This window comes from Sphingomonas bisphenolicum (assembly GCF_024349785.1).
Classification (GTDB): Bacteria; Pseudomonadota; Alphaproteobacteria; order Sphingomonadales; family Sphingomonadaceae; genus Sphingobium; species Sphingobium bisphenolicum.
The window spans coordinates 807,409-1,032,899 of record NZ_AP018817.1; the positions used below are offsets into that span (position 1 = coordinate 807,409).

Consider the following 225,491-nt stretch of genomic DNA (forward strand, 5'->3'; position numbering starts at 1 on the left):
CCGACTGGCCCCAGTCCAGCGCCGTCGCCGGAATGCCGTGCGCCTTCAGGATCGTGTCATTGCCCAGGCTGGTGACGATCTTGGGCCGGTCCCGCTCCCACAGCCGCTTGAGCGTGGGCAGGTCCATATGGTCGTAATGATCGTGGCTGAGCAGGATCAGGTCGATTTTCGGCAGGTCGTCGAACTTTATGCCCGGCTGCGCGATCCGCTTCGGGCCGAGCGGGGGGAGGGGGCTGGCATAGTCGGACCAGATCGGATCGGTCAGGATGTTGAGCCCCGCCGCCTGCACCAGCACGGTCGCATGGCCGACCCAGGTCGCCACCATGCCGCGCGGCGCGGCAAAGGGGGCGGGACGCGCGGGCTTGACCGCGATCCCCAGCGGCCATTCCGGCCGGTCGTCATGGCCGATCAGCCAGCGCGCGATGAATCCCTGCCGACTGGTGCCGGGCGGGGCGGGGCTTTCGATCGCGCCATCGGGATTGAAGAAATGCGCGCCGTCATAATGGCGGCTCACCGGTCCCTGATAATAGATGCGGTCCAGGAAGGGCGGCAGACATGTGATCGCCAGGCACAGGCCGATGACGGCGAACAGCAGCGCGATCCCTATCCCCTGGACGATGCTGACAAGGCGACCCATGGCTGCTCCCGCGTTGATGATTTCCAGCGACATAGCGCAAGGCGAGGATGGGGCAAGGGCGGAAGGTCGCCTATGGGTGGGAAGGGGACGCCCCATCCCTATACCGTCATCCCCGCGCAGGCGGGGGGCCATCTCCAGCCTTCGGGTCGTGTCGAGAGGTTGGGAGATGGGTTCCCGCCTGCGCGGGAATGACGAAAACGGGGTGGGTAGCAGTCTGTCCGCTTTAGGAGCATAAAGAGGCGAACCGGATACAAGAGGTCCAATCGCAAATGTTTTGGGAATCAAACCCATGGAAGTCGGGCTTTTTGCGATCTCGTTCTATGAAGAAGGGGTATTGCGAACGCGCAAGCTGGCCACTTACTTGGCGGCGCGCGGGCTTAAACGACTGGCCCGCCATATCTGCACTCGGAGACGACCACGATTGGACGCGAAAGATGGGAACGGGGTTCGTCGCCGAATTTGGAAATGAAGTCTTGTTTTTGATTGATCGGGATTGGTTTGGCTGGCCTGATCCGCCCCAATGGGGACTGGCGTCGTTCGATGTGGCTAATGTAAAGTGGAACCTGTGGGGTAACTTTTCAGATTTGCCTTCTGCGTGGACTGTTCCTGAACCCCTATATGCACCGGAACTAAATCCTGCTTAGTTTGGTCCTGGAATTGATTTATTTGCAATTGAACGACCCGCTTTGGTCGTTTTCGTCGCCCCCAATACGCTGCAACGCGCGCAACTCTTGGCCCGCTGCCTCAGCTCTGGTCCTGATAGGCCATCTGCAATATGCCCCAATGGCGGCCCTTCACATGGATGGACGCGATCACCTGTTTCAAAAGGATGACGTCGCCCTGCGCGGTCAGGCGGCGATAGGCCTTGATGCAGAAGGGTTTTGTGATCTTCGCCTGTTCGCGGGTATCGGGGAAATCGAAGATTACGCCCTGGCGCGCATATTCCAGGTTCCAGGTTTCGTCGCCGGGGCGCTGCTGCTGCGCGCGTTCGGGCATGGCGACCGCGCCATAGGCGTTGCGATCGGTGAAGGTCATGCCGAACAGGCCGGGAAAGCCGCGGGCCTTTTCCTGCGCGGCGCGGGCGGCGGGCAACATCGCATCCTGCACCGGATGGGTGAAGAGCGGCGGGTTGGTGCCGGTGATCGGCGCATAATAGTCGCTGAAGATCGCCGCTTCGCTGATCCTACCTTCGTCGATCGCGCGTTCGATCGCGTCGCTGACCTGCTGCGCGCTCTCCAGGCTGAAGCGGATATAGGGCGAATCGGGAATATCGACACCACTTTCGGCGAGATATTGCAGCAGTTCGTTGGTGTCGTCGCTGGCGGTGGAAACGCGGCCCGACAGGCGCTGGAGCCCGTCGGCATTGTCGGTGGACGTGCTGGCGAGCGCCGCCAGCCCGCCGCGAATCTCGCCCGCGGAACCCACCATCGAGGCAATGCGCTCGGCCACCGCCTCGCTATTGTGCGACAGGCCCTGCATCAGCGTACCCAGCCGATCGACCAGATTCTCGATATTCTTGGTGTCGTTGAGCGCGGTGCGCGCGGTCTGCGCGCCATGGGTGATGCTGGCCAGTATCCCGCCCGCCTCGCCGGTCAGCGCCGCGATCGACTGTTCGATCGTATGGGTCGCCGCCGCGGTCTCCTGCGCCAGTTTCTTCACTTCGGACGCGACCACGGCGAAACCGCGTCCCGCATCGCCGGCGCGCGCGGCCTCGATCGTGGCGTTGAGCGCGAGCAGATTGGTCTGGCTGGCGATGCCGCTGATGACGCTGGTGACATGGGCCACGGTCTTGAGCGCCTCGCCGAAACCGTCCAGCCGGCTGTGGACCTGCTTCACCTGTTCGATCAGATCGACGAAATTATGGTTGGCCGCGGACAGTTGCCGCCCCGAATCGTCGATGATGCCACGGGCGGCCACCGCCTGCGCGCGCGCTTCCTGGCCTGCCATCGCCACGCTGTCGCCGTCGCGCGACAATTGCGCCGCCGCGCCGCTGATCGCCTCGATCGTGCGGGCCTGGTGCGTCACCCGGTCGGCCAGTTCGCTGATGTCCGCTTGCAGATCGAGCGTGCGGATGCCCAGGTCGCCAGACAATTTGGCGACCTTCATCACCGCTCGGGCGACGTTCTCGGAGTGCGCTTCTTTTCCCACATGGGAAGGGCTAGCAGGCCATGGTAAAGGAAAGCTTAGCGCTGGGGCGCGCGGCTCACAGCGCGCCCGCCAGCGCCAGCGCCACGCCGCTCACCACCAGCAGCAGGCCCGCCGCCTCGCTCCGCCGCATCCGCTCCTTCAGGTAGAAATGGCCGAACGCCATGGTGAAGGCGACTTCGACCTGGCCCACGATCCGCACCAGCGCCACCGGTGCGGTGGCGAAGCCGGTGAACCAGCAGGCGCTGCCCAGCGCGGACAGCAAGCCAACCTGACCCGATACCCGCCAGCTTGCAAGCACCCGCCGCATCTCGCCCGGCTCGCGCGTCATCAGCCAGGCGCCCTGCATCAGCGTCTGGACCAGCACCGTAGCGACCAGCACCAGCAGCGCGGCGAGAATGCGGTCGTCCCCGCCCACCGCCTGCGTCGCCCGGCGGATGCCGATCGCGGTCAGCGCGAAGAAGAAGCCCGACGCGATGCCGGCCTTGGCCGCCGGTTGCCCCAGCGCGCGCAGAAAATCCCCCGGCCCTATCCGCCTGCCCCCGGTGGACAGCAGCATCACCCCGATCACGCCGCAGCCGATCCCGGCCCAGGCCAGCGGGTGCAGCCGTTCCCCCAGCAAAAGGAAGGAGAGGACGGCACCCTGCACCGCCTCGGTCTTGGAATATGCAGTGCCGACGACGAAATTGCGATGGTGGAACGCGGCGATCAGCAAGTTCGTGGCGACGATCTGCGCCAGCCCGCCGCCGACGCAGAAGAGCAGGAAATCGGCCTCGATCGCCGGCGGTCGCGCAGCGAAGAGCAGGGCATAGCCGCCCAGCAGCAGCAGGGTGAAGGGGATGCCGTACAGATAGCGCACCAGCCCTGCGGCATTGATCGACAGGCTGTGGCTGACGCGCCGCTGGATCGCGGTGCGCCACGCCTGCACGGCCCCGGCGACCAGCGTCGCGGGCAACCAGATCGGGGATGTGATCATCGCGGGCGCTATAGCGCGTCCCGCCCCCACGTCACCCCATCATCACCAGGAAGGTGAAGAACAGCGACAGCGACACGCAGGCGAAGCCGTAGAGCAGGGGCAGTCGCCACAATGCGCCCCTGCGCGACAGGGCATAGGCGTCCTTGAACTGGCGATACATGTGCCAGGTGGCGAAGAGCAGCAGCGCCAGCGTCACCAGCCCGCTGGTCGCATGGACGGTCGTGAGGATCATCGACAGCGAAAAGAGCAGCGACATGAAGGCGATCGAATAGGTGATGTAGATCGCATGGTCGTACATCTTGTAGCGGCGGCTGAAGGGGAAGAGCAGCCAGATGAAGGGCAACGAAATCAGGATCAGCGCCCAGGAGAATTTATAGGCGTTGGCCTTGAGCTTGTAATAAGCGAATTCGGGGTTCTTGGCCGCGGCGCTGATGGTCTTGCCCACGGTCTGCGCCACCCCGCCGCTCATGCCTTCGCCCCGCAGCGAATCGGTGATGCCGCTCGCCAGCGTCAACCCGTCGCGCTCCTCCCGCGCCTCTGTCAGATTTTCGGTCAAGGCCTCCTTGCGGCCGGCGGAAATGCCCGGCTGCGCCAGCTTCGCCTCGATCTTGCGGATGTCGGCGTCGGCCTTGTCCTGCTCCTTGCGCAGTTCGGCCTGCGCTTCCCTGTTCATCCTGACGCCTTGCGCCTTGCCCTCCGGCCCATGACTGGTGAAGGAGAAGATCGCGTACATCAGGAAGGCGCTGAACAGGAACAGGGCGAAGGGCGACACGAATTTCGCCCGCTCGCCATGGATATAGCGCCGCGTCAGATGGCCCGGCCGCAGCGCCAGTTCGGGCAGGGTGGTCCAGATCTTGCCCTCGAAATGCAGCACGCCATGGGCCAGGTCATGGCCGATCGCGGCGAAGCTGCGATGCAGATGTGCCGCCTGCCCGCATTGTGCGCAATAATTGCCGTGAATGGTCGCGCCGCAATTGCGGCAGGCGCCATGGCCGGCCGCATGGGCCTCCCCATGGCCCGGCTCCACCGCGCGCGCCAGCATCCCCCCGGTGATCGCATCACCCGCCGCTTCGATTTCCCCCGTCATGGGACCGGAGGATATCAGGGCTATGGGGCGGACACCAGACGGCTTGCGTCGATATCAACTCGGCTTGGTGCCCGGCGGCAGGCCATGCGGCAGGCCCTGCCGCCCCATCGTCCAGTTCGCCTCCAGCCGCACCAGCGGATTGGGGGCGCACCAGATTTCGCCGGTATCGCTCAGGCCCGTCACCCAGATCAGATTATGTTCCTGCCCATAGTCGATGACCGCCAGGGCATAGCCCTTCCCCTTGCCTTCGACATGGACGGGCAGGGGCGGGTCGAGCTGGGTGAAGGACATGGGCGATGCTCCGGCATGAGGGTGCCGGTGACAATGCAGGGCAAGGGGGCTGGTTCCTGCCGGTTAACCAAGATCAGCCAGTTTCTCCTCCTCCCCATCTTGTGATGGGGAGGAGGAGAAACTTACGCGCCTTCGAGCAGTTTCTCGCGCTTGATCTTTTCCTGCCACACCAGCGGGGCGAGGCGGTGGACATTCTGCCCTTCGCTGTCGACCGCCACGGTCACCGGCATGTCCTGGACATCGAACTCGTAGATCGCCTCCATGCCCAGATCTTCGAAGCCGACGACCTTGGCGCCCTTGATCGCGCGCGCGACCAGATAGGCCGCGCCGCCGACCGCCATCAGATAGGCGCTCTTATGCTTGGCGATGCTTTCCGTCGCCGCCACGCCGCGCTCGGCCTTGCCGACGCAGCCCAGCAGCCCCTGTTCCAGCATCATGTCCATGAAGCTGTCCATGCGGGTCGCGGTGGTCGGGCCGGCCGGGCCGACCACCTCGTCGCGCACCGGATCGACCGGGCCGACATAATAGATGACGCGGCCCTTGAAATCGACTGGCAGGCTCTCGCCCTTGGCCAGCATGTCCTTGATCCGCTTGTGCGCGGCGTCGCGGCCGGTCAGCATCTTGCCGTTCAGCAGCAGCCGGTCGCCATGTTTCCAGCTCTGCACGATTTCGGGCGTCAGCGTGTTGAGATCGACGCTGATCGCTTCCTTGCTCGGCTTCCAGTCGACCTGCGGCCATTGCGAAATCCTGGGCGCTTCCAGATAGGCCGGGCCGGAGCCGTCCAGCGTGAAATGGGCGTGGCGGGTGGCAGCGCAATTGGGGATCATCGCCACCGGCTTGCCCGCCGCATGGCAGGGATAGTCGTAAATCTTGACGTCCAGGATGGTGGACAGGCCGCCCAGGCCCTGCGCGCCGATGCCCAGCGCATTGACCTTGTCGAAAATCTCGATCCGCATCTCCTCGATCTTGTTCTGCGGCCCGCGGAGCTTGAGTTCGCCCATGTCGATGGGCTCCATCAGGCTTTCCTTGGCCAGCGCTACCGCCTTTTCCGCGGTGCCGCCGATGCCGATGCCCAACATGCCGGGCGGGCACCAGCCCGCGCCCATCTGCGGGATCATCTCCAGCACCCAGTCGACGATCGAATCGCTGGGGTTCATCATCTTGAACTTGGTCTTGTTCTCCGAGCCGCCGCCCTTGGCCGCCACGTCTACCGTCACTGTGTTCCCCGGCACCATTTCCACGTTCAGCACGCAGGGCGTATTGTCCTTGGTATTCTGGCGGGCGAAGGCCGGATCGCGCAGGATGGAGGCGCGCAGGCGGTTTTCGGGGTTCAGATAGGCCTTGCGCACGCCGTCATCGACGATGTCCTGCATGGAACGGCTATTGTCGTCCAGGCGGCAGTCCATACCCCATTTGATGAAGATGTTGACGATGCCGGTGTCCTGGCAGATCGGGCGATGCCCCTCCGCGCACATGCGGCTGTTGGTCAGGATCTGCGCGATCGCGTCCTTGGCCGCCGGATTGGCTTCGGCGTCATAGGCTTTGCCCAGCGCGCGGATATAATCCATCGGATGATAATAGCTGATGAATTGGAGCGCGTCGGCGACGCTCTCGATCAGGTCGGCGGTTTTGATGAGCGTCATCTACCCTGGTCCTTATGTGCGGCCAGCCTCTGCACGGCCGGTCCCTGCAAGGGGCAGCGGCTAGTGCGTAATCGGCCCCAAGTCCAGCATCAGCCGTCCGCAAAGGGGAAGAGGTGCCACCAGGGCTGCTTCTCCTCCAGCACGCGGGCGACGCTCGGTCGCGCCCCCAGCCGCGCCAGATAGGCCGCCAGCCCCGGAAAGTCCGGCGTTAGCGGCACGATCCTGTCGACGTAGAACAGCGCCGGGGCGGCGGCGCAGTCGGCCAGGGTGAAGGCTTCGCCCACCGCCCAGCGCCGCCCGGCCATTCGCGCCTCGATCAGCGCATAGGCCTTGGCCAGCAAATCGCGTGCCTGCGTCACGCCCAACGAGTCGCGCTGTTCTTCGGGCCGCAGCCGGTCGGCCACGATCGCCTGCATCGGCGCCATCACATAATTGTCGAACAATCGATCCATCAGCCGCACCTCCAGCGCCGCATCGGGATCGGCGGGGATGGGGCGAAAGGTGCCGGCTTCATGCTGGGCGAGATATTCGATGATGACGCTCGCCTCGCCGATCGTGGCGTTCCTGGCCGGATCGTGCAGCAGCGGGAATTTGCCGATCGGCCACAGCGCCATCCACTCCTGCGCGACCTCTCCATCCTCCAGCATCCGGCCCGCAAAGGGCGCGCCATTTTCGTAGAAGGCGATCAGCACCTTCCAGCAATAGGAGGAGAGGGGGTGGTAATAGAGAATCATCGAACATCCTCCGCACATCCGCAGCATCCTGCGCATCTGGCCATATCCGGCATAGCGCGCCCCGGCCATGACGGGCGGCATTGGCGATCGAGGGTCGCAACCCTTTAGACCTTCGTCTCAATTTGGCTGACAAGCGAAATTTATTTTTCAGCCTGCATATCTCTCTTGCCTTTTTTGGGGGCAAGGCAAGTCCATGCGTCGCCCGCGCGCCAGGCGGTGAAATGACTCCGATCGGCGACGAACCGAGTCTTTCAATTGTCATTTACCCTCTTGCGCCTGCAACCGGCTATGGCACTATCTGTGGTATCGGGTTAACGGGGGTTACCCAACAGATTGTGATTGCGTCGCTGGCAGATTTTCCGGTGCGGGGGGATTTTTGTCCCTGCGATTGCTCGGTTGGGCCCTTTTCCGTCCCCGGAGTGGTGCGGTTCATGCTAGGATGCGCGGCTTGTCGCGACCCGCTTGACCGAGTCGAACGGAACAGGAACATCGGGGGCTCGCATGGATTTTCGGGATAGTGGACAAGGTGCTGGCGACGTGGCGACTGTGATGGACGATCTTTTGGATGATATGAAGGCGCAGGCCTCGGCCGCGCCCGTGGAAACGCGGGCGGAGCCGGAGGTGCTGACCTCCTCGACCGTGCAGGCGCGGCGCTTCGCCGTCACGACCGATCCGTCGCGCGACGCGCTGCTGACGGAGTTCGGCAAGGACACGCTGAACGACCGATATCTGCTGCCTGGCGAATCCTATCAGGATCTCTTCGCCCGCGTCGCCGCCGCTTATGCCGACGACGCCGCGCATGCCCAGCGCGTCTATGATTATATTTCGCGCCTCTGGTTCATGCCCGCGACGCCGGTCCTGTCGAACGGCGGCACCGGGCGCGGCCTGCCGATCAGCTGCTATCTCAACAGCGTGGACGACAGCCTGGAAGGCATCGTCAACACCTGGAACGAGAATGTCTGGCTCGCGTCGCGCGGCGGCGGCATCGGCACCTATTGGGGCAATGTGCGCGGCATCGGCGAACCGGTCGGTTTGAACGGCAAGACCAGCGGCATCATTCCCTTCGTTCGGGTGATGGATTCGCTGACCCTCGCGATTTCGCAGGGTTCGCTGCGCCGTGGCTCTGCCGCCTGCTATCTCGACGTCTCCCACCCGGAGATCGAGGAGTTTCTGGAAATCCGCAAGACCAGCGGCGACTTCAACCGGAAGGCGCTGAACCTGCATCATGGCGTGCTGCTGACCGACGAGTTCATGGAAGCGGTGCGCGACGGTGCGGACTTCCATCTGCGCAGCCCCAAGGATCAGTCGATCCGCGGCACGGTCAATGCCCGCGCCCTGTTCCAGAAGCTTGTCGAGGTACGGCTGGCCACCGGCGAGCCCTATATCGTGTTCAACGACACGGTGAACCGCATGATGCCCAAACATCATCGCGATCTGGGGCTGAAGGTATCGACCTCCAACCTCTGCTCGGAAATCACGCTGCCCACCGGTCGCGACCATCTGGGCAATGATCGCACGGCGGTCTGCTGCCTGTCGTCGATGAACCTGGAAACCTGGGACGAGTGGAAGGATCATCCGACCTTCGCCGAGGATATCATGCGCTTCCTCGACAATGTGTTGCAGGATTATATCGACCGCGCCCCGCCCGAAATGGCGCGCGCCAAATATAGCGCGATGCGCGAACGCTCGGTGGGTCTGGGCGTCATGGGCTTCCACAGCTTCCTCCAGGCGCGTGGGCTTCCCTTCGAAGGCGCCATGGCCAAGTCGTGGAACCTGCGCATCTTCAAGCATATCAACGCTCAGGTGAACGAAGCGTCGATGATGCTGGCGCAGGAACGCGGCCCGTGCCCCGACGCCGCCGATCAGGGCGTGATGGAGCGCTTTTCCTGCAAGATGGCGATCGCGCCGACCGCGTCGATTTCCATCATCTGCGGCGGCACGTCGGCCTGTATCGAACCGATCCCGGCGAACATCTACACCCACAAGACGCTGTCGGGCAGCTTCTCGATCAAGAATCCCTATCTGGAAAAGCTGCTGGTCGCCAAGGCGAAGGACAGCAGCGCGGTGTGGAACTCGATCCTGGAGAAGGGCGGCTCGGTCCAGCATCTCGACTTCCTGAGCCAGGAAGAAAAGGACACGTTCAAGACCAGCTTCGAAATCGACCAGCGCTGGCTGCTCGAACTGGCCGCCGACCGCACGCCCTATATCGACCAGGCGCAGTCGCTGAACCTGTTCATCCCGGCCGATGTGGAAAAATGGGATCTGCTCATGCTCCACTTCCGCGCCTGGGAATTGGGCATCAAGTCGCTCTACTATCTGCGGTCGAAATCGGTCCAGCGCGCGGGCTTCGCCGGCGGCGTGGAGGCCGACAATACGATCGACGCACCCAAGTTCGAAATCGGCGAGACCACCGACTATGACGAGTGCCTCGCCTGTCAATAAGGGTTTGACGCCGGGCGCGACGGCCTATGCCGCCGCGCCCGCGCATTCAGGCTTCTTCTTCGAACGTCACCGCGACGTCGGCATTGGCGGAAAGCCGCACCGTGCCGTCATCCTCGACTGCCGCGATCAGGCCCTGGCTGATATAATGATGATGCCCCTTATGGCTGCCTTCCCCGCTGTCCTTCTTGGTCAGCTTGATCCGGTCACCGTCCATATGGTCGACGGTGCCGACATGGACGCCATCGGCGCCGATCACTTCGGCATGTTCCTGAATGCTGCTGAGGTCGACCATGATATTTCTCCTGTGCGGGGGGTAGCGACGTCTCAACGTCCCGTCCCCGCCCGGGTTGCAACCGCCCTTCATTCGTAACGATTTCGCCCGGAGTTCCGTCCCATGCCTCTTCTCCAAGCCTCCAAGGTGTACAAGCCCTTCGAATATCCCTGGGCCTATGAATATTGGAAGCGCCAGCAGCAGCTGCACTGGCTGCCCGAGGAAGTGCCTTTGGGTGAGGATTGCCGCGACTGGGCGCAGAAGCTGTCCGATCATGAGCGCAACCTGCTGACGCAGATTTTCCGCTTCTTCACCCAGGCCGACGTGGAAGTGCAGGATTGCTACCACGAAAAATATGGCCGCGTGTTCAAGCCGACCGAGGTCAAGATGATGCTGACCGCGTTCAGCAACATGGAAACCGTCCACATCGCCGCCTACTCGCATCTGCTCGACACGATCGGGATGCCCGAAAGCGAATATAGCGCCTTCATGCAGTATAAGGAGATGAAGGACAAACACGACTATCTGCAACAGTTCGGCGTCGACACGGACGAGGATATCGCCCGCACGCTCGCCATGTTCGGCGGCTTTACCGAAGGCTTGCAGCTCTTCGCCTCCTTCGCGATGCTGATGAACTTCCCGCGCTTCAACAAGATGAAGGGGATGGGCCAGATCGTCACCTGGTCGATCCGCGACGAAACGCTCCATTGCGAAGGCATCATCAAGCTGTTCCACGCCTTCTGCGCGGAACGCAACTGCCTGACCCCGGCGGTCAAGGACGACATCATGGACATGTGCCAGAAGACGGTGCGGATCGAGGATGCGTTCGTCGATCTGGTCTTCGAAATGGGTCCGGTGCCCGGCATGACGCCCAAGGACATCAAGAAATATGTCCGCTATATCGCCGACTGGCGCCTGGGCCAGCTGGGTTTGAAGCCCATCTACATGATCGACGAGCATCCGCTCCCCTGGCTCGCCCCGATGCTGAACGGCGTGGAGCACGCCAACTTCTTCGAAACCCGCGCGACCGAATATTCGAAGGGCGCGACGCGCGGCCAGTGGAACGACGTCTGGGACGCCTTCGACCGTCGTCAGAAGATCAAGGGCAGCGACGCGGCCAACACCGACGACACCGACCCGGACATGTTCAAGGCGGCGGGCATCGCGGCGGAGTGACAATGATCGAAGGTGGCGCCTGCGATGGCGCCACCTTTACGCTTCCAATATGCCTTCGACGGCGGGAACCGTGCTTTGCGTCCATAACGGACCCATCTCGCGCCAAAACGGCGCGAATCGCTTTATGCTCGCCCCATGACCGAGCCAGCCCCGCCCCCTCACACATCCCGCCATCACAGCTATATCTGCAATGTCTGCGGCAGCGACCATGTCACGCGCGACGCTTGGGCGGCGTGGGACATGGCGGCGCAGCATTGGGTGCTGGAGGTCGTCTTCGACCAGTGCTGGTGTCATCGCTGCATGAGCGCCACGCGGCTCGACCGGGTCGTGCTGACCAGCCCGATCACCTTTGCCGCCCCCGATCCCGCAAAGGACCGCGTCGCCGGGGTGAAGCTTCCTTAACCCCGCTCGCTTATCATGCGCGCCATGTTCTTCGGCGTCCGCCTCCGCTCGATCTTCACCAGCCGCTGGTTCGCGCTGCTCTGGGCGCTGCTGGTGATCCTGACCGCCATCCAGTTCGTCGGCTCCGGCGACGACAGTCCCGGCGCGCAGGACGACAACGCTGCCGCCGACGGCCTCACCAACGACCAGCGCGCCGCCCTCGCCAACGCGCTCTGACGCCGTTGGCGCCCTGGGCGCATCCGGCCGATCCCGTCCGCGCTGTCCTACATGCCGCCGCTACGCTATGCTCTGCCCGTTCCTTCGCATCGTCAGACCGCATCCCGCCGTGCGAGGGGGAAATCGTCCTGCAAAAAACTTCCCATGGTCGACAGGCATGAAATTCCGGAAGTTCCGGTCGCCCGCGCCGCTCCTTACGCCCCTGTCCCCCGACTGAACGACGCGTTTTGTTCCGTTCATGCAACATCCCCTAATCTCGCGGGTTCTACCGCCACGATACCCAGAGGGAAGGAGTCCCACCCGTGAGATTTTCGTTGCACAAGGCCATCGCCGCCGTGTCGCTCGGCGCAATCGCCCTGACCGGCGTCGCCGCCACCCCGGCCTTCGCCCAGCCCGGCCAGCATAATCGCGAGCATCGCCAGGAACGGCGCGAGGATCGCCGCGAATTTCGCCAGGAAAAGCGCGAGGACCGTCGCGATTTCCGCCAGGATCGTCGCGCCGATCGTCGCGATTTCCGGCAGGATCGCCGGGAAGACCGCCGCGATTGGCACCAGGATCGCCGCGCGGACAATCGTCGCGCCGACTATCGCCGTCCCGGCCGTCCGGTCTACAGCTATGACTGGAACCGTCCCGATCCGCGCTATGGTCGTTCCTATCGGCCCGACCGCTATTATCGCACCGGCTACGCCCCGATCCGGGTCGATCGCCGCACCCGTATCTACCGTGGCTATGACGACCGCTATTATTGCCGCCGGTCGGACGGCACCACCGGTCTGATCGTGGGCGCAGCTCTGGGCGGCCTCCTCGGCAGCCAGATCGACCGTGGCCAGTCCAATGTCGCGGGCATCCTGATCGGCGGCGGCGCCGGCGCGCTGCTGGGTCGCGAGATCGACCGCGGCGGCGTCAACTGCCGCTAAGTCGGCACTAGCACCAGGGGTGGCGGCTGCCATCCCAGCGTCGGGCCAGTCGATCGGCGACCAGTTGTTCGCCGATCGACTGGCCCCCGCGCGTTACCAACCGCAAGGCCCGGCCATAGCGGTCGCTGTCGCGATCGCCGCTTTCCAGCGAGAAAGCCCCTTCATTCATCAGCGCCTGCAATCGCCGTGTCGCACGCGCGCCCAGTTCGCCCTCCGCCAGGCAGCGCGGGCCATGGGTTTCGGGCGTGTCGATGTCGGCGATGCGATATTTCTCGCCGCGGAACCAGAATGTGTCGCCATCGACAACGCAATTGGTCCCGCCGCCGCTATGGCAGAAGGCGAAATCGGCCCGCAGGCCGTCGGCCGCAACCTCCGGCGCTGGCGCAGCGATCGGAGGCAGGTCGATCCGCGCGATCCAGTCCGGCCCATACCAGCCAAGCAGCAAGCCCAGGCACAGCATATAGAGAAGCGCCGGCCCGCTAAATCCCAACCGGACCTGCCGGCCACGCGCATATTTCTGTCTCGCCATGCCCCGCTCTAGCGAGCGTCCGGCAAACAGGGCGTTAAAGCCGATCCAGCTTTTCACCGATCCGGCGACGATCCGATTTGACGCCGGTCAACGCCATGGACCGGCGCACTATCATCCCGGCCGGGATCATCCGAAACGGCGCTTAAAGGATGAACACCGTCGCCAGCGCCCAGCGCTATTCGTCCTCCTCGGTCGGCCCCATCTCATCTTCCTCATCGTCCATTTGCGGCTCGCCGGCATAGGCGTCCATGTCGATCCGGCCGGACCGGTCCATCTCGGTCATCTTGTCGACCAGATCGGGCACGTCGTCGGGGATGATCTGCGCCGGGTTGGCGCGCCCGCCATGTTCGCTTTCTTCGGCAAGGTCGGTGGAGCGCGCCCGCGCATCATCCGCGACATCCTGCGCCTGGGTGCCGGCCTCGGCCTGTTCCTTATTGTCTTCCAGTTCGCGGTCGGGGGTAGGGCGGTCCATCGCATGTCTCCTTGGGGCCTGATGCCCGATCCTTCCCCAACGGCCTTGCGCGCCCGCCGTTCCGGGGAAATGACTGGCCCGGAAATGACTGGACAGTCTTTCGTCAAGGAGGCAAAGGCCGCTCTGATCCTTTCGCACTGCAGCAGGAATCTCCCATGCCCCGCCAGCTCATTTCCTCCGGCTCGCCCTTCGAGGCGCAGGTCGGCTATTCGCGCGCCGTCGTCCAGGGCGACTGGTGCTTCGTCGCCGGCACCACCGGCACCGATCCCGAAACCAAGACCATGCCGGAATCGGTTGTGGAGCAGGGCCGGAATGCGCTCAAGGTCATCGGCAAGGCACTGGACGACGCGGGCTTTTCCTTCTCCGACGTCGTGCGCGTGACCTATTATATCACCGACGCGGCCTATTGGGATGTGATGGGCGATATCGCCGGCCCTGTGTTCGGCGACATCCGCCCCGCGGCCAGTTGCGTCATCGCCGGCCTCGTCAAGCCGGAGATGAAGATCGAAATCGAAGTCACCGCCTTCAAAGGGTAACAGGAGCACCGCATCATGATTACCATGTATGGCATCAAAAATTGCGACACGATCAAGAAGGCCCGCAACTGGCTGGACAATGAGCGGGTCAGCTACAGCTTCCACGACTATAAGGTCGCCGGCGTCGATAAGGCGAAGCTGGAAGAATGGGTGATGGAACATGGCTGGGAAACCATCCTCAACCGCTCCGGCACCACCTTCAAGGCGCTGGACGCCGGGGACAAGGCGCATATCGATGCGGACAAGGCGATCCTGCTGATGATCACCAACCCTTCGATGATCAAGCGCCCGATCCTCGACACCGGCCGCGAAACTCTCGTCGGGTTCAAGGCGACGACCTATGAAAATGCACTACAGGGCGTGAAGGCATGATCGGGCGGGGGCTGGCGCGCATCGGACTGTATCTGTTGATGAGCCTCATTCCCCTCTCTGCGGTTCAGGCCGAACCGATCCTGATCGCCCATCGTGGCGCCAGCGGCGAACGGCCCGAACATACGCTCGCTAGCTATGAGCGGGCGATCGATCAGGGCGCCGACTATATCGAGCCGGACCTGGTGTTGACCAAGGACGGCGTGCTGGTCGCCCGGCATGAAAATGAGATAGCCGGCACCACCGATGTCGCCGAGCATCCTGAATTCGCCGATCGCAAGACGACGAAGACGATCGACGGGGTCGCCATGACGGGTTGGTTCACCGAGGATTTTACCCTCGCCGAACTGCGCACGCTGCATGCGCGCGAACGGCTGCCCGATGTCCGCCCGGCCAATCGGCGTTTCGACGACCTTTATCAAATCCCGACCTTCGAGGAGATATTGAAGCTGGTCCGCGCGAAGGAGGCCGAAACCGGCCGCCGCATCGGCCTCTATCCCGAAACCAAGCATCCCGGCTATTTCGCGGGGCTGGGGCTGCCGCATCAGGCCGCGCTGCTCGATCTGCTCGGCCGCTACGGCTATCAGAGCGAGGCCGACCCGGTCTTCATCCAGTCGTTCGAGGTCGGCAATCTGAAGGCCCTTCGCGCCGCGACCCGGCTGCGCCTGATTCAACTGGTCGACGCGGAGGGCGGCCCGGCCGACCTGCCCGGCACCAGCTATGCGGACATGCTGACGGTCCAGGGCCTGACGGAGATCGCCACCTACGCCGATGGCATCGGGCCTTCGGCGGCGCTGATCATCGCGCCCGAAGGCCCGACCGCGCTGGTTGGCCGCGCCCATGATGCGGGCTTGCAGGTTCATGTCTGGACGCTGCGGATGGAAAACAGCTTCCTGCCCGCCCAATATCAGCGCCCCGACGATCCGCAGGGTCGCGGCGACTTCGCCGGCTGGGTCCGTGCCATCGCCGCCACCGGGGTCGATGGCCTGTTCAGCGACTTTCCCGGGCAGGCGCGCGCGGCTCTGTCCGCCACCGCACCCTGATCGGCGATGGCGCGCCAAGCGAAAACTTCTTTCTCTCTCGCCTCGCTTGACTTGCCAAAGCGGGTGCGCGGGCGAATAACGGACCCATGTTGTCCCAGAAGACCCGTTACGCCATCCGTGCGCTTCAGCATCTCGCCGATCGCTACCGCCAGGGTCCGGTACCCCTCAATGAAATCGCGACGCGCCAGAATATCCCATCCAAATTCCTGACCGTGATCCTGTCCGAACTGTCGCGCGAAGGACTGGTCGCGACGCAGCGGGGCAGGGATGGAGGCTATTGGCTGGCGCTGGCGCCGGTGGACGTCAGCTATGGCGACATCGTCCGGCTGACCCGCGGCTCGCTGGCGCTCACCCCCTGCGCCAGCCGGTTCGCGCATGAAAGCTGCACCAACTGCCTGCCCGAATCGGAATGCCGCCTGCACCGCGTGATGCTGCGCGTCCGCGACGAAACCGCCAAGGTGCTGGACAGCATCAGCCTGGCGGAGCCGTTTGCGGTGACCGACGACGCGGCCTGAGCCTTGCGCTTGCGCCTTACCTTCGCCACATCAGCCGCATGACCACCCCGCCGCTCAAAGCCGTCCTGATCCCCGTCACCCCGTTGCAGCAGAATTGCACCCTCTTCTGGTGCACGGCAACGATGCGCGGCGCCTTCGTCGATCCGGGTGGCGACCTGCCGGTGCTCAGGAAGGCGGCGCAGCAACATGGTGTGACGATCGAGAAGATCCTCGTCACCCACGGTCATATCGACCATTGCGGACAGGCTGGCGTGCTGGCGCGCGACCTGAATGTCCCGATCGAGGGGCCGCATGAGGATGATCGTTTCTGGATCGACCGGCTGCCGCAGGATGGGGAGCGCTGGGGCCTGCCCGGCGAGAGCTTCGAACCCGATCGCTGGCTGGTCGACGGCGATCAGGTGACGGTCGGTCAACTGACCTTCGATGTCTATCACTGTCCCGGCCACACGCCTGGCCATGTCGTCTTCCACCATGCGCCCAGCAAGCTGGCGATCGTGGGCGATGTCCTGTTCCAGGGATCGATCGGCCGCACCGACTTTCCGCGCGGCAATCATCAGCATCTGATCGACGCCATTACGGGCAAGCTGTGGCCGCTGGGCGGCGAGACGGCCTTCGTGCCCGGCCATGGCCAGATGAGCAATTTCGCCCATGAGCGGCGGACCAACCCCTTCGTCGCCGATTCGGTGCTGGCGGGATAATTACCCCCGCGCCGCCATTGCCGGCGGCACGGGCATTGCCCGCGTCGCGCTATAGGCGATCGTCAGCGCGGTGATGGCCATCGCGACCATCACGCCCCAGGTCAGCAGCGCGCCGCCCGCGCGCCAGACCGTGGGCTGGTCGGCGTCCATGCCGAACGCATGGGCGACCCGCGCCACCACATAGACCAGTGCGCCGATCCACAGCCAGAGCGACGCGCCCACGGCCAGTTCGACCAGCGCGAAGAGAATCAGCACGATCGGCGTATATTCCACGAAATTGGCATGGGCGCGCATCCGCCGCGCCAGCACGCTGTTGCCCGCATCGCCATGCATCACCTTGTCGGCGATGCGAATGCGCGCGCAGCGAGTCGCGATCCACAGGTTGAGCAGCGCGCAGGCCGCGGCAAAGGTCAGGGTGATCGGCAGCAGCATGGAATATCCCCTCGTTTCAGGCGCCATATCCTAGACGGCATGGACGACCGGGCAAGGTCAAAGGGAAAGGCCAATGGGAAAGGAAAGCCTTGCACCCCCGACAAAAAGCGCTATAGGCGCAGGGCTTCGCGATCACCCGGGCCGCATGGGTCTGCGGCGCCGTTGGCGTCAGCTTTTCTGTTCGGAACTGGCCGGTCGTACAACTTGATATTATACGGAACAAGGTGCCGACATGGCTGTCCCCAAAAGGAAAACGTCCCCCTCCAAGCGCGGCATGCGCCGTAGCCACGATTCGCTGCGCGTCGAAGCATTTCAGGAATGCTCCAACTGCGGCGAGCTGAAGCGTCCCCACAATCTGTGCGACGCCTGCGGGCATTATAACGGCCGCGAAATCGTCGCCGTCGGGGCGTAAGCCCATCCCCATCTCCGCAAAGGGGTGATCTGAGTGTCCAGTCAGCCGCGAATCGCAATAGACGCGATGGGCGGGGACGAAGGCGTGCGCGTGATGATGGCAGGCGTGGCTTTGGCCCGCCACCGTCATGACGGGCTGCGCTTCACCCTGTTTGGCGACGAGACGCAGATCAAGGCTGCGCTCGATCATCACCCCAACCTGCGCGCGGCGTCGGAAATCGTCCATGCCGACACCGTCGTGGCGGGTTCCGACAAGCCGAGCGTGGCGATCCGCAAGAAGAGCAGCTCGATGAGCATGGCGATCGCCGCCGTGAAATCGGGTCAGGCGGGCGCGGCCGTGTCTGCCGGCAATACCGGCGCGCTGATGGCGATGGCGAAGCTGGCGTTGCGCACCATGCCGGGCGTCGATCGTCCCGCGCTGGCGGCCTTGCTGCCGACGCTGGGCGACAATGACGTCGTCATGCTGGACTTGGGCGCCAATACCGAGTGCGACGCCCGCAACCTCGTCCAGTTCGCGGTAATGGGCGCGGCCTATTCGCGCATCGCCTTCGACCTTGAACGGCCGCGCGTGCGCCTGCTCAACATCGGCACCGAAGACCTCAAGGGCACCGACGAGATTCGCGACGCCGCCGCCGTGCTGCGTAGCGCAAAGACTCTGCCGCTCCAGTTCGACGGATTCACCGAAGGCGACAAGATCGCGCGCGGCGACGCCGACGTGATCGTGTGCGACGGTTTTTCCGGCAATGTCGCGCTCAAGACGGCGGAGGGCACTGCCCGTTTCGTCACCGATGTGCTGCGCAAGGCGTTCACCAGTTCGATCCGCTCGAAGATCGGCTTCCTGATCTCCAAGCCCGCCATGCACCTGCTCAAGCATCATCTCGACCCCAACAACCACAATGGCGCGGTCTTCCTCGGCCTCAACGGCGTGGTTGTGAAGAGCCATGGCAGCGCGAACGACAAGGGCGTGGCCAACGCCGTCCATGTCGCCGCGCGCCTGCTGGAGGAAGACATCACCCGCCGGATCGCCGCCGACATGGCGGGCATCCAGTCGCTGTCGGCCGCCGCGTCCAAGCTGGAGCAGCCCGTCAAGTGATCCGCCGCTCCATCCTGCTCGGCACGGGCTCGGCCCTGCCCGTTCGTGCGGTCAGCAATGCCGAACTGGCGCAGACCGTCGACACCAGCGACGAATGGATCGTCGAGCGCACCGGCATCCGCAACCGCTATATCGCGGGCGAAGGCGAAACCACGGCCAGCCTGGCCGCCGACGCTGCGCGTCAGGCGATCGAAGCGGCGGGCATCGCCGCGCAGGATATCGACCTCATCATCCTGGCGACGGCGACCCCCGACCAGACCTTCCCGGCCGCCGCGACCAAGGTGCAGGCGGCACTGGGCATCGACGATTGCGTGGCGTTCGATGTAGCGGCGGTCTGTTCGGGCTTTCTCTACGCCGTGACCGTGGCCGACAGCATGATCCGATCCGGCGCGGCCAACCGTGCGCTGGTGATCGGGTCGGAAACCTTCAGCCGCATCCTCGACTGGGAAGACCGCACGACCTGCGTCCTGTTCGGCGACGGCGCCGGCGCCGTGGTGCTGGGGGCGGAGGAGAGCGCGGACGGTGCGCGGGGCATCCTCGCCGCCAAGCTCCATGCCGATGGCCGTCACAACCAGCTTCTCTATGTCGACGGCGGCCCGTCCACGACCCAGACGGTGGGCAAGCTGCGGATGCGCGGCCAGGAAGTCTTCCGCCACGCCGTGGTCAATCTCGCCTCGGTGCTGCGGGAAGTGATGGACATTGCGGGCCTCTCCACCGACGAGATCGACTGGCTGGTGCCGCATCAGGCCAATGCCCGCATTCTCGACGCGACAGCGCGCAAGCTCAAATTGTCGCCCGACCGGGTGGTGGTGACGGTCGATCGTCACGCCAATACTTCCGCCGCGTCCGTGCCGCTGGCGCTCGACCATGCGGTGCGGGACGGCCGGATCAAGACGGGCGATCTGGTCGTGCTGGAAGCGATGGGCGGCGGCTTCACCTGGGGCGCGTGCGTCCTGCGGCTCTAGGCCTGCACGCAGGATAGGCGGCGCTTGCCAAAGCGCTGCGAATCGATCACATTTCAGACAGATCATCCGCGAAGATGGTCGCTGAGGCCATGAAGTGGGGATGTTCGATGACCGGCAATGCAACCTTGACGCGGGCGGACCTGGCTGAAAGCGTGAACCGCCATGTCGGCCTGTCGCGGGCGGAAGCCGCGGCGCTGGTCGAATCGATCCTCGAACATATGTCCTGCGCGCTCGAACGCGGGGAGAATGTGAAGATTTCCAGCTTCGGCACCTTCGTCCTGCGCGACAAGACGGAACGTATGGGCCGCAATCCCAAGACCGGCGTCGAAGTGCCGATCGAACCGCGCCGGGTGCTCACCTTCCGCGCCAGCCAGACGATGCGCGACCGGGTCGCCGCAGTTTAAAGTGCGGCTGGCCGCTTTTCCAGCATTACCATTGCTTTACCATAGTTGACGTTCGGTCGATTATGGGTGCAACATCGCTGTCATGGAAAAGGCAGAGGGTGCATTTCTGACCATCAGCGAGCTGGCCGGCGAGCTTGGTCTTCCCCAGCATATATTGCGCTATTGGGAAACGCGTTTCCCACAACTGCGCCCGCTACAGCGATCGGGCAACCGCCGCTATTATCGGCCCACCGACGTCGCGCTTGCGCGCCGCATCCACCAATTGCTCAATGTCGAGGGTTTCACCGTCAAGGGCGCGCAAAAGGCGCTGGTGGATGGCAATGGCCATGCGCCCGCCATGCCCGTCGTCAAGGCTGCGCCGCTGGATCCTTCGGACCTTCTGGCCCGCCTCATGGCCGTCCGTACCGCCCTCGCCAGAGCGATCGGCGACTGACCCTGTTTATGGCTTCGGTGCGCGATAGGGTATGAAGTCGCCCAGCGCGCAGGCGCCGGTCGTGATGCCCGTCTGCAAATTGGCGGTGGTGGTGAAGTCGCCCCGGCACATTTGCGATCCATAGCTGCGCACGATCATCGTGTCGCCATAGGTCAGGCCGCTGCAACTGCCGATCAGGTCATTCTTGTACACCAGCTTGCGGTTGACCTTGTAGAGCAGGACATTGTTGCTGATGACCGTCAGGTTGGTCTGCGGTTCGCGATTGATGCAACTGACCTTCTCGCCCGCCACCTTGCCGGCCAGCGCCTTGTCGAGTTTCGTCGCCTGCTTGTCGGTCAGCGGCGTCGGCTCATAGCTGCCGGTGCAGGCCGCCAGCAGCAGCGGCGCCATCCCAATCCATCCGCGCATCGCGATTCTCCATCATCTCCGCATCTAGGACGCCACCATAGCGCAAAAACCGTCAGGCGGCGTCCTTTGCCGCGCGCCGTTCGGCCAGTTCCGCCACATTGCGCGCGCGCATGAAGATATTCGTGTCCCGCTCCAGCCCGATGCTGGTCGGCACCGTCGCCTCGCCGCGCGACCGCGCCGCCTCCACCGCCGCGACCCGTCGTGCCAGCGCGGCGTTGCCCGGCTCCACGCCCAGCGCAAAGCGGCCGTTGGAGAGCGTATATTCATGCGCGCAATAGACGATCGTGTCGTCCGGCAGCGCGGCGAAGCGCGTCATATTGCTGAACATCTGCGCCGCCGTCCCTTCGAACAGCCGGCCGCAGCCCATGGCGAATAGCGTGTCGCCCACGAACAGGATCTGATCGTCGGCCAGATGATAGGCGATATGCCCCGCCGTATGCGCCGGCACCGCCATCACCGCAGCGACATGGTCGCCGATCCGCACGCTGTCGCCTTCGACCACCGTCCGGTCCAGCGTGCCGATCTTCTCGGCCTCCGCCGCCGGGCCGGTGATGATGCATCCGCCCCATGCCTCTGCTGCCGCCTTGATCGCCGCATTGCCGCCGACATGGTCCCCATGCCAATGGGTGTTCCATATCTGGCCGATGGTCCAGCCGCGCGCGGCCGCCGCCTGCAACACCGGTTCCGCCACCGCCGGATCGATGGCGACGGTTTCGTCGCTTGCCCCGTCGTGGAGCAGCCAGACATAATTGTCGTTGAGCACGGGGATGCGGACAACCTCCAGCATGGCGTTCACCAGACGCCGATATTGGGCATCGACGCCCAGGGCTCGGCCGGTTCCAGCCGCCCGTCCTGCAGCAGTTCGATCGAAATAGCGTCCGGCGTCCGCACGAACGCCATATGCCCGTCACGCGGCGGCCGGTTGATCGTGACGCCGGCGTCCATCAGCCGCTGGCAAGTGTCGTAGATATTCTCGACCTGATACGCGATATGGCCGAAATTGCGCCCGCCATCATAGGTTTCGGCTGGACTGCCATCGGCCGGTGGCCAATTGTAGGTCAGTTCGACCTGCGCGTCCTCGTCGCCCGGCGCGGCGAGATAGACCAGCGTGAAACGCCCTTGCTCGCTGTCGAAGCGCTTGACCTCCTTCAGGCCCAGCAGGTCGAAAAAGGCGATGCTCTTGCCGACGTCACTGACGCGGATCATGCTATGCAGAAATTTGGGCAAGTCTTTCTCCGTTCGTCGCTATAAAGCAACGGTTCATCTCGGCGATCGTAGCTGTGTACCCAAGATAAGGTCGCGCATCACCGGACGGAAGAGGGAAGCAGACAATGGCGTTGGAAATGCGGGACAAGGTTTTGCTGGGCGGCGCGGCGCTGCTGGCGTTCGGGACGATCGCGGGCGGCTATCTGCTCGGCGACGGGCTGAAACGGGCCAAGGCGGCGGACCGCTCGGTCACGGTGCGCGGCCTGGCGGAAAAGGATGTGACGGCGGACCTCGCCACCTGGTCGATCAGCTATTCCGCGACCGGCTTCGACCTGCCCACCGTTCGCGCCGAAATCGATAATAATACCAAGGAATTGCAGGCCTATTTCACTGGCCTTGGCTTCAAGCCGGGCGAGCTGACCCCGACCGGCGCGGGGGTGAACCAATATCTCAACAATGGCGTCAACAATATCACCATTACCCAGCGGATGCTGCTCCGCACGACCGACATCGCTCGCGCGGAAAAGGCGGTGGCGCAGCAATTCGACCTCGTCCGTCGCGGCGTGACGCTGCAGGAAGGGTCGGGCATGAAATACAGCTTCACCAGGCTGAACGACGTGAAGCCCGACATGGTCGCCGCCGCCACGAAGGACGCCCGCGCCGCGGCCGAACAGTTCGCCAAGGATTCTGGGTCCGGGGTAGGGGGCATCAAGAGCGCTACCCAGGGCTATTTCTCGATCGACGCCCGCGATGGCGAAGGCGGCGACGGATCGAGCGACACGCCCTATAAGAAGGTGCGCGTCGTCACGACCGTCGACTTCTACCTCAAATAATCGGCCTTATCAGCACCGGCCCCGGCGACGATCCCGACGCGAACAGCGCTCGTCCTTGTCGCCGATGACCGCGCCGACCGCGCCACCGATCGCCGCGCCTTCCACTGTGCCAAGACCGGTGGCGCTGCCCACGACCGCGCCGCCGGCGCCGCCGATCAGGCCGCCGCGCGTCGCGCCGCGCGAACAGGCGGTGGTCGCCATCGCACCGACCAGCAGCAGGCCGATCGCCGCGCTTTTCTTCCAATAACTGTCCAACTCGCTGTCTCCTTCACGCAATCCCGCTACGGACGAGCGAACGGGGCGAAGGCGAAAGCGGTTCCGTTACAAAGTCTTGCTGGTGATCTTAACGTGCAGGCTGGGCGACCGGGAGCCGCGACAGATTGTCCGCCGCCGCCTTGCCGGACGGCGCGTCCGGGGCCAGCCTCATCGCCCGCGCCCAGGCCGCGCGCGCAATGTCCTCATGATCGGTCAGGACCGCGATATTGCCCTCCTCCAGCGCCACGGAGGCATCGTCGGGCGACAATTGCACCGCGCGCGCTATATGCGCCTGCGCCAGGCTCATCTCGCCCGACCGGCGCGCCAGCGTCGCCGACAACAGCCAGCCCAGCGGGTCTTTGGGCGCCTGTACCAGTGCGATGTCCAGCGAATCGCGCGCCGCATCCGGTTCGTTCAGCGCCACCAGCGCCCGCGCCCGGTCCAGATGGACCTCGCCCTTTTCCAGCCCGTCGGGCAGTCCGCGCGCCAGCGCCGCATCGAAATCGCCCCGGGCCTTGGGCAGGTCGCCGCTCGCCATCGCGGCATTGCCGGCCTGCGCCCATAGCCGCGCCGCCTCCACCATCTCGCCACTGCGCTCGGCTTCCTCGGCCGCCTGCTCGAAGGCGACGATCGCGGGCGTCCAGCGCTCGGCGCGCGCATAGGCGAAGCCCATACAGTGGCGCGCGTAGAAGCCGCCTCCGTCGATCCGCCATTTCTGGGCGAAGGCGATCCCGGCGTCGGGCGATTCGATCGCCTGATCCAGGCACGCCTGGAAGGGGGCGGCGAATTTGGCGGGCACGGGAATCTTGCCATCCGTCCGTGCCGGGGCCGCCGCCGCAGGAGTCGCCGCCGCCGCAGCCGCGGCGCGCTCTTCCTGCTTTTCCTTGCGGCTGCGGTTCATCACCGCCTCGATCTCGGGATCATAGGCCTGGAGCAGGATCGGCAGGAAAAGGAGCATCAATGGGTATCCACAATTTGGGCCAACAGGCTGGCGACGGTGCGGATCAACAGGGCGATGTCGCCGTCGCGCGACAGGCGATGGTCGCCGTCCTTAATCAGCAACGTCTGCACATCCGATGAACGCAGCCGCGCCGCCGCCTTCACCGCCACATACCAGGGCACGTCCTTGTCCTGCTGACCGTGGAGCAGCCGCACCGGGCAATCGATCGCGATCTCGCCCTCCAGCAGCCGCAATGCCTGCCCCGACTGCCAGAAGGCCAGCGTCGTGACATAAGGGGCTTCGCTATAGGGTGACGGCTCCTCGATCCGCCCCTCGGTCGTCAGCAGCGCCTTGTCCGCGTCGGTAAAGCCCCATTCGGTGAAGTCGGGCGCGGCGGCGATGCCGACCACCCCCACCACGCGGTTCGGCCGCGCAAGTGCCACCAGCAACGCCAGCCACCCACCCATGGACGATCCGACCAGCACCACCGGCCCCTGCGTCACCGCGTCCAGCAGCAACAGCACATCGTCGCGCCAACTCGCCAGCGTTCCATCGGCAAAGCGGCCTTCGCTGGCGCCGCAACCGGCATAGTCCAGCCGCAGCATCGCGCGACCCTGCTCTGTGGCCCACCGCTCCAGCGCGACCGCCTTGCTGCCCTCCATGTCGGACATGTAGCCGGGCAGGAAGACGATCGTCGGTCCGACGCCACCCTGTCGCCGATAGGCCAGGCGCAGCCCGTCAGGCCGGGCAAACAGCGCGGGCGGGGTGGCGGGAATAGCGTTCACGGTTGCATCCTTCATGATCTTGTGACGACAATTCCGCCTTAGACCGGCTTTTTGCGATGGCGAGAAAAATATTGGAGACAATGCGTTGACAGCATTGGGGGACCCGGTTAGAGGCGCCCTCCTACCCCGTGCCCAGATGGCGGAATTGGTAGACGCACCAGCTTCAGGTGCTGGCGATCGCAAGGTCGTGGAGGTTCGAGTCCTCTTCTGGGCACCATTTGTTCTCAAAGCATTGATAATGCTGGGGGATCGTCGGCAAGACGGTCCCCAGAGAGCGTCTGCTACACAGAACTGCTACACAGTCCGGGGCACCAATCGTCCCCAAACCCTCGGAAAACTGCCGTAAATGGTCGTGAGGGCTGCTACACAGCACTGCTACACAATCGGCCTGTCGGACTGTGTATCCGGGGCACGCAGTTCTATTACCGTCGCAGGATTCCGCATGACGCTCGCGCGCTCATGGGCCGCGCCGAGATATGGCGGTCGCTTCGAACGGACAGCTTGAAGATCGCCTTGCGGCGGTTGCCCAGCGCCATGGCTCGGGTCGAAGCAGAGATCGAACATCGCCGCTGGGCCGCTGGTCTTCATTGCGATCCGACGCTCCTCGAACCGTCGTCGGACGATGCCATGCCAAGGAGTCAGGCGATCCCTGATGCGGCTCTGGTCGAGGCGGAGCCATCGCCTCCTGTTCCGACCAGCAGCCTCACCCTTGGCGAAGCATACGAGCAGTATATGACCGATCCGACGCAGGGGTGGTCAGCCCGAACGCGGGAAGCATATGAGACAAGCCGCAGGCTTGCCGTGTCGATCATCGGCAAAGACGTTCCCATGCGATCGCTGGCTCGCGCCCATTGTCGCGACTATATCGATGTTCTGCGTTTCATGCCGCGCAACGCCGCCAAGCGGTTCCCGAAGCTCACCGCCCGCCAAGCCGCCGATCGGGCTCGAACGCGCGGCGAAACCGACCTCATCAGCGCAGCAAACGCCAACACCTGTCTCGCCAACCTGTCGAGCTTCCTGAACTGGGCTGTCAATGAGGAGCTACTCGATCGGAATCCGATACGCGGCCTGCGTCTGCCCGACGACACTGCCAAGAAGGACAAGCGCTTTCCGTTCAGCCCGAGCCAGCTACACGCGATCTTCAACGCTCCGCTCTATCGGGGGTGCTTCGATGGGGAGCGCGGATACGCTAAACCGGGAATCGAGCGGCCTCGGAATGCACGTTTCTGGGTGCCGCTGATCGGCCTACACACAGGCATGCGATTGAACGAAATCTGCCAACTCGATGTCGCCGATATTCGAACGGTCGATGGGGTGCGTTGCTTCGTGATCACCGAGGAGTCTGTTGCCGGGAGCACTGACAAGAACCTCAAGACGGGCGCGAGTGAGCGCCTCATGCCGATCCACAAGAACCTGATCGACTGCGGGCTGCTACACTTCGTTGACAAACAGCGCCGCGCTGGTCGTATGAAGCTGTTCGAGGAGATTGACCCCGGCACCAAGGGCGTGCGGTCGGTCGCGTTTTCAAAATGGTTCACGCAGTTTCTTCGAAGCTGCGGTGCCTATCAACCTCGCACCTGCTTCCATTCATTCCGTCATAACTTCCGAGACGAGTTGCGTGCCGCACGTGTAGACCATGACCTTGCAATGGCGCTTGGCGGATGGACGAACGGAACGGGGAAGCGGGGAGCATCCGAGAACTACGGCAGCGGGCATCGGGTGGCCGTGCTGGCAGAGGCGGTCAGCCAGCTTACCTTCCGCGAAGTGGATATCTCACATCTGGCGTGGAACGCCAAATAGCAGCCCTCACGACCATTTACGGCAGTTTTCCGAGGGTTTGGGGACGATTGGTGCCCCGGACTGTGTAGCAGTTCTGTGTAGCAGACGCTCTCTGGGGACCGTCTTGCCGACGATCCCCCAGCATTATCAATGCTTTGAGAACAAATGGTGCCCAGAAGAGGAGTATGCCAAGGTGGGTGATCGAGGTCGCCGGGTAGTGTCGAGTTTTGTCCTGCCTTTTCAATGGTGGGAGGGCTTGAAGGTTCGATGCCCAGAAGAACACCCGAACCGCTGCGGTCTTCATCGGCGTTGAGTGATGGGGCGCGCTCTGTGGTATGGGCGGTCTTGGTCATGGACGAGGGCTCGGTGATAGATCGGCATAACGAGGAGTGTTTGGACGGCGATGATGAGCCGTGCCCGATCTGCCGGGGTGAAGAACTCGACCCGGACTTCCTCGCGCGTATCGAGCAGGCAGGCGCGCAGCCGGGAATGGCGATGACCTTCGACGAGGCGATGGACTGGTTTCGCGCTTGCTGATCAGGCGGCGAGCGCCATCTGCTGCTTAACCCGATGGACGGTCGCGACACCGACCTTGAGCTTCTTGGCCGTGGCGTTGATGGAGACGCCCTTGGTGAGGGAGCGCTTGATACGCTCGACTTTCTCGGCGTCGAGGGGCGGTCGGCCTGACCGTTTCGTGGATCGCGCCAACCCGGCCTTGATCCGGGAGATGATCATCTCGCGCTCGAAGTCGGCGAACACCGACAGCATGCCGAACATGGCGCGTCCGCTGGGCGTGCTGGTGTCGAGTGCTTGCTGGTGGAGATACAGGTCCACCCCCTTGGCGTTGATCTCGGTGAGGAAGGTGACGAGGTTCTGGAGGGAGCGTCCGAGCCGGTCCACGGCCCAGCTTGCCACCATGTCGATCTCGCGCCGCGCGACAGCCTTCATCAGCGCGTCATAGCCGGGGCGCTTGTCACGTCCCTTCGACCCGCTGATACCGTGGTCGGTGTGTTGATTGCTGCTGAGAAGTGACCCGGGGAAGCCAGTAATTTCCACTGAGAAGTGACCCATGTTTGAACACGTCCCTGGCTTTGAGCGGGGGACCATGGAGTGTTGGACATGGCATTATTGAGCGTTATCCGGCGCTGGCATTACCGCGATCATCTGTCGATCCGGGAGATAGCCAAGCGCACCGGTCTATCCCGCAACACCGTCCGTAAGTATCTGCGGTCGGACACAGTCGAGCCGCAGTTCAAGGTGCCTGAGCGGCCGAGCAAGCTGGACCCGTTCGTCGAGCGACTGACGACCTGGCTCAGACGAGAGATGGGCCGTTCGCGCAAGCAGAAGCGAACCGTGAAGCAGTTGCATGCCGATCTGGTGAGCCTGGGCTTTGATGGATCCTATGGCCGTGTCGCGGCCTTTGCTCGTGCCTGGCGCGATGATTATCGCCGGCAGCAGCAGGTGAGCGGACGCGGCACCTTCGTGCCGCTGTCGTTTGCGCCGGGTGAGGCGTTCCAGTTCGACTGGAGCGAGGACTGGGCGATCATCGATGGCGTGCGCACCAAGCTGCAGGTGGCGCACTTCAAGCTCAGCTACAGCCGTGCCTTCTTCGTGCGGGCCTATCTCCTTCAGACCCACGAGATGCTGTTCGATGCCCATAATCATGCGTTCCGCGTGCTGGGCGGGGTGCCGCGGCGCGGCATCTACGACAACATGCGCACCGCGGTCGACAAGGTCGGACGCGGCAAGGAACGGACCGTCAATGCCCGCTTCCTGACGATGGTCAGCCATTATCTGTTCGAGGCCGAGTTCTGTAATCCGGCAGCGGGCTGGGAGAAGGGCCAGGTCGAGAAGAACGTGCAGGATGCGCGCCATCGGCTCTGGCAGCCTGTTCCCCAGACCGAGACGCTCGACGCGTTGAACATCTGGCTTGAAGCGCGCTGCAAGGCGCTGTGGCAGGATATCCCACATGGTGTTGAGCTTGGTTCGGTCGCCGATGCCTGGGCCGATGAGGTGGCGAGCCTGATGCCGATGGGACGGCCGTTCGACGGCTTCGTCGAGTATGGCAAGCGGGTCTCACCGACCTGCCTCGTCCATCTGGAGCGTAATCGCTACAGCGTTCCGGCGTCCTTCGCCAACCGTCCTGTCAGTGTGCGGCTCTACCCGGACCGCTTCCTCGTCGTCGCAGAGGGGCAGCTGCTATGTGAACATCAGCGGATCATCGATCGATCCCATGATGGGCCGGGACGCACTGTTTATGACTGGCGCCATTATCTGGCGGTCGTCCAGCGCAAGCCTGGCGCCCTGCGCAACGGCGCGCCGTTCCTCGAGATGCCTGAGGCCTTCCAGCGGTTACAGCGCCATCTGCTGCGATCCCCCGGCGGCGACAGGGAGATGGTCGAGATTCTTGCGCTGGTGCTGCATCATGATGAGCAGGTCGTGCTGATGGCGGTCACCATGGCGCTGGAGGCCGGTGTTCCGACCAAGACTCATATCCTCAACCTTTTGCACCGGCTGATCGACGGTAAGCCGCTGACAACACCGCCGATCACGGCGCCACAGGCGCTAAGACTGGTCAGCGAGCCGATGGCCAATGTGGAACGCTATGACGCCCTGCGTCGGGAGAACCGCCATGCGTCATGATCCCGCCAGCGGCGCCATCATCGTCATGCTGCGCAGCCTCAAGATGCATGGCATGGCTCAGGCCGTCACCGATCTCATGGAGCAGGGCGCGCCAGCGTTCGATGCGGCGGTTCCGATCCTGTCACAACTGCTCAAGGCGGAGACCGCCGAACGGGAGGTGCGATCGGTATCCTATCAGCTCAAGGCCGCACGGTTCCCAGCCTATCGCGACCTAGCGGGCTTCGACTTTGCCAGCAGCGAGGTCAACGAGGCGCTGGTTCGCCAGCTCCACCGCTGCGAGTTTATGGATGTTGCCGACAATATCGTGCTGGTCGGCGGCCCCGGCACGGGCAAGACCCATATCGCCACGGCCCTGGGCGTCCAGGCCATCGAGCATCACCGCAAACGGGTGCGGTTCTTCTCCACGGTCGAGCTCGTCAACGCGCTCGAACAGGAGAAGGCCCAGGGCAAGGCGGGCCAGATCGCCGGAAGGCTCGCCCACTCCGATCTCGTGATCCTCGACGAACTTGGCTATCTGCCGTTCAGCGCCTCAGGCGGTGCACTGCTGTTCCACCTGCTGAGCAAACTCTACGAGCGCACCAGCGTCATCATCACCACTAACCTGAGCTTCAGCGAATGGGCCACCGTCTTCGGTGACGCCAAAATGACCACCGCGCTCCTCGATCGGCTCACCCATCACTGCCACATCCTTGAGACCGGGAACGACAGCTTCCGCTTCAAGAACAGCTCGGCTCAGCAGCCCAAAACCAGAAAGGAGAAAACCCCATCTTGACCCACCCCTGACATCCGAAACATAATCGCAAGGTGGGTCACTTCTCGATGAAAACCCCGGGTCACTTCTCAGCAGCAATCAACACACCCGTGGATTTGGGAATTCGGGGTACCTGAAGGTATCTTTGTGGGTATCGGCCAACATGGCCACGGGAGATACCCTCATGGCACTTTCAGCCCTCGCGCTGGCCAAAGCGAAACCCCGAGAAAAGCTCTACGAGCTGGCGGACGGGCATGGACTGGTGACACCTCAAGGCGGTCGCTACTGGCGCATGAATTATCGTTTCGACGGCAAGGCCAAGACCGGTCGTAGCGCGTCGCGACCCGTCGCCAGTCCTTGAGGCGGCCGAACATGATCTCGATGCGGTTGCGCCATTTGTAGCGGCGCTTGTCGTGTTTGACGGCCTTGTTCCGAGATTTGCGACCGGGGATGCAGGGGGGATATCCTTTTCCCCTAAAGCATCGCTCCGGCGACCCTGCCAGCGCCTTGGCCCGTTCGCGCATAAGGCAGGACGGGTCGGCATGTCGATCACTCCAAAAATATGGCCCACCCCTTGCGAGGTGGGCCATCTTACCCCCGAGGAGGGCGGGCAAGCTCAATATTTGATGTTGAGGGTCGCGATCGCCGTCCGCCCGACCGCCTGGTTGGCATAATGGGCGGCATAGGCCTTGTCGTAATAACGTTTGTTGAAGACGTTGTTGACGTTGACCTGCAGGTTCACCGCGTCGCTGAAGCTGTACGACGCATTGCCGTCGAAGCGCCAGTAGCTGGGCACCATGCGGGCCAGTTCCTTGGTGATGACGACCGCGCCGTTGGTGATGGTGCGCAGGTCAGAATAGCCGCCATAGACCTTGCTCATGTAGATCGCGCCACCACCGATGGTGAAGGCCGGCGTCACCTTATAGTTGGTGAAGGCGGTGAAGCTGTGCTTGGGCGTGTTCGGGAACTGCTTGCCGGTATTGACCGACGGTGCATAGAGCGTGACACCGCTGACGGTGGTCGCCGTAAAGCCGCCGTCGACGATCTCGGAGTCCATATAGGTGTAGCCGCCAAAGACGTTCCATTCCGGCGTGATATTGCCGTTGAACCCGACTTCGATGCCCTTGATGAGGCGTTCGCCGATAAAGGCGACGGTACCGGCATCGTTGGTGGCGCGGGCATTCTTGGTTTCTGTGCGGAACGCCGCCAGCGTCAGCGCCAGGCTGTCGTTGAACAGATTGGCCTTGGCGCCGATTTCATAGGATTTGGTCTTTTCCACCTTGAGCGCGTCGGTCAGCGCCTGGCTGGTGGTGTTGAGCGCATTGCCCTCCGCGCCGTTCGCGATGAACGAACCGGGAGGCGTCGCGGCGGTCGAGGTCGACGCGTAGATGCTGCTGCTTTCCGTCGGCTTGAAGACGATGCCGGCCTGATAGGTCCACAGGTCGTCCTCGCGCTCCAGGACGATCCGGTTGGCGGTTGCGGTCGCGGCGAGGCCGGGGCTGACGGTCGTCTTATACTTGTCGAACCGACCGCCCAGGTTGATCAGCAGCTTGTCGCTGATGGTGATCGTGTCGAACAGCGACGCCGCCTGGGTCGTGGTCTTGGACATGGTCCAGGTCTTGCGCAGGCTGCGAACGATGGGGGAGACGACCGACGAGCCGTCGGCGGCATAGCTGACCCAGGGATCGTTGGGGTTGGGATTATCGACGCTGGTGCAGTTATAGTTCGCGATCGAGATCGCCCCGCAACGGCCGCCGACGGCGTTGATGCCGGTGGTGATGACGACGCCCGTCTGCGCATTGGAGACATAGGTGCCGTTGGCCGCCTTTTCCTCGCTGAATTCGACGCTGGCGGCGAAGCTGTTCTTGATGCCGCCGATCGCAAATTCGCCGAACAGGTCGGTCTGGTTCAACAGGCCGTCGGTTTCGCTATAGCGGTTGTTGTTGCGACGCCAGACCAGGCCATTGGCGACATTGCCCTGCTGGTCGTCGGGCTGGGTCCAGACATAGCCCTGGGTGCTGCGGCCATAGCGGCTGGTGTTGCGCAGGGTGACGCCGCCGAAATCATGTTCGGCGCGGATGGTGAAATTGTCGACCTTGGTCTTGCGGAAATCGCGATCCTTCAGGCCATAATAGGCGCCGCGCGGCACGCTGATCTTCGCGCCGTCGTCCAGGGCGGTGAAGGTTCGCGCAGGGCCGGTCTCGGTGACGCCGGCGGGGGCGTTGGCGATGGTGTAGAGATAGGGAATGCCCGAATCCGGCAGTTCGTCGGTGTCGAGATGATAATAGCTGACGGTCAGGCTGGTCGGGCCATTGAGACCCAGCTTGATCGATGGCGCCACGCCCCAGCGCTTGGACCAGATGGCGTCGCGACCGGCGACGTCCTGATCGTGCCACATGGCGTTGAGGCGGAAGCCGACGAAATCGTTGATCGGCTGGTTGATGTCGATCGTCGCGCGCTTGTAGTCGGCATTGCCGAGACTGCCGCTCGCGGCGATGAACCGGTCCGCCTTCGGCGTCTTGGAAACGAGGTTGAGCGAACCGCCCGCGCCGCCGCGACCGCCGGTGGTGCTGTCGGAGCCCTTCACCACCTCGATCTGCTCGACGGCGAAGATTTCGCGGCTCTGCGCGCCGACGTCGCGCACGCCGTCCAGATAGGTGCTGGCCTGGCTGTCGAAGCCGCGGATGAAGGGGCGGTCGCCCAGTGGATTGCCGCCTTCGCCCGCGCCCAGCGTAATGCCTGGCACGGTGCGCAGCGCCTCGGTCAGGGACGCCGACGCCGTATCCTTGATGACCGACGCGGGGATGACGGTGATGGATCGCGGCGTATCGACCAGAGGCGCTGTGAACTTGGGCGAATCCGCCTTGTCGACCTTATAGCCCTGCTCGTCGATTGCGGTGTCGGTAACGACCATGCCGCCCAGCTTGCGGCCCTGCGTTTCGTCGGCGGCCTGATCGCCATTCTGTGCGATGGCAGGCGCGGCGGAGATGAAAAGCCCGACACAGCTCAAGGCGAGGAAGCAGGTGGAGGTCGGCGCGCGGTCGCGCATGTTGCTATGGTTCATTATTGCCCCTTTCTGGCGTGAAACAAGGAGCCGGTTGGGTCCGGCTCTGTCGAAATTATCCATGCAGCCGGGCAGCGGATGCGTTGCGCGGCAGAAGTGGTGCTGCGCGATACCAGCCGTGGCGCACGCGCTGGATCAGACCGTCCTTGCAAAAACGGCTCACGGATTGGCGCGAGACGCCGGCTTCGGCGAAATCATGGGTGCTCGCAATCTCCCGTGCCCGAACGAGGGAAAGCGCGCGATTGCGTGCCATTCCCGTCATAGGGCGATCCTTTGCAGTCTGGATTTTACCGCGCGCGCGACCAGGTGCCGCACTCTGCAAAACCGCCATCGGCAGGCAGATGCCGGCCTCGCGCAAAATCGCGGCGCATTGGAGCAACGCCGCGCGATCCTGTTCGTCCCCACCCACATATGCGCGACCGGCCAGGCGCTGCGCAGCGGCAAGATCGGCCAGAAGTGCAACCTCGCCGTCGCTGATGAACCTGGCGCCAGGCGGAAAGATTGTCAGGCCGCGACCGCGGGCCAGCGCAGACAGCCGTGCGAAAGCCTGCCGGTCATCGGCGACATGGCGCAGTTCGAAGTCGCCACGGCCCCGCAGGCAGGCGATGGCCTGTTTTTCATGGATATTGCGTCGATTGAGCGCACGGCCCGACATCATGCCTCACCCCCTCCGATCGCCATGGGCCGGGCGATCGGCACGCCGAAGCATACACCTGAGATAACCGCGTTGCCCGCCATTTCAGCCCCATATTGCGAACGATAATAATAATGACTCGCAGATGGCGCGTCTTTACTGATACGGCGCGACAGGTCCATCAATTCGGGAAACATTGGGAAATCGTATAGAAATGCCAATGTTAAATGGGGGGAGTTTGACGCATGGAGGATAGGAATGAGCAGGCGGGTGCGATGCGGATATTGCTGCTGGAAGACGATCAGGACATGCGGGACTATCTCGCACGCGGACTGAAGGAGCTGGGCCACCATGTCGTCGTCGAGGGCGAGGGCAAGGCGGCGCTGGCGCGCACGCTGGCGGAAGCCTTCGACATCCTCGTGCTGGATCGCATGGTGCCGGGCCTGGACGGCCTGACGGTGCTCAAGCTCGCGCGCAACGCGGGGTGCCAGTCGCCCGCGATCATCCTGTCGGCCATGTCCGGCATCGAAGACCGCGTTGCCGGGCTGGAAGGCGGCGCGGACGATTATCTGATCAAGCCCTTCGCCTTCGCTGAACTGGCGGCGCGGCTTGGGGCGCTGGCGCGGCGACCGCCGCCGGGCGACAGGGCGGAAGCGCAGCTTATGTTGTGCGTTGGCGGTATCGAACTGGATCTGATACGCCGAACCGTAAAGCGGTCCGGCCGGATCATCGACCTGCAGCCGCGCGAGTTCAGCCTGCTCGAATATCTGCTGCGCAACCCCGACCGGCTGGTAACGCGGACCATGCTTCTGGATCGGGTGTGGAATTTCGGCTTCGATCCCAAAACGAACATCGTCGAGACGCATATGAGTCGATTGCGCACGAAGCTGAACGAGGGCGGGGCCGAAAATCTGATCCGCACCATTCGCGGCTCTGGCTATATGATCGTCAGCAGCGCGTCGTAGGTCGTGGTCATGCCCCGGACGATCAAAGGCCTGTCCATCCTGTCGGCCGGCATATCGGGCCTGGTGACTCTGGCTCTGGGCGCGGTCGCCATCTTCATCTCCCATCATGAGATCGAGGCGCAGATCGACCATCGCCTCGAAATGGAGATGGATGCGCTACTCGATTATCACACCACCAACGGCGCGGCCTCTCTGGCGCGACTGGTGCGCCTGCGTGACGGCGGCGCGACGAACGGCACCGGCTATCTCGCGGACAGCGGCGCTGACGGGCGCTTGATGCTCTACGCCCTGGCCGATGCCCAGGGACGGCGGCTCGCCGGCAGTCTGATCCCGCACATTCCGCCGACCGGCTGGAGCGAGTTCCTGCCTATCCGTCGGCCGGACGGGTCCAAAGGCGTGGCGCAGGCGCTCAGCCGTCCATTGCCCGATGGCGGTCAGATCGTGGTCGCCGGCGATCGCGATGCGCTCAGCCGCGCCGACGACCGCATCCTGATCGCCGCGCTGGTGGGGCTGGGCATCATTCTGTTGACGGGCACGGTCAGTACGATCGCCTTCGGCCGGCTGGTCCGGCGCCGCCTGGTTCTGATCAGCGGGACGGCGCAGGGCATTATCGAGGGCGACTATACCCGTCGCATTCCGATCGACGGTTCGGGCAGCGAGTTCGATCGCATCTCCACCATTCTCAACAGGATGCTCGGGCGGATCGACATGCTGATGCGCTCGTTGCGTCAGGTGTCCAGCGACATCGCGCACGACATGCGAACGCCGCTGGGGCGCATCCGGCAGGATATGGAAGCCCTGCTGCTGGAGGCGCCCGACGATGCGACCACACAGACCCTGGAGCGGACGATCGCGGACATGGACGCGTTACTCGATCTGTTCGCAGCTTTGCTGGGCGTTTCCGAAGTGCAGGGGCTGGCGGTGCGCAAACGCTTCGTTCCGCTTTCCTTGTCCGATATCCTCGGCGAAATCGTCGAAGCCTATCGTCCCGCCTTCGATGACGAGGGGCGGGCGATCACAGCGTCCCTGACGGACGTGACGATATCCGGCGATGCCCAGCTACTCAAACGCGCCGTCGCCAACATGCTGGAAAATATTCTTGCCCATGCGGGCGACGGCGCCGACGCCACGATTGCGCTCATGTCCGCCGGTGACGAGGCCATCCTGACCATCAGCGACGATGGATCGGGCATCGCGGCGGACGATCGCGACCGCATTTTCGAGCGGCTTGTGCGCCTCGATCCCACACGATCGAAGCCGGGGCACGGCCTGGGCCTGAGCATGGTGAAGGCGATCATCCACGCCCATCGCGGCACAATCGACATCATGCCGTCGGACCAGGGGCTTTGCTTCATGATCAGGATTCCGGCGCTGCCCTCAAAAGCATGATTTTCCCGCAAGAAAGGCGGAACCGAAAGGCGACGGATCGGCCTCCAGTCCCGCATGTCCTTGCATTTGGATCCTAGAAGTCCACCGTCGCCGACAGCCAGAGCCGGCGCCCTTCCTGGTTGATGGAATAGGCTGGCGTATAGGCGGTCGTCGGGCCGTTCGGATATGGCACATAGGCCGCATAGTCGGTATCGAGGATATTGTAGACCGTCGCCGCGAGGCGGAAGGCCGGTGCGATCTGGTACGAACCGCCGAGGTGGAACACCTCATAGCTGCGGAAATCGCCCACGGCCGCCTGCTGGGCATTATTGCCGCGGTAGCGGCTGGACCGTATTTCGGCGCGCGCCCACATGCTCGCCCTGTCGCCCAGCTTCCAGCGCAGGTTTCCGTTCAGCATATGCTTGGGCATACCCACCAGCGGCAGGCCTTGCTCCGCACCGCTCAGTTGTTCGGTTTCCGTATAGGTATAGTTGACCGACAACGAGACGACGGGCGTGAAGGCGAAGCGGGTCGCCACTTCGACGCCGCGGGTGCGGGCCTTGTCGATGTTGATCGACTGACCGAGCAGGTCGACGGTCGGGAAGGGGCCTACGTCCAGGCAACCGGGGCGGTTGGGATTGCCTGCGAACTGGCAGTTGGGAATGCCGGGGCCGGACGCGATCTTGTCATCGAAGTCATTGTTGAACAGGGTGACATTGCCGCTGAAGAAGCCCTGTCCGTCATAATAGAGGCCCGCTTCATAGCTGGTGCTGGTTTCCGGCGTCAGGCCCGGCGTCCCGATCAGCGGGATGCGACCCTGACCGCCGAAGCCGACGATGCCTTCGGCGATCTGTTCGACGCGCGGGGTCTTGAATCCCCGGCTGACGCCGCCCTTCAGCGTCAGCACATCGTTGATATTCCACACAGCATAAGCGCGCGGCGACCATTTGTTGCCGAAGGTCGAATGGTCGTCATAGCGCGCGCCGCCGGTAATGTTGAACCCGTCCGTCACGGTCAGCGTCGCTTCGGCAAAACCCGCCCATTGGGTGAATGTGAATGGTTCGGGCGCCACACCCTCGACCATCCGCGCCTTCCAATATTGGCCGCCCACGGTGAAGGCGACCGGACCGAACTTGCCCGCGAAGCGCGAATCCACAATGTCGTTGCGCGCTTCCAATGTCCGCGCACTGCCCGGCGTCGCGCCTGGCGTACCATTGGGGATCAGGCGGCCGATCGTCTCGGTATCGTTGCGGGTCAGCGTCGTGTCGAGTTGGCCGAAGCCCATGCGCCAGCTATGCGCCAGCACATAATTGGTGCGATTGAACCGTTGCTCCGGTGCGTAGCCGCCCGACCCCAACGTGCCCAATTGTCCGCTGCTATTGTCGTAGCTTTGTTCATTGCGGTCATATTCGATCCACAGGTCATGATCGGCTTGGGGCGTGATGCTCAGGCGCCCGCCATAGGTATAGACGTCCGACCGCACGGGGTTGCGGCCCAGCGTCAGCGCCGGGTCGCCGGGAATGTCGATATTCGACCCCTCCCGATGGAAGACGCTGCCACGCAAGGTCAGCCCGACCAGATCCCTGACGATCGGTCCCTGGGCGAAGCCGTTGATCGACTGGATATTGCCGAAGCGATCGTCGCCCTGGATCGTGCTTTCGGCGCTTGCGGTGCCCACCCAGCGGTTGCCGACCTTGCGCGTGATGATGTTGACCACGCCGCCCATCGCATCCGAGCCGTAAAGGGTCGACATCGGCCCGCGCACCACTTCGATGCGATCGATCGCGGAAAAGGGCGGCAGAAAGCTGGTGGAGGTTTCGCCGAAACCATTGGGCGTGACCCCGCCCGGCGCATTCTGGCGGCGGCCGTCGATCAGGACCAGCGTATAGTCGCTGGGCATCCCGCGGATCGAGATATTGAGGCCGCCGGTCTTGCCCGCCTCCCCGCCGACATCGACGCCCTGCACGTCCTGCAGGGCTTCGGCCAGGCTGCCGAAGCGCTTCTCCTGCAATTCCTCGCGGCCCAGCACGGTGATGCTGGCGGGGGCTTCGACGATATTCTGCTCATAGCCTGCCGCCGTCACAACGATTGCGCCCGATTGGTCGTCGCCTGCCACGGGCGCCGCATCAGCCGCGAGCGCTGGGGCAGACAGGGCACATGCGAGGACCATGAGGCTGGCCTGCAGCCCAGAAGGACGCGGCGAACATAAGGCAGAAGCAAACATGGAAGACCCCCAAAACTAATATTGCGACTAAGTCGCGTTAGATTCTGGGTGGCTGATGTGGTGTCGGTCCTGGCCGGTCAATCAAAGGCTTGCACGGCGGCGGCCGGGCAATGTTTCTTTACGGAACGGAGACGATGATCGGCACTGCCTGCCCTTTACCGACACACAGCGCAATATGGCGCAAGGATCAGCAATATGGATCGGGAACCCGCCCTTTGCCATTCTAGGCTGGCGACTGGCCCAATATCTCGCGTGCGCGGGGCGCCAGCCGCTCTACGGCGGCGGCATGGATGCCGGGCGCGGCGCAGAGCAGGCCGAAGGCGGTGGGTTGCGGCCGGTTGAAGCGCAGTGGATCGCCCAGCGCATCAGTCACCGCGCCGCCCGCCTCCTGCACGATCAGCGCGGCGGCGGCGACGTCCCATTCATTGCCCCAGCGCACGGTGGCGACCAGATCGGCTTCGTCGGCAGCGACCATCGCCATGCGCAGCGCGATGCTGTTGGGCTTGTCCACCGTCACCAGATCGCGATCGACGCGCGGCAACTGGTCGGCCGGCACCCGCGCGCCCGGCAGCATGGTCCGGCTTCCTGCGCGCAACCTCTGGCCGTTGCGCGTTGCGCCCTGGCCCAGTTGCGCCACCCACAATTCGTTGCGCGCGGGCGCCGCCAATAGGCCGATCTGGACCGCGCCATCCTCGACCAGCGCGACCGACACCGACCAGCCCGGCCGCCCGCGCAGATAATCGCGCGTGCCGTCGATCGGATCGACCACCCACACCCGCGGCACGCCTAGCCGATGGACGGTATCGGCCGTCTCCTCCGACAACCAGCCGGCGTCCGGGTCGATCGCCGCCAACCGCGCGCGCAGCATGGCGTCGACCGCCAGGTCGGCCTCGCACACCGGATGGCCGGGCACCTTTTCCCACTGGCGCACGCGGGTTTCCCCGCCTGCCCACAGCGTCAGCGCATGGTCGGCCGCATCCGCCACGGCGGATATGACCGCACGGAGATGGGCCTCAGCCTCCGGCAACGGTCATCCCGTCGATGCGGACGGTCGGCACGTTCATGGCATAGCGGAAGTGCAGGTCGCTCGCGGGCGTCAGCGCCCGGAACATGGCCTTCAGGTTGCTGGCGATGGTGATTTCCGACACGGCATGGGCGACCGCGCCATTTTCGATCAGGAAGCCCGCCGCGCCCCGGCTATAATCGCCGGTCACGCCATTGACGCCCATGCCGATCAGTTCGGTGACATAGAGGCCGCGCTTCACGTCCGCCATCAGGTCGCCGGGCGAGATGGCGCCGGCCTCCATATGGACGTTGGTGATGCTGGCGCCCGGCGCGCCGCTGCCGCCGCGGCTGGCATGGCCGGTGGGCTCCAAGCCTAGTTGGCGCGCCGATGCGCTGTCCATCAGCCATCCGGTCAGCACGCCCTGGTCGATCAGCGCGCGCCGTTCGACCGGCAGGCCTTCGCCATCGAATGGCCGCGATCGCATCCCGCGGGGCAGCAATGGATCGTCGATGATGGTGACGCCCGCCTCGAACAGCGCCTCGCCCAGCGATTCCAGCAGGAAGCTCGACCGGCGCGCGATCGCCGGGCCGACCATGCCGCCGATCAGATGGCCGAGCAGGCTGGAGCCGATGCGCGGGTCGAAGATCACCGGCATGACGCCGCTCTCGACCTTGACCGGGTTGAGCCGCGCCACCGCGCGCTGGCCGGCGCGGACGCCGACCGCTTCGGCATCGTCCAGATCCTCCAGATGGCGCACGCTATGGCTGGCATGGTCGCGCTGCATATCGGCGCCCGTGCCCGCCAGCACGCTGGCCCAGGTCGAATGGCTGGTGCCGGCATAGGCGCCGGCAAAGCCGTGGCTGGTCGCCAACGCGACCTGGCTGCGGCCGTTCGCGGCGCCGCCGCCCTCGCTGTTGGTGATGCCGGGCACGCTGCGCGCCGCTTCCTCCGCCATCAGCGCGCGTTCGCGCAGCGCTGCGGGTTCCGGCTCCTCCTCGTCGGTCAGGTCGAGCGCGGGCGGGCGCTTCTTGAGCAACCGGTCTTCGGGCGCGAGGCCGGCATAGGGGTCTTCGGGCGCTTCGCGCGCCATGGCGACGGCGCGATCGACCAATGTCGCGAGCGTCGCCGGGTTCATGTCCGACGCGGAAATGCTGGCGGACCGCTGGCCGATGAAGACGCGCAGGCCGATCTCCTCGCCCTCGGACCGTTCGACATCCTCCAGCGCGCCGAGCCGCACCGACACGTTGGTCGATGCGTTGCAGGCATAGATGGCGTCGGCGGCGTCCGCACCGGCCTTGCGCGCGGCGCTGACCAGATCCTGCGCGCGCGACTGGGCTTCTTCTAGGCTGAGCATGGAGGGAAAATGGTCCTCAAAAACAGGAAGGGAAGGGGATCGGCCTTACGCGCTTGCGCTTGCGCTAACAAGGCTGGGTGCGGCGACGCCCGCCAGCCAATGGTCGAGCAGGTGCCAGGCCACCGCCATCGTCGGCGGGGCGAGGAAGGGGGCATCGGGATCGCCCGCCATCGCCGCGCGGACCTGATCCGCGTCGCACCAGAAGGCATCTTCTATCTCGGTCGGATCGAGCGTCAGCGCATCGTCCAGCGCCTCGCCGATGCAGGCGATCATCAGCGAGGAGGGGAAGGGCCAGGGCTGGCTCATCACATAACGGACCTTATGCACCCGCACGCCCGCTTCCTCCAGCAATTCGCGCGCCACCGCTTCCTCGATCGTCTCGCCCGGTTCGACGAAACCCGCCAGCGCCGAATAGCGACCCGGCGGCCAGGCATGTTGCCGGCCCAGCAATATGCGCCCGCGATATTCGGCCAGCATGATGACGACCGGGTCGGTGCGGGGAAAATGCTCGGCGGCACACGCCTCGCATTTGCGCGCCCAGCCGGCCTTGACCGGCTGCGTCGTCTCGCCGCAGACCGAACAATGGCGATGGCGGGCATGCCAGTGGACCAGGCTGCGCGCGGTGCCGTAAAGGGCGACTTCTTCGGTCGGTACAAGGTCGGCGATGGCCCGGCTGCGCGGCGTGGGAACCAGATTGAGGCCAAGGTTCGCGACCAGCCGGGCGAAGATCGGCCGTTTGCCCGGATCGACGCCCAGCAGCACATGATCCTCGACCCGCGCGTCCGGCGTCAGCGGCTCCAGCAGCAGATGGCCGTCCATCTCGACCGGCTCCAGCCCGTCCAGCACCAGCAGGCGCGCCGCCGGATCTGCGAACGTCTCGGCCAGCAAGGCGGGGTTGGTGCGGATATGGTCCACCCGGTCGAGGTTGCTGCCGACGAAGCCCGGCACGGCCTTTATCGCTGGATCAGTTCCGTGCATCTGCCTGCCTTTCCTTCCTCACCGCGTCGGCCGCCCGTGCGAACAATGTCGGCAGCCCCGCCTCGCCGATGCGGTCGATGGGCCACCATTCGCCTGCGCCCTCCGGCGTTTCGTTCGCTTCCACATGGGCATGGTGGACGCGCAGCGCCAGAGAGAAATGGGTGAAGACATGCGCGACATCTGTCTCGATCGTGGTCCAGCGGGCGGCGATCGGCGGCGTCGGGTCGGGCGCATCGCCCCAGTCGGAACTGGGTAGCGCCCGCATCCCGCCCAGCAGTCCCTTGTCCGGGCGGCGCACCAGCCAGACATGGCCGTCGCGCTCGATCCACCAGCCATGGCCCGTGCGGTGCGGTCGCACCTTCTTCGCCGCCTTGACGGGATAAGCGGCGGGATCGGCGGTCAGCACCGCGGCGCAATCCTCCCGCAACGGGCAGATGCCGCAGGCCGGATTACGCGCCGTGCAGATGGTCGCGCCCAGGTCCATCATCGCCTGCGCGAAATCCCCGGCGCGGGCATCGGGCGTGATGCTGTCGGCGGCGGCGCGGATCGCCGGCCGGGCGGCGGGGAGGGGCGTGGCGATGGCGAACAGCCGCGCCACCACCCGTTCGACATTGGCGTCCACCACTACCGCGCGCTGGCCGAACGCGATCGCCGCGACGGCCGCGGCGGTATAGGCGCCGACCCCCGGCAGGGAACGCAGCCCGTCCTCCGTATCGGGAAAGACGCCGCCATGGTCGCGCGCCACCGCCCGCGCGCAGGCCAGCAGATTGCGGGCGCGGGCATAATAGCCCAGCCCGGCCCAGGCGGCCATCAGGTCCGCGTCTTCGCTCGCCGCCAGATCCTGAACCGTCGGCCAGCGCGCCAGGAATTTCGCATAATAGGGGCCGACCGCCGCGACCGTGGTCTGTTGCAGCATCACTTCGGACAGCCAAACCCGGTAAGGATCGGCGGCATTGCTGCCCGGCGGCGCGCGCCACGGCAGCCGCCGGGCATGGACGTCATAATGGGCAAGCAGGTCGCTTGCGATTTTTGTGGCTCTACCCTCGACGCGCATGGCGACCCTATGCCATTAAGCGGGCCATGACGGAACGCCCGGCCCCCCCGAAATATAAGAGTCGCAAGCTGCCGGCCGAAGACAGGCCGCGCGTGGGCGCGCCGCGGGCGATCGCGGACCTGATGCCCGACATCGGCCGCGCCGCTTTCCGCAAGTTCGGCTTCGTCCAGTCCAGCATCGTCACCCGCTGGGCGGAGATCGTCGGCGCCCATTATGCCGGCATTTCCGCGCCCGAATCGATCCGTTTCCCGGTGGGGCAGAAGGCCGGCGGCACGCTGCAACTGACGGTCATGAGCGGTCATGGGCCGATGGTGCAGCATATGCTGCCCGATATCGTCGAGCGGGTGAACCGTTTCTTCGGCTATGCCGCCGTGGTGAAGGTCGCGATCCGGCAGGGCGATATCAGGCCCGTGGCGGCCGAACGCCGCCCGCCGCCCCGCAACCTCAAGCCCATTCCGGTCGAGCTGGGCGATTCGCTGCGCGACATCGGCGATCCCGAACTGCGCGCCGTGCTCGAATCGCTTGCGCAGGGGCTTGCCAACAGCAGCGGATTGCCCAAGATCAACTGAAGCGATCGACTTGAAAATCGCGCCAGAAAAGACTGAAGCGATTGACTTGCACATCGCGTCAAAAACGACGCTGTTCGGTTCCGGTTCAGCGGAACCAATTTACGGACGCACGCCATGAAGACACTGTTCCTGCCGCTTGCTTTGCTTGCCGTTCCCGCCGCGCTGGTCGCCGCGCCTGCCGCCAACTGGGTGAGCCGGGTCGTGCTCTCGCCGATCGGCGGCCATGCGATGGGCAATCCCAATGCGCCGACCAAGCTGGTCGAATATGTCAGCTACACCTGTTCCCACTGCGCCCATTTCGTGGGGGAGGCGAGCGCCCCGCTCAAGGCCGACTATGTGAAGGGCGGCAAGGTGAGCGTGGAAGTCCGCAATGCCGTGCGCGACCGATATGACCTGACGGCCGCCTTGCTCGCGCGGTGCGGCGGCCCGGCCCGCTTCATCGGCAATCATGAGGCGCTGTTCGCCAACCAGACCGCCTGGATGGAGCAGATCGAGGCTTATGACGGGGCGACGACCGAAAAGCCCGCGGACCAGACCGCGGCGATACGCGATATCGGGCAAAAGACCGGCCTCTATGCCCTGATGAACAAGCGCGGCTTCACCAATGCCCAGCTCGACGCCTGCGTCGCCAACCCGACGGCGATGAAGCAGATCCTCGCCATGACCGACGACGCCTGGAACAAGGTGAAGATCGGCGGCACGCCCGGCTTCGTCGTCAACGGCACGCTCGTCAAGGGATCGACCTGGTCCATTCTCCAGGCCGCATTGCCCGCCGCCGCGCACTGATCTAAAACCCCGTCCATACCGCCAGTCATCGGAGCCTTGCCCGCCGTGAAAGCCGTTTCCGCTCTTGCCCTCATCGCCGTCAGCCTGACCCTCGCCGCCTGCGGCAAGAGCGAGGAAGGCGCCAAGCCGAGCGGCGATCCGATCGCCGCCGTCTCCGCCCCTGCGGGCACAAGCTGGTCGCAGACTATCGCCCAGACGCCCGACGGCTATTATCTGATGGGCAATCCGTCGGCCAAGATCAAGCTGGTCGAATATGGCTCCTACACCTGTAGCCATTGCCGTGATTTCTCCGCCGAAGCCTCGGAGGAAATCAAGAAGATCGTCGACACCGGCAAGATGAGCTTCGAATTCCGCACCTATGTGCGCGACCCGATCGACCTGACCACCGCGCTGCTCGCCGGCTGCGGCGGCAAGGACATCTACTATCCGCTGTCGGAGCAGTTTTTCGCCAATCAGGCGGCGATGTTCGAAAAGGTGCAGGGTAACGAGGCCGCCTATCAGGGCATCGAAAAGCTGCCCCCGGCCCAGCGCCCCGGCGCGATCGCGCAGATCGCCGGTCTGGTCGAATATGCGCAGCAACGCGGCATTTCCGCCGATCAGGCGAAACAGTGCCTGGCCGACACCGGCGCGGCCGAACGGCTGGCCAAGGGCGTCGAGGCGGCGAACAACCAATATCAGATACAGGGCACGCCCAGCTTCCTCATCAACGGCGTTCTGGTCGACAATGTCGCCAACTGGGCGTCGCTCCAGCCCAAGCTCAAGGAAGCGGGCATCTGATTGGGCCAGCGGGGGCTGACAGCATCGTTTGAAAGGGCCGGGGCGGCACGCTGTCCCGGTGCGACCCCGTGCAGATAAAGCGGCTCAAACTCTCCGGCTTCAAAAGCTTCGTCGATGCGACGGAACTGCGGATCGAACCGGGCCTGACCGGCATCGTCGGCCCCAATGGCTGCGGCAAGTCCAACCTGCTCGAAGCCATTCGCTGGGTGATGGGCGAATCCAGCGCCAAATCCATGCGCGGCGGCGGCATGGAGGATGTGATCTTCGCGGGCACCGCCACACGGCCGCAGCGCGACTTTGCCGAAGTGTCGCTGCTGACCGTCCAGGAGCAGGGCGAGCTTTTCAACGCCGTCGATGTCGGCGCGGACGGCGAACTGGAGGTCACCCGCCGGATCGAGCGCGGCGCGGGCAGCGCCTATCGCGCCAATGGCCGCGACGTGCGCGCCAAGGATGTATCGCTCGTCTTCGCCGACGCCGCCACCGGGCCGCACAGCCCCGCGCTGGTCAGTCAGGGGCGTATCGCCGCCGTCATCGCCGCCCGCCCCCAGGAACGGCGCGCCATGCTGGAGGAAGCGGCGGGCATTGCCGGGCTTCATGTCCGGCGCAAGGATGCTGAACAGAAATTGCGCGCGGCGGAGGCCAACCTCGCCCGGCTCGACGAAATCCTGCTCGACATGGATGCGCGCGCCAACGCGCTGCGCCGGCAGGCCCGCGCCGCCGAACGCTATATCCGGCTTTCCGACCAGATCCGCGTCGCCGAAGGCCGCACCCTCTTCGCCCGTTGGCGCGAAGCCAATGCGAGCGCGGAGGCCGCCCGCGCCGAAGCGAAACAGGCGGACGCCGCCGTTGCCGCCGCGCAGGAGGGGCAGCTCGCCGCCGCCGCCCACGCCCAGGCCGCCATCGCCACGCTGGCCGATCGCCGCGCCGCCGCCCAGAGCGCGCGCGACGACGCCAATGAGGCGGGCCATCGCCTCGCCGCGCTCCGCACCGAGCGGGAAGCCGTGGTTCGCCGCCTCGCCGACCTCGCCCAACAGGCGTCCCGGCTGGAGGAGGATCGCGCCCGCGAAGGCACGCTCGCCAACGACGCCGCCGATGCGATCGCCCGGCTGACGGCGGAGATCGCCACGCTGAAGGCGCGTATCGCCGAGACGGAAAAGCTGCGCCCGGCCTTCGCCGCCCGGATCGCCGCGGCCGAGGATGCCGCGCGCGACGCCGAACTGGATCTGGCGCGGGCGATGGCGACCCAGGCGGCCGAACAGGCCGAACTGCGCGTCGCCGAAGCGGCGCTGGCCGCCGGGCGCACCCGCCTCGACCGGGCGGAGCGGGAGGTGGTGCGGCTCGCCGCCGAAGCCGCCGCCCTGCCCGACGCCACCCCGCTGGAGGCGCAACGTACCGCGGCGCTGACCGATCAGGACAGGGCGAAGGGCGATAGCGACGCCGCCGAAGCCGCAATCCAGACCGCCGAGGCTGACCGCCAGTCCGCCGCCGAGGCGCGCGATACGGCGGAAGCGGCCCTTTCCTCCGCCCGCGCCGCCCTCGCCGCGCTCGATAGCGAGGCGGCAGCGCTCAAACGCGCCGTCGATAGCGGCGCAGGCAACCGGTCGCGCGCGCTCGACCAGTTGAAGGCCGCCCCCGGCTATGAACGCGCGCTCGCCGCCGCGCTGGGCGACGATCTGGAAGCGCCGGTCGGCGCGGACGGCAAGCGCCGCTGGGCCGGCGCCGATCCGCTGCCGGGCGATCCCGCCTTGCCCGCTGGCGCCACGCCCTTGGCCGTCCATGTCACCGCGCCGGTCGAACTGGCCCGCCGTCTCGCACAGATCGTTGTAGCGGACCGTGACGATAGCCGGCCTCTCGCCGTCGGCCAGCGCCTTGTCACTCTGGACGGCCAGTTGCGCCGTTGGGACGGTTATGTCGCGGCAGAGGGTGGCGCGGCGGCGGCCGAGCGGCTGATCCGCCTCAACCGGCTGGACGCGATCGCCGCCGCGCGCCCCGCGCTTCAGGCTGACGTCGACAGCGCCGCCACGGCGCAGGAGGAGGCCAAGGCGGACGAACAGGCCGCCACCCAGGCGCTCGCCCAGGCTCGCACCAGCCTGTCGCAGGCCGACCAGCGATTGCGCGCCGCGCTCCGCGCCGCCGACGAAGCGACCACCGCGCTCGAACGGCTGGCCGGGCGGCGCGAAGGGATAGAGGAACGGCTGGACGGAGCGCAGCGTGATCGCGCCGCCGCACAGGGCGAGCATGAAAAGGCGCAGGCCGGTCGCGCCGCCGTGCCCGACGGCGCAGAGACGCGGGCGCTGGTCGCCGCCCTGTCGCAGGCGAGCGACAAGGCGCGCGCCGCCGTCAGCCAGTTGCAGGCGGATCAGGCGCTCGCCGACCGCGCCCTGTCCAGCGATCGCGAGCGACAGGCGGCGGCCGATGCGGAGATCAAGGGGTGGCGCGCCCGCGCCGGGGAAGCGGCCAAGCGCATCGCCGCCATGGTCGCCCGCGCCGAAGAGATCGGGAACGAAAGGATCGCGATCGAGACGCAGCCCGAATCGCTGTCCGACGCGATCGCCGCGCTCAATGATCGGGGATCGGCGCTGACCGACGCCGCCGACCAGGCCCGCCGCGCCGAACTGGAGGCGGAAGCCGCGCTGCGCACCGCCGAGGGCCGCGCCGCTCAGGCGGGGGAAATGCTCGCCGCCGCCCGCGAAGCCCGCGCCACCGCGGTCGCCCGCGCCGAAGCCGCCGACGAGCGGCGCGTCGAAACCAACCGGCTGTCGGGCGAACGCTTTGCATGCCCGCCGCCGGTCCTGCCCGAAAAACTAGGCTTCGCCAGCGCCGACGTGCGGTTGGCCCAGACCGAACTGGCCGATCATGACCGCTTCCATGCCGAACGCGAACGGATCGGCCCGGTCAACCTCGTCGCCGCGCAGGAACTGGAGGAACTGGAAGCTGCCCAGGCGAAGAGCCGCGCCGAAAGCGAGGAACTGACCCAGGCGATCCATCGCCTGCGCGGATCGATCGGCAGCTTGAACCGCGAGGGGCGCCAGCGCCTGCTCGCCGCGTTCGAAGCGGTGGATGGCCATTTCCGCCGCCTCTTCACCACGCTGTTCAACGGCGGCCAGGCGCATCTGGAATTGATCGACAGCGACGATCCGCTGGAGGCCGGGCTGGAGATCATGGCGCAGCCGCCGGGCAAGAAGCTGGCCGCGCTCACCCTGTTGTCAGGCGGCGAGCAGGCGCTGACCGCCGTGGCGCTGATCTTCGGCCTGTTCCTGACCAATCCCGCGCCGATCTGCGTGCTGGACGAGGTCGATGCGCCGCTGGACGACGCCAATGTGGAGCGCTTTTGCGACCTGCTCGACGCGATGGTGGCGCAGACCAACACCCGCTACCTGATCGTCACCCACAATGCCGTCAGCATGGCCCGGATGCACCGGCTGTTCGGCGTCACCATGGTCGAACGCGGGGTCAGCCGGCTGGTGTCGGTCAATCTGCAAAGCGCCGAAGCGCTGCTGGCGGCGGAGTAGCTCAGCTCCGCCCAAACCAGCCTTTCATCCGGCGGAACAGGCCGCGTTCGCTGATAGCTTCGAACATCTCCTCCGGCCCTTCGGGGTCCAGCACCTCATGGTCGGCGATCCAAGCCTGCACGTCGTTCAGGTTCGGGGTCACATAGGGGCGCAGCGTCCGGCCCGGCTTCTGCCGCAATTCCTCGATTCCCGCGACCAGCCCGCGCTCTGCGATCACCGCCGACACCCGTTCGGCCGGCAGGTCGAGATGCTCGGCGATCAGGTCGTCGCGGATCTTCAGGATCGTCGCCTGACGTCCGTCATTGCCGGGCAATGCGGTGTCGATCGAGATGTCGCACTCGGTGTCCAGCCGCATCGAGCGGTTGTTCATGTTGGACGAGCCGACCCGGATCAGCCGGTCGTCGACGATCAGCACCTTGGCATGGACGTAGATGGGGGCGCCGCGCTGGGTGAAGGGGTGATAGATGCGGAAACGGCCATGCGGATCGCGGCTCTTGAGCGTTTCGTACAGGCGCGCGCGCGCCGTATCCATCGCCTGCTGCTCCAGCCAGCCATCCGCCTGTTCCGGATTGACGATGACGATGTCCGGCCCGTCCGCCTCGGCCAGCCGCTTCGAGATCGCCTCGGCGATGCGGCGCGACGCGAAATATTGGCTCTCGGCATAGATATGCCGTTGCGCCGCCGCGATCTGGTTCAGGTAGAGCCGCTCGATCTCGATCAGCTCCTCCTGGTCTTCCATCTTCGGCGCGGTGCGGGCGATCGCGACATCGACCCCTTCGAACTGCACCGGCAGCGTGTCGGGCCAGCAATCCTGCACGCCTTCGACCGGCTCCAGCGGGTCGCCGCCCGCGCCGACCCAGCGGTTGCGCGCATGGTCGCCCAGTGTCGCCGCGATCGGTCCCATCAGCGCCGTGGTGGCGTCATGCCAGGGGCTATAGGGCGACCCGTCGGGGTGCAGGCGCCCCGGTTCCTCGTCGCGATGGTGGCGCGTATCCCACCGGTCGCCGGTCATGTCGATGCCGCCGCAAAAGGCGAAGCAATCGTCGATCACGACGATCTTCTGATGGTGCGATGCGGCGGGCGGATGATGGCCGTCCAGCTTCACCGTGATCCGCGGATGCGCCATCCAGCGCAGCGTGGTGACGAGGTGCGAAGGCCGCGTCATCGATTTCATCGCGCCGACATCCCAGCGCAGCAGGAAAATCTCCAGCTCCGGCGTGCGTTCGACCAGCCAGGTGATGAAGTCGCCGATCACGGTCGGCGCACCGTCCTTGGCCTCATCTTCGCGGATAAGACTGATCGCAGGATCGAAATCCCAGCCGATCAGCATGATGCGGCGCTGCGCCTTCATCATCGCGGCACGGGCCTGACGAAAATAATTGTCGGCGTCGATGATGACGCTCGCCCGCTCTGCCCGCGCGATGCGCCAGCAATCTTTCCCCGGTTGCGGCGTCATGCGACGCTGCTCCCGACCACCAGACACCCCAGAAACATCAGCAACCCCGAAAAACGATTGGACCGGAATTTGGCGAGCGGATCGACGCCATCTTCCTTGAGTGTCACCACCTGCCACAACAGATGCCCCGCCATCGGCAACAGCGCGGCGAGCGCCAGCATCTCGCCCCGCATCTGCCAGATCGCACAGGCCCATAATGTCAGCGCCAGCGCGTAGCAGAGCGTCACCCCGCCCCGCACATGCCGTCCCATCGACAGGGCACTCGATCCGATTCCGATCAGCGCATCATCCTCCCGGTCCTGCAACGCATAGATGGTGTCATAGCCCACCACCCAGAAAATCGTTCCTGCATAAAGCAGCAGGCCCGGCAGGCTCACTGCGCCCATGACTTCGCTCCAGCCGACCAGCGCCGCCCAGGAGAAAACCAGCCCCAGCCAGACCTGCGGCCAGCCGGTGATCCGTTTCATGAAGGGATAGGCGGCCACCAGCGCCAGGCTGCCCAGCGCCACGACCTGCGCATAAGGATGGAGTTGCACCAGCACGATCAGGCCGACGAGGCACAGCGCCAGCAGCCAGGCCCAGGCGACCTTGACCGACATCGCCCCGCTCGCCAGCGGTCGCGCGGCGGTGCGCGCCACCTTCCGGTCGAGATCGCGGTCGACAATGTCGTTGAACACGCAGCCCGCGCCGCGCATCGCGATGCTGCCCAGCAGCAGCCAGCCGATCAGCGGCCAGCGCGCAAAGCCGCCGCCCGCCAGCGCCACGGCCCATGCGCCCGGCCAGAAGAGCAGCCACCAGCCAATCGGCCGGTCGAACCGGGCCAGTTGCGCCAATATACGCGGCGTGTCCGGCAACCGCGCCAGCAGGCCGCGCGCTTCGCTGTCGGGGACGATCCTGTAATTCACCGTGACTCCGTTCGATGAGCTTGTCGAAGCCCGTCGCTTCTCTTTAGGGAAGATCGGGCCGACCACAAGCGCGGCCGAACCGGAAGAGACAAAATGACCGCAACGCCCGCCTGGCCCCCGCAAAGCGCCCCGCGCCTTCATGTCGAAACCCAGCTGGGCGAAGGCGTCGCGGTGCCCATCGACGGCAATCCGGCCCATTATCTGATCAGCGTCATGCGGGTGAAGCCCGACGACATCGTCCTGCTGTTCGACGGGCGATCGGGCGAATGGGCGGCGCGCGCGCGAGACATTCGCAAGCGCGACCTGGTGCTGGAATGCGTGCAACAGACCAAGTCGCCCGAACATGTGCCCGATTTCTGGCTCTGCTGCGCCCCGATCAAGAAGGGGCGGATCGACCTGATCGCGGAAAAGGCGTGCGAACTGGGCGTCGCCCGGCTCCAGCCCGTGCTGACCCGCCGTGCGGTGGTGGACAAGCTGAACCTCGACCGGCTGCACAGCCATCTGGTCGAGGCGGCCGAACAATGCGGACGGACGGCGCTGCCCGACCTCGCTGACATGCTGAAGCTGGACGCGCTGCTCAAAGGCTGGTCGCTCGATCGGCACCTTTTCTTTGCGGACGAGACGGGCGGCGCACCGTTGGAGGCGACATTGCGGGCGCACCCTGGTCCCGCCGCCTTTCTGGTCGGGCCGGAGGGCGGATTCGATCCGGCCGAGCGCGACGCGATCCGCGCTACGCCCGGCGCGGTACCGGTGTCGCTCGGCCCCCGCATCCTGCGGGCGGAAACCGCCGCCATCGCCGCGACGTCGGCCTGGATGGCGATCAATGGCGACTGGAAATAGTTTCATTCCGCTATTGGATTGAAGCGCTCATAGGCAGGCCCTATGTGGTGATCGCCCGACTTTGTTTGACGGGCCGAGGGGAAGCAGTAAGGGCGGGGCATGAGCACTAGAACCGACTCAGGGGATCATGATCCCGTCATCGAAAGCCGCGACCAACTGATCGCAGCCTTTTCCAAAGGCGAAAAGTCCAAGGATCGCTGGCGGATCGGGACCGAGCACGAGAAATTCGTCTATAATCGCCGCGATCATCATGCCCCGTCCTATGAGGAAAAGGGCGGCATCCATACGCTGCTGATCGGCCTGACCCGCTATGGCTGGAATCCGGTGTTCGAGGGCGAGAATATCATCGCCCTGTCCGGCGCCGACGGCACCATCAGCCTGGAGCCGGCCGGCCAGCTCGAACTGTCGGGCGCGCCGCTGGAAAACCTCCACCAGACCTGCGCCGAAACCGGCCGGCATCTGGAACAGGTGAAATATGTCGGCGACATGCTGGGCCTGGGCTTTCTGGGCCTGGGCATGTGGCCGGACAAGACGCGCGCTGACCTTCCGATCATGCCCAAGGGCCGCTATGAGATCATGTTGCGGCACATGCCGCGCGTGGGGTCGATGGGACTGGACATGATGCTGCGCACCTGCACCATCCAGACCAACCTTGACTATGGCAGCGAGGCGGATATGGCGCAGAAATTCCGCGTGTCGTTGGCGCTCCAGCCGCTGGCGACCGCGCTGTTCGCCAATTCGCCCTTCACCGAAGGCAAGCCCAACGGCTTCCTGTCCTATCGCAGCCATATCTGGTCGGACACCGATCCCAAGCGCACCGGGATGCTGCCCTTCGTGTTCGAAGACGGCTTTGGCTATGAACGCTACGCCGACTATGCGCTCGATGTGCCGATGTATTTCGTCTATCGCGACGGCCAATATATCGATGCGTCGGGCCATAGCTTCCGCGATTTCCTCGACGGCAAGCTGGCCGTCCTGCCGGGCGAAAAGCCCACGGAAAAGGATTGGGAGGATCATCTCTCCACCGCCTTCCCCGAGGTGCGGATGAAGAGCTTCCTGGAAATGCGTGGCGCCGACGGCGGCCCGTGGAACCGCATCTGCGCGCTGCCGGCTTTGTGGGTCGGGCTGCTCTATGACCAGGGCGCGCTCGACGCGGCGTGGGACGTGGTCAAGGACTGGCCCATGGAGGAACGGCAGATATTGCGCGATTCCGTACCGAAGCTGGGCCTCGACGCGCCGATCGGCGGCGGGCGCAAGCTGCGCGACATTGCGGGGCAGGTGGTCGATATCGCCCGGTCCGGGTTGGCGTCGCGTGCGCGCCTCAACGGCGCGGGCGACAATGAGACCGGCTATCTGTCCTTCCTGGACGAGGTGGTTGCGTCCGGCAAGACCAACGCCGAACGGCTGCTGGAACGCTATCATGGGGAATGGCAGGGCGATCTCAGCCGCGTTTATGGCGAGGAAAGCTTCTAAACTCTATTCGGCGGCCTGCGCCGTCATCGCCGTCTCGCGCTTCTTCCCCGTCACCCAGGCGAAGAAGCGCGGCACCGGCGCGTGGCGCTCCATCCAGTCGCTATAGGCGCGATAATCGGGGTCGGCTGACAGATGCTTTTCCTCCGTCTTGGCGCGCCAATAATAGACCGCGTTGGTCAGCGCCAGCATCGCGCAGTTGCGCACCATGTCGACCAGCGATCCGCTGACCGACAGGAAGGGCAGGGCGGAAAACCACCAGAACAGGTTCTTCGACAGATAGGCCGGGTGCCGGGTCCAGCGATAGGGGCCATGGGTCAATATGCCGCGATGGGTCAGGTTGGAAAAGCGCAGCCCGAACGCCACCGTCGCCCAGGCGTACAGTCCGGTCAGCAGCACCAGCCAGCCGCCCAGCAGCCATTGCAGCGCGCTCGACCCTTGCGTCCAGTAATCCCATTCCGCGCCCCCGGCGTGATAGTCGAGCGGCCCGCCGCCGCCCATCAGGACGAAGGGCGGGTAGCACATCAGCGCCGCCAGCCAGCCGCCCAGATAGGGGTTGGCGGTGCGGATGTGCGAATCCAGCGGCTTGAACGTCAGGATATAGCCGACCGTCGCCAGGCAGACGTCGATCATGAACATGATCGCGATAAGGAAGCCGGCCAGCGCCACCGGATGGGCGAAGGCATCCTCGATCCGCCATTCGACCACGCTGGCGAAATTGCCCGGTACGATTGACACCATGAAGGCCAGGAAGAACCCCTTCACCGCCCAGGCGCGGGCATGATGCGCGACCTGGCGCATGTCGGCCTGCCCCGCCACGCCGCCGATCACCCACTGGCCGAAGCTGAAGCAGGCGTCCTTCGGCTCCACCAGTCGCCGGTCGATCCAGAGCATATAGGGGACGGACAGGACCAGCAGCCAGGGCGCGGCCGCCATGAACAGGTCCATCGAAAAACGGTAATTGCCGCTCCAATACCAGCGGGCGATGCAATAGAAGATGGCGATGGCGAGCCAGGTCGCCCACAGTCCGGCGATCTTGACGATGCTGATGTCCAGCACGTCCCGCACCGTCCGGGCCGGCGCGCGCCAGTCGATCCCGGTCGATGCGTTGCGATGCACCTTGTCCACGATCAGCGACCACAGCACCATCGGCAGGCCGCACGCGACCACTGCGGCAAGGCCGGCATTCGGCCCGTTCATCCCATAATGGCGCGCCACCAGCGTCCACAGGCCCAGGCCGACCAGACCGGCAATGCCGACACCATGGCTGACGGCGGATTTCGGACAGGGATCGACCTTGCTCATGCCGGCCGCAATAGCGCAAAATGGTAAGCAAGCGGTGAATTGGCGTCTGTGGCTGATGGGATCGATATTATGCGCTTCCATGTCCAGGCAGAGCAACTTCGCCGTTTGCCCGGCCTCTCGCTCGGACGACGGATAGCCGCGGCCGTCTCGTTGCCCAGGTCAACTGACGATTCCATCCGATCCACAATCCTCTAGCCGAAGATATCCGCCAGATCCTGTGCCTGCGGCCCGTCCTTCCAGCCGCGCAGATCGATATAGAGGCTGGCCTGCACCGTGCTCCAGAAGGCGATGATCAGCGTGTTGCTGACCGCCGACACCAGCAGATAGGGCAGTGACAGGGCGGCCGTGGCGATCCCTTGGGGCGTCATGCCGCTCGCCAGGATGACCGCGCCCAGCGCCGCGGACACCAGCCATATCAGCACCAGCAACAGCATCTGCAACCCGAAGATGCGCCAGCGCGCGCCCTTGGTCAGGAACCGGCTGCGCGAAAAGGCGCCGAACACTCCGCTATCTTCGGCGACCAGCGCTGGCGCCGCGACCGACCACATCAGGAACAGGATCACGCCGGGTATGAAGAACAGCGTGAACCCGGCCATGATCCCCAGGATCAGCAGGATGGTGAGGCCGATCAGCGGCACCGCCTTGGCCAGCCCGGTGCCGATGCATTGGGCGAAGCTCGCCCGCTCCCCTTGCGCATGGGCCAGCGTCGCCCGCACCAGCGCGCCCTGCACCAGCATCGAAAGCAGCAGGAAGACGACGAAGGAAGCGACCGATACGGCGATGGCGGCGATCGTGCTGGCCCGGTCCGCGCTCGCCAGCGTCGAACCGATGAAATAGCTGTAGAGAAATTGCGGGATCGACCCGAACAGGAAGGCGATGCCGAAGGTCGCAAGCGGATTGTCACCCAGCGTTCCGAAGGCCCGGCTCAACACCCGGCCGACAGAGAAGGACCGTTGCTCGCTCAAAGCCGCCCGCGTCGCCATTATCATACCCCCCATCTCCAGATCCGGACCGGATGCTGTCGCATCTGACCGACTTTGTCATCCTTTGAATGACTTGCGCCATCGTCGCCAGCCGCTAGGGTCTGCCGCGACGGGGGTGGGCATCGATGGCCGGACCAGGACATATGTCGGACGAGCAACTGGCTGCGGCGCATCGCGCGCTGCTGGCCGGCGGCGACGTGCAGTTCGACATGATGGCCGCACCGGGCCGTCCACCGCCGCCGGCCTGGCTGAAGGCGCTGGGCGAGTGGCTGGAATGGGCACTGGCTCCGGTGGGCCGCTTCCTGCGCTGGATCGGCAGCTTCATGCCCGATGCGCCCTATGCCCGCATTGTCCTGTGGACCATGATCGCCGCGCTGGCGCTGTTGATCCTCTGGATCGTGGTGGACCGGGTGCGCCACGGCGTCTGGCGCTGGCCGCGCTGGCGGCGGCGCCGTTCGGCCGCAGCGGTGGACGCGGCGCAAGAGGACTGGACCCCCGATGCCACCCCGGCGCGCGCCTGGCTGGAGGAGGCCGATGCGCTCGCCGCGCAGGGCGATTATGCGCAGGCGGTGCATCATCTCCTGCTGCGCAGCGTGGAGGATATGGCGCGTCGTCGTCCGCAGATCGTGCGCCCGGCGCTCACCAGCCGCGATCTCGCCCGCGCCGATGGCATTCCGTCCGCGCCGCGCCGTCTGTTCTCGGAAATCGCATCCGCGGTCGAGCGCAGCCTGTTCGGCGGCCGCCCGATCGATGCGGACGAATGGGGCCGCTGCCGCCTTGCCTATGCCGATTTCGCCCAGACACGGAATTGGCCAAGGAACGGGACGGCATGAGCGATATCGCCATCGCTCCGCCGCAGGCCGACACGGCGCTGTTCCGCGGCCGCACCGTCGGACTGATGCTGGCGATCGGCATTGCCGGTTTCGCCGCCATGCTGGTGCTGGGCGCCTATGCGCCCGACCTGCGATCGGGCCGCAATGGCGGCGCGCACGCGCTGTCCAATGCGGTGACCGGCTATGCCGCTCTGGTGCAACTGGCCGAAGCGACCGGCCGCCATCCCCGCATCGTGCGCACCGCCCATGAATTCGATACCGAAGACCTGCTGGTGGTTACCCCCGAAACGGGGGCGGTCGACATCAGCGAGGCGCTGATGCAGCGTGCGACCCGGCCGACTCTGTTCGTGCTGCCCAAATGGCGCACAGTACCGGATGACGATCATCCCGGCTGGGCGCGCTATCGCGGGTTGCTGCCGCTACACGAGCCGATCGGCGTGCTCGCGCCCGGCGTCCGCTTCACCATGCGCCAATATCGCAGCGGCGGCGGCGCGCTCGTCTCCAATGGCGTCCCCGGTCGCTTCTGGGCGCCGCGTCCGATCCAGGTCATCACCGGCATCGATCCGACCAACAAGCAGCAGCAGGATCAATGGCGCCAGCTCACCCCTTTGTTGACCGACGGCAGGGGCGGCATCGTGCTGGCCCGGATCGGGGAAGGGCCGCTCTATGTTCTGGCCGATCCCGACCTGCTCAACAATCGCGGCATGAAGGATCTGGGCCAGGCCCGATCCGCGCTGGCCCTGCTCGACTGGATGAACAGCACCGATCCCGACGGCGTCGCCTTCGACGTGTCGATGAATGGCCTCGGCCATTCGCGCAGTCCGCTCAAATTGCTGTTTGAGCCGCCCTTCCTGGCGATGACGCTGGCGATCGCCGCCGCGCTACTGCTCGCCGGTCTCCACGCCTTCGGCCGTTTCGGCCCGCCGCGCGCGCGCGCCCGCGCCGTCGCCTTCGGCAAGACGGCGCTGGTCGACAACAGCGCGCTGCTGATCCGCAAGGCCGGACGCGAAGCGCGGCTCGGCGGCCGTTATGCCGCCGCCATTCGCGATCGTGCCGCGCGGGCCTTCGGCGCGCCCGCCCGGCTGCGCGACGGCGCGCTGGACGAATATCTCGACAGTTTGAAGGGGGCGCATCGCTTCACCGACCTCCTGCAGGTGGCGGACGCGGCGCGCGACCGGCACAGCCTGCTCGACGCGGCGCAGGCACTCCACGATTGGCAAGAGGATAAGAGCAGATGACGGTAGAAGAGGTTCAGGCGCTCGGCCAGGCCATCAAGCAGCAGGTGGCCCGCGCGGTCGTGGGGCAGGAAGCAACCGTCGATCTCATGCTCGTCGCGCTCTTTTCCGGCGGCCACATCCTGCTGGAAGGGCCGCCCGGCACCGCCAAGACGCTGATCGCCCACAGTTTTGCCCGCGCCCTCGGCCTCGATTTCGGCCGCATCCAGTTCACGCCGGACCTGATGCCCGGCGACATCATCGGCGCCAATCTGTTCAACTTCCAGACCAGCCAGTTCAGCCTGACGCGCGGCCCCATCTTCACCGAATTGCTGCTGGCCGACGAAATCAACCGCACCCCGCCCAAGACGCAGGCGGCCCTGCTGGAGGCGATGCAGGAACGCACCGTCACCATCGACGGCGAAAGCCTGGCCTTGAGCGACCGTTTCATGGTCGTCGCCACGCAAAATCCGATCGAGCAGCAGGGCGTCTATCCGCTGCCCGAAGCGCAGCTCGACCGCTTCCTCTTCAAGCAGAGCGTCGATTATCCCAGCGCCGCGGAGGAGCGGAAGATCGTCGCCACCCATGGCGCGCGCACCCACGCGATGACGCCCGAAGCCTGGGGCGTCGCCCCCGTTGCCGACGCCGCCCGGATCGCCGAAGCGATTGCTGTGGTGAATGGCGTGCGGCTGGTCGATGAAGTGATCGACTATATCCTCGCCCTCATCCGCGGCACGCGCGACGTCGCCGATCTCGAAAGCGGCGCAAGCCCCCGCGCTGGCGCGATGCTGGCGGGCGCGGCGCGCGCCCGCGCGGCGCTGGACGGCCGCGATTTCGTCATCCCCGACGACGTCAAGGCGCTTGCGCCCGCCCTGCTGCGCCATCGCCTCATCCTCTCGCCCGCCGCCGAAATCGATGGCCGCCAGGTCGAGGATGTCGTGACCGGCATCATCGACACGATCGAGGCGCCGCGCTGAGCGCCCCCGCCATGACCAACCGCCCATGATCTATCCCACACGCACAGCCATATGGACGGCGGCGGCTGGCGCGCCCGCGACGCTGCTCGTTGCGCTGATGGTGCCGGGCCGCTGGTACGCCGCGCTCGCCTGGCCGGTGGCGGTGCTGCTCGCAACGCTCGCCGACGCGCTGCTGGGCAGCCGGCCGGCGCAGGCAGCGCTGCGGCTCGACGTGCCCCGCACCGCCAGCGTCGGCGCGCCGGTGGAGGCGGCGGCGCATGTGACGATCGCGGGCGTCCCCCCGGCGCGCGCGCAACTGCTGCTGGACACCGGACCGCTGCTTAAAGCGGAGGATGGGGACGGCCTCTGGGTCGACCTACATGCGGGCAAGGCGTCTGCCGCCATTCCGCTGCGCACCGTCCGGCGCGGCACGGCGCGAATCGCGCGCGGCTGGCTGCGCTGGAAAGGGCCGCTCGGCCTCGTCTGGAAACAGCGGATCGTGCCGCTCGACGCGACCATGGCGATCCTGCCCGACATCCGCCCGGTGCGCGATCGCGGCGCACAGATCTTCCAGCGCCACGCGCTCCAGGGGTTGATGGCGCAGGTCGATCGCGGCGACGGCGCGGATTTCGACGCGCTGGTGGAGTTTCGCTCCGGCATGGACCGGCGCGCGATCGACTGGAAGCAATCGGCCCGGCACTCCAAGCTGCACGCCAAGGAATTCCGCTCCGAACGCAACAACCAGATCGTCTTCGCGATCGATGCCGGCCGGCAGATGAGCGAGCCGGTGGCGTGTCTCAGCCGTCTCGACCGCGTCGTATCGGCCAGCCTGCTGACCGCCTGGGTCGCGCTCAAGCTGGGGGATCGGGTCGCGCTCCATGCCTTCGATTCGCGCCCGCGCATCGCCAGCGGGCTGGTGTCGGGCGCCGCCGCCTTTGGTGAACTTCAGCGCCTCGCCGCCCGTATCGACTATAGCGGGGAGGAAACCAACTACACCCACGCCCTCACCACGCTCGCGACGCGCCTCACCCGCCGCTCGATGATCGTCCTCTTCACCGAATTCACCGACCTTACCTCAGCTGAATTTCTCGTCCGCGCCGCCAGCCGCCTGGTCGAAACCCATTTGCTGCTGCTGGTCGTCCTGCGTGACGAGGAACTGGAATCGATCCTAGACCGCCGGCCCCGCAATGCCGACGACGTCACCCGCGCCGTCACCGCCGCCGCCCTGCTGCGCGACCGGCTGATGGTGCTCACCCGGCTGCGCCATCTGGGCGCCCATGTCATCGAGGCCGAACATGATCGGGTCGCCGACCGGCTGGTCCAGGGCTATGTCGATCTCAAGCGGAGGAACCTGCTATGAGCGCGCTCATCGACGGCCGCGCCGCCGCCCCTCTGGTCAACGCCAGCCGCTTCCGCGCCGCGCATGAAGGCGAATGGGACCGGCTCGACCAACTCGTCACCCGCATGGAGAAACGCTCGGTCCGCGCCCTGTCCGAAGACGATATCCTCGCCCTGCCGCTGCTCTACCGCTCCGCCCTGTCGTCGCTCTCGGTGGCGCGCGAAACCTCGCTCGACCGGGCGCTCGTCACTTATCTCGAACAGCTCTGCACCCGCGCCTATTTCCAGCTCTACGGCGTGCCCGACACCGCGACCCGCCAGCTTGCCCGCTTCTTCGCGCGCGACTGGCCATTGAGCGTGCAGGCGCTCTGGCGCGAAACCCTGATCTGCCTCATCCTGACGGTGGCGGGCGTCGTAGCCGGCTGGTGGCTCGTCGCCACCGATCCGAGCTGGTATTACAGCATCATCCCCGACGCGATGTCGGGCGGGCGCGATCCGTCCGCCAGCGCGGAAACGCTGCGCGCCACCATCTACGGGCCGCAGGAGGGCGGCGGCCTCGCCACCTTCGCCGCCTATCTCTTCACCCATAACAGCCAGGTCGCGATCTTCGCCTTTGCCCTGGGCTTCGCCTTCACCGTGCCGACCGTGCTGCTGCTCGTCTATAACGGTCTCACCCTGGGCGCGATGCTCTGCCTGTTCGCGCAAAAGGGGCTGGGTCTCAACTTCCTTGGCTGGCTCACCATCCACGGCTCGACCGAGATGTTCGCCATCATCCTGGCGGGCGCGGCGGGCATGAAGATCGGCACCGCCGTCGCCTTTCCGGGGCGGTATGAACGCACCGAAGCCGCCGTCATCGCCGGGCGCAGCGCCGCCATCGCGATGGCGGGCGTCGTCCTCATGCTGCTGGTCGCGGGCCTGCTCGAAGGGATCGGGCGGCAGACGGTTCAGTCGGACGCGATGCGCTATGGCATCGGCCTGGCCGCGCTGGCCGGCTGGCTGACCTATTATTACCTACCCCGCCGCGCGGAGGGCCAAGATGCGCTGGCGGCGTAACCGCGCGCCAAAGGCGCCCGCCTCGCTGCGGCGCAGCTTCGTCACGCCCGAAGGCGTCGACCTGCGCCTGGAACTGGCGAGCGCGGGGACGCGGGCCTCGGCCTTCATCCTCGACATCCTCATCCTGTTCATCAGCCTGATCCTCGGCACGATCCTGCTCGGCCTGCTCGGCATCGCCCAGGCGCGCGCCGAAATCTTTTTGATCCTCTGGCTGGTCGGCGCCTTCATGCTGCGCAACGGCTGGTTCATCCTGTTCGAAATGGGCGGGCGCGGCGCGACGCCGGGCAAGCGGCTGCTCGGCCTGCGCGTCGTCGCGCGCGACGGCGGGCGGCTGACCGGCGGCGCGGTGATCGCCCGCAACGCCCTGCGCGAGATCGAAGTCTTCCTGCCGTTGTCCTTCCTCGGCATGCAGGCGTCGCAGGGCGCGGCCGACGGCTTCCTGACCCTCTTCGCCCTGTGCTGGACCGGCATCTTCCTCTTCTTCCCGCTGTTCAACCGTGACCGGCTGCGGGTGGGGGATCTGCTGGCGGGCACCTGGGTCGTGAACAATGTGCGGGCGAAGCTGGGCGCGGATCTCGTCGCCGCCCGTGCGGAGCAGCCGCGCCGGATCTTCAGCGACGCCGCGCTCGACCTCTACGGCATCTACGAGCTGCAGACGCTGGAAAATGTGCTGCGGGGCGGCCAGGATGATGCGATCGTCACCGTCGCCGCGACGATCCGACGCAAGGCCGGCCTGCCCGACGATGGCGATGATTATGGCTTCCTTTCCGACTATTACGCCGCGCTCTGCGCCCGCCTGGAACGCGCCATGCTGGTCGGTCGCCGCCGCGAGGACAAGCATGCGACGACGGGGCGGCGTTAAGACCGGCCTGTGTCAGCCCGGCAGGGCGATCATCGAAATCTGCCGCCCATAATCGCTCTCGCCCCGATGGCAGGACCGGCGGTAACTGTAGAATCGGTCGGGCTGGCTATAGGTGTCCTCGTCCAGCATCGCGATCCGCGCCACGCCAGCCCCCGCCAGCCGCGCCGCGACATAGGCGGCGATATCGAACTGGCAATGGCCCGCGCGCCCCGGCGTGAAGAAGCGCTCATTGGCCGCGTCCTCCTTGGCGAAGCGCACTGCGAAGTCGTCGCCCACCTCATAGGAGACGCGACCGATGCACGGCCCGATGGCGCAGGCGATTCGCGCCGGATCGGCCCCCAGCGCCACCATCGCGTCGATCGTGCGGTCCGTGACGCCTCCGATCGCGCCCTTCCACCCCGCATGGGCCGCGCCCACCACGCCCGCCGTCGCATCGGCGAACAGCACCGGCACGCAGTCGGCGGTCAATATCCCCAGCACCAGCCCCGGCCGGTCCGTCACCAGCGCGTCGGCGCCCGGCCGTTCGCCCTTTGCGATCGGCGCGGTCACCGTCACGACGTCGGGCGAATGGACCTGCCGCACCGTCACCAGCGTCGCACCGGGCAGCAGCGCGTCCCGCGCCAGGTCGCGATTGCGCAGCACTGCGTCGCGATCGTCCGCCGATCCCAGGCCGACATTAAGCCCCGCATGGACCCCGGTCGATACGCCGCCGCGCCGCCCGGCGAAACCATGGGGCACAGCTTCCAGGCCCGGCGCGTGCAGCAATTCGATCATCAGGTCAGTTCCTTGTCAGGTCCATGTCGCTATCCGTCACTCATGGACGAGCATGTCGCACGCACGCAACATACTTGCGCGCGGCGGATTAGGCGATAGTCTCCCGTCCATAGCTCAACGGGGGCGGCGCACGCCGCCCGAGCAGAACAAATGAGTGTAAAGGGCATCATCCATGATTTTCGGGCGCGTTAAGCCTCTCGACGCCATATTGGCGACGGCCGAGAAGAAATCGCTGCACCGGTCGCTGGGCGCATTCCAGCTGACCATGTTGGGCATCGGCGCCGTCATCGGCACCGGCATCTTCGTGCTGACGGCGGAGGCCGCGCAAAAGGCGGGGCCGGGCATGATGCTCTCCTTCGTCATCGCCGGTTTCGTCTGCGCCGTCGCGGCGCTCTGCTACGCCGAAATGGCCGCCATGGTCCCGGTGTCGGGTTCGGCCTATACCTATAGCTACGCCGTGATGGGCGAACTCATCGCCTGGATGGTCGGCTGGGCGCTGATCCTGGAATATGCGGTCGCGGCCGGTGCGGTATCGGTCGGCTGGTCCGGCTATGTTGTGGGCCTCATCGAACATACTTTCCATATGGACATACCCGACCTCCTGACCCGCGGTCCGTTCGACGGCGGCATGGTCAACCTGCCCGCGATGTTGATCGCATCGCTGGTCACCTGGCTGCTGGTCATCGGCACGAAGGAAAGCGCGACCGTCAACGCCGTGCTGGTGCTCATCAAGGTCGCCGCGCTGACCCTGTTCATCGTGCTGGCCCTGCCGGTTATCAACATGGACAAATTCACCCCCTTCGCCCCGCTCGGCTTCTCGGGCATTTCGGCGGCCGCCGCCTCGATCTTCTTCGCCTATGTCGGCTTCGACGCCGTTTCCACCGCCGCTGAGGAAACCAAGAATCCGCAGCGCAACATGCCGATCGGCCTCATCGGCTCGCTTGGCATCTGCACCATCTTCTACATGCTGGTCGCCGCCGGCGTCATCGGCACCGTCGGCGCGCAACCGGTTGCGGGTCCGGGTGGCGAAATACTGGCCCCCGGTTCGGCCGCTCTGTCGCAGCAATGCGCCGCGCTCGCCGCCGCCGGCACCGAAGCCGTCACCTGCTCGAAGGAAGCGCTGGCCTGGACCCTGCGCGAAATCGGCTGGCCCCAGATCGGCAACCTGCTCGGCCTCGCCGCCGGCCTGGCGCTGCCTTCGGTCATCCTGATGATGATGTTCGGCCAGACCCGCATCTTCTTCGTCATGAGCCGCGACGGCCTGCTGCCCGCGGTCTTCTCGAAGGTCCATCCGACCTACAAGACGCCGCATGTCATCACCATCCTGACCGGCATCTTCGTCGCGCTGTTCGCCGCCTTCTTCCCGGTCGGCATCCTGGCGGACATCTCCAACTCGGGTACACTCTTCGCCTTCGCCGCCGTGTCGATCGCGGTGATGCAACTGCGCAAGACCGATCCGAACCGTGCCCGCCCGTTCCGCACCCCCGCGATCATGGTGACCGCGCCGATTGCGATCCTGGGCTGTCTCTATCTCTTCTGGAGTCTGGGCGTCGAAACCAAGCTGATGTTCGTCGGCTGGGCGGCGATCGGCCTGCTGGTCTATTTCGGCTACAGCCGCAGCCGCAGCCATGTCGGCCGTGGCGTAGTGGACGTTGCGGAGGATGACGCCGACGTCCCGCCCCAGCCGGTGCCGCCGCTCCCCGGCGCGCATACGCCGGGCGGCAAGGACGCCTGATCGCGGACGATCAAGCACGAAAAAAAAGGGGCGGTTTTCCGCCCCTTTTTCTTGCCGGCGTCAACGCCGATTAATGGAAGTCGATTTCCGCCTCGCGCAGGGCGCCATGATGGGGGCGGGTGAACAGCTTGCCGCGTTCGGCCCAGATCACGATCAGGAAAGACCCGATGCCGAACACCAGCAATCCGGTGGTGAAGGGCAGGGTGGTGCCGTCGAAGGCGCGGCCGACGATGCTGCCCAGTGCGCTCGACAGTGCCGTCGTCAGGAACGCCTGGAAGGAGGAGGCGACGCCCGCCCCCCGGTGGAACGGTTCCATCGAAATCGCGCTGAAATTGGACGCGGTGAAGGCGACAGTCATCATCGTCATGGCCTGCAGCACCATGAAGGTGGTCAGCGTTTCCATGCCGGCCAGGATCACCGCCAGATGGACCGCGGCGATCAGGATGAAGGCGATCAGCGCGCTCTGGCTCATCCGCCGCGCGCCGAAGCGCTGCACCAGCCGGCTGTTGATCAGGCTGCCGATGCCCATGCACCCGGCGATCGCGGCAAAGGCGATCGGAAAGATATGCTGGGCATGGAACACGTCGAAGAAAATCTGCTGCACCGACAGGATGAATCCGATCAGGCCGCCCATCACCACGCCGCTCGCCAGCATATAGCCGATCGAGCTGCGCGTGCGCATCACCATGCCGACCGTTTGCATCAGCGATCGCACCGTGATCCGCATCCGGTTTTCCGGATGCAGCGTTTCGGGCAGGCGCACCGTCATCCAGATCAGGATCAGGCTGGCCAGGATCACCAGCGCCCAGAAAATCCAGCGCCACGGTGCGATCCACAGCACCGCCTGGCCGAAGCTGGGCGCCATTACCGGGATCAGCATGAATACCGCGAAGATCAGCGACATCACCCGCGCCATGGCGTCGCCCTTGAACCGGTCGCGTACGATGCCCACCGTGATCACCCGGCTCGCCCCGGCGAAAAAGCCGGCGCAGGCCCGGCCCGCCAGCATCATGGTGAAGCTCTGCGCGCTGGCGCAGGCGACCGAAGACAGGATGAACAGCGCCATCGCCCATCCGAGCACGCGTTTGCGCCCATAGCGGTCGGACAAGACGCCGAACAGCAGAGACCCGAACCCCAGCCCGAGGAAATAGACGCTGATGATCAACTGCCGGTCATTGGGATGCGGAATGGCGAGATCACGGCCGATTTCCGGCAGCGCCGGCAGCATCGGGTCGATCGACAATGCGTTCATCGCCATCAGGCAGGCGCATAGCAGCACGAATTCGCGGAACTGGATGTCCTTGCGCGCTGGGACGGGCGAAGCAGGGGAGGCTGGACTCATGCCGGGGGCTATGCGGGCATCGGCCCGATGATGCCAGTCCCAATCCGCCACTGATCGTAAGAAGTTCGCGGGAGCGTTAACCCTGGCCGCGTTCCGATTACCTTACGACCGCGCCGATATGGCGAAAATCGCGTTAACCATTTTTTATCGCTTCCCGGTCCAACCTGCTGTTCGTGGAAAAGGGGGTCCAGATCCATTGAGTTAGATTGGTAACAGGGGAAATCACATGGGCAACAGCATCAAGAGCGCAGAATTTCTAATGGAAGCCCGTCTGTCGCGGGGGGCATATGGATCGGCGGAAGACTGTTTCGACCTGGGCGTGGCCTATAGCTGCGGCACCGGCGACCTGCCGATCGATCTGGTCGAAGCACATAAATGGTTCAACCTGGCGGCGCTGCGCGGCAGCGAGCAGGGCCAGTCGATGCGCGCCGAAATCGCCGAGGAAATGACCGCACGCGAAATCGCCGAGGCACAGCGTCAGGCCCGCGCCGTCATCGCCGCCAGCCAGTTGCGCGCCGCCTGATCAGTCGCTTTTCCTGAACGGAGTTCGTTCGGCCAGCCACATCCGGTCCTGCCGCACGCCCGCGCGTTCGGCCGTCAGGAAATCGGCGATAGCCCGGCGGAAGCCCGCATTGGGAATATAGTGGGCGGAAAAGGTCGGTTCGGGCGCATAGCCCCGCGCCAGCTTGTGCCCGCCCTGCGCGCCCGCCTCCACCTTGTGGAGCCCACGCGCGATCGCCGCGTCAATCGCCTGATAATAGCAGAGTTCGAAATGCAGGTTGGGGACATCCTGCGTGCAGCCCCAATAGCGTCCGTACAGCGTGTCCGCGCCGATCAGGTTGAGCGCGCCCGCGATCGGTTGCCCGTCGCGCAGCGCCAGGATCAGCAGTATCTTCTCCGCCATCGTCTCGCCCAGAATCGAGAAGAAGGCGCGGGTCAGATAGGGCTGCCCCCATTTGCGCGCACCGGTATCCTGGTAGAAGCGCCAGAAAATATCCCAATGCCTCTCGGTCAGGTCGCCGCCGCTCAGATGAACGATCTCCAGCCCCTCGACCGCGCGCGCGCGTTCCTTGCGGATATTCTTGCGCTTCTCGCTCGACAGGTCGGCCAGGAAATCAGCAAAGCCGTCATAGCCGCGATTGGTCCAGTGGAACTGGCTGTCCTCCCGGATCAGCCAGCCCGCCGCCTCGAACAGCGGCAGCTGATCGGGCGCGATGAAGGTCGCATGCGCGGACGAGAGATTATTGCGCTCCACCAGCGTCTCGATCCCCGCGATCAGGGCGGGGGCATATGCCTCGTCCCGCAGCAATAATCTCGGGCCGGGCACGGGAGAAAAGGGCGCGGCGATCTGGATCTTGGGATAATAGCGCCCGCCCGCTCGTTCCCAGGCGTCGGCCCAGCTATGGTCGAACACATATTCGCCCTGACTATGGCTCTTGCCATAGGCGGGCGCGGCGGCTGCTATCTGCCCGTCCGGCCCATCGACCACGATCGGCAGCGGTTGCCAGCCGGTCCCCTCACCGACGCTGCCGGACCGTTCCAGTGCGACCAGAAAATTCCATGATATGAATGGGTTATTGTTTCCGGCGCAGCCATCCCACTGGTCGCGATCAAAGTCCGCGACTCCCGATGCGATCCGCGCCACCAGTTCAGTCATGGCCACGCTCGAAGATGCTCTGGTCGGCATGGATCGCCGCACGGGCGCGATCGGCGGCGCTGCGCACGGTCCATGTCAGCACGGGCAGTCTCCCGGCGCGGGCGCGGCGGGACAGGCGGGATGGCAGGTCGCGAATGTCACAAGCCAGAAAATCGGGTTTCGACAGCCAAAGCGCAAGGGCGCGTGCGATGCCGCCGCGAATCCGCCCCTTACCCTGCTGTGTCACGACAAGGCCGCGCACCTGTCCAACTTGCTGTTTCACGAACCAGCGCATCGCCCATGGATTGAACGACATGACCGCCACCGGCGCATCGGGCCAGCGGCTAAGGTCGCGGGCCACCGCTGCGCAGACGGACCGGACATGCCGCCCCTCCGCCTTGATCTCGACCAGCAACGGGACCCGTCCGCCACATCGCGCCAGCAGCGCCGACAGGCGCGGGATCGCGCCGCCATCGGGCAGGGGGACGCCGTCAAGCGCCACGGCGTCGAGCGCCGCGACCGCTTCGTCGCGGCCCGCCATCCGCGTCAATATCGCGTCGTGAAAGACGAAGGCGACGCCATCCCGGCTCGCCCGGACGTCGCATTCGATGCCATATCCCGCGGCGATGGCGGCGTCGAACGCCGCCATCCCATTCTCGCTCATCCCCTCGCCATGCCATCCGCGATGGGCGAAGGGGCGATCGGTCGGAAAATCAGGCCTGCGCTTTGACAAGCACGATCGCATCGATTTCGACCACCGCGCCCAGCGGCAGCACCGGCACGCCGACCGCGCTGCGCGCGTGCTTGCCCGCCTCGCCGAACACCTCGACCATCAGTTCGGACGCGCCATTGGCGACCTTGGGCTGGTCGGTGAAGCCTGGCGCGCTGCTGATGAAGGCGCCCAGCTTCACGATCCGCTCGACCCGGTCGAGCGATCCCAGCGCCGCCTTCATCTGGGCGATGAGGTTGAGGCCGCACACCCGCGCCGCGGCGACGCCATAGTCCAGTTCCTTGTCCTCGCCCAGCCGGCCGGTCATCAGGCCGTCGGGCGCCAGCGAGATCTGGCCGGAAATGTGCAACAGTCCGTTCGCCTCGACCGCGGCGACATAGGCGGCGACGGGTGCGGCGGCCTGGGGCAGGGTGATGCCCAGTTCGGTCAGGCGGGCTTCGATGCTCATGGGTTAACTCCTTGGGTTGCGTCAATATCGACGGGGGCTGGCCCTTCGGCCAGCCGCTGCGTGATCCACTGTTCGGCGCCCGCCCAACTGTCGATCCGCGCATGGGCATGGGTCGCGTCCGCCACGCTGGCGGCGATTTCCGGTTCGCCGACCATGTGCAGCCGCCACACGCCCGGCGCATGGGCGGCGACCGACTTATGATGTTCGGCCAGGTCGTCGATGAACAGCGCGACGCTGGGTTGGCGCTCCGCCACGATGGCGGCCAGCGGCGGTCCCTTGCCGCCCTGGTTCCAGTGAACCGGCAGGGTCAGGCCATGCGACGCCAGCTGTTCGGCCCGCCGCTGCTGGTGCCGCTCGGTAATGTTGGTCAGCACGACGATGTCTGCCACACGGGACAGGCGCTGGATCGTCTCGATCGCGCCCGCGATCGGCGTCTGCCGGTGCATCTCGGTCTCGAAAAAGCCCAGCAGCAATTCCCATACCAGCGCCCGCTCGACCACCGCGCCGCTGTCCTTGTGCCGCAGCGCCTCGCCAAAGCCGCGCTCATGCATGTCGAAATGCACGTCATGCGTCTCGTCCAGCCAGTGGCGGAAGGGCACGACCATGTGCAGCAGCACCTCGTCGCAATCGGTGATGATCAGCGGGCGGGTCATCGGCTCAATCTCTCCTGCGCCGCGATCAGCGCGGCGGGGGTTGTGTCGATCGCCTCGGCGCAGGCGATCAGGTCCGGCTCATGGTCGGCCAGGAAGGCCAGCACCGCGCCCAGGATCGCCGGATTGTCGATTCCCGCGCGCAGCGCATCGGCATTCAGCCCGGTCAACGACAGCAGCCGGTCGACCCGTCCGACGTCGCTCAACGTCCATCCCAGCGCCATCAGCGCCAAGGTTGCGGCATCCGGGCCGCTATCCTGCTTGCCATTCGCTGTATCGGGTCGCATGGTTGGTTCTCGGGGCGGGGGCCGCTATAGGCGCGCTCCAAAGGCATTTTCGGACCGCGGGTGACTGGTGGCAAAGCGCGTGCTCGTTGTCGAGGACAACGAACTCAATCTGAAACTTTTTTGCGACCTGCTGCGCGCGCACGGGCATGAGGTGCTGCCGCTGCGCGACGGGCGCGACGTCCTGGCCCAGGCGCAGGCCTTCCTGCCCGACCTCGTCATCACCGACATCCACCTGCCCCATGTCAGCGGTCTCGACCTGATCGTTTCGCTGAAGGCGGACGAACGGTTGTCCGCGGTCCCGATCATGGCGGTCACCGCCTATGCCGGGCATGGCGACGAGGACCGGATTCGCGCCGCCGGCGCCCAGGCCTATGTGTCGAAACCGATATCGGTGCTGCGCTTCGTCGAGCAGGTGAACGCCCTGCTGTAACGTTTCCGACAGCTTCGTCACAGCGCTGTCATATCCTTTTCATGGGCGTGACTTCGTTTCGAAGTCCTGCCGTCATTCCGCTCTGCCACCTCGCTGCCCCAAGGGCGCGGCGTTCCGCCGACAGCCCTGCAAACACTACAGGGGTAGATATCCATGTCTCATCTGACCGACGAGGCCCGCGCGCCGTCTCGCGCCGCGCAGCCCACCATCGATATGGGCGACCAGAGCCTGGAGGCGATCATCGCCGCCAATCCGGGCCGTCGCTCCGTGCTGAAGAACGGCCTGCTCGGCCTGTCGATCCTGCCCATGCTGGGTACGCTGGCCGCATGCGGCGACGATGATGACGATTCGAGCACGCCGACGCCGACCCCCACCCCCACGCCGACCCCGGCGCCCAGCTACGGCATCAGCTTCGCGCCCGTCGCCGCCAACATGAACGACACCGTGACCGTGCCCGCCGGCTATACCGTCGATGTCCTGCTGAAGGCCGGCGATTCGGTCGAAACCGGCACGGCTTATTCGGGCAGCTTCCCGACGGCGGCCGATGCCGAAAAATGGGCTGGCGGCAACCATGACGGCATGGAATATTATGAACTGTCCGGCACCGACGCGAACAGCGGCGGCCTGCTGGCGATCAATTTCGAACTGCCCGACTTCAACATCCTGTTCGCGGACGGCCAGCCCGATCCCGTCACCGCCACGGCGGAACAGCGCGCCATCGCCCTGTCGGGCGTGGGCGTAGGCGTCGTCGAGATCGCCAAGGGCTCGGACGGCAAGTGGGGCGTCAAGGCCGGCTCCAAATATAACAAGCGTTACACCGGCAACAGCATCTATCGGGCCAGCGGCCGCGCCTCTGGCCTGCTCTCGACCTCGATCAAGGGCACGCTGAACAACTGCTCGTCGGGCCGCACCCCCTGGGGCACCTATCTGACCTGCGAGGAAACGACCGACAATTATCTCGATCCGTCGCAGCCGGAGGAAAATTACGGCTGGGTGGTCGAAATCGATCCCTATCAGGAACTGGACGCCGCGACCAAGCGCACCGAACTGGGCCGTTTCGACCATGAAAACACCGCCTATATGGCCGACAGCAACAGCCGCGTCGCCTTCTATATGGGCCATGACGGCACGCCGGGCTGCATCTACAAATTCGTCTGCGACCGCGCCTTCAGCAGCAGCAACCGCGCCCAGAACCGCGACATGCTCGATCATGGCACCCTCTATGTCGCCCGCTTCAACGCGGACGGCACCGGGGAATGGCGCGCGTTGGTCCAGGGCCAGAACGGCCTCGTCGTCGGCGCTTCGGACCCGGGCAACGTCAGCCAGGGGCCGCAGACCCCCGCGATCGTCGACTTCCGCAACCAGGCGGATGTCCTCATCAACACCATCTCGGCCGCCCGCGTCGCCGGCGGCACCGTCATGGACCGTCCGGAATGGATCACGGTCGCGCCCGACAACAGCGCCGTCTTCGTGACGCTGACCAACAACAGCAGCCGCGCGGTCGTCGATGCCGCCAATCCGCGCACGCGCAATCGCCACGGCCACATCATCAAGTTCAAGGAAGAGGGCAATTCGCCGCTCGCCATGAAGTTCAGCTGGGAAATCTTCCTGCTGGCGGGTGATCCGAGCCTGGCCGGCTTCGGCGACAAGCTGGAAGGCAATATCAACGGGGATACCTTCTCCAGCCCCGACGGCATCCGCATCGATCCCAAGGGCCGCCTGTGGGTCCAGACTGACCACAGCGTTCCCGGTTCGTCGGGCGATTCCTCGCGCACGATCGAGCAAATCTTCGGCCAGAACGCGATGTTCTACATCGACCAGACCACCAAGAAGTCGTCGCGCTTCCTGGTCGGGCCGAAGGGCTGCGAGATCACCGGCCTTGCCTATACGCCGGACCTCAAGACCTTCTTCGTGAACATCCAGCATCCCACCGGCGACTGGCCGGTGTCGGGCCAGGAGCCGCGCTCCTCGACCATCGTCGTGCGCCGCACCGATAGCCAGCCCGTCGGCAACTAGCCATCATATTAAAAGCCCCTCCCCTTCAGGGGAGGGGGTTGGGGTGGGGGCGTCCGAAAGGCGCTCCCATTTCCTTTGCTAAGCTACGGCGCAGATCGTCCCTGCCGCACCAACAGGAAAAGGCCCGTTCCCACAAGGGGACGGGCCTTTTCCTGTTCGAAAACCGAAAGATCAAACGCGCAGGCGGGAAGCCCGCAGCGGTTTACTTGATCTTGGCTTCCTTGAACTCGACATGCTTGCGCACGACGGGGTCATATTTGCGGAAGCTGAACTTCTCGGTCTTGGTGCGCGGGTTCTTCTTCGTGACGTAGAAGAAGCCAGTGTCAGCCGTGCTGACGAGACGAATCTTGACGGTTGCCGGCTTGGCCATGGCCCTATTCCCTGGTCGTAATTGCGTAAAAAGATAAAGCTGCCCCCCCGGATGTGGAAGGGGGACCGCCCCGTTTCAGCGGTGGCCCATGGGGCAGATTCGGGTTCATGTCAAGGCTGGGCATCCCATCGCGCACCGCGATCTACAGGCTTTACACGCCTTTAACCAATCGGGCGCATGATCGTTGGCGGGGCGACAAGACGGGGGCTTTCCCATGCGACATGATCCGATGCTGGCCATATTGGCGGACCTGATGCGCCGTGTCGATGGGCTGGCGAACCAGCGCGGCCACCTGTCGGTGCCGCGTCTGCATGACGAACTCGACCAGATTCGCCACATCGCCCGCGCCTTCCGGCTCGATGCCGTCGAAGGGCTTGCGGGCACGCTCGAATCGGCCTTGTCGCTGCACGGGCTCGGTCCGATCGTGCTGTCCTATCTCGACTTGATGCGCGATGCGATCGCGCAGGACATGCCGGTCGCCGACATCGTGTCGATGATCCCGCCGGCGATGCCGTCCGCCACCGTCCGCGCGCTGCGCGCCTGATTCGCGCCGCCGGATGGACGCCCTGCTGATCGCCCTGCTCGGCTGCCTGCTCGGCGAAATCGGCGACAAGAGCCAGTTGCTCGTTCTCGCGCTCGCCACCCGCTACGATCGCAACGGCGCGATCATCGCCGGCATCGTCGTCGCGGCCGCTGCCAACGCCGCCCTCTCCGCCTTTGCCGGCGCGTGGATCGGGCCGATGCTGGGCGCGGACGCCCGGCTGCTCTTCATGGCGCTGTCCGTCCTGTTTCTGGGCGCTGGCCTGTTCTGGCGGCCCTCCGCGCCCGATCCGCTGGCCGGCTGGCCGACCGGCGCTTTCCTGACCACCGCGCTCGGCCTCTTCATCCTGGGCTTTGGCGACGGGCCGCAATTCCTGATCCTGGGGATCGCCACCCGGACCGCCGATCCGATGCTGGCCGGCATCGGCGGCACCATCGGCGTCATCGCCGCGCTGGTTCCCGTCGTGCTGCTGCGCGATCGCATCCTGGCGGTGCTGCCGCTGCGGGCGATCCGCTGGACCGGTGGCGTTCTGCTCTTGCTGGCGGGGGCCGTGATGGCGCTCGTCGCAACCGGGCTGCTCTGATCGACCCACTGCATCAGGCTGATCGGGATTTCCTGCCTGAAAAAATGGCACCAACTTGGCGCGAGATCATTATATATCCGAAATCATTTTCGCGAACAGGAGGATAGTGCATGACCGCGCCCGATCTGAAGACCCCGACCGACCTCAAGAGCAATGCGACCAAGTCGGTTGCCGACGCCCTCAACGGCGCGCTGGCGGACAGCTATGCGCTGTATCTCAAGACCAAGAATTTCCACTGGCACGTCTCCGGTCCGCATTTCCGTGACTATCATCTGATGTTCGACGAGCAGGCGACCGAGATATTGGGCGTGACCGACCTGATCGCCGAGCGCGTGCGCAAGACCGGCAATGTGACCCTGCGCTCGATCGGCGATATTTCGCGGCGCCAGACCGTCAAGGATAACGATGCCGAGTTCGTCGGCCCGGCAGACATGCTCAAGGAATTGCGCGACGACAATCTGGCGCTGGTCGAAACCTTCCGCGCCGTGAAGGCCGCCGCGACCGAGGCGGGCGACAACGCGACCGAGGGCATTGTCGACGACTGGACCGACCAGGCCGAACAGCGCGCCTGGTTCCTGTTCGAAGCTGCCCGCGGGGTCTGATTCGCCTTAAGCCCATGAAAGAGCCCGCCGGTGCAGACCGGCGGGCTCTTTCATGTCCGGAGCGAAGGATCAGGCCTCGCTGGCCACCGCAATCTGTACGATCTCGACCGCTTCGCTCTTACCGGCGAAATCGACCTTCTCGCCGACCGCCGCATCCATCATCGCGCGGGCGAGCGGGGCGGAAAAGCTGATCCGCCCTTCATTTGGGTCGGCCTCGTCGTCGCCGACCAGTGCCACCGTCCTTTCCTGCCGGTTCAGGCGATAGGTCACCCGCGTCCCGAAGGCGACCGCGTCGCCACCGGGCGCAGCCTGCAACTCCGCCGTCGCCCGCCGCGTGCGCCAGTAGCGCAGCACTCGCTTGTGCTTCTTGGCGGCCTCTTCCTCCATTGCGGCGGTATCGACGGCTTCCAGCGCCTCGACCTTCTCCCGCGTCAGCCGCAGTCCGCGCGCGGTGACCCAATTGGGGCCGGGCGGGATCGGCAATTCGAACTTGGGCTCCATATGCTCGTCATCGCTCTCGCGACGGAAGGCGACGCTCATGTCAGTCTCTTTCCTGAATATATCATCCGTTCGGGATGAGCCTCGAAGCCCGCGCCCTCGACGGGCTCAGGGCGAGCAATCGCTCAATCCTCGTCGAACAGACCCGCGAGCTGCTCCACCATGGTCCCGCCCAGTTGTTCGGCGTCCATGATCGTCACCGCCCGCCTGTAGTAACGCGTCACGTCATGGCCGATGCCGATCGCCACCAGTTGCACCGGCGATCGATTCTCGATCCAGTCGATCACCTGGCGCAAATGCCGCTCCAGATAGGTGCCGCTGTTCACCGACAGGGTGGAATCGTCCACCGGCGCGCCGTCGGAGATCACCATCAATATGCGTCGCTCTTCGGGCCGCGCGATCAGCCGGCTATGCGCCCATAGCAGCGCCTCGCCGTCGATATTCTCCTTCAGCAGCCCTTCGCGCATCATCAGGCCCAGATTCTTGCGCGCCCGCCGCCACGGATCGTCGGCCTTCTTGTAGACGATATGGCGCAGGTCGTTGAGCCGCCCCGGCATCGGCGGCCGCCCGGCCGCCAGCCATTCCTCGCGGCTCTGCCCGCCCTTCCACGCCCGCGTGGTAAAGCCCAATATCTCTGTCTTGACCCCGCACCGCTCCAGCGTGCGCGCCATGATGTCGGCGCTGATCGCCGCGATGCTGATCGGCCGCCCGCGCATCGACCCGCTATTGTCGATCAGCAGCGTGACCACGGTGTCGCGAAATTCGGTGTCACGCTCGATCTTGTAGGACAGCGAATGGGTGGGATCGATCACGATCCGCGCCAGCCGCGCCGCGTCCAGCATCCCTTCTTCCTGGTCGAAGTCCCATGACCGCGACTGTTGCGCCATCAACCGCCGCTGCAAGCGGTTGGCGAGCTTCGTCACCGCGCCCTGCAAACTCACCAGTTGTTGGTCGAGGAAGCCGCGCAGCCGCACCAGCTCATCCTCGTCGCACAGCTCTTCGGGGCTGACGACCTCGTCGAACTTCAGCGTATAGGCCTTATAGTCGAAACCGGGCGGCAGGTCGGACATCGGCCGGTTGGGGCGGACCGGCATCATGCCTTCCTCGCCCATATCGTCTGCGCCTTCGTCGCTGTCGGCGTCGAACTCGTCGCTATAGTCGGTTTCGCCCTCTTCGCTGTCGCCGCCCTGATCCTCGGCGCGCGCTTCGGCATTCATGTCGCTGTCGCCGGATTCCTCCTCGCCGCTCTCGCCCTCTTCCGGCTGGTCCTCCTCGTCCTCGCTTTCGTCCTGCGATTCGGGCTCGTCCGTGTCGGGCGGCACGTCGGCGTCGATCAGTTGCAGATGCTCCAGCATCGCGGTGGTGAGCTTCTGGAAGGCGCGCTGGTCGTCGATCGCCATGGTCAGGGCATCCAGGTCGGACCCCGCTTTGTCCTCGATCCACTGGTCGACCATCGCCACGCCCGCCGCCACATCCTTGGGGATGGCCTGGCCCGTCAGCCGCTCGCGCACCTTCAACGCCAATGCAGTGGACAGCGGCACCTCGTCGGCCGACCGCGCCCGGCGGATCGCATCGGACTTCAGCCGCAGGTCCAGCGCATGGTTGAGGTTGGCGCGCACGCCCTCCATCGCCCGCGCGCCGATCGCTTCGACCCGTGCCTGCTCGACCGCGTCGAACACCGCGCGCGCGACCGCCTCGCCCGGCGCGGAGGCGGCATGGACCCTAGCGTTATGATGGCGCAGCTTGAGCGCGGACGCGTCGGCGAAACCGCGCGCCAGCGCCACCTGATCGGCGGGGAGGGCGCGGCTGGGCGTCGGCACCTTGATCGCCTTGCCCACGGCATGGGGCGTATCGGCGGTGAAGGCGACCTCGACCTCGGCGTCGCGCGCCATCGCCCGCGCCGCGCCGGACAGCACATCCTTGAAGGCGTCGATGGGGGAGCGTTCGGTCATGGAATCAGCAAGGCCTCGCGCAGCGCTACCCGCTCGGCCGCACCCACGCCCAGCACATCGCGCAAATAGCCATCGATGCCGCCATGCATCGCGTCGAACTGCGCGAACAGCGCCTCCAGATAGGCCGCGTCGGCGATCAGCAGCGGCTCCACCACATCGGCCTTGGCCTGTTGCAGCCGGCTCAGATGGTTCTCGCCCTGCGCCAGCCGCCATGTCCAGTCGGCATGGCTGTTGGTCAGCAGATAATCTTCGATGATGACATCGCGCGATACGCCCAACGCCGCCAGCACCATTGCCGCGCCCGCGCCGGTGCGGTCCTTGCCCGCCGAACAGTTGATCAGGATCGGCAGGTGGCCGGCCAGCATCTGCCGGAACATCGCGGCATAGGCCTCGGCGTGGTCGGTCGCGATCTCATGATAGACGGCCAGCATCGCCGCCTTCATGTCCGCGGCGGTCGTCCGGTCTTCGCGCACCAGGTCCATCAGCACGCCGGTCGCCCCGCTATAATCGCGGCAATAATAATCGACGCTCGCGTCATGCCAACTGGTCGGTTCCGACTTGCGCTCGCCCGGACGGCGAAAATCGCAGATGGCCCGGATGCCCAGCGACCGTAATTGCGCGCTGTCCTCCGGCGTCAGCAGCGCCATCGTGCCCGACCGGTACAACATGCCGCGGCGCACCCGCCGGCTGCCCATGGTTGGATAACCGCCAAAATCGCGCAGGTTGAACGCGCTGGCCAGCGGCAGTCCGCTGCGTTCCATCACCGCCTCCTCGCTCATGGCCGCTCCGGTTCGCCAACGCGCGGCACGGCAACCGTCTCGATCTGCGTCTCGACTTCGCTCATCAGCTTGTGGACCGGGCATTTTGCCGCCACCGCGATCAGCTTGTCATGCTGCTCGTCGCTCATGTCGCCGGTCAGGGCGATGCGCGTGGTCAGCTTGTAGACGCCCTTGCGCTCCTGACTCGCATCGCGAACCACGCCGACATGGATAGCCTCCAACGGAATATCGTTGCGCTGCGCATACCAGAGCATCGTCATCGCCTTGCACGCGCCCAACGCCGTATCATAGAGGTCATGCGGGTCCGGCCCGGCATCATGCCCGTCCGGCGCCGACATGTCGGCCACGATCTCATGCCCCCGGATGCTGATCCGGTGCGCCGTCCCGCCATTGGGGTCGATCCGTTCGACGACGATCATCTCTTGTCTCCCTGCCGTGCCAAAAGCGCCACTAGCAGGGCGAACGGTCAGTTCGCCCGGCTCGCCACGCTTTCCGGCAAGTCCTTGCCGAACACGCGCTGATAATATTCTGCGACCAGCGCCCGTTCGGCCTCATCGCATTTGTTGAGGAAGCTCAGGCGGAAAGCGAAGCCGACATTCTTGAAGATCAGCGCATTCTGCGCCCAGCTGATGACGGTGCGGGGCGACATGACGGTCGAGATATCGCCGTTGATGAAGCCCTGCCGCGTCAGTTCGGCGACCTTGATCATATTCTCGACTTCCTTGCGGCCGCCCTCATGATCATATTCGCCCGACTTGGCCAGCACCACCTGCGCTTCGGTCGCGGCGGGCAGATAGTTCAGCGCCACCACCAGATTCCACCGGTCCATCTGGCCCTGATTGATCTGCTGCGTGCCGTGGTAGAGGCCCGTCGTATCACCCAGACCCACGGTGTTGGCAGTCGCGAACAGGCGGAAATGCGGGTTCGGCCGGATCACGCGATTCTGGTCCAGCAGCGTCATCTTCCCGTCCGTCTCCAGCACGCGCTGGATCACGAACATCACGTCGGGGCGACCGGCGTCATATTCGTCGAACACCAGAGCGACCGGGCGCTGCAACGCCCAGGGCAGCAAGCCTTCCTTGAACTGCGTCACCTGCTGCCCGTCCTGCAGCACGATCGCGTCGCGCCCGACCAGATCGATACGGCTGATATGCGCATCCAGGTTGATGCGGATGCACGGCCATTTCAGGCGCGCGGCGATCTGCTCGATATGGCTCGACTTGCCGGTGCCATGATAGCCCTGCACCATCACGCGCCGGTTGAACGCAAAGCCCGCCAGGATCGCCAGTGTGGTGTCCGGGTCGAACACATAGGCGGGGTCCAGGTCGGGCACACGCTCGTCGGCCTGGCTGAAGGCCGGGATCTTCATGTCGACGTCGATGCCGAAGACGTCGCGCGCATCCACTTCGCGGTCGGGCGCTTCCAGCAGCGTTTCGGCGCGGGTGTCGGGCTGGACGTTGGAAATATCGGTCATCGGGTCATCATCTTCCTGCGAGTCATGTCCGCCCTAAACGATCCATGAAGGCGATGTCGAGAGAGTGGGGGCAAGGCGCGCCCGGATCAAGCTGCCCATTCCGCCAAATTGGCTTCCTCGCCTATCAGCGCCAGCCCGTGCGCAATGGAGGTCAGCTCGCCCCCCGTCGCCAGCCGATCCTGCCCGAACCGCCGGCGGAAAATGGCGCGGATTGCCGGAATGAGCGACGACCCGCCGGTCATGAACACCCGGTCGATGCTGTCGGACGCGACATCGGCCTTGGCCAGCGCCTTGTCCACCGTTTCCTCGATCCGGGCGATGTCGGGCGCGATCCAGCGTTCGAAATCGGCGCGCGTCACTGCCTGCTCGATCTCCAGCCCGCCGCCCGAAAAGCGGAACATGGCCTCCTCCTGTTCCGACAATGCGCGTTTCAGCGCACCGACCGCATCATAGAGCGGATAGGCCAGCTCCTTTTCGATCACGGTCATCATCCGCCCGATCGCGGTCGGCTCCTTCGCCGTCTTCTGCAACCGCGCCAGTTCGTCCATCGTCCGCCGGTTGCGCATCAGGGCGAGGCGCGACCAGTCGGCGAAATCGGCGAAATAGCTGCGCGGTATCTCCAGTTCCTTGCCGAAACTCTGGTAACTGCTGCCCTTGCCCAGCATCGGCAGCACCAGATGGTCAAGGATGCGATAGTCGAACCGGTCGCCCGCCAGCCCGATACCGGTCGATCCGAGAGGCACGCAGCGCCGCGCCGCACCCGGCGCCTCGACCCGGACCAGCGAAAAGTCGCTGGTGCCACCGCCAAAGTCCGCGACCAGGATCGTCGCCGCCTCGGTCAGCCGGCTGGCATAGCTGAACGCCGCGCCCAGCGGCTCGTATACATAATGAACCTCGGTGCCGAACCCGGCGAACATCGCGTCATACCGCTTGCGCGCCAGCGCTTCGTCCGGCCGCGATCCGGCATATTCGACCGGCCGCCCGACCACGATCCGTTCGGGCCTGTTGTCGAGCGACCCGCCCGCATGAGCGATCATGCGCTTGAGGAACATCTGGCCCAGTTCCTCGAAGCGGAACCGCTTCTCGAATATATTGGCGGTTTCGAAGATCGGGCTGGCCGCCACCGACTTGAAGCTTTGCAGGAACCGGCTGTCCTCGGGATATTCCATATATTCGGCGATCGCCCATGGCCCCGCTTCATGCGCCATGCCGCCCTTGACCGCCTCGTCATGCCAGAAGCACAGCGCCGACCGGAACACCGCGCCGGTTGCGTGCCGTCCGGCAAATTCCACCAGCCGCGACTCCGCGCCGCCCGCCAACGCGGCGACGCTGTTGGTCGTGCCGAAATCGAGGCCCAGCGCGCGCGGCACGTCCTGCATGGTCAGTCTCCGGGGGATTAGGGCCGGGCGCTATGGCAGGCCGACCGGACTTGGGCAAGGGGCGCGCTGTCCTACACGCCCGCTCGCTGCTATGCTCGCACCGGCTCTTTCCCATCGTCGGCATCCTGCTGCATTTGCCATATGCGATATGCGCGCAATTCGTGAAGTTCCGGCCGGCAATCACGCAAAAGCGGCGGCTTTGCGCAGATGGGCATAGGCTTCGATCACCGCCTGCAAGGCGCTTTCATGGGTGCGATCGCCCCCATTATGGTCGGGATGATAGCGGCGCAGCAACGCGGTATAGCGGGTGCGCAGCGCCTTGCGGTCGGCGTCGATCTCCAGCCCCATGACCGACAGCGCCTTGCGATCCTCGCCCGACAGGAACTTGCCGTCCTGCCGCACCTGTGCGTCGGCCCGCGCCTTGGCCATGCGCTCCCTGAACTTGGCCCCGATCGCATCGAGCGGATCGACGAAATCCGCCCATTTGGGTGACGGGCTATGCGCATGGGCGGAAAAGGCGCGCGTCTCCCGTTCCCAGCCGGCATAGGGGCGCTGCGCCGCGGCGATCTCGTCCGGGGTCATGCCGGTGAAGAAATTATAGCCCTGGTTGAACGCCTTGACATGCTCCAGGCAGAACCAGCGCCAGCGCGGCCCTGCATCGCCCGGCCGGGCACTGCCGTCTGCCGGGGGCGCGCGGAACTCGCCGGGTTCCGGGCATCCGGGCGCGGCGCAGGGCCGGTCGCCCTCCACCCGGCCATGGAAGCGGTTGAAACGACGGGTCGAGAAAGGATCGCTGCTCAAGATTGTCCTGATGATCTGGCTGGCAAAGCGACCTATATAGGAAATATGACCACAGACCTCAAAGGCCCCGTTGCCACCGAAATCGAGGCGCGGCTGCGCGCCGCCCTGTCGCCGGACCATCTCGCCGTCATCGACGACAGCGAAAAGCATCGCGGCCATGCCGGCCATGACGGATCGGGCGAAAGCCATTTCACCGTGGAGATCGTGTCCGATCGCTTCACCGGCCAGAACCGCGTCGCGCGCCAGCGGCTGGTCAACGCCGCGCTCGCCGACCTGCTGGCGGAAAAGGTCCACGCCCTCGCCATCAGGGCGCGCGCACCCGACGAGGCATGAGACTTTAGCATTGGCCGGGCGTTCATCCTGCTTCGCCAAGCAAGGAGCGCCCGTCCATGGCCTATGATTTCTGGTACTGGCCCACCATAGCCGGCCGGGGCGAGTTCGTCCGCCTGACGCTGGAAGCCTGCGGCATCGCCTATCGCGACCGCGCGCGGGAAGAAGGGGCCGATGCATTGATGGCCGACATGGCGGATCATGCCCGCGGCCCCGCCTTCGCGCCGCCCTATCTCGGCATCGAAGGCGCCACCGTCGCCCAGACCGCCAACATCCTCTTCTACCTGTCCGAACGGCATGAATGCGGCCCGTCGGGGATGAAGAGCCGCTACTGGCTCGCCCAAATCCAGCTCACCATCATGGATCTGGTGGCGGATGCGCATGACGTCCATCATCCGATCGGCGTTGATCTCTATTATGAAGATCAGAAGGCCGAATCGCTGCGTCGCGCGCATGGCTTTCGCGACCAGCGCATTCCCAAATTTCTCGACTATTTCGAATATGCCCTGAAATCCGAAGTCGGCGACTGGCTGGCGGGCGCGCGCTGGAGCTATGCCGATCTGTCGCTGTTCCACCTGGTCGCCGGCCTTCGCTATGCCTTCCCCCGGCGCATGGCGACGCTGATGCCGGATTATCCCGAACTGGCCGCGCTGCACGACAGGGTTGTGGCCTTGCCCGAATTGCAGGACTATCTGTCCAGCGACCGGCGGTTGCCCTTTAGCCAGGAGGATGTCTTCCGCCATTATCCCGAACTGGACGCCCCATGACCGCAGACGACCTCATCCTTCAGACGATCACCCCCACCAGCCATAATCTGGGCGATTTCCGGGTGCATCGCTCGCTCCCGGTCCAGGGCCGCACCATGGTCGGCCCATTCATCTTCTTCGACCAGGCGGGGCCAGCGAAGATCGGCGCGGGGCAGGGCATCGACGTGCGCCCGCACCCGCACATCAACCTCGCCACCGTCACCTATATGTACGAAGGCGCCTTCCTGCACCGCGATTCGCTGGGCACCGAGCAACTGATCGAGGCGGGCGCGGTCAACCTGATGACCGCGGGCAAGGGCATCGTCCATTCGGAGCGTTCGCCCGACGCAGACCGGGCCAAGGAATCGAAGCTGTCGGCGATCCAGACCTGGCTCGCCTTGCCCGACCGTTATGAGGAGATGGACCCGGCGTTCGAGCATGTCGGCGAAGGCGGCATGCCGGTGATCGACGACGGCCATGTGCGCGCGCGCGTCATCATGGGGTCGCTCTGGGGCGAAACCTCGCCGGTCACGACCTATGCCCAGACCATCTATGCCGATATCCAGCTCTCGCCGGGCGGCCGCATCGCCATCGATCCGTCCGCCGACGAGCGCGCCATTTACGTCTCTGGCGGCGACGCCATGCTCGACGGCCTGATGCTCGTGCCCCAGACGCTCTACGTCCTGCGCCCCGGCACATCCGCCACATTGATGAGCGTCGATGGCGGCCGGGTGGTGTTATGCGGCGGGGAGGCCTTCACAAGCCCACGCCATGTCTGGTGGAACTTCGTCTCCTCGACCCAGGACCGGCTGATGCAGGCGCGCGAGGATTGGGAAGCGATGCGCTTCCCCCTCATCCCCGGCGACGACCAGGAGTATATCCCCATCCCGCAGGGCCGCCCAAAGACGGTCAGCTACCCCTGATCGACGTTGCAAGGGCAGGGGCGGGCGGAAGTCGGCCGCCTGCCTTGCTGCCAACTCGCCTTACTGAACGAAGGTTAGCGAGAGATTCTCGGCATTTTTGGGAATGTCGATCCGGCTCTCGTTGATCGACGCCTCTTCGCCGGGCTTCAGCCGGCTCTTGTCCGCCTTGGTGGTCCAGCTGAACACCAGCCGGTTCTGCCGGTCGCGCAGCTGTACCAGCACCGGCGGCACCGGCAATGCCTGCGTCCCGCTGTTCACTATCCGCGCTCCGAAGGCGAAATATTCCTCCCCGGTCGGCAGCTTGCGCCGCTCGGCAGGCTTGGACAGGTAGAAGAGCAGGTCCGGATCGCCCTCTTCGCCGACCAGCCCCATCGACACCATCCAGGCCGGTGGCCCGAAATAGAAGAAGGCGCCACCCGCCGCCGCGACGAGCAGGCAGAAGCCGATGGCGGCATAGGTCCATAGCTTGAGCGGATTGCGCCGCGCCTTGAACGGCGGCGCAGGGACGAAGCGGCTTTCCTCGACCGGATCGGTCGGCGCACCGGCATAGATGTCGTCGAACCGATTGTCCGCCGGGGCCGCGACCGGGGGCGCTTCCTCCGCAGGGGGCGCGTCCTCGATTGCCGGAGGCGCAACCGCAGCCATGCCCGGATCGACCACTGGCGGTGGGGGCGCAACGACAGGCGGCGGCGCTGGAGGAACCGGCGCAGGCGCAATAGGCGCGGCGACCGGAACCGGCGGCGTGTCGCGTTCCGGCAGGGCAGGCGGTTCCTGGAACCAGCTATGCTTGCACGCGGCGCAGCGGACCTGGCGGCCGCTCGTACCAACAGCACTGTCCGGCACGACATAGCGCGTCGCGCAATTGGGGCACACCAGGATCATGATGCTTCATAGGCATGGCAGGGACTCGCGCGCAAGCGGTCAACGACAGCTGGTGTGATTCGACCGCGACTCGCGGCGATATGCGGCGCGGGCTTTACGGCGGGCCGCCCGCTGTGCCATGGCTGATGCTTCGATACGCAGGGAGCGCGACGGCGCGATATTTCAAGACATGTCGGCCATCGTCCAGTTCGAAAATGTCGGCCTGCGCTATGGTCTGGACAGCGAGACGCTGTCCGACGTCAGCTTCTCGCTTGCGGGCGGCGGCTTCTATTTCCTGACCGGCGCATCGGGCGCGGGCAAGACCTCGCTGCTCAAATTGCTCTATCTCGCACAGCGGCCGAGCCGTGGCGTCATCCGCCTGTTCGGGGAGGATGTGGTGACGCTTCCCCGTAAGCGCCTGCCCGGCTTCCGCCGCCGCATCGGCGTGGTGTTCCAGGATTTCCGCCTCGTCCCCCATCTGTCCGCCTATGACAATATCGCCCTGCCGCTGCGGGTTTCTGGGATGGAAGAAGGGGAGATCGACGCCCCCGTGGTGGAGATGCTGAACTGGGTCGGGCTGGGCGATCGTGGCCAGGCGCGCCCCGCCACCCTGTCGGGCGGGGAGCAGCAGCGCGTCGCCATCGCCCGCGCGGTGATCGGTCGCCCGGAAATACTGGTTGCGGACGAGCCGACTGGCAACGTCGACGCCGACATGGCCCGTCGCCTCATGACCCTGTTCGAAGCGCTCAATCGCCTCGGCACCACCGTCGTCGTCGCCACCCATGACCTGCCTCTGATCGCGCAGGTGTCGGGCGCGCAGATGATGCGGCTGGACAAGGGGCGGCTTGCCGACCCGACCGGATCGCTGCGCTATCCGCCCCGCCCGCCGCAGGACACGCCGTGATGGCGGCCCGCGCCGATCGCAAGGCCGCTGCCGCCGCGCGCCATCGCCTGCTGCCGGGGGGACGGCTGGCGGGGCCGATGCCCTGGATCATCGCGATCATGATGTTCCTGACCGTGCTGGCCGCCGCCGCCGGCCTGGGCCTTGGCGCCGCCGTCCGGTCGATGAGCGCCGACTTGGCCGGCCGTGCCAGCGTGCAGGTGGTGGAGGCCGACGCACAGGCGCGCGGCCAGCTAGCCGCGCGGACCCTGCAGGCGTTGCGCGGTGCCGATGGCGTGCGAGCCGCCGATCCGGTCGATCCGGCCAAGCTCGCCGATCAGTTGCGTCCCTGGCTGGGGGAGGCGGCGACCAGCGGCGACCTGCCGGTCCCGGCGCTGATCGACGTCATGCTCACGCCCGGCGACAGCGATGCCAAGCTCGATCGCCTGCGCCGCCTGCTCGGCGGCCTGTCGCCCAAGCTGCGGATCGAACCCCATGCCGCCTTTCTCCTGCCGCTCGCCGGGCTGCTGACGGCATTGGGATGGCTGGCCGCCGGGGTCGTGCTGCTGATGATCCTGGCGACCGGCGCGGTGGTGGTGCTGGCGGCGCGGGGGGCGCATGACAGCCATCGCGGCACGATCGATGTGCTGCACCTGATGGGGTCGACCGACGTACAGATCGCCCGCCTGTTCCAGCGCCGCATCGGCCTCGACGCGCTGATGGGCGGCGCGCTCGGCTTTTCCTTCGCGATCCTCGTCATCCTGCTGATCGGCCTGCGGCTGTCGGCGACCGGATCGGATGTCGTCGGCGCGATCAGTCTCGACCCGCGTGGCTGGCTGTTGCTGGCGGCGCTGCCGATCTTCGGCGTCATCTTGGCGACTCTCACGGCGCGCTGGACCGTGCTGCGCGCGCTGGGCCGGGCGCTGTGATCGTCCGCTTCCTGGCGGTCACGCTGCTGGCCTGGATGCTGGGCTTCGTCTGGTTCGCGGTTCTTTTGCCCCAGCCGCTCGATGGTCGTCGAACCGATGCGATCGTGGTGCTGACGGGCGGCGCCGGCCGCATCGATCGCGGAATCGCGCTGTTGCAGGGCGGCGCGGCCAAACGGATGCTGATCTCCGGGGTCGATCGATCGGTTCGCCCTGTCGAGCTGGCGGCGGAGTATAAGACGCCCGAAGCGCTGTTCAGCTGCTGCATCACGCTGGGCCGTGAGGCGATCGACACCCGCTCCAACGGGCTGGAAACCGCGCGCTGGCTGGAACGGCGCGATTACAAGACCGTGCGCCTCATCACCACCGACTGGCATATGCGCCGCGCCGCGCTGGAACTGCGGCAGGCGCTGCCGGGCGGGAAGATCACGATCGTCTATGACGCAGTGCCCAGCCGCCCCAGCCTCACCATATTGGCGCGGGAATATAATAAATATCTGCTCCGCCGCATCGCTGCGCTGATCGGCATCTGAAGGATATCCATGCTGACCGCGCTGCGTTCTCTCTTCTTCATGCTGGCTTTCTATGTCGGCAGCCTGGTCTTCGTGCTGACCGCGATGGCTCTGGGTTCGGTCACCCCGATGATGGTGCAGCGGATTGCGACAGGCTGGAGTCGCTATCATCGCAGTTGCGCGCGCTGGCTGCTGGGCCAGACGGTGCGGGTGGAGGGTGATCTGCCGCTCGGCGCCTATCTCTATATCATCAAGCATGAATCGATGTTCGAGACGATCGATGTGCTGTGCCTCCTCGACCGCCCCGCAATTGGCGCAAAGCGGGAACTGTTCGACATTCCGCTCTGGGGCCGGATTGCCCGCCTGTACGGACTGATCCCGATCGAACGGGCGGCCGGGGCGAGTGCGCTGCGCGTGCTGCGCGCCGCGGCGAAAGACCGGATCGCACAGGGCCGGCCGCTCTGCCTCTTCCCCGAAGGCACCCGTGTCCCCCATGGCGAGGCGCCGCCGCTGCGGGCCGGTTTCGCGGGCCTCTACAGCCTGCTCGGCCTGCCGGTCGTGCCGATCGCCATCGACAGCGGCCGGGTGTCGCCGCGCGGCAAGTTCCTGAAGCGGCCGGGCGTCATCACCTACAAGGTGGGGGAGATCGTGCCCGTCGGCCTCGACCGCCGGGAAGCCGAGCGGCAGGTCCATGCCGCGATCAATGCCCTGAACCCCCCTTCAGCGCTCGATCAGTGAGATCGGCCGAAGTCGGGCTTGGCGTCGTCCTGGCCCTGTTCGATGATCGACCGGCGAATCGCGCGGGTGCGGGTGAAAAGGTTGAACAGCGCGTCGCCGTCATTCCAGCGGATCGCCCGCTGCAAGGCTGACAGATCCTCCGAAAAGCGCTGGAGCATTTCCAGCACGGCATCCTTGTTCGCCAGGAAGACGTCGCGCCACATGGTCGGGTCCGATGCGGCGATGCGGGTGAAGTCGCGGAAACCGCCCGCCGAATATTTGATGACCTCGGACTGGGTGACATTCTCCAGGTCGCTGGCCGTGCCGACGATGGTATAGGCGATCAGATGCGGCAGATGGCTGGTCACCGCCAGCACCAGATCATGATGCGCCGGGTCCATCGTCTCCACGTCCGCGCCGACCCGCCGCCACAGTTCGGCGACGCGCTCCACAGCAGCCGGATCGGCCTCGGCGGGCGGGGTGACGATGCACCAGCGGCCCTTGAACAGGGTGGCGAAGCCCGCTTCCGGTCCGCTATTCTCGGTCCCCGCGACCGGATGCGCCGGGATGATCGTCCGCCCCGGCAGCGCGGCGCTCAACTGCGCCAGCACGTCGGCCTTGCACGACCCCACATCGCTGACGATCGCATCGGCGGGCAGGTCGTCGGCAATCTCTGCCGCCGCTGCGCCCATGGCGCGGACCGGCACGCACAGCACCACCAGATCGGCATCCGTCACCGATGCCCCGGCCGTGTCGGTGATGTCGTCGCACAGGTCGATCCGCCGGGCGATGTCGCGCACCGCCGGGTCGGCGTCATGGCCGGTGACGCGCACGGTCGGCATGTCCGCCCGGATCGCGCGGGCGAGCGAGGAGCCGATCAGCCCCAGGCCGATGATGGTGACGCGGGCGAAGGGCAGCATTGCGTCAGGCCGCCTCCGCCATGGCGCGCAGCTTGGCCGCGACGGCGCGGGTCTGCGCCTTGGTGCCGATGGTGATGCGCAGGCCGTTGGGCAGGCCCTGCCCCGGCAGCCAGCGGGTGGCATAGCCTTCGTCCCACAGCCCCTTCATCGCCGCTTCGGCGGTCAGCTTGCCGTCGAACAGGATCAGCAGGAAATTGGTCTTGCTCGGCACGACGCGCAGGCCGTGGTTGGACAGGGCCGCAACCTCACCCGCCAGCCATTCGCGCCATCGGGCGGTGTGGGTGCGGCTGAACGCGACCCATTCGCTGTCGTTGATCGCCGCGACGGCGGCAGCCTGTCCGGCCGTCGTCACATTGAACGGCGCACGAATGCGGTGGAGGATGTCGATCACATCCGCACTGGCATAGCCCCAGCCGATCCGTTCGGCCGCCAGGCCGTGGATTTTGGAGAAGGTGCGGGTGACGAAGATGTTCGATGCGCTCCTGGCCAGTTCGAGGCCGCCATCATCCTCGTCCGCGTCCAGATATTCGGCATAGGCCTGGTCGAGGACGAACAGGATATCGGGCCGCAGCCCGGCGTGGAGGCGGGCGATCTCTTCGCGGCTGGTCATGGTGCCGGTCGGATTATTGGGGTTGGCGAGGAAGACCACCCTGGTCTTGTCCGTCACCGCGGCGAGCAGCGCATCGACGTCGGTGGCGTAATCCTTGTCCGGCGCGATCACCGGGGTCGCGCCGACGCGCCGCGCGGCTATGTCATAGACGGCAAAGCCATAGCGGACATAGAGAATCTCGTCGCCCGGCCCGGCATAGGCGGAGGCGGCGATGTGCAGCAGTTCGTCCGAGCCGGTGCCATAGATGATCCGTTCGGGATCGAGCCCATGGACCGCGCCGATCGCCTCGCGCAGCTTCGTCGCGCCCGGATCGGGATAGGTGGCGAGGTCGGCGGTGGCGGCGACGAGGGCAGCACGCGCTGCCGCACCGGTGCCCAGCGGATTTTCATTGGCCGAGAGCTTGATCAACGGCCGGCCATCGTCGGCCGCGGCCTTGCCCGGCACATAGGCGGAAATGCCGAGAATCCAGTCCTTGGGGGCAGGTTTTGTAGCGGGGTTCGCAATAGTCTCTGTCATGGGGCGCGGCTTTAGCGGCTTCCGCGCCAAAGGCAAAGTGGCAGACCATGTCGCCTTTTCGGCGCACCAAAAGCGAAGTTCACACCGTCGTGGGGTATTTCGGGCAAAAAGCGACTGCGAAGCTTCCGCGAAGCTCCCCCAAAGCCTCGCCAAAGTAACTGGCGGGTCACTCTCGCGCGCGTGTTGCGCGCCGGTGACGCGCCGGTCGCGCGTCCTGTGGGCAAGGGCGCGGTAGCCGGGGGGTGCGTAGGCGCGGAAAAGCGGTTCCATTTATCAGGATAGACCAGAGATTATCCTACATTGGAAGCCTGTTGAAACGGCGCATCGGCGATGGCGAAGCCGCTGGTCTGGCGCGATCGAAGCCGGACTTTTTTGCTTCCGTTCAGGAGGGAGATGTCTTGAGGCGACCAAAGCCAGCCATTTGATCGCTGCGGTGTCATCATCACAAGCAGACATTGCGTCTATCGCGTTCAGGATGCAGTTTACGCCGTATGAGTGAGAATATCTATGGGCCGATCATCACCGGAAGCATCACCGTGTTGTTCATTTGGCTGCTCATCACGGGCTTCAGAAATGGCAAAATGGAATGGCCGTATTTTGGGATCACGTTGTCTGGCCGACGGATGGAAGAACCGTTCAGATTTTGGGCGGTGGCGTCACTGCTTGCACTTTTAATAGTGCTGGCGCTGCTCGGAACAGTTGGCCAGATAGTATGGCCGCGCGGGATTTAAGTCTGCTTTCGGATTTCTTAGACCTAAAGCCGATGGTCTCCTAACCACCCAAATCGGCCATCCCTTCAGCTTTTTTTTGAAGACGGCAGAGAGCCAAAAAAACCGACATTCGGCCACCCACCTATCCACGCCCCGCCGCGCAAGATCAACCGCTCCGATTGACAGGGCCGGGTCGCGGTCCTAGCGCCGCTCTGGTCATGGCCAGCGTTCCCATCAGCGAAGACAGCCGTTTCGGCCTGCGCCGGCAGGTCCGCCTGGCCGGTCCGCTCCACCTTTCCAGCGGCGCCAGCCTTGGCCCGGTCGACATCGCCTATGAAACCTATGGCGCGATGAATGCGGACAAGTCCAACGTCATCCTGATCTGCCATGCGCTGACCGGCGATCAATATGTCGCGTCGGATCATCCCGTCACCGGCAAGCCGGGCTGGTGGTGGCGGCTGGTGGGCGCAGGCAAGCCGGTCGATCCGGCGCGCCATTTCATTATCTGCTCCAACGTCATCGGCAGTTGCATGGGCTCTTCCGGCCCGGCCAGCATCGATTCGGCGACCGGCGACCCGCACGCCATGCGTTTTCCGGTGCTGACCATCGCCGACATGGTGCGGGCGCAGGCGGCGTTGCTGGACCATCTGGGGGTGGACCGATTGGCGGCTGTCATCGGCGGTTCCATGGGCGGGATGCAGGCGCTGACCTGGCCCACGCTGTTTCCCGACCGGGTCGAAAGCTGCATCGTGATCGCCTCGACCGCGCGGCACAGTGCGCAGAATATCGCCTTTCACGAGGTCGGGCGGCAGGCGATCATGGCCGATCCGCACTGGCGCGGCGGCGACTATTATGCCGATGGGCAGGTGCCGAGCGCGGGGCTGGCCGTGGCGCGCATGGCCGCGCACATCACCTATCTGTCGGAAGCCGGGCTGACCGAGAAATTCGGGCGCCGATTGCAGGGGCGGCCGGAAAATCCCAATGGGGCCAAGACCTTCGGCTTCGACGCCGATTTCCAGGTGGAAAGCTATCTGCGCCATCAGGGGCTGAGTTTCGTCGAGCGGTTCGACGCCAACTCCTATCTCTACATCACCCGCGCGATGGATTATTACGACATCGCCGACGATCATGGCGGATCGCTGGCCAAGGCGTTCGCCGCCACCAAGGCGCGCTTCTGCCTCGTCAGTTTCGATACGGACTGGCTTTATCCCACCGCCGAATCGCGGATCATCGTCCATGCGCTCAATGCGTCGGGCGCGCAGGCCAGTTTCGTCGAACTGTCCAGCCCGTTCGGCCATGACGCATTCCTGCTGGAATGCCCCGAACTCAACCGGGTCGTGGACGGCTTCCTGAAGGGCGGGCGGGCATGAGCGAGACTTTGCGGCCGGACCTCGCCCTGATCGCGCGGACGGTGCGGCAGGGCGCGCGCGTGCTGGACGTGGGTTGCGGCGACGGCGCGCTGATGGCGGCCCTGCGCGACAATGCCCAGGTGGATGCGCGCGGGCTGGAGATTGACGGGTCGAATGTCGCCGCCGCCGTGGCGCGAGGCCTGTCGGTGGTGCAGGGCGACGCCGACGCCGATCTTGGCTATTATCCCGACGCCAGTTTCGACTATGCGATACTGAGCCAGACGTTGCAGACCACGCGGCGCCCCGATCTGGTGGTGGAGGAATTGCTGCGCATCGGCCGTCAGGCGTTCGTCTCCTTCCCCAATTTCGCGCATTGGCGCGGGCGCATATCGTTGCTGTGGGGCGGACGGATGCCTGTGACGCGGCTGCTGCCCGACACCTGGTACGACACGCTCAACATCCATCATGTCACGGTCGACGATTTCCGTGCGCTGGTGAAGGAGCGGGGCTGGACCATCGATGGCCAATGGTTCCTGAAGGGCGACAAGGAAACCACCCACGCCAACGCCAACCTGTTCGCCGAACATGCGGTGTTCCTGCTGCGCAAATAGCCTAGCGTCCCGACTCCGCCAGGCGCAGGCCGAAAGACGCAGTTCGGCCGCGTGGCGTGTGGCGCTGGAATTGCGTCAGTCCCGATGTGAGGGCGGCGGCGTAGACGGGGCGGTCAGGGGATTTGCGCCCGGTCGCCTTCAACACCGATTCGACATCGACCGGTTCGTCGAAGGCCATGCCGAAATGGCGATCTGCGGTCCAAACCACTCGGCCCGGCATCGCCGTCTCGCCGCGCGTGACGACGATGCGGGCGCCGACGCCGGGCGATTTGCCCTGAATGCGCGCGCCGCCTTCGGAAATGTCGCGGATGCGCACGATCTGCGTGGCGGAGAGCGGTTCGCCCAGATTGAGATGGGCATCGATGAAGACGTTGGCGCGCCTGGCGCGCGGGGGGAAGTCCATGATCCTTCTCGCTTGATGTTGCACCAAGGGAAGGAGTCCTGAACGTGGCGGGTGGTTGCAACGGTCGCGCCGATCCGGGCCGCCGGCGCGACGGACGGTGGATTCGTCAGCGTTGTGGGCCGATCCCCTTTTCCACCAGCGCATTGGCGATCGCGGCGATCTCATCGGCCGGACGGCTGTCGTCCCACACGCCGTAGCGGAGTCCCAGAAACACGTTCATCCCCATGATCGCCCAGGCATGGACCTCCTCCACGTCGGCGCGGACGTCGCCCTTGTCCGCGGCCGCGCGCAGCCGTCCGGCCATGCGGCTGGCGGTATTTTCATAATGGGCGCGATAGGCGGCCTGATCGACAAATTCGGCCTCGTCGATGATGCGGTAGATTTCCTTGTGCGCGCGCGCGAACTCCAGGAAGCTCAACAGGCCGATGCGTTCGGCGTCGATGCCGTCGCGCGCGGTGGCGATGCGGGGGGACACATAGTCGCGCACCTGCCCCGACATGTCGGCCACCAGCGCGCGGAAGATGTCGTCCTTGGTGTCGAAATAGGTATAGAAACTGCCCAGCGCGCACCCCGCGCGGCGGGTGATGCCGCTGATCGACCCGTCATGGAAACCCTTTTCGCCAAATTCCGCCGCCGCCGCCGACAGCAGGGCGCGGCGGGTGCGTTCGCCGCGGGCAGTGCGCGGCGTCTTGTCGTCCTTGACGCCGTCTGCCGCCTTGCCGTTTTCGGTCATGCCCTCTCCCGTAATCCTGTGTTCTTTTTGCCGCATCGCGATGCTCTCGTCACAGACCTCTTATTTGAAGTTGAAAGATGGTTCAACTTTCATTATCGAATCGGGCAAGACAGGAGCGACCCGGTGAACCGGGCGCGTTTTTTTCAGGAGAGGACAGCCCATGAAGGCCCATCAGACCATCCGCGCTCTTGCCCTGGCGTCCGTCGCCTGGAGCGGCTGCGTCGCGCTGCCGGCGCTGGCGCAGGACAGCGCGCCGGCTGCCGATACGGGCACCGACATCGTCGTCACCGCCCGCCGCCGCGAGGAAAGCCTGCTGAGCGTGCCGATCGCCGTCAGCGCCTTTTCGGGCGAGACGCTGGAGCGCAGCGGCGCGATCGACATTACCGACATTTCCAACGTCACCCCCAACACCACGCTGGAAAATTCGCGCGGCACCAATTCGACGCTGACCGCCTTCATCCGCGGCGTGGGCCAGCAGGACCCGGTGCCGGGGTTCGAGGCGGGGATCGGCCTCTATCTGGACGACGTCTATCTCAACCGCCCGCAGGCGTCGGTGCTGGATATCTACGATGTCGAGCGGATCGAAGTGCTGCGCGGGCCGCAGGGTACGCTTTATGGCCGCAACACGATCGGCGGGGCGATCAAATATGTCACCAGGTCGCTGCCCGACCAGTTCTCGCTCAAGCTGCGCGGCACCTATGGCAGCTATGACCAGGCCGACGGCGTCCTGACCGTCAGCACGCCGATCAGCGACCTGATCCGCGTCGGCGGGTCGGTGGCGCGGCTGTCGCGCGGCGGCTTCGGCGACAATCTCACGCTGGGCATCGAGAATTACAACAAGGATGTCTGGGCCGGGCGCGGCACGCTGGAGATTGGCGGCAACGGCCAGCCGGTGCTGATCCGCATCTCGGGCGACTATACCCGCGACAAGTCCAATGCCCGCAACGGCCATCGGCTGATCCCCGGCCTTATTTCCGGCGCGCCGGTGCTGGACGACGTCTATGATACCCGCGCCGGCCTCAACAATCCCAAGCAGGATGTGAAGGCCTATGGGCTGGCGATGAACATTACCGCCGAACTATCCGATCATTTCACGCTGCGGTCGATCAGCGCCTGGCGCAAGGATACCAGCTTCACGCCAATCGATTTCGACGCGCTGCCCGCGGTCGATGTCGACGTGCCGGCCGTCTATCGCAACGAGCAACTGAGCCAGGAATGGCAGCTTCTCTATGAAAGCGACCGGGTGAAGGGGCTGCTGGGCTTCTATTATCTCGACGCGAAGGCGGCGACGTCCTTCGACGTGCTGCTGGGCCTGACGGGCGCAACCATCGGCCTGCCGGGGTTGAATGGCTATACGGCGGGCGATGTGCGGACCGACACCTGGTCGGTGTTCGGCGACTTCACCTTCGACTTCACCGACCAGATCAGCCTGTCGGTCGGGGGGCGCTACACCAACGACAAGCGCTCGGCCTATATCCTCAAGCAAAACCGCATTAGCGGCACCTCGCCGGAATTTGGCGGCGCCGCCCCGATCGTGATCGCCACCGCGACCAATTTCCGCGGCGACCGCACCTTCAAGGAATTCACGCCGCGCGCGTCGCTGAGCTACAAGCCCGCGCCCGACCAGATGGTCTATGCCTCCTACTCCAAGGGGTTCAAGGGCGGCGGCTTCGACCCGCGCGGATCGGGCACGTCGGCGCCGGACAGCAATGGCGACGGGGTGCGCAGCTATCAGGAAATATACGACTTCCTCTCCTTCGACCCGGAAAAGGTCGACAGCTATGAAGTCGGCTATAAGGGGTCGTTGTTCGACCGCCGCCTGAGCCTGAGCGTCGCGGGTTTCTACGCCAACTATAGCGACGTGCAGATTCCCGGATCGGTTGGCTGCACCGTGGGCGGGGTGCAGAGCTTCTGCGGCATCACCACCAATGCGGCCAAGGCACATATCAAGGGGATCGAGGCGGAAGCCAACGCCCTGCTGGCGCGCGACTTCGCCGGGGCCGGGTCCAGCCTGCGCTTCGTGGGCGCTCTTGGCTATGTCGATGCGCAATATAAGCGCTTCATCGGTCCGGCGGGGAACGATGTTTCGGACATCCGCACCTTCCAGAATACGCCCAAATGGACGGTGTCGGGCACGCTGAGCGGCGGCGTGGCGATGGCGGGCGGGTCGCTCGACCTGTCGACCACCCTGTCCTATCGCAGCCTGACCCACCAGTTCGAAGTGCCGATCCCGGCGCTCGACCAGCCGGGCTATGCGCTGTGGGACGCCAGCATCGTGTGGATGTCGGCCGACGATCATTATTCGCTGGGGCTGCACGGCAAGAACCTGACCGACAAGCAGTATATCACGTCGGGCTATAACTATCAGTCGGCCACCGGCGTCTCGACGCTGGGCCGGGAAGGCGTGCTGACCGCCTTCTACGGCAATCCGCGACAGGTCTTCGTGACGGGGACGGTGAAATTCTGATCCTCGTCCAATCCCTCCGGTTCGGTTCGCGCTTGTCGAGAACCCACGCACAACGCTTCTCGACAAGCGCGAACTGAACGGGGATGGGTGAAAGCCTTATGACCGACCGATCCACCTCTGCCGCCGCGCCTGCCTCCCCCGCCTATCGTGGCATCGTGCTGGCGATGTTGCTGCTCGTCTATACGTTCAACTTTCTCGACCGGCAGATACTGGGCATCCTGGCCGGGCCGATCAAGGCGGAGCTGGGGCTGAGCGATACGCAGCTCGGCGCGCTGGGCGGGATCGCCTTTGCCTTGCTCTATTCGACGCTGGCGATCCCGCTGGCGTTGCTGGCGGACCGGACCAGCCGGACCTGGGTCATCACCGTGTCGCTCGCCATCTGGAGCGGCTTCACCGCGCTGTGCGGGATCGCGAGCAGCTTCACCCAGATGTTCCTGTTCCGCATCGGGGTGGGCGTGGGGGAGGCGGGCGGCGTCGCGCCCTCCTACGCCGTGATCAGCGACTATTTTCCCGCGCATCAGCGGGCGCGGGCGCTGTCCATCTATTCGCTCGGCATTCCGCTGGGGTCGGCCGGTGGCGTGCTGCTGGGCGGCTATATCGCGCAGGCGGTGGAGTGGCGCACGGCGTTCATCGCGGTGGGGATCATGGGCATCCTGATCGCGCCGGTCTTTCGGCTGGTGGTGCGCGAACCGGCGCGGCCGGTGCAGGCGGCCGATGCGGTGCCGGTGTCGGCGGTGTTCGGCATATTGGCGGCCAAGCGCAGCTTCTGGTTCCTGGCGCTGGGCGCGGCGTGCAGTTCGATGTGCGGCTATGGCGTGGCCTTCTGGCTGCCCAGCCTGCTGATGCGCAGCTTTGGCCTGGACATATTGGGGGCGGGGCAGTTTCTGGGTGGATTGCTGCTGATCGGCGGGGTGGCGGGCGTGCTGCTGGGCGGCTGGCTGGGCGACGCCATGGGTGGCAAGGACAAGGCCTATTATGCCTGGGTGCCGGCGGTCAGCTATGTTGTGGGGATGCCGCTGTTCGTGGTGGGCGTGCTGTCGGGCAGCGTCGGTTTCGCCTTCGCGCTGTTCCTGATCCCGCAGGCTCTGGTCTATGTCTGGCTGGGGCCGGTGCTGACCGCGGTCCAGCATCTCGTCCCCGCCCATATGCGGGCGAGTGCGGCGGCGAGCTTCCTGTTGATCAACAATCTGGTCGGGCTGGGGCTGGGGTCGTGGAGCGTGGGCGCGCTGTCGGATGCGCTGACGCCGACCTATGGGGCGGAGGCGCTGCGCTATGCGATCGTCGCGGCGCTGGGCTTCTACCTGCTCGCCGGACTGTTCATGGCGCTGGCGGGCAAGGCGCTGCGCAAGGATTGGGTGGCGGCGTAACGCCACATCCTGTTCGGGCTTCGACTTCGCTCAGCCATGCCCTTCGACAAGCGCAGGGCGAACGGAAAAGACGTGGGTGCAGCGGAGGTCGGGCCACCGTTTGAGACAGGGAGTGCGACGGTTGCAGCGATAGGATGGCTTTCGTGAATGGGCAGAAGCAATGGCGCCATTCATGATTTTTGTGCACTAGTAGATATGTGGTGTGTTCCCGCGAAGGCGGGAACCCAGCTCTGCCGTCGGAACTGGGCTCCCGCCTTCGCGGGAGCACGTTGTTTTTTAACGCTCTTTCGTCGCGCTGAACTTCACCTTGGGGTGGCGTTCCTGCTGGTAGCCGATGTCCCACGCGCTGCGGGCCATGAAGACGAGGTTGCCGTCGCGGTCCTTGGCCATGTTGCTGACATTATGGCCGACCAGTTCCTTGACCGCCGCGTCGTCGCCGCTGATCCAGCGGGCGGTGTCGAAGGGCGACTGTTCGAGGCCTGCTGCGACCTTATATTCGGCCTCCAGGCGGGAAATCAGCACTTCGAGCTGAAGCTGGCCGACGACGCCAACGATCCAGTTGCTGCCGATTTCGGGATAGAAGACCTGGATCACGCCCTCTTCGGACAGGTCGTCCAGCGCCTTGCGCAATTGCTTGGTCTTGGTCGGGTCTTTGAGCTGGACGCGGCGCAGGATTTCGGGTGCGAAATTGGGCAGGCCGGTGAAGCGCAGGCCGGGCTTTTCGGACAGGGTGTCGCCCACGCGCAGCGCGCCATGATTGGGGATGCCGATGATGTCGCCGGGAAAGGCTTCGTCCGCCAGTTCGCGGTCCTGCGCGAAGAAGAGGATCGGTGAGTGGACGGCGAGCGGCTTGCCCGATCCGCTGGGGGTCAGCTTCATGCCGCGTTTGAACTTGCCCGAGACGAGGCGCATGAAGGCGATGCGGTCGCGGTGCATCGGGTCCATATTGGCCTGCACCTTGAAGATGAAGCCGGTGACTTCGTTGTTTTCCGGCTCGATCGCGGCGGGTTCGGCCGGTTGGGCGCGCGGCGGCGGGGCGTGCTGGCCGAGCGCGTCGATCAGTTCGGTGACGCCGAACAGCTTCAATGCGGACCCGAAATAGACCGGGGTCAGGTCGCCTGCGCGATAGCGGTCGAGATCGAAATGGGCATAGCCGCCCTGCGCCAGTTCGGCTTCCTCGCGCAGTTTTTCCAGCGCGTGGGGCGAGAGATGATCGGCCAGTTTCGGATCGTCCAGGCCGCTGAACTGGTGGCGGGTGCCGTCAAATTCCTTGGACGGGCCGGTGGGCTGCATCAGGCGGTTGGTGGCGAAGTCGTAGATACCTTCGAACTCGCCGCCCATGCCGGCGGGCCAGCTCATCGGGCAGACGTCGAGCTGGAGCTGGTCGGCGACCTCGTCCAGCAGGCCGAAGGTTTCGCGGCCTTCGCGATCGACCTTGTTGACGAAGGTGATGATGGGGACGTTGCGCAGGCGGCAGACTTCGAACAGCTTGCGGGTCTGCGGCTCGATCCCCTTGGCGGCGTCGATCACCATGACGGCGGAATCGACGGCGGTCAGGGTGCGATAGGTGTCTTCCGAAAAATCTTCATGGCCCGGCGTGTCGAGCAGGTTGAAGGTGATCGTCTCGCCATCGCGGGTGCGTTCGAACGTCATGACCGAGGAGGTGACGGAGATGCCGCGCTGCTGCTCGATCTTCATCCAGTCGGAGCGGGCGCGGCGGTTCGCGCCGCGCGCCTTGACTTCGCCCGCGAGATGGATGGCGCCGCCTTCCAGCAGCAGCTTTTCGGTGAGCGTGGTTTTGCCGGCGTCCGGGTGGGAAATGATCGCGAAGGTGCGGCGGGATGGAATGGTCATGATGATTTTCTAACCGAAATAAATAAACCCGTTCGGGCTGAGCGAAGTCGAAGCCTGCCACTGAGCGGAGCGAAGTGCCTTCACTTCGTTCAGGCGTGCCCTTCGACTTCGCTCAGGGCGAACGGAAACTGAAAAGCGCCCGTTACACGTCCACCAACGTCACGTCCATGCGGAAGGATCGGCTGTCGCCGGGCAGCAGGCACAATATGCCCTGCTTGTCCCAGACATCGCCGGTAAAGCCTACAAGGTCGGCCATGCCGGCCCAGGGTTCGACGCACAGATAATGGGCGCCCGGTTTCTGCCACAGGCCGAGCCAGGGGGTGTCGGGGAAATCGATCTTGAGGTGCGGCTGGCCGGCTACGCCCCAGGTTAGGGAGCGGCTGGCGAGGTCGTCCCAGATCAGGGCGTCGCCTTCGAATAGGGCGTGGGTGGGGATGAGCGTGTCGCCCTCCACTGGGGATGGGAAGCTTTCGCGGGCAATGAGGCCGGGTTCATGGCCGACCTTGCGGATCGGGGCGGGTTCGGGCTGCTCGAAGACGATGCGGTGATCCTCCGCCGCGCCGCCATAGGGCAGCGGCCAGGCGAAGGCGGGGTGGTAGCCGAAGCTGAACGGCATGACCGTTTCGCCCCGGTTCGTGACGGTCGCGGTCATGCATAGCGTCGCGCCTTCGATGGCAAAGGCCATGTCGAGGCGGAAGTCGAAGGGATAGGCGGCGCGCGTCGCGCTGTCCGCTTCCAGCCGCAGGAACAGCCGGTCGTCGTCCTGCTCGACGACTAGGAAGGGGTTGCGGCGCGCGAAGCCGTGCTGGGGCATCGGATAATCCTGCCCGTCCAGCCGATAGACGTCGCCGCGCGACCGGCCGACGAAGGGGAAGAGCAAGGGGGCGTGGCCGGTCCACCAGCGCGGGTCGGCGTCGGTCATCAATTCGCGCCCGGCGGCGTCCTTGAGCGACCAGAGTTCCGCGCCCAGGGGATCGATGGCGGCGGAGAGCGCGGACGAGGCGATGGTGCAGCGCGCGTCGGATCGGGACAAGAAGCATCTCCTGCGGGATGGAGCCTGCCGCATAGCGCGGGGGCGGCGACTTGTCTTGCGCCACAATCGTTTCGGTCCGGAACCGACATGGCGCGTCGCTGGTTTGACAAACCGGGAGGACGACCATGAAATTGACGACCATGACTATTGCCCTGACCATGTTGGTGCCGGGCGCGGCGCTGGCCCAGGCGCCGGCGAAACCGGAGCAGGCCAAGCAGGAAGCGGCCAGGCAGGAGGCGGCTGGGCAGGAACCGGAAAAGCGCCGCGACGGCACGCTGGACAAGGCCGGCAACATCGCCACCCAGCCGGCGCGCGACATCGGCCTGGACAAGGACGAGATTCCGCCCGTGCTGCTGAAAGCGGTGGAAAATCCCTATGCCGCCCCGCCGTCGCGCACGTGCAAGGGGCTGAAGGCGTCGCTCGCCGAACTCAACGCCGTGCTGGGCGAGGATTTTACCGTCGGCGCGAAGGCGAACGAGAATCGGACCGGCAAGATCGCCGAGGCGGTCGGCAAGACGATCGTCAATTCGCTCATCCCGTTCCGCGGGCTGGTGCGCGAGATCAGCGGCGCGGCCCCGGCCGAGCGGCGCTTGCAGGCGGCGGTGACGGCGGGCGTCGCGCGGCGCGGCTATCTGCGCGGGCAGGCGGCGGCCAAGGGGTGCAAGGTCACGAGCTGATCGACATTCCGCCCAGGCGGGCCTGCAAAGCGGGTTCCGCTTTCTGCATTTGCCCCTATATGGGCGGCCATGACCGACCAGCCCCATCTCGCCGATCTCCAGGAAGACTATGCATTTCTGGACGCGGACGATCGCTATCGCCTGCTGATCGACCTGGGGCGCGGGCTGGAGGATATGCCCGACGCGCTCAAGACCGACGCGACCCTGGTGCGCGGCTGTTCGGCGGCGGTGTGGGTCTATCCCACCGTCCTCGATGATGGCCGGCTGCATTTCCTGGCGGACAGCAATGCCGCGATCACCAAGGGGATCATCGCGCTGGTGCTGCTGACCGTGCAGGACCGCGCGCCGGCCGAGATCGCGGCGGCGGACATAGAGGGCGCGCTGGCGCCGTTCGATCTCAAGAATCAACTCAGTTCCAACCGCACCCAAGGCATTCCCAACATGATCGCGCTGATCCGCGATACGGCCGCCCGTTACACCGCTTAAGGAAACTCCCGGCCGGTTCAGACATTGTCCTTCCGTAACCATATCGGAAGGACAGGACGCAATGCGCGCCATCATGATGATCGCAGCCGTCGCCACGCTGGCGGCCTGCGGCGACAAGACATCCAAGGAACCGACCCAGCGCGAGCAGATCGGCCAGGTCTGGAAATATGAGGGCGGCGAGGGCGGCAAGCCCAAGGTCGCCTATATCGGCAGCGCCAACAGCGTGCAGACGATGACCGCGCCCGACACTTTCTCGGTCCTGCTGGTCCAGCCGCTCAAGGAAGGCGGCGCGGACGTAACGGTCAAGCTGGTCGGCGCGCCCTTCACCTGCGACCTGTCGGATTGCCGGATCACGGCCACCACCGACGACGGCAAGCGCCACGAATGGCAGGGGCGGATGGCGACCAATGACGACGGTATCGCGATCGCGCCATCGCAGGGGGCCTATGATGTGATCAGGAAGGCCAAGAGCGTGAAGGTCGACCTGGTGGTGGACGGCAAGGCGCAGACCGCGCCGTTCGACTTCAACGTCGCGGGGCTGGATTTGAAGGGGTGATCCGTCATTGCGAACGGAGCAGGCCGAAGGCCGGCTTTACTCCTGCAACGAAACCCCCGGACTGCGCGGGTCGGCGGCGCCGACCCAGTGGCCGTCGGCCATGCGTTCGGCGGCATTGGCCTTGAGGCCCATGCGGTTGACGCTGACGCGGTGGCCCAGTTTCTCCAGCGGCGCTTTCATGGCTTCGAGCGAGGTGCCCTGTTCCAGCACCAGCCCGTCGCCGTTGAAGAAGAGGAGGCCGTGCGCGATCGAATCCTGCGCGGACAGGCCCCAGTCGAAATGCGCGATCAGCGCCTTGGCGACCTGCATGATGATGGTCTTGCCGCCCGCCGCGCCGACGGTGAAGATCGGCGTGCCCTTGTCGTCATAGACGATGGTCGGCGACATGGAGGAGAGGGGGCGCTTGCCCGCCTCCACCCGGTTGGCGACCGGCTTGCCGTCCTTTTCGGGCGTGAAGCTGAAATCGGTCAGTTCATTGTTCAGGATCACGCCATTGGCGATCAGCTGGCTGCCGAAGAAGCTTTCGATCGTGGAGGTCCAGGCGGCGATGTCGCCATTGCGATCCACCGCGACGAAATGGCTGGTGCCGCTTTCGGGCTGGGGCAGCGACGCGGTGCGCGGCCGGGCGCCGGGGGGCGTACCGGGCTTGTAGACATTCAATGCTTTGTTCAGGCGGATGAGCGACGAGCGCTGTTTCAGATAGGTGGGATCGATCATGCCGCTGACCGGCACCGACACGAAATCGGGATCGCCCAGCCATGTGTCGCGATCGGCATAGGCCAGTTGCATCGCTTCGCCGATGACATGCCAGCTACGTGGATCGTCCTTGCCCCATTGGGCGAGCGGGAAGCGTTCGACCATGCCGAGAATCTCCAGCACGGTGACGCCACCGGCCGACGCCGGCCCCATGCCGCAGACGGTATAGGCGCGATAATGACCGCAGACCGGCCTGCGCGGCTTGGCCTGATAGCCGGCCAGATCCGCTTCCGTCATCGGCACCGGATTCTTGGGCGCATGGGTGACGGCCTGGCTGATGAGGCGGGCGTTTTCGCCGGTGTAGAAGGCGTCCGGGCCTTCCGCCGCGATCCGCTTGAACAGGGCGGCGAGCGGCAGGTTTTTGAGGTGGGTGCCGACGGGCGGCGGGGCGCCGTCGATCCAGAAGGCTTTCTGGATTTCGGGGAAGTCGGCCCAGATGCTCTGGGTCGCGCGCAGCGCTGTGGCGGTGCGTTCGCCCAGGTCGAAGCCATCCTGCGCGTAGCGGATCGCGGGCGCGAACAGATCGGCCCAGGGCAGCTTGCCCCATTTCTTGTGCGCGTCCCACGCCATGCGCAGATTGCCCGGCACGCCGGCCGAATAGCCGCCCGGCCAGGCCTGCATGAAGGGCAGGGGCTTGCCGTCCGGTCCCATGAAGCGATCCGGCCGGGCAGCGGCCGGCGCGGTTTCGCGCCCATCGATCGATTCCAGCAGGCCGGTCGCGCCGTCATGATGCATCAGGAATCCACCGCCGCCGATGCCGCTATTATGCGGTTCCACGACGTTCAACGTCAGCATCATCGCGATCGCGGCATCGGTCGCGCTGCCGCCCCTGCGCAATATCTCCTGCCCCGCCTGCGCCGCGCGCGGATCGGCGGCGGACACGGTGGCGTTGGTCGACACCGGCTCGCGGGCGAGGGCGGACGCGGGGATGAGGGCGAGGAGGGCGAGCGGGGCCAGCAGGCCGGGAAGGCGGGAGATCATGGCCGTCACCCTAGCCATAAGGTTGCGCGCGGCAACCCTTTGTGGCGGTTCTGGGCGGTCGCGATCAACAACAGCCGGCTCGTCCAGACCGACTTTCGCGATAGCAGACAGGCGATACAGGCGTTAGCATCGGCATATGGACAGCATAGATACACTCGCGGACGCATATGCCCTGGCCGTCTACGAGAAAGACGAGGCCGCTTTCCTGTCCTTATACGACATGGACGTGCTTGTCTTCGATGCATGGGGGCCATGGTCTTATGAAGGCCGGGATGCATGGGCGGCCATGGTGCGGGACTGGTTTGCATCGCTGGGCGAAGAGCGCGTCAAAGTCACATTCACGCCGGAGAAGAGTCTGGTCGGGGACGACTGGGCCGTCTGGTGCGCCACGACGCGCTACGCCGCCGTCGCGCCATCGGGCGAAGAATTGCGCGCGCTGGAAAACAGGACGAGCTGGTCCCTTCGGCGTCGGGACGGTCGGTGGCGCATCGTGCATGAACATTCGTCCGGCCCGGCGGATTTCGAGACGCTCAAAGTGACGCTGCATCGCCCCTGACGCGATCCTATTGCACGTCGACCCCGATCGCCTCGCCGATCGTTTTCACGCCATCCCGCGCCATCAGCGCCTTCAGCCCGGCATTGATCCGTTTCGCGAGATACGGCCCTTCATAGACCAGCGCGCTGTAGAGCTGGACCAGCGAGGCGCCGGCGCGGAGGCGGGCATAGGCCTGTTCCGCATTGGCGATGCCGCCCACGCCGATCAGGGGCAGGCGGGTGCCGGTGAGGCGGCGAAAGTCCTTGAGCCGCGCCAGCGACAGGCCGGTCAGCGGCGCGCCGGACAGGCCGCCCGCTTCGCTAGCCTGGGCCGATCGCAGCGCGGGGCGGGTGATGGTGGTGTTGGAAACGATCAGCGCATCGACCCGATGGTCGATACAGGCGGCGGCGATATCCTCGACATCGGCTGGCTCCAGATCGGGCGCGACTTTCAGGAAGATCGGCGTCGTTCCCGCGCCCCGCGCGGCCATCACCGCCGAGAGCAGATCGTCGAGCGCCGCCCGGCCCTGCAACGCGCGCAGGCCCGGCGTGTTGGGGGAGGAGATGTTGACGGTCAGATAGTCGGCCAGCGGCGCCATGCAGGTGACGCCGGTCGCATAGTCGGCGATGCCGCGCCCGGCCGCGGTCGCATCCTTGTTCGCGCCGATATTGATGCCGATCACCGGGCCGCCGCTCTCCACCGGCCGGCGATAGCGCGCGATCCGGTCCGCCGCGGCGCCCTGGCCGCCATTGTTGAAGCCGAAGCGGTTGATGACGGCGCGGTCCTCGACCAGGCGGAACAGGCGCGGCTGGGGATTGCCCGGCTGGGCCAGCGGGGTCAGCGTGCCCAGTTCGGCGAATCCGAAGCCCAGCCCGTGCATCTTGTGGGCGATGCGTCCGTCCTTGTCATAGCCCGCGGCCAGGCCGACCGGATTGGGAAAGCGGATTCCCGCCACCACCGACTCCAGCATCGCGTCGGGCGCCAGCGGCGCGGGCGTCGGCATCAGCCGCAGCGCGGCGATCGAGAGATGGTGGGCGCGCTCGGCATCCAGGGCGAACAGCAGCGGGCGGATCAGGCGATAGGACATGGCCCGCCTATGCCAGCGGACCCTTCGTCCGTCGAGTCACTGTGGCCATGGGGCAACAGCGGAGGGTTCGGGTTATTTCATGACAAGAAACGTCATGAATGAGACCGTTTGCGCGCCGAAAATGTCCGTTTCATCCAATAAAGTTGCTGTGATTCGGGCGTAAAGCCGCCTTGCGACCCGAAGGCTCTCTGGCCTATGGCCAATGAGACCTTTTACTGACCCGGCGGTGCAAACCGCCGGGTCATTTTTTTGGGCTTCGGCTGCTAGCTGTCGAAAAACTTTACAATTTTTCCGTCCGGCCGCTTGCGCCGCGCCCGTGTTGGCGCATAGTGACCGGCAGGGGTGAAAAAATGGGGTCGCATCACAGCGATAATGTGGCGCACGCAGTCGCGTTGCCGGATGACCGCGGACCGCTGTCCTATACGGTCGACGCCGCGCAGGGGCCTGTCCGGCTGCGCTATTTCGCACCGCCTGCGCATCTGCGCGCCTATTTCGGATCGCTCTATTATTTCACCGTCGCGGCCGATCGCTATGCCGACTTCACCCGCGCCGACGTGCCGCAGTTGCGGCTGATGCTGGAGGGTGGCGGCGACTATCATTTCCAGGACGGAACCGTGATGGCGACGCCCGACGTCTGCCTGCTGGGGCCGACCATGGGCGCGACTCGATTCGAAGTCGACCGGCCGTTGCGGGTGATGGGCATTTCCCTGCTGCCCGCCGGCTGGCTGGCGCTGCACGGCGGCGACGCCAGCGCGCTGGCGGACGGGCTGTGCGATCTCGCGGCCGAACGGGGCGACGTCTATGCCCGGCTGCTGGACAGGTTGCGCGCGCTGGGCGACGATGCCGACGCGATGGCCGCGCTGTGCTGGAGCGAACTGGGGCGGCTGACGCGACCGCTGCGCCCCGCGACGTGGGAATTGCTGGCGGCGATCGACGCCTGGCTGATGGACGAAGGATCGCCGCGGATCGAGGTGCTGGCCGAAACCACCGGCCTGTCGCCGCGCCAGCTCGCTCGCCTTGCCAATAAATATTATGGCGCGGCGCCCAAGCTGCTGGCGCGCAAATATCGGGCCCTGCGCTGTTCCGCGCGCATCGCGCTGGACGGAGTGAGCTGGCAGCAGCTTTGCGAGGAGGGCGGCTTTTACGACCAGTCGCACTTCATCCGGGAGATCAAGCATTTCATCGGCCTTACGCCGCACCAGTTGCAGACCGAGCCGTCCGCGGTGGCGCAACTGACGTTGTTGCGCCGCTCGCTGGGCGGCGACGTGGCGGTGCTGAATCGCCTGAGTTAAGGTCGGCCAAGCAAAATTGCCTTGATTATCGGCGCTCGGCGGACCACATGCGGCCAATCGGATGGAATCAGTCCGATTTGAGAATGGTTCGCAATTGATATGAAATTATCGAGCTTTGCCGACTATGCGGTCGTGTTGATGTCCGCCGCCGCGCGCCATTGCGGCCACGCTGGGCTTGCCCCGGCGGAATCGCAGCGCGTAGCGAAGATGAACGCGACCACATTGAGCGCCGAAACCGGCATTCCGCTGCCCACCGCTCAGAAGCTGGTGAGCCGGCTGTCGGCGGCCGGGTTGCTCGAATCGAGCCGCGGCACGGGCGGCGGCGTGCGGCTGTCGCGCCCGCCCGCCACGATCACGCTGGCCGACGTGGTGGAGGCGGTCGAAGGGCCGATCGCCATGACCGCCTGCAACGAGCAGGGCGCGCATGACTGCAATCTGGAAACCGACTGCCGCATCCGCCCGCATATGAACGTGGCCAATGAAGCGATCCGATCCGCCCTTGCCGGCGTCACCATCGCCAGCCTTAGCAGAGAAATGGCATGACAGAACAAGCAACCACCGTTCAATTCTATTCTGGCCGTAACGCCGAAGCGCAGGAGGCGGCCGATCGCGCCTCCACCTACGAACATGGCTGGTCGTCGGCGATCGAACAGGATTTCGCGCCCAAGGGGCTGAACGAGGATACGGTCCGCTTCATTTCCGCCAAGAAGAAGGAGCCGCAATGGCTGCTCGACTGGCGGCTGAAGGCGTTCGCCATGTGGAAGACGATGACGCCGCCGGACTGGGCGAAGCTCAACGTCCCGCCGATCGACTATCAGGACGCCTATTATTACGCCGAGCCGAAGAAGAAGGTGGAGCTGGACAGCCTGGACGAGGTCGATCCGGAGATATTGGCGACCTACAAGAAGCTGGGCATTCCCATCGCCGAACAGGAAGTGCTGGCAGGGGTGAAGGGGTCGCGCCGGGTCGCGGTGGATGCGGTGTTCGACAGCGTGTCGGTCGCCACGACCTTCCGCAAGGAGCTGGAGGAAGCGGGGGTCATCTTCCGCTCGATCAGCGAGGCGGTGCGCGAATATCCCGACCTGATCCGCAAATGGCTGGGCAAGGTCGTGCCGATGCATGACAATTATTTCGCGACATTGAACTGTGCGGTCTTTTCCGATGGGACGTTCGTTTATATCCCCAAGGGGGTGCGTTGCCCGATGGAATTGTCCACCTATTTTCGCATCAATGCGGAGAATACGGGGCAGTTCGAGCGGACTCTGATCGTCGCGGACGAGGGCAGCTATGTCTCTTATCTGGAAGGCTGCACGGCGCCGATGCGCGACGAGAATCAGTTGCACGCGGCCGTCGTCGAACTGGTCGCGCTGGACGATGCGGAGATCAAATATTCGACCGTCCAGAACTGGTATCCCGGCGACGCCGACGGCAAGGGCGGCATCTATAATTTCGTGACCAAGCGGGCGCTGTGTCAGGGCAGGAACAGCAAGGTGTCGTGGACGCAGGTCGAGACGGGGTCCGCGATCACCTGGAAATATCCGTCCTGTGTGCTGAATGGTGAGAATAGCGTGGGCGAGTTCTACTCGGTGGCGCTGACCAACAACAGGCAGCAGGCCGACACCGGCACCAAGATGATCCATAACGGCAAGGGGTCGCGCTCGACCATCGTGTCGAAGGGGATCAGCGCCGGGCGGTCGAACAACACCTATCGCGGGCTGGTGCGCGTGGCGCCGGGGGCGGAGGGCGTACGCAACTTCACGCAGTGCGACAGCCTGCTGCTGGGGGACCAGTGCGGCGCGCATACCGTGCCCTATATCGAGGTGCGCAATCCGAGCGCGCAGATCGAGCATGAGGCGACGACGTCAAAGATTTCCGACGACCAGCTTTTCTATGCGATGCAGCGCGGGCTGGATGCGGAGAGCGCGGTGTCGCTGATCGTGAACGGCTTCGCGCGCGAAGTGCTGCAGCAGTTGCCGATGGAGTTTGCGGTGGAAGCGCAGAAACTGCTGGGGATTTCGCTGGAGGGGTCGGTGGGGTGACGGACGAATTGCATGCAGTGACTGCCCGACTTGCTGAACTTAAGCGACAGGGTGGTGCCGAAGTGGAGGCGCATGTCCATTGCGCCAATCATCGGCAGGAATTGGAAGCCAGCAATATCGCTGGCTGCTTCTACTGCTGCACGAGTTTCCCTGCTGCCCGGATAAACGATTGGGTTGATGATGGCGGCACGGCAATGTGCCCTGAGTGCGGTATTGATTCTGTGATCGGCGATGCTTCCGGTTTCCCGATTTCGGATGAGGCATTTCTCAAGCGGATGCACAGCATCTGGTTTTGACGATCGATGAATTTGAGAATTTGAAGGACGGAAACTTGAGCGACGAAGACGATATTCAGGATGCCCTCGCGGATTTTGCGGAGGATGTCGGCAATGGCCAGTCATGGACCGCCGCGATCCGGATCCTGACCGAGGATTATGAGCTGGAAGAGGGCGAGCTGGAGCCGCGTGCGCGCGCCGATTTCGGCGACCTCGACGCCTATGAGGCGCAGAGTCGCGCGGCGCTGGAGGCCGGCGACGTCGCCTTCACCGAGAAGCTGCGCAAGGACAAGGCGTTCCACAAGGCGAAGGCGCCCAACCTGGCCCGCATGGGGCCGGTCAGCGAATTCGTCGTCGCGCTGCTGGAAAAGGGCGCGCCGGAGCCGGATGCCGACTGGTGGCCCTATATGCCGATCAAGCGGCATATCGACACGCTGTTCCCCGCGCCGGGCGACGTGCGCGACATGGCGTTCTGGACCGCGCGGACGCTCGAGCGGGCGCATAAGGGGTAAGAGATGCTGACGATCGACAATCTGACCAACGAAATCGACGGCAAGGCGATCCTGAAGGGATTGTCGCTGACCATCAACGCGGGCGAAATCCATGCGATCATGGGGCCGAATGGCGCGGGCAAGTCGACGCTCGCCTATACGCTGGGCGGGCGACCGGGCTATGATGTGACCGGCGGCACGGCGACGTTCGAGGGTGCGGACCTGTTCGAACTGGAGCCGCATGAACGCGCCGCCGCCGGGCTGTTCCTGGGCTTCCAATATCCGGTCGAGATTCCCGGCGTTTCCAACCTGCAATTCCTGCGCGAAAGCCTCAATAGCCAGCGCCGCGCGCGGGGCGAGAAGGAATTGAACGGCGGCGAGTTCATCCGCCTCGCCAAGGAAAAGGCCGCGCTGCTGGGCCTCGACATGGAAATGCTCAAGCGGCCGGTGAATGTCGGCTTTTCGGGTGGCGAGAAGAAGCGCGCCGAAATGGTGCAGATGGGCATCCTCGACCCCAGGCTCGCCATCCTCGACGAGACGGACTCCGGCCTCGACATCGACGCATTGAAGATCGTGGGCGCGGGGATCAACGCGATCATGCGCAAGAGCGACAAGGCCGTGCTGCTCATCACCCATTATCAGCGGCTGCTCGACTATGTGAAGCCGGACTTCGTCCATGTGCTGGCGGCCGGCCGGATCGTGAAGTCGGGCGGGCCGGAACTGGCGCTGGAGCTGGAACGGGAAGGCTATGCCGAGGTGGTGGCGGCGTGAGCAATGCAATACAACAGCCGTTCGTTTCGAGCCCTTCGACTGCCTGCCAAGGCAGGCGCTCAGGACAGGCCAAGGTCGAGAAACGCAGGCGCAGCGCTAGCCGCTTCTCGGCTTCGCTCGAAGCGAACGGAGGCGGGGAATGACTGTGCTCGCTCTCCCCACGCGCAAGGACGAAGACTGGCGCTATAGCGATGTCGAGGCTGTCGCCGCGATTTGGCCGACGCCCGCGCCGATGCGGATCGACGTGGCCGAAGGCGATACGGCGCGTCATCATCTGGTGCAGGACGCGGCGGATGGGACGGCGGCGGTGCATGACTATGTCATTACCATCGCCGACGGGGCGCGGTGCGATTTCCATGTGTTGAATATCGGCGGCAAGCTGGGGCGTGTGACCTTCACCGTGACCCTCGGCAGCAAGGCGCATTTCGAGCTCAATGGCGCGATATTGGGCGGCGGCGACCAGACGCTGGAGATCATCACCAGCGTCACCCATGCCAAGCCCGATTCGACCAGCGGCCAGACGATCCGGTCGATCCTGGGGCAGCGTGCGACCGGCAGCTATCTGGGCAGCATCAATGTCGCGCGCGATGCGCAGCGCACCGATGCCTTCCAGTCGATCAAGGCGATGCTGCTGGACCGGACGGCGACGGCGAACGCCAAGCCGGAGCTGGAAATCTTCGCCGACGACGTGAAATGCGCCCATGGCGCGACCGTGGGCGAACTGGACAAGACGGCGCTCTTCTACATGGCGAGCCGGGGCATGGACCCGGCGACGGCCAAGACGCTGCTGCTGCGCTCCTTCGTCGCGGGCGTGTTCGACGACGTCGCGGACGAGGCGGTCAAGGATGTGCTGGAAGCGGCCGCGATCGCCAAGCTGGAGGCCCTGGTATGACCGATCTGGCCCAGACTTTGCGGCTGCGGGACGATTTCCCCGGTGTCGGGGACTGGCACTATCTCGATAGCGCCGCCACCGCGCAAAAGCCCAACGCCGTGATCGACGCGATCGCGCGCGCCTATGGCCCGGACTATGCGACGGTGCATCGCGGCGTGTACGAGCGGTCGGCCAATATGACGCTCGCCTATGAAGCGGCGCGGCGGAAGGTGGCGGGCTTCATCGGCGCGGCGAGCGACGGGGAAATCGTCTATGTCCGCGGCGCGACCGAGGGGATCAACCTGGTCGCGCAATGCTGGGCCGGGACGCAGCTCAAGGCGGGCGACCGCATCCTGCTGTCCACGCTGGAGCATCACAGCAATATCGTGCCGTGGCAGATCGTCGCGGAGAAAGTCGGCGCGGCGATCGACGTCGTGCCGCTGACGCAGGACGGCAAGATCGACCTCGACGCGATGCGCGCGATGATTACGCCGCAGCACCGGATGGTCGCGCTGGCCCATGTGTCCAACGTGCTGGGCAGCGTGCTGGACGTGCGCCGCGCTGCCGACATCGCCCATATGGTGGGCGCGAAGATATTGATCGACGGCTGCCAGGCGGTGCCGCGGCTGGCGATCGACGTGGCTGCGATGGACTGCGATTTCTACGTCTTTTCCGCGCACAAACTCTATGGCCCGACCGGCATCGGCGTGCTGTGGGGGCGGGCCGAACTGCTGGACGCCATGCCCCCCTATCAGGGCGGCGGATCGATGATCGACAAGGTGACGTTCGAAAAGACCACCTACGCGCCCGCGCCGACCCGGTTCGAGGCGGGGACGCCGCACATCACCGGCGTCGTCGGGCTTTCGGCGGCGATCGACTATGTACAGGGCATCGGGCTGGACAGGGTCCACGCCCATGAGTGCGCGCTGGTGGCCAAGGCGCGGGCGGCGCTGGAGAATATCAACAGCGTCCGCCTGTTCGGTCCGGACGACAGCGCGGGAATCCTCTCTTTCGAGGTGGAGGGGGTGCATCCGCACGATGTCGGCACCATATTGGACGAAACGGGCGTCGCGATCCGGGCCGGCCATCATTGCGCACAGCCGCTGATGCGGCATCTGGGCGTCGAGGCGACCGCACGGGCCAGCTTCGGCATCTATAGCGACGAAAGCGACGTGGATGCGCTGGTGCGCGGACTTGAACGGGTAAGGAAAATCTTCGGATGAGCGAAGAGCATAAGATCATGATCGAGGAAGTCGAGGCGGTCGAAACCCCGCCCAAGGCGCGCGTCGAAGAGGCCGCGGATGCGGCGCCGCGCCAGCGCGACTATCTGGACGGCTTCCTGTCCGCCAAGCCCAGCGACGTGCCGGCCGGCGAACCGGGGGGCGATCTATATGACGCGATCATCGAGGCGCTGAAGGAGATTTTCGATCCGGAAATCCCGGTCAACATCTATGATCTGGGCCTGATCTACGGGGTCGACGTGACGGACGATGGCCATGCCGTCGTCACCATGACGCTGACGACGCCGCATTGCCCGGTCGCCGAATCCATGCCGGGCGAAGTCGAACTGCGTGTCGGCGCGGTGCCGGGCGTGGGCGATGCGCAGGTCAATCTGGTCTGGGATCCGCCATGGGACCCGCAGAAGATGAGCGACGAGGCGAAGCTGGAACTGGGGATGCTCTGATGACCGACGTGCAGACCAAGACCCGCGCGCGCCCCGCCGCCGTCATCCTGACGCCGACGTCGCAGGCGCGCATCGCCGAACTGATGCGCCAAGCGCCCGAGGGCGCGATCGGGGTCAAGCTCTCCACCCCCAAGCGCGGCTGTTCGGGCCTGGCCTATTCGGTCGACTATGTGTCGGAAGAGACGACGTTCGACGAGAAGATCGAGACGCCGGGCGGGGTGCTCTATATCGACGGCGCGTCGGTGCTGTACCTGATCGGATCGACGATGGACTGGGTGGAGGATGATTTCACCGCCGGTTTCGTCTTCAACAACCCCAACGCCAAGGGCAGTTGCGGCTGTGGCGAGAGCTTCACGGTCTAGGGCGTAACAGCCGAACGGAGGTGGGTTGTAATGCCGCATCTGCTCGTCCTCGGCATGGGCTATACCGCCGCTCGGCTGGCCGGTCGCCTGCGTGGGGAAGGGTGGCGGGTTACCGGCGTCAGGCGTCACGCCGCCTCGGATATCCTCGCCTTCGATGACGAGCCCGCCGTCCGCGCCGCCATCGCCGGCGCGACCCACATTCTCTCCTCCGTCCCGCCCGAAGGAGGCGTGGACCCCGTGCTGATCCGCTATGGCCAGGCCATCGCCGCCGCGCCGGCGTTGTGGACCGGCTATTTGTCGTCCACCGGCGTCTATGGCGATGCGGCCGGCGCCTGGGTGGATGAGGCCAGCCCGGTGGGGCAGGGGCGGCGCACCGCGCGGGCCGCCGCCGACGCCGACTGGGGGGCGCTGCGTCCCGACATGCGCCGCTTTCGCCTGCCGGGCATCTATGGGCCGGGGCGATCGGCGCTGGACCGGGTGCGCGAGGGGAAGGCGCATCGCATCGCCCTGCCCGATCAGGTCTTCAGCCGCGTCCATGTGGATGACATCGTCGCCGGGGCGATCGCCAGCTTCGATGGACCGCCCGGCGTCTATAATCTGGCCGACGACCTGCCCTGCGCGCAGAATGACGTGATCGAGGCGGCCTGCGACCTGCTGGGCCGGCCCTGGCCGCCGCTCCAGACCATGGGGGAGGCCGCCCTGTCGCCGATGGCGCGCGGCTTCTATGCCGAAAATCGCCGCGTCGCCAATGGACGGGCGAAGCGGCTGCTGGGCTGGGCGCCGCTCTATCCGACCTACCGCCAGGGGTTGCGCGCCTGCCTGTAAGGCGGGTCGGCGCATGGTTTACGCCTTGTTAACCGGATCACGCGAAGACGGGATCGTCATTCAGCGAGGACGATCCCATGACCCGTATCGACAAGGCCTTTTCCGCGCTCAGCGACCGGATGCAGCATCTGTCCGCGCCCGGTCGCCCCGCGACTTCGCCCGAATCGGTCGCCAGCCTGCTCGCCAAGGTCGATGCCGCCACGCGGCGCTACCAGCCGGGGGCGATGCGCTAGCGCGCGCTGCGTTTAATCGAACGCGGGCCGGACGCTCTGGTTTTTTGTTTTCGCATCGTTTTTAGCGGAAAACCGATCCCTGCTTTTCCGCACGATGCGCTAAGCCGCCTTCGAGCGCAGCGCGATGCCCATCCCCGCGATCGCCAGCAGCGCGCCGACGATCGCCAGCGCGCTCCAGCGATAGCCCTCCGCCACGGTCGAGATCAGCATCGCGATCACCGGGATCAGCACGCTGGTATAGGCGGCGCGGCCCGCGCCCATGCGCTGGATCAGGGTGAAGTAGAGCGGGAAGGTCACGACCGACCCGGCGATCCCCAGCCAGCCTATGCCCAGCACATAGCCCCACCGCATGTCGAACTGCGGCGGGCCGACGGTGGCCCAGGCGAAGAGCGCGTCCACCCCGGCGCCGATCAGCATCGCCCAGGCCAGCACCGCCACCATCGGCAGCCGCCGGGCGATGTCCATCCCCTGCATGACATTGGCGGCCGAGGCGCTCATCAGGCCGGCGAGCGAGAAGGCCGCGCCCAGCAGCACCATGTCGGGCCGAGCTATATCGTTTTGCATTGGGGCGGCATGATATTCGTGCAGCAGCATGAGTATGATGCCCGTCACCGCGACCAGCGACCCGCCGATGAAGGCGCGGCTTACCGACACCCGGAAGATCAGCCAGGCGAGGATCGAATTGGGGATCAGCAGCATCGCATAGACGACCGCGACCACGCCGGAGGTCAGATAATGTTCCGCCCGATAGACGAAGTTGAAGTTCAGGACGAACTGCGCCACGCCCAGCAGCGCAGCGTAGAGCAGGCCCGCCCCGCCGATATTGAGCGACACGCCGCGCAGTCGGGCGAAGGCGGCCATGGCGATGCCGGCGAGCAGGAAACGGTAGCAGACCGACCAACTGGCCGGGACCGAGCCGATCTGGTCTCGGATCACGATCCAGGTCGAACTCCAGATCAGCGTGACGAGGATGAAAGGCAGGATGACGCCGTTCGATCTGCTCTCAGCCATCGGTGAGCGCCTTGAGCGCCTGCGCCAGCGGCGCGACGCTGGCCGCGTCCTGCGCCCAGTTGGTGACCAGCCGCGCCGCGCCCTCGCCCCAGTCGTAGAAATCGAAGCCCTGCGCGCGCAACAGGGCGGCCTCGTCGGCGGACAGGCGGATGAACAGTTCGTTCGCCTGCACCGGGTGGAGCAGGCGGCCGGCGGCGCCACCGGCAAGCGCCCGCGCCGCCGCATTGGCCGCGCGGGCATTGGCCAGCCACAGATCGCCCTCGACCATCGCCAAAATCTGGGCGGCGAGATAGCGGCCCTTGGAGAAGAGATGCCCCGACCGCTTGCGCCAGCGCTTCGCTTCGGCCGCGCGCGCTGCGGCCTGTTCGCCGAAGAAGAGCAGCGCCTCGCCGATCATGCCGCCATTTTTGACGCAGCCGAAGCTGAGCGCATCCACCCCCGCGCGCCAGGTGACGTCGGCGGGCGCGCAGCCCAGATGCGCGACCGCATTGGCGAAGCGCGCCCCATCCATGTGAAAGCCCAGGCCATGCGCCCTGGCCAGTTCGCCCAGCGCCGCGACTTCGTCCGGGCTGTAGACCAGACCATATTCGGTGGCGTTGGTGATGCTGATCGCGCGGGCCGGCACCTGATGCACGTCGGGACGGATCGCCTTCAGCCGGTCGGCGACGATGTCCGGCGTCAGCTTCGCGCCTTCGCCGGGGAGCGGCATCAGCGTCGCGCCATGGGTGAAGAAGCCCGGCGCGCCGCATTCATCGACGACGATATGCGCTTCCTCATGGCAGATCACGCCGCCATAGGGCGGACAGAGGCACGCCAGCGCGATGCTGTTCGCCGCCGTGCCGGTCGCGATCCACAGCGCATGGACCGGGGTGCTGACCGGGGTGTCGAACAGGGCGCTGAACGCCCCGTCCAGCCGTGCGCTCCAGGCGTCGCCATCATAGCCATGGTCGGCCTGGTCGGCCGCGGCGATGGCCGCCATCACGGCGGGGCTGATGGGGGTGGCGTTGTCCGAGAAAAAATGCATGGCGCAAGCGATACAAGGACGTCGCGCGGGCGGGAAGGGGCCAGCGGGAGACAATCGGCCTTTTTCCAATTGTAGAATTAGTCAGTAAGCATGACCCATTGTTTCGCAGGCCGCTCTATGACATAGGCGGCCGATCCGAGCCAGAAAAGGAGACTCACCATGGCCGTCGAGCAGAAGTCGCGTTTCCCCGTTACCCCCAGCACCAAGGCTGTGGCGGCTGACGCGCGCGCGGTGCTGCTGGAAGATCCGGGCTTCGGCCGGCTCTTCACCGACCATATGGTGACGATTCGCTATACGGAGGGGCAGGGCTGGCACAGCCATGCCGTTGGCCCGCGCGAACCCTTCCAGCTCGATCCCGCCTGCGCCGTGCTGCATTATGCGCAGGAAATCTTCGAGGGGATGAAGGCCTATCGGCTGGAAGATGGCAGCATCGCCATGTTCCGCCCGGAAGAGAATGCCCGCCGCTTCGCCGCATCGGCCGAACGGCTGGCGATGCCGGCGATCCCCGAAGACCTGTTCCTGGAAGCGGTCGAGCAATTGGTGAAGATCGACGCCGACTGGATTCCGACCGGCGAAGGCAGCCTCTATCTGCGCCCCTTCCTGTTCGCGAGTGAGACGTTCCTGGGCGTCCGCCCGTCCAACGAATATATTTTCTGCGTCATCGCTTCGCCCGCCGGCGCCTATTTCAAGGGCGGCAAGAAGGCCGTGACCCTGTGGGTGTCGGAACATTATACCCGCGCGGCGCGCGGCGGCACCGGCGCGGCCAAATGCGGCGGCAATTATGCCGCGAGCCTCGTCGCGCAGAAGGAAGCGATCGGCCATGGCTGTGACCAGGTCGTCTTCCTCGATGCTGCGGAGAATAAGTGGGTCGAGGAGCTGGGCGGCATGAACGTCTTCTTCGTGATGGACGACGGGTCGATCGTCACCCCGCCGCTGGGCGGCACGATCCTGCCCGGCATCACCCGCAATTCGATCATCGACCTGGCCCGCGCCAAGGGTCATGCCGTGCGCGAGGAGCCCTATAGCTTCGCCCAGTGGCGCGCCGACGCCGCCAGCGGCACGCTGCGCGAAGCCTTCGCCTGCGGCACGGCGGCGGTCGTCACCGCGATCGGCACGGTCAAGAGCACGGACGGGGACTTCACCATCGGCAATGGCGATGGCGGGCTGGTGACGGAGACGCTGCGCGCCGAACTGACCGGCATTCAGCGCGGCGTGGTCGCCGACCCGGCCGGTTGGGTCCGGACGGTTTAACTTAAGCGGCAAACTCAGTTCCGTTCGCCCTGAGCTTGTCGAAGGGCCTTTCCTTTTTGACAGAAGGAAGGGGCTTCGACAGGCTCGGCCCGAACGGAATTAAGGATTGCTCTACTTCCCAATCCCCTCCCAAACGCCTAGACACAGCCCCATGGAACGCTTCGACGTCGTGATTTTGGGGGGTGGGCTTGTCGGCCTCACTCTGGGCATCGCTCTTTCCGGCCATGGCGTGAAGACCGCCGTGATCGACCCCGCCGATCCGGTCGGCGTGACCGCCGCCGGGTTCGACGGCCGCGTGTCGGCGATCAGTTCGACCAGCTATGCGATGATGACCGCCATCGGCGTGGGCAGGCATCTGGAAGGCAAGGGCTGCCCGATCGACCGTATCTGGGTCAGCGACGGGCTGGCGCCGGGCGCGCTGGATTTCGCGCCGGACGCCGACGACGGCGTGATGGGCACGATGGTCCCCAATCGCGACCTGCGCGTGGCGCTGGCGCAGACGGCGGACGAAGCCGTCAACCTCACCCGTTTCCAGCCCGACCGCGCGATCCATGTCGATCGCAACGCCGATGGCGTGACGTTGACGCTGGCGAGCGGCGCCACCATCCAGGGCGCGCTGCTGGTCGCGGCGGAGGGGCGCAACAGCCCCACGCGCGAGGCGGCGGGGATCAACACCACCCGCTGGCAATATAAGCACACCGCCATGGTCACGGCGATCGACCATGAGGTGCCGCACGCCAATACGGCCTATGAGATTTTCTATGTCGGCGGCCCCTTCGCGCTGTTGCCGATGCTGCCGGGCACCCGCTCCGCTGTGGTATGGACGGTGCCGACCGAGCAGGCGCCGGCGATGATGAAATTGTCCGACCGCGCCTGGCTGGCCGAAGCGCAGAAGCGGATCGGCGGTTTTCTGGGTGAGATTGCACTGGCGGGGCCGCGCTCCTCCTATCCGCTCGGCTTCCATCATGCGGCCCGGATCACCGACACCCGGCTGGCGCTGGTGGGCGACAGCGCCCATGCGATCCATCCGATCGCGGGGCAGGGCGTGAACCTTGGCTTCCGCGACGTCGCCGCGCTGGTCGAGGTGCTGGTGGAGGGCATGCGCCTGGGACTCGATCCGGGCGATGCGCAATTGCTGGCGCGCTACCAGCGCTGGCGCGGCCTCGATTCGATGATGACCAGCGTGGCGATGGACGGGCTGGTGCGGCTGTTCGACGTGCCGGGCAAATTGCCGTCGCTGGTGCGGCGTGCCGGTCTGGCGGCGGTGCAGCGCAGCGGCGCGCTCAAGGGACGCTTCATGGCGGAAGCGCGCGGGCAGTCGGGTGCGCTGCCGCGGTTGCTGACCGGTGAATTGATCTGAAGTATATGCCCCGCATCCGACGCGCAATTCATTAGTATTTCTTGTCGCTTCTGTTAGCTTTCCTCTTGGGTCGAGAGGGGGTGTTATGAAGAAACATTTTCTATTGGTTTCGGGATTGCTGGCTGTGGCGACGTTGACCGGTACGGCGTGGGCGGCGGACAAGGCGACCGGCTGGAAGAATTGGGCCGACCATGCCGAACGGGTATCCGCCGCAGCCGATACCGGCGATCTGGGCGCAGTGGCGCAGGCCTGTCAGGGCACGACCTCGACGATCATCTCGCAGGGGTTCCAGTTTCCCTATTGGGCGCAAATGCTTCCGCAATTCTGTAGCGTTTACAAGACCGAGAGTCGCAAGCGCATCGTGACGATGAAGGGGTGGCGGGCGGAGTGCAAATTGCTCGGCAGCCGGATGAACAGCCTGTCCAAGGCCGAGCCGGTCGCGGAAGAGCCGCGCGCGGAGCCGCTGGCCAAGCATATGGCGGCGACATTGCAGGCGCTCGACGTGCGGGAGTGCACCCACAAGCCCGAACGCGAGAGAGGATGAGGGCCGCCGGGGCGACCATGGTCGCCCCGCCGCTCACAGCATCCGTCGCAGCACATCGTCCTTGAGCATGAAATGATGGCGCAGGGCGGCGCCGACATGCAGCAGGATCAGCGCGACCCACAGCCAGGGCAGCAGTTCATGCGCCCCGCGTGACAGACCGACGATGGCGTCTTCCTTGCCCACGCCGAATTTCGGCACGTCGAACAGGAAGAACCAGTTGAGCGGCCGCGTACCCGCCGATGACATGATCCAGCCCGACAGCGGCAGGATCAGCATCAGCGCGTAGAAAAGGACATGCGTCGCATGGGCCGCGCCCTTTTCCCACGCCGGCATCGCCGCGGGTAGCGGCGGGGCGGGGTGGGTCAGCCGCCAGACGATCCGCACCAGCGTCAGCGCCAGCACGGTCAGGCCGATCGACTTGTGGACCGGCATCACCGCCCACTCCTTGGGCAGGGCGTCATGAGCGAAGCCGAAAAAGAGGTTGAGGAGGATCAGGATGGCGATCGCCCAGTGCAGGGTGCGGGCGACGGATGTGTAGCGGGCCATGGGCGGCTCCTTCTTACGGATGTCTGCCGGACGCCAGGACCATCCTACCCGACGGCCCTGGCATCATTGCGGAACGAATCGCGGGCGACCCAACGCCCTATCCCTGACGATTGGCGACCAGATTTTCCACCACCGACGGGTCGGCCAGCGTGCTGGTATCGCCCAATGCCTGCGCGGACACCTCGCCCTCGGCGATCTTGCGCAGGATGCGGCGCATGATCTTGCCCGACCGCGTCTTGGGCAGGCCCGGTGCGAACTGGATGACGTCGGGCGTGGCGATCGGGCCGATTTCGGTGCGCACCCATTGCACCAGCGTCCTGCGCAGTTCGTCGGTCGCATCCTCGCCGCTGTTGAGCGTCACATAGGCGTAGATGCCCTGGCCCTTGATGTCGTGGGGAAAGCCGACGACCGCGGCTTCCGCGACGCTTTCATGCAGCACCAGCGCGCTTTCGACCTCGGCCGTGCCCATGCGGTGGCCCGACACGTTGATGACGTCGTCCACGCGCCCGGTGATCCAGTAATAGCCGTCGCCGTCGCGCCGGGCGCCATCGCCGGTGGTATATTTGCCGGGGAAGGTGGTGAAATAGGTCTGGAAGAAGCGGTCATGATCGCCCCAGACGGTGCGCATCTGGCCCGGCCAGCTTTGCGCGATGACGAGATTGCCCTCGGCCGCGCCGTCCAGCACATGGCCCTCCGCATCCACGATCTGCGGCACTACGCCGGGCATGGGGAAGGTGGCGGAGCCGGGCTTGAGATCGGTGGCGCCCGGCGTCGGGGCGATCATGGCGCCGCCCGTCTCGGTCTGCCACCAGGTGTCGATGATCGGGCAGCGGCCTTCGCCCACGACTTCATGATACCAGCGCCAGGCTTCCGGGTTGATCGGTTCGCCCACCGTGCCGAGCAGGCGCAGCGAGGCGCGGCTGGTGGAATGGACGAAGCCGTCGCCTTCCTTCATCAGCGCGCGCAGCGCCGTGGGGGCGGTGAAGATGGTCTGCACCTGATGCCGGTCCACCACTTCCCAGATGCGGCTGGGGGTCGGCCAGTTGGGGACGCCTTCGTACATCAGCGTCGTCGCGCCGTTCGCCAGCGGGCCATAGACGATATAGCTGTGGCCCGTGACCCAGCCGATATCGGCGGCGCACCAGTAGATGTCGCCGGGGCGATAATCGAAGCAGAGTTCGTGCGTGAGGGCCGCCCAGAGCAGATAGCCCCCGGTCGTGTGCAGCACGCCCTTGGGCTTGCCGGTGGAGCCGGAGGTGTAGAGGATGAACAGCGGGTCTTCGGCGTTCATCGGTTCGGGCGGGCAGTCGGGCGATGTCTTGGCGGCTTCCTCATGCAGCCACAGGTCGCGGCCGTCCTGCATCGTCACCGCCCCGCCGGTCGCCTTGACGACGATGACCTTCTTCACGCTGGGACAATGGACGAGCGCGGCGTCGACATTGACCTTGAGCGGCACCGCCTTGCCGCCGCGGCGGCCTTCGTCGGCGGTGATGACGATATTCGAATCGCAATCCTGGATGCGACCGGCCAGCGCGTCGGGCGAAAAGCCGCCGAACACGACGCTGTGGACCGCGCCGATGCGGGCGCAGGCAAGCAGGGCGAAGGCGGCCTCCGGGATCATCGGCATATAGATGGTGATGCGGTCGCCCTTCTTCGCGCCGGCGGCCTTGAGCACATTGGCGAGGCGGCACACCTCTTCGTGCAGTTGGGCATAGCTGTAGCGGCGCGGCTGCGCTTCGGGCGAATCGGGTTCCCACAGGATGGCGGTCTGGTCCGCCCGCTGCGCCAGATGGCGGTCGATGCAATTGGCGCTGACGTTCAGCACGCCGTCGGCGAACCATTTGACGCCGAAATCGGCTTCGGCGAAACTGCTTTCATTGGTCAGGGTCGGCGCCGCGATCCAGTCCAGCCGCTGCGCCCGTTCCAGCCAATAGCCGTGGCTGTCCTCGATCGAGCGCGCATAGTCGGCGTCGCGCGCCGCCCGGTCCATCAGCGCGTCCTTGGCCCATGCCTCCGGCACCGGGAAGAAATCGTCAGACATCGGGCATCCTTTCCATCACGAAACCATTATTGGCGTTCCTTCTATCGCGCCGCCGCCGGGATCGAAAGGCCGGACCATGCCGTATCGCGCCATCCCTTCGGACAATAGCGCTGTTGCACGAAGCTATGCTGTGCGCATTTTGTCGCTTTCCCCGCGGCGCGCCCGCGCCTAACAGGGGTCGCTTATGTGGTTGCTTTATCAATTCCCGCTCTGCCCCTTTTCCCGCAAGGTCCGGCTTCTCCTGGGCGAGAAGGGGATTGGCTATGACCTGGTGCGGGAATCGCCCTGGGCGATGCGCGACGAGTTTCTCGACCTGAACCCGGCCGGCACGACGCCGGTGATGGCGGATGCGGACAAGGGCGTGACGCTGATCGACAGCCAGGCGATCTGCGAATATTTCGAGGAGACGGTGGAAAAATTCCCCCTCATCTCCGGCACCGCTGCGGGACGGGCGGAGGTGCGGCGGCTGACCGCCTTTTTCGACCAGAATTTCTATGGCGACGTGGTCGGGCCTTTGTTGCACGAACGGATGAAGAAGCGGCTGATCGAACGCGCGCCGCCCGACGCGCGCATCCTGCGCGAGGCGATGAAGCGCGCCAATGTTCATATGGACTATATGGACTATCTGCTCGACCATCGTAGCTGGATGGCGGGCGGGACGCTCAGCCTGGCCGATATCGCGGCGGCGGCGCATCTGTCGGTGGCGGACTATCTGGGCGGAATCGACTGGGCGGGGCACGAGCCGGTCAGGCGCTGGTATGCGGGCTTCAAGTCGCGCCCGTCCTTCCGCCCGCTCCTGTCCGAGCGGATGGAGGTCATCACCCCGCCGGCCCATTATGAGAAGCCGGATTTCTAAGCGCCTCTAATCCGTTTCGGCGGCGAGATAGACCCGGTTGCGGCCATGTTCCTTGGCCAGATAGAGGGCGCGGTCTGCGGCCTTGAGCGCAGCGCGGGGATCGTCGTAGATCAGGACATTGGCGACGCCGGCGGAAAAGCTCACCCGGTCCATCCGCTCGCCATTGGTGCGGTTGACGAGGCTGCGGTTGGCCAGGTCTTCGCGCACGCTGTCCACCGCCTCGCAGGCTTCGGCGGCGGTCTTGCCGCGAAACAGCATCACGAACTCCTCGCCCCCGTGCCGCGCGACATGGCAACGGTCGTTGGACGCCTTGGCCAGCAGGCCGGCGACGAACTTCAACACCCGGTCGCCCGTGTCATGGCCATGAGTGTCGTTGATAAGCTTGAAATGGTCTATGTCGCAAAAGGCGACCGACAGCGCTTCGCCATTGTCGAGCGCCTGCTGCATCTCTTCGCCCAGCACGCCTTCGAAGGCGCGGCGGTTGGGCAGGCCGGTCAGGTGGTCATGCTCGGCGGCCCGGCGGGCATTTTCCAGGCTGGACTTGAGCGCCTGGGTCTGGCGCTGATTGTCACGGAGCTGACTTTCGACCTGGCGTGTCTTTTCGACCATCGACCGGGTCAGGCCGACCAGCCTCGCCAGTACCGGCTCATTGTTGCGGCCTTCGCCCAGATCCTTGGCCTGTTCCTGCAGCGCGGCGCCATAATCCTTCGCCGAATTGCGCGATTCATGCATCAGGCCGGTGAACTGGATGAGATTTTCCTCCACCTTGTCCAGCATCGTCGCCAGCGATTCGGGCGTCACTTCATCGGCGCGCTGTTCGGCGGCGATCGATTCGATCCAGCCATTGGTGATCTTGCCGCGTTCCATCATCACGGCCTTGATCGCCTTTTCGACACCGATATTGGCGCCGGTCAGATAATCCAGCGCGACGCTGAAATTGATCGGGGTCAGATCGAGATCATGGGCGAAGAGAAAGTCGCCGATATCGCCATAGAGTTGCCGACGGCGATTGATTTCCCGGTTGGACGCCGTGCCACTGCGCGGCCGATGTTCCTCTTCGACGACATCCTCCTCGGATTTGCCAGAAAATCCCCTGGCCCAGCGTGCCAGACGGTCGGTCAGCCCATGCTGCGGGCTCGCGGAAGATGGTTGTGCCCCGTTCATGCGCTTCATAACGGACGCCGCGGAACAAGGTTAAGGCGTCGGCAGCAAAAGAATCGGATCAGATGTCGGCGCTGACCAGCCAGTCGCGGAAAATGCGCACGGCGCGGGTCTGCAAAGCGCGCGGGCGGCAGACGAAAAAGTAGCGATAGGGGCTTTCGACATGGATCGGGAACAGCCGCACCAGTCGCGGATCGCCCGACTGTTCATAATGGCTGGCATGCATCACCGCGACGCCCAGCCCCTGGGCCGCGGCCTCCAGCATCAACTGGCCCGAGTCATAATTGTCGATCGCCAGCGGTTGCAGGTCGGGCAGGCCCGCCGCTTCCTTCCAGGCGTCGAACGACATCGCCATGTCGCGGTGGAGCAGGATCGTCTGTTGCGCCAGTTCCGTCGGCGAGGCGAGCGCCTGCGCTCCTTCCAGCAATTCGCGCCGGCCGATCAGATAGACTTCCTCATGATCCAGTTCATGCGCGTAAAGTGCGGGGTCGATATCCTTCGACAGCACGATCGCCGCGTCCAGCCCTTCGCCCAGCCGCGCGACCGCATGGGGCGTCGTTTCGATATCGATATGGAGCTGGGGATGCTGCTGACGCAGTTTGCCCAGATGCGGGAAGAGACGCTGCGTCGCGAACAGCGGCATCACCGCCAGGCGCAGGCGCAACTGGTTGCCGCCGCTCTGGATATTTTCCAGCGCCTGCGACAGCGAATCAAGCGCGGGCGCGATATCGTCCAGCAGCCTTTGTCCTTCGGCGTTGATCTCCAGCGCCTGGTGCTTGCGGTCGAACAGGGGGCGGCCGATGAAGCGCTCCAGAGCCTGAACGCGACGGCTGAGCGCGGGAGTCGACAGCGCAAGCTCCTCCGCCGCCGCCTTGACGGAGCCCAGGCGAGCAACCTGAACAAAGGCCTCCAGGGCCGTTAGGGGCGGCAATCTGCGCATGTCTCGTCAAATATCTAAGCCGGTGCGCTGCGCCGCGTCATGTCTTATTGTCGGGCGCATCGCGAGCCGGGGTTCAAGCATCCTCTCCGCACTGAGCAGGAAAATGCGGAAAATGGCAAGATGCATTTTTTGCAACTCCCATATTCTTTTCGCACTTGCAATATTTCGTCCCGCATTGCACATAGGAGGTGCCTTTCAGGCATCCTCTCCTAAAACTTTCAGGGCTGGCCTTCGGGCCGGCCCTTTTTTTCGTCGGTCGATCCGGCGGCTTGCCCCTTTTCGCGGGTCATTGCGTTTCCTATCTCGTTACGGAACGAGAAAGACGGGGATGGCTTGTGGCGGATGAGGACGATACGGGACGCCGGATTCAGGTCGCCAATGCGCGGCCGGAGGATGCCGGGCGCGGTTTGGCGCGGTTGCCGCTGGCGGTGATGGCGGAGCTGCAACTGGCCGAAGGCGACGTCATCGAGATTGTGGGCAAGCGATCGACGTCGGCGCGCGTCGTGCGGCCCTATAAGGAGGATGAGGGGCTGGACGTGCTGCGCCTCGACGGTTTGCAGCGCGCCAATGCCGGGGTCGGCTCCGGCGACTTCGTCCAGATCGACAAGGCGGAGCCGCGGCCCGCGCAAAGGGTCGTGTTCGCGCCTGCACAAAATAACCTGCGCTTGCAGGGCAATCCCGATGCCCTCAAGCGTGTCTTCTACCAGCGGCCGCTGACCGCGGGCGATGTGGTGGCGACCGCAGGGCAGCAGCAGGTGCCGCCGGGCGACATGCCGCCGCAGCTGCGCCAGATGCTGGCCGCGCCGGCTTATGCGCTCCAGGAAATCCGCCTCGTCGTCGTGTCCACGGTGCCCAAGGGCATCGTCCATATCGACGCCGATACCGAGGTCGAGCTGCGCGCCGAATATGAGGAGCCGCGCGAATCGCGCCGTGCCGACGTCACCTATGACGATGTCGGCGGCATGGCCGACGCGATCGACCAGTTGCGCGAGATGGTGGAACTGCCGCTGCGCTATCCCGAACTGTTCACGCGCCTCGGCGTCGATCCGCCAAAGGGGGTGTTGCTGCATGGACCGCCGGGCACCGGCAAGACGCGCTTGGCGCGCGCGGTCGCCAATGAATCGGACGCGGAATTCTTCCTGATCAACGGGCCGGAGATCATGGGATCGGCCTATGGCGAGTCCGAGAAGCAGCTACGCGAGATTTTCGAGGCGGCGGCCAAATCCTCGCCTTCGATCCTGTTCATCGACGAGATCGATTCGATCGCGCCGAAACGGGGCCAGGTGACCGGCGAGACGGAAAAGCGACTGGTCGCCCAGTTGCTCACCCTGATGGACGGGCTGGAGCCGCGCACCAATCTGGTGGTGATCGCCGCGACCAACCGGCCCGAAGCGATCGACGAGGCGCTGCGTCGCCCCGGCCGGTTCGACCGCGAGATCATCGTCGGCGTGCCTGACGAGCGCGGGCGGCGCGAGATATTGGGCATCCATACGCGCGGTATGCCGCTGGGCGACAAGGTCGACCTGGCCGAACTGGCGCGCATGACCTATGGCTTCGTCGGCGCCGACCTCGCCGCGCTGACCCGCGAAGCGGCGATCGAGACGGTGCGCCGTTTCATGCCGCGCCTCAATCTGGAGGACGGGACGATTCCCCCCGACGTGCTGGAGGAACTGTCCGTCACGCGGGAGGATTTCCTCTCAGCGATCAAGCGGGTGCAGCCGTCGGCGATGCGCGAGGTGATGGTGCAGGCGCCCAATATCGGCTGGTCCGACATTGGCGGGCTGGACGACGCGCAGATGCGCCTGAAGGAAGGCGTGGAGCTGCCGCTCAAAGACCCCGACGCCTTCCGCCGCATCGGCATCCGCCCGGCCAAGGGCTTCCTGCTCTACGGCCCGCCCGGCACCGGCAAGACCTTGCTGGCCAAGGCGGTCGCGCGCGAGGCGCAGGCCAATTTCATCGCCACCAAGTCCAGCGACCTGCTGTCCAAATGGTATGGCGAGAGCGAGCAGCAGATCGCCCGTCTGTTCGCCCGCGCGCGGCAGGTGGCGCCCACGGTCATCTTTATCGATGAACTGGACAGTCTGGTGCCCGCGCGTGGCGGGGGGCTGGGTGAACCAGCGGTGACGGAGCGGGTGGTGAACACCATATTGGCCGAGATGGACGGGCTGGAGGAGTTGCAGTCGGTAGTGGTCATCGGCGCGACCAACCGGCCGACCCTGATCGATCCGGCGCTGCTGCGGCCGGGGCGGTTCGACGAGCTGATCTATGTGCCGGTGCCCGACGAGGCGGGGCGTCGCCGCATATTGGGCATTCATACCGCCAAGATGCCGCTGGCGGACGATGTCGATCTCGACCGGCTGGCGGGTCGGACGGAGCGCTTCACCGGCGCCGACCTGGAGGATCTGGTGCGGCGCGCGGGCCTGTTCGCGCTGCGCCAGTCGCTGTCGGTAGACAAGGTGACGCAGGCCCATTTCGAGGATGCGCTGGACGATACGCGCGCGTCCGTCACGCCCGAAATGGAGCGGGAATATGAGCAGATCCAGTCGCAGTTGAAGCAGCGGGCGATGCAGGTCGATCCGATCGGCTTCGTCGCGCCGGGCATGGTCCGGTCGCGCGACCGGACGGACTGAACGGGCCGAGCCGATGCGGGACGGCGGATTGAACCCATCCGCCGTCCGCCGCGTTCATGACGATAGTGTTGCAAAGCCGCTTGCCAGCAAGGGCGGGATTTGCAAGGCGGGAAGCATGATCCATATAGGCGGGTGTTGATGGCCTCCATTCCATTGAAGAAGAACAAGAATAAGGCCGGTGCGGGCAAGGCCGGATCATTTTTCAGCCAATGGGGCATGTTCTTCCGCCAGTTCGTCAAGCATCCCGGCATGATCGGTTCGGTCATTCCCTCCTCCGCGACGCTGGTGGACCGGATGCTGGACCAGGTCGATTGGCAGGGGACGCGGCTGTTCGTGGAATATGGCCCCGGCGTCGGCACCTTCACCCGCTCGATCCTGGACCGGCTGCCGGCGGACGCGACGCTGCTGGCGATCGACCTCAATCTCGATTTCGTCGCCTATCTGGAGGCGGAAATAGACGATCCGCGGCTGCGCGTGGTCCATGGATCGGCCGCCGATGTGCGACGCTTCATCAAGGAAGCGGGGCATTATCAGGCCGATTATGTCCTGTCGGGCATTCCCTTCTCGACCCTGCCCGAAGGCGTGGGCGAGGCGATCTGCGCGGAAACGCGCAGCGCGCTGCGGCCGGGCGGGGCATTCCTGATCTACCAATATTCGCGCTATGTGCTGCGTCTGCTCAACCCGCTGTTCGGCGATGTCAGCGATGCGCTGGAATGGCGCAACATCCCGCCCTGCCGGATGATTCGCGCGGTCCGGCAGGAGGCTTTGGCCCAGGCTGCCTGAATTGTCCTGATCTGGATCAGCTTTTTGGCGGGAATCAGCGGCTTGGCGAGCTGTCGATTTGACTTCCCCGGCGCTTTGGCTAACCCGAAGCGGGGCATGGGGGAATACTATGGCGACGCGCGCCGAAGGTAGCGATCCGTGGGCGGAGCTGTTCCTGTCCGCGGCGCTGGAACCGGATAAATGGCCGGATGCGATCAAGGCGATGGCCGTCGCGACCGGATCGGGGCATGGGCAGTTGATCGGCTTTGGTCCGGGGGCGTCCAGCTTCAACTGGATCAGCGACATCGACACCAGCATCATCCCCATCGGGGCGGCCATCGACCAGTCCGCGCCCGACCTCAATTTCCGGGTCGCGGCGGACCGGCTGCCCGATCGCCCGGCGATCGTCCACGAAGCCCATTATGACATGGCGCGTCAGTCGCTGCGATCGCAAGATTATCTCGACATGTGTTCGGATTTCGACATTTTCGACGGTTGCCAGGCCCGATTGGTGGCGAGCAACGACCAGATGGTTGGGCTGGCGCTGCTGCGCAACCGTAGGGATGGACGGACGAGCCAGGATCAGCGGGATCTGTTCGGCCATATTGCGGGCCATGCGCAGGCCGCTGTCCGTTTGCAGCAGGCGATCGAGCAGCAGGGTTTCGCCCTGTTGTCCGGCACGTTCGAGTCGATGGACCGGGCCTGCTGGCTGCTCGACGCGACCGGGCGGGTCGGCGGCATGACGCCGCGCGCCGAAGCCCTGCTCTCGTCCAGCCGGATCCGGGTCAGCGACGGCTGGCTGGCCAGCGAACGCGCGGACGAAACCCGCGCCATCGGGCGGGCGATGCGCGCCGTGATCGACCCGCCGGGCCGACCCGCCGATCCGGTCGCGCTGGCGGACGACGCTGGCGGCGTCGCGATCATGCTGGAATTTCATCCGCTCCCCGCGCGGCCCTGGGCGCTGCCCTTCGCCCCGCGCGCCATCGTCATCGCCCGGGTCGGTGCGCAGACCGAGCGTCATATCCAGGCGCTGACGCGCACCTTCCGCCTGACCCCGGCCGAGGCCGATATCGCCATTCGCCTGTCGGCGGGCCAATCGCGCAAGGATATCGCGTCGGCGCGCGACGTGTCGGTGGAAACGCTCAAGGTGCAGTTGCGCAGCATCTACGACAAGACCGGCTGCAACCGGGAATCGCAACTGGTGCGCATCGTCGGCCTGATCAGCCACTGATCCGCTGCGGAATTTTCTTGTCCCTACCCCCGTTGGGGTATGTGGCGACGGCGACCACGGCGTAGACAGGCCATCAGGCGGGTTCGTCCTGCTGGCTGGCGGCCGGATCATATTGCGACCCATGATCCGGTCGTCGGCACTGATTGCTGCCAAGTTCCGCCGCTTTCGTTTCGGCGCGCTTTCATGCTAAGGCGCGGCCGACCTTCCGGCGAGTGTTTTCATGAACGACCTGACCCAGACCCCCGAAATGCTGATCGCCACGATGGGCGCACGCGCGCGCCGCGCCGCTGCGACAATCGCGCAGGCGAGCGACGCGCAAAAGGCCGACGCGCTGCGGCGCGCGGCGCAGGCGTTGCGGGACCAGGCGCCGGCGATCATCGCCGCCAATGCCCGCGACATGGAGAATGCGGTCGCGAACGGTCTGTCGCCCGCGCTGCTCGACCGGCTGAAGCTGAATGCGGAGCGCGTCGCCGCCACCGCCGACGGCGTGGACCAGGTCGCGGCGCTCGCCAATCCGCTGGGCAGCGTGATCGACACGGTCGTGCGCCCCAATGGCCTGGAACTCAGCCGTGTGCGCGTGCCGCTGGGCGTGATCGGCATCATCTATGAAAGCCGGCCCAATGTGACGGCGGATGCGGCGGCCCTGTGCCTGCGCGCGGGCAATGCGGTGATCCTGCGCGGCGGCAGCGAGGCGAAGGAAAGCAACCGCGCGATCCACGCCGCCATCGTCGAGGGGATCGGCGCCGCCGGACTGCCCGCCGATGTCGTGCAACTGGTCCCCACGACCGATCGCGCCGCCGTGGGTGCGCTGCTCAAGGCATCGGAATTTGTGGACCTGATCGTACCGCGCGGCGGCAAGAGCCTGGTCGCGCGGGTGCAGGAGGAGGCACGGGTGCCGGTGCTGGCCCATCTCGACGGCATCAACCACAGCTATGTGGACGGCGCGGCCGATCCCGCCATGGCGCAGGCGCTGGTCGTCAACGCCAAGATGCGCCGCACCGGCGTGTGCGGTGCGACCGAAACGGTGCTGATCGACCGCGCCTATGGCGCGGCGGCGGCGCTGGTGACGGCTTTGCTCGACGCCCAGTGCGCAGTGCGCGGCGACGGGGATGTGCAGGCGATGGACGCGCGCGTCACCGCGGCGGCGGATGCGGATTGGGACACCGAATATCTCGATGCGATCGTGTCGGTCCGGCTGGTCGATGGCGTGGACGATGCCATCGCCCATATCGCCGCCCATGCCAGCCACCATACCGATGCGATCATCACGGAGGCCGCGGCGACGGCGGAACGATTCCTCAATGCCGTCGACAGCGCGATCGTGATGTGGAACGCCTCCACCCAGTTTGCCGATGGCGGCGAATTCGGGCTGGGCGCGGAAATCGGCATTTCGACCGGGCGGCTCCATGCGCGCGGGCCGGTGGCGCTGGAAGGGCTGACCACCTATAAGTGGATCGTGCGCGGGACGGGGCAGGTGCGGCCCTGATTTCCGTTGGGTGAGGGTTTTTACCCCTTCACCACCGCGTCGATCGCCTTGAGCTGCGCCAGCATCGGCCCCACCCAGTCCAGCGGCAGCATCACCGGCCCGTCCGACGGCGCATTGTCCGGGTCGTCATGCGCTTCGGCGAAGATCGCCGCGACGCCGGCCGCCACGGCGCTGCGCGCCAGCAAGGGCGCGAACTCGCGCTGGCCGCCAGACGCGGACCCAAGGCCGCCGGGCTGCTGCACCGAATGGGTGGCGTCGAACACGACCGGATAGCCGGTCTGCGCCATGGTCGGCAGCGCGCGCATGTCGCTGACCAAGGTGTTGTAGCCGAAGCTGGCGCCGCGCTCGGTCAGCAATATGCGCTCATTGCCGGTCGAGGCGACCTTCTGCGCCACCGCCGCCATATCCCAGGGGGCGAGGAACTGGCCCTTCTTGACGTTGATGACGGCGCCGGTCCGGCCGGCCGCCAGCAGCAGGTCGGTCTGGCGGCAGAGGAAGGCGGGAATCTGGAGGATGTCGACTGCCTGCGCGGCGGCTTCGACCTGTTCCGGGCCATGGATGTCGGTCAGCACCGGGCAGCCCAACGTCGCCTTTATATCTGCCAATATGCGCAAGCCAGCGTCGATGCCGACGCCGCGCTTGCCACCTACCGATGTCCGGTTCGCTTTATCGAAGGAAGATTTGAAAATGAAAGGGACGCCAGCCTGAGCCGCAACATGCTGCAAAGCATCGGCCATTCTCATGGCATGGTCGTGGCTTTCGATCTGGCAGGGGCCGGAAATCAGGACGAAGGGCAGGTCGTTGCCGAAGGTGATCGGGCCTGCGGACACATGCTTGGGATTGGTCATGGCGGTCATTTGGGCGCTTTGGCGAAGCGGCGCAACAACTGACCGCGCCATGGCCCCTTGCCCGGATGATAGTTCCAGCAGAACCAGCCGAAGGCGAGGCAGGCGATCAGCGCGGGCAGCGCCATCGGATCGCCATTGGCCTTCATATGGCGATAAAAGGCCTTGTCGGCCCGCCATCGGTCCCGTTCGCTGCCACCGCCATTGATGCCGTACATATTGTCATGCTTGCGACAGCCGACATTGCGGTTGTATTTGCGGTGGTCGATGAAATAGCAGTAGTCGCGTTCGGGCGTGCTCATGCGCGCGATTAGGGCGATGCTGTTGCAAAAGTTCAAGCGTAAAGTCTTCTACCTCGGCGGTTTCGATCCACGCGGCGTGCGTTTCTACCACCAGCTCTACCGCGAGCAGGCGGCGCGATATGGCGCGTTGACGGGAGAAGAACTGGCCGTGGGCGGCCGGCAGGCGGGCGTGGCCGGGTCGATCGTGTCGGCGCGCTGGACCGTGGATAACCCGCAGGCCGGGGTGGAAACCGACTATGAATATTGCCGCTGGGAGGATCTGATCGGGAAGGTGTGGATTCGCAATCCGCTGAGCCTCGCCCTGCGGTCGGCGCGCGCCTATGCCGGCCATGCCCGCCACATGGATTTTCTGCGGATGCGCCGGCTGCGCAAGGGGCCGGTCATCACCATTCTCTATCCACCCTTGCTGGCGGTGCTGATCCCGCTGCTGCTGGCGCTGGCGCCCGCGCTGCTTCTGTCGCTGCTGCTGCCTTTCTGGATAGGGGCGCTGATCGGCATCGCGCTCAGCGCCCTTCTGTCCGGCCGCATCCTGGCCAAGCTGGTCGTGCCCTGGCTGCTGCGCTTCATGACCTATCATGGCGCGCTGGCGGCGGAGGGGCCGGGCGACGCCCTCGACCAGCGGCTCGACCAGTTCGCCGCCCGCATCGCGCAGGAACTGGACGGCGACTGGGACGAGGTGCAATTCGTTACCCATAGCGCCGGCACGATATTGGGCATGCGCCTGATGCGCCGCCTGATCGTGCTACGCGGCGGCAGCCTGCCCGATCATTTCGTGATGCTGGGGTTGGGGCAGGTGGTGCCGGTCATCGGCCTGCGCCGCGACGCGACCTGGTATCATGACGATCTGCGCGCGCTGGCCGACAAGGCGTTCCGCTATGTCGACGTCAGTTCCCCGCCCGATGGCGCGGCCTATTATAACGTCAATCCGTTCCGGCTCGTCGCCGACGCCCATGCGGCGCGGGTCGACATGCTATCGCCGCGCTTCCACCTGTTCTACGAGCCGGACAATTATCATGGCGGATGGTCGAACAAATATGAGGCCCATTTCGACTATCTGCGCGTCGGCGATCGGCTCTCGCCGCTCGATTTCATCAGCCTGACCGCTGGCCGCCGCACCGTGGACGACGCCGTCGCCGCTTTCAGGACGATATCGTGACCGATCTTTTCACGCCCCCCTATCCGCAACCGCCCCGCACCAAGCGGGGCCTGATCAAGCGGTTCCTGCGCGGCTGGCATAGCTGGATCCATGTGCTGTTCGACAAAAGCTATACGATGAAGATGGGCGAGATCCGCCTGCCGGGCCGCACCATGTATATCGCCAATGAACTGTCCCTTGTGGACCAGATATTGCGCGGCGGCACCGCCTATCCCAAGCATAGCGAACTGGTGCGCAACCTCGACCCGCTGATCGGCAACAGCGTCTTTTCCGCCAATGGCGAAGATTGGGAAAGCCAGCGGGCGATGGTCAATCCCGCCTTCGCCCATACCGCGCTGACCAAATCGATGCCGCTGATGGTCGCGGCGGCGGACGACCTGCTCGCCCGGCTCGACGCGGCGGATCGCAGCAAGCCGATCGATATCGACCCGATGATGACCCATGTCGCGGCCGACATCATCTTTCGCACGCTGTTTTCGCAGACGCTGGATGCCGAGCGATCGAACATCATCCACACCGCCTTTGGCAAATTCCAGCGGCTCGCCCACAGCGCATCGATGCTGCGCCTCTACGGCCTGCCGGCGGGCTGGTTCGAGAAAAGATCCAAAGGTCCGGCGCGGGCGATCCACGACGTGTTCCGGCCGATCGTGGAGGCGCGCTACGAAGGATGGCACGCCCGCGGGCAAGCGCCGCATCGCGACATATTGCAATCGCTGATCGAGGCGAAGGACGCGCAGACCGGCTTATCCTTCACGTGTCAGCAGGTGATGGAACAGGTGTCGACCATCTTCCTGGCCGGGCATGAAACATCGGCCAGCACCATGACCTGGGCGCTCTACATGCTGGCCGAATGCGCCCATATCCAGGATCGGGTCCGGACGGAGATCGCGGAGGTCGCGGGCGACGCCCCGCTGACCGCGGCGATGCTCAAGGACATGGGACAGGTCCGCAATATCTTCAAAGAGACGCTGCGCCTCTATCCGCCCGTGTCCTTCCTGCCGCGCGAAGTTACCTGCCCGATGCCGATGCGCGACAAGCATCTGGAAGCCGGATCGATGCTGGTGGTCGCGCCCTGGCTGACCCAGCGCAACAAGGATAATTGGGCCTGCCCCCATGCCTTTGATCCCGATCGCTTCGACGATCCGGCCAATGCGGACATGGCGAAACAGGCCTGGTTCCCCTTCGGCCGCGGCCCGCGCGTGTGCGTCGGCGCGGGCTTCGCCCAGCAGGAGGTGATGACGGTGATCGCCAGCGTCGTGCGCGGCTATCGGCTGACCATACCCGCCGGATTCAAACCCGAGCCGATCAGCCGCCTGACGATTCGGCCCAGGACGGGGATGCCGCTGCTGTTCCGCGCGGTCAGCTAAGCGCGGCTTCCTCTTCGGGCGCGACGTCGACCATGACCCGCAGGCTCTGGCCTGCGCCGCCGACGAACAGCCCGTCCATCGGTGCGACATCGGCATAGTCGCGGCCCATGGCGACGAACAGATGCCCGTCATGGGTGATGACGCCGTTGGTCGGGTCGAAGCCGATCCAGCCGCGCGTCGGGCCGCACCACAGCATCACCCAGGCATGCATCGCGTCTGCGCCGATCAGCCGGGGCCGTCCGGGCGGGGGCAGGGTGCGCAGATAGCCGCTGACATAGGCGGCGGGCAGGCCGGCAAGGCGCAGCGCCACCACCATCACATGCGCGAAATCCTGACACACGCCATGGCGCGCGGCAAAGGCGTCGGCGACCGGGGTGGAGGCATCGGTCGCGCCGGGTTCATAGGCGAACTCGGCCTGGATGCGACGGGTCAGGTCCAGCGCGGCGGCGACGATCGGCCGGTCCGGGGCCAGCATGTCCCCTACCCAGTCGCCGATCGGTGCCAGCAGCGGTGCGCGGGGCGAGGCATAGAGATAATGGGCGGGGGCCGACGGCCCCATGTCGCGATCCAGCAGGGCGGCTTGCGCGACAGTGGCGATGGTCGGGTCGTCGCTCTGCGGCGAGATCTGTGGGCCATTATCCACCCCGGCCCGGAACCGGCTTTCGATCGTCAACTGGCGGATCGGATTTTCGATCACCAGCCGGGCGACGTTGACCGGCCAGGCGCCGGGCCGCGATTCGATGGCGGAGGGCAAGGGATCGACCGTCAGCGCATAATCGGACGTCCACTGGCCCGTCCAGGGCGCGGGGCGCAGCCGCAGGTTGAAGCGGGCGAGCCGCACGGGACTGGCATAGCGGACGATGGTCTGGTGGCGGACATGGTAGATCATGACAGCAGGTCCGGCGTCTGCGTCTTGCGCAATTGCAGGAAGTAACGCTGGCCGATCGCATCCGACAGGCGCAGCAGGCGGCTTTCGACATCGCCGATGTCGCCCATGGTCAGCATGTCTCCGGTCAGCGGCGCGAGCCGGGCGACCAGCGCATCGGCCAGGCGGCGGGGCTCTTCCGGCATGCCGTCGGCGCGCAGCGTGGGCAGGGCGGCGACATGCTCGGCCAGCCGCGCCGCCTGATAGGCGATGGCGCGCGGATTATGCGGCTCCAACGCAACCAGATCGCGCACCGGGGGCAGCGCCGGGCCGGTCAGGTAGCGGGTGCGATAGCTGATCTGGCTGTCCATCAGGTCCAGCAGCACGGTCAGGTCGTCGGCCGACGCCTGGTCGTTGCCGAACGCGGTCAGCAGGCGGCAGCCGTTGACCGCCCGTTCCATCCGCCGCCCCATATCGTGGAAGCGCCAGCCTTCGGTCCGGCCCATATTTTCCGCGGCCAGGCCCGACAGCGCGGAAATCCGCTCGATCATGCGGGACGAGGCATCGAGCAGGGTTTCGGTGACGTTCCCGTCGAAGCCGGGCAGGGGCAGGCGCACCAGTCGCCAGAAATCGCTGGCGAGCCGGTCGCGCAGCCCCTCGCCGATATTGGCCACCACGCCCATCAGCGCGCGTACACTGCCCGACTGGCGCGCATCGCCCAGCGCCGTAGCGCAGAGCGGACCGATCGCGCCGCCCCTCCCCGCGATCGCGCCCCACAGCGCCAACTGGTCGACCAGCCGCGCCATGGTGGGTGAAGCCAGCGACGGCCCCAGATCGGCCTCGATCGATCCGCCGACGATCGCCCGGACCAGCCGCAGCGTCATTTCCGCCCGCTCGATATAGCGGCCGAGCCAGAAGAGATTGTCCGCCGCCTTTGCCGGCAACATGCCGCCCACCCGGCGGATGGCAGGCGCACCGACGCCCAGCAGGCTGTCGGGCGGCACCGGATGGCTATCGATCACGCACAGGTCGGCGGACATGTCGCCCCGGCCCATCAGCGCGGCGCGAATGTCGCCATGGCCTGCCAGCCGCGCAAAGCCGCCGGGCATTACCCGCCACTGGCCGGCGGCGTCGCGCGCGACGAAGATGCGCAGGGTGAAGGGCAAGGGCGTCAATTGCCCGTCGATGATCGCGGGCGTGGTCGACAGCTTGACGACTTCCTGCCCGACATAGTCCATCGGCCGCCGCGCCATCGCGTCGAGAAGGGCGGTCCGCTGCGCGGTGTCCAGCCCTGATCCGGGCGTGAAATGGGCGTCGGGCAGGCCCGCGACATCCTGATCGAAGGCGGAGCCGACCACCAGATTGTCGAGCTGCGCCCGCACATGGTCGCGCTCCTGCCGCTGGCCGCACCACCAGGTCGCGATATTGGGCAGGATCAGGTCCGATCCCAGCAGTTCGCGCGCCAGTTGCGGCAGAAAGGCGGCGAAGGCACGCGATTCGATCACGCCCGCGCCGGGCCAGTTGCTGACCATCAGCCCGCCGCGCGCACAGGCGTTATAGAGGTCGGGCACGCCGATATGCGACCGGCCGTCGAAGGCGAGCGGGTCGAGGAAGCGGCTGTCCATCCAGCGCCAGAGGCCATCGATGCGCTTGAGCCCCTGGATCGTCCGCACGAACAGCCGCCCGTCCGACACGATCAGGTCGTCGCCCTCGACCAGCAACAGGCCGAGATAGCGGGCGAGATGCGCCTGTTCGGCATAGCTCTGATTGAAGCGACCGGGCGTCAGCAGGCCGATGCGCGGATCGGTGCGCTCGCAATCGGCGGCCAAGCCGCGGCGCAGCTCGTCGAAGAAGGGGGCGAGCCGCCGGGTGTTCATCGCGCCCAGCAGGTCGCCGGTGGCGCGGGAAAGGGCGAGCCGGTTTTCCAGCGCATAGCCCACGCCGACGGGGGTCCGCACCCGATCGGCCAGCACGCGCCATTCGCCGGTCGGCCCGCGGCCAATATCGGCGGCGTAGAAATGGAGATGATGGCCGCGTGGCGGCGGCGTTCCGGTCATGACGCGCCAATAATGGGGGCTGCCGGTGACGATGCTGGCGGGGAGCTTGCCGTCGCGAACCAGCGACTGGGTGGAATAAATGTCGCTGACCACCCGTTCGAGCAGGTTGGCGCGCTGCATCAGCCCGCGTTCGATCTGCGCCCATTCCACAGCGTCGATCAGCAGCGGCACCGGGCCGAGCGGCCAGGAGCGTTCCTGTTCGTCGCCGGTCAGGCGGAACGCCATGCCCAGGTCGATCGCCTGCCGCGACACATGGTCGGCCAGCGTCGCCGGATCGCCCTGCGCCTGGGTGGACAGCCGCCCCAGCATGTCACGCCAGCGCGTCGCCATGGCGGGCGACGCACCGGCGAACAGGTCGCCGGCCGGCGCGGTGGCGAGATAGGCATCCGCCCAGGCATCGCCATGACAGGGCGGCGCGAGAGCGTCGGCAGCCATCACAGTCCGGTATGTTTGAAGCGCAGGTCGAGCGTCATCGGGAACTCGTTGGCCTGTTCGGCGGCGGGCATGTCGACCTGACCCGGCGTATGGCCATAATCCTGGAACCGCGCCTTGCGCCGCGCCTCCGCCTCGTAACCGTTGACCGGCAGCGTGTCATAATTGCGCCCGCCCGGATGGGCGACATGATAGACGCAGCCGCCCAGCGACCGGCCGCTCCAGCTATCCAGCACGTCGAAGGTCAGCGGCGCATTGGCGGGCAGGTTGGGATGCAGGCAATTGGCGGGCGTCCAGGCCTTGTAGCGCACGCCGCCCACGCCTTCGCCAGGCACGGTGGTCGCCGTCATCGGCACTTGCCGCCCGTTGCAGGCGACGATGTGACGACCGGCGACCAGGCCGGTGGCGCGCACCTGCAACCGCTCGGTCGATGAATCGACATAGCGCACCGTGCCGCCGATCGCGCCGGTTTCGCCCAGCACGTTCCAGGGTTCGAGCGCATGGGTGATCTCCAGCCCAACGCCGCCGGCATCGACCGCGCCATGGATCGGGAAGCGGAACTGGCGTTGCGCCTCGAACCAGTTGGGGTCGAAATCATAGCCCGCGCCGCGCAGGTCGGACAGCACTTCCAGGAAATCAGCCCAGACGAAATGGGGCAGCATGAAGCGGTCGTGCAGCGTCGTGCCCCAGCGGACCAGGCCACCCTGTTGCGGCTGGCGCCAGAACCAGGCGGCGAGCGCACGGATCAGCAATTGCTGCGCCAGGCTCATGCGGGCTTCGGGCGGCATTTCGAAGCCGCGAAACTCCAGCAGGCCCAGGCGTCCGGTCGGGCCGTCTGGCGAGAACATCTTGTCGATGCAGATTTCGGTGCGATGGGTGTTGCCCGTCACGTCGACCAGCAGGTTGCGGAACAGCCGATCGACCAGCCAGGGCGGCGGGGCTGCACCATTGCCCGCGAACGGGTTGGGCACCTGCGCCAGCGCGATCTCCAGTTCGTAGAGGCCGTCATGCCGGGCTTCGTCGATGCGCGGCGCCTGGCTCGTCGGGCCGATGCAGAGGCCGGAGAAGAGGTAGGAGAGGGCCGGATGCCGCTGCCAGTAGAGGACGAAGCTTTTCAGCAGGTCCGGGCGGCGGATAAAGGGCGAATCATTGAGCGTCGCCCCGCCCAGCACGATATGGTTGCCGCCGCCGGTGCCGACCGATCGGCCGTCGACCATGAACTTGTCGGCGGTCAGTTCGCATTCGCGGGCCAGCGCATAGAGGCGTTCGGTGATCGCTACCGTTTCGTCCCAGCTTGACGCGGGCTGGACATTGACTTCGATCACGCCGGGATCGGGCGTGGCCTTCAATACGTCGATGCGCGGGTCGGGCGGGGGGGCATAGCCCTCGATCCGCACCGGGATGCGCAGCGCCTCGGCGGTCGCCTCCACCTCGGCTATCAGCTCCAGATAATCTTCCAGCGCCTGCACCGGGGGCAGGAAGACCGACAGATAATGGCCGCGCGGCTCGACCGTGACGGCGGTGCGCACCGCGCCCTCGATGAAGACCTGTTCGACCCGGTCCTGCGCGGCGACGCCGCCGTCCGGCCCGGCGACGCGCTGGGCCTGCTGGGCGCGGACTTCTTCCATGCTGGCGGGTTGGGTCACCTGCGCGCGGAAATCCGCCAAAGGTTCGCGCGGCTCGCTGGTGTCGCGCGGGTGGATATAGGGATAGTCGGACGGCGGCACATAGGGCAGCGACCCCAGCGGCAGGCGATAGCCCAGCGCCGAATCGCCCGGAACCGCGAACAGGCGGCCGCGGCGCAGTTGCCAGATTTCGCTCTGCCAGCGGGGCGTCGCGGCCTGGCTCTGCCAGCGCTGCACGGGCAGGACATAGCCGACCGGCTGGTCGAGGCCGCGCTCGAAGGTCTTGACCATGCGCGCGCGCGCTTCGGGATCGCTGATCTTGGGATCGTCGGGGCTGGCGTTGAGCGGCAGGTCCGCTTCCTTCACCGCCCAGACCGCCGGATCTTCATAGACGGCATGGGTGTATTCGTCAGAAAAGCCCATATTGCCGGCCATATGGGCGAGGAAGGCCTTCGCGTCGGCCGCCGTCACCTGCGCCGCGCCTTCGGGCGCATTATCGGGCGCGATCAGGCTGTCGTCGCGCCAGATCGGCGTGCCGTCCTTGCGCCAATAGACCGCATAGGCCCAGCGCGGCAGGCTTTCGCCCGGATACCATTTGCCCTGGCCATGGTGCAGCAGGCCACCGGGTGCGAATTCGGCGCGCAGCTTGCGGATCAGCCGGTCGGCATAGTCGGCCTTGGTCGGGCCGACCGCATCGCCATTCCATTCGCCCGCTTCGCCGCCATCCTCGGCCACGAAGGTCGGCTCGCCGCCGGTTGTCAGGCGCACATCCTGCGCGATGAGGTCCGCGTCCACCTTGGCTCCCAGCGCCATCACCGCGTCCCAGCGCGTGTCGGTGAACGGCTTGGTGATGCGCACCGCTTCGGCGATGCGGCTGACGGTCATGGCGAATTCGAAATCGACTTCGGCTGGTTCGGCCATGCCGCTGATCGGCGCGGCGGACTTGTAGTGCGGGGTGGCGCAGAGCGGGATATGCCCTTCGCCCGCGAACATGCCGCTGGTCGCGTCGAGCGCGACCCAGCCTGCGCCAGGCACATAGGCTTCCGCCCAGGCGTGGAGGTCGACCACGTCCTGCGTGACGCCCTTTGGCCCTTCGATCGGTTCGACATCGGCGACCAGCTGGATCGAATAGCCCGATACGAAACGGGCGGCGAAGCCCAGCCGGCGCAGCAACTGCACGAGCAGCCAGGCGGAATCGCGGCAGGAGCCGGTGCCGATGTCCAGCGTCTCCTCCGGGGTCTGGACGCCTGCCTCCATGCGGATGACGTAACCGACCTGTTGTTGCAGGCGACGGTTCACCTCCACCAGGAAATCGACGGTGCGGCTTCGATAGCCGTCATATTGGGCGACCATCGCCTCGAACCTTGGCCCCTGATCCTCGATATCGAAATAGGCGGCGAGGTCGGTCTTTAGCTGGTCGTCATAGGCGAAGGGGTAATTTTCCGCATAAGGCTCCACGAAGAAGTCGAACGGATTGATGATGTCGAGGTCGGCGAGCAGATCGACCTGGATGCGGAAATGGTCGACCGGGTCGGGGAAGACCACGCGGGCGAGCCAGTTGCCATGCGGATCCTGCTGCCAGTTGAGGAAATGGTTCGCCGGCTCGATCTTCAGCGCATAATTGGGCACCTTGGTCCGGCTGTGCGGCGCGGGGCGCAGGCGGATGACCTGCGGGCCGAGCCGGATCGGGCGGTTGTAGCGATAGGCGGTGAGATGGTGGAGGGCGGCCTTGAGCATGGCCGGATCAAACGCCACCCCCTGTTGCAATGCAACAGCCAATCTCTGAAGCGATGAACTTTCTGGCCCGTGTCGGCCAGCTTTCCCGGCCGCTCGCCCCGATGGCGATGGCGCGGGATAGTGATGGTGCGGCCAAGAAGACTCGAACTTCCACGGGCTTTCGCCCACAACGACCTCAACGTTGCGCGTCTACCAATTCCGCCATGGCCGCACATCAACAGGGAAACCGGCGGGGCCGGTGCCTTGGTAGGAGGCGGCCCTTAGCAAAGGCTTTTGCGCCATGCAACAAGTGATCGGCATCCGCGTTGTGATTGATTGGAGAAGGTGAAGCCAGTGTCGCACAATGGCGTGACCGGCGTGGGAGAAACCGCATGATGACGGCGCATTTCTGGATGGGCGCGGGCGCGACCCTGGGGGTGGCGGCCATGATGGGCCTGGGGTTGGGCAGCTATGTGACCAGCCCGCATAGACCGGCGCGCAGCGCGAGCGACTATGTGGAGGCGACGCCCGCCGATCAGGTCGCGACCGAGGCGTCCTTCGCGATTCAGAAGGGGCCGGGGGTCATTCATTGCACCGGGTGCGGCCCTACCCTGGCCGAACGGCGCTGGCAGGCGGACATGGCCGGGCTGGATGCGAATGGCATGATCGACGGGACCAGCGATCCGGTGGTGCGGGACTATGAGGCGGCCGCCTTGCCGCAAGATCTGATGCCCGATGCTGCGCCTGCTGCGGTTCGTACCTTGCCGCCGCAGATCAGGCGATTCGCGGCTGGTGAAGCAGTCCCGCCGCCGGTCGCCGTGCCGGCCGATCAAGATGCGATGGAGGATGATCCGCCGCCGGCGCCGGTGGTCGCAACCATGCCTGCCGAACCCCGTTTTTGACTGTACCATGATCCGATCGGTGTCCCGCCTTCACGGGACCATCGATCGGATCGGTACGGACCGGCGTCAGGCCGCTTATTCGGCGGCGACCGTTTCCGCCGGCCGGTCGCTCAGCGGATGGGCGAGGCGGCCCAGCATCTCCTTCGGGCAGACCTGCCAGATATAGCGGCGCCAGCGATCCCAGTCGTCCAGGATGGTGTTGGACCATTTGCTGTCCGTCGCCACCGCATGTTCGGCGATCAGCGCCTTGACCTGCGCCTCCCAATGGACGCTGTCCAGTCGCTGCCAGACAATGCCTTCGGGGTTGGCCTGCGCCGGGAAGCTGCCATCCTCGTCCAGGATGAAGGCCATGCCGCCGGTCATGCCCGCGCCGAAATTGGCGCCGGTCTTGCCCAAGATGACCGCCGTGCCGCCGGTCATATATTCGCAGCCATTGGCGCCGCAGCCCTCGACCACGACCTGCGCCCCCGAATTGCGGACGGCGAAGCGTTCACCAGCCTGACCGGCCGCGAACAGCTTGCCGCTGGTTGCGCCATAGAGGACGGTGTTGCCCAGGATCGTATTGTCCTTGGACGAGAGCGGGCTGGAGACGGTCGTGCGCACCTTGATGATGCCGCCCGACAGCCCCTTGCCGACATAGTCGTTGGCGTCGCCGAACACTTCAAGGGTGATGCCTTTGCACAGGAAGGCGCCCAGCGACTGGCCCGCCGACCCGCGCAGGCGCACGGTCAAATGGCCGTCGGCCAGCGTCGACATGCCGAACCGGTCCGTGACGGCGGATGACAGCCGCGTGCCGACCGCGCGATGCGTGTTGCGCACCGTATAGGTGAGCTGCATCTTCTCGCCACGCTCGAACACCGCCTTGGCATCGCGCATCATCTGCGCATCCAGGCTGTCGGGCACCTCGTTGCGCCATTGCGTCAGGCTGAAGCGGCGCTGGTCGTCGGGCGCGTCCACCTTGGCCAGGATCGGGTTGAGGTCGAGATCGTCCAGATGTTCGGCGCCACGATTGACCTGCTTGAGCAGTTCCGTCCGCCCGATCACTTCGTCCAGGCTGCGGAAGCCAAGGCGGGCAAGGACTTCGCGCACTTCTTCGGCGATAAAGGTCATCAGGTTAATGACCTTCTCCGGGGTGCCGGTGAACTTCTGGCGCAGCTTTTCATCCTGCACGCACACGCCCACCGGGCAGGTGTTGCTGTGGCACTGGCGCACCATGATGCAACCCATGGCGACGAGGCTCAGCGTGCCGATGCCGAACTCCTCCGCGCCCAGGATCGCGGCGATCACGATATCGCGCCCGGTCTTGAGGCCGCCGTCGGTACGCAGCTTCACCCGATGGCGCAGGCCATTGAGGGTCAGCACCTGATTGGCTTCGGACAGGCCCATTTCCCAGGGCGTGCCGGCATATTTGATGCTGGTCTGCGGAGATGCGCCGGTACCGCCGACATGGCCCGCGATCAGGATGACGTCGGCATGGGCCTTGGCCACGCCCGCCGCGACCGTGCCGATACCGGCCTGGCTGACCAGCTTCACGCACACGCGGGCGCGCGGGTTGATCATCTTGCAGTCGTAGATGAGCTGCGCCAGATCCTCGATCGAATAGATGTCGTGGTGCGGCGGCGGCGAGATCAGCGTCACGCCGGGCGTCGAATGGCGCAGCTTGGCGATGAACTCGGTCACCTTGAAGCCGGGCAACTGGCCGCCCTCGCCGGGCTTGGCGCCCTGCGCGACCTTGATCTCGATCTCTTCGGCCGATGCCAGATATTCGGCATGAACACCGAAGCGACCCGACGCGATCTGCTTGATGACCGAGTTGGCGTTGTCGCCATTGTCATAGGGCTTGAAGCGGTTCGCATCCTCGCCGCCTTCGCCCGACACCGCCTTGGCGCCGATGCGGTTCATCGCGATCGCCAGCGTCTCATGCGCTTCGGGGCTGAGCGCGCCCAGCGACATGCCCGGCGTCACGAAGCGCTTGCGAATTTCGGTGGTCGCCTCAACCTCGTCGATCGGTACGGCTTCGCGAGCGAAGTTGAACTCCATCAGGTCGCGCAGATAGACGGGCGGCAAATCGCGGACGCCACGCGAAAATTGCAGATAGGTCGAATAGCTGTCGGTCGCCACGGCCGTCTGTAACAGGTGCATCAGCTGCGCCGAATAGGCATGGCTCTCGCCGCCCTGGCGCTGGCGGTAGAAGCCGCCGATCGGCAGGCGTACGGCCGCCGCGTCGAACGCCTGCTCGTGGCGCAGCATCGCGCTGTAGTGGAGCGAGGCATAGCCCTCGCCTGAAATCTTCGCTGGCATACCGGGGAACAGATCGTTGACCAGCGCGCGCGACAGGCCCACCGCTTCGAAATTATAACCGCCGCGATAGCTGCTGATAACCGCGATGCCCATTTTGGACATGATCTTGAGCAGGCCTTCGTTGATGGCCGTGCGATAGCGTTCGAAACAGGCGTCTAGCGCCAGATCGCCGAACAGGCCGCGGCTGTGGCGGTCGGCGATGCTGGCTTCGGCCAGATAGGCGTTCACCGTGGTCGCGCCGACGCCGATCAGCACCGCGAAATAATGGGTGTCGAGCGCTTCGCACGACCGCACGTTGATCGATGCGTAGCTGCGCAGCCCCTTGCGCACCAGATGCGTATGGACCGCCGCCGCCGCCAGCACGCCGGCGATGGCCGCACGATCGGCATTGACGCCCTCGTCGGTCAGGAAGATTTCGGTGCGCCCCTCGCGCACCGCCTGCTCGGCCTCCTCGCGGATGCGGGAGATGGCGGCGCGCAGTTGCTCCTGCCCGCCGGATGCGGGGAAAGTGCAGTCGATCTCGGCCACGGACGGGCCGAAATAGGCCTTAAGCCGCGCCCATTCGGCGCTCGTCACGACCGGCGATTCCAGCACCAGCACATGGCTGTTCTGTGCGCCTTCCTCCAGGATGTTGTGGAGGTTGGAGAAGCGCGTCTTCAGGCTCATCACATGCCGTTCGCGCAGCGGATCGATCGGCGGGTTGGTGACCTGGCTGAAATTCTGCCGGAAGAAATGGCTGATCGTGCGCGGCTTGTCGGAAATGACCGCGAGCGGCGTGTCATCGCCCATCGACCCGATCGCTTCCTTGGCGTCCTCCACCATGGGAGAGAGGATCAGTTCCAGATCCTCCAGCGTCAGGTTGGCGGCGACCTGGCGGCGGGTCAGTTCGGCCTTGTCCCAGCCGGGCAGCGCAGTTGGCGCGTCGCCGAGGTCGGCGACGGTCAGAAAGTCCTTGATGAGTTCGCCATAGGGGCGCTCGCCCGCGATCCGGTCCTTGATCGCGCGGTCGTCATAGATTTCGCCTTCGAGCAGGTCGACGGCGATCATCTGGCCCGGACCCATGCGGCCCTTCTTGACGATGGTGGTTTCGGGCACGACGACCATGCCGGTCTCCGAACCCACGATCAGCAGATTGTCGCCGGTCAGCGTATAACGCAGCGGGCGCAGCGCATTGCGGTCGACACCGGCGACGACCCAGCGGCCGTCGGTCATGGCGAGCGCGGCCGGCCCGTCCCACGGCTCCATGACGGAGGCGAGATAGTCGTACATGTCGGCATGGGCCTTGGGCAGGTCGGCGCTCGCCGACTGCCAGGCTTCGGGGACCAGCATCAGCTTGGCCGTCGGCGCGTCGCGGCCCGACCGGCAGATCGCTTCGAACACGGCATCGAGCGCGGCGGTATCGGACGCACCCGCCGGGATCACCGGCTTGATGTCCTCCGACTGCTCGCCGAAGGCGAGGCTCGCCATCTTGATCTCGTGGCTCTTCATCCAGTTCTTGTTGCCGCGGATCGTGTTGATCTCGCCATTATGGGCGAGGGTGCGGAACGGCTGGGCCAGCCACCATTGCGGGAAGGTGTTGGTCGAATAGCGCTGATGGAAGATCGCGACGCGGCTTTCGAACCGCTCGTCCTGCAGGTCCGGGAAGAAGACCGACAGCGATTCGGCGAGGAACAGCCCCTTGTAGATGATCGACCGGCACGACAGCGAGCAGACATAGAAATCCTGGATCTGCGCGGCGATGACCTGCTTTTCGATCCGGCGGCGGATCAGGTAAAGGTCCTTTTCGAATTCGGCCTGGTCGCGTTCCTCCGGCATCGGGCCGGCGATCATGATCTGCTCGATTTCGGGGCGCGTGCGCTGCGCCTTTTCGCCGATGACCGACACGTCCACCGGCACCTGGCGCCAGCCATAGATGGTGTAGCCGGCCTCGATGATCTCGGCTTCCACGATAGTACGGCAGGTTTCCTGGGCGCTGAGGTCCGTGCGCGGCAGGAAGATCATGCCGACGGCGAGGCGATTGGGCAGCGGCTTGTGGCCCGAATCCGCGATCGCATCGTCGAAGAAGCGCACCGGCAGGTCGACATGGATGCCCGCGCCGTCGCCGGTCTTGCCGTCGGCATCGACCGCGCCGCGATGCCATACCGCCTTGAGCGCATCGATCGCGCTGGCGACGACGCGGCGGCTGGGCCGACCATCGGTCGCGGCGACCAGGCCCACGCCACAGGCGTCGCCTTCCATCTCGGGATGATACATGCCCTCGGCCGCGATCCGTGCGCGCTCTTCGGGGCTGGCGGTGAAGTTGGTGTCGGTCATGATGACTTACCCTTGCCTGTGGCCATCCGCTTTCTGGGTACGGCCGCTGTCATTCCGTTGATTGCCGGCATCGCCGGCGTCGATTGTCAGTTGGCCTTCTTGGCGTCCGCCCCGAGCAATGTAGTGAGGCGGTCGCGTTCAGCCTTGGTCAGGTCGTTATAGGTGCGCGGCTTGGGCAGCTTTTCGAGTTCGGCCGCAGATGATTTCATGATCTCTGGCATGGCCTGCATCATTTCCGGCATCACCTTCTGCAGTCGACCGATATAATGCGGGTCGGCAGCCAGCTCCATGAAGCCTGCGCCGAACTTCGCGCCGATGGGCGTCTTGAAAAACGCGCCGATCTGGTCGAGTTCGGCAGAATTGTAGCGAGAGGCGAAAGCCTCCGCCATGCCTTCGCGCATATCCGGTTCATAGCGCCCCATGAAGCGACCGATTGCGGGCATCATGCTGTTGACGACCACGTCCATGCGCTTCCGGAAATTGGGATCGATGATCGCCATCATCTCCTCGATCGTCCCTTCGCCCAGCTTGTCCGCCTGTTCCGGATCGAGGCCACCGACTTTCAGGAACTCGCGGATCGGCATCTTGGTCATGCCGTCCATCATCGGTCCCATCATCTTCTGCATCATCGGCCCCATCATTTTTTCCATGGTGCCATCGGGCAGAATAACGGCGGCGATCGGCTTGGCCTTGGCCAGCAGCGCCGGATCGACAGCTTCTACCGTTGCAGCAGGCGCCTGGGCCTGCGCAGCGATCGGGGCGGATAGCAGCAGTAAAGGGGCGACGAGGGAAGTGAAGCGCATCACGCCGCGACCCTTTCGCCCGCCTTGGCCTTCGCCTTCAGATAGCGATGCATATGATCCGTCACATCCCGCCCGTCGCGGATCGCCCAGACGACCAGCGATGCGCCGCGCACGATGTCGCCGGCCGCGAACACGCCGTCCACGCTGGTCATCATCGTCTTGTGATCGACGCGCAGCGTGCCCCAGCGGGTGACCGACAGGTCGTCGGCGCCGAACAACCTGGGCAGTTCTTCAGGGTCGTAGCCCAGCGCCTTGATGACCAGATCGGCTTCCAGCGTATGTTCGCTGCCCGGATCGGCTTCCGGCGCACGGCGACCGGAGGCGTCGGGCTGGCCGAGGCGCATCTTGGTGACCTTGACGCCGGTGACTTGGCTTGTGCCTTCAAAAGCGATCGGCGCGGTCAGCCAGACGAACTCGACGCCTTCCTCCTCCGCATTGGCGACTTCGCGCTGCGATCCGGGCATATTTTCCCGGTCGCGGCGGTAGAGGCACTTTACCGACTTGGCGCCCTGGCGGATGGCGGTGCGGACGCAGTCCATCGCCGTGTCGCCGCCGCCGATGACGACGACATTCTTGCCGGTCGCCAGCAGCGACCCGTCGTCATGTTCCGGCACGGCGTCGCCGAAGCCCGCCTTGTTGGAGGCGGTGAGATAGTCGAGCGCCTTGACCACGCCCGCGGCGCCGACGCCCGGCGCCTTGATGTCGCGCGGCTTGTAGACGCCCGTCGCGATCAGGATCGCATCATGCTTCTGGCGCAACTGTTCCAGCGTGGCGTCGCGGCCGATCTCGAAACTGTCGTGGAAGATGATGCCGCCGTCCTTGAGCCGCTGGATGCGGCGCATGACCACGTCCTTCTCCAGCTTGAAGCCGGGGATGCCATAGGTCAGCAGGCCGCCGGCGCGATCGTGCCGGTCGTAGACATGGACCTCATAGCCCGCCACGCGCAGATATTCCGCCGTCGTCAGGCCGGCCGGTCCCGCACCGATGACGCCGACCGACTGGCCGCGCGCCGCGCCGGGGACCAGCGGTTCGACCCAGCCTTCCTTCCAGGCGGTGTCGGTGATGTATTTTTCGACGCTGCCGATGGTCACGGCGCCATGGCCGGAAAATTCGATGACGCAATTGCCCTCGCACAGCCGGTCCTGCGGGCAGATGCGGCCGCAGATTTCCGGCATGGTGCTGGTCAGGTTCGACAGTTCATAGGCTTCGCGCAACCGGCCTTCGGCGGTCAGGCGCAGCCAGTCGGGGATATGATTGTGCAGCGGGCAATGGGTCGAGCAATAGGGGACGCCGCATTGCGAGCAGCGCGACGCCTGTTCTTCCGCCTTATCGAGAATGAAGCTGCGGCTGATTTCCAGAAAATCGTCGGCGCGGTCGTCCGCCGCGCGCTTTTCCGGGTAGGATTGTGCCTTACCCACAAATTTCAGCATCGGATTGTCAGCCATGGATCGCCTCTGAATCTGTTTCAGCAGCGCGCATAGCAGAAAAACCCGCGCAGTCACGTGGATTCTGGCAGTTAGGTCAGCATGACTTACTAATTAAATGGGATTTTACCGCTTAATTGCGAATGGATCGCAAAAACTAGCATAGGATAAGGACCGTTTCGGACCTACCTCATGCCGAGCCAGATCAGCGCGGCGCAGCCGGCGACGATTCGATACCAGGCAAAGGGGGTGAAGCCATGTTTGGACACCAGCCCGACGAACCATTTGATGACCAGAAGGGCGACGAAGAAGGAGACGATGAAGCCGAGCGCGATACTGTCCCAGCCCACCGTCGCGCTGGTGATCTGGTCGCCCTTCTTCAGCAGTTCCAGGGTCGTCGCGCCCAACATGGTCGGTATCGCCAGGAAGAAGCTGAACTCCGCCGCGGTGCGCCGCTCGACGCCCAGCGTCAGCGCGCCCATGATCGTGGCCCCCGACCGGCTGACGCCGGGGATCATCGATATGCACTGGATCAGGCCCACGCCCACCGCGCGGATGGCGGGGATGTCGGCGATGCCGTGGAACCGCTGTTCCTTCACCATGCGTTCGATGAGCAGGATCGCTACGCCGCCCACGATCAACGCCCAGGCGACGACCCTGGGCGCGCCCAGCAGCATCTCGACATAGTCGTGCAGCGCCAGGCCGACGATGGCGGCGGGGATGAAGGCGAGCAGCAGGTTGCGCAGGAACCGCCAGCTTACCAGCTCGCGCCGCAACAGCCCCATCGCCACCGCCCAGAAAGTGCGCCAGTAGAGCACCACCACCGCCAGGATCGCGCCGAGCTGGATCACGACGTTGAACATCGCCCAGCTGGCCGAATCATAGCCCAGCAATTCGCTCGCCAGGATCAGATGCCCGGTCGAGGATACCGGCAGGAATTCGGTCAGCCCTTCCACGATGCCCAGCAGGATGACGGTCAGATAATGGAGGTCCATGGGAAGCCTTTGGCGCAGCGTGCTCTCGCGAAGGCGTTGAACCGAGGCACGTGACTCGGTTCAATCCAGTTCGGACGGTGGGGCTGGTCTCCCGCCTGCGCGGGAGAACAAGGCTATGTCAGGCGCGCGCGCGGCCGGCGAAACGGCCGTGGCGGCGATAGCGGACCATCCACTTGTCGGCGACTGCGCCGAGCGGCGTCGGCGCGACGCCCAGCGCCTCCAGCCCTTCCGCCCCGGGCGCTGCGACATTGTCGCGGCCCAGCATGGCGAGCTGGTCGCGGCTGATCGGGCCGCCCGGCAGCATCGCCAGCAGCGACGCGACGCCCTGCGGCACGTCGATCAGGGGCTTGTCACGGCCGATCGCCTTGGCGATCCAGGCGTTGATCTCCTTCATGCTCATCACCTGCGGGCCGGCGACCTCATAGGTCTTGCCGCCATAAAGGCCGGGCTGCGCGGCGGCATGGGCGATCGCGTCGGCAACGTCACCGACATAGACCGGCTGGAATTTGGTCGCAGGCGCAATCACCGGGACGACCGGGAACAGGCTGATGAGGTCGGCGAAACGGTTGAGGAACTGGTCCTCCGGCCCGAAGACGATCGACGGGCGAATGATGGTGGCGCTGGGGAAGGCGGCCTTGACCGCGGTCTCGCCCGCCGCCTTCGACCGGCCATAGGCCGACGGGCTTTCGGCGTCCGCGCCGATCGCCGAGACATGGACCAGCGCCCGCACGTCCGCGGCGGCGGCGGCTTTCGCCACATTGGCCGCGCCGACATGGTGGAAGGCGTCGAAATCGCCCGCCAATATGCCGACCAGATTGACGACGACGTCGCTGCCATGGATGGCGCGGGCGACGCTGTCGGGCTTGCGGATGTCCGCGGCGACGAACTGGGTCTGGCCCAGATTGCCCAGCGTCTTGACCTTCATCGCGGTGGCCAGGTCGCGCTGCGCGATCCGCACCCGCGCGCCCTGCGCCATCAGCGCCTGGGCGACCTGCCGGCCCAGAAAGCCGCCGCCGCCGAACACCGTAACCAGACTGTCCTTCATCACGCGCGTCCCATGTCCAAATTTAAGGGAATGACTCTGCCAAACCCCTTGCAACAGCCGCCGCGCGCTGACAACCGCCTTTAGCCGAACCAGCCTTGCAGATCGGCCAGCATCCACAGGCCCAGACCCAGGAATAGCAACGCCGCGCCGATCTGCAACGCGCGCATCGGCACCTTCTTGGCCAGCGCCTCGCCGAACAGGACGGCCGGCACATTGGCGATCATCATGCCCAGCGTCGTGCCCATGGTGACGGCGACCAGATTGTCGAACCGCGCGCCCAGCGCCACGGTCGCAACCTGCGTCTTGTCGCCCATCTCGACCAGGAAGAAGGCGACCAGCGTCGTCACGAACACGCCCGCCTTGGTCGGGGCTTTCAGCGGCGCATCCTCGTCGAACGTGTCGGGGATCAGCGTCCAGGCGGCCATGGCGATGAAGGAGGCGGCGACGGCGTAGCGGAACCAGTCCTGCGTCAGCACGCCTGCGATCGAATGGCCGACCAGCGCGGCGAGGAAATGATTGGCGACCGTGGCCGCGAAGATGCCCAGGATGATCGGCACCGGCTTGCGAAAGCGGGTGGCGAGCAGCATGGCCAGCAACTGCGTCTTGTCGCCCATTTCGGCGAGCGCGACGAGCGCGGCGGAGGTGAAGAGAGCTTCCATCGTGAATTTCCGGGGCCGGGCGGAAGTGAAACAGACGCAATGCCACCGTCGCCTCCCGCCCGGCCGGACAGAGAAGCGCCGATGCCATTGGTCTCGCCAGAAGCGGTGACCCGCGTCCCATATGCCATGGCCTCTCGGCCAAATATGTTGACATATGGCCCGTTCCTCGGCGGAACGGCTGGCTACTCCCCAGATGACGCGCTAGCCTCTAGGCGAGCGGCGCGGGGAAGGCAAGCCATGGCGAAGGACGCGAACAAGACGGTCGAAACGGCGGCGGACGTGGACGCGTTTCTGGCGGCGGTCGAGCCCGAAGAGTGGCGCGCGGACGGCCGGATCGCGGCGGCGCTGATGGCGCGCCTGTCGGGCGAACCGCCGCGCCTGTGGGGATCCAGCATCATCGGCTTCGGCCGCTATCACTATCGCTATGACAGCGGGCGCGAGGGCGAGAGCTGCCGCATCGGCTTTGCGCCGCGCAAGGCGGAGCTGGTCTTCTATCTGGCCGGGCTGGCGGACATGGATTTCGCCACTTTGGGCACGCATCGGCGCGGCAAGGGCTGCCTCTATGTGAAACGCCTGTCCGGCATCGACATGGCGGTATTGGAGGCGCTGATCGTCAAGAGCCTTGCCCATATGGACGAGGTCTATCCGCGATGAAGACGCTGTTGCCGATCCTTGCCCTGTTGTTGACCGCAGCGCCCGCGCGGGCGCAGAGCGAGCAGGCGACGATTGCGTCGCTCTCCGCCGATCTGGCGAGCGGCCGCACGACCAGCGAGAAGACAGTACGCGCATATCTCAAACGCATCGCAGCGATGGACCGCAAGGGGCCGCGCCTCAACAGCATCATCAGTCTCAATCCCCATGCGATGCAGGACGCGCGGGCGCTGGACGCCGCGCGCCGCGCGGGCAAGCTGCGCGGGCCGCTCCATGGCGTGCCGATCCTGCTCAAGGACAATATCGAGGCGGCGGGGATGCCGACCACCGCGGGGTCGCTGGCGCTCGCCCGCAACGATCCGGGCCGCGATTCGCCGGTCGCCGCAGCGCTGAGAGCGAAGGGCGCGATCATCCTGGGCAAGACCAACCTGTCCGAATGGGCCAATTTCCGCTCAGAACGGTCGATGAGCGGCTGGAGCGCGATCGGCGGCCTCACCCGCAATCCCTATGCGCTCGATCGCACCACCTGCGGGTCGTCGAGCGGATCGGGCGCAGCGGTCGCCGCCGGCTTCGCCCCTGCCGCGATCGGCAGCGAAACCAACGGGTCGATCATCTGCCCCGCCTCGATGATGGGGCTGGTGGGGTTGAAGCCGACGGTCGGCCTCATACCCCGCACCCATATCGTACCGATCAGCCATAGCCAGGATACGGCCGGCCCCATGGCGCGCAGCGTGCGCGACGTCGCCATCCTGCTGTCGGCGCTGATCGCCAGCGACCCCGCCGACCCTGCCACTGCCGACGCCATGGCCCATGCGGGCGATTATGCCGCCGCGCTTGATCCCGCCGCGATCGGCAGGATGCGGATCGGCGTGCTGCGCGGCGGCGCGCAACCGGAACTGCTGGAGCGCTATGAAGCGGCGCTGGCGCTGCTCAAGGGAATGGGCGCGACCTTGGTGGAGGTGAAGAAACCGCCGATGGAAGGCATGTCGGCCGCCAGCTACGACGTGCTGCAATATGAGTTCAAGGCGGACGTGAACGCCTATCTCGCCACCACACGGCCCGACCAGGTGGACAGCCGCACGCTCGCCGGTCTCATCGCCTTCGACGACGCGCACAAGGCGTCGGAGATGCCGCTGTTCGGGCAGGAAATCTTCGCCCTGTCGCAAGCCAAGGCCGGGCTGGACGACCCGGCCTACAAAGCGGCGCGCGCAACATCGTTGCGGCTGGCGGGGCGGGAGGGGATCGACGCGATGCTGGCTGATAACCGCGTCGATCTGCTGGTGACGATCAGCTACGGCCCGGCCTGGCCGTCCGATACCGTATGGGGCGATTAATATGAGGGGCCGGGCGGCTCCACCGGCCCGGCGGCGATCGCGGGCTATCCGCATCTGACCGTGCCGATGGGGCTGGTGCGCGGCCTGCCGGTAGGGTTGAGCTTCATCGGCGCGGCCTATGCCGAACAGAGGCTGCTCGATGCGGGGCTGGCCTATGAACAGGCGGCGGGAATCAGCAACAAGCCGGATTTCCGCGCGACGGTGGACAGCGGCCCGGAACTGGAAGGCCAGCGGCCCTGACATCCATCAGGTCTTAGCCTGTCTCAAGGCTCGCCGGCGCTTTCCTGCATCCGCCGTTCGGCGAACCATTGTTGCAGCATCTGGGCGGTGCAGCCGGTAAAGCCGTTGCTGCCGATGGCGTTGCAGCTATTGGGCAGCGTCTGCCGCTGGGTCTGCTCCATCGTCGCCACCTGGCTGCCCCAGCCCGGACCGCCCGACACGGCGGGCTTTTCCCGCAATTTCTTGGGGATGCGATAGCGCTCCGCCTCGGGCTTGCGGGCGCACACGACGATCTCGTCGCCCTTGCTCTGCGGGCAGGGATCGTCGCCATAGACCAGCAGGTTGATGATCCGTTCGGGCGGCGGCTCCGCCTGCGCAAGCGCCGGAGAGGGAAGCAGCGGGGCCAGCAACAGGCCGACCAGGGGAAGCACGACGCGCGGTCGCATAAGAGAATCCTTTACCACCCCCGTTGGATGCCGGGCGTGCCCAATGCCCGGCGGCTCATGGATCAGGACGTCATCAACGCCCACAATCCGTCATGGCCGGGTCGCAGATGGCGCCGGTGCGGGCTGCTGCGCCGCTTTTTCCTCGGCTTTCACCCGCGCCTCGATCGCGTCGCTGTCGGCATCGATGGTGGACAGGCGCTTGGCGCGCTCGGCCGCGACCAGATCCTTCCAGCTTGCATTGTCGAGCGCCTGCCGCTCCGCCTTGGCCAGGCGGGACAGTTGCGCGAAGCAGCCGGTCGCGCCGCCGCTGCCCACCGGCGAGCAGCTTTCGGTGCCGGAGCGGCCGACATATTCCATCGACCGCACCCGTTCGCCCCAGGCCTGCTTGCTCGGCATGTTGGGATCGCCGCGCAGCGGTTCGGGGATGCGATAACGTTCCTCCTCGCCCTTGCGCGCGCACACGACGATGTCGTCGCCAGCGCTTTGCGGGCAGGCGTCGTCGCCATAGACGATGACGATATTGACCTTTTCCGACGCGGGGTCGGTCACGGCGGTCGGAGCGGTGGCGGGTGGCGATGCCGTTTGCGCCAGGGCGGGGACGGACGCGCCCAGCATCAGCCCAATGGTCAGAGCCGTTGCAATCATCGGGGTCTTCATCATCTGTCCGTCCTTATCAAAGGCGCTTGGAAAGCGCGATGGCGGCCCGGCATCCCAAACGGATGGCGCCCGACAAGAGGGGGTAGGCAGGTGCCCGCTCCGCACCGTGGGCGAGCGCCGCGTCGCGATGTTCGACCTCCTCCGCCTGGAAATTCGCAATGGCGGTGGAGAGTTCCGAATCGCTGTCGCCCAATTGCGCCAGTTGCTCGGCATAGTGGCGGTCGATTTCCGTCTCGATCGCGGCGGTACAGGCCATGGCGGCCTTCGGGCCCATGGCGGCCGTGACCGCGCCCAGCGCGAAACCGGCGGCGCTCCAGATCGGCGCCAGCGCCGTCGGGCGGACGCCGCGCCGGGCGATCATCGCGTCAAAGGCGGCGCGATGCCGTTCCTCCTGCGCCGCCATACCGGCAATCAGGCGACCATAGGGATGGCGATCGCCCATCACCGCCAGTTGCCCGGCATAGATGCGCACCGCGCCAAACTCGCCAGCCTGGTCGACGCGCACCATGGCGGCGCGGTCGGCATCGGACAGGCGCTTGCCCGGTCGGGGAAAATCCTTGGGCGCGGTCATGCTTTTCTCGCCTTGAGCAATAGCGCCAAGATGGCGAGCGCGGCGGCTCCGGACAAGAGGCCGTTATAGCCGGCGAGCGAAATGCCGAAAAGATCCCATGGCGCGACGTCGCAACGGGTGATCGGCGTCGCCCAGATCTGGTTGAGCAGGTCGGCGCCGCCGCCCGCCGGGGTGGTGGAGCAGGTGGTCAGTCCTTCCCACCAGCCATATTCGACCCCGGCATGGAACAGGCCGATCAGCCCGCTGATGCCGATGGCGAGGCCGGCCAGCCCCGCGAACAGCGCGCTGACGCAGGCGCGGCCGCGCAGCGCATAGGCCAGCAGCGCCAGCAGGATCGCGGCCATATGGGGGTAACGCTGCCACCAGCACATGTCGCAGGGGTGCAGGCCGCCGACATATTGCGACGCATAGGCGCCGCCCAGCAGCAGGACGGGCGTCAGCAAGGCGATGGTGCGGGCAAGCGGGATGCTCTTCATGATGCCCGCTTAAAGCCTTGGCTTGCTTTCGTCATGCTGAACTTGATGGCCTGGACATATCATGGCGTGTTCGCCTGCGCGGGAACACGCCATGGTGAAGAGGTCGCCTTATTTCGCCCCCGGCTTGCGCGCCGTCCCCTGCGCCTGGGCGATGGTCGCGCCGGGCGTGCCGGCCAGGCGCGCGATCGTCTTGAGCGCATAGTCGAGCTGGAAGTCCTCGACGCCCTTCTTCTTCAGTTCCTCGGCCGACAGGGCGAAGCGCGGATCGTCCTTGCTGTCTTCCTCCAGCGCCTTGTCGTCGGTCTTGATCTCGTTGATCAGGTGACGGCGCAGGTCGCTCTCGCGATATTTCGGCCGGTTCTTGTAATCGGGATCGCTCAACTGCGGCACGCGGATATCGGGCTGGATGCCGCCTTCCTGCACGCTGCGGCCCGACGGCGTGTAGTAGCGCGCCGTCGTCAGCTTGAGCGCGGTAGTGTTCGACAGCGGCAACATGGTCTGGACGCTGCCCTTGCCGAAGCTGCGTTCGCCCATCACCAGCGCGCGATGCTGGTCCTGCAATGCGCCCGCGACGATTTCGGAGGCCGAAGCCGAACCTGCATCGACCAGCACGATCACCGGCAGGCCCTTGGCGTCGTCGCCGGGCTTGGCGTAATAGCGTTCGACATCGCCCTTCGCCCGGCCGCGCTGCGACACGATCTCGCCGCGCTCCAGGAAGGCGTCGCTGACGCTCACCGCTTCGTCCAGCAAGCCGCCGGGATTGGACCGCAGGTCGAGGATATAGCCGGTGGGCTTGTGGCCCAGCGACTTGTCGATGCTGCGGATCGCCGACCGCACGTCGGCCCCGGTATTGGCCGAGAAGCTGACGATGTTGACGATGCCGATATTGTTCTTCACTTCCCATTTCACGGGCTTGAGCTGGATGATCTCGCGCGTCAGGGTCAGGTCGATCGGCTTGTCGCGGCCGGCGCGCACGATGGTCAGCTTCAGGCTGGTGCCCGGCGCGCCGCGCATCTTGTCGACCGCCTCGTCCAGCGTGCCGCCATAGATCAACTGGCCGTCGATATGGGTGATATAGTCGCCCGCCTTGATCCCCGCCCGCCAGGCCGGGGTGTCCTGCGTCGGCGCGATCACCTTGACCGCGCCATCCTCCTGCGTGACCGAGAGGCCGAGGCCGCCATAGCTGCCCTCCGTCTGGGTACGCAGATTCTGGAAGTCGCGCGCGTCGAGGAAGCTGCTATGCGGGTCGAGGCTGGCGAGCATCCCGTCGATCGCGCCCTTGATCAGCTTTTCGTCGTCGACCTTTTCGACATAGTCGCTGCGGACCTTCTGGAACACGTCCATGAACTCGTCGAGCGCCTTGTAGCTCGACGCCTCCCCGTCGGCGAGGGCTGCGGTGGTGGCAGGGATGAGCGCAAGCGCCCCGAGCGCGACTGCGCCCTGGAGGAAGGTGGATTTCATGGCTGTCCTAGATTCCGGCATCTGATCCCCGATATAGGCCGATTCTCGTGCCAACGCAAAAGCGAGCTTCGATGAATGTCGCGCAGGGTCGATGAGCGTCGGGTTAACCAAGCCCCACCAGCGGCACGATATCCACGGGTCGGCCGTTGCGGCGCAGTTCCACGGTGATGTTGGGGCGTTCCGGGCCGGTGATGCCGACGGGGTCGCCCTGGCGCACGCTGTCGCCGACCTGTGCCGTGACGCGGTGGAGGCCGGTGATGAGGGTGGTCCAGCCCTGGCCATGGTCGATGATGAGGATCTGGCCATAATCGCGATAGGGGCCGGCGAAGGCGATGCGGCCGGCGGTGGGCGCGATCGCCTGCGCACCCGGCTGGGTCACCAAAGTCAGCCCGCGCGATCGCACGCCCCCGTCATTGACCTCGCCCATGCCGGTGACGAGCTGGCCGATCACCGGCAGGCGATAGGGCGGCGGGCCGCCGGCGGACGCATCGCGCTCCGGGGCGGGGGCGCCGGTCTGATCGGGGCGGGCGGGGCGAAGCAGCGGGCCGGACAGGGCAGCCAGCCGCTCGCGCAGGTCGCCGGCCTGTTCCAGCCGGTCCATCAGGTCGACGATGTCGCGCGCCCGTTCGCCCAGCGCGAGCGCCCGCTCGCTCTCCATGCCGGCATTGGCGCCATAGTCGCGGGCGGCGATGCGTTTTTGCGTTTCGAGGGCGGCGAGCGCGGTCTGCCGGTCCTTGCGGTCGGCCTGCGCCTTGCCCAGCGCATCGGCCGCCTGCTGCGCGGTGGCGCGCAGGGCGCGGCTCTTGTCCAGTTCCTGCCGCAGGCCGGCCGTGCGCTGCTCGATCACCGGCAGCACCTGTCCCAGCACCGCGCGCATATGGACCGCGTCGCCGACCGATCCGGGCTGGACCAGCGCCAGCGCCAGCGGACGGCGGGCCATCATCTGGAGCGCGGCCGTCAGGCGGACGACGGGTTCCTGCCTGGCGGCGAGACGCGCGGCCTGCGCGCGCTGCATCCGGGCGATGATGGCGATCCGGGCCTGCGCCGCCTGAATGTCGGCCTCCGCCTGCTGGATGCGGGCGGCGAGCGCGGCGGCGCGGCGGCGCGCCTGTTCGGCCTCGTCGCGGGCCAGCCCGGCCTGCTGTTCCAGCCGGGCGGAGCGGTCGCGGGCCTCGTCCGACTGGCGGCGGGCGTTTTTGAGCGCCTGCTGCTCCTGCGCCAGCGTCGTGCCGGCGGTGCCGGACAGGATGATCGCGCGGTCGTCTGCGGCGGGCAGGCGCGTGGCGGCCAGGGCCATCAGGCCCGCCATTATGCTTGCGATGAGGAGATTGCGCTTCACCCGATGCCCCGACCCGTATCGTTCCTGACTAGGCATAAGCGCAGGGCGTGTCGAGCATGGTCGAAAGGGCGGCTAACCCTCGCGGTGATAGGGGTGGCCCGCAAGGATCGAGCAGGCGCGCCACAATTGTTCAGCCAGCATCGCGCGGGCCATCATATGCGGCCAGGTCATGGCGCCGAAGGCGATCAGCAGGTCGGCATTGGCTCGTTCCGCATCGTCGAATCCGTCCGCCGCGCCGATCAGGAATCGACATTCGCGCGTGCCCGCGTCGCGCCAGCCCTCGATCCGGCGGGCGAAATCGAGCGAGCCGAGCTGCTTGCCCTTTTCGTCCAGCATGACCGTGACGGTGCCGGGTGCGACCGGGGGCAGCTTGCCGCCGCGGTCGGGCATTTCGGTGATTTTGTGCGGCATGGTCAGCCGCTTGACGTAGCGGTCGACCAGATCGGCTTCGGGCGAGCGCCCGATCTTGCCGCGCGCGATGATGTGGAGGAGCACACCCTACTCCGTTCGTGTTGAGTAGAGGCGAAGCCCCATATCGAAGCACCCGCGCAATCCTTCGATACGCCGCTTCGACTTCGCTCAGCGGCTACTCAGGACGAACGGAATGCAGAGGTCAGGCGTTGCCCGCGACCGGCGCGTCGACGAAGCCCCACATCCGTTCCAGATTGTAGAAGCTGCGCACTTCCGGCTTGAACAGATGGACGATCACGTCGCCAGCGTCGATCAGCACCCAGTCGGCGACCGGAAGTCCCTCGACCCGCGCGGAGCGGCCCGTTTCCTTCTTGATCTTCTCGGCCAGATGCTGGGCGATCGCGGCGACCTGACGCGACGAACGGCCGCTGGCGATCACCATATAATCGGCGATGCTGCTCTTGCCTTCCAGCGGGATGGAGATGGTTTCCTGGGCCTGGTCGTCGTCGAGAGACTGCATGACGAGGGCGTGCAGGGCGGCCACGGATTGCGCGCCGAGCGCGGTATCGTTGGCAGAGGCGAGGTTAGACAATGAAACTCCAATCTAGATGACGTACCGACGCGTGAGCGGATCGCGCACACACGTTGCTTCATATTCGCGATGCCAGAGGGGGTCCGCCTGCCGCAGCAGGGTCGCCGATCTTGGATCAGGGCGAAAGCGCAATAGCACGAGCGCCGGTGGTCTCCAATTCGTCCAGTCTGCACTCTGGCGCGCGGACCGGACGAAGCGCCGCAGCCAGCTCATGGCCACAGAGCCACGGGCGGCGTCATCATAGCCCGGACGGGCGATAACAGCAATGGGCATTTGCCGGGCGATGCCGCGCCAGTCGCGCCATCGGCCGAATTGGGCCAGATTATCCGCGCCCATCAGCCAGATGAAGCGGTTTTTGGGGTAGCGGCGGGTGAGCGCGCGCAGCGTGTCGATCGTGTAGCGGGTGCGCAGATGCCGCTCGATCGCGGTCGCGCGAATCGGGGCGCGGCGAGCGACGATGCGGGCGTGGGCGAGGCGGGCCGGGAGCGGGGCCATGCCTTTGGCGGGCTTGAGCGGATTGCCGGGGGATACCAGCCACCAGATTTCGTCCAGGTCCAGCGCGTCCTTCGCGAAGAGCGAGATGGCGCGGTGCCCGCCATGGGCCGGGTTGAAGGAGCCGCCAAGCAGGCCGATGCGTGTCATGCCCCCGCCATGCCAGCCTGAAGGCGGGGCGGCAATGGGGCCTATCGGCCGGGCGGCGTCAGCGGCCCCCGAAAGCCGGTTTCCGGGTCCGCCGATAGGGAATCTTGTCCAGTTTCGCCATCAGATCGGCAAAGGGATGATCCTGTCTGGACGGGGGCGCGCGCGACGTCGTTACGTCTGGCGCTTTGTCTTCGCGCCGCCGCAATGGACGGCGCAGGGTGATGGCTTTCCACATGGCACTCTCCGACCCGCGACTCTGTCAAATCCTGTGATTTGTTGCCGCTCATGAAGAAGAGACGCGGTCAGGCCATGCTTGTTCCTGTTTTAATGCATTCCGCCGCCGGCAAGGCTCGCGCCTCGTCGGTCTGGGCGTCGCGGGCCAGCACGTCGAGCGGCTCCATCGCCTCGATCTCCTTGCCGCCGGTTTCGATGTCGAGGTCGCGGAACTTGCGGCCGGTGGACAGGACGCGGCTTTCGAAGCTGCCGATGAAGCTGTTGTAGTTCGAGACGGCGCTATTGAGGCCGGAGCCGAGGCGCTTCAGGTGGGTCGCGGCGACGGCCAGGCGCTCATACAGCTCCTTGCCGAGCTGGCCGACCTGCTGCGCCTGTTCCTGCATCTTGGCCTGGCGCCAATGACCCGCCAGCGTGCGGGCGAGGGGGAGGAAGGTGGCGGGACCGCAGATGATGACGCGATTCTTGGCCGCGCGTTCCCACAGGTCCATGTCCGCTTCCAGCGCGGCGGTGACGAAATTGTCGCCGGGGACATACATGATGACGAAGTCGGGGGCCTTGTCGAACTGCTCCCAATAGGCCTTGCGCCCCAGCGCGTCGGCATGGGTGCGCATGGCGCGGGCATGGTCGAGCATATGGGCGTCGCGCAGCGCCGGATCGACCTGGTCGACGGCGTTGAGATAGGCGACCAGCGAGCATTTGACATCGACCACCATCTGCTGGTCGCCGGGCAGATTGATGACGAAGTCGGGCCGCATCCGGGTTTCAGAGCCATTGGCTTCGACCGCGACCGATACTTCTTCCCTGAAATCGACGAAGGGAGAGAGACCGGCGGTCTCGATGAGGTTCTTGAACTGCTGTTCGCCCCAGCGGCCCCGGGTCTTGGGCGCGGCGCGCAGCGCGTTGACCAGCTTGGCGGTTTCCTCGCGCACCTGGCCCTGGCCCAGATGCACCTGCTGCACCGCCTCGCGCAGTTCGGCATAGCTGCCGACCCGGTCCTTTTCGACGCGGGCGAGGCCCTCCTCATAGCGTTTGAGCGTGGTTTCGACCGGATTGAGCAGGGTCTTGAGCTGGGCCTCGCTCTTCTCGTTCGCTTGGGCGAAACGCTGGTCGGCGCGGGTCAGGAACTGGGTCTGGGCGGATTCGAGCAACTTGCCGCCGATTTCGCTGAACTGGGCGGAGAGCTGTTCCTTGGCGTCCCGGAGCGCAGCGATCTGCTGCTCGAAGGCCTGGGTGCGGGCCTGTGTATCGGACTTCAATCCGGCCAGTTCGCGCAGCGCGGCTTCGCGTTCGGCCTGGATGGACTCGATACGCTGGGCGGCGGCGGCCTGCAGGGCTTCGAGCCGCTGGTCGGCGGCCAGTTGGGCGGTTTCGAGCCGGGCGATGTGGGTCGCGGACTGATGGACGCGCTCCTGCTCCACCGCCAGTTCGGCGATGGCGCCGTTGCGCTGGCTGGTGGCGAGGTCCAGCTTGTCACGCAGTTCCGCCTTCTCGGCGGCCAGCGGGGCAAGCGCCTTGTCCTTGAGCAGCCAGCCGACCGCAAGGCCGATCAGCAGGGCGACGAGAATGAAGAGGGCGGCCAGGCTGTCCATGATAATCCTTGTTTGGAACGAAACGGGAACCTAGCGGGCCGGGACGGACGCTGCAAGTGTGAGACGGCGAGTGCGACAGTAGAAACGCCATGTCGAATTTAGATAGTTAGCTAACTATTGAAAATTCAGGCCGCCTGCGCGCTTGGCGCCGCGAAGCGGGCGCGATAGTCGCCGGGCGACAGGCCGACGAGGCGATGAAACAGCTTGCGGAAGGCGGCGGCGTCTTCATAACCGACGCTCCAGGCGATCTGGTCGATCGTGCGCTTCGTAAACTCCAGATGTTCGCGCGCCTTTGCGACGCGCAGATGCTGGACATATTCGATCGGCGTCATGGCGGTCGCCGCCTTGAAACGGCGCTGGAAGGTGCGTTCCTCCATACCGACCTGCGCCGCCATGTCGCCGACGCTGACGGCTTTGGCTTCCCGCGCGGCGAGCCAGTGCTGCGCCTTCAAAATCGGTTCGTCGCCATGGGTCATGCGCGGCATGAAGCGCGCAAAATGCTTCTGTTCGCGCCCGGCGCTGTCGATCAGCAGGAATTTGGCGGTGTCGAGCATCACCGTCGGGCCGAGCAGGCGGTCGACCAGCCGCAGGCCGAGGTCGGTCCAGGCCATCAGGCCGCCCGCGGTGATGATGTCGCCATCGTCGATCACGATGCGGTCGCAGTCCAGCTTCACATCGGGGAAGCGGGCGCGAAACGAATCGGCGAACCACCAGTGCGTCGTCGCCGCGCGGCCACTGAGGAGGCCGGTCGCCGCAAGCAGGAAGGCGCCGCCGCAATTGGAGGCGAGGGTCGCGCCGGCGGCGTGGCGATCGAGCAGCCAGCGGGCATAGGGTGCGGCCTCAACGGCATCGGGTATGCCGGTCAAGCGTCCGGGGACGAGCCAGATGTCGGGCGTACCGGCCAGGGCTTCATGCGTATCATGCACGCGGGCGCATCCGCCGTCAGCCTGCATGTGCCAATGGCTGACGCGCAAGGCGGGGCCGCCATGCTGCTGTGAAAATTGTCCGGCGATGGCGATCAGGTCGGTCATGCCATGGACCATCGCCTGCTGGCAGTCGCGGTAGAGGAGAATCCCGATTTCTGCCCTGGGGGGCTGCATCGCGTCCATGAGTGCCGCCTTTGTCGGAATCGGCCCGCTTAATGTCGGGACCGCCAATCCCGATCCTCGTCCAACTTCCCTAATTCTGCAAGCACAGGGCGTGAGAACGCTCTTCTAAGACAGAGAAGGGATTTCATCATGAGCAATTTCGTCACCACCAAGGACGGCACCCGCATCTTCCACAAGGACTGGGGGCCGCGCGACGGCCAGCCGATCGTCTTTTCCCATGGCTGGCCGCTGAGCGCCGACGCCTGGGACGCGCAGATGGTCTATTTCGCCGATCGGGGCTTTCGCACCATCGCCCATGACCGCCGCAGCCATGGCCGGTCGGATCAGGTCTGGGCGAACAACAATATGGACCAATATGCCGACGATCTGGCCGAACTGATCGAGGCGCTGGATCTGCATGAGGTCATACTGGTCGGCCATTCGACCGGGGGAGGCGAAGTCACCCGCTATGTCGGGCGCCATGGCACGGCGCGAGTCGCCAAACTGGCGCTGATCGGCGCGGTGCCGCCGCTGATGCTGAAGACCGAAGCCAATCCGGGCGGGCTGCCGATCGAGATATTCGACGGCATCCGCAAGGGGACGTTCGACAATCGCAGCCAGTTTTTCCAGGATCTGACCATCCCCTTTTACGGCTATAATCGGAAAGGCGCGGTGATTTCCGACGGCATCCGTGACGATTTCGTGCGGCAGGGGATGATGGGCGGACTGAAGGGCCAGCTCGACAGCATCCGCGCCTTTTCCGAAAGCGATTTCCATGCCGACCTGGCGAAGGTCGATGTGCCGACTTTGGTGCTGCACGGCGACGACGACCAGATCGTGCCGATCGGTGCGGCCGCCCTCTCCACCGTCAAGATCGTTACGCAAGCGGTGCTAAAAGTGTATGAGGGGGCCGATCATGGATTGACGGTCACGCATCAGGATCGGTTCAACGCCGACCTGCTCGATTTCATCAACGGCTGACATGTCCGACACCGTTCGGTTCGAGCGTGTCGAGAACCGTTTCTCGACGTCGCGCGAACCGAACGGGATGGACTCAAAGGAGACTTCCCATGACCAACGAAACCATTCTCATCACCGGCGCGTCGGACGGCATCGGCGCGGTCTATGCCGATCGCTTCGCCAAGCGCGGCGCGAACCTGATCCTCGTCGCGCGACGGGTGGGGAAGCTGGAGGCGCTGGCCGCCAGCCTGCGCGCCCAGACCGGCGTCGACGTCGAAGTGATCGCCGCCGATCTCGCCAAGGCCGACGACCTCGCCCGGATCGAAGCGCGGCTGCGGGACGATGACGCCGTCACCGGGCTGGTGAACAATGCCGGGATTGCGGGCGAACAGAGCTTCGTCGAGACGGACCCGGCCTATCTGACCGGGATGATCGACCTCAACATATTGGCGGTGACGCGGCTGTCGCGCGCGATCGCGCCGCGGCTGGCGGCCAACGGGGCAGGGACGCTGATCAACATCACGTCGGTCACGGCGCTGATGCCCGACGGCTTCACGGCGGTCTATCCCGCGACCAAGGCCTATGTGCTGGCCTTTACAGAAGCGTTGCAGGTCGAACTGGGGGCCAAGGGGGTGAAGGTGCAGGCGGTGTTGCCCGGGATCACCCGGACGGCGATCTGGACCGCCGAACAGATCGCGGGAATCCCGGCCGAGATGGTGATGGATGTCGAGGTGATGGATGTCGAGGTGATGGTCGACGCCGCGCTGGCCGGGTTGGACATGGGCGAGCCGATCACCATCCCGGCGCTGCCGGAGCGGGGCGATCTCGACGCCTATCTGGCCGCGCGGGGGACGTTGCGGCCGAACCTGTCGCGCAAGGATGCGGCGGGGCGGTATCGCGCCTGAGCCTCATCTTCCGTTCGGTTCGAGCGTGTCGAGAACCGTTTCCCGACGTCGCTCGAAACGAACGGATGTTGGAATCTAGGAGACATATCATGATCCTCGGTCTTTCCATTCCCGCTTTCATCGTCCTGCATGTCGCGATCAGCCTGATCGGCATCCTTGCCGGACTTGCCGCCCTGCTGGCGCAGGCGAAGGGGCGGTTCCTGCCTCGCATTCAGGCGCTTTTCCTCGCCACCACCCTGCTGACCAGCCTGACCGGCTTCCTCTTTCCCTTTCGCGGCTTCACCCCGGCGATCGGGGTCGGGATCGTCTCGACCCTGGTGCTGATCGTCGCTTTGGTGGTGCTATATGGTCTCAGGCTGCGCGGCCGGGCGCGGGTCGTCTACGCGGTGAGCGCGACCGCGGCCCTGTGGCTCAACCTGTTCGTGCTGGTGGTGCAGAGCTTCCTGAAGATGCCCTGGCTCCATGCCTTCGCGCCGACCGGGACGGAACCGCCCTTTCTGGCGACGCAGGGGCTGCTGCTGGTCGCGATGCTGATCCTGGGCGCGGCGATCGTCCGTCAGCCAAGCGTCGCGCGGAAGGCGGCGAGCCGTTCTATCGCCTGATCCAACGTCCGGTCCGTCTTGGAAAAGCAGAGGCGGACCAGATGGGTGACAGGCCGCGTCGGATAGAAGGCGCTGATCGGGATCGCCGCCACGCCGGCTTCATCGATGATGCGGTTGCAGAAGCTGACGTCGTCCAGCGCGATGCCCGATGCGGGCAGGTCGATCGACAGGAACCAGGTCGCGGCGCTGGGCTGCACCACATAGCCCGCCGCCGCGAGGCCCGCCGCCAGCCGGTCGCGCGACGCCTGATAGGCGGCGCGCTGGTCAGCGAACCAGGCGTCGGGATAGGCAAGCCCCTCAGCCACCGCCCATTGCAGGCCCGGCGGGGTGGTGAAGGTCAGGAACTGGTGGGCGCGGGCGAGCAGGGCGGCGATCGGCGGCGCGGCGCACATCCAGCCGACCTTCCAGCCGGTGACGGAGAAAATCTTGCCCGCCGACCCGATCTTGACGGTGCGGTCGCGCATTCCCGCAAGGCCCATGAGCGGGCGGTGGGGCAGGCCGTCATAAACGGTCTGTTCCCAGACTTCGTCGCAGATGGCGATGAGGTCATGGGCGACGCACAGGTCGGCGATCAGCGCCAGTTCTTCTTCCCGCAGCACGACGCCGGTGGGGTTCACCGGATTGTTCATCAGCAGGATGCGGGTGCGGGGCGTGATCGCCGCCGCCAGCGCTTCGCGGGTGATGCGCCAGTCGGGCGGGGTCAGTGTCACCAGCTTCGCCACGCCGCCGACCCGCTCCACCAGCGGCAGATAGGCGTCGTAGAGCGGGGCGAGCATCAGCACTTCGTCGCCCGGCTGCACCAGCGCCAGCAGGCTGGCGGCGATCGCCTCGGTCGCGCCGGAGGTGACGATCACCTCCTGCGGCGAGAGGTCGAGTTGCTGGTGGCGGGCATAATGATCCGCGACGGCCGTGCGCAGCTCGACGAGGCCCGCCATCGGCGGATATTGGCTGGATCGGGTCAGCAGCGCGTCGGCGGCGGCTTGCAGGACGGCATCTGGGCCGGGGCCTTCGGGGAAACCCTGCCCCAGATTGATGGCGCCCGTTTCCCGTGCGCGGGCGGACATATGTTCGAAGATGGTGGTCGACATGTCCCGATAGACGGGGTGGCCGAGGGGAGGGCGGGCGATCATGGATGCAGCTATAGCCTGTCGGGGGTGGCATCCCAAGTCAGGCGCGCAAGCGATCAGCGATCGGCAGGCTTGATCCCTGCGCTCGACCGGTGCCTGGTGCGCCCCGCTTCGGGTCCGTCATGCGGTCGCGGCTTTCGGCATCGGCCGGGTCCACCCCTCCGGCTTCGCGCTCGCCGCCAGGGCGGTCGAAACGCAGGAACAGGGGCGGCAGCCGCGTCCATATGATCGATAACGGCGCACCGCTTGCGTTGACGGGCATTATGCTCTTGATTGCAGCGCAGTGGCGCGAGCAAGGATGCAGTGACGCGGGCTGCGAATGTGGCTAGATCGTCCACTCAGGTTTCAACAACAAGGAAGACTATCGATGAACAACAGCGATCTTGCCGACAAGCTGGCCGGCGAAAACGGGATCACCAAGGCGGACGCGAAGAAGCTGGTCGATGGCCTGTTCGCCGCGATCGGCGATGCTGCGGCGCAGGGCGAGGAAATCTCGATCAACGGCTTCGGCAAGTTCAAGGTGAAGGACAGCCCGGAGCGTGAGGGCCGTAACCCCGCGACCGGCGAAGCGATGACCATCAAGGCGTCGCGCAAGCTCAGCTTCACGCCCGCCAAGGCGGTGAAGGACAAGCTGAACGGTTAACCCGAGACAATGCGCTTCGCCCGGCAGACCGGGCGAAGCGTCGTCCGTTCGCATCGGGCGGATGTTCATCGCGAAGGACATCCACCACCCGTCGGCGCATGTCGTCGATCAGCAAATATGTCCAGTCAGTGGATCATGCGTCATTCCGGCGCAGTTTCGATCCCTCGTGGAAAGTTCAGATCATTCCCACTCGATCGTGCCCGGCGGCTTCGAGGTGTAATCATAGACCACGCGGTTGATGCCCTTGACCTCGTTGATGATGCGGGTCGCGACGCGGCTGAGGAAGGCGGCGTCGAAGGGGTAGATGTCGGCGGTCATGCCGTCGGTCGAGGTGACGGCGCGCACGGCGCAGACGCTGTCATAGGTGCGGTGGTCGCCCATCACGCCCACGGTGCGGACCGGCAGCAGCACCGCGAAGGCCTGCCAGATCGCGTCATAGAGGCCGGCGCTCCGAATCTCCTCCAGATAGATGGCGTCCGCCTTGCGGAGAATGTCGCAGCGTTCCTTGGTGACTTCGCCGGGGATGCGGATGGCGAGGCCGGGGCCGGGGAAGGGGTGGCGACCGACGAAGATGTCGGGCAGGCCCAGTTCCTTGCCGAGTATGCGGACCTCGTCCTTGAACAGTTCGCGCAAGGGCTCGACCAGCTTCATGTTCATGCGTTCGGGCAGGCCGCCGACATTATGGTGCGACTTGATCGTGACCGACGGGCCGCCGGTGAAGCTGACGCTCTCGATCACATCGGGATAGAGGGTGCCCTGCGCCAGATAGTCGGCGCCGCCAATCTTCGCGGCTTCCTCCTCGAACACGGCGATGAATTCGCCGCCGATGAACTTGCGCTTCTTTTCCGGGTCGGTGAGGCCGGCAAGGCCGCCCAGGAAGCGGTCCTCCGCATTCACATGGACCAGCTTGATGCCATAATGTTCGCGGAACAGGCTGACCACCTGTTCGGCTTCGCCCAGCCGCATCAGGCCATGGTCGACGAAGACGCAGGTGAGCTGGTCGCCGATCGCTTCATGGATCAGGACCGCAGCGACCGCGCTGTCGACGCCGCCGGACAGGCCGCAAATGACCCGGCCTTCGCCCACCTGCGCGCGAATCTCCGCGATCTTGGTCGCGCGAAACTCCGCCATGGTCCAGTCACCGGCGAGGCCGCAGACATGGCGGACGAAATTGGCGAGCAACTTGGCGCCGTCGGGGGTATGGACGACTTCGGGGTGGAACTGGGTGGCGTAGAAGCGCTTGGCCTCGTTGGCGGTGATGGCGTAGGGCGCGCCCTCGCTGGTCGCGACCACTTCGAAGCCGGGGGCCAGGCTCGTGACCTTGTCGCCATGGCTCATCCAGACCTGATGCTTTTCGCCGGTGGTCCACAGGCCGTCGAACAGGGCGCAGCCCTGCTTCACTTCGATGAAGGCGCGGCCGAATTCGCCGCTTTCGCCGCCTTCGACATTGCCGCCGAGCTGCTGCATCATCGTCTGCTGGCCGTAGCAGATGCCCAGGATCGGAATGCCCGCGTCGAAGAAATGCTGCGGGGCGCGGGGGCTGTCCTCCCACATGACCGAGGAGGGGCCGCCGGACAGGATGATGCCCTTGGGCTGCATCCGTTCGAAGGCTTCGGCGGCGCTGTTGAAGGGGGCGATCTCGGAATAGACGCCGGCTTCGCGGACGCGGCGGGCGATGAGCTGGGTCACCTGGCTGCCGAAGTCCACGATGAGGATGGAATCCTGAAGGGGCAGCGTCATCGAATCGCCTTTATGTCGAGCGTGGGAAGGGATTCGCGCCCGGTTAGTCGCCCGGCCCCGATATGTCCAGTTGCGGCTTGAATTGCTGGCCCGCTCGCCAGCCGATCAGCGCCGCGAACGCCAGCACGGCGGCGGCGATGAGGAAGGCGCTGCCGATGAAGGGCAGGGTCGGTCTTGCCCCCACCGAGAGCGAATAGATGGCGCCGAAGAAGAGCGGCGAGACGATGCCGGCGATCGCGCCGACGCTGTTGTTCGCGCCCTGCAACTGGCCCTGTTCGGATTGCGAGACGTGCCGCGTCATCAGCGACTGGATCGTCGGCATGGCGAGGCCCCAGAGCGCATTGGGGAACATGGCGGCGATGAACAGCCAGCCGGTCGGGGCGAGGCCCATGGCCGCGACGCCGATCGCGCCGAAGCACAGCCCCACCACCATGGTGGTGCGGTCGCCCAGCCGCTTGACCACCGGGGCCACCAGCAGCCCCTGCACGGCCATGTCGAGCAGGCCCACCAGCGCCAGCAGGCCGCCCACCTGCCATGCGCCCCAGCCGTAGCGATCGCCGGCATAGAGGACGAAGATGGCGGAGAAGATGTGATGGGCGAAATAGAGCAGGAAATTGCCGACGGCGAGGCTGGACAGTTCCGGGTGCGAGCGCAGCAGGCGCAGCGCGCCGAAGGGATTGGCGCGACGCCAGCTAAACGCCATGCGCTTGTCCGGCATCAGCGATTCGGGCAGGACGAACAGGCCGTAGAGGAAGGCGAGGCCGGACAGGGCGGCGGCGGCCCAGAAGGGCGCGCGGTGGGAAATTTCACCCAGCACGCCGCCCAACAACGGCCCGGCGACGAAGCCGGCGCTGAAGGCCGCGCCGATGAGGCCATAGCCCCTGGCGCGCTCTTCGGGCGGAGTGATGTCGGCCATATAGGCGAAGGTGGAGGTGAAGCTGGACGAGGTGATGCCTGCCAGGATGCGGCCCAATGCCAGCCACCAGAGATTGGGTGCGAGCGCCATCAGCACATAGTCGAGCGACAGGCCCGCGACCGAGATCAGGATCACCGGTCGCCGCCCGAAGCGGTCGGACAGCGAACCGATCAGGGGCGAGCAGACGAACTGCATCCCGGCCCACAGCGCGACGAAGAGGCCGTTCCACATCCCGGCCGCCGTGTTGGAGCCGGACAGCGTTTCTATGAGCTGCGGCAGGACCGGGATGACGATCCCCATCGACATGACGTCGAGCAGCGCCGTGACGAGGATGAAGACGATCGCGGCGTTGCGGCGGGGCAGGGGCGGGGCGGACATGGCGGTGGGGCTATAGGGATGCGCGGGGGTTGCCAAGGGCGACGGTGCCGAAGTTCACGATGTTGTTCAGTGTCGGGAAGCAATCGTCGCTGAAACGCCGCTGCGAAGCCATGGTCGAGTAAGTGATGGATATCGGACGGGTCGCGCCGGTGCGCCAACGAGGCGGCCACCAAGTGCCGGTCCTGCATCAATGGTGCCAGACGGGCGGCGAGTGCCCATCCCGCTGGCAGGCAGTGCATGGCAGGAAATCGACATTCCGGCCGCATGACCGAGACTGGCAGACCCGGCTTACCGCATCGCGACGTCGCGGCTGAGATAGACTTCCGCCACCCGGCCGTTCTTCATCGCGCAGGTGAAGCGGCGCGAGACGCCGTCATTGGCGTGATAGCTGGTGCGGGTTTCGACATAGCCGTCGATATTATAGCCATCGGCCGTGGCGAGCGGCGTTTCCATGTGGCGCACCTCGGCATAGCCGCCCTCCCGCGCCTGCGCTTCGTCGCGGGCGGCAAGCGCGCAGGCGTCGGTCAGCGCGCCGTTCCCATCGTCGGCGCCCGCGATATCGGAGAAGTCGGCGTCGTCCCGCACGGGGGCGTCATCGCGGACGTCCGCGCCATAGTCGGTGCCGCTGCTGGGCGGGGGCGCGTCATATTCGCCGCCGGTGTTCGGATCGCGAACCCTTTTGTCCTTGTTCATGGAATTGGCGACGATCGCCACCGCGCCCACGATCGCGGCGACACCGATCGCGTCGCCCAGGCCGAAGCCGTCGCCGCGGCGATGATGCCGGTCCCAGCCGCCCTGATGGCCCCAGCCACCGCCGCCATAGCCGTAGCGCGGGCGGGCTTCGGCCGTCCCGACGCTGCCCAGCAGCAGCCCCGCGCCCACCAGCGCCCCGGTCATCCAGCGAGTCTTGGTCCCGATCATGCCTGCGTCTCCATGCGATGAATGGGGCTATAGCCGCGATCGGCTGTCGCGCGGCTGAACGGCGGTGGCGCCCGTCCACCGGCCTTGCCGGTCCCCCCGCGGGACTATCAATCCGGCCTGGCCTTGATCTTCAATCCGGTGAAATAGGCCGCGAAGCTATAGCTGTCGGCATATTCGTCGATCAGCTTGTCGACCGGCTTGCCCGACCCATGGCCCGCCCGGCTTTCGACGCGCAGCAGGCGGGGGCGGGCGCCAAGGTCGGCGGCCTGAAGCGCGGCGGCATATTTGAAACTGTGGGCGGGGACGACGCGGTCGTCGGTGTCCGCGGTGGTCACCAATATCGCGGGATAATCCTTTCCGCCCAATATGTTGTGATAGGGCGAATAGCCGTAGAGCAGCGGGAAATCGGCCGCCTTTTCAGGCGATCCATAATCGTCGATCCAGTAGCGGCCCGCGGTGAAGCGGTCGAAGCGCAGCATGTCCATGACGCCCACGGCCGGCAGCGCGGCGGCGAACAGGTCGGGCCGCTGATTGACCACGGCGCCGACGAGCAGCCCGCCGTTCGAGCGGCCCTCGATCGCGAGGCCGTTCTGGGGGGTGAAGCCGTTGGCTTTCAGATATTCGGCCGCGGCGATGAAATCGTCGAAGACATTCTGTTTGTTCGCGCCGCGCCCGGCATCGTGCCACGCCTTCCCATATTCCCCGCCGCCGCGCAGATTGGCGATGGCATAGGCGCCGCCCTGTTCCAGCCAGGCCATGCGGGTCGCCGAATAGCCGGGCGTCAGCGAAATGTTGAAGCCGCCATAGCCGTAGAGGATGGTCGGCGCGGCGATCGCGCGATCGGCCAGCGCCTTCTTGCGCAGGATCGTCATCGGGATCAGCGTGCCGTCCTTCGAAGGGTAGAGGCGCTGTTCGATGCCGAAATCATTAGGGTCGAAGGGCAGGTCGGGCTGGGCGAAGATCTGGCTTTGCAGGCTGCTGGTGTCGAAGCGGTAGATGCTGGACGGGGTGACGAAGCCGGAGAAGCTGAAGAAGGTTTCGGGGTCGCCTTCCCGCCCGCCAAAGCCCGCCGCGGTGCCAAAGCCCGGCAACGGCACGTCGGTCACTTTGCGCCCGTCCAGTTCGACCAGTTCGGCCACGGTCTGGGCGTCGCTCATATAGGCCAGGATCATGCGGTTGCCGACCAGCGACCCGCCGGCCAGCGTCTCCGGCCGCTCGCGCACCAGCGACTTTGGTCGCTGGCGCGGGCGCGATGCGTCCAGCGTCACCACCCGCATATGGGGGGCGTGATCGTCGGTCAGGAAGAAGAGAGTCGTCCCCTTGCTGCCGATCAGCCGCCAGTCCTGCGCCGGTCCCTTGACCAGCAGGCGAGGCTTGATCGGACCGCCGGTGAGTTCCGCGACATGGAGTTCGCGGCGGGGGTCTATGCCCTGAAAGGAACTGATGATCAGCCAGCGGCCGTCGCCGGTCACCTGCGCCTGGTGGCTGAGCGCGGGCCGGTCGGGCGTGGCGTAGACGAGCTGGTCCTGGGCCTGGGCGGTGCCGATGCGGTGATAATAGAGCTGCTGGTCCTCGCTGGCCGACCGGAATGCCTCGCCATCCTGGGGCGCGGCGAAGCGGGAGTAGAAAAAACCCTCTGCCCGGCCGTCCCAGGCGATCTGGGAGAATTTCACCCATTCGACGCGGTCGTCCAGCACTTTGCCGGTATCGACGTCGAGCAGCTTGAGCGTGCGCCAGTCGCTGCCGGCCTCCTGCACTGCGAAGGCGAGGGTGCGGCCGTCGGGGGAGGGGGTCCATTCCGCCAGCGCGCTCGCGCCATCCTTCGCCCAGTCATTGGGGTCGAGCAGCAGCCGTTGCGGGCCGTTCAGCCCTTCGCGGACATAGAGCGGGGTCTGGTTCTCCAGCCCCTTGTTATAGCCATAGAAATAGCGGCCGCCCGCCTTGCGCGGCACGGTGTAGCGGCCGTGCGAGAGCAGCGCCTGCATCCGGCCCTTGAGCGCCTCGCGGCCGGGGAGGTCGTCGATATAGCGGCGGGTGAGGGCATTTTCCTGGCCCACCCAGTCGCGCACCGCAGGGTCGGCGCGCAGGTCGTTTTCGAGCCAGCGATAGGGATCGGCGACCTTCACGCCGAAATGATCCTCGACCAGGTCGAGCCGCCTGGCGACGGGATAGCGCAGGGCGTCGGACGCCTTCAGGCCGCCCGCATCGATGGCGGCGCCCTCCGGCCCCGCATAAGCGGGGCTGGCCGCCAGCAGCAGCGGCAGCAGGATCAGGGCAGCGACGCGCATCCTCTCTTTCGACTCTTTTCCAAACGACAACAGGCCGTGGCTCCCTAGAGAGCCACGGCCTGTTGGTAAAGCGCCAGTCCCTGAATGCGGGACTGGTCGGATCAGGCGTCTTCCTGCTCGTCTTCCGCGCTGAAGACCGGACCGCTGTCCTGGCCCTTGGCGCTGACGTCGCGGTCGACCAGCTCGATGATCGCCATCGGCGCCGCGTCCGAGGCGCGGAAGCCGGCCTTGATTACGCGGGTATAGCCGCCGTTGCGGTCCTTGTAGCGTTCGGCCAGGACTTCGAACAGCTTGGCGAGCTGCGCGTCGTCCTTCAGGCGGGCGTCGGCCAGACGACGGTTGGACAGGCCACCCTTCTTGGCGAGCGTGATCAGCTTTTCGACGTAGGGACGCAGTTCCTTGGCCTTGGCGACGCCGGTCAGGATCTGCTCATGCTTGATGAGCGACGCGGCGAGGTTGCGCAGCAGGGCGGTACGATGACCGGTGGCGCGCTGCAGCTTACGATGACCAACTCTATGACGCATAATGCATTCCTTCGTTCGTTAAGGGACCGTGCAAGGTATCCCAGACCAGGCGGCGAATAAGGGGCGCCGCCCAAAACCCCGATAAACCAGCATCCGTTCGCTTCGAGCGTGGCGAGAAGCGTCTTGCGCGAGCTTCCCGTTTCTCGACTTCGCTCGAAACGAACGGCAGTCTGGCTTTAACCCAGCAGCTCCTGTTCGAGCTTCTTGGCCATTTCCTCGATATTTTCCGGCGGCCAGCCGGGGATGTCCATGCCCAGGCGCAGGCCCATGGACGACAGCACTTCCTTGATTTCGTTCAGCGACTTGCGGCCGAAATTGGGGGTGCGCAGCATCTCGGCTTCGGTCTTCTGGACCAGATCGCCGATATAGATGATGTTGTCGTTCTTGAGGCAGTTGGCCGAGCGGACCGACAGTTCCAGTTCGTCCACTTTCTTGAGAAGATAGCGGTTGATCTGGTTGGTGTCGCTTTCGCCTTCCGAAGCCGCAGCGGCGGTGTGACCCGCAGCAGGGGCGGCGGCGGGCAGCGCGTCTTCGAAGTGGACGAACAGCTGGAGCTGGTCCTGCAGGATACGGGCGGCATAGGCCACCGCGTCTTCCGGCGTGACGGTGCCGTCGGTCTCGACGGTCAGCGACAGCTTGTCATAGTCCAGTTCCTGGCCGACGCGGGTGTTGTCCACCTTGTAGGCGACCTGACGGACCGGCGAGTAGAGCGCGTCGATCGGAATGAGGCCGATCGGTGCGTCCGCCGGGCGGTTGGCGACGGCGGGGACATAGCCCTTGCCGACATCCGCGGTCAGTTCCATGTTGAGCGTCGCGCCCTGGTCCAGATGGCAGATGACCAGATCGGGGTTCATCACTTCGATGTCGCCCACGACGCTGATGTCGCCCGCCTTCACCACGGCCGGGCCGGTGGCGGAAAGCTGCAGCCGCTTGGGGCCTTCGCCTTCCATGCGGAGCGCGACCTGCTTGATGTTGAGGACGATGTCGGTCACGTCCTCGCGCACGCCGGCCAGCGACGAGAATTCATGCAGGACGTTCTCGATCTTGATCGAGGTGACCGCCGCGCCCTGGAGCGAGGAAAGAAGAACCCGCCGCAACGCATTGCCGAGCGTCAGGCCGAAACCGCGCTCAAGCGGTTCGGCGACGAAGGTCGCCTTGCGCTTGCCGTCGCTGGTCGGCTTGATTTCGAGGGCGTTGGGCTTCTTCAATTCCTGCCAGTTCTTCATGTTGACAGTCATGTAATTCCCCTGGGGATGTGGCCGAAACGCTTATCATCCTGGACCCGACAGGACGTTGCGGCCGATGTAGACGGGTAACGGGCGGCGCGTCCGCCGCCCGCATATCGCTCAGCCGCTGTTAGACGCGGCGACGCTTGGACGGACGCACGCCATTGTGCGGGATCGGCGTCACGTCGCGGATGGAGGTGATGTGGAAGCCGACGGCCTGCAGCGCGCGCAGAGCCGATTCACGGCCCGAACCGGGGCCCTTCACTTCGACTTCGAGCGTGCGGACGCCATGTTCGGCGGCCTTGCGGCCGGCGTCTTCGGCGCACACCTGGGCGGCGTACGGGGTCGACTTGCGGCTGCCCTTGAAGCCCATCATGCCGGCCGAGGACCACGAAATCGCGTTGCCCTGGGCGTCGGTGATGGTCACCATGGTGTTGTTGAAGCTGGCGTTGACGTGGGCCACGCCGGCCGAGATGTTCTTGCGTTCGCGGCGCTTAATGCGCTGGGGTTCGCGTGCCATTTTGAGTTCTTCCTACAAAATCTGCTAGGCCTAGGCCGCGCCTTGTCGATGGCTGCCTCCGGCGGAGTAAGGCTGAAAACAGTCCCCCGGACCGTTTTCCCGGCGCCTTACTTACTTCTTCTTGCCAGCGATCGGCTTCGCCTTGCCCTTGCGGGTGCGCGCATTGGTGTGCGTGCGCTGGCCGCGGACCGGCAGGCCCTTGCGATGACGCAGGCCGCGATAGCAGGCCAGATCCATCAGGCGCTTGATGTTCATCGCGGTTTCGCGACGCAGGTCGCCCTCGACGGACAGGTCGGCGTCGATGGTTTCACGAATCTGCAGCACTTCGGCGTCGGACAGGTCCTGCACGCGGCGGCTGTGATCGATGCCCAGCTTGTCGGCGATGTCGACGGCGGTCTTGCGACCGATGCCGTGAATGTAGGTCAGCGCGATGATCACGCGCTTGTTGGTCGGGATGTTAACACCCGCAATACGTGCCATGGTAATAGTGTCTCCTGCTCCACAGGGCCGACCGGAGTCGTCCCTATCTCAAAGCGTCCGAGCCGGTTTTCCCTGGCGAGGAAAAACGGCCAATTACATAACCCCGGGACGCAAAAAAGACGGCCAGTGCCAAAAGCACCGCCGCTCGCCACGTTCAGGGGAAGGGGGCCATTAGCGATTCGGCGGAAAATAGTCAATTGCCATGCGGCCGGACGCAGCGGTTCGGCGGCTCGACCCTTTTCGGGTTGAGCGTCCGGCAAGCGTCCGGCATGGAAGGCTATGCGTCTCATCCCATCCTTCGCCGCGCTCGCGCCCTTTCTGATCCTGCTTGGCTCCTGCGTCGGCCCCGGCGCCGACCGGCCGGTGGCGCGCCCTGCGCCAGCGCCCGTGGCGGGGCGACCCGTCCGGCCTGCGCCGACGCCTGCGCCCCAGGCGCAGCCCGCGCCGGTCGCAACGGAATGGCAATATCGGCCGGTCGCGCCGGGCAACTGGACATATCGCGCCGAAGCGGCGGGGGCGTCCGCGACATTCGGTTCGAGCATAGCGGACGCGCAACTGACGCTGCGCTGCGACCGCGCCAGCCGCCGGGTCAGCCTGGCGCGGGCGGCGGTTGGGGCCGGGGGTGGCCAGGGCGCGCTGATCGTGCGGACCAGCTATGGCGCAGCGAGCTGGCCGGCGACGGCATCCGGTGGCGCGGTGCCGCATCTGGTCGCTTTTCGCGCTGCATCTGATACCGGCCTCGACCAGCTTGCCTATAGCCGCGGCAAGATCGCGGTGGAGGCGGCCGGGCAGCCGCCGTTGATCGTCCCGGCCTGGGCCGAAATATCGCGCGTCATCGAGGATTGCCGGGGTTGAACCGTTCGGCGTGATCGGCGCCGAAGCAGGACGCGAAATTATGATTCGAAAAAAGAAAATTACAAGTCTTGATCATGTCTCTCGTCTGATTCACAGTCCGTCTCGTGGCCGATCAGAGGGTACACTCGAAGCCGGTCACGCGGGCTTCAACTAGCGAAAGGAGGTGATCCGATGTCTCATGGTTCAGCATTGGGGTCGGTTCAGTCCATTCGGGAAACGCGCCGCTGAGCGACGCCTTAGCGTCGATCCCTTCACCAGAGACTGTGAGCGCCAATAGACAGGCCGTGTCTCCGGGCGGGCGATAGCGCGACAATCCGTTTTCCTTGGGCGGTGCTTCCGGCCGCTGACCATGCACATGATGGGCCGTCGGGCTTTGACCCGGCGGCCCCTCTCATGCTTGTATGATAGGGCGGGGCGGCGGCCTCGCTTCTCAAGGCCGCCCCCTCTCCGTTAGCGTTCCAGCCCCTTCGCCTTGCCCCAGGCGCGCGCGGCGGTATAGCCCAGATAACCGGTGCCGAAGAGCGCGTAGAGCGGTTCGGGGAGCGCGCCCAGATAGGCGCGCATCCCCGCGATGATCGCCGCCGCCGTGGCCGGATGGATGCCCGCGACCAGCCCCATCGGCACCGACCAGAGCAGCAGCGCATACATGACGTAAAGAAAGGCGGGTCGCGCGCGCCTTGCCCAGGGATCGGTCGAGTCGGGGTCGGTGTCCTGCTGCATCGTCACCTCCCTTAACCGATCCGGTTGGCGAGCCAGCCGTAGAGAAAGGCTTCGTTGGCTGGACGCTGCTCCGCCAAGGCGACATAGCGTTCGCCCTGCAACGCCTCCATCGCCTTGAGCAGGACCTTGTCGCCGGACGCGCCGCGCAAGGTGCGGAACGCGCGCAAGGCGGCCAGCGTCCGCGCGCCGATCGCCCGGTCCACCTTGATATCGGGATAGTCCTGCTGGTTGCGGTTGAGCGCGTTGAGCGCGCGCTGGAGGAAGCCGGTCGCGGTCGCGACGCCCATATTGACGCCGGTGTCGAACAGTTCCGCCGCGATCGGCCAGCTCATTTCCGCGACGAAGGCGTAGCCGGGCCGGTCCCAATAGAGGCGGCGGTAGATGCCCTCCGCCATGGCACGCGGCATCGCCTGCATCTCGCCGGCATAGCCATTGGCGCGCGCTACGCCCAAGGTGATGCCCATGTTGGTCGGGCCGCCGCGATCGGCAGGGTGATTGCTGTAGCCGCCTTCGCGGGCGATGACCTCGTCGATCAGGTCGTGAATGTCCATATTCGCCTCCAGTCAGGAAAGAGGCGAATCATTTATCCCATATGGTTCGTTGTAGGACAGCGGGAAATATGCGGTGCGCGGTGCGCGCAGGTGTCTGCGCGCCTGCAGGCGCGACCAAGCGGTCGGCTTTACGGCCGACTCACGTCATTATTGGAAATGCTTGATGGCCTCCCGCGCTTGCGCTTGGGAGATTTTCGGGCGTCCGTCCCCCGGACGGCCGCTTTTCCGAAAATCTTGGTCGGGACGAGAGGATTCGAACCTCCGACCCCCACACCCCCAGCCCGCCTTTTTGATGGTTCCTAATGCTCCGAAATTAAACGATAAACCTTGAAAAATGGGGTCTTTTCTGCCAGTCTGCTGACATCTCTGGTGGTGCAGATTGTCCCGTTATGTTCCGCTCTGTTGCAACAAGTTGCACCACCAGTGCACCACCAGAACGATACGATTCGGGATTTAATTTTTGGCAGGCGAGGCCGGAATTATGCGAACTGCTTTGACACAATCCATGGTCGATAAGTTTCCCATATCGGTTAAGGTCAAAGATTATAGGGATGCCCGGCTGAAAGGCTTGATCCTGCGCGTAACGCCCGCCGGTGTGAAGTCATTCTATTGCGAATATGCGCGGGGCAAGCGGGTGTGGCTGGGCAGGGCCGATGCGGTGGGTTTGTCCGAGGCCCGCGAAAGCGCCCGCGTCATACTCTCTGAAGTCTATCGCGGCATTGATCCTATCGAAGCTCGTAAGCCCAAGCGGGAGGTGCCGACCTTCCGCGCTTTTCTCGATGGCGACTATGGGCTTTGGGCCAGGGCCAATCAAAAAGCGCATAAGCAAAACCTCAACCGGCTTGCGACCGCGTTCAAGGTCCTGCTGGACAAGCGCCTTGATGCAATCACCCCTCTGGATGTCGAACGCTGGCGTGGAGGCGAGGTCGAACGCGGGTTGAGCCTCGAAACCATCAACCGGGATATTTCCTCAATCAAGGCTGCGTTCAACCGCGCGGTGGAATGGGAGTTGCTCGGGACCAATCCGCTCGCCAAGGTCAAGAAATCGCGTACCGACGATTGCCCCAAGGTCCGCTATCTCTCCTACGACGAAGAGGCCCGCTTGCGTGCGGCGCTCGATGCTCGGGAAGAGCGCCGCTGCGCCGAGCGCGATTCGGCTAACCGTTGGCGGAGCGAACGCGGGTATGAATTGCTGCCGAGCCTGCGGCAGTTGGCCTTTACCGACCATGTGAAGCCGCTGATTCTGCTCTCGATCAACACGGGCTGCCGTCGCGGTGAACTTTTCGATCTCACCTGGTCGAATGTGGATCTCGACCGGCGTATTCTGACCGTGACGGGTGCAACCGCGAAATCGCGGCGAACGCGCCATATCCCGCTCAATCGGGAGGCCATGTTCGTTTTGCAGGGCTGGCGCGCGCAAGCGGAGAGCACCGACGGGCTGGTTTTTGTCAACGACGCGGGCCAGCGGTTTGATCGCGTCAATTTCTCGTGGCGGCATTTGCTCAAGGATGCGGGCATCACCGCGTTCCGCTGGCACGACATGCGCCACCATTTCGCCTCGCGGCTGGTAATGGGCGGGGTCGATCTCAACACCGTGCGCGAACTGCTTGGGCATAGCGATTATGCGATGACGCTGCGCTATGCCCATCTCGCGCCCGAACATAAGCTGAAAGCCGTGGAAGTGCTGGTCAGCACCTCGCCATTTGCAGCGGCGGCATGATGCTGCACGCGGATTGACCTTGTTGGCAGATTTGACTACATATGGCGAAATCACGTAACACGCTCCGCACTGTCTCTTGGATCAAGGCGGCGCGAAGAGATTTTGAGGCGTTCCCTGCGCGTGCCATGGATCGGGCATTGGATGCCCTGACCGTGGTCGCCGATGGCGGAACGCCGGACATTGCCAAGCCGCTTGCCGGTCTGGGTGCCGGTGTGTGGGAATTGGCGATCAAAGAGCGCGGCGACGCCTTTCGGGTCGTCTATGCGCTACAAATGGGCGACGACATTTGGGTGGTTCATGCCTTCCAGAAGAAATCGACCAAGGGAATTGCGACGCCGCGCCACGAGATCGATCTCGTGCGCGAGCGGATCAAGCGGCTGAAGGAGATGCTCGATGGCTGACCATGGTGACGATTTCGAACTGATTCGCGGTTCGGGCAATGTCTTTGCCGACTTCGATCAGCCCGATGCCAGCATTCGGCAGTTTCGTGCGATCCTTGCCGCTGAAATCGTCAAAACGCTCGATGCCGAGCGGCTGACGGTTCGGGATGCCGAAGCGCGCACCGGCATATCGGCCGCCGATTTTTCGCGTATCCGCCAAGTCAAACTGGAGCGATTCACCATCGACCGGCTGTTACGGATCCTCGACCGGCTCAACCGGGACGTTCGGGTGAAGATTTCCGTCGCGCCGCGTGCGGGTGGAAAGCGGGCTTCGATATCAACGCTTGCTGCCTGAAACCAATTAGCCGCGATCGAAGGGAGCTGCCCGCGCATGGGGTTGGTGGGTGGGACAAGCGAAGGGGCCGCCCCTTCTTGGGGCGGCCTCATCAAAATAATCTACGCCGCTTTCTCGATCGCTTTTGTGGGCGCCAGTTGGTGCAGATAGGCAACGGCGCGTTCGGCATGGGCGGCGGCTTGCACGATGGCGCGGGTGTCGTTTTGCAGCACCTTGATCCAGCTTGCGATGTAGCTGGCATGATCGGGGCGCGGCTCGATACAAAGCCCAAGATCGGCGGCCAGGAAGGCAGCGCCTAATTCCGCTACTAATTCCTCCCGTGCATACCCTTCATCTCCCCACTTCTCGCGCCCGAATGAGCGATCAAGGCGGCTCTTGTGCCGAGTCCAATGGACAGTTTCATGCCCCCTCGTGGCGAAATAGCCGTGGGCATCATGGAAGGCGACGAAAGGTGGAAGCTGGATGCGGTCGGCTGATGGGATGTAATAGGCCTTGTCGCCGCCATGGTTCACGGTTGCGGGGATGCTGGCAAAGAATGTCTCGGCGGCTTCGATGCGCTCCATCTCCGGCGCGGGCTCCGGTATGATATGGAATCGTTCGGGCAAGCCGTCGATCTGCGCCACGTTGAACACGGTATAGGTCTTCAGAAAACGGAAGCCCTGTTCCCGATCCTCCCCACTGGCATCGTCATGCACGGTCTTGGTGCTGTCGCCATAATAGACCACGGTTGCGCCATGCTCCCCTTTGCGCACCTGCGCGCCCAAGGCTTGCGCCTGCTTGTAGGTCATCCATGACGGGCTGACGAAACCGGATGCCTGCGCCTCTATCCACAAAAGAAGAACGTTGATGCCATGGTAGGGCTGGCCGGTGGCGCGCAAGGGGCGAGCCTGACCGGACTTGGCGATGTCGCCGCCGCTCCACGGTTTCAGCCAGGGGCGGGTGCCTTGCTCAAGTTCGGCCAGGATGCGGTCGGTGATACGGCTGTGAGGGTCTTGCTTGCCGGTGTTCTGGGTCATGATGTTACTCCCTTCCAATCCGCGCAGCGGGACATGCCGCGCATGACCCCTGCCGACCCGGCGAGGGGCGGAGAGAGTGGGGGCAAGGTCCGGTGCCGGGGGTGGTGCGGGCGCAGCGAAGCGAGCCACGGCCTCAAAGCGGCACCTTGCAGGGAGAGAGAGGCAGAGCCTCTTTCTCCCTCCGGAACTGTGGAAAGGGTGCGCCGCTGGCGGCGCTCAATCGTGAGCTTAGGAAGCCATTCTACAATCGATGCACAGAAGCCGTCCTGCGGCACCGTGCCAGGGCACGCGTCATATGATATTCGACGCCACTGTAGCCGATGCCGACCTGCGCGGAGATCTCCGCATAGGTCATGCATTTCAGGCGGTGCATGAGGAAGATGCGGCGGGTCTTGCGTGGCATGGCCAGCAGTGTCCGTCGATAGACCCTCCGGATGTCTCCCTCCTCGATTCTCCAGGGCTGCTCGGGAGGCGCCGGTGCATCCCGGCCTTCGTCGATGGGACAGGTGACGATGTGTGCCGACGCCCTGCGACGCGCGTGGCTGATAAGAAGGTTGCGCGCGCATCGGGTGAGATAGGCTGGCGGATTCTCGATGTGTTCGACAACGCCCGCAGCAAACAGCTTCACGAAGACCTCCTGCGCGAGGTCGGGGGCATCGTCCCCTCCCACCCGCTTTCGGAAGAAACGCAGGACCCGCGCATATTCTGCCCGGTAAAGTGCCTCGAAGGCAGCCGGGGAACGGGAGGGGGTCATTGCCTTGCCTCCCGACGTTCGCGTTCATTCAGGGGCGCGTCGCGCGAGGCGCGGTAGAGCGTGATGCCCGCCTCGATGCGATCGAGGATGAAGGTGTCGCGCTCGATCCTGGCGATGCGGATGTCGGCCTTGGAGAATACATCGATATCGACCGCGCAACGATTGCACAGTTCGCTGTCGATGACATCGTGCGCCCGCTGCCAGCAGCGCTCATCCTTGAAGGCAGGATGGTTGACGACGATCCAGAATTCATAGTCCGAGAACTGGATCGTATGCCGATCTTCGTACCATGATCGGCGCGCATAGGGACCGATAAGGATGATTCGCCTGATCTTCCCCGGCTGGGGTGCCTGAACTCGTTCGGGCTCGAAACAGGCGCGGATGATCCGCGCGATGCGTTCGATCTCGTTCTGTTTGCGCCGGACCAAATGGTTGACGCGCGCCATCACCACTTCGCGCGCGTAAACGTCGGTAGGGGGTGTCATTTGCAGCTCGCACACCGGCGATCCGCGCATTCGGGCGCGGATAGTGCAAGCGGTGTCCACTGTGCGCCGCCATCGCGGCTTGCAGCAACTGCCCGACCTTGGCGGCCGGACCTACATGATGCCTGGCAGGATTATCCTCGAGATGGCCGCCAGTCCTTCCATCCCGTGCCGTCGAATATGCCAGAAAGGAGGGGGCCGGACAAGACGGCGGGCGGAATCGCTATTTCCCCGCGGCGGCCTCCAGTTCCGCGATCCGTTCCGAGCAGACCTGATGGACGACGCGGCCAAGTTCCTCGACCCGTTCACCGAGCCATGCCAGTTCTTCCGTGCTGATCCGGTAGTGCCGGGAATAGCGGGCCTTGGTGTAAGCCTCTTTCAGCTTCTGGAACATGGCGCGTTCGCGACGTGTGGCTTCTGGCCAGATGCCGTAGAGGCGGCGATCCAGCCCTTCGGCCAGCGACCGCAGGAAGGCGATGTTGTGGTTGTGGGGCGCGTAGAAGGTCAGGGTGAGGAGCAGGCCCTGATATAGACCTTCAACAGCTTGATGCAGATTGAAAGCGGCCTTTTTCCAGCTGCGTCGCTCCATACAAAATTTATAGATCTCGAGTTGCTCTGCCGCGCTGGCGACATGCTCTTCGAAATACTCTCTCGCCGTCGTCAGCGCCTGCTGGGGTGTCTTTGGCTTGGGCGTCGCCAGTTCGCTACCGTCCGTCTCGTAGAGCGCAATCCCGTCCTTGGCGACTTCCATAAAGAAGACGCGCCCATGGGCGAGGCCGTCATTCACCTCGTGCAGCGAATGGACGATGAAATTGACCGGCGTGCGCAGCGTCTTCTCGATCGTGTAGGCCCGGATCAGCCGCTCTTCGGCCTTGGCCCAGTATGCCGCCCGGTCGGTCAGTTCCTTCTGGCTGACGATGATGAAGATATCGTAGTCGGACTTGTACTGGTTTGCCGACAGTGGCGCATCGACCCAGTCGCCCCGCGCGTGGCTCCCAAACAGCACGATCTTGAGGATGCGCGCGCCCTTGCGAGGCCCGGTGGCATTCCCGATTGCGTCACAAAATTCTTCGAAAATGACCTCGACGATGCGCTCAAGCTCGCGCTGCTTGGCCGCAGGAAGATGGTCGATATCAGTGCGCATTGCCAAGATTCTTTCGGCATTCGCTGTTGTTTGGCAAGCGCAATCGTTGCAAGGCTATGGCTTAATGATCAAACCGTTCGAAACCCCTTGTCCGCAGTCCATTCATCGGGAAGGCGGAGTATGAACGACTGGGGCTGGGACTTTGCTGCCGTTCGCAGGCGACATTTCGGACGGCAGCTCCTGTCGGGAACGGACGTCCGGCGTTAAGGCTACCGACGTCTCAGAACGACGCGAGCTGGGCCGGAAACGGGCTGTCAGCTTCTAACCGCTCAGATGCGGGAAGCGACATTAGCTCGGCTGGCATTTCAGTGGTCTATAAGCCCCCTTCGGCGCCGACCTTGAGCAGCGCCCACGGCGAAAAGCTGTTTCGTAATTGCGTGACCCGCGATAATCAGTGCTGATGGTTGGGGGAAATTCAAACTTTGCATTTCTTCAGAAGCTTGAGCCCCAGGTCTATCGCCTGGGGCTACTCGCGGAGCGCTATTTTGCAGAAGACCCGAACACATGCCTGATCAAGCTGCGTCAACTCTCTGAACTGACCGCGCAACTAACTGCCTCGCGGTATGGTCTTGAGGTTTTCCCCAGTGACAATCTTGCCGATATACTTCGGCGTTTGAAGTTTGAATGCAGCCTGCCCGGCGAAGTCGGTGACTTGTTCCATTCTCTTCGCATCGCTGGAAATCAGGCGGCTCATGGCAGCGCGGACGATCACGCCGGTGCGCTCAATGGGCTCAAGCTCGCCCGTCAGCTTGCCATCTGGTATTCGCGAACCTTTCACAATCCAGCCGACAAGTTCGGCCCATTTGTCCCGCCAGCACGCCCCACCGACGCTGATGCCGCACTTGCCCAGGAATTGGATCGTCTCAAAGCCCAACTGGCAGCAACGCAGACCGAGGCGGAGCGACTCAAAGCGGAAGCTGTCGCGGCAGAAGCAAAGCTAAAGTCGGCAGCGGAGACCGCCGCTAACGAGCGGCAAGAGCGCGCAATCTGGGAGAGTTTGGCTGAAGAGGCGGACAAAGGACGCTCCGAACTTGCGGAGCAACTCGAGGCCGCGCTCTCGTTCGCGAAGGGCAACAACGCCCCAGCGCTTGAAATCGTGGCGGAATTGGCTAGGGATGCCGCCGATCAGATCAATCTCGATGAGGCTGGCACTCGGGCGCTGATCGACCAGCAACTTCGTGACGCCGGATGGGAGGCGGATACCCCGGCCTTGCGCTACGCGAGTGATAGCCGCCCGGTCAAAGGGCGAAATCGGGCTATCGCTGAATGGCCGACGATGACGGGACCTGCTGATTACGCCTTGTTCTGCGGGATGACCCTGGTTGGAACGATCGAGGCCAAACGTCGCAATCGCAACGTCATGGCCGTTTTGCGTCAGGCCGAACGCTATGCCTCCGACATCCATATGCAGGAGGCCGAATTTGCCGAAGATGGACCTTGGCTCGAATTCAAAGCCCCGTTTGCATTCTCAACGAATGGTCGCCCGTATCTGAAGCAAGTGGAAGCACTGTCTGGCATCTGGCGGCGCGACCTTCGCGATCCCAATAATCCGGCAGAAGTTTTGGCCGGCTGGCCTTCGCCCAAGGGCCTGCTGGAACGACTGTCTGTCAACAAAGTGGCTGCCCATAAGGAACTCGCATCGCAGCCGTTCGACTTTGGCTTTCCCCTTCGACACTACCAGCGCGAGGCCATTCAAGCCGTCGAGGCGGGGTTGGCGGACAATCGCCGCGCGATGCTGGTGGCGATGGCCACCGGAACGGGCAAGACCAAGCTCGCCATCGCGATGCTCTATCGGTTGATTTCGGCCCGGCGTTTCCGACGGGTCTGTTTCGTCGTCGACAGAAGCGCTCTCGGTCGCCAGACCAAGGATGAATTCACCACAACCAAGGTGGTCAATGGCAAGGCCTTTGCCGATATCTTCGGCTTGAAGGGCTTGGCCGATGTGACCCCTGATGACGATACCCGGGTGCATATCTGCACGATTCAGGGCCTAGTGCGCAGAGTGCTCTATTCCGCGAGCGCCGAAGACGCGCCGCCAATCGATCAATACGACCTGATGATCGTCGATGAATGCCACCGGGGCTATCTGCTCGACCGGGAAATGTCCGATGGCGATCTCAGCTTCCGCGATCAGTCGGACTATGTCTCGAAATATCGCCGGGTCCTTGAGCATTTCGATGCGGTCAAGATCGGCCTAACCGCGACGCCCGCGCTACACACGACCGACATTTTCGGAAAACCAGTCTTCACCTATTCCTACCGTGAAGCCGTAGTCGACGGCTTTCTCAACGATCACGAGCCGCCCATCCGGATTGCCACCAAGCTCTCGGAAGGCGGCATCCACTTCGTGCGCGATGATACGGTCGATTTCGTCCATCCCCCGACCGGCCAGGTGGAAACGATCACGCTTGCCGATGAGGTCGATTTCGAAGTCGAGCAATTCAACAAGGGTGTTGTGACCGTCCCGTTCAACCGGGCGGTTGCCGAAGAACTGGTCAAATACATCGATCCCGGCGATCCCGATAAGACGCTGATCTTCGCCGCCTCGAAGGCGCACGCCGATATCCTCGTCAAGGAGTTGCGCGACGCGTTCCGCAAAGCCTACGGCCCGTTGAAAGATGAAGCCGTCCAGCGGTTGACCGGCGATGTCGATAAGATCGAAAACCTGATCTTGTCCTTCCGCAACGACCCGCTGCCCAAAGTCGCGGTGACCGTCGATCTGCTGACCACAGGCGTCGACGTCCCGAAGATCACCAACATCGTTTTCATGCGACGAGTGAACAGCCGTATTCTTTATGAGCAGATGCTTGGCCGTGCGACGCGCCTCTGCCCTGAAATTGGCAAAGAAGCATTTCGTATCTTCGACGCGGTAGACCTCTACGCGCACTTGCAGGATATGACCGACATGAAGCCGGTCGCTGCAGACCCCAAGTTCACCCTGACCAAACTGTTCGAAGAGCTGGCCGGTCATGGTGATGCGCCGCACAAGAACCGCGTTCGCGAACAGATCATTGTCCGTCTGCGCCGCCGCATCAAAAAGCTGACACCCGAGATGCGTGCCCGATTCGAAAAGGAGGCTGGCGAAACACCCGAGGCCAGCCTTGACCGTTTCATGCAAGGTGATCCCGTTGATCTCTCGAACTGGATCTCGGATCGTCCCAATCTCGGCCCGATCCTCGATTGGATCAATGAGGATGGTACCCCGCGCTATGTGCCGATCAGTGAGCACGATGATGAGGTGGTCAGCGTCACACGCGGTTACGGCACCGCTGACAAGCCCGAAGATTTCCTCGACAAGTTCACCCAATTCGTCCGCGACAATGTCAACCGGATCGCCGCCCTGCGGATCGTCGTACAGCGCCCGCAGGAACTGACGCGTGAAGAATTGCGCCAGCTCCGGCTTGAGCTGGACGCGGAAGGATTCACCGACAGCAAAATCAAGCGCGCCTGGGCCGATGCCAAAAACGAGGACATTGCAGCCTCGATAATCGGCTACGTCCGCCAGGCTGCCATTGGCGACCCTCTCGTTTCCTACGCGGATCGTGTCCGCCACGCTGTCGATGCCATCCTGCGCAAGCGGCAATGGACCGAGGTCCAGCGCAAATGGATCGAGCGCATTGGCCGCCAGCTCGAACTCGAGATCGTGGTGGACCGGGCCGCGTTTGATGCCGAGCCATTTGCCTCGCTTGGTGGCTGGCCACGGATTGACCGTGTCTTTAATGGCGAGCTGGAACAGGTCGTTCGCGACATTAATGAGAATATCTGGAAAGAGGCAGGGTAATGAACGGATCTAGGGCGCGTGAGACCGTTCAAAAGCTGTGGAACGCCAGCAAAAGCCTGCAAGGCGGCGGCGTCAGCTATTACGAGTATGTCACAGAGCTGACCTACCTTCTGCTGCTCAAGATGCTCGAAGAGGTTTCACGTGACGGCAAGAAGTTGGAAGAGCGCCTTCCTGCCGATTGCCGCTGGGGTGCGCTCAAAAAGCTGGAAGGCGAAGCCCGGCTCGTTCGGTATCGCGCATTGCTGCTCGAACTTGGCACGCGGGCTGACATCAATTTCCCGCTGGTGAAACAGGTGTTTACCGATGCGAAGACATCGCTGACCAAGGCGACCGCGCTTACCTCCCTCATCACGACCATCGACAATGTCGACTGGTATGCTGCAGAGGAAGATGGCCTTGGCGACCTTTACGAGGGCTTGCTTGAACGCACGACATCGGAACGCAAATCGAAGGCTGGGCAGTACTTCACCCCGCGCCCGCTCATCGACACGATCATCGAACTGGTGCAGCCCAAGGCGGGGGAGATCATCCAGGACCCGGCAGCAGGAACCGGCGGTTTCCTGATCTCGGCGCACCGCGCGATCTTGCGCGACACCGACGATCTGATGAAGCTGAGCCCGGAAATGGCGCACTTCCAGCGCCACAATGCCTTCCAGGGCGCAGAGCTGATCACCGGCACCCACCGCCTCAATACCATGAACCTGCTGCTGCACGGCATCGACCAGCCCATCGACTGTATCGACGCGCTGACATCTGATGCCGAGAAGTTCGACAAGGCGGATCTGATCCTCACAAATCCGCCGTTCAACAAGTTCCCGGAACGCGTCACCCGTAGTGATTTCGTGATCACCGCCGGGGCCGCCAAAGGCCCGCTACCCTTCGTCGAACACGTCGTGCGCAACCTGAAAGTTGGTGGCCGCGCCGCTATCGTGATCCCCGATAACGTACTGTTCGAAGACAATATGGGCCGCGATCTGCGCAATTGGCTGATGGACCTGTGCGATCTGCACACCATCCTGCGCCTGCCCACCGGAATCTTCTATGCGCAGGGCGTCAAGACCAACGTCATGTTCCTGACCAAGAAGTCCGAGGAACGCATCGGCGCGACCAAGCAGGTCTGGTTCTATGACCTGCGGGCGCAGATGCCCAACTTCGGCAAGACCCGCACGCTGACGGCAGACGATTTCGCGCCGTTCGTAAAAGCCTACGGACCCGATCCGTTCGGCACTGCCAAGCGCGAGGACGAAGGCGAAGCCGGGCGGTTCCGCGCCTTCACGCGCGAAGACATCGCCAAGCGCAATGATTACCTCGACATTTCCTGGCTCCGCGAGGACGAGGAAGAAGTCGAGGAAGGCTTGACCGAGCCCGATGACATCGCCGCCGCCATCCTTGGCCACCTGCGCGCCGCGCTGGAGGAGATCGAGGCGGTTGCTGACGAACTGGCCGAGACCGAAAAGGTTGAGGCGTGACTTGTAACGTCTATTTGGAGACGACAGGCCTCCAGCGGGATTTGGAACCCGTCAACGATCTGCGTGAATCGGGGACGCCGTTCGTCGATCTAAACTACAGCATGAGGAAGGCCGCGCTTGAACGCGCTCATGAAATTAGGAAGTTCGAAATCGAGCTTTATTGGAAGCGAGCGAATTATTTCTGGTTGTTGCAGGCTGCCGTTTTCGCTGCAATCGGCTTGATTTGGAAAGGCGGGGCCGACGGAGTCCCTGTGACAGTGCCCGTGGCACTCGCTGCGCTTGGCACGGTTACGGCGGCGGCAGGTTGGTTCTCAGCTCAGGGATCGAAATTCTGGCAAGAGAATTGGGAGCATCATATCGACATGCTGGAAGACGACTTTGAAGGTCGACTTCACAAGACTGCATATGTCGGAAAATATGGTCTTCGTTGGTCAGTCTCTGGCGTGAACGACAGATTGAGTATCTGTTTCTTTGTTTTCTGGTTGTTTCTGTTGGCGGCAGCATCTCATGTTGCGAACCCCAACTGGACATTGCGGCCATCTGACTTTCAGGCTTCCATAAGCTTGACGGAAATCGTGAGCATTGCCTGCTGGATCGGTGCAGCGCTCGGGATTTGGGCCATCTATTGGCGTCCTACAGAACTCAAAGGCAAAAAGGTCGAATTTGAAGTTCAAGAAGAACGCCAGCCAGTGCAGACGTTTCGCCCACGCTTGACCAAGGACAAGAATGCCAGGCCCTATCTCGTCGATCGGGAGCCTAAAACATGACCTCCGAAACTTTTGGTCGTACCATCCAGCTTTTCCTCGTCGATGGCACTCCCATCGGCCTGCGCAAGGCAACCATTCATGGTTGGACTGGACTCACCTTTGTCGCCACTGGTACCACCTTTGCCGCGCTGACGGCCCGGCCAGAGCTGGACCGGACGGGCATCTACATCCTGTCTGGCCCCGATGCCGAAGCCGTTGGAGGCACGCGCGCCTATATCGGTTCGGCCAACAGCGTGCGCGAGCGGATCAAGCAGAGCGCCGCGCAGCGCGAGTTCTGGGAAACCGCGATTGCCGTCACCACCAGCGATGATGATCTGTCTAAGGGCCATGTCGAGTATCTGGAGGCGCGGCTGATCCATATGGCAACCGAGGCGAACCGCGTTACCCTCGACAATGGCACCAGCCCCGCCGGGCAGCGCCGTCGCCTGCCAGAGGCGGATCAGGCGAACATGGAGCAGTTCCTAGCCAATCTGAAAATCATCCTGCCGGTTGTGGGCCTTGATCTTCTGAAGCCTCAACCGCGCGCGGTGACGCAGACGGCCACCCCGGTGGCGCAGCGCACCAGCGGCGAGATGACCTTCGAAATCCGCCACAAGTCCGGCGTGCAGGCGCAGGCAGTGGAGGAAGATGGCGAATTCGTGGTACTGGAAGGTTCGCAGGCGCTGAAGGACACCGGCTATGTCCAGCAAAGCTATGGCGCATTGAAAGACAACCTGGTCAAGCAAGGCGTGCTGCAACCCGGTGCCGATGGCCGGTACACCTTCGTCAAGCCCTACAGCTTCTCTAGCCCCTCCGCCGCTGCCGCTGTTGTGCTGGATCGCAACAGCAACGGCTTGTCCGAATGGAAGGTGAAGGCATCTGCCGCTTTACCGTCAGGCCGAGATAATGGCCGCCCAAGGCATCGAGATCGACCGCTCGACGCTGGCAGGGTGGGTCGGGCAAGCATCCGTGCTGCTCGACCCGATCGTCAGTCGCATCCGCGAGGTCGGACTGACGGCTTCAAAGATTCACACCGACGATACGCCGGTCCCTATGCTCGATCCGGGACGTGGCAAGACGGCAACCGGCAGGCTCTGGGCCTATGCCGTCGACGATCGCGGTTCTGGTGCGACCTCACCGCCGTTGGTCTGGTATGAGTTCACCACCGACCGGACAGGCGCACATCCCCAACGGCAGCTGGCCAGTTTCACCGGCTATCTTCAGGCGGACGGCTATGCCGGATACGACAAGCTCTACGACACCAACCGCGTCACCGAGGTCGCCTGCTGGGCGCATTTCCGCCGCAAGATATTCGACATCCACGCGACCAAGCCGACACCGCTCACCACTGATCTGCTGGAACGCATCGGCCAACTCTATGAGATCGAAGCAGAGGTTCGCGGCCATCAGCCTGATATCCGACGACGAAGCCGACAGGACCGCACCAAGCCATTGATCGACGAACTGCACGAGGCGCTCGACGATGCGCTGCGCCGTCTTTCGCCCAAGTCGGAGATGGCCAAGGCGATCGCTTATGGCCGCAAGCGCTGGGTCGCGCTCACGCGCTTCCTCGACGATGGCCGACTGGAGATTGATAACAACATTGCGGAGCGCGCCATGCGCTGCGTGGCCCTGGGCCGCAAAAACTGGCTGTTTGCAGGATCAAAGGCGGGCGGTGATCAGGCCGCTGCCATCTACTCCATCATCGAGACTGCCAAGCTCAATGGCCTCGAACCGCAGGCCTACATCGCCGATGTCATCGCCAAGATCGCTGGCGACTGGCCTGCCGCGCGCTGGGATGAACTCATGCCTTGGAACTGGCAGCCAGATCAGCAACCGATCGCCGAAGCCGCCTGATCTGCGGCCTCCAGCCCACGCTTACGGAGTATGCCGGGGGCAAGGCGATCAAGGCGATCGCGCGGGATCTGCATGTGTCGCGGAAGGTCATCCGTAAGGCGATCCGAGCGCCGGAGGGCGCATTCGACTATCAGCGCAAGATTCAGCCACTGCCCAGGATCGGTCCGTTTCAGGATCGTCTGAACACGCTGCTGGAAGAGAACGAGGTGCGCGGCAGGCGTGAACGGCTGCGGATGACGCGGATCCATGACCTGCTGGTGCGCGAAGGCTTTGAGGGTTCCTACGATGCCGTGCGGCGCTACGCGGCGCGATGGAAGATCGAACGGCGCAAGGATGCCGGCGATGGCGTCACCGCCTTTATCCCGTTGATGTTCAGGCCAGGCGAGGCCTACCAGTTCGACTGGAGCCATGAGGATGTCGAGATCGCCGGCAAGCCGATGCGGGTGAAGGTCGCGCATATGCGACTGTGCGCGTCACGCGGGGTCTATGTCCGAGCCTATCCTCGCGAGAGCCAGGAGATGCTGTTCGACGCGCATGCGCGCGGCTTTGCCTTCTTTGGCGGCGTGCCGGAGCGCGGCATCTACGATAATATGAAGACGGCGGTGACGAGCGTGTTCACCGGCAAGGAACGAGTCTTCAACCGGCGGTTCCTGATCATGACCGACCATTATATGGTCGAGCCCACGGCCTGCTCGCCTGCGGCGGGATGGGAGAAGGGCCAGGTCGAGAACCAGGTGCAGACGATCCGTGGCCGCTTCTTCCAGCCCCGGCTGCGGTTCGCCAGCCTCGAAGAGCTTAATGGCTGGCTGGAGGCCGAGTGTCGGCGCTGGGCGGAACGGCAGGCCCATCCCGAACAGGGAGAGCTGACCGTGGCGCAGGTGCTGGAGATCGAACGATCCGCGCTGCAGCCGATGCTGGGGCCGTTCGACGGCTTCAATGAGAGCGAGCATGCCGTGACGGGCACCTGCCTGATCAGCTTCGACCGCAACCGTTACTCGGTGCTCTCGACGGTGGCACGGCGCACTGTGCAGGTCCGCGCCTATGCCGATCGTATCGTCGTTCGCTGCGGCGAGGAGGTTGTCGCCGAACATCCTCGCTACTTCGGGCGCAACCGCACGATCTATGATCCCTGGCATTATCTGCCGGTGCTGGCCCGCAAGCCCGGCGCGCTGCGGAACGGCGCCCCCTTCCAGGGCTGGGATCTGCCACCGGCGCTTGCCCGCCTGCGCCGCAAGCTGGGTAATGGCGACGATGCTGATCGCCGGTTCGTCCGTGTGCTGTCGGCTGTGTTGACCGATGGCCTGGAGCCTGTCGAAGCGGCGGTGCGCGAGGCACTGGCGACGGGCACGGCAAGCGACGACCTGATCCTGAACATCCTGGCGCGACGCCGGGAACCGCCGCGTCCACTCACGATCATCACCTCCGAGGACAGCGCGCTGCGCCATCCTCCGATCGCCGACTGTGCCCGTTACGACCAGCTGAGGACCTTCGATGCAGCGGCATGACATGATCGAGGCCATGCGCGGGCTCGGGCTCAAAGGCATGGCAGGCGCGTTCGACGATGCGGTCACCACCGGCCTTCAGCGCCAGCGCACCACGATGGAGATATTGACCGATCTTCTGAGGGCGGAAGCGACGCATCGCCACGCCGCGTCGATCCGATACCGGATGGCGGCCGCGAGGCTGCCGATCGTGAAGGACATCGACGCCTTCCGGTTCGAGGGCACCCCGATCAACGAAGGACTGGTGCGTTCATTGCACAGCGGCGCGTTCCTGCCCGCGCGGCGCAATATCGTCCTGGTCGGCGGTACAGGCACCGGAAAGACCCATCTGGCCATCGCCATCACCGCTAATGTCGTGCGCTCGGGTGCGCGGGGCCGCTACTTCAACACCGTTGATCTTGTGACCCGTCTCGAAGAGGAGGCCAGGATCGGCAAAAGCGGCACACTCGCCGCCCAGCTATCCCGCCTCGATCTCATCGTGCTCGATGAACTGGGGTATCTGCCGTTCGCCCGATCGGGCGGCCAGTTGCTGTTCCATCTGATCAGCAAGCTCTACGAGCAAACCAGTGTCATCATCACCACCAACCTCGCCTTCGGGGAGTGGCCCACCGTGTTCGGTGATCCCAAGATGACCACCGCGCTCCTGGATCGCGTCACCCATCATTGCGACATAGTCGAGACCGGCAATGACAGCTGGCGCTTCAAAAACCGGAGCTGATCCTCCCCATCGGCCCTCAATTAAAAGATGCTTTGCGCTGCGCGCGCCTTCGGTCGGGCTACGCCCTCCCTACGCCGCGCGCAGCGCAGGAGAGCGCGTCAGATCAACCTTGCGCCATCTTGAAATGGGGTCCCTTTTGCGCGCCGATAGGGGGTCCCGTTTGCACGCCGATTGACAAGCCGGTAGCTACGGCCTGAGCCGCCGCCATAGCCGACGTTGAAGCCGTAGTTCTGCGGCCGTAAAAGCCGCCGCTCGTAGCTGAGTCCTGAAATCAGATATAGAATTTGAACGGAAGCTTTGGCTCGCCATCCATCGGTGCCGATATCAGCACGTCGCCCACTGCGTTGGCGAACCGGATTGTGACCGGCAGTCGATCGTTGTGAAGACAACTGTTGAAGTTGATTTTGGTCAGACCCATAACATCCGCAAGCACAGTATCAAGGGAACAAATGCCCCGCGCGACTCGCACAGAAATGGGATTGGGTGTCTCGGGTCCCATGTAGGTATCGAGGCGCGGCGCGTAGCCGGATGTCCACAGGAATGCGTGGCGGTTGGAGGTCTCGAGCGCCGTCCCGCGAATGACCGGATAACCGCCCGGCCGGTAGAGTTTCACATTGTCCTTTGCGTCGGAGATCTGGACGCCGACCAGATTGGTTTCTTCTCCGCAGGCGGACTGGAACCCCAGCCACTCTTCGTCGGTAAAATTGGAGGGCGCGTGGATGAAGAGCTCGCGCGGTGGTGCGTTATGGAGTCGCTCATATTCCCCGACGACCATACTCACTAAGTTAGCAGCCGCCGGCTCATCTAGGTGGAACTGCCGGGAATCAGTGTGAAACCAAGGCCCCAGCGCGCCTCGGAACACGACACCCTCCCCATCGGAAAGGAACATCTGCGCGGCGCAGCACGCATGGCGGGCGTCCGCGGACAATTCGCTGCGTTTGTAGACTAAGCCGACATAGCAGACGCCCGGGCGGACATTGGCGAGCTGCCAAGGTTTGCCGCCCGCCTTGTAATAGGCGCCAGTGCAAAGCTTCCACGCGATCGTAGCCGGATCCTCGACACGACGTATTGGCATGCCGCTCTCTCGCTTGAATTCGTCAGGCGTCAAGGTCGTTTCACGAACAATCTGAGTAACGATCCGCTTCGAGAGCAGCCTTGCCTTAAGCTGTCGCCGGAAATGGGTGGCATATTGATAGACCGCCGCTTCCCGCTCATCGTCCCCGAACAGGGTTGGCTGCCTCTGCAATTGGCGTGCCCGTGCAACCGTTATCGAGACGACGCCGGCGCTTCGTTCGGACTTGGGGACGGAAGACTTGGGACGCCCTAGTGAGTAGACAATTTCCGGAATGATGACGAACCAAAAGGCCGGCGGATTCTCCATGCGGTCTGCTTCCGCAATGAGGCGCGCCACATAAACATCGACCGCGCCGCGCACAGCTTCGTGCCGATTGTCGATCTTGAGAATGCGCTCCAATTCACCTTCGTCTAGGTCGTCGATCACGCGTACCGGCTCATCAGGCCAAGCCGCGTGAAAGGCCTGCTCGAAGCCAGGGAAGGGGACATGCTGGGGCTCGACCTCGCGGGAGCGCAGCCCGGGCTTGGGAATCTCGATCACCCGGGTGATCGAAGCCGACCAGCGGCGAAACCGTTGGACGCCCTGCGCAGTGCCGATGACCCCATAGCGAATGCTCGGCAGGTCCCGGGGATCGCCAACCGGCCCATAGAGAAAGAGACCATCACGTGGATAGGCCAGCTTTTGCCCCATCGCGAATTCAAGCGTAGGTTCGCGCATATAGCGCACCCGCGGATAAGTCGGCGCGCTACGCTGCGTCCGACGCGTCTTCGATTTCGTCGAAGCCATCATCGTCATCCTCATCAATGGTAGGATCGTCTTCATCGCTCATCTGGTCGTCGCCGGCGAGCGGGATGCTGACGGGCGCGGTCCACTGCATTGGCGGAATTTTGAGAGCGATGCTTTCGCTGCTGCTCATAGGTACTTCGAGGACCGCTTTTCCCTCCGCCATCCAGTGCAGGAACGCCAGCAGCATGTCCCGCCAGCGTGCGTTGCGCCAGCCCTTGGCAAACGAGCGACGTTGGCGATGCATCTTCTTCACATCGTCCATCGCATTCTGGCCATCGGTACTAAAAATAAGGCGGCTGAGCACCCGCACATGGCGAACTGGTGCAGTGCGCGCGGCCACGGAAATACCGAAATGCCAATGCAGGCCACGCTTCGAGGAGTAGCCCTGAATTTGCCGAGAGCCCGACCATTGACCCATCTGGAACGCGACCTGATTGGATGGCGCCACATCGGCGCGCGCCCACCAGGCCAGCTGAGTGCCAGACAGCTGGTAGGGTTCCAGCTGCCGGCTCCGAAAAGCGGCTTCCAAACCTTGGCGTACAAGGTCGGCAAATATGTTGCGGGAGACCCAAGGCTCGATCGCATTTTCTTCCCAACCCTTGTCGAGAAAGGCTCCCAGCGATAGCGAGCCCGCTGCGCGTAGGGGAAGGCTTGGCCCGAAATGATCCTGCAGGTCATGCGCGGGCGCGAAGGTCAAAAATCCCTCGCGGAACGGGACCAGCGGCCACGGCGCACCCTTGAGGCTCTTGTCGATCGCGGCCTGAGGCACACCATCTGGAAAGCGAAACTGGCGGATGCGCTTGGGTACTGCGTCCATCAGCAACCAGTTGGAGATGAGGGCCTCTGGCTGCGACTGGATCCGCCTGGCATTAATAAGATGCACGTCGCGCCAGACGCTGCCATTCACGGGTTCGGTTCGGGGGATGCGGTAGGTTAGCCCTAAGACATCTAGCAACTCGGCCAGACCTGCGGCCCAGCTCTTCTCAAAATCGATATATTGGGCATGGGCGATCAGAAAGGGTGCTTCGAACGGCGCCAGCTTCAAGGGGATGATGAACTCCTCGTCACCAATCCGGCGTGCGATGTCGGACGCAATCTGTATCTCGTTGCGGACGCCCTGCTTGTCCACCGAGACCGGATCCGCGACCAGGAGCACTTTGGCCGCGCGATGGCGTAGGGCATGTTCGAGCTTGCGCTGCCAATCATCGCCGCCCTTGAGGCGCAGGACGTCAGCCCAGACCTCATAGCCCATCGCCGCCAGCTTGGCGCCGAGCCAGAGCGTGAACATGTTCTGCTCCGGGCTTGCGTGGCTGATGAAGATCGCTTCGCGTGGTTCCTCTTGGTCCAATGCAGCTCCTCGCACCTGTTTTGTTCTCCACCCATACCTTGTCTGGACGCATGACGCGACCGCCAATTGAGCAGGGTTCCGTGAGAACCGAGGCTACGAAAATGTGTTGGCTCGTCCTGTCGCAAAGATCGATCTTGAAAAACTTCACTCTCGATTCGTGGTCATTGCGCTGATTAAGCAACCGAGCCAAACTCATGGTTGCAAACCGGGGAGGTATCAATGGCGGAGCCACGCGCGTTCATCAGCTTTGACGTCGACAATAACAGTAACGAGAAAATGCTCTTCGCAGGGCAGGCCTGGCATTCAAAGACACCGTTTAGTCACGAGGATTGGTCAGCGAAGGAGCCAATGGCTCAGTCGCAGTGGGAAAATCTCGTAAAGGCGAAAATCAATAAAACTCACTTGATGATTGTCCTTGTTGGAAAACACATGAGCACAGCCACGGGCGTCGTGAAAGAGATTGCGATGGCGAAAGCTCAAGACGTTCCATATTTCGGCGTGTATGTCGGTGGTGCCGATGCAAATAGCACGCTTCCGGTCGGATTGGCGCGGAATCGCACGATCCCTTGGACTTGGGATGGCGTCGCCGCTGCGGTCACTCAGATGATGGGTGAAGGCAAGAACAAGAAATGAGATGCTGGCTGCGGGTACGGTGGGTAGCGACGCTGCCCCAGCAGGATTGCCTCTGGTGAAAGGCCAACAGTATCTACAAGGCCAATCCGTCTCTGATCGGCGCAAAGTCGAGCAAGCTGAGCGCCTAGAACAATACAAGTTGATGGTCGAAATGGCGGATAGGGTTAGCCAGCGGCGGCAGGTGGCTAACTCATTCTACCTTTCGATAAACACGATTCTGGTTGGCGGATCAGCATATTTTGGAGGCGGCACCCCTCCCCTCAAGACAGCGTTGTTGGTGTCGCTGGCTGGCGTGCTGGTTTGCCGATATTGGAGCCGATCTATCCTCAGCTATAAAACGCTCAACACGGCCAAGTTTGGTGTGATCAACGACATGGAACGGAAGCTGGTCGAGCAACCTTTCACGGAAGAATGGGCAAGGCTCGATCCAGATGGTGACGGCAAGAAGCACAATTCCTTCTACGAGACTGAGAAGTTCGTGCCGCGCGTGTTCGTTGGAATCTACGTCTTTCAGGCTGTGACCGCGATCCCCTGGCAATCGCTATGGCAACGCTTGCTCGCGTTCGCCTGTTAGGAGGGTAGGAAATGAAAATCGGTGTAACTGGCCATCAACGGCGTGAGGGTATCGACTGGCGGTGGGTTAGGTCGCGCATCGACCAATATCTCGCGGGAAAATCGATCATCTTCGGTTATTCCAGCTTGGCGGCGGGCACCGATCAAGTCTTTGCAGACGCCGTGCTGGATGCGGGTGGCAAGCTGATAGCTGTCGTTCCCATTGAGGGCTATGCTAGCCAGTTCGAAGATGAACCGCTCAAGGAGTATAAGAGACTTCTCGCAATGGCCCAGATTGTCGATTTGCGATCGAAAAAGCCCGACGAGGGTGCCTTCCTAGATGCAGGAAAATGGATCGTCAGAGATGTGGATCGCATGGTTGCCGTTTGGGATGGTGAGGACGCGGTCGGACGGGGCGGCACTGCTGACATTGTGGCATATGCCATGTCCCTGGGACGGCAGGTCCATCACATCGATCCCATCAAGCGAACGATCACAGATATTTAGCGCGCAACGTCCGATCCGCTAGCGCCTCGGAAACTTACCTGAGTATAAGCGGCCTTAGCGCGATTTAGTCCCAGAATCGCTCCGCCCCCCAAAGTCGACAAGCCGGCACCTCAAGGCCTATCTGAACCAAAGGCGGCTTGCCCCGATCAACCAGCCCGAAGCGGACTTTCGGGAACGTCCGCAGCCCCGGTCATTCCTTCGATGAAGCAAACAAACAAACGGTGGGTTAGAAAAACGGGACAAGGCAACTGATTTACGCCGCCCCTTTAGGCTTGTGGGCGTAAGCCAAGCCTCACCCAAGACCAGCTCCCTTCGCGGTGCCAGCCGCCAACCCGGATGCCGCCGCCTGAGCGATAGCAGTCTGCACCTGGCCGGCCCGTTCACTGATCGCAGCGACCAGCTTGCCGCGATCGTTTGTGAAGATGGTCGCGGATTCCTTTGCTCGGGATATCCCCACATAGAAGGATTTTTGATCGACCAGATTGACCGCCTTGCTGTCAGCATGGATGATGACATGATCGGCGGTGCGCCCCTGCGCGGCAAAGGCGGTATCGACATAGCCATGGGTGATATGCCGGTCGCGGGCAGAATCGAGATGAAGCGTCTCGGTCGTTCCTTGCCCGATATGGATGGTGGCGGTGCGAGCCTGCTGATCCACGGCGATTACCTCGGCGCGCGCGCCATTGATCCGGCCTGCCTCCCGGTCATTGCGGGTGAAGCGGATGGCATCGCCGGCTTTTAGATCGATCGGCTGGGCTGAGAAGGCCTGGGCATGCCCCGCACCCCATTGCCGCGAGCGCCAGTCCACCTCGCGCCCGTCCTCCGCCTTGAGCGCTATGGCAGCCCTGGCCGGGTCGATGCGCTCGACGCGATAGGCTTCACCCCGCACGACGCCCTTGTCGGCATAGTCGCGGGTGAAGCGGACAACATCGCCCATGTCGTAACTCAAGGGATCGCGCGCCTCCGCGCGGGTCAGTCCCTTGTTGACGAGAGCTTCCACCGGGACGGCAGGCCCGGTCAGCGCCCCCGACCGGGTAAGCGCCGTACGAATGTCGGCTGTCAGCGCGTCGCGCCCCTCGCGCGACGGCTCGATAACGAGGGTGCGGGCGCGCCCCGCCTTGTCCAGCCTGGCATACTGCGCGTTTCGCGTGATCGCGGGCACTGATTTCATCTGATCGCGGGCAGCGATTTCACGGGAAGCCGGGCACCTATTTCACACGATCGCGGGCACTGATTTCGCGCGATCGCGGGCAGGCATGACCAACGAACTGCAGTTACTCCGCCTCCTGAAACACAGGAGGATTGGAATGCCGACAGGACGTTTGACCATGCGCCGTATTCGCGACGTTTTGCGATTGAAGTTTGCCCAAGGGCTGAGTGAGCGGGCGATTGCGTCCTCGCTTGGGCTTGGGAAAGGGAGTGTGGGCACGTACCTGCGGCGCGCCCGGGATGCTGGACTGGGCTGGCCCCTGCCGGAGGGGCTGGATGATGACAGCCTTGAGCTGCTGCTATTCCCGAACGCTTCAGACGTGGCCGATCCAGACCGGCCAGTTCCGGATTGGGCCGTAATTGATCAGGAACTGCGCAAGCGCGGGGTCACGCGCATGTTGCTGTGGCAGGAATACCGGGCACAGCACCCCCACGGATTTGGCTACACATGGTTTTGCACCCACTTTGACGCGTGGAAAGGCCGTGTACGGCCGAGCATGCGGCAAACGCATGTGGGCGGCGAAAAGGTGTTTGTCGACTTCTCCGGCGACACGATCGAGATCGTTGACCCGGCAACCGGTGAGGTGAAAGCGGCCAAGCTGTTCGTCGCAGCGATGGGGGCCTCAAGCTATACCTACGCCTTGGCTGTTGCCAGCGAAGGGCTGGAGGATTGGATTGCGGCCCATGTGGGGATGTTTGCCTATCTGGGCGGTGTGCCGAAGGTGGTCGTACCCGACAACCTGAAATCGGCTGTGATTAAGCCGGACCGCTATGATCCCGGCTTGAACCGGACCTATGCTGAAATGGCCGGGTACTACGGCACAGCAATCCTGCCGGCGCGCGTGCGAAAGCCAAAAGACAAGGCCAAAGTCGAGGTAGCCGTGCAAGTCGCCCAGCGCTGGATCCTGGCAAGGTTGCGCAATCGCAGGTTCTTCTCACTAGCCGAGCTGAACACTGCCATCCGGCCATTGCTCGACGAATTGAACATGCGCGTCATGCGTGACTATGGCGCCAGTCGCGCTGATTTGTTCGCCACATTGGATCGTCCGAACTTGCAGCCGCTGCCCGCCGATCCCTATGTCTTTGCGCGCTGGAAACGGGCCCGTGTCGCCCCCGATTATCACATCGAGGTAGATCGCTGCTGGTATTCTGTGCCGTTCAACTTGATCCGGCAGGACGTGGACGCGCGGGTTACTCATGCCACGGTAGAAATCTTCCATCGTGGCAAACGCGTCGCTAGCCATCTGCGCGATCCCGGACGGCGTAGTCATGTCACGGCGGCCGAGCATATGCCGTCGGCGCACCGCCGCTATGCCGAATGGTCCGCGACGCGCATTCTGAACAGCGCCGCAAAGCTGGGGCCCTCCGTGGCTGCGTTTTGCGATATCGTAATGCAGGACAGGCCGCACCCCGAACAAGGCTTCCGAACCTGCCTGGGCGTGCTGTCGTTGGCCAAAAGCTTCGAGCCCCGGCGGATCGATGCCGCATGCCGCCGGGCCGTCGCCATCAAGGCCCGATCGGTCGCATCCATCCGCTCGATCCTGAAGACCGGTCTTGATCAGGCTTTCCTGGAACCAGACCCCGAAGAGCTGCCGCTGCAACACCGCAACATCCGCGGCCAGAACTATTACCACTGACAGAGGAGATTACTGTTGCTGTCCCATCCCACTTGCGACCGTCTGGAGGCTATCGGGCTTTCCGGTATGGCAAAGGCACTTCATGAACAGCGGCGCGTTGGCGCGACGTTTGAAAGCCTCAGCTTTGAAGAAAGGCTGGGATTGCTCGTCGATCGCGAAGCTGCAGAGCGTGACGCCAAGAAGCTGGCTACGCGGTTACGTTTTGCCGCCCTGCGCCACGCGGCCTGTGTTGAAGATATCGACATGCGCAGCCCTCGCGGCATTGATGTCGCGGTGATGGCGCATCTGATCGATGGCAGCTGGATCAACCGGCACGAAAATTTGCTGATCACAGGGCCAACAGGGTTGGGCAAAAGCTGGATCGCCTGCGCACTGGGCAACAAAGCTTGCCGTGATGGTCGCCGGGTTGTCTATCATCGCGTGCCCCGCCTGTTCCAGATGTTGGCCATAGCCAAAGGCGACGGACGACATGCCCGCGTTCTCAAAGCCATCGAACGTACGGAACTGCTCATCCTTGATGATTGGGGGCTCTCAGTCCTGACGGCAACAGAGCGACGCGATCTGCTGGAAATCCTCGACGATCGACAAGGTCGGGGCTCCACCATCGTCACCAGTCAGCTTCCGGTGGATCAATGGTTCGAGGTTATCGGCGATCCCACCCTGGCAGATGCGATCCTCGACCGCCTGGTCCACAACGCTCACCGCCTAACCCTGAGCGGCGACAGCATGCGAAAAAAGATGAGCACCATGAAATTGCTTGACCAAAGCCTTCAGCCCTGACTCAATAACACCCGTTGGCCAGCCTGCCCGAGGGCGCGAAATGGCTGCCCGCGATGCCGTGAAACGCGTGCCCGAGATCGCGCGAAATCACTGCCCAACTTCCGCGAAATGCGCATGGCATACCGCTCGGCAATGGCGGCGAAGCGTGTGGCCCGATCGGCGCTTTCGACGATTTGCCCACCACCCCGGTCCAGCGCGGCCATGGCCTTCCTGGCATCTCCCTCGATCGACGCCAGCACGGCCTCCTTGGTGGCAAGATTGGTCTGCCGCACGATCTCGGCCAGCTTGGCGGTTTCCATGCCAGCGCCCTGCAACTGGGCAAAGGCCGCACCCGCGTCGACCGAACCCAACTGCTTCACGTCGCCGACCAGCACAATCCGGGCGTCATGCTTCGCGGCCAGATCGAACAGCCGCGCGGTATCGCGCGCCGACAACAGGGATGCCTCGTCCACGATCCACGCGGCGGGCCGGGTGGGATCGCCACGCTCTGGCGACAGCAGGTGCCGAGCGACGGTATCGCCGCGCGTGCCCAGCGCCTCGCCCAGCACCATCGCCGCCGACGCGGTCGGAGCCAAGGCCTTCACGGCTATCCCCCGCGCTTTGGCTTCGCGGGCGAAGGTCGCCAGCACGGTCGTGGTCTTGGCGGTGCCGGCATAGCCCTGGACGGCGGTGATCCGGTTGCGGCTGGTCAGAAGCTGCTCGGTGGCGGCGCGCTGATCGGGATTCCAGCCATGGCCTGCGCGCTCGGCCTGCGCCGCTGCGCTGGCGACAGCCTTGGCCGCGGCAAGCGGCGAGGCGATGGGGGCAAGCCCGCCGCGCCCCTCGGCCTCGATCCGAAGCATCCTGGCTTCAGTCTCAACATTCTGCCGGGTGGTAAACCCGGCGAACTCCGCCCCACGCCGGTCGATATGGGTGCGGTCAATCAAGCCGCCCTGTTTCGTCGCGGCATCGATGGCCGCCCCGATCTGGGCGTACCCGATCTTGCCCAGCCCGATTCGTCCAGCCTCCTCTTGCAAGGCGGCGGCTGAGAATACCGACTGCCGCTCGCCCAGCTTGTCGGCGGCATGGACGACGGCGCGGACGGCGGAGCCGTCGCCCTGCAATTCGAGGGCGGCGCGATGGGACGGATCGGCGGCTTTCGCTTCGGCCTCCCGGACCATCGCCGATCTCGCTTCGGCACCAAACCCCGCTTTATTGGCCGTCTCCCGCCACTCCGCCACAAGGGCGGCAGGATCAGCGGCCACCTTGGCTTCGCGGGTGTCAAGCGTGGCGACCTGCTTCTCGATGGCGCTGGCCGTGTCGCGGGACGTACCGCGTTCCACAAGCGCCGCCTCGATCTCCGCGCTGCGGGTGCTGAAAGTCTCGAGGACTGCGGTGGGGACACCCCTGATCTCGAACAGGGACTCCTTGCCCGCCTCGATCTCATAGCCCAGTTCCCGGACCTTCAACGCCAGTTCCTGCCGGTAGATCGCCCCGATCTGCTTCTGAAGCTGGTAGAGCGCGCGCGGTTCGAGGCTGCGCCAGGCTCCGTCCTCGCCTCGCGTCGCGTTCAGGATGACATTGTGGGTATGCAGCTGCGGGTCCTGGGCACGGCTGGTGTTGTGCTGGAAGCTGGCGATCACCAGGTTGTAGGTCGCCTCGCGGGCGACGGTGCCGCCATCGCGGATGCGGGTGGCGGCCATATGGCGTTCGACATGGGCCATCGCGGTTTTCACGGCTTGCCCATGCGCCTCGATCAACCGCCGGTCGCCCGCCACCTCCGCCATGATCGACACCGACTTGGGCACGCTCAGGGTCACGTCCCAGCCGGGGCGATGCTCCAACTGCCCGTCGCGGAACGTACCAAGCTGCTGGTCGGCAACCTTGCCGTCGAGCAAGGCGCGGAACTGATCGCGATCCACCTCGCCGGACAGGCCCAGCGCCTCCGCACCCTGGCCCTGCCATTCGGAGGGCGATAGCCCGCCCTCGGCATAATAGTCGTCGGCCTCATAATAGTTGCTGGCCTGCGCTGAACTGGTGAGGGCAGAAACGGAAGCTACCATCACACCGGCCCCTGACTGTCGGGCTTCGGGGACGGTGACGACGACGGCTCCGGTGATGGCGGCACAGCTTGCGAGGCCTGCCCCCCGAGCATGGTCGACGGATCGGCGGCGATGAACCCCGGCTGGTGGGGATCGCCGCGCCGCGCGATATGATCGGCGGTCAGCCTGATCCTGGCCACCGGCAAGCCGTCGGGCAGCAGCAGATAGCCCTCGTGCCGTGCAAGGCGTAGCTGGCTCTCCATGACAGCTGGCCGCACCTCGCGCATTCTGCCCAAGTTGATGCGGTGGCCCTCGTCGCCGTCACCCAGCATGTCTGTCTTGGTGCGGATCTCCATCTCGCAATCGCCAATGGTCTGGCTGGCCCATTGCCGTGTGTCGCTGTCGATGGTTTGCAGGAACAGCTTGGTGTTGCAGCAGCCCAGCATGGATTCGGCGATCTGCGGCCCATAACGGTGCTGCATCTGCCCCAGCGCCTGGAAGGTCAGCACGACCGCAGCGCCGAACTTGCGGCCCTCGGGCAGCAGCCTCGCCAGATTGTCGACACGGGGCAGGTCGGCCAGTTCGTCCAGCACGAACCAGATGCGCCGCTCCTCGGAAGGGCGTAGGCCCAGCACGGCGCCGGCCGCGCATTCCAGCCAGCAGGCGAGCAATGGTTTCGAGGCCTCGAAATAGTCCTCCTTCCTCGGCACGAATATCCACGGCCGCGCGCCGGGATGCCGGTCCAGCGCTTCAATGAAGCTGCGGAAGGCAAAGGGCCCCGCCTTGCCGTCCTCAGCGCGCAGGAACTGGATCAGGTCCGCTGCCTTCGCCAGCATGAACAGCACGCTGCCCGTGGCCCGGTCGGCATCGTCGGCAAAGGTGCGGGCCGATGAACTGGTGGCGAGCCATTCCTTGAGGTCGTCCTTGGGGCGGTTCTTCAGGGCATGGAGCAGGTCGGGCAGGGTGCGCCTGTTCTCCTGCCACAAGGCCCGGATCATGTTGGCGACAAGGATACGGCTGGTATCGAGCCACACGTCGCTGTCATGTTGCCCGGTCTCGGTGATGAGCTGGTGGGCGATGCGGTCGGCATCGGCCGGATGGGCGATCTCGGCGAAGGGCGACCAGAAGGCGCAGCGGGCGTCAAACGGATTGAGGATCACGTCGCCGCGCGACGGATCATAATAGTGCGCAATGAACTCGCCGCTGGTGTCGTAGACCAGCGCGGCTTCGCCCCGCGCCTCGATGCCGTCGAGCAATTGCCGCAGGGCGGTCGTCTTGCCGCTGCCGGTGGTGCCGATCATCGCCATGTGGCGGGTTTCCAGACGGGCGGGGATCAGCACCTTGCCGATCGACAGGGGGCGTGCGTCAGCCTCCTTCCCGGTCAGCCTGGCAAGCTGCTTCTCGTCCACCACTTGCGTTCCGCCGATCCAGCGATCGGCCAGAAGGCGCTCGCGTCGCCGCGCCATCGCGCCGCGAAAGGCGATCAGGCCCACAAGCCAGGTGCCGAAGCCCAGCACACTGCCCCACTTTCCATAGGACCAGACAAGATCGACGCGCCGCCGGAAATAGGGATGGGCGATGATCTGGCGCGCCGATCGGCCTTGTTCGATATGGTCGGGATAGTGAACGTCGATCCCTGTGTCCGCCTCCCAGCCGGAAACGGCCCAGAGCTTGGTCCTCGCCCAGTAGTAGGTGCCGGTGGCGAGCATCGCGTCGCGGCCTAGCATCATGTTGGGCAGTGTCAGTCCGCCGAGAGCAACGGAGGCGAGCATGACCAGGGCTTGCCGCTTGAGCCGCGCGCCCTGCGTGCTGAGATGATGCTTGCGCAGGGCATCGGCATGGTTGCGGCGATCGTCGGGGCGGGTCATGGCCGGTTCTCCCGCGCGAGGCCCCGCTGGCGATTATAGGCGGCGGTGATCTCCTCGGTGAGGATCGCGTCGCTCTTGCGCGCGCCACTAGCGGCGCTGCGGGCGTAGCAATAGGCAGCGCAGGCGGTGAACAACGCGCGGTCCAGCATCCGCTCCACATCCACGATGCGCGTACCGACCGATGCCAGTTCGGTGACGATCTCGCGGGCGTCGATCGCGCTGCTTGCCCCCTGAGCGAGGGCGGCCAGCCCCGTGTCCACGACGCGGGCGAGCATGGCATATTCGCTGAGGCCGCGTTGTCTCGCAAAGCCGGCAAGGGTGCGGTGCTGGGCCGGAGAGAGCCGCACGGTCTGGGCGCGGGCGCTCATCGCACCGCTCCAGCCGAGATGCTATTCGCCATCGCGAGGAACGGCGCAATTGCGCCGTTCCCGTGTCCTCCCGTTTGACGGGATGCTATCCGCATCGCGTCAAACCCGCAGAAATGCTGGATGCACCCGTGCGTGAGGTGTGTATCTGAATTGTCGGCTCGATGCGTAGCATCGCAGCCCAGCAACCTTGCCCTTTGGGCGACCGGATCAGGCATGCTCCGATCCTTCCCGGCAGGCTTCTCCCGAAGCGTCAGCGGTGGCATCGGACACCCAGGCGGCGATGATCCGCTTGGCTTCGCGGTCGGCCCTGCGGCGGTCGATCTCCCGGCGCTGACGGGGTTGGTCGTAAAGGCCGTGTTCGATGATCCAATTCTGGATCACTTCGTCGATGGCATCCTGCAACAGGTTGTCGAGCTGCCTTGCCGCGATGGGATCGAGATGCGCGGTGACATGCGGGGCTTCGATAAGTCCGCCCAGCGGGAGACAGGTTCTGCCTGCATCCTGCAGGGGACCATCCACCCGCAGCGTCGATACGACGCCCCGGTGGGTGTGCAGGACAGGGCGTTCGTTGAGGGTCCAGTGGCTGATCGAACAGCGGTAGGTCTCGCCATCGTCATCGAAGAGCAGCAGCCGCTCGATCAGCGGCTCGACGATGGGCGCAAGCCGCTGATGGACCGTGAAGCGCAGCGTGACATGGGACCGGCCAGCCAGCCAGGCGGCCAGCCGATCGATGCTGTTGCGGATGGAAGGCATGGGGCATCCTTTCGTGAAACCACGATTGTTTGGGGTGTTCGGGTTGGGGGATGCAGACGCGACGGGCCCGCCCCCGCCATCAGGCCGGAGCCGGGAAGCGTCTGCGGTTCAGTTCAGTAGCGGCGGGGCTGAAGGCTGTTCAGCCAATCCTCGACATCGCCGGATCGCCATCGAATTTTGCCAGAGCCAATGTGGCAGGGACTGGGAAAGCTGCCGTTGCGGGCGCGGCGATAGAGGGTGGTCCGAGATTTGAAGCCGGTGACGTTGAGCACGTCCACGACAGTCAGAAGTTGGTTGCGATCAGGGGGCATGAAGGCGTCCTTTCCACTGGTTGGAGCGGAGGACGTGGCTTTGGGAGGCGCTGGACGCTATTCAGTTCCGCATTCACGGGAATTCATGCATGGGCAATTGGCGCAGATAATTGTTGAAGGCTGGATAGACGCCAGCATGGATTTTCTCCATCCGGCTATCGCTAATCCTCTCTTTGCCAAGGATTTCCTTCTTCCGTTCGAACGTCAGTCCGTCGAGTTCGGGGCGGCGCAAAGCTATGATGATCTGGATCGCCTCGCGGAAGGAGTTTGCACGTGGGTCTGCTTCGGAATGGGCAAGAAGCCACTTTATGCGGCGGTCAAATAAGTCGCGGTCGGCGGTGTCGAGCAATGTTCTGGAGGTGACGAGGGCAGGGGCAACGCGACCGCCCAGCTTGACCAGCAATTCGCTCATGGGAATTGGACGGTGCGGGATGCATTGCCAAAGGTTTTGATCCCGGCTGACAATGAGAAGCGTGCCATGATCGGCAAGAAATGCGCGAAGGGCGCTCTTCGTAACGGGCTTAAGGTTCCCATCGGGAAGTCGCTCGACGCATGGGATGTCGCCGCTGGCGATCTGTTTTCGAAAGTCGTCAAGTGCCCGCAGATTACGCGCCAGCGTTTCATCCGGCTCGGTGAGGATTTCCTCGATTTCCGGTTCATCGCGCACCTTGGCGCGTTTGCGCGCCCATATGAAGGTGCAGCCTCCAGCAAAAAGGAGGACCAAACCGCCGCCGTGTGCGATCCGATCCTGAGCAGCGATCAGGACCACAGCTAGCAATACGACGACTACCGAGGCCAATTGCGCTAAGTGGAGCCCGTTGCGACGTTTGCGTCCGTGCTTCGCCGCCGATGCCATCGCGCCGAGCACACTTGTCGGGATGATGGCGGTCAAGGCCGTTCCTGCTGGTCGTTTCAGAAACGCAATATAGCCATCCCGAATTTTGACGAACTCGGCGGGGCGAAGAGGCAACTGCTCTCGCATCTATCGGCTGGCATAAGCAGAGTGAGGCGAATCTTCAATCGGAAGGGTGCCGGGCGAGTGCGATGTCGAGGCGTTGAGATGCACTGCGTGGCAATCGCCAAAATTAAGTTTGCACCACCAGCGCACCACCAGAGCGAATTTGGTGGCCCCCGGCGGGGTAAAAATATTGGCTAAGTCATTGAAATATTGGTCGGGACGAGAGGATTCGAACCTCCGACCCCCACACCCCCAGTGTGATGCGCTACCAGGCTGCGCTACGTCCCGACCGGAGGGCGCCCAATATAAGCACAAATGGGAAGTTGCAAGCGCTCAATCGCATCTCTTTCCACCGGCCGTCCGAATCCCTAATCATATTGCCTCTATCCCCCCATCTGTGTTAGCCGCCCGCCCTTGATCCGTGGACGCCGACTGGGCGTGCGCGACCGACAGATACAAGGCAGTCCCACCCATGTTCATTACCCCAGCCTTTGCCCAGACCGCGGGCGGGCAAGCCTCCGGCGCCGGAATCCTGGTGCAGATGGCGCCGCTGGTCCTGATCTTCGTCGTCTTCTATTTCCTGCTGATCCGTCCGCAGCAAAAGAAGATGAAGGAGCATAAGGCGAAGATCGACGCCGTGAAGAAGGGCGATCAGGTCATCACCGGCGGCGGCCTGGTCGGCAAGGTAGCGCGCGTGGACGAGATTTACGCCGATATCGAACTGGCGCCGGGCCTGAAGGTCAAGGCGGTCAAGTCGACCCTGACCGAGGTGATCGATCCGACCGCCGCCAAGCCCGCGAACGACTGAGCGCCTTCATGCTGAACTTCTCGCGCTGGGCGATCTTCGCGATCATCCTGCCTCTGGCGATCGGCGTGCTGTGCGCCATTCCCAGCTTCCTGCCCGACGCGACCGTCGCGCACCTGCCGCGCTTCATGCAGACGCGCGTCAATCTGGGCCTCGACCTGTCGGGCGGCAGCCATCTGCTGCTCGAAGCATCGACGCAGGATGTCGCCAAGCAGCGCCTGACCAACATGGAAGAGCAGGTCCGCACCGAATTGCGCCGCGGCGATCCGAAGATCGCGATCGGCGATATTTCGGCCCGCGACGGCAAGCTCAGCTTCATGGTGCGTGACCCCGCACAGGTCGATGCCGCGGTCGAGCGCATCCGCCCGCTGACGCAGGGCGCGGGCCTGACCGGCCAGCGCGATTTCAATGTCGAGGTGGTCAACAGCTCCACCATCGTCATCACGCCGACCGAAGCGGGCATCAAGAACGCGGTCAAGAGCGCGATGGAGGTGTCGACCGAAGTCATCCGCCGCCGCATCGACGAAATGGGCACGCGCGAGCCGACCATCCAGCAGCAGGGCGACAATCGTATCGTCGTGCAGGTGCCGGGGTTGCAAGATCCCAAGGCCTTGAAGGCCCTGCTGGGCCAGACCGCCAAGCTGGAATTCAAGCTGGTCGACACGACCGCCAACCCGTCCGAAGTGGCGCAGGGCCGCGCGCCCGTGGGCAGCGAAGTGCTGCCCTATGTCAACAACCCCTCTGGCGTGCCGTTCATCGCGGTCAAGCGCCAGGTGATGGTGTCGGGCGAGGATCTGACCGACGCGACCCAGGGTTACGACCAGAGCAACCAGGCGATCGTCAACATCCGCTTCAACAGTTCGGGTGGCCGCAAGTTCGGACAGGTGACGTCGCAAAACGTCAACCGCCCCTTCGCCATCATCCTGGACGGCAAGGTGCTGTCGGCGCCCAATATCAACGAACCTATCCTGGGCGGCAGCGCGCAGGTCAGCGGCAGCTTCACCGTCGAAAGCGCCAACCAGCTCGCCATCGCGCTGCGCTCGGGCAAGCTGCCGGTGAACTTCGTCGTGGTGGAAGAGCGCACCGTGGGGCCGGGGCTGGGCGCGGATTCGATCCGGGCGGGCCTGATCGCATCGGTGGTCGCGGTGGTCGCGGTCGCGGTCTTCATGTTCGTGAGCTATGGCCGCTTCGGCATGTATGCGAACCTGGCCGTTGCGATCAACGTGCTGGTCATCCTGGGCGTCATGGGCATATTGGGCGCGACGCTGACGCTGCCCGGCATCGCCGGTTTCGTACTGACCATCGGTACGGCGGTGGACGCCAACGTGCTGATCTACGAACGCATCCGCGAAGAGCGGCGACGGGGGCGCAATGTCGTGGCGGCGATCGAGCATGGCTATAAGGAAGCCAGCCGCACGATCTTCGAAGCGAATGTGACCCACGCCATCGCCGGCGGCATCATGCTCGCGCTGGGGTCCGGGCCGGTCAAGGGCTTCGCCATCGTGCTGCTGATCGGCATCGCGACCAGCGTGTTCACCGCCGTCACCTTCACCCGCATGGTCGTCGCGAACTGGGTGCGCCGCACCCGTCCGACCGACATTCACATTTAAGAGGGGCGGGAGGACACACCCATGAAACTTCTCAAGCTCGTCCCCGACAACACCAATATCGGCTTCGTTGCGATCCGCAAATGGGCCTTCGCCCTGACCGCACTGCTCACCGTGCTGGCCGTGGGCGCGACCGCGCACAAGGGCCTCAATCTGGGCGTCGATTTTGTTGGCGGCCTGATGATCGAGGCGAAATTCCCGCAGGCGGTGGATACCGATAAGGTGCGCTCCACCATTGGCCGGCTAGGCGTGGGCGAAAGCTCGCTCCAGCAGTTCGGCGACGCCAACACCGTGCAGATCCGCCTGCCGCTGCCCGAACAGGGCGGGGCCGGCGCGGCGAACGCGGTCGTCGAAAAGACCCGCAAGGCGATGACGGCGCAATTCCCCGGCGTCACCTTTTCCCGCTACGACACGGTGTCGGGCAAGGTGTCGGGCGAACTGATCCAGAATGGCGTGCTGGCGGTCGTGCTGGCGATCCTGGGCATCGCGGTGTTCAGCTGGTTCCGCTACGAATGGCAGTTCGGCGTCTCGACCTTCGTCGCGATTGTCCATGACGTGCTGATGACGCTGGGCTTCTTTGCGATCACCCAGCTCGAATTCGACCTCAACATCATCGCGGCGGTGCTGACGATCGTGGGCTATTCGATCAACGACAAGATGGTGATCGACGATCGTATCCGCGAAAATATGCGCAAATATCGCAAGATGGACATGAAGGCGTTGATCGACCTGTCCGTCAACGAGACGCTGCCGCGCACGGTGATGACGTCCGTCACCATCCTGCTGGCGCTGGGCGCGCTGCTGCTGCTGGGCGGCCATGTGCTGCGCGGCTTCACCGCCGCCATGATGCTGGGCATCATCGTGGGCACCTATTCGTCGGTCTATGTGTCGTCTTCGCTGCTGATCTCGCTGGGTCTGACCCCGCAGACGTCGGAGAAGAAGGCGACCCGGAAGGGCGACTATGCCGGCACCGCCGAGCGCGTAGGTCCGCGCGACGATGGGGCGAAGCCCTGAGCGATGTCGGGATAAAGGTCCGCCGGGACGATGACGGTCAGGGACCGATCGTCACCGGCTTTCAGGGCCGCGGCTTTCGGGTGCGCGACGACGTGTTTCCCGACGGCCTGCTGCTCAGCCCGGTGCGGGCGCTGGCCTGGGCCGATGCGCCGGGCGTGGATGGGCTGACGGTAGCGTCGCTGGGCGACCTGTTCGATACCGAGCCGCAGCCTGAATTCCTGCTGCTGGGCACCGGCGCGGCGCTGCGCCAGCCGCCGCGCGCCTTTGTCCGCGCGGTCGAGGCGCTGGGGATCGGCGTGGAGGCGATGGACAGCCGCGCCGCCGCCCGCGCCTGGGGCGTGCTGCGCGCCGAGGAGCGGCAGATCGTGGCGGCGCTGCTGCCCTTGTGAAGCGTGGCATGTTGCCGCCTGCGCGGGAACAGGTCGTGCCGGAAGTCTTGCCCTCATCCCGCCGCTCCGCCAAGCTGGTCGCCTCTTCCATCCAAGGGGCTTTTCCATGGCATTTCACCGTCCCGCCGCCGCGCTGATCGCGGCGCTTCTCGTCACCACCAGCGCTCATGCCGCGACCCCGGATGCGCAGGCGCGCGGGGACGAGGCCGCTTTCCGGGGTCTTTACAAGGAACTGGTCGAAACCGATTCGAGCTGGCCCGACGGCAGTTGCACGCTGGCGGCCGAACGGATGGGCGCGCGGCTGAAAGCGGCCGGCTATGCCGACGGCGACGTGGCGATCATCGTCGATCCGGCGCATCCGAAGGAAGGCAATCTGACCGCGATCCTGCGCGGCAGCAACGCCAAGCTGCCGGCCGTGCTGCTGCTCGCCCATATCGATGTGGTTGCGGCCAAGCGCGCCGACTGGGTGCGCGATCCGTTCAGCCTGATCGAGGAGGGCGGCTATTTCTATGGCCGGGGTACGTCGGACGACAAGGCCATGGCGGCGGCCTTCACCGACCAGATGATCCGCTACAAGACGGAAGGCTATAAGCCAAAGCGCACGATCAAGCTGGCACTGACCTGCGGCGAGGAAACGGAGAAGGCGCTCAACGGGGTCGAATATCTGCTCAAGACCAAGCCCGAGGCGCTCAAGGCCGGATGGGCGCTGAACGAGGGAGGCGGCGGGTCGCTGGACGAGAGCGGCAAGCCGGTGAGCCAAGGCGTGCAGGCGGGCGAGAAAGTCTATCAGGACTTCACCTTCACCGCGACCGCGCCGGGCGGCCACAGTTCGCGCCAGACGCCGCATGTCAATGCGATCGGCTGGATGGCGGCGGCGCTGGCGCGGATCAACGACTATGATTTCCCGGTGAACCTGACCCCGGCGGCCAAGGCCTATTTCGGTGCGTCGGCGCCGCTCTACCCGGCGAAGGTGTCGAGCGCGATGGCGGCGATCGGCGTGGGCAAGGCGACCGAGGCCGACTATGCCGCAGTGTCGGCCGAGAGCGCGAGCTGGAACGCGACGCTGCGCACCACCTGCATCCCGACGCTGATTTCCGGCGGCCATGCGCCCAATGCCCAGCCGCAATCGGTGACTGCGAACGTCAATTGCCGCATCATTCCCGGCGAGAGCGTGGTGTCGGTGCTGGCGCGATTGGGCGAGGTCGCCGCCGATCCGAAGGTGAAGGTGACGCTGGCCGATCCGCCGCAGCCCAAATCCTCCGCGCCGGAACTGACGCCACAGATCATGGGGCCGATCGAAACGCTGACCAAGGAGATGTGGCCCGGCGTGCCGGTGATCCCGCGCCTCGCCACCGGGGCAACCGACGGGCGCTTCACCAATGCGGCGGGGATTCCCACCTATGGCGTGTCGGGCATGTTCGCCGACCCGGACGGGCAGGGCGTCCATGGCCTGAACGAGCGCATCCGCGTCAAGTCGCTGCTGGACGGGCGGGCATTTCTCTATCGGCTGGTGAAGCTGTATACGCAGTGAGAGAGGGGGGGGAGCCGCTAAGCCGCCTCTGCCCGTTTTCGAGCGTGTCGAGAAACGAGAAAGGCGGGCCACCCGATCCTTGACCAGGCTCGAAGCGAACGGAAGTGCGTAATCCTATCCAATCCCGACACCAACGAAAAGGGCCGCCCCATCGGGCGGCCCTTTCCTTTCGGCTGGGAGCCGGAAATCAGAAGCGGAACTTCACGCTGGCGCGATAGCTCTGATATTTCACGTCCTTGCGCCACAGGGTGGTGTCGGCCGACAGGCTGAGATCGACATTGCCCGTGGTGACCGTCAGGCCGCCGCCCGCCTCGCCCCAGTTGCGATCCGAACCGCCGAGCGCGAAGGGCGCCAGACTGCCGGTGCCGCCGACCAGATTGGCCAGGAAATAGGCCGGCTGGTCGTTGAATTCATGGACGAAGTTGGCGGTGACATAGGGTTTGAAGCCGCCGGTGTTGGCCTTGACCGTAGCGCCCAGGCGACCCTGCGCGCTGCGGATGGCGTGACGCTTGATCACCAGCGCGGCGTCGCCGCCATATTCGGCCAGGTTGCCCGAGCTGATATAGGCGCCGCGGATCGAGGCGCGCGGCACGATGCTGAAGGCGTCGCCGCCCAGCGCCTTGCTGAGGCCAAGTTCGCCCGACAGCGCGAGTTCCTGGTCGCTGCCATAGAGGGTGTAGGGCGTGACGCCGACGGCGAAGGCGCGGCGCGAGCGGGTGGCAAGCGTGCCGGCGCTGCCGACCGCGTCCAGCTTGACGCCGGAGAGGTCGAAGGCGCCGTAAACGGTGCCCTGATAGAGGCGCGCGCGCGCCCAGTCATTGGCGCCGGTATTGCCCTTCAGTTCGCTGAAGGACGCAGCCAGGCCGATGACGCCATTGTCGCCGAACGCCTTTTCGACGCCCGCCGCCGCATACCAGCCATCGAACTGGTCACGACCGAGCGGCACGGCGGTGCGCATCGGCGCGCTCTTGCCGTCGAGATAGCCGCCCGCCAGGAACGCGCTCATATCGTCGGGCAGCACGCCTTCGCGGGTCGTCGTGTCGTCGCCGCCGCCCTGGTCCATGCCCAGATCGATATTGTTGAGGCTGGCGGAGGCGAGCTGGATCGGCTGGCCGGTCATGGTCAGCGTGCCGCCCATCGATCCGGCGTCCAGCTTGGTCAGGCGATCGCGATAGAAGCGCGCCATATTGTCGTTGAGCACCTCGGCCATCGACGTCTTGAGCGCTTCGGTGCGTGGCGCCATCGCCTCGAACGTCGCCTGCACGCCGGCGACGCTCAGCAGGTCCGCCTCGCCATAAAGGGCGGCGTAATTGGCGTAGAGCGAGCGGTTCTGGTCGAGCAGTTGGGCGAAGCTGGTCTGGTTCTGGGCAGCCGGGTTCACCACCGAGGCATAGAGACCGGCGTCGATCTGGACGCTGACGCTGTTGTCGCCATAGATCAGCACGGGCTTGAGTACCGCCGACAGCTGTGCCGGGGCAGTGAAGGTGCCGTCGACGCCGCCTTCCGCCGTCACGAACGTATATTGGTTGCCATAGCGGATCTTGGTGCCGGCGGTCGCGCCGAAGACCACCTGACCGCCGACCGCAGCGATGCCGTCGATCGGATCGCCGGCCGCGAGCAGCGACACGTCGCCGTCGGCCTGCGCTGCGGTGATGGCGGCGCCGGTGCGCTGCTCTGCGGTGCTACCGCCGCCATCGCCTTCGCTGCCGGTGGGCGGGGTTTCGACTTCGCCGTCGCCGTCATCCGCGACGAATTGCGTGGCCTTGACCGCCAGCACGTCAGACACGCCATTGGCGCCCAGGTCGATATGCAGCGTGCTGCCCGAGGTGAGCAGCGCATTGCCCTCGACGGTCAGCGTGCCGATCTTGCCGATGCCGCCCGGCGCCACCACGCCCAATATGTTGGTGAAATAGGGCGCGCGCACGGTGCCGGTGCCCGACAGCAGGCCGGTCATCAGGAAATAGTCGCCCGGGGTTTCGACCGTGCCATCGACGTTCACCACGCCGGCGAGATGGGAAATGTCCATCAGGCTGGTCAGCGATCCGTCCGCGGTGACGTCCAGTGTCGCGCCCGTGCCAGAAATGGTGAAGCGGTCCACGGTGGCGTCGATGTCCAGCGTGGTCTTGCCGGCGGCGCTCAGCGTCACGTCATAATAGCGGCCGACCACGCCTGCCGACGCCTGCGGATCGATATTGTCGGGCACGAAGCCGGTCGCGCCGGGCAGGCCGTTGGCCAAGGTGGGGCTGGGCAGAATGGCGGCTTCCACATCGCCTTCGGCCTGCGCCTCGTGAATGGCGCCGCCGGCAAGCGTGACGCTTTCGCCATCAGGGCTGCGCTCGGCGATTTCCACCTTGCCCTTGTTGTTGGAAACCGTCCGTGCGCCGGTGGACGAGGTGGCAGGGGCCGTGCCGTCCTCCGTGACGGGCACGCCGTCCACGGTCAGCTCGCCGGTGCCGACATCATAGCAGATGCCGTCGGGCGTATAGCAGAGCTGGCCGAACTTCTGCGTATCGTCCTGCCCAAAGGCGCCGGCGCCCGGCGTGGTGGGCACGCCGTTCACCAGCTTGCCGGTGCTGTCGATGATGCGATAATTGGGATCGAGCGCGGTTACCCAATGTTCGGCGTCGCTCCATTTGCCGTCGCCGGCCTTGGCGGTGGCATAGCGATAGGGGTTGTTCTGCGCGATCCAGTCCCAGAAAAGATAGAGCGGCTGATAGAAGGACGAGCCGCCATAGGAACTGGCCGGTTGTTCGAAGAAGTAACGGCTGCCGCCCGACAGGACGCCGATCACGGTCTTTTCATCGAACGCCTGGTCCAGAATCAGGGGACCGCCCGAATCGCCGCCCGCGGTGCTGCCTTCGTTGGGCAGGGCGTCATCCTTGAACAGGTTGAAGTCGAAAGGGTTTTCCCGCGTCGGATCGTCGAAATCGGTGTGGTAGAGATTCTGCGTATAGCCGCCGGCTTCGCCGAAGAGGAAGCTGTCGACATCGTCGAGCGAGCCCAGCATACCCAGGAAATTCTCGGCCGTCTTGCGACGGAAGTCGATGCCATAGCTGTTGCCGGTGCTTCCGCTGCCGCTGCGGCCATAGCCGGTGATCGTCACATGATAGCCGGTGCCGCTCGTTTCGCTGATCGACGACGGGGCGGGCAGCGCGGAAAAAAGCACCGCCCAGGTCGGTACGTCGGATGCGGGCGTGTCGAGCGTCGCCATCGCAACGTCGCCATAGAGGAAGCTGAGCGCCGGCGGATCGAGCGATTCCGGATTATAGGCGATGTTGTTGACGTTATAGACGCTGAGCGCCGTATTCGTGCGGTAATTGTTCGAAATCCAGTCGATGAGGCCGGGCCGTGCATTGTTCTGGAAGGCGAAGGCGACGGGCACGCCGCCGTTGACGGTGCTGTAGTCGGCGGACGTCAGGTCGTTGACGCAATGCGCGGCGAAGATGACCGTGCGCGGGTTGATCAGCGTGCCGGTGCAGACGAAACCGTCGTCGCGATACATGATGCCTACGCCGTTGACGTCGCTGCCGTCGATGATGTCGCTGGGACTCTTGTCGTCGGTCGGCACGACGGCCTGCGCCACGGGCGCGACGGCAAGCGCGGCTATGGCAGCGGATGCCAGCAGTGCGGGACGACCGACGCGCGCCAACAGGCCCGCACCATTCTTGCGAATGTGCATGATATAAACTCCCCAAAGACCGAATGGGAGGCTAATCAACTGTATTGCCCAAGACAATCGTACAATCATGAAAACTTGCGTCATGTATCCAAAACGTCACAGCATGTCTGTTTTATCCTAAAGGCGATGACGTCGACCGAGCGATCTTGTTCTTTGCTGATCCGAAACGAACCCTGCCTTTGCGGGACGTGCAAGACGTATCCTTAATCATTCTTAAGTCTTGCGCTGGCGGCGATGCCGGCCGCGCCTTGCGCGATGCGTCATATCTGCTTAAGCATGGGGGCAAGTTCCGGTCGCCCTTTGGCGGCTGGCGAATGTAGAAGCGAGTTACGGCATGGTGCAGCAGAGCCGCCCATCGCCGCAGAGTTCCGGCCCGGCCGGCCGTTATGCGGGCAAGCGCGCCCGTTCCGGTCCGGGCGATGGGAGCAAGGCTGCGGCCATTCCGCCCCCGTCGACGCAACGGGGCTTTCCGCCCCATGGCGCGCGTGAGCGTCGATCCTATGCCGCGATCGACCTGGGCACGAATAATTGTCGCCTGCTGATCGCCAAGCCGTCCGCCGACGGCTTCATCGTCATCGACGCCTTTTCGCGGATCGTCCGGCTCGGCGAGGGACTGGCGTCTTCCGGTCGGATCAGCGATGCGGCGATCGATCGCGCGATCGCGGCGCTGTCCGTGTGCGCTGACAAATTGCGTCGCCGCCACGTCACGCTGGCACGATCGGTCGCGACCGAAGCCTGCCGCCGTGCGTCGAACGGGGCGGAGTTCATCCAGCGGGTCTATCGCGAAACCGGCATCGCGCTCGACATCATCAGCGCGCAGGAAGAAGCGCGGCTGGCGGTACTGGGGTGCCATGCGTTGCTGGAGCCGGGCGATGGACCGGCGCTGATCTTCGACATTGGCGGTGGATCGACCGAACTCGTGCTGGTCGATTCGCACGGAACGACGGGCGCGCCGAGGATCGTCGACTGGGTCAGCGCGCCCTGGGGCGTCGTGTCCCTGACGGAGAGCGAGGCGTTCGACCATGGCGACAAGGCGGAACGGCTGGCCGCCTATGACCGGATGCGCGCGCGGGTCAGCGAGGCTTTCTCGCCGCTCGCCCGGCGCCTGCCGCAGGGGGCGGAGGATATCCGCCTGCTGGGCACGTCGGGCACGGTGACGACGCTGGCCAGCCTGCACCTCAACCTGCCGCGCTACGACCGGCAGGCGATCGACGGCCTGATCGTGCCATGCGAATCGATGCGCGCCATTTCGGAGCGGCTGTCGACCATGGCGCTGGCCGAGCGGCAGAAGCTGCCCTGCATCGGCACCGAGCGCGCCGATCTGGTGGTGGCGGGCTGCGCCATATTGGAATCGATCCTCGACATCTGGCCGGCCGCGCGACTGGGCGTGGCCGACCGGGGGATTCGCGAAGGCATATTGCGCGGCCTGATGGACCGCGACGGGAGAGAGATGTGAGAGGGTCTGGTGTCGGCAAGGTGCGGGTCAAGACCGCCAAGGGCCGCACGGCGCAGTCGGTGCGCTGGCTGGAGCGGCATCTGAACGATCCCTATGTCCGCAAGGCGAAGGCGGAAGGGTGGCGCAGCCGCGCCGCCTTCAAGCTGATCGAACTGGACGAGAAATTCCATTTCGTGAAGGGATCGAAGGCGGTCGTGGACTTAGGGGTAGCGCCGGGCGGCTGGGCGCAGGTGGTGCGCAAGATGGCCCCGAAAGCGGCGGTGGTGGGTATCGACCTGCTGCCGGTCGATCCGATCGCGGGCGTGACCCTGTTCGAAATGGATTTCATGGACGACAAGGCGCCGCAGATGCTGCGCGATGCGCTGGGCGACGCGCCGGACCTCATCATTTCCGACATGGCGGCCAACACCGTCGGCCATGCCGCGACCGATCACCTGCGCACCATGGGGCTGGTCGAGGCCGCGGCCTGGTTCGCGGTGGAGAATCTGCGCAAGGGCGGCACCTTCGTCGCCAAGGTGTTCGCGGGCGGGACCGACGGCGAGTTGCTGGTGCTGCTCAAGAAGAATTTCACCACGATCAAGCATGCCAAGCCGCCGGCCAGCCGCAAGGGCAGCGTTGAATGGTATGTCGTGGCGCAGGGGTTCAAGGGGCGGCCGGACGAGCCTGCGCGGGACCGGACCGGGGAACCGGTAGAAGAATAGTGCGGCAATAGACTGGCGGGGCAGCGGGAAAAGGCGGGGGCATTTGGTCGCAACGGTATCGACGGTCGCTTATCTGGGGTTGGAGGCGCGCGCCGTGGAGGTGCAGTGCCAGCTCGTGCCCGGCCTGCCCAATTTCATCCTCGTCGGCCTGCCCGACAAAGCGGTGGCCGAAAGCCGCGAGCGGGTGCGCAACGCGATCGCCGCGATCGGCCTGTCGTTGCCGCCCAAGCGGATCACGGTGAATCTGTCGCCCGCCGACCTGCCCAAGGAGGGATCGCATTTCGACCTGCCGATTGCGCTGGCTTTGCTGGGCGCGATGGGTGTGATCGATGCCGAGACGCTGGCGGGCTATGTCGTGGTCGGCGAACTGGGGCTGGACGGGCGCACCGCGCCGTCGCCCGGCGTGCTGCTGGCGGCGCTCCATGCGGGCAGCCAGGAAATGGGGCTGGTCTGTCCGGTCGCGCAGGGGGCGGAGGCCGCCTGGGCCGGCGAGGTCGAGGTCGTCGCCGCGCCGGATCTGATGGGTTTGCTCAATCATTTCAAGGGGACGTCGGCGCTGTCGGCGCCGCAGCCGGGCGTGGTGGAGGCGCCGGTGCGGGGCGCGGACCTGAAACAGGTCAAGGGGCAGGAGGTCGCCAAGCGCGCGCTGGAGATCGCCGCGGCGGGCGGGCATAATCTGCTGATGTTGGGTCATATGACACCAACTGCAGTTACGCTGTTACGTGATCCAGCTGTGCTAGACGCAGCAGCCACTTCCTTTTGTTTCAGCCGTCGACGTCCGTCGAGTACATCGCCCCGCTGCCGGCTACCAAAGGCACTCGGACAGGGCCTTACTATCCCCTCGGCTCCCAAGACGGCGTCGTCCCGCAGCGAATACAATGTCGCCCCTCAATTCCGATTCTTGCGGCGAATGCGATACGGTCCAACCCGTTCCGCCAGCGGCTCGCCCTTCCAGCTCAGCTGAATCAGGCCACCGGCGCGGAGGCGGTCTACAGCAGCGTGGACCGTAGGCATCGCGTCCCGCCATGCGTCTGGTGGAGCTATGGCGCGGGCAACTTCACTCGGGCAAACGGTCGATCCAGGCGCGCGGGCGGCGAGTAGCGCAGCGTAGCGTCGCGGGCGTTCGTCGCCATCACTTGCGATGCCCGACATGTGAGGGTGTGCCCGTGGTCATGGGATCGGCTTGGCAGGCGGCTTCCAATCCGGTGGGGAGTCGCTCGCTGCCGGCTGGTTCCCAGGCCCATCGCGCCCGGTTGCTGGCGCTCCATGCCTGACAGATCGGCCCGCTCAGCCTCGGCCGCCGTGACGCCGCTTCTCATCAGGCTGATCATGTCGCGGCAGCGCTTGGCCTCTTCAAAGTCCGATGCGTGAACGGCAGCATCCATTTTCGCCTGCAAGGTCGAAATTGCCTTCGTCATCGCGGCGCAACGCTTCAAGGCAGTGTTTGGTGGCAATGCGCCACTTCCAGCTCGCGCAAGATTTTCGCTGCACAACTTGCCCTTGGATTGCGATAGTGCATCGACGAATTGGCAGTGCTGTCGGTACAGCGTTCCTAAGCCGTCTGGAGAACCTGTAAATTGTAGGGCCCAAATCCATTGCGGCGCGCCGCGATTTCTGTTGAGACCATCCGATGACCCCGCATGATTTCATCACCAAATGGCGTAATGTCGAGCTGAAGGAGCGGACGGCATCGCAAAGCCATTTCAACGATCTTTGTGCGTTGCTGGGCATCGAAGACCCGATCAGCGCTGATCCCAAGGGCGAATGGTTCACGTTCGAGAAGGGCGCGTCGAAAACTAGCGGGGGTGAAGGCTGGGCGGACGTGTGGCGGCGCGAATGTTTCGCGTGGGAATATAAGGGCAAGAACAAGGATCTGGACAAAGCGTTCAGCCAGTTGCTGCAATATAGCATCGCGCTGGAAAGCCCGCCGCTGTTGATCGTGTCCGACATGCAGAGGTTCCGCATCCATACCAACTGGACCAACACGGTGCAGGTCCGGCATGAATTCGGCATAGAAGACCTGGCCGACGCGGCCCGGCGCGACCTGTTGCGCGATGCATTCTTGAACCCCGAGGCGCTTAAACCCAGCAAGACGCGGCAGTCGCTGACCGAGGACGCAGCCAAGGAATTTTCGACGTTGGCGCAGCGATTGCGCGATCGTGGCAATGAGCCGCACCTTGTCGCGCATTTCGTCAACCGGCTGATCTTCTGCATGTTCGCCGAAGACGTGAACCTGTTGCCGAACAAGATGTTCACGCGCATGCTGGAACATAGCCGGAGCGCGCCCAACGATTTCGCCACCCATGCGCAAACGCTGTTCGCGGCGATGAAGTCGGGCGGCGCGGTGGGGTTCGAGCGGGTGGATTGGTTCAATGGAGGGCTGTTCGACGATGACGGGGCGCTGCCGCTGGACCGGGCCGACATCGACAACCTGCTGACCGCCGCCCATTTGGACTGGTCCGAGATCGACCCGTCGATTCTGGGCACGCTGTTCGAGCGCGGGCTGGACCCGTCCAAGCGCAGCCAGCTGGGCGCGCATTATACCGACCGCGACAAGATTATGCAGATCGTGCGGGCGGTGCTGATCGCGCCGCTGGAGGCGGAATGGGCCGATGCGCTGGCGCGGATGACTGCGCTGGTCGAGGGAGCGCCGCGCGCGACGGCGGAAAAGCTGCTGCGCGGCAAGGAATTGGCGGCGCGGACCAAGGCGGTGAACGAGGCGGAGGCAATCCACCGCGCGTTCCTGGAGCGGATTGCGGGTTTCCGGGTGCTGGACCCGGCCTGTGGCTCCGGCAATTTCCTGTATCTGTCGCTGCTGGCGCTGAAAGACATCGAGCATCGCGCCAATCTGGAGGCCGAAGCGCTGGGGCTACCGCGCGGCTTTCCGCGCGTTGGGCCGGAATGCGTGCTGGGCATCGAACTCAACCCCTATGCCGCCGAACTGGCGCGGGTGTCGGTGTGGATCGGCGAAATCCAGTGGATGCGGCGCAACGGATTCGACGCGGCAAAGAACCCGATATTGCGGACGTTGGATACGATCGAGAATCGCGATGCGGTGCTGAATGCGGGGGGAACGCGAGCGGAGTGGCCGGCGGCAGACGTGGTGGTGGGGAACCCGCCGTTTCTGGGCAACAAGAAGATGCTCCGCGAACTGGGCGAGGATTATGCGGTCGCGCTGCGCAAAGCGTGGAAGGATGTGCCGGGTGGGGTCGACCTAGTCTGCTATTGGTTCGCCAAGGCGTGGGCGCAGATGGAGGCGGGGGTACTCAAGCGGGCGGGACTGGTTTGCACCAACAGCATAAGGGGCGGCGCGAACCGAGAGGTGTTGAAGCCGATAGTGGAGCAGGGGCGCATCTTTGAAGCATGGAGCGATGAAGGCTGGACAGTTGATGGCGCTTCCGTTCGAGTATCGATGATTTGTTTTGATTGCCTCCACGGCGAACCAGCGTATCTCGATGGAACATCTGTCACGGCTGTCGCCGCAGACCTCAAGCTTGGCGGCGATGGGACCGATTTGACTAAAGCGAACAAGTTGCGGTTGAACGCCAATCTCTCGTTCATGGGCGTTACTAAATCAGGGCCTTTTGATCTGGAAGGGGAAACAGCACGCGCACTTTTGCAAATGAAGGGCAATCCGAACGGATTGCCAAATTCTGGCGTGATCAAAAAATCTGTCAACGGACTGGAAATAGTTCGCCGTCCTACAGATCGATGGATATTGGATTTTGGCCCTAAAACGACGTTGGCAGAGATATGTCTTTTCGAAGGGCCGTTTTCCTATGCTGAGCGAGTAATTTACCCTGCTCGGCAACTCAGCAAGACATTGAAAAACAGAGAGACGTGGTGGCGATTTGAAAGAGCGCGGCCGGAAATGTACGAGGCTATTCGACCTCTGAAGCGATACGTCGGAACAGCGATGGTCGCAAAGTACCGGATTTTCATATGGCTCACCCCAGACTATTTGCCCGAAAATCTGGTAATCGTAATCGCCCGCGACGATGACACAACCTTCGGCATCTTGCATTCGCGCTTCCATGAAATCTGGTCGCTGCGCATGGGCACGTTTCTGGGTGTCGGCAATGACCCGCGCTACACGCCCTCCACCACCTTCGAAACCTTCCCCTTCCCGCAAGGCCTGACGCCCGACATCCCCGCCGCCAACTATGCAGACGATCCCCGCGCCATCGCCATCGCGGCCGCCGCGGCGCGGCTCAATGAGCTGCGGGAAAACTGGCTCAACCCCGCCGATCTGGTGCGGCGCGAGCCGGAGGTGGTGGTCGGTTATCCCGACCGCATCCTGCCAGTCAGCGACGAAGCGGCGAAGATATTGGCCAAGCGGACGCTAACCAACCTGTATAATGCGCGGCCCGCTTGGCTGGACAATGCGCATCGTGCGCTGGACGCAGCGGTGGCGGACGCCTATGGCTGGGGCAACGATTGGCGCGCAGGGTTACTGAACGAGGACGAAATGCTGGCCCGGCTTTTCCGCTTGAATCAAGAACTCGCATCTGCGAGTCCAATTTAAGCTGCCGATATGATTCCGTTTTTGTTTGCAGAAAAGCCGCTTGTCCGCTTTTGGCCATCATTGGTCCCCACCGCCCCATCCCGCTATCGACTATCCAGCATCACCCAGCCGGTCCGGACCCGGCCGCCTCACGCCCAGCCCCTCCGGCCCAGCTGCCCAACAGCAGGAGCCCGAGAATGTCCCTCCCCACCGGCCTGTACAAGATAGCCTTCACCTCCACCTACGGCACCGACTTTGGCGTGCTGGTCCTACAGGAGGGCGGCAAGCTGCGCGGCGGCGACAGCGGCAACGCTTATGTCGGCACCTACGAGGAGGACGGCGAGGTGCTGACCATGCAGGTCAGTGTGACGCAACATCGCCCAATCCCCGGCGTGGTGAGCGTCATCGGATTTAATAACGTGGTCGTAGAGATGGCGGGCAGGGCCAACGACGGGGCGCTACGGATGCGCGGCACGTCAAAGCAGGTGCCGGGCGTTCGGTTCGAGGCGCGGTTGACGCATATAGCTGATTGATCCGCGAGGCCCCAAAGCGCGCAATCACAAACGTCTAATGCACTTGAAACGGATAACGATATCGTGACCCAAGGTTGACTTAAACTGCTGACCTCGTCTCTTTGTACGTGAGGCGAGAAATTGGGGTGATTTTATGGGCCATTGTACGGAATGCGGAGCTCAGGTTCGCGACACTGACAAGTTTTGTGGTGAATGCGGGAAGGCGGTAGGATCTACAATTGTTACCGGAGCGCATGATCGTCTTTCCGATCAAAGCGGAATAGCCACGCTAATGGGAATGGCGCAGACAGCGGAGTTGGGGGCAAACAACGCAGAGGCACTGGATTATTACAATCGTGTCCTAGAGATTGATCCTACTATAGCTGATGCTTGGATCGGGAAAGGGCGAGCGGCGTCGTGGCAATCGACCTTAATAAATTTCCGAGTGTCAGAAGGCTTGATTGCGTTTCGACATGCCATTTCCAACG

The 225,491-nt window shown here is 64.9% G+C and carries 221 protein-coding genes, 3 tRNA genes, 5 pseudogenes and 1 riboswitch (2 of these 230 only partly in view); of the genes and pseudogenes, 117 read left to right on the forward strand and 112 right to left on the reverse strand.

Annotated features, from left to right (window positions below):
• From SBA_RS03920 to SBA_RS03950, 7 genes are all read right to left on the reverse strand, one after another.
• Positions 1-637, reverse strand: the 5' portion of a protein-coding gene (locus tag SBA_RS03920; protein ID WP_261935958.1) for an MBL fold metallo-hydrolase. It extends 581 nt beyond the left edge of the window; the window shows 637 of its 1,218 coding nt (coding positions 1-637); its start codon is at positions 635-637; its stop codon lies off the left edge, out of view.
• Between the two features lie 744 nt (positions 638-1,381).
• The gene (locus tag SBA_RS03925; RefSeq protein ID WP_261935959.1) at positions 1,382-2,743 is read right to left on the reverse strand and encodes a methyl-accepting chemotaxis protein; all 1,362 of its coding nucleotides are present in this window, start codon (positions 2,741-2,743) and stop codon (positions 1,382-1,384) included.
• A gap of 97 nt (positions 2,744-2,840) precedes the next feature.
• A complete protein-coding gene (locus tag SBA_RS03930; protein ID WP_261935960.1) occupies positions 2,841-3,758 on the reverse strand; it encodes a DMT family transporter in 918 nt (305 codons plus the stop codon).
• 31 nt (positions 3,759-3,789) lie between these two features.
• Positions 3,790-4,845, reverse strand: a complete 1,056-nt coding sequence (locus tag SBA_RS03935) for a DUF3667 domain-containing protein (protein ID WP_261935961.1) — start codon at positions 4,843-4,845, stop codon at positions 3,790-3,792.
• Between the two features lie 54 nt (positions 4,846-4,899).
• A complete protein-coding gene (locus SBA_RS03940; protein ID WP_261935962.1) occupies positions 4,900-5,136 on the reverse strand; it encodes a hypothetical protein in 237 nt (78 codons plus the stop codon).
• A 122-nt stretch (positions 5,137-5,258) separates the two neighbouring features.
• Positions 5,259-6,779 (reverse strand): fumarate hydratase, encoded by a 1,521-nt coding sequence (locus SBA_RS03945; RefSeq protein ID WP_261935963.1) that lies wholly within the window; start codon positions 6,777-6,779, stop codon positions 5,259-5,261.
• Positions 6,780-6,868: 89 nt separating this feature from the next.
• Entirely contained in the window at positions 6,869-7,513 is a 645-nt protein-coding gene (locus tag SBA_RS03950; RefSeq protein WP_261935964.1) for a glutathione S-transferase family protein, read from the reverse strand.
• Between the two features lie 501 nt (positions 7,514-8,014).
• Between SBA_RS03950 and SBA_RS03955 the strand changes: the two genes are divergently transcribed.
• Entirely contained in the window at positions 8,015-9,955 is a 1,941-nt protein-coding gene (locus tag SBA_RS03955; protein WP_390902377.1) for a ribonucleoside-diphosphate reductase subunit alpha, read from the forward strand.
• A 46-nt stretch (positions 9,956-10,001) separates the two neighbouring features.
• Here the strand turns inward: SBA_RS03955 and SBA_RS03960 are convergent, their stop codons facing one another.
• The gene (locus SBA_RS03960; protein WP_066606771.1) at positions 10,002-10,247 is read right to left on the reverse strand and encodes a DUF2171 domain-containing protein; all 246 of its coding nucleotides are present in this window, start codon (positions 10,245-10,247) and stop codon (positions 10,002-10,004) included.
• A 102-nt stretch (positions 10,248-10,349) separates the two neighbouring features.
• Here SBA_RS03960 and SBA_RS03965 point away from each other — a divergent pair, with 102 nt between their 5' ends.
• The 4 genes from SBA_RS03965 (at position 10,350) to SBA_RS03980 (ending at position 12,937) form a co-directional block, all read left to right on the forward strand.
• Complete coding sequence (locus tag SBA_RS03965; RefSeq protein WP_224546381.1) at positions 10,350-11,402, forward strand: ribonucleotide-diphosphate reductase subunit beta; 1,053 nt, start codon at positions 10,350-10,352, stop codon at positions 11,400-11,402.
• A gap of 135 nt (positions 11,403-11,537) precedes the next feature.
• A complete protein-coding gene (locus SBA_RS03970; protein ID WP_261935965.1) occupies positions 11,538-11,804 on the forward strand; it encodes a hypothetical protein in 267 nt (88 codons plus the stop codon).
• A gap of 15 nt (positions 11,805-11,819) precedes the next feature.
• A complete protein-coding gene (locus SBA_RS03975; protein ID WP_224546379.1) occupies positions 11,820-12,020 on the forward strand; it encodes a hypothetical protein in 201 nt (66 codons plus the stop codon).
• A gap of 302 nt (positions 12,021-12,322) precedes the next feature.
• Positions 12,323-12,937 carry a glycine zipper 2TM domain-containing protein gene (locus SBA_RS03980; RefSeq protein ID WP_261935966.1) on the forward strand — a complete coding sequence of 205 codons (615 nt, stop codon included), beginning with the start codon at positions 12,323-12,325 and terminating at the stop codon, positions 12,935-12,937.
• A gap of 7 nt (positions 12,938-12,944) precedes the next feature.
• Here the strand turns inward: SBA_RS03980 and SBA_RS03985 are convergent, their stop codons facing one another.
• Together SBA_RS03985 and SBA_RS03990 are read right to left on the reverse strand one after the other, a co-directional pair.
• Complete coding sequence (locus tag SBA_RS03985) at positions 12,945-13,466, reverse strand: thermonuclease family protein (protein WP_261935967.1); 522 nt, start codon at positions 13,464-13,466, stop codon at positions 12,945-12,947.
• Between the two features lie 175 nt (positions 13,467-13,641).
• Positions 13,642-13,938 (reverse strand): hypothetical protein, encoded by a 297-nt coding sequence (locus SBA_RS03990; protein ID WP_224546376.1) that lies wholly within the window; start codon positions 13,936-13,938, stop codon positions 13,642-13,644.
• A gap of 155 nt (positions 13,939-14,093) precedes the next feature.
• On the opposite strand from SBA_RS03990, the gene SBA_RS03995 reads away from it, so the two are divergent.
• The 5 genes from SBA_RS03995 (at position 14,094) to SBA_RS04015 (ending at position 17,099) form a co-directional block, all read left to right on the forward strand.
• A complete protein-coding gene (locus SBA_RS03995) occupies positions 14,094-14,474 on the forward strand; it encodes a RidA family protein (RefSeq protein ID WP_224546374.1) in 381 nt (126 codons plus the stop codon).
• A 15-nt stretch (positions 14,475-14,489) separates the two neighbouring features.
• The gene (locus SBA_RS04000; RefSeq protein WP_224546372.1) at positions 14,490-14,846 is read left to right on the forward strand and encodes an ArsC family reductase; all 357 of its coding nucleotides are present in this window, start codon (positions 14,490-14,492) and stop codon (positions 14,844-14,846) included.
• The gene (locus SBA_RS04005) at positions 14,843-15,886 is read left to right on the forward strand and encodes a glycerophosphodiester phosphodiesterase (RefSeq protein ID WP_261935968.1); all 1,044 of its coding nucleotides are present in this window, start codon (positions 14,843-14,845) and stop codon (positions 15,884-15,886) included. The genes SBA_RS04000 and SBA_RS04005 overlap by 4 nt, the downstream gene beginning before the upstream one ends.
• Positions 15,887-15,972: 86 nt before the next feature.
• A complete protein-coding gene (locus tag SBA_RS04010) occupies positions 15,973-16,401 on the forward strand; it encodes an RrF2 family transcriptional regulator (RefSeq protein WP_088184139.1) in 429 nt (142 codons plus the stop codon).
• 38 nt (positions 16,402-16,439) lie between these two features.
• Positions 16,440-17,099, forward strand: coding sequence for an MBL fold metallo-hydrolase (locus SBA_RS04015; protein ID WP_261935969.1), 660 nt, complete (start codon positions 16,440-16,442; stop codon positions 17,097-17,099).
• Here SBA_RS04015 and SBA_RS04020 read toward each other — a convergent pair whose 3' ends face one another.
• A complete protein-coding gene (locus SBA_RS04020; RefSeq protein ID WP_261935970.1) occupies positions 17,100-17,531 on the reverse strand; it encodes an MAPEG family protein in 432 nt (143 codons plus the stop codon). It lies immediately after the preceding gene.
• A 232-nt stretch (positions 17,532-17,763) separates the two neighbouring features.
• Between SBA_RS04020 and rpmF the strand changes: the two genes are divergently transcribed.
• From rpmF to SBA_RS04045, 5 genes are all read left to right on the forward strand, one after another.
• On the forward strand, positions 17,764-17,943 hold the full coding sequence (gene rpmF, locus SBA_RS04025; protein ID WP_066606737.1) for a 50S ribosomal protein L32: 180 nt from the start codon (positions 17,764-17,766) through the stop codon (positions 17,941-17,943).
• Positions 17,944-18,009: 66 nt separating this feature from the next.
• Positions 18,010-19,035, forward strand: coding sequence for a phosphate acyltransferase PlsX (gene plsX, locus SBA_RS04030; RefSeq protein ID WP_261936678.1), 1,026 nt, complete (start codon positions 18,010-18,012; stop codon positions 19,033-19,035).
• Positions 19,032-20,000 carry a beta-ketoacyl-ACP synthase III gene (locus SBA_RS04035; RefSeq protein WP_261935971.1) on the forward strand — a complete coding sequence of 323 codons (969 nt, stop codon included), beginning with the start codon at positions 19,032-19,034 and terminating at the stop codon, positions 19,998-20,000. Before plsX ends, SBA_RS04035 begins: the two co-directional genes overlap by 4 nt.
• A 107-nt stretch (positions 20,001-20,107) precedes the next feature.
• A complete protein-coding gene (gene ihfA, locus SBA_RS04040) occupies positions 20,108-20,404 on the forward strand; it encodes an integration host factor subunit alpha (RefSeq protein ID WP_224546356.1) in 297 nt (98 codons plus the stop codon).
• A gap of 82 nt (positions 20,405-20,486) precedes the next feature.
• On the forward strand, positions 20,487-20,837 hold the full coding sequence (locus SBA_RS04045) for a MerR family transcriptional regulator (RefSeq protein WP_224546354.1): 351 nt from the start codon (positions 20,487-20,489) through the stop codon (positions 20,835-20,837).
• Positions 20,838-20,843: 6 nt separating this feature from the next.
• Here the strand turns inward: SBA_RS04045 and SBA_RS04050 are convergent, their stop codons facing one another.
• From SBA_RS04050 to SBA_RS04060, 3 genes are read right to left on the reverse strand one after another with little or no spacing between them, the layout of a single operon-like run.
• Positions 20,844-21,245, reverse strand: coding sequence for a hypothetical protein (locus tag SBA_RS04050; protein WP_261935972.1), 402 nt, complete (start codon positions 21,243-21,245; stop codon positions 20,844-20,846).
• A gap of 52 nt (positions 21,246-21,297) precedes the next feature.
• The gene (gloB, locus tag SBA_RS04055; RefSeq protein WP_224546350.1) at positions 21,298-22,032 is read right to left on the reverse strand and encodes a hydroxyacylglutathione hydrolase; all 735 of its coding nucleotides are present in this window, start codon (positions 22,030-22,032) and stop codon (positions 21,298-21,300) included.
• A 5-nt stretch (positions 22,033-22,037) separates the two neighbouring features.
• Positions 22,038-22,472, reverse strand: a complete 435-nt coding sequence (locus SBA_RS04060; protein ID WP_261935973.1) for a VOC family protein — start codon at positions 22,470-22,472, stop codon at positions 22,038-22,040.
• Positions 22,473-22,576: 104 nt separating this feature from the next.
• Between SBA_RS04060 and SBA_RS04065 the strand changes: the two genes are divergently transcribed.
• Positions 22,577-23,284 carry an SIMPL domain-containing protein gene (locus tag SBA_RS04065; protein ID WP_261935974.1) on the forward strand — a complete coding sequence of 236 codons (708 nt, stop codon included), beginning with the start codon at positions 22,577-22,579 and terminating at the stop codon, positions 23,282-23,284.
• Positions 23,285-23,293: 9 nt separating this feature from the next.
• Here SBA_RS04065 and SBA_RS04070 read toward each other — a convergent pair whose 3' ends face one another.
• The 3 genes from SBA_RS04070 to SBA_RS04080 form a co-directional block, all read right to left on the reverse strand.
• A complete protein-coding gene (locus SBA_RS04070) occupies positions 23,294-23,539 on the reverse strand; it encodes a hypothetical protein (protein WP_261935975.1) in 246 nt (81 codons plus the stop codon).
• Between the two features lie 88 nt (positions 23,540-23,627).
• Positions 23,628-24,497: a tetratricopeptide repeat protein gene (locus SBA_RS04075; protein ID WP_261935976.1), complete on the reverse strand. Its 870-nt coding sequence runs from the start codon at positions 24,495-24,497 to the stop codon at positions 23,628-23,630.
• Entirely contained in the window at positions 24,497-25,279 is a 783-nt protein-coding gene (locus tag SBA_RS04080; protein WP_390902380.1) for an alpha/beta fold hydrolase, read from the reverse strand. Before SBA_RS04080 ends, SBA_RS04075 begins: the two co-directional genes overlap by 1 nt.
• 115 nt (positions 25,280-25,394) lie before the next feature.
• Here SBA_RS04080 and SBA_RS04085 point away from each other — a divergent pair.
• From SBA_RS04085 to SBA_RS04095, 3 genes are all read left to right on the forward strand, one after another.
• Positions 25,395-25,481 (forward strand) — tRNA-Leu (locus tag SBA_RS04085).
• Between the two features lie 242 nt (positions 25,482-25,723).
• Positions 25,724-27,064 carry a tyrosine-type recombinase/integrase gene (locus SBA_RS04090; protein ID WP_390902381.1) on the forward strand — a complete coding sequence of 447 codons (1,341 nt, stop codon included), beginning with the start codon at positions 25,724-25,726 and terminating at the stop codon, positions 27,062-27,064.
• Positions 27,065-27,394: 330 nt separating this feature from the next.
• On the forward strand, positions 27,395-27,580 hold the full coding sequence (locus tag SBA_RS04095; protein WP_261935979.1) for a hypothetical protein: 186 nt from the start codon (positions 27,395-27,397) through the stop codon (positions 27,578-27,580).
• Here SBA_RS04095 and SBA_RS04100 read toward each other — a convergent pair whose 3' ends face one another.
• A complete protein-coding gene (locus SBA_RS04100; RefSeq protein ID WP_261935980.1) occupies positions 27,581-28,099 on the reverse strand; it encodes a recombinase family protein in 519 nt (172 codons plus the stop codon).
• Between the two features lie 63 nt (positions 28,100-28,162).
• Here SBA_RS04100 and istA (SBA_RS04105) point away from each other — a divergent pair, with 63 nt between their 5' ends.
• The 3 genes from istA (SBA_RS04105) (at position 28,163) to SBA_RS04115 (ending at position 30,798) form a co-directional block, all read left to right on the forward strand.
• Positions 28,163-29,686 carry an IS21 family transposase gene (gene istA, locus SBA_RS04105; protein WP_261935981.1) on the forward strand — a complete coding sequence of 508 codons (1,524 nt, stop codon included), beginning with the start codon at positions 28,163-28,165 and terminating at the stop codon, positions 29,684-29,686.
• A complete protein-coding gene (gene istB / locus SBA_RS04110) occupies positions 29,676-30,458 on the forward strand; it encodes an IS21-like element helper ATPase IstB (RefSeq protein ID WP_261935982.1) in 783 nt (260 codons plus the stop codon). Before istA (SBA_RS04105) ends, istB (SBA_RS04110) begins: the two co-directional genes overlap by 11 nt.
• A gap of 163 nt (positions 30,459-30,621) precedes the next feature.
• Positions 30,622-30,798, forward strand: coding sequence for an Arm DNA-binding domain-containing protein (locus SBA_RS04115; protein WP_315975817.1), 177 nt, complete (start codon positions 30,622-30,624; stop codon positions 30,796-30,798).
• On the opposite strand, the pseudogene SBA_RS04120 reads toward SBA_RS04115, so the two are convergent.
• The 3 genes and pseudogenes from SBA_RS04120 to SBA_RS25255 all read right to left on the reverse strand — a co-directional run.
• Positions 30,761-30,907: pseudogene (locus SBA_RS04120) on the reverse strand (IS5/IS1182 family transposase); the annotation flags it as partial. The gene SBA_RS04115 and the pseudogene SBA_RS04120 overlap by 38 nt on opposite strands.
• A 146-nt stretch (positions 30,908-31,053) precedes the next feature.
• On the reverse strand, positions 31,054-33,501 hold the full coding sequence (locus SBA_RS04125) for a TonB-dependent receptor (protein ID WP_261935983.1): 2,448 nt from the start codon (positions 33,499-33,501) through the stop codon (positions 31,054-31,056).
• Between the two features lie 55 nt (positions 33,502-33,556).
• Positions 33,557-34,159, reverse strand: coding sequence for a type IV toxin-antitoxin system AbiEi family antitoxin domain-containing protein (locus SBA_RS25255; protein ID WP_390902383.1), 603 nt, complete (start codon positions 34,157-34,159; stop codon positions 33,557-33,559).
• A gap of 251 nt (positions 34,160-34,410) precedes the next feature.
• Here SBA_RS25255 and SBA_RS04135 point away from each other — a divergent pair, with 251 nt between their 5' ends.
• Positions 34,411-35,100, forward strand: coding sequence for a response regulator transcription factor (locus SBA_RS04135; protein ID WP_390902431.1), 690 nt, complete (start codon positions 34,411-34,413; stop codon positions 35,098-35,100).
• Between the two features lie 9 nt (positions 35,101-35,109).
• Entirely contained in the window at positions 35,110-36,489 is a 1,380-nt protein-coding gene (locus SBA_RS04140) for a HAMP domain-containing sensor histidine kinase (protein ID WP_261935986.1), read from the forward strand.
• Between the two features lie 73 nt (positions 36,490-36,562).
• On the opposite strand, the gene SBA_RS04145 is transcribed toward SBA_RS04140, so the two are convergent.
• The 5 genes from SBA_RS04145 to SBA_RS04165 form a co-directional block, all read right to left on the reverse strand.
• Positions 36,563-38,638: a TonB-dependent receptor domain-containing protein gene (locus tag SBA_RS04145; RefSeq protein WP_390902384.1), complete on the reverse strand. Its 2,076-nt coding sequence runs from the start codon at positions 38,636-38,638 to the stop codon at positions 36,563-36,565.
• Between the two features lie 277 nt (positions 38,639-38,915).
• Positions 38,916-39,719 (reverse strand): inositol monophosphatase family protein, encoded by an 804-nt coding sequence (locus SBA_RS04150; RefSeq protein WP_261935988.1) that lies wholly within the window; start codon positions 39,717-39,719, stop codon positions 38,916-38,918.
• Entirely contained in the window at positions 39,706-41,052 is a 1,347-nt protein-coding gene (locus tag SBA_RS04155; RefSeq protein ID WP_261935989.1) for a TldD/PmbA family protein, read from the reverse strand. Before SBA_RS04155 ends, SBA_RS04150 begins: the two co-directional genes overlap by 14 nt.
• A 45-nt stretch (positions 41,053-41,097) precedes the next feature.
• A complete protein-coding gene (gene nudC, locus SBA_RS04160; RefSeq protein WP_261935990.1) occupies positions 41,098-42,030 on the reverse strand; it encodes an NAD(+) diphosphatase in 933 nt (310 codons plus the stop codon).
• Positions 42,017-43,084 (reverse strand): A/G-specific adenine glycosylase, encoded by a 1,068-nt coding sequence (locus SBA_RS04165; RefSeq protein WP_261935991.1) that lies wholly within the window; start codon positions 43,082-43,084, stop codon positions 42,017-42,019. Before SBA_RS04165 ends, nudC begins: the two co-directional genes overlap by 14 nt.
• 26 nt (positions 43,085-43,110) lie before the next feature.
• On the opposite strand from SBA_RS04165, the gene SBA_RS04170 reads away from it, so the two are divergent.
• From SBA_RS04170 to SBA_RS04185, 4 genes are all read left to right on the forward strand, one after another.
• Positions 43,111-43,653 carry a DUF721 domain-containing protein gene (locus SBA_RS04170; RefSeq protein WP_261935992.1) on the forward strand — a complete coding sequence of 181 codons (543 nt, stop codon included), beginning with the start codon at positions 43,111-43,113 and terminating at the stop codon, positions 43,651-43,653.
• A 114-nt stretch (positions 43,654-43,767) separates the two neighbouring features.
• A complete protein-coding gene (locus SBA_RS04175) occupies positions 43,768-44,439 on the forward strand; it encodes a DsbA family protein (RefSeq protein WP_261935993.1) in 672 nt (223 codons plus the stop codon).
• 45 nt (positions 44,440-44,484) lie between these two features.
• Positions 44,485-45,216, forward strand: coding sequence for a DsbA family protein (locus tag SBA_RS04180; RefSeq protein WP_261935994.1), 732 nt, complete (start codon positions 44,485-44,487; stop codon positions 45,214-45,216).
• A gap of 68 nt (positions 45,217-45,284) precedes the next feature.
• Positions 45,285-48,728, forward strand: a complete 3,444-nt coding sequence (locus SBA_RS04185; protein ID WP_261935995.1) for a chromosome segregation SMC family protein — start codon at positions 45,285-45,287, stop codon at positions 48,726-48,728.
• 1 nt (position 48,729) lies between these two features.
• On the opposite strand, the gene SBA_RS04190 is transcribed toward SBA_RS04185, so the two are convergent.
• Both SBA_RS04190 and ubiA read right to left on the reverse strand, forming a co-directional pair.
• On the reverse strand, positions 48,730-50,184 hold the full coding sequence (locus SBA_RS04190) for a phospholipase D-like domain-containing protein (RefSeq protein WP_261935996.1): 1,455 nt from the start codon (positions 50,182-50,184) through the stop codon (positions 48,730-48,732).
• Positions 50,181-51,089 (reverse strand): 4-hydroxybenzoate octaprenyltransferase, encoded by a 909-nt coding sequence (gene ubiA / locus SBA_RS04195; RefSeq protein WP_261935997.1) that lies wholly within the window; start codon positions 51,087-51,089, stop codon positions 50,181-50,183. Before ubiA ends, SBA_RS04190 begins: the two co-directional genes overlap by 4 nt.
• Before the next feature lie 93 nt (positions 51,090-51,182).
• On the opposite strand from ubiA, the gene SBA_RS04200 reads away from it, so the two are divergent.
• On the forward strand, positions 51,183-51,929 hold the full coding sequence (locus tag SBA_RS04200; protein ID WP_261935998.1) for a 16S rRNA (uracil(1498)-N(3))-methyltransferase: 747 nt from the start codon (positions 51,183-51,185) through the stop codon (positions 51,927-51,929).
• Between the two features lie 99 nt (positions 51,930-52,028).
• On the forward strand, positions 52,029-53,402 hold the full coding sequence (locus SBA_RS04205) for a glutamate--cysteine ligase (RefSeq protein WP_261935999.1): 1,374 nt from the start codon (positions 52,029-52,031) through the stop codon (positions 53,400-53,402).
• Between the two features lie 3 nt (positions 53,403-53,405).
• Here the strand turns inward: SBA_RS04205 and SBA_RS04210 are convergent, their stop codons facing one another.
• Positions 53,406-54,704, reverse strand: coding sequence for a methyltransferase family protein (locus SBA_RS04210; protein WP_224548284.1), 1,299 nt, complete (start codon positions 54,702-54,704; stop codon positions 53,406-53,408).
• 191 nt (positions 54,705-54,895) lie between these two features.
• Positions 54,896-55,687 carry a hypothetical protein gene (locus tag SBA_RS04215; protein ID WP_261936000.1) on the reverse strand — a complete coding sequence of 264 codons (792 nt, stop codon included), beginning with the start codon at positions 55,685-55,687 and terminating at the stop codon, positions 54,896-54,898.
• Positions 55,688-55,812: 125 nt separating this feature from the next.
• Between SBA_RS04215 and SBA_RS04220 the strand changes: the two genes are divergently transcribed.
• The 6 genes from SBA_RS04220 to SBA_RS04245 are packed head-to-tail and all read left to right on the forward strand — an operon-like array spanning position 55,813 to position 61,943.
• Positions 55,813-56,520 (forward strand): DUF4129 domain-containing protein, encoded by a 708-nt coding sequence (locus SBA_RS04220; RefSeq protein ID WP_261936001.1) that lies wholly within the window; start codon positions 55,813-55,815, stop codon positions 56,518-56,520.
• Entirely contained in the window at positions 56,517-57,758 is a 1,242-nt protein-coding gene (locus tag SBA_RS04225) for a hypothetical protein (RefSeq protein WP_261936002.1), read from the forward strand. The genes SBA_RS04220 and SBA_RS04225 overlap by 4 nt, the downstream gene beginning before the upstream one ends.
• Positions 57,755-58,711 (forward strand): AAA family ATPase, encoded by a 957-nt coding sequence (locus tag SBA_RS04230; protein ID WP_224548275.1) that lies wholly within the window; start codon positions 57,755-57,757, stop codon positions 58,709-58,711. Before SBA_RS04225 ends, SBA_RS04230 begins: the two co-directional genes overlap by 4 nt.
• Before the next feature lie 25 nt (positions 58,712-58,736).
• Positions 58,737-60,050, forward strand: a complete 1,314-nt coding sequence (locus SBA_RS04235) for a DUF58 domain-containing protein (RefSeq protein ID WP_261936003.1) — start codon at positions 58,737-58,739, stop codon at positions 60,048-60,050.
• Positions 60,047-61,081 carry a stage II sporulation protein M gene (locus SBA_RS04240; RefSeq protein ID WP_261936004.1) on the forward strand — a complete coding sequence of 345 codons (1,035 nt, stop codon included), beginning with the start codon at positions 60,047-60,049 and terminating at the stop codon, positions 61,079-61,081. Before SBA_RS04235 ends, SBA_RS04240 begins: the two co-directional genes overlap by 4 nt.
• Positions 61,065-61,943, forward strand: coding sequence for an RDD family protein (locus tag SBA_RS04245; protein ID WP_261936005.1), 879 nt, complete (start codon positions 61,065-61,067; stop codon positions 61,941-61,943). Before SBA_RS04240 ends, SBA_RS04245 begins: the two co-directional genes overlap by 17 nt.
• Before the next feature lie 12 nt (positions 61,944-61,955).
• Here SBA_RS04245 and pgeF read toward each other — a convergent pair whose 3' ends face one another.
• Positions 61,956-62,717 carry a peptidoglycan editing factor PgeF gene (gene pgeF, locus SBA_RS04250; RefSeq protein ID WP_261936006.1) on the reverse strand — a complete coding sequence of 254 codons (762 nt, stop codon included), beginning with the start codon at positions 62,715-62,717 and terminating at the stop codon, positions 61,956-61,958.
• A gap of 172 nt (positions 62,718-62,889) precedes the next feature.
• Here pgeF and SBA_RS04255 point away from each other — a divergent pair, with 172 nt between their 5' ends.
• The gene (locus SBA_RS04255; RefSeq protein WP_224548269.1) at positions 62,890-64,452 is read left to right on the forward strand and encodes an amino acid permease; all 1,563 of its coding nucleotides are present in this window, start codon (positions 62,890-62,892) and stop codon (positions 64,450-64,452) included.
• A 70-nt stretch (positions 64,453-64,522) separates the two neighbouring features.
• Here the strand turns inward: SBA_RS04255 and SBA_RS04260 are convergent, their stop codons facing one another.
• On the reverse strand, positions 64,523-65,794 hold the full coding sequence (locus tag SBA_RS04260; protein ID WP_261936007.1) for a multidrug effflux MFS transporter: 1,272 nt from the start codon (positions 65,792-65,794) through the stop codon (positions 64,523-64,525).
• 226 nt (positions 65,795-66,020) lie between these two features.
• On the opposite strand from SBA_RS04260, the gene SBA_RS04265 reads away from it, so the two are divergent.
• Positions 66,021-66,317, forward strand: a complete 297-nt coding sequence (locus tag SBA_RS04265; protein WP_224548267.1) for a hypothetical protein — start codon at positions 66,021-66,023, stop codon at positions 66,315-66,317.
• Here SBA_RS04265 and SBA_RS04270 read toward each other — a convergent pair whose 3' ends face one another.
• Genes SBA_RS04270 through SBA_RS04290 form a run of 5 tightly spaced genes read right to left on the reverse strand, consistent with a single transcriptional unit; the run spans position 66,318 to position 69,545 of the window.
• Positions 66,318-67,451, reverse strand: coding sequence for a GNAT family N-acetyltransferase (locus SBA_RS04270; protein WP_261936679.1), 1,134 nt, complete (start codon positions 67,449-67,451; stop codon positions 66,318-66,320).
• Positions 67,444-68,094 carry a glycerophosphodiester phosphodiesterase family protein gene (locus tag SBA_RS04275; protein ID WP_390902432.1) on the reverse strand — a complete coding sequence of 217 codons (651 nt, stop codon included), beginning with the start codon at positions 68,092-68,094 and terminating at the stop codon, positions 67,444-67,446. Before SBA_RS04275 ends, SBA_RS04270 begins: the two co-directional genes overlap by 8 nt.
• A gap of 49 nt (positions 68,095-68,143) precedes the next feature.
• Positions 68,144-68,608, reverse strand: coding sequence for a RidA family protein (locus SBA_RS04280; RefSeq protein WP_224548264.1), 465 nt, complete (start codon positions 68,606-68,608; stop codon positions 68,144-68,146).
• Complete coding sequence (locus SBA_RS04285; RefSeq protein ID WP_224548263.1) at positions 68,605-69,261, reverse strand: DUF2608 domain-containing protein; 657 nt, start codon at positions 69,259-69,261, stop codon at positions 68,605-68,607. The genes SBA_RS04280 and SBA_RS04285 overlap by 4 nt, the downstream gene beginning before the upstream one ends.
• Complete coding sequence (locus SBA_RS04290) at positions 69,258-69,545, reverse strand: DUF3572 domain-containing protein (protein ID WP_261936009.1); 288 nt, start codon at positions 69,543-69,545, stop codon at positions 69,258-69,260. The genes SBA_RS04285 and SBA_RS04290 overlap by 4 nt, the downstream gene beginning before the upstream one ends.
• Before the next feature lie 67 nt (positions 69,546-69,612).
• Here SBA_RS04290 and SBA_RS04295 point away from each other — a divergent pair, with 67 nt between their 5' ends.
• Both SBA_RS04295 and SBA_RS04300 read left to right on the forward strand, forming a co-directional pair.
• Positions 69,613-69,975 (forward strand): response regulator, encoded by a 363-nt coding sequence (locus SBA_RS04295; protein WP_224548261.1) that lies wholly within the window; start codon positions 69,613-69,615, stop codon positions 69,973-69,975.
• Between the two features lie 153 nt (positions 69,976-70,128).
• Positions 70,129-71,991, forward strand: a complete 1,863-nt coding sequence (locus SBA_RS04300; RefSeq protein ID WP_261936010.1) for a PhoX family protein — start codon at positions 70,129-70,131, stop codon at positions 71,989-71,991.
• A gap of 202 nt (positions 71,992-72,193) precedes the next feature.
• On the opposite strand, the gene rpmG is transcribed toward SBA_RS04300, so the two are convergent.
• Positions 72,194-72,361 carry a 50S ribosomal protein L33 gene (gene rpmG, locus SBA_RS04305; protein ID WP_066599119.1) on the reverse strand — a complete coding sequence of 56 codons (168 nt, stop codon included), beginning with the start codon at positions 72,359-72,361 and terminating at the stop codon, positions 72,194-72,196.
• A 214-nt stretch (positions 72,362-72,575) separates the two neighbouring features.
• Between rpmG and SBA_RS04310 the strand changes: the two genes are divergently transcribed.
• From SBA_RS04310 to SBA_RS04320, 3 genes are all read left to right on the forward strand, one after another.
• Positions 72,576-72,905: a hypothetical protein gene (locus SBA_RS04310; RefSeq protein ID WP_261936011.1), complete on the forward strand. Its 330-nt coding sequence runs from the start codon at positions 72,576-72,578 to the stop codon at positions 72,903-72,905.
• 13 nt (positions 72,906-72,918) lie between these two features.
• On the forward strand, positions 72,919-73,485 hold the full coding sequence (locus tag SBA_RS04315) for a TMEM165/GDT1 family protein (RefSeq protein WP_261936012.1): 567 nt from the start codon (positions 72,919-72,921) through the stop codon (positions 73,483-73,485).
• A gap of 110 nt (positions 73,486-73,595) precedes the next feature.
• The gene (locus SBA_RS04320) at positions 73,596-74,087 is read left to right on the forward strand and encodes a Dps family protein (RefSeq protein ID WP_224548257.1); all 492 of its coding nucleotides are present in this window, start codon (positions 73,596-73,598) and stop codon (positions 74,085-74,087) included.
• 69 nt (positions 74,088-74,156) lie between these two features.
• Here the strand turns inward: SBA_RS04320 and SBA_RS04325 are convergent, their stop codons facing one another.
• From SBA_RS04325 to SBA_RS04355, 7 genes are all read right to left on the reverse strand, one after another.
• A complete protein-coding gene (locus tag SBA_RS04325) occupies positions 74,157-74,627 on the reverse strand; it encodes a GreA/GreB family elongation factor (RefSeq protein ID WP_224548256.1) in 471 nt (156 codons plus the stop codon).
• 83 nt (positions 74,628-74,710) lie between these two features.
• Positions 74,711-76,537, reverse strand: coding sequence for a cobaltochelatase subunit CobT (cobT, locus tag SBA_RS04330; protein ID WP_261936013.1), 1,827 nt, complete (start codon positions 76,535-76,537; stop codon positions 74,711-74,713).
• Positions 76,534-77,316 carry a tyrosine-protein phosphatase gene (locus SBA_RS04335; protein ID WP_261936014.1) on the reverse strand — a complete coding sequence of 261 codons (783 nt, stop codon included), beginning with the start codon at positions 77,314-77,316 and terminating at the stop codon, positions 76,534-76,536. Before SBA_RS04335 ends, cobT begins: the two co-directional genes overlap by 4 nt.
• Positions 77,313-77,735, reverse strand: coding sequence for an OsmC family protein (locus SBA_RS04340; protein WP_224548252.1), 423 nt, complete (start codon positions 77,733-77,735; stop codon positions 77,313-77,315). Before SBA_RS04340 ends, SBA_RS04335 begins: the two co-directional genes overlap by 4 nt.
• A gap of 47 nt (positions 77,736-77,782) precedes the next feature.
• Positions 77,783-78,790: a cobaltochelatase subunit CobS gene (gene cobS, locus SBA_RS04345; protein ID WP_224548250.1), complete on the reverse strand. Its 1,008-nt coding sequence runs from the start codon at positions 78,788-78,790 to the stop codon at positions 77,783-77,785.
• An 86-nt stretch (positions 78,791-78,876) separates the two neighbouring features.
• Complete coding sequence (locus SBA_RS04350; RefSeq protein ID WP_261936015.1) at positions 78,877-80,169, reverse strand: Hsp70 family protein; 1,293 nt, start codon at positions 80,167-80,169, stop codon at positions 78,877-78,879.
• Between the two features lie 180 nt (positions 80,170-80,349).
• Entirely contained in the window at positions 80,350-80,970 is a 621-nt protein-coding gene (locus tag SBA_RS04355) for a DnaJ domain-containing protein (protein ID WP_261936016.1), read from the reverse strand.
• A gap of 45 nt (positions 80,971-81,015) precedes the next feature.
• On the opposite strand from SBA_RS04355, the gene SBA_RS04360 reads away from it, so the two are divergent.
• From SBA_RS04360 to SBA_RS04370, 3 genes are read left to right on the forward strand one after another with little or no spacing between them, the layout of a single operon-like run.
• Positions 81,016-81,303: a BolA family protein gene (locus tag SBA_RS04360; RefSeq protein ID WP_261936017.1), complete on the forward strand. Its 288-nt coding sequence runs from the start codon at positions 81,016-81,018 to the stop codon at positions 81,301-81,303.
• 56 nt (positions 81,304-81,359) lie between these two features.
• Positions 81,360-82,067 (forward strand): glutathione S-transferase, encoded by a 708-nt coding sequence (locus tag SBA_RS04365; protein ID WP_261936018.1) that lies wholly within the window; start codon positions 81,360-81,362, stop codon positions 82,065-82,067.
• Positions 82,064-82,969, forward strand: coding sequence for a pirin family protein (locus SBA_RS04370; protein WP_224548244.1), 906 nt, complete (start codon positions 82,064-82,066; stop codon positions 82,967-82,969). The genes SBA_RS04365 and SBA_RS04370 overlap by 4 nt, the downstream gene beginning before the upstream one ends.
• Positions 82,970-83,029: 60 nt before the next feature.
• On the opposite strand, the gene SBA_RS04375 is transcribed toward SBA_RS04370, so the two are convergent.
• Positions 83,030-83,851, reverse strand: a complete 822-nt coding sequence (locus SBA_RS04375; protein ID WP_261936019.1) for a zinc-ribbon domain-containing protein — start codon at positions 83,849-83,851, stop codon at positions 83,030-83,032.
• A gap of 169 nt (positions 83,852-84,020) precedes the next feature.
• Here SBA_RS04375 and ftsE point away from each other — a divergent pair, with 169 nt between their 5' ends.
• Genes ftsE through SBA_RS04395 form a run of 4 tightly spaced genes read left to right on the forward strand, consistent with a single transcriptional unit; the run spans position 84,021 to position 86,886 of the window.
• Complete coding sequence (ftsE, locus tag SBA_RS04380) at positions 84,021-84,734, forward strand: cell division ATP-binding protein FtsE (RefSeq protein ID WP_261936020.1); 714 nt, start codon at positions 84,021-84,023, stop codon at positions 84,732-84,734.
• Positions 84,734-85,639, forward strand: a complete 906-nt coding sequence (locus SBA_RS04385) for a cell division protein FtsX (protein ID WP_261936021.1) — start codon at positions 84,734-84,736, stop codon at positions 85,637-85,639. The genes ftsE and SBA_RS04385 overlap by 1 nt, the downstream gene beginning before the upstream one ends.
• Positions 85,636-86,169: a YdcF family protein gene (locus tag SBA_RS04390; protein ID WP_224548241.1), complete on the forward strand. Its 534-nt coding sequence runs from the start codon at positions 85,636-85,638 to the stop codon at positions 86,167-86,169. Before SBA_RS04385 ends, SBA_RS04390 begins: the two co-directional genes overlap by 4 nt.
• A gap of 9 nt (positions 86,170-86,178) precedes the next feature.
• Positions 86,179-86,886 carry a lysophospholipid acyltransferase family protein gene (locus SBA_RS04395; protein WP_261936022.1) on the forward strand — a complete coding sequence of 236 codons (708 nt, stop codon included), beginning with the start codon at positions 86,179-86,181 and terminating at the stop codon, positions 86,884-86,886.
• Here the strand turns inward: SBA_RS04395 and SBA_RS04400 are convergent.
• Positions 86,880-87,785: a prephenate/arogenate dehydrogenase family protein gene (locus SBA_RS04400; RefSeq protein ID WP_261936023.1), complete on the reverse strand. Its 906-nt coding sequence runs from the start codon at positions 87,783-87,785 to the stop codon at positions 86,880-86,882. The genes SBA_RS04395 and SBA_RS04400 overlap by 7 nt on opposite strands.
• Before the next feature lie 4 nt (positions 87,786-87,789).
• On the reverse strand, positions 87,790-88,911 hold the full coding sequence (locus tag SBA_RS04405; protein WP_261936024.1) for a pyridoxal phosphate-dependent aminotransferase: 1,122 nt from the start codon (positions 88,909-88,911) through the stop codon (positions 87,790-87,792).
• Between the two features lie 491 nt (positions 88,912-89,402).
• Between SBA_RS04405 and SBA_RS04410 the strand changes: the two genes are divergently transcribed.
• The 3 genes from SBA_RS04410 to metW all read left to right on the forward strand — a co-directional run bounded on the left by SBA_RS04410 (position 89,403) and on the right by metW (position 91,581).
• Positions 89,403-89,642, forward strand: coding sequence for a hypothetical protein (locus tag SBA_RS04410; protein WP_261936025.1), 240 nt, complete (start codon positions 89,403-89,405; stop codon positions 89,640-89,642).
• 197 nt (positions 89,643-89,839) lie between these two features.
• Positions 89,840-90,991, forward strand: a complete 1,152-nt coding sequence (gene metX, locus SBA_RS04415) for a homoserine O-acetyltransferase MetX (protein ID WP_261936026.1) — start codon at positions 89,840-89,842, stop codon at positions 90,989-90,991.
• Entirely contained in the window at positions 90,988-91,581 is a 594-nt protein-coding gene (metW, locus tag SBA_RS04420) for a methionine biosynthesis protein MetW (protein ID WP_224548231.1), read from the forward strand. Before metX ends, metW begins: the two co-directional genes overlap by 4 nt.
• Position 91,582: 1 nt before the next feature.
• Here the strand turns inward: metW and SBA_RS04425 are convergent, their stop codons facing one another.
• Positions 91,583-91,984, reverse strand: a complete 402-nt coding sequence (locus SBA_RS04425) for a PilZ domain-containing protein (RefSeq protein ID WP_261936027.1) — start codon at positions 91,982-91,984, stop codon at positions 91,583-91,585.
• A gap of 106 nt (positions 91,985-92,090) precedes the next feature.
• A complete protein-coding gene (locus tag SBA_RS04430) occupies positions 92,091-92,717 on the reverse strand; it encodes a TetR/AcrR family transcriptional regulator (protein ID WP_224548227.1) in 627 nt (208 codons plus the stop codon).
• Positions 92,718-92,877: 160 nt separating this feature from the next.
• Between SBA_RS04430 and SBA_RS04435 the strand changes: the two genes are divergently transcribed.
• A complete protein-coding gene (locus SBA_RS04435; RefSeq protein ID WP_261936028.1) occupies positions 92,878-95,184 on the forward strand; it encodes a TonB-dependent receptor in 2,307 nt (768 codons plus the stop codon).
• Between the two features lie 98 nt (positions 95,185-95,282).
• A complete protein-coding gene (locus SBA_RS04440; RefSeq protein WP_261936029.1) occupies positions 95,283-96,551 on the forward strand; it encodes a spinster family MFS transporter in 1,269 nt (422 codons plus the stop codon).
• Positions 96,552-96,827: 276 nt separating this feature from the next.
• On the opposite strand, the gene SBA_RS04445 is transcribed toward SBA_RS04440, so the two are convergent.
• Together SBA_RS04445 and SBA_RS04450 are read right to left on the reverse strand one after the other, a co-directional pair.
• Positions 96,828-98,405, reverse strand: coding sequence for a peptide chain release factor 3 (locus tag SBA_RS04445; RefSeq protein ID WP_261936030.1), 1,578 nt, complete (start codon positions 98,403-98,405; stop codon positions 96,828-96,830).
• Positions 98,406-98,547: 142 nt separating this feature from the next.
• Positions 98,548-99,438, reverse strand: a complete 891-nt coding sequence (locus tag SBA_RS04450; protein ID WP_261936031.1) for an aldose 1-epimerase family protein — start codon at positions 99,436-99,438, stop codon at positions 98,548-98,550.
• Between the two features lie 125 nt (positions 99,439-99,563).
• On the opposite strand from SBA_RS04450, the gene SBA_RS04455 reads away from it, so the two are divergent.
• The 3 genes from SBA_RS04455 (at position 99,564) to SBA_RS04465 (ending at position 101,157) form a co-directional block, all read left to right on the forward strand.
• Complete coding sequence (locus SBA_RS04455) at positions 99,564-100,115, forward strand: hypothetical protein (RefSeq protein WP_224548221.1); 552 nt, start codon at positions 99,564-99,566, stop codon at positions 100,113-100,115.
• Positions 100,116-100,184: 69 nt separating this feature from the next.
• Positions 100,185-100,601, forward strand: coding sequence for a SufE family protein (locus SBA_RS04460; RefSeq protein WP_261936032.1), 417 nt, complete (start codon positions 100,185-100,187; stop codon positions 100,599-100,601).
• A 61-nt stretch (positions 100,602-100,662) separates the two neighbouring features.
• Complete coding sequence (locus SBA_RS04465) at positions 100,663-101,157, forward strand: hypothetical protein (RefSeq protein WP_261936033.1); 495 nt, start codon at positions 100,663-100,665, stop codon at positions 101,155-101,157.
• 36 nt (positions 101,158-101,193) lie between these two features.
• Here the strand turns inward: SBA_RS04465 and ggt are convergent, their stop codons facing one another.
• Positions 101,194-102,894, reverse strand: coding sequence for a gamma-glutamyltransferase (gene ggt / locus SBA_RS04470; RefSeq protein WP_261936034.1), 1,701 nt, complete (start codon positions 102,892-102,894; stop codon positions 101,194-101,196).
• A 136-nt stretch (positions 102,895-103,030) separates the two neighbouring features.
• Between ggt and SBA_RS04475 the strand changes: the two genes are divergently transcribed.
• Positions 103,031-103,450 carry a YybH family protein gene (locus SBA_RS04475; protein ID WP_224548217.1) on the forward strand — a complete coding sequence of 140 codons (420 nt, stop codon included), beginning with the start codon at positions 103,031-103,033 and terminating at the stop codon, positions 103,448-103,450.
• Between the two features lie 7 nt (positions 103,451-103,457).
• On the opposite strand, the gene SBA_RS04480 is transcribed toward SBA_RS04475, so the two are convergent.
• Complete coding sequence (locus SBA_RS04480) at positions 103,458-104,516, reverse strand: quinone-dependent dihydroorotate dehydrogenase (RefSeq protein ID WP_261936035.1); 1,059 nt, start codon at positions 104,514-104,516, stop codon at positions 103,458-103,460.
• A gap of 350 nt (positions 104,517-104,866) precedes the next feature.
• Between SBA_RS04480 and SBA_RS04485 the strand changes: the two genes are divergently transcribed.
• The 12 genes from SBA_RS04485 (at position 104,867) to SBA_RS04540 (ending at position 113,359) form a co-directional block, all read left to right on the forward strand.
• Positions 104,867-105,808: a helix-turn-helix domain-containing protein gene (locus SBA_RS04485; RefSeq protein WP_261936036.1), complete on the forward strand. Its 942-nt coding sequence runs from the start codon at positions 104,867-104,869 to the stop codon at positions 105,806-105,808.
• Positions 105,809-105,907: 99 nt separating this feature from the next.
• Complete coding sequence (locus SBA_RS04490) at positions 105,908-106,351, forward strand: RrF2 family transcriptional regulator (protein ID WP_224548213.1); 444 nt, start codon at positions 105,908-105,910, stop codon at positions 106,349-106,351.
• Positions 106,348-107,847, forward strand: coding sequence for a Fe-S cluster assembly protein SufB (gene sufB, locus SBA_RS04495; protein ID WP_261936037.1), 1,500 nt, complete (start codon positions 106,348-106,350; stop codon positions 107,845-107,847). Before SBA_RS04490 ends, sufB begins: the two co-directional genes overlap by 4 nt.
• Positions 107,844-108,143: a cytoplasmic protein gene (locus SBA_RS04500; RefSeq protein ID WP_261936038.1), complete on the forward strand. Its 300-nt coding sequence runs from the start codon at positions 107,844-107,846 to the stop codon at positions 108,141-108,143. The genes sufB and SBA_RS04500 overlap by 4 nt, the downstream gene beginning before the upstream one ends.
• Before the next feature lie 35 nt (positions 108,144-108,178).
• Entirely contained in the window at positions 108,179-108,634 is a 456-nt protein-coding gene (locus tag SBA_RS04505) for a hypothetical protein (RefSeq protein WP_261936039.1), read from the forward strand.
• 3 nt (positions 108,635-108,637) lie between these two features.
• On the forward strand, positions 108,638-109,384 hold the full coding sequence (sufC, locus tag SBA_RS04510; protein ID WP_224548208.1) for a Fe-S cluster assembly ATPase SufC: 747 nt from the start codon (positions 108,638-108,640) through the stop codon (positions 109,382-109,384).
• Positions 109,385-109,523: 139 nt separating this feature from the next.
• Positions 109,524-110,276: a SufD family Fe-S cluster assembly protein gene (locus SBA_RS04515; protein WP_261936040.1), complete on the forward strand. Its 753-nt coding sequence runs from the start codon at positions 109,524-109,526 to the stop codon at positions 110,274-110,276.
• Positions 110,273-111,478, forward strand: a complete 1,206-nt coding sequence (locus SBA_RS04520; protein ID WP_261936041.1) for an aminotransferase class V-fold PLP-dependent enzyme — start codon at positions 110,273-110,275, stop codon at positions 111,476-111,478. The genes SBA_RS04515 and SBA_RS04520 overlap by 4 nt, the downstream gene beginning before the upstream one ends.
• The gene (locus tag SBA_RS04525; protein WP_224548205.1) at positions 111,475-111,939 is read left to right on the forward strand and encodes an SUF system Fe-S cluster assembly protein; all 465 of its coding nucleotides are present in this window, start codon (positions 111,475-111,477) and stop codon (positions 111,937-111,939) included. The genes SBA_RS04520 and SBA_RS04525 overlap by 4 nt, the downstream gene beginning before the upstream one ends.
• Positions 111,939-112,301 (forward strand): HesB/IscA family protein, encoded by a 363-nt coding sequence (locus SBA_RS04530; RefSeq protein ID WP_224548204.1) that lies wholly within the window; start codon positions 111,939-111,941, stop codon positions 112,299-112,301. The genes SBA_RS04525 and SBA_RS04530 overlap by 1 nt, the downstream gene beginning before the upstream one ends.
• A gap of 30 nt (positions 112,302-112,331) precedes the next feature.
• Positions 112,332-113,126 (forward strand): Rossmann-fold NAD(P)-binding domain-containing protein, encoded by a 795-nt coding sequence (locus SBA_RS04535; protein ID WP_261936042.1) that lies wholly within the window; start codon positions 112,332-112,334, stop codon positions 113,124-113,126.
• A gap of 77 nt (positions 113,127-113,203) precedes the next feature.
• The gene (locus tag SBA_RS04540; protein ID WP_261936043.1) at positions 113,204-113,359 is read left to right on the forward strand and encodes a hypothetical protein; all 156 of its coding nucleotides are present in this window, start codon (positions 113,204-113,206) and stop codon (positions 113,357-113,359) included.
• Positions 113,360-113,458: 99 nt separating this feature from the next.
• Here the strand turns inward: SBA_RS04540 and SBA_RS04545 are convergent, their stop codons facing one another.
• Positions 113,459-114,370 carry a DMT family transporter gene (locus SBA_RS04545; protein WP_224548201.1) on the reverse strand — a complete coding sequence of 304 codons (912 nt, stop codon included), beginning with the start codon at positions 114,368-114,370 and terminating at the stop codon, positions 113,459-113,461.
• Positions 114,363-115,394 (reverse strand): threonine aldolase family protein, encoded by a 1,032-nt coding sequence (locus tag SBA_RS04550; protein ID WP_224548199.1) that lies wholly within the window; start codon positions 115,392-115,394, stop codon positions 114,363-114,365. The genes SBA_RS04545 and SBA_RS04550 overlap by 8 nt, the downstream gene beginning before the upstream one ends.
• 159 nt (positions 115,395-115,553) lie before the next feature.
• Between SBA_RS04550 and SBA_RS04555 the strand changes: the two genes are divergently transcribed.
• From SBA_RS04555 to SBA_RS04565, 3 genes are all read left to right on the forward strand, one after another.
• Positions 115,554-116,645, forward strand: a complete 1,092-nt coding sequence (locus SBA_RS04555; RefSeq protein ID WP_261936044.1) for a branched-chain amino acid aminotransferase — start codon at positions 115,554-115,556, stop codon at positions 116,643-116,645.
• A gap of 151 nt (positions 116,646-116,796) precedes the next feature.
• The gene (locus SBA_RS04560; RefSeq protein WP_261936045.1) at positions 116,797-118,005 is read left to right on the forward strand and encodes a UbiH/UbiF/VisC/COQ6 family ubiquinone biosynthesis hydroxylase; all 1,209 of its coding nucleotides are present in this window, start codon (positions 116,797-116,799) and stop codon (positions 118,003-118,005) included.
• Positions 118,006-118,090: 85 nt separating this feature from the next.
• Complete coding sequence (locus tag SBA_RS04565) at positions 118,091-118,549, forward strand: hypothetical protein (protein ID WP_224548193.1); 459 nt, start codon at positions 118,091-118,093, stop codon at positions 118,547-118,549.
• Positions 118,550-118,582: 33 nt separating this feature from the next.
• Here the strand turns inward: SBA_RS04565 and SBA_RS04570 are convergent, their stop codons facing one another.
• On the reverse strand, positions 118,583-119,095 hold the full coding sequence (locus tag SBA_RS04570; RefSeq protein ID WP_261936046.1) for a cytochrome b: 513 nt from the start codon (positions 119,093-119,095) through the stop codon (positions 118,583-118,585).
• A 97-nt stretch (positions 119,096-119,192) separates the two neighbouring features.
• On the reverse strand, positions 119,193-121,136 hold the full coding sequence (gene acs, locus SBA_RS04575; RefSeq protein ID WP_261936047.1) for an acetate--CoA ligase: 1,944 nt from the start codon (positions 121,134-121,136) through the stop codon (positions 119,193-119,195).
• 184 nt (positions 121,137-121,320) lie between these two features.
• Here acs and SBA_RS04580 point away from each other — a divergent pair, with 184 nt between their 5' ends.
• Entirely contained in the window at positions 121,321-121,992 is a 672-nt protein-coding gene (locus tag SBA_RS04580; RefSeq protein ID WP_224548189.1) for a glutathione S-transferase family protein, read from the forward strand.
• A 6-nt stretch (positions 121,993-121,998) separates the two neighbouring features.
• Here the strand turns inward: SBA_RS04580 and SBA_RS04585 are convergent, their stop codons facing one another.
• A complete protein-coding gene (locus tag SBA_RS04585; RefSeq protein ID WP_261936680.1) occupies positions 121,999-123,156 on the reverse strand; it encodes a GGDEF domain-containing protein in 1,158 nt (385 codons plus the stop codon).
• 58 nt (positions 123,157-123,214) lie between these two features.
• Positions 123,215-124,093: a LysR substrate-binding domain-containing protein gene (locus SBA_RS04590; RefSeq protein ID WP_261936048.1), complete on the reverse strand. Its 879-nt coding sequence runs from the start codon at positions 124,091-124,093 to the stop codon at positions 123,215-123,217.
• Positions 124,094-124,428: 335 nt separating this feature from the next.
• Between SBA_RS04590 and SBA_RS04595 the strand changes: the two genes are divergently transcribed.
• The 4 genes from SBA_RS04595 to SBA_RS04610 all read left to right on the forward strand — a co-directional run bounded on the left by SBA_RS04595 (position 124,429) and on the right by SBA_RS04610 (position 130,202).
• Complete coding sequence (locus tag SBA_RS04595; protein ID WP_224548186.1) at positions 124,429-126,723, forward strand: CDC48 family AAA ATPase; 2,295 nt, start codon at positions 124,429-124,431, stop codon at positions 126,721-126,723.
• 138 nt (positions 126,724-126,861) lie between these two features.
• Positions 126,862-127,506, forward strand: coding sequence for a class I SAM-dependent methyltransferase (locus SBA_RS04600; protein ID WP_224548185.1), 645 nt, complete (start codon positions 126,862-126,864; stop codon positions 127,504-127,506).
• A gap of 109 nt (positions 127,507-127,615) precedes the next feature.
• The gene (locus SBA_RS04605; protein ID WP_261936049.1) at positions 127,616-128,716 is read left to right on the forward strand and encodes a helix-turn-helix transcriptional regulator; all 1,101 of its coding nucleotides are present in this window, start codon (positions 127,616-127,618) and stop codon (positions 128,714-128,716) included.
• A 220-nt stretch (positions 128,717-128,936) separates the two neighbouring features.
• Positions 128,937-130,202: a glutamate-5-semialdehyde dehydrogenase gene (locus SBA_RS04610; RefSeq protein WP_261936050.1), complete on the forward strand. Its 1,266-nt coding sequence runs from the start codon at positions 128,937-128,939 to the stop codon at positions 130,200-130,202.
• A 20-nt stretch (positions 130,203-130,222) separates the two neighbouring features.
• Here the strand turns inward: SBA_RS04610 and kdsA are convergent, their stop codons facing one another.
• A complete protein-coding gene (gene kdsA / locus SBA_RS04615) occupies positions 130,223-131,050 on the reverse strand; it encodes a 3-deoxy-8-phosphooctulonate synthase (RefSeq protein WP_261936051.1) in 828 nt (275 codons plus the stop codon).
• A gap of 5 nt (positions 131,051-131,055) precedes the next feature.
• On the reverse strand, positions 131,056-131,349 hold the full coding sequence (locus SBA_RS04620; protein ID WP_261936052.1) for a hypothetical protein: 294 nt from the start codon (positions 131,347-131,349) through the stop codon (positions 131,056-131,058).
• Positions 131,350-131,371: 22 nt separating this feature from the next.
• Here SBA_RS04620 and SBA_RS04625 point away from each other — a divergent pair, with 22 nt between their 5' ends.
• Both SBA_RS04625 and SBA_RS04630 read left to right on the forward strand, forming a co-directional pair.
• Entirely contained in the window at positions 131,372-132,505 is a 1,134-nt protein-coding gene (locus tag SBA_RS04625) for a hypothetical protein (protein WP_315975807.1), read from the forward strand.
• On the forward strand, positions 132,502-133,872 hold the full coding sequence (locus tag SBA_RS04630) for a cytochrome P450 (RefSeq protein WP_261936053.1): 1,371 nt from the start codon (positions 132,502-132,504) through the stop codon (positions 133,870-133,872). Before SBA_RS04625 ends, SBA_RS04630 begins: the two co-directional genes overlap by 4 nt.
• Here SBA_RS04630 and SBA_RS04635 read toward each other — a convergent pair.
• The 4 genes from SBA_RS04635 to SBA_RS04650 form a co-directional block, all read right to left on the reverse strand.
• Positions 133,865-134,761, reverse strand: a complete 897-nt coding sequence (locus SBA_RS04635; protein WP_261936054.1) for a transglutaminase family protein — start codon at positions 134,759-134,761, stop codon at positions 133,865-133,867. The two genes, SBA_RS04630 and SBA_RS04635, sit on opposite strands and share 8 nt — an antisense overlap.
• A complete protein-coding gene (locus SBA_RS04640; RefSeq protein ID WP_261936055.1) occupies positions 134,758-137,229 on the reverse strand; it encodes a circularly permuted type 2 ATP-grasp protein in 2,472 nt (823 codons plus the stop codon). Before SBA_RS04640 ends, SBA_RS04635 begins: the two co-directional genes overlap by 4 nt.
• A complete protein-coding gene (locus tag SBA_RS04645; protein WP_261936056.1) occupies positions 137,229-140,588 on the reverse strand; it encodes a transglutaminase family protein in 3,360 nt (1,119 codons plus the stop codon). The genes SBA_RS04640 and SBA_RS04645 overlap by 1 nt, the downstream gene beginning before the upstream one ends.
• A 124-nt stretch (positions 140,589-140,712) precedes the next feature.
• A tRNA-Leu gene (locus SBA_RS04650) sits at positions 140,713-140,799 on the reverse strand.
• A 160-nt stretch (positions 140,800-140,959) separates the two neighbouring features.
• On the opposite strand from SBA_RS04650, the gene SBA_RS04655 reads away from it, so the two are divergent.
• Entirely contained in the window at positions 140,960-141,469 is a 510-nt protein-coding gene (locus SBA_RS04655; protein ID WP_261936057.1) for a hypothetical protein, read from the forward strand.
• Positions 141,470-141,544: 75 nt separating this feature from the next.
• On the opposite strand, the gene gltB is transcribed toward SBA_RS04655, so the two are convergent.
• The 6 genes from gltB to SBA_RS04685 all read right to left on the reverse strand — a co-directional run bounded on the left by gltB (position 141,545) and on the right by SBA_RS04685 (position 151,009).
• Complete coding sequence (gene gltB / locus SBA_RS04660; protein ID WP_261936058.1) at positions 141,545-146,083, reverse strand: glutamate synthase large subunit; 4,539 nt, start codon at positions 146,081-146,083, stop codon at positions 141,545-141,547.
• Positions 146,084-146,169: 86 nt separating this feature from the next.
• Entirely contained in the window at positions 146,170-146,886 is a 717-nt protein-coding gene (locus SBA_RS04665) for a DUF2059 domain-containing protein (protein ID WP_224548168.1), read from the reverse strand.
• The gene (locus tag SBA_RS04670; protein ID WP_261936059.1) at positions 146,886-148,331 is read right to left on the reverse strand and encodes an NAD(P)-dependent oxidoreductase; all 1,446 of its coding nucleotides are present in this window, start codon (positions 148,329-148,331) and stop codon (positions 146,886-146,888) included. Before SBA_RS04670 ends, SBA_RS04665 begins: the two co-directional genes overlap by 1 nt.
• A 164-nt stretch (positions 148,332-148,495) precedes the next feature.
• Complete coding sequence (locus SBA_RS04675; RefSeq protein WP_261936060.1) at positions 148,496-149,305, reverse strand: undecaprenyl-diphosphate phosphatase; 810 nt, start codon at positions 149,303-149,305, stop codon at positions 148,496-148,498.
• 118 nt (positions 149,306-149,423) lie between these two features.
• Positions 149,424-150,350 (reverse strand): complex I NDUFA9 subunit family protein, encoded by a 927-nt coding sequence (locus SBA_RS04680; RefSeq protein WP_261936061.1) that lies wholly within the window; start codon positions 150,348-150,350, stop codon positions 149,424-149,426.
• Between the two features lie 80 nt (positions 150,351-150,430).
• Positions 150,431-151,009, reverse strand: a complete 579-nt coding sequence (locus tag SBA_RS04685) for a TMEM165/GDT1 family protein (protein ID WP_261936062.1) — start codon at positions 151,007-151,009, stop codon at positions 150,431-150,433.
• Between the two features lie 13 nt (positions 151,010-151,022).
• Positions 151,023-151,213: riboswitch (yybP-ykoY riboswitch) on the reverse strand.
• Positions 151,214-151,246: 33 nt separating this feature from the next.
• On the opposite strand from SBA_RS04685, the gene SBA_RS04690 reads away from it, so the two are divergent.
• Genes SBA_RS04690 through SBA_RS25205 form a run of 3 tightly spaced genes read left to right on the forward strand, consistent with a single transcriptional unit; the run spans position 151,247 to position 153,234 of the window.
• Positions 151,247-151,663 (forward strand): DUF1801 domain-containing protein, encoded by a 417-nt coding sequence (locus SBA_RS04690; protein WP_261936063.1) that lies wholly within the window; start codon positions 151,247-151,249, stop codon positions 151,661-151,663.
• Complete coding sequence (locus tag SBA_RS04695; RefSeq protein WP_315975796.1) at positions 151,660-152,994, forward strand: amidase; 1,335 nt, start codon at positions 151,660-151,662, stop codon at positions 152,992-152,994. The genes SBA_RS04690 and SBA_RS04695 overlap by 4 nt, the downstream gene beginning before the upstream one ends.
• 60 nt (positions 152,995-153,054) lie before the next feature.
• Positions 153,055-153,234 carry a hypothetical protein gene (locus SBA_RS25205; RefSeq protein WP_315975797.1) on the forward strand — a complete coding sequence of 60 codons (180 nt, stop codon included), beginning with the start codon at positions 153,055-153,057 and terminating at the stop codon, positions 153,232-153,234.
• A 23-nt stretch (positions 153,235-153,257) separates the two neighbouring features.
• On the opposite strand, the gene SBA_RS04700 is transcribed toward SBA_RS25205, so the two are convergent.
• The 11 genes from SBA_RS04700 to SBA_RS04750 form a co-directional block, all read right to left on the reverse strand.
• On the reverse strand, positions 153,258-153,659 hold the full coding sequence (locus SBA_RS04700) for a hypothetical protein (protein ID WP_224548160.1): 402 nt from the start codon (positions 153,657-153,659) through the stop codon (positions 153,258-153,260).
• Between the two features lie 90 nt (positions 153,660-153,749).
• Positions 153,750-154,319, reverse strand: a complete 570-nt coding sequence (locus SBA_RS04705) for a hypothetical protein (RefSeq protein WP_261936064.1) — start codon at positions 154,317-154,319, stop codon at positions 153,750-153,752.
• Positions 154,320-154,332: 13 nt separating this feature from the next.
• The gene (locus tag SBA_RS04710; protein WP_261936065.1) at positions 154,333-154,887 is read right to left on the reverse strand and encodes a demethoxyubiquinone hydroxylase family protein; all 555 of its coding nucleotides are present in this window, start codon (positions 154,885-154,887) and stop codon (positions 154,333-154,335) included.
• On the reverse strand, positions 154,884-155,363 hold the full coding sequence (locus SBA_RS04715; protein WP_261936066.1) for a disulfide bond formation protein B: 480 nt from the start codon (positions 155,361-155,363) through the stop codon (positions 154,884-154,886). Before SBA_RS04715 ends, SBA_RS04710 begins: the two co-directional genes overlap by 4 nt.
• A gap of 108 nt (positions 155,364-155,471) precedes the next feature.
• Complete coding sequence (locus tag SBA_RS04720) at positions 155,472-156,824, reverse strand: S41 family peptidase (RefSeq protein ID WP_261936067.1); 1,353 nt, start codon at positions 156,822-156,824, stop codon at positions 155,472-155,474.
• 103 nt (positions 156,825-156,927) lie between these two features.
• Entirely contained in the window at positions 156,928-158,133 is a 1,206-nt protein-coding gene (locus tag SBA_RS04725) for a murein hydrolase activator EnvC family protein (protein ID WP_390902433.1), read from the reverse strand.
• A 102-nt stretch (positions 158,134-158,235) separates the two neighbouring features.
• A complete protein-coding gene (locus tag SBA_RS04730; RefSeq protein ID WP_224548148.1) occupies positions 158,236-158,658 on the reverse strand; it encodes a 23S rRNA (pseudouridine(1915)-N(3))-methyltransferase RlmH in 423 nt (140 codons plus the stop codon).
• A 118-nt stretch (positions 158,659-158,776) separates the two neighbouring features.
• Positions 158,777-159,094: a ribosome silencing factor gene (rsfS, locus tag SBA_RS04735; protein WP_315975808.1), complete on the reverse strand. Its 318-nt coding sequence runs from the start codon at positions 159,092-159,094 to the stop codon at positions 158,777-158,779.
• A gap of 84 nt (positions 159,095-159,178) precedes the next feature.
• Positions 159,179-159,808 carry a nicotinate-nucleotide adenylyltransferase gene (locus tag SBA_RS04740; protein WP_261936069.1) on the reverse strand — a complete coding sequence of 210 codons (630 nt, stop codon included), beginning with the start codon at positions 159,806-159,808 and terminating at the stop codon, positions 159,179-159,181.
• A 302-nt stretch (positions 159,809-160,110) separates the two neighbouring features.
• Positions 160,111-161,631 (reverse strand): DNA recombination protein RmuC, encoded by a 1,521-nt coding sequence (gene rmuC, locus SBA_RS04745; RefSeq protein WP_261936070.1) that lies wholly within the window; start codon positions 161,629-161,631, stop codon positions 160,111-160,113.
• A gap of 125 nt (positions 161,632-161,756) precedes the next feature.
• Positions 161,757-162,740, reverse strand: a complete 984-nt coding sequence (locus tag SBA_RS04750; RefSeq protein WP_261936071.1) for a GlxA family transcriptional regulator — start codon at positions 162,738-162,740, stop codon at positions 161,757-161,759.
• A 129-nt stretch (positions 162,741-162,869) separates the two neighbouring features.
• On the opposite strand from SBA_RS04750, the gene SBA_RS04755 reads away from it, so the two are divergent.
• The 3 genes from SBA_RS04755 to SBA_RS04765 all read left to right on the forward strand — a co-directional run bounded on the left by SBA_RS04755 (position 162,870) and on the right by SBA_RS04765 (position 165,186).
• Complete coding sequence (locus tag SBA_RS04755) at positions 162,870-163,700, forward strand: alpha/beta fold hydrolase (RefSeq protein WP_261936072.1); 831 nt, start codon at positions 162,870-162,872, stop codon at positions 163,698-163,700.
• A gap of 89 nt (positions 163,701-163,789) precedes the next feature.
• A complete protein-coding gene (locus SBA_RS04760; protein ID WP_261936073.1) occupies positions 163,790-164,584 on the forward strand; it encodes an SDR family NAD(P)-dependent oxidoreductase in 795 nt (264 codons plus the stop codon).
• A gap of 89 nt (positions 164,585-164,673) precedes the next feature.
• A complete protein-coding gene (locus tag SBA_RS04765; RefSeq protein ID WP_261936074.1) occupies positions 164,674-165,186 on the forward strand; it encodes a hypothetical protein in 513 nt (170 codons plus the stop codon).
• Here SBA_RS04765 and SBA_RS04770 read toward each other — a convergent pair.
• Positions 165,141-166,316 carry an aminotransferase gene (locus tag SBA_RS04770; protein WP_261936075.1) on the reverse strand — a complete coding sequence of 392 codons (1,176 nt, stop codon included), beginning with the start codon at positions 166,314-166,316 and terminating at the stop codon, positions 165,141-165,143. The genes SBA_RS04765 and SBA_RS04770 overlap by 46 nt on opposite strands.
• Positions 166,317-166,353: 37 nt before the next feature.
• Complete coding sequence (locus tag SBA_RS04775) at positions 166,354-166,575, reverse strand: hypothetical protein (protein ID WP_261936076.1); 222 nt, start codon at positions 166,573-166,575, stop codon at positions 166,354-166,356.
• Between the two features lie 105 nt (positions 166,576-166,680).
• On the opposite strand from SBA_RS04775, the gene SBA_RS04780 reads away from it, so the two are divergent.
• Positions 166,681-166,956, forward strand: a complete 276-nt coding sequence (locus SBA_RS04780) for an HU family DNA-binding protein (RefSeq protein ID WP_224548130.1) — start codon at positions 166,681-166,683, stop codon at positions 166,954-166,956.
• 180 nt (positions 166,957-167,136) lie between these two features.
• Here the strand turns inward: SBA_RS04780 and guaA are convergent, their stop codons facing one another.
• From guaA to rpsM, 8 genes are all read right to left on the reverse strand, one after another.
• Entirely contained in the window at positions 167,137-168,696 is a 1,560-nt protein-coding gene (gene guaA, locus SBA_RS04785) for a glutamine-hydrolyzing GMP synthase (protein WP_224548104.1), read from the reverse strand.
• A gap of 43 nt (positions 168,697-168,739) precedes the next feature.
• On the reverse strand, positions 168,740-169,990 hold the full coding sequence (locus tag SBA_RS04790) for a TCR/Tet family MFS transporter (RefSeq protein ID WP_261936077.1): 1,251 nt from the start codon (positions 169,988-169,990) through the stop codon (positions 168,740-168,742).
• A 288-nt stretch (positions 169,991-170,278) separates the two neighbouring features.
• On the reverse strand, positions 170,279-170,911 hold the full coding sequence (locus tag SBA_RS04795) for a hypothetical protein (RefSeq protein WP_261936078.1): 633 nt from the start codon (positions 170,909-170,911) through the stop codon (positions 170,279-170,281).
• A gap of 107 nt (positions 170,912-171,018) precedes the next feature.
• Complete coding sequence (locus tag SBA_RS04800; protein ID WP_261936079.1) at positions 171,019-173,199, reverse strand: prolyl oligopeptidase family serine peptidase; 2,181 nt, start codon at positions 173,197-173,199, stop codon at positions 171,019-171,021.
• A 101-nt stretch (positions 173,200-173,300) separates the two neighbouring features.
• Complete coding sequence (rplQ, locus tag SBA_RS04805; protein WP_224548099.1) at positions 173,301-173,723, reverse strand: 50S ribosomal protein L17; 423 nt, start codon at positions 173,721-173,723, stop codon at positions 173,301-173,303.
• Between the two features lie 176 nt (positions 173,724-173,899).
• On the reverse strand, positions 173,900-174,961 hold the full coding sequence (locus SBA_RS04810) for a DNA-directed RNA polymerase subunit alpha (RefSeq protein ID WP_224548098.1): 1,062 nt from the start codon (positions 174,959-174,961) through the stop codon (positions 173,900-173,902).
• 118 nt (positions 174,962-175,079) lie between these two features.
• Positions 175,080-175,469 (reverse strand): 30S ribosomal protein S11, encoded by a 390-nt coding sequence (gene rpsK, locus SBA_RS04815; RefSeq protein ID WP_004208752.1) that lies wholly within the window; start codon positions 175,467-175,469, stop codon positions 175,080-175,082.
• A gap of 111 nt (positions 175,470-175,580) precedes the next feature.
• Positions 175,581-175,949 (reverse strand): 30S ribosomal protein S13, encoded by a 369-nt coding sequence (gene rpsM / locus SBA_RS04820; protein ID WP_066606530.1) that lies wholly within the window; start codon positions 175,947-175,949, stop codon positions 175,581-175,583.
• Positions 175,950-176,228: 279 nt separating this feature from the next.
• Here rpsM and SBA_RS04825 point away from each other — a divergent pair, with 279 nt between their 5' ends.
• Positions 176,229-176,804: a hypothetical protein gene (locus SBA_RS04825; RefSeq protein ID WP_224548097.1), complete on the forward strand. Its 576-nt coding sequence runs from the start codon at positions 176,229-176,231 to the stop codon at positions 176,802-176,804.
• A gap of 450 nt (positions 176,805-177,254) precedes the next feature.
• Here SBA_RS04825 and SBA_RS04830 read toward each other — a convergent pair whose 3' ends face one another.
• Positions 177,255-177,524: a 3TM-type holin gene (locus SBA_RS04830; protein ID WP_224548096.1), complete on the reverse strand. Its 270-nt coding sequence runs from the start codon at positions 177,522-177,524 to the stop codon at positions 177,255-177,257.
• A gap of 11 nt (positions 177,525-177,535) precedes the next feature.
• Positions 177,536-178,075: a glycoside hydrolase family 108 protein gene (locus tag SBA_RS04835; protein ID WP_224548095.1), complete on the reverse strand. Its 540-nt coding sequence runs from the start codon at positions 178,073-178,075 to the stop codon at positions 177,536-177,538.
• A 505-nt stretch (positions 178,076-178,580) separates the two neighbouring features.
• Between SBA_RS04835 and SBA_RS04840 the strand changes: the two genes are divergently transcribed.
• From SBA_RS04840 to SBA_RS04850, 3 genes are read left to right on the forward strand one after another with little or no spacing between them, the layout of a single operon-like run.
• Positions 178,581-179,795 (forward strand): tyrosine-type recombinase/integrase, encoded by a 1,215-nt coding sequence (locus SBA_RS04840; protein ID WP_261936080.1) that lies wholly within the window; start codon positions 178,581-178,583, stop codon positions 179,793-179,795.
• 41 nt (positions 179,796-179,836) lie between these two features.
• On the forward strand, positions 179,837-180,196 hold the full coding sequence (locus SBA_RS04845) for a type II toxin-antitoxin system RelE/ParE family toxin (RefSeq protein ID WP_224548093.1): 360 nt from the start codon (positions 179,837-179,839) through the stop codon (positions 180,194-180,196).
• On the forward strand, positions 180,189-180,530 hold the full coding sequence (locus SBA_RS04850; protein ID WP_261936081.1) for a helix-turn-helix domain-containing protein: 342 nt from the start codon (positions 180,189-180,191) through the stop codon (positions 180,528-180,530). Before SBA_RS04845 ends, SBA_RS04850 begins: the two co-directional genes overlap by 8 nt.
• Positions 180,531-180,631: 101 nt before the next feature.
• Here SBA_RS04850 and SBA_RS04855 read toward each other — a convergent pair whose 3' ends face one another.
• From SBA_RS04855 to SBA_RS04870, 4 genes are all read right to left on the reverse strand, one after another.
• Positions 180,632-181,546: an ArdC family protein gene (locus SBA_RS04855; protein WP_261936082.1), complete on the reverse strand. Its 915-nt coding sequence runs from the start codon at positions 181,544-181,546 to the stop codon at positions 180,632-180,634.
• 241 nt (positions 181,547-181,787) lie between these two features.
• The gene (locus SBA_RS04860; protein ID WP_224548090.1) at positions 181,788-182,300 is read right to left on the reverse strand and encodes a sigma-70 family RNA polymerase sigma factor; all 513 of its coding nucleotides are present in this window, start codon (positions 182,298-182,300) and stop codon (positions 181,788-181,790) included.
• A complete protein-coding gene (locus SBA_RS04865) occupies positions 182,297-182,785 on the reverse strand; it encodes a hypothetical protein (protein ID WP_261936083.1) in 489 nt (162 codons plus the stop codon). The genes SBA_RS04860 and SBA_RS04865 overlap by 4 nt, the downstream gene beginning before the upstream one ends.
• 220 nt (positions 182,786-183,005) lie before the next feature.
• Positions 183,006-183,926: a HEPN domain-containing protein gene (locus tag SBA_RS04870; protein WP_261936084.1), complete on the reverse strand. Its 921-nt coding sequence runs from the start codon at positions 183,924-183,926 to the stop codon at positions 183,006-183,008.
• 400 nt (positions 183,927-184,326) lie between these two features.
• Here SBA_RS04870 and hsdR point away from each other — a divergent pair, with 400 nt between their 5' ends.
• The 7 genes and pseudogenes from hsdR to istB (SBA_RS04905) all read left to right on the forward strand — a co-directional run bounded on the left by hsdR (position 184,327) and on the right by istB (SBA_RS04905) (position 193,999).
• The gene (gene hsdR / locus SBA_RS04875; protein ID WP_261936085.1) at positions 184,327-187,707 is read left to right on the forward strand and encodes a type I restriction-modification system endonuclease; all 3,381 of its coding nucleotides are present in this window, start codon (positions 184,327-184,329) and stop codon (positions 187,705-187,707) included.
• On the forward strand, positions 187,707-189,176 hold the full coding sequence (locus tag SBA_RS04880) for an HsdM family class I SAM-dependent methyltransferase (RefSeq protein WP_261936086.1): 1,470 nt from the start codon (positions 187,707-187,709) through the stop codon (positions 189,174-189,176). The genes hsdR and SBA_RS04880 overlap by 1 nt, the downstream gene beginning before the upstream one ends.
• Complete coding sequence (locus SBA_RS04885; RefSeq protein ID WP_261936087.1) at positions 189,173-189,943, forward strand: RipA family octameric membrane protein; 771 nt, start codon at positions 189,173-189,175, stop codon at positions 189,941-189,943. Before SBA_RS04880 ends, SBA_RS04885 begins: the two co-directional genes overlap by 4 nt.
• A gap of 572 nt (positions 189,944-190,515) precedes the next feature.
• Positions 190,516-190,737: pseudogene (locus SBA_RS04890) on the forward strand (DUF4357 domain-containing protein); the annotation flags it as partial.
• 61 nt (positions 190,738-190,798) lie between these two features.
• A pseudogene (gene tnpC / locus SBA_RS04895) lies at positions 190,799-191,779 on the forward strand (IS66 family transposase); the annotation flags it as partial.
• On the forward strand, positions 191,776-193,284 hold the full coding sequence (gene istA, locus SBA_RS04900; RefSeq protein WP_261936681.1) for an IS21 family transposase: 1,509 nt from the start codon (positions 191,776-191,778) through the stop codon (positions 193,282-193,284). The pseudogene tnpC and the gene istA (SBA_RS04900), both read left to right, overlap by 4 nt.
• On the forward strand, positions 193,271-193,999 hold the full coding sequence (gene istB, locus SBA_RS04905) for an IS21-like element helper ATPase IstB (RefSeq protein ID WP_261934260.1): 729 nt from the start codon (positions 193,271-193,273) through the stop codon (positions 193,997-193,999). The genes istA (SBA_RS04900) and istB (SBA_RS04905) overlap by 14 nt, the downstream gene beginning before the upstream one ends.
• Positions 194,000-194,270: 271 nt before the next feature.
• Here the strand turns inward: istB (SBA_RS04905) and SBA_RS04910 are convergent, their stop codons facing one another.
• Together SBA_RS04910 and SBA_RS04915 are read right to left on the reverse strand one after the other, a co-directional pair.
• Entirely contained in the window at positions 194,271-195,896 is a 1,626-nt protein-coding gene (locus SBA_RS04910) for an argonaute/piwi family protein (protein ID WP_261936088.1), read from the reverse strand.
• Positions 195,820-197,208, reverse strand: a complete 1,389-nt coding sequence (locus tag SBA_RS04915; protein WP_261936089.1) for a toll/interleukin-1 receptor domain-containing protein — start codon at positions 197,206-197,208, stop codon at positions 195,820-195,822. The genes SBA_RS04910 and SBA_RS04915 overlap by 77 nt, the downstream gene beginning before the upstream one ends.
• Positions 197,209-197,427: 219 nt before the next feature.
• On the opposite strand from SBA_RS04915, the gene SBA_RS04920 reads away from it, so the two are divergent.
• From SBA_RS04920 to SBA_RS04930, 3 genes are read left to right on the forward strand one after another with little or no spacing between them, the layout of a single operon-like run.
• Positions 197,428-197,841 (forward strand): TIR domain-containing protein, encoded by a 414-nt coding sequence (locus SBA_RS04920; protein WP_193829184.1) that lies wholly within the window; start codon positions 197,428-197,430, stop codon positions 197,839-197,841.
• Between the two features lies 1 nt (position 197,842).
• Entirely contained in the window at positions 197,843-198,415 is a 573-nt protein-coding gene (locus SBA_RS04925; protein WP_261936090.1) for a RipA family octameric membrane protein, read from the forward strand.
• Positions 198,416-198,426: 11 nt separating this feature from the next.
• Complete coding sequence (locus SBA_RS04930) at positions 198,427-198,900, forward strand: hypothetical protein (RefSeq protein ID WP_261936091.1); 474 nt, start codon at positions 198,427-198,429, stop codon at positions 198,898-198,900.
• 292 nt (positions 198,901-199,192) lie between these two features.
• On the opposite strand, the gene SBA_RS04935 is transcribed toward SBA_RS04930, so the two are convergent.
• Positions 199,193-200,062, reverse strand: coding sequence for a hypothetical protein (locus SBA_RS04935; RefSeq protein WP_261936092.1), 870 nt, complete (start codon positions 200,060-200,062; stop codon positions 199,193-199,195).
• Positions 200,063-200,207: 145 nt separating this feature from the next.
• Between SBA_RS04935 and istA (SBA_RS04940) the strand changes: the two genes are divergently transcribed.
• Both istA (SBA_RS04940) and istB (SBA_RS04945) read left to right on the forward strand, forming a co-directional pair.
• Positions 200,208-201,746 (forward strand): IS21 family transposase, encoded by a 1,539-nt coding sequence (gene istA, locus SBA_RS04940; protein WP_007200412.1) that lies wholly within the window; start codon positions 200,208-200,210, stop codon positions 201,744-201,746.
• 15 nt (positions 201,747-201,761) lie between these two features.
• Complete coding sequence (istB, locus tag SBA_RS04945) at positions 201,762-202,526, forward strand: IS21-like element helper ATPase IstB (RefSeq protein WP_006956108.1); 765 nt, start codon at positions 201,762-201,764, stop codon at positions 202,524-202,526.
• Here the strand turns inward: istB (SBA_RS04945) and mobF are convergent.
• From mobF to SBA_RS04980, 7 genes are all read right to left on the reverse strand, one after another.
• Positions 202,517-204,568, reverse strand: a complete 2,052-nt coding sequence (gene mobF / locus SBA_RS04950) for a MobF family relaxase (RefSeq protein WP_261936093.1) — start codon at positions 204,566-204,568, stop codon at positions 202,517-202,519. The two genes, istB (SBA_RS04945) and mobF, sit on opposite strands and share 10 nt — an antisense overlap.
• Positions 204,568-206,415 (reverse strand): type IV secretion system DNA-binding domain-containing protein, encoded by a 1,848-nt coding sequence (locus SBA_RS04955; protein ID WP_261936094.1) that lies wholly within the window; start codon positions 206,413-206,415, stop codon positions 204,568-204,570. Before SBA_RS04955 ends, mobF begins: the two co-directional genes overlap by 1 nt.
• Entirely contained in the window at positions 206,412-206,783 is a 372-nt protein-coding gene (locus SBA_RS04960) for a hypothetical protein (RefSeq protein ID WP_066704052.1), read from the reverse strand. Before SBA_RS04960 ends, SBA_RS04955 begins: the two co-directional genes overlap by 4 nt.
• A gap of 207 nt (positions 206,784-206,990) precedes the next feature.
• Complete coding sequence (locus SBA_RS04965; RefSeq protein WP_261936095.1) at positions 206,991-207,536, reverse strand: hypothetical protein; 546 nt, start codon at positions 207,534-207,536, stop codon at positions 206,991-206,993.
• Positions 207,537-207,649: 113 nt separating this feature from the next.
• Positions 207,650-207,847: a helix-turn-helix transcriptional regulator gene (locus SBA_RS04970; protein ID WP_037464378.1), complete on the reverse strand. Its 198-nt coding sequence runs from the start codon at positions 207,845-207,847 to the stop codon at positions 207,650-207,652.
• 73 nt (positions 207,848-207,920) lie between these two features.
• A complete protein-coding gene (locus SBA_RS04975; protein WP_224550590.1) occupies positions 207,921-208,739 on the reverse strand; it encodes a hypothetical protein in 819 nt (272 codons plus the stop codon).
• A gap of 277 nt (positions 208,740-209,016) precedes the next feature.
• Positions 209,017-209,093 (reverse strand) — tRNA-Pro (locus SBA_RS04980).
• 184 nt (positions 209,094-209,277) lie between these two features.
• Here SBA_RS04980 and yajC point away from each other — a divergent pair.
• The 5 genes from yajC to SBA_RS05005 all read left to right on the forward strand — a co-directional run bounded on the left by yajC (position 209,278) and on the right by SBA_RS05005 (position 214,151).
• Positions 209,278-209,613 carry a preprotein translocase subunit YajC gene (gene yajC / locus SBA_RS04985; RefSeq protein ID WP_224550589.1) on the forward strand — a complete coding sequence of 112 codons (336 nt, stop codon included), beginning with the start codon at positions 209,278-209,280 and terminating at the stop codon, positions 209,611-209,613.
• Positions 209,614-209,621: 8 nt separating this feature from the next.
• Positions 209,622-211,220, forward strand: coding sequence for a protein translocase subunit SecD (gene secD / locus SBA_RS04990; RefSeq protein ID WP_261936096.1), 1,599 nt, complete (start codon positions 209,622-209,624; stop codon positions 211,218-211,220).
• Between the two features lie 21 nt (positions 211,221-211,241).
• Positions 211,242-212,231 carry a protein translocase subunit SecF gene (gene secF / locus SBA_RS04995; protein ID WP_224550587.1) on the forward strand — a complete coding sequence of 330 codons (990 nt, stop codon included), beginning with the start codon at positions 211,242-211,244 and terminating at the stop codon, positions 212,229-212,231.
• A gap of 80 nt (positions 212,232-212,311) precedes the next feature.
• Positions 212,312-212,620, forward strand: a complete 309-nt coding sequence (locus SBA_RS05000; RefSeq protein WP_390902389.1) for an Mth938-like domain-containing protein — start codon at positions 212,312-212,314, stop codon at positions 212,618-212,620.
• Positions 212,621-212,726: 106 nt separating this feature from the next.
• Positions 212,727-214,151 (forward strand): M20/M25/M40 family metallo-hydrolase, encoded by a 1,425-nt coding sequence (locus SBA_RS05005; RefSeq protein WP_261936097.1) that lies wholly within the window; start codon positions 212,727-212,729, stop codon positions 214,149-214,151.
• Between the two features lie 187 nt (positions 214,152-214,338).
• On the opposite strand, the gene SBA_RS05010 is transcribed toward SBA_RS05005, so the two are convergent.
• Positions 214,339-217,830 (reverse strand): autotransporter domain-containing protein, encoded by a 3,492-nt coding sequence (locus SBA_RS05010; protein WP_261936098.1) that lies wholly within the window; start codon positions 217,828-217,830, stop codon positions 214,339-214,341.
• Between the two features lie 334 nt (positions 217,831-218,164).
• Here SBA_RS05010 and SBA_RS05015 point away from each other — a divergent pair, with 334 nt between their 5' ends.
• The 3 genes and pseudogenes from SBA_RS05015 to SBA_RS05025 form a co-directional block, all read left to right on the forward strand.
• Positions 218,165-219,286, forward strand: coding sequence for a Ppx/GppA phosphatase family protein (locus SBA_RS05015; RefSeq protein WP_224550584.1), 1,122 nt, complete (start codon positions 218,165-218,167; stop codon positions 219,284-219,286).
• Positions 219,283-219,987 (forward strand): RlmE family RNA methyltransferase, encoded by a 705-nt coding sequence (locus SBA_RS05020; protein WP_261936099.1) that lies wholly within the window; start codon positions 219,283-219,285, stop codon positions 219,985-219,987. The genes SBA_RS05015 and SBA_RS05020 overlap by 4 nt, the downstream gene beginning before the upstream one ends.
• Before the next feature lie 43 nt (positions 219,988-220,030).
• Positions 220,031-220,678, forward strand: a pseudogene (locus SBA_RS05025) (magnesium chelatase domain-containing protein); the annotation flags it as partial.
• A gap of 197 nt (positions 220,679-220,875) precedes the next feature.
• Here the strand turns inward: SBA_RS05025 and SBA_RS05030 are convergent.
• On the reverse strand, positions 220,876-221,139 hold the full coding sequence (locus tag SBA_RS05030; protein WP_261936100.1) for a DUF3253 domain-containing protein: 264 nt from the start codon (positions 221,137-221,139) through the stop codon (positions 220,876-220,878).
• A complete protein-coding gene (locus SBA_RS05035) occupies positions 221,028-221,405 on the reverse strand; it encodes a UvrB/UvrC motif-containing protein (protein WP_315975818.1) in 378 nt (125 codons plus the stop codon). Before SBA_RS05035 ends, SBA_RS05030 begins: the two co-directional genes overlap by 112 nt.
• Before the next feature lie 212 nt (positions 221,406-221,617).
• Between SBA_RS05035 and SBA_RS25260 the strand changes: the two are divergent.
• The 4 genes and pseudogenes from SBA_RS25260 to SBA_RS05055 form a co-directional block, all read left to right on the forward strand.
• Positions 221,618-222,313 (forward strand): annotated as a pseudogene (locus SBA_RS25260) (type IIL restriction-modification enzyme MmeI); the annotation flags it as partial.
• On the forward strand, positions 222,314-224,512 hold the full coding sequence (locus SBA_RS05045; protein ID WP_261936102.1) for a class I SAM-dependent DNA methyltransferase: 2,199 nt from the start codon (positions 222,314-222,316) through the stop codon (positions 224,510-224,512).
• Between the two features lie 176 nt (positions 224,513-224,688).
• Positions 224,689-225,024 carry a GrlR family regulatory protein gene (locus tag SBA_RS05050; RefSeq protein ID WP_261936103.1) on the forward strand — a complete coding sequence of 112 codons (336 nt, stop codon included), beginning with the start codon at positions 224,689-224,691 and terminating at the stop codon, positions 225,022-225,024.
• Between the two features lie 277 nt (positions 225,025-225,301).
• Positions 225,302-225,491 carry the beginning of a CFI-box-CTERM domain-containing protein gene (locus tag SBA_RS05055; RefSeq protein ID WP_261936104.1) on the forward strand. Its footprint extends 650 nt past the window's final position, so only the first 190 of its 840 coding nucleotides appear in the window; the start codon lies at positions 225,302-225,304; its stop codon lies off the right edge, out of view.

Coding starts and splice junctions, on each gene's coding strand:
- SBA_RS03925 (WP_261935959.1), bottom strand. CDS start 2,743: ATGAAGGTCGCCAAATTGTCTGGCGACCTGGGCATCCGCACGCTCGAT.
- SBA_RS03930 (WP_261935960.1), bottom strand. CDS start 3,758: ATGATCACATCCCCGATCTGGTTGCCCGCGACGCTGGTCGCCGGGGCC.
- SBA_RS03935 (WP_261935961.1), bottom strand. CDS start 4,845: ATGACGGGGGAAATCGAAGCGGCGGGTGATGCGATCACCGGGGGGATG.
- SBA_RS03940 (WP_261935962.1), bottom strand. CDS start 5,136: ATGTCCTTCACCCAGCTCGACCCGCCCCTGCCCGTCCATGTCGAAGGC.
- SBA_RS03945 (WP_261935963.1), bottom strand. CDS start 6,779: ATGACGCTCATCAAAACCGCCGACCTGATCGAGAGCGTCGCCGACGCG.
- SBA_RS03950 (WP_261935964.1), bottom strand. CDS start 7,513: ATGATTCTCTATTACCACCCCCTCTCCTCCTATTGCTGGAAGGTGCTG.
- SBA_RS03955 (WP_390902377.1), top strand. CDS start 8,015: ATGGATTTTCGGGATAGTGGACAAGGTGCTGGCGACGTGGCGACTGTG.
- SBA_RS03960 (WP_066606771.1), bottom strand. CDS start 10,247: ATGGTCGACCTCAGCAGCATTCAGGAACATGCCGAAGTGATCGGCGCC.
- SBA_RS03965 (WP_224546381.1), top strand. CDS start 10,350: ATGCCTCTTCTCCAAGCCTCCAAGGTGTACAAGCCCTTCGAATATCCC.
- SBA_RS03970 (WP_261935965.1), top strand. CDS start 11,538: ATGACCGAGCCAGCCCCGCCCCCTCACACATCCCGCCATCACAGCTAT.
- SBA_RS03975 (WP_224546379.1), top strand. CDS start 11,820: ATGCGCGCCATGTTCTTCGGCGTCCGCCTCCGCTCGATCTTCACCAGC.
- SBA_RS03985 (WP_261935967.1), bottom strand. CDS start 13,466: ATGGCGAGACAGAAATATGCGCGTGGCCGGCAGGTCCGGTTGGGATTT.
- SBA_RS03990 (WP_224546376.1), bottom strand. CDS start 13,938: ATGGACCGCCCTACCCCCGACCGCGAACTGGAAGACAATAAGGAACAG.
- SBA_RS03995 (WP_224546374.1), top strand. CDS start 14,094: ATGCCCCGCCAGCTCATTTCCTCCGGCTCGCCCTTCGAGGCGCAGGTC.
- SBA_RS04000 (WP_224546372.1), top strand. CDS start 14,490: ATGATTACCATGTATGGCATCAAAAATTGCGACACGATCAAGAAGGCC.
- SBA_RS04005 (WP_261935968.1), top strand. CDS start 14,843: ATGATCGGGCGGGGGCTGGCGCGCATCGGACTGTATCTGTTGATGAGC.
- SBA_RS04010 (WP_088184139.1), top strand. CDS start 15,973: ATGTTGTCCCAGAAGACCCGTTACGCCATCCGTGCGCTTCAGCATCTC.
- SBA_RS04015 (WP_261935969.1), top strand. CDS start 16,440: ATGACCACCCCGCCGCTCAAAGCCGTCCTGATCCCCGTCACCCCGTTG.
- SBA_RS04020 (WP_261935970.1), bottom strand. CDS start 17,531: ATGCTGCTGCCGATCACCCTGACCTTTGCCGCGGCCTGCGCGCTGCTC.
- rpmF (WP_066606737.1), top strand. CDS start 17,764: ATGGCTGTCCCCAAAAGGAAAACGTCCCCCTCCAAGCGCGGCATGCGC.
- plsX (WP_261936678.1), top strand. CDS start 18,010: ATGGGCGGGGACGAAGGCGTGCGCGTGATGATGGCAGGCGTGGCTTTG.
- ihfA (WP_224546356.1), top strand. CDS start 20,108: ATGACCGGCAATGCAACCTTGACGCGGGCGGACCTGGCTGAAAGCGTG.
- SBA_RS04045 (WP_224546354.1), top strand. CDS start 20,487: ATGGAAAAGGCAGAGGGTGCATTTCTGACCATCAGCGAGCTGGCCGGC.
- SBA_RS04050 (WP_261935972.1), bottom strand. CDS start 21,245: ATGCGCGGATGGATTGGGATGGCGCCGCTGCTGCTGGCGGCCTGCACC.
- gloB (WP_224546350.1), bottom strand. CDS start 22,032: ATGCTGGAGGTTGTCCGCATCCCCGTGCTCAACGACAATTATGTCTGG.
- SBA_RS04065 (WP_261935974.1), top strand. CDS start 22,577: ATGGCGTTGGAAATGCGGGACAAGGTTTTGCTGGGCGGCGCGGCGCTG.
- SBA_RS04075 (WP_261935976.1), bottom strand. CDS start 24,497: ATGCTCCTTTTCCTGCCGATCCTGCTCCAGGCCTATGATCCCGAGATC.
- SBA_RS04080 (WP_390902380.1), bottom strand. CDS start 25,279: ATGAAGGATGCAACCGTGAACGCTATTCCCGCCACCCCGCCCGCGCTG.
- SBA_RS04090 (WP_390902381.1), top strand. CDS start 25,724: ATGGGCCGCGCCGAGATATGGCGGTCGCTTCGAACGGACAGCTTGAAG.
- SBA_RS04095 (WP_261935979.1), top strand. CDS start 27,395: ATGGACGAGGGCTCGGTGATAGATCGGCATAACGAGGAGTGTTTGGAC.
- istA (WP_261935981.1), top strand. CDS start 28,163: ATGGCATTATTGAGCGTTATCCGGCGCTGGCATTACCGCGATCATCTG.
- istB (WP_261935982.1), top strand. CDS start 29,676: ATGCGTCATGATCCCGCCAGCGGCGCCATCATCGTCATGCTGCGCAGC.
- SBA_RS04115 (WP_315975817.1), top strand. CDS start 30,622: ATGGCACTTTCAGCCCTCGCGCTGGCCAAAGCGAAACCCCGAGAAAAG.
- SBA_RS04125 (WP_261935983.1), bottom strand. CDS start 33,501: ATGAACCATAGCAACATGCGCGACCGCGCGCCGACCTCCACCTGCTTC.
- SBA_RS25255 (WP_390902383.1), bottom strand. CDS start 34,159: ATGATGTCGGGCCGTGCGCTCAATCGACGCAATATCCATGAAAAACAG.
- SBA_RS04135 (WP_390902431.1), top strand. CDS start 34,411: ATGCGGATATTGCTGCTGGAAGACGATCAGGACATGCGGGACTATCTC.
- SBA_RS04140 (WP_261935986.1), top strand. CDS start 35,110: ATGCCCCGGACGATCAAAGGCCTGTCCATCCTGTCGGCCGGCATATCG.
- SBA_RS04145 (WP_390902384.1), bottom strand. CDS start 38,638: ATGGTCCTCGCATGTGCCCTGTCTGCCCCAGCGCTCGCGGCTGATGCG.
- SBA_RS04155 (WP_261935989.1), bottom strand. CDS start 41,052: ATGCTCAGCCTAGAAGAAGCCCAGTCGCGCGCGCAGGATCTGGTCAGC.
- nudC (WP_261935990.1), bottom strand. CDS start 42,030: ATGCACGGAACTGATCCAGCGATAAAGGCCGTGCCGGGCTTCGTCGGC.
- SBA_RS04165 (WP_261935991.1), bottom strand. CDS start 43,084: ATGCGCGTCGAGGGTAGAGCCACAAAAATCGCAAGCGACCTGCTTGCC.
- SBA_RS04170 (WP_261935992.1), top strand. CDS start 43,111: ATGACGGAACGCCCGGCCCCCCCGAAATATAAGAGTCGCAAGCTGCCG.
- SBA_RS04175 (WP_261935993.1), top strand. CDS start 43,768: ATGAAGACACTGTTCCTGCCGCTTGCTTTGCTTGCCGTTCCCGCCGCG.
- SBA_RS04190 (WP_261935996.1), bottom strand. CDS start 50,184: ATGACGCCGCAACCGGGGAAAGATTGCTGGCGCATCGCGCGGGCAGAG.
- SBA_RS04200 (WP_261935998.1), top strand. CDS start 51,183: ATGACCGCAACGCCCGCCTGGCCCCCGCAAAGCGCCCCGCGCCTTCAT.
- SBA_RS04205 (WP_261935999.1), top strand. CDS start 52,029: ATGAGCACTAGAACCGACTCAGGGGATCATGATCCCGTCATCGAAAGC.
- SBA_RS04210 (WP_224548284.1), bottom strand. CDS start 54,704: ATGAGCAAGGTCGATCCCTGTCCGAAATCCGCCGTCAGCCATGGTGTC.
- SBA_RS04215 (WP_261936000.1), bottom strand. CDS start 55,687: ATGGCGACGCGGGCGGCTTTGAGCGAGCAACGGTCCTTCTCTGTCGGC.
- SBA_RS04220 (WP_261936001.1), top strand. CDS start 55,813: ATGGCCGGACCAGGACATATGTCGGACGAGCAACTGGCTGCGGCGCAT.
- SBA_RS04225 (WP_261936002.1), top strand. CDS start 56,517: ATGAGCGATATCGCCATCGCTCCGCCGCAGGCCGACACGGCGCTGTTC.
- SBA_RS04230 (WP_224548275.1), top strand. CDS start 57,755: ATGACGGTAGAAGAGGTTCAGGCGCTCGGCCAGGCCATCAAGCAGCAG.
- SBA_RS04235 (WP_261936003.1), top strand. CDS start 58,737: ATGATCTATCCCACACGCACAGCCATATGGACGGCGGCGGCTGGCGCG.
- SBA_RS04240 (WP_261936004.1), top strand. CDS start 60,047: ATGAGCGCGCTCATCGACGGCCGCGCCGCCGCCCCTCTGGTCAACGCC.
- SBA_RS04245 (WP_261936005.1), top strand. CDS start 61,065: ATGCGCTGGCGGCGTAACCGCGCGCCAAAGGCGCCCGCCTCGCTGCGG.
- pgeF (WP_261936006.1), bottom strand. CDS start 62,717: ATGATCGAATTGCTGCACGCGCCGGGCCTGGAAGCTGTGCCCCATGGT.
- SBA_RS04255 (WP_224548269.1), top strand. CDS start 62,890: ATGATTTTCGGGCGCGTTAAGCCTCTCGACGCCATATTGGCGACGGCC.
- SBA_RS04260 (WP_261936007.1), bottom strand. CDS start 65,794: ATGAGTCCAGCCTCCCCTGCTTCGCCCGTCCCAGCGCGCAAGGACATC.
- SBA_RS04265 (WP_224548267.1), top strand. CDS start 66,021: ATGGGCAACAGCATCAAGAGCGCAGAATTTCTAATGGAAGCCCGTCTG.
- SBA_RS04270 (WP_261936679.1), bottom strand. CDS start 67,451: ATGACTGAACTGGTGGCGCGGATCGCATCGGGAGTCGCGGACTTTGAT.
- SBA_RS04275 (WP_390902432.1), bottom strand. CDS start 68,094: ATGAGCGAGAATGGGATGGCGGCGTTCGACGCCGCCATCGCCGCGGGA.
- SBA_RS04280 (WP_224548264.1), bottom strand. CDS start 68,608: ATGAGCATCGAAGCCCGCCTGACCGAACTGGGCATCACCCTGCCCCAG.
- SBA_RS04285 (WP_224548263.1), bottom strand. CDS start 69,261: ATGACCCGCCCGCTGATCATCACCGATTGCGACGAGGTGCTGCTGCAC.
- SBA_RS04290 (WP_261936009.1), bottom strand. CDS start 69,545: ATGCGACCCGATACAGCGAATGGCAAGCAGGATAGCGGCCCGGATGCC.
- SBA_RS04300 (WP_261936010.1), top strand. CDS start 70,129: ATGTCTCATCTGACCGACGAGGCCCGCGCGCCGTCTCGCGCCGCGCAG.
- rpmG (WP_066599119.1), bottom strand. CDS start 72,361: ATGGCCAAGCCGGCAACCGTCAAGATTCGTCTCGTCAGCACGGCTGAC.
- SBA_RS04310 (WP_261936011.1), top strand. CDS start 72,576: ATGCGACATGATCCGATGCTGGCCATATTGGCGGACCTGATGCGCCGT.
- SBA_RS04315 (WP_261936012.1), top strand. CDS start 72,919: ATGGACGCCCTGCTGATCGCCCTGCTCGGCTGCCTGCTCGGCGAAATC.
- SBA_RS04320 (WP_224548257.1), top strand. CDS start 73,596: ATGACCGCGCCCGATCTGAAGACCCCGACCGACCTCAAGAGCAATGCG.
- SBA_RS04325 (WP_224548256.1), bottom strand. CDS start 74,627: ATGAGCGTCGCCTTCCGTCGCGAGAGCGATGACGAGCATATGGAGCCC.
- cobT (WP_261936013.1), bottom strand. CDS start 76,537: ATGACCGAACGCTCCCCCATCGACGCCTTCAAGGATGTGCTGTCCGGC.
- SBA_RS04335 (WP_261936014.1), bottom strand. CDS start 77,316: ATGAGCGAGGAGGCGGTGATGGAACGCAGCGGACTGCCGCTGGCCAGC.
- SBA_RS04340 (WP_224548252.1), bottom strand. CDS start 77,735: ATGATCGTCGTCGAACGGATCGACCCCAATGGCGGGACGGCGCACCGG.
- cobS (WP_224548250.1), bottom strand. CDS start 78,790: ATGACCGATATTTCCAACGTCCAGCCCGACACCCGCGCCGAAACGCTG.
- SBA_RS04350 (WP_261936015.1), bottom strand. CDS start 80,169: ATGCAGGACGTGCCGCGCGCGCTGGGCCTCGATTTCGGCACGACCAAC.
- SBA_RS04360 (WP_261936017.1), top strand. CDS start 81,016: ATGACCACAGACCTCAAAGGCCCCGTTGCCACCGAAATCGAGGCGCGG.
- SBA_RS04365 (WP_261936018.1), top strand. CDS start 81,360: ATGGCCTATGATTTCTGGTACTGGCCCACCATAGCCGGCCGGGGCGAG.
- SBA_RS04370 (WP_224548244.1), top strand. CDS start 82,064: ATGACCGCAGACGACCTCATCCTTCAGACGATCACCCCCACCAGCCAT.
- SBA_RS04375 (WP_261936019.1), bottom strand. CDS start 83,851: ATGATCCTGGTGTGCCCCAATTGCGCGACGCGCTATGTCGTGCCGGAC.
- ftsE (WP_261936020.1), top strand. CDS start 84,021: ATGTCGGCCATCGTCCAGTTCGAAAATGTCGGCCTGCGCTATGGTCTG.
- SBA_RS04385 (WP_261936021.1), top strand. CDS start 84,734: ATGGCGGCCCGCGCCGATCGCAAGGCCGCTGCCGCCGCGCGCCATCGC.
- SBA_RS04395 (WP_261936022.1), top strand. CDS start 86,179: ATGCTGACCGCGCTGCGTTCTCTCTTCTTCATGCTGGCTTTCTATGTC.
- SBA_RS04400 (WP_261936023.1), bottom strand. CDS start 87,785: ATGCTGCCCTTCGCCCGCGTCACCATCATCGGCCTGGGGCTGATCGGC.
- SBA_RS04405 (WP_261936024.1), bottom strand. CDS start 88,911: ATGACAGAGACTATTGCGAACCCCGCTACAAAACCTGCCCCCAAGGAC.
- SBA_RS04410 (WP_261936025.1), top strand. CDS start 89,403: ATGAGTGAGAATATCTATGGGCCGATCATCACCGGAAGCATCACCGTG.
- metX (WP_261936026.1), top strand. CDS start 89,840: ATGGCCAGCGTTCCCATCAGCGAAGACAGCCGTTTCGGCCTGCGCCGG.
- metW (WP_224548231.1), top strand. CDS start 90,988: ATGAGCGAGACTTTGCGGCCGGACCTCGCCCTGATCGCGCGGACGGTG.
- SBA_RS04425 (WP_261936027.1), bottom strand. CDS start 91,984: ATGGACTTCCCCCCGCGCGCCAGGCGCGCCAACGTCTTCATCGATGCC.
- SBA_RS04430 (WP_224548227.1), bottom strand. CDS start 92,717: ATGACCGAAAACGGCAAGGCGGCAGACGGCGTCAAGGACGACAAGACG.
- SBA_RS04435 (WP_261936028.1), top strand. CDS start 92,878: ATGAAGGCCCATCAGACCATCCGCGCTCTTGCCCTGGCGTCCGTCGCC.
- SBA_RS04440 (WP_261936029.1), top strand. CDS start 95,283: ATGACCGACCGATCCACCTCTGCCGCCGCGCCTGCCTCCCCCGCCTAT.
- SBA_RS04445 (WP_261936030.1), bottom strand. CDS start 98,405: ATGACCATTCCATCCCGCCGCACCTTCGCGATCATTTCCCACCCGGAC.
- SBA_RS04455 (WP_224548221.1), top strand. CDS start 99,564: ATGAAATTGACGACCATGACTATTGCCCTGACCATGTTGGTGCCGGGC.
- SBA_RS04460 (WP_261936032.1), top strand. CDS start 100,185: ATGACCGACCAGCCCCATCTCGCCGATCTCCAGGAAGACTATGCATTT.
- SBA_RS04465 (WP_261936033.1), top strand. CDS start 100,663: ATGCGCGCCATCATGATGATCGCAGCCGTCGCCACGCTGGCGGCCTGC.
- ggt (WP_261936034.1), bottom strand. CDS start 102,894: ATGATCTCCCGCCTTCCCGGCCTGCTGGCCCCGCTCGCCCTCCTCGCC.
- SBA_RS04475 (WP_224548217.1), top strand. CDS start 103,031: ATGGACAGCATAGATACACTCGCGGACGCATATGCCCTGGCCGTCTAC.
- SBA_RS04480 (WP_261936035.1), bottom strand. CDS start 104,516: ATGTCCTATCGCCTGATCCGCCCGCTGCTGTTCGCCCTGGATGCCGAG.
- SBA_RS04485 (WP_261936036.1), top strand. CDS start 104,867: ATGGGGTCGCATCACAGCGATAATGTGGCGCACGCAGTCGCGTTGCCG.
- SBA_RS04490 (WP_224548213.1), top strand. CDS start 105,908: ATGAAATTATCGAGCTTTGCCGACTATGCGGTCGTGTTGATGTCCGCC.
- sufB (WP_261936037.1), top strand. CDS start 106,348: ATGACAGAACAAGCAACCACCGTTCAATTCTATTCTGGCCGTAACGCC.
- sufC (WP_224548208.1), top strand. CDS start 108,638: ATGCTGACGATCGACAATCTGACCAACGAAATCGACGGCAAGGCGATC.
- SBA_RS04515 (WP_261936040.1), top strand. CDS start 109,524: ATGACTGTGCTCGCTCTCCCCACGCGCAAGGACGAAGACTGGCGCTAT.
- SBA_RS04520 (WP_261936041.1), top strand. CDS start 110,273: ATGACCGATCTGGCCCAGACTTTGCGGCTGCGGGACGATTTCCCCGGT.
- SBA_RS04525 (WP_224548205.1), top strand. CDS start 111,475: ATGAGCGAAGAGCATAAGATCATGATCGAGGAAGTCGAGGCGGTCGAA.
- SBA_RS04530 (WP_224548204.1), top strand. CDS start 111,939: ATGACCGACGTGCAGACCAAGACCCGCGCGCGCCCCGCCGCCGTCATC.
- SBA_RS04535 (WP_261936042.1), top strand. CDS start 112,332: ATGCCGCATCTGCTCGTCCTCGGCATGGGCTATACCGCCGCTCGGCTG.
- SBA_RS04540 (WP_261936043.1), top strand. CDS start 113,204: ATGACCCGTATCGACAAGGCCTTTTCCGCGCTCAGCGACCGGATGCAG.
- SBA_RS04545 (WP_224548201.1), bottom strand. CDS start 114,370: ATGGCTGAGAGCAGATCGAACGGCGTCATCCTGCCTTTCATCCTCGTC.
- SBA_RS04550 (WP_224548199.1), bottom strand. CDS start 115,394: ATGCATTTTTTCTCGGACAACGCCACCCCCATCAGCCCCGCCGTGATG.
- SBA_RS04555 (WP_261936044.1), top strand. CDS start 115,554: ATGGCCGTCGAGCAGAAGTCGCGTTTCCCCGTTACCCCCAGCACCAAG.
- SBA_RS04560 (WP_261936045.1), top strand. CDS start 116,797: ATGGAACGCTTCGACGTCGTGATTTTGGGGGGTGGGCTTGTCGGCCTC.
- SBA_RS04565 (WP_224548193.1), top strand. CDS start 118,091: ATGAAGAAACATTTTCTATTGGTTTCGGGATTGCTGGCTGTGGCGACG.
- SBA_RS04570 (WP_261936046.1), bottom strand. CDS start 119,095: ATGGCCCGCTACACATCCGTCGCCCGCACCCTGCACTGGGCGATCGCC.
- acs (WP_261936047.1), bottom strand. CDS start 121,136: ATGTCTGACGATTTCTTCCCGGTGCCGGAGGCATGGGCCAAGGACGCG.
- SBA_RS04580 (WP_224548189.1), top strand. CDS start 121,321: ATGTGGTTGCTTTATCAATTCCCGCTCTGCCCCTTTTCCCGCAAGGTC.
- SBA_RS04585 (WP_261936680.1), bottom strand. CDS start 123,156: ATGAACGGGGCACAACCATCTTCCGCGAGCCCGCAGCATGGGCTGACC.
- SBA_RS04590 (WP_261936048.1), bottom strand. CDS start 124,093: ATGCGCAGATTGCCGCCCCTAACGGCCCTGGAGGCCTTTGTTCAGGTT.
- SBA_RS04600 (WP_224548185.1), top strand. CDS start 126,862: ATGGCCTCCATTCCATTGAAGAAGAACAAGAATAAGGCCGGTGCGGGC.
- SBA_RS04605 (WP_261936049.1), top strand. CDS start 127,616: ATGGCGACGCGCGCCGAAGGTAGCGATCCGTGGGCGGAGCTGTTCCTG.
- SBA_RS04610 (WP_261936050.1), top strand. CDS start 128,937: ATGAACGACCTGACCCAGACCCCCGAAATGCTGATCGCCACGATGGGC.
- kdsA (WP_261936051.1), bottom strand. CDS start 131,050: ATGACCAATCCCAAGCATGTGTCCGCAGGCCCGATCACCTTCGGCAAC.
- SBA_RS04620 (WP_261936052.1), bottom strand. CDS start 131,349: ATGAGCACGCCCGAACGCGACTACTGCTATTTCATCGACCACCGCAAA.
- SBA_RS04635 (WP_261936054.1), bottom strand. CDS start 134,761: ATGATCTACCATGTCCGCCACCAGACCATCGTCCGCTATGCCAGTCCC.
- SBA_RS04640 (WP_261936055.1), bottom strand. CDS start 137,229: ATGGCTGCCGACGCTCTCGCGCCGCCCTGTCATGGCGATGCCTGGGCG.
- SBA_RS04645 (WP_261936056.1), bottom strand. CDS start 140,588: ATGCTCAAGGCCGCCCTCCACCATCTCACCGCCTATCGCTACAACCGC.
- SBA_RS04655 (WP_261936057.1), top strand. CDS start 140,960: ATGATGACGGCGCATTTCTGGATGGGCGCGGGCGCGACCCTGGGGGTG.
- gltB (WP_261936058.1), bottom strand. CDS start 146,083: ATGACCGACACCAACTTCACCGCCAGCCCCGAAGAGCGCGCACGGATC.
- SBA_RS04665 (WP_224548168.1), bottom strand. CDS start 146,886: ATGCGCTTCACTTCCCTCGTCGCCCCTTTACTGCTGCTATCCGCCCCG.
- SBA_RS04670 (WP_261936059.1), bottom strand. CDS start 148,331: ATGGCTGACAATCCGATGCTGAAATTTGTGGGTAAGGCACAATCCTAC.
- SBA_RS04675 (WP_261936060.1), bottom strand. CDS start 149,305: ATGGACCTCCATTATCTGACCGTCATCCTGCTGGGCATCGTGGAAGGG.
- SBA_RS04680 (WP_261936061.1), bottom strand. CDS start 150,350: ATGAAGGACAGTCTGGTTACGGTGTTCGGCGGCGGCGGCTTTCTGGGC.
- SBA_RS04685 (WP_261936062.1), bottom strand. CDS start 151,009: ATGGAAGCTCTCTTCACCTCCGCCGCGCTCGTCGCGCTCGCCGAAATG.
- SBA_RS04690 (WP_261936063.1), top strand. CDS start 151,247: ATGGCGAAGGACGCGAACAAGACGGTCGAAACGGCGGCGGACGTGGAC.
- SBA_RS04695 (WP_315975796.1), top strand. CDS start 151,660: ATGAAGACGCTGTTGCCGATCCTTGCCCTGTTGTTGACCGCAGCGCCC.
- SBA_RS04700 (WP_224548160.1), bottom strand. CDS start 153,659: ATGCGACCGCGCGTCGTGCTTCCCCTGGTCGGCCTGTTGCTGGCCCCG.
- SBA_RS04705 (WP_261936064.1), bottom strand. CDS start 154,319: ATGATGAAGACCCCGATGATTGCAACGGCTCTGACCATTGGGCTGATG.
- SBA_RS04710 (WP_261936065.1), bottom strand. CDS start 154,887: ATGACCGCGCCCAAGGATTTTCCCCGACCGGGCAAGCGCCTGTCCGAT.
- SBA_RS04715 (WP_261936066.1), bottom strand. CDS start 155,363: ATGAAGAGCATCCCGCTTGCCCGCACCATCGCCTTGCTGACGCCCGTC.
- SBA_RS04720 (WP_261936067.1), bottom strand. CDS start 156,824: ATGAAATCCACCTTCCTCCAGGGCGCAGTCGCGCTCGGGGCGCTTGCG.
- SBA_RS04725 (WP_390902433.1), bottom strand. CDS start 158,133: ATGGCGGGCCTGATGGCCCTGGCCGCCACGCGCCTGCCCGCCGCAGAC.
- rsfS (WP_315975808.1), bottom strand. CDS start 159,094: ATGCAGTCTCTCGACGACGACCAGGCCCAGGAAACCATCTCCATCCCG.
- SBA_RS04740 (WP_261936069.1), bottom strand. CDS start 159,808: ATGACACGCATCGGCCTGCTTGGCGGCTCCTTCAACCCGGCCCATGGC.
- rmuC (WP_261936070.1), bottom strand. CDS start 161,631: ATGGACAGCCTGGCCGCCCTCTTCATTCTCGTCGCCCTGCTGATCGGC.
- SBA_RS04750 (WP_261936071.1), bottom strand. CDS start 162,740: ATGGACGCGATGCAGCCCCCCAGGGCAGAAATCGGGATTCTCCTCTAC.
- SBA_RS04755 (WP_261936072.1), top strand. CDS start 162,870: ATGAGCAATTTCGTCACCACCAAGGACGGCACCCGCATCTTCCACAAG.
- SBA_RS04760 (WP_261936073.1), top strand. CDS start 163,790: ATGACCAACGAAACCATTCTCATCACCGGCGCGTCGGACGGCATCGGC.
- SBA_RS04765 (WP_261936074.1), top strand. CDS start 164,674: ATGATCCTCGGTCTTTCCATTCCCGCTTTCATCGTCCTGCATGTCGCG.
- SBA_RS04770 (WP_261936075.1), bottom strand. CDS start 166,316: ATGATCGCCCGCCCTCCCCTCGGCCACCCCGTCTATCGGGACATGTCG.
- SBA_RS04775 (WP_261936076.1), bottom strand. CDS start 166,575: ATGCCCGTCAACGCAAGCGGTGCGCCGTTATCGATCATATGGACGCGG.
- SBA_RS04780 (WP_224548130.1), top strand. CDS start 166,681: ATGAACAACAGCGATCTTGCCGACAAGCTGGCCGGCGAAAACGGGATC.
- guaA (WP_224548104.1), bottom strand. CDS start 168,696: ATGACGCTGCCCCTTCAGGATTCCATCCTCATCGTGGACTTCGGCAGC.
- SBA_RS04790 (WP_261936077.1), bottom strand. CDS start 169,990: ATGTCCGCCCCGCCCCTGCCCCGCCGCAACGCCGCGATCGTCTTCATC.
- SBA_RS04795 (WP_261936078.1), bottom strand. CDS start 170,911: ATGATCGGGACCAAGACTCGCTGGATGACCGGGGCGCTGGTGGGCGCG.
- SBA_RS04800 (WP_261936079.1), bottom strand. CDS start 173,199: ATGCGCGTCGCTGCCCTGATCCTGCTGCCGCTGCTGCTGGCGGCCAGC.
- rplQ (WP_224548099.1), bottom strand. CDS start 173,723: ATGCGTCATAGAGTTGGTCATCGTAAGCTGCAGCGCGCCACCGGTCAT.
- SBA_RS04810 (WP_224548098.1), bottom strand. CDS start 174,961: ATGACTGTCAACATGAAGAACTGGCAGGAATTGAAGAAGCCCAACGCC.
- rpsK (WP_004208752.1), bottom strand. CDS start 175,469: ATGGCACGCGAACCCCAGCGCATTAAGCGCCGCGAACGCAAGAACATC.
- rpsM (WP_066606530.1), bottom strand. CDS start 175,949: ATGGCACGTATTGCGGGTGTTAACATCCCGACCAACAAGCGCGTGATC.
- SBA_RS04825 (WP_224548097.1), top strand. CDS start 176,229: ATGCGTCTCATCCCATCCTTCGCCGCGCTCGCGCCCTTTCTGATCCTG.
- SBA_RS04830 (WP_224548096.1), bottom strand. CDS start 177,524: ATGCAGCAGGACACCGACCCCGACTCGACCGATCCCTGGGCAAGGCGC.
- SBA_RS04835 (WP_224548095.1), bottom strand. CDS start 178,075: ATGGACATTCACGACCTGATCGACGAGGTCATCGCCCGCGAAGGCGGC.
- SBA_RS04840 (WP_261936080.1), top strand. CDS start 178,581: ATGGTCGATAAGTTTCCCATATCGGTTAAGGTCAAAGATTATAGGGAT.
- SBA_RS04845 (WP_224548093.1), top strand. CDS start 179,837: ATGGCGAAATCACGTAACACGCTCCGCACTGTCTCTTGGATCAAGGCG.
- SBA_RS04850 (WP_261936081.1), top strand. CDS start 180,189: ATGGCTGACCATGGTGACGATTTCGAACTGATTCGCGGTTCGGGCAAT.
- SBA_RS04855 (WP_261936082.1), bottom strand. CDS start 181,546: ATGACCCAGAACACCGGCAAGCAAGACCCTCACAGCCGTATCACCGAC.
- SBA_RS04860 (WP_224548090.1), bottom strand. CDS start 182,300: ATGACCCCCTCCCGTTCCCCGGCTGCCTTCGAGGCACTTTACCGGGCA.
- SBA_RS04865 (WP_261936083.1), bottom strand. CDS start 182,785: ATGACACCCCCTACCGACGTTTACGCGCGCGAAGTGGTGATGGCGCGC.
- SBA_RS04870 (WP_261936084.1), bottom strand. CDS start 183,926: ATGCGCACTGATATCGACCATCTTCCTGCGGCCAAGCAGCGCGAGCTT.
- hsdR (WP_261936085.1), top strand. CDS start 184,327: ATGGTTGGGGGAAATTCAAACTTTGCATTTCTTCAGAAGCTTGAGCCC.
- SBA_RS04880 (WP_261936086.1), top strand. CDS start 187,707: ATGAACGGATCTAGGGCGCGTGAGACCGTTCAAAAGCTGTGGAACGCC.
- istB (WP_261934260.1), top strand. CDS start 193,271: ATGCAGCGGCATGACATGATCGAGGCCATGCGCGGGCTCGGGCTCAAA.
- SBA_RS04910 (WP_261936088.1), bottom strand. CDS start 195,896: ATGAAGACGATCCTACCATTGATGAGGATGACGATGATGGCTTCGACG.
- SBA_RS04920 (WP_193829184.1), top strand. CDS start 197,428: ATGGCGGAGCCACGCGCGTTCATCAGCTTTGACGTCGACAATAACAGT.
- SBA_RS04925 (WP_261936090.1), top strand. CDS start 197,843: ATGCTGGCTGCGGGTACGGTGGGTAGCGACGCTGCCCCAGCAGGATTG.
- SBA_RS04930 (WP_261936091.1), top strand. CDS start 198,427: ATGAAAATCGGTGTAACTGGCCATCAACGGCGTGAGGGTATCGACTGG.
- istA (WP_007200412.1), top strand. CDS start 200,208: ATGCCGACAGGACGTTTGACCATGCGCCGTATTCGCGACGTTTTGCGA.
- mobF (WP_261936093.1), bottom strand. CDS start 204,568: ATGGTAGCTTCCGTTTCTGCCCTCACCAGTTCAGCGCAGGCCAGCAAC.
- SBA_RS04955 (WP_261936094.1), bottom strand. CDS start 206,415: ATGACCCGCCCCGACGATCGCCGCAACCATGCCGATGCCCTGCGCAAG.
- SBA_RS04960 (WP_066704052.1), bottom strand. CDS start 206,783: ATGAGCGCCCGCGCCCAGACCGTGCGGCTCTCTCCGGCCCAGCACCGC.
- SBA_RS04965 (WP_261936095.1), bottom strand. CDS start 207,536: ATGCCTTCCATCCGCAACAGCATCGATCGGCTGGCCGCCTGGCTGGCT.
- SBA_RS04970 (WP_037464378.1), bottom strand. CDS start 207,847: ATGCCCCCTGATCGCAACCAACTTCTGACTGTCGTGGACGTGCTCAAC.
- yajC (WP_224550589.1), top strand. CDS start 209,278: ATGTTCATTACCCCAGCCTTTGCCCAGACCGCGGGCGGGCAAGCCTCC.
- secD (WP_261936096.1), top strand. CDS start 209,622: ATGCTGAACTTCTCGCGCTGGGCGATCTTCGCGATCATCCTGCCTCTG.
- secF (WP_224550587.1), top strand. CDS start 211,242: ATGAAACTTCTCAAGCTCGTCCCCGACAACACCAATATCGGCTTCGTT.
- SBA_RS05005 (WP_261936097.1), top strand. CDS start 212,727: ATGGCATTTCACCGTCCCGCCGCCGCGCTGATCGCGGCGCTTCTCGTC.
- SBA_RS05010 (WP_261936098.1), bottom strand. CDS start 217,830: ATGCACATTCGCAAGAATGGTGCGGGCCTGTTGGCGCGCGTCGGTCGT.
- SBA_RS05015 (WP_224550584.1), top strand. CDS start 218,165: ATGGTGCAGCAGAGCCGCCCATCGCCGCAGAGTTCCGGCCCGGCCGGC.
- SBA_RS05030 (WP_261936100.1), bottom strand. CDS start 221,139: ATGTCGGGCATCGCAAGTGATGGCGACGAACGCCCGCGACGCTACGCT.
- SBA_RS05035 (WP_315975818.1), bottom strand. CDS start 221,405: ATGACGAAGGCAATTTCGACCTTGCAGGCGAAAATGGATGCTGCCGTT.
- SBA_RS05045 (WP_261936102.1), top strand. CDS start 222,314: ATGAAGTCGGGCGGCGCGGTGGGGTTCGAGCGGGTGGATTGGTTCAAT.
- SBA_RS05050 (WP_261936103.1), top strand. CDS start 224,689: ATGTCCCTCCCCACCGGCCTGTACAAGATAGCCTTCACCTCCACCTAC.